We start from the raw sequence: 230686 nt of genomic DNA, 5'->3' as shown, positions 1-230686 counted from the left end.
GCATGAAGAAGCTGCTGAAGCGCAGCATTCTCGATGGTGCCCAGCAAATTGCGACGCCGGCCCTGGTGGCCACGCTGGCCATCTGCATTGTGTTTGTGCCGGTGTTTTTCCTGGGCGGGGTGGCATCGGCCATCTTCGCGCCGCTGGCTACGGCCGTCATTTTCGCCATGCTGGCGTCTTATATTCTCAGCCGGACGCTGGTGCCCACGCTGGTGATGTACCTACTGCGCAAGGAGTTACCCATCTACCACGCGCAGGAAGAGCCCGACCTGCCCAGCCAGCACCAGCGCAACGGCCAGCCCGTGAGCCAGGTAGAGCGCGACCTGGAGCGCATCCGCCGCGAGCAGTACGAAAAAGCCCACCCCAGCGGCACGGCCGAGGAAGAAGCCGAAAACGAAATCACCGATTCGGAGCGTGAGGCCGGCTCGGCCATCACCCAAACCTGGGTCTGGAAGCTGCACAAGGGCTTCGAGCATCAGTTTGAGAAGTTCCGCGCCGGGTATGGTGGGGCACTGGCATGGGCCTTGAGCAACCGTCCGAAGGTCATTGTGGCGTTCATGGTGCTGTTCATCGGCTCGCTGGGGCTGTTTCCGCTCATTGGCCAGAACTTCTTTCCGACGGTGGATGCCGGCCAGCTGCGCCTGCACGTGCGAACGCCCACCGGCACCCGCCTGGAGGAGACGGAGGTGCGCTTCCGACAGGTCGAAAACGTGATTCGGCAGGTGATTCCGGCCAACGAGCTGGACCTGGTGCTAGCCAATATCGGCCTGCCGGTTATCCCCATCAACCTGCTGCTGAGCGACAACCCCACCATCGGGGCCGGCGACGGCGAGATTCTGGTGAGTATGAAGGAGGAGCACGGCCCCACGGGCGACTACATCAACGAAATCCGCCGTCAGATTCACAAGCAATACCCCGACCTAATCATCTTCTTCCAGCCGGCCGACATTGTGAACCAGACCCTGAACTTCGGCCTACCCGCCCCGATTGACATTCAGGTGATTGGCCGCGACAAGGCTGCCAACCAACGCATTGTGGGCGAAATCAAGGAAAAAATCGTGAAGATTCCTGGCCTGGTCGATGCCTTTGTCTATCAGGCCTTCGACCAGCCCCAGCTGCGCCTCGACATCGACCGGGTACGGGCCCAAGAGGCCGGCCTCTCGCAGCGCGACATTGCCAACAACGTGCTCGTGAACCTGAGCAGCAGCACCCAAACCAACCCCAACCAGTGGCTGAACCCCGCCACCGGCGTGAGCTACACCGTGGCCGTGCAAACGCCTCCCCGCGCCCTCTCCACCCTCGATGAAATCGGCAATATCGGCGTGACCAGCGCCACCCAGAACCAGTCCCAGCTGCTGAGCAACTTCACTACCCTGCGCCGCAGCCAGACGCTGGCCGTGGTGTCGGACTACAACATTCAGCGCACCGTGGACCTCTACGCCAGCGTGAGCGGCCGCGACCTGGGCGGCGTGAGTAAGGACATCCGCAAAATTCTGGCCGACACGGAGAAAACCCTACCCAAAGGCACCACGCTGGCACTGCGCGGGCAGGCCGATTCCATGCGCACGTCCTTCGCCGGGCTAGGCCTGGGCCTGGCCGGAGCCATCATATTAGTGTACTTGCTGATGGTGGTCAATTTCCAGAGCTGGATGGACCCACTCATCATCATCACCGCCCTACCGGGCGCGCTGGCGGGCATTCTGTGGATGCTGTTTGTGACGCAGACTACGCTCAGCGTACCGGCCCTGATGGGGGCAATCATGTGCATCGGCGTGGCCACGGCCAACTCTATTCTGCTGGTCACCTTCGCCAACGAGCGCCGCGAGGAAGAACCCGATTTGAGCCCCCGCGATGCGGCGCTGGATGCCGGCTTCACCCGCCTGCGCCCGGTGCTGATGACGGCCCTGGCCATGATTATCGGCCTGCTGCCCATGTCGCTGGGCATGGGCGAGGGCGGCGAGCAAAATGCCCCGCTCGGCCGCGCCGTGATTGGCGGGCTGATGCTGGCCACGGTAACGACCTTGTTTTTTGTGCCGATTATGTTTTCCTATCTGAAAAAAGCAAAGCCCGTGGCTACGGCGCAGGCTTAGAATTTTAGCCCGCAGAAGTCGCAGAGGTTTACGCAGATGACGCTGAACGTTCTGCGACTTCTGCGTAAACCTCTGCGACTTCTGCGGGCTAAAACCGTCAGAAATACTACCTAACGATAATGTCCGATTCCAACTCCTCCGGCCGGTTCTGGCTGATAATTTTAATCGTCCTCGCTGTATTTGGCGGGCTTTTTCTGCTCGGCTACATGCCACGCCACAAGCAGGAGAAAGCCCGAAACGCCGAAGCCCAGCAAAAGACCGATGCCGTGCCAATGGTTACCGTAGCCAAGGCCAAGGCCGCGCCCGATACCACCACCGTCACGCTGCCCGCCGATACCAAGTCGCTGCGCGAAACCTTCGTATTTGCCCGGGCCAACGGCTTCGTGAAGTCGTGGAGCGCTGATATTGGCCAGAAAGTACGCGCCGGACAGGTGCTGGCCGAAGTAACCACGCCCGAGCTCGACCAGCAGGTAGCCCAGGCCCGCGCCAACCTCGGCCTGGCCAAAACCAGCTACAACCGCCTGGTGGGCGTGGCGCTGCCCGGGGCCATCTCGAAGCAGGAATTGGACGTGGCCAAATCGCAGTTTTCGGTGCAGCAGGCCGCTTTGCAGCAGCTGCTGGCACAGCAGGATTTCCGGCGCATCACGGCCCCGTTCAGCGGCACTGTCACACAGCGGAATGTGGAAGTAGGCAGCCTCGTAAGCACCAGCAACGCGCCGGGCTCGCAGCTGTTTAAGATTGAGCAGACCGACAAGCTGCGCGCCTACGTGCAGGTACCGCAGAACTTCGCCCCGTCCATCAAAAGCGGGATGACAGCCGATTACCTGGTGCCGGAGTTCGCGGGCAAGCCCTTCGCAGCCAAAGTGGTGCGCAATGCCGGGGCCCTCGACCCCAATACCCGCACCTTGCTCACCGAAGTACAGGTGCCAAACCCGCGCGGCGAGCTGCGCCCCGGCAGCTACGCCCAGGTGAAATTCTACCTGCCACGCACCGCGCCCGGCGTCATCATTCCGGCCAATGCCCTGGTGCCCGGCGGCACCGAAAGCCGCGTGGCTACTGTGCAGGACGGCAAAATCCACTACCAGCCCATCGTCACGGGCCGCGATTTCGGCAACCAGCTCGAAGTATCGCAGGGCCTGAAGGCAGGCGAGCTGCTGGTACTGAACCCCGCCGAAACCCTCACCGAGGGCCAGGCCGTGCAAACCCAAGCCTTCACCCCGCCCGCCAAGCCCGCTGGCCCCCCACCCGCCAGGCCCCGGCCCAATGACCCGGATGCCCCGCGCGTGTCGTCGCCGGTGAAATAGGAAGTTGGCCCGGTCCGACCGCCCTAGGCGGTCCGACCGGTTAAAGTAAGAACGATGCCGCCCCCACGGCAACCGGTCGGACCGCCTAGGGCGGTCGGACCGGGCCAACTGACAACTAAAAATGACCTTCCGCCTCTCCCCTTTCTTCCTCATCCTGCTGCTGGCCAGCTGCGTGCGGCCGCCCAGCTACGCGCCACCCAGCCTGCCCACCCCCGCAGCCTGGAAAAACACAGCCGACAGCCCCACGGCCGCCACGCCGCCGGCCGCCGTGGCCAGCAGCACCCTACCAGGCACGGCCCCGCCCACCGTCAACAACCTGCCCGCGCCCGCCAGCTGGTGGATGCTCTTCAACGACCCCGGTCTCAATACGCTGGAGCAGCAGGCCACGGCGCAGAACTTCAGCCTGCAAGCCGCCCTGGCCCGCGTGGAAAGCGCCCGCGCCAACGTGCGGGTGGCCAACTCCTACCGCTCGCCCCTGGTGACGGTGGACCCGCAGGTGTACCGCTCGCGGCTCTCGGGGCTGCGGCCGGTGCCGTTTCCGGTGGCTACCAATAACCTAGGGGTGATTCAGACCCAATATTATATTCCCATCAATGCCAGCTATGAGTTCGACGTGTGGGGCCGCATCCGAAGCAGCATCCGCGCCGCCGAGGCCGATGCGCAGGTGCAGGAAGCCAACCGCCGCACCGTGCTCCTCTCCCTCACCGCCGATGCCGCGACCTACTATTTCGGCCTTCGCGGGCTCGATGCGCAGCTGCTGGTGCTCGATACCGCCCGCCTCGACCGCCAGCACAGCCTGGACCTGACCCGCGCCCGCTACCAGGCCGGCGTGGACAATGAGATTGCCGTGCACCGCGCCGAAACCGAGCTGGCCAACGTTGATGCCAGCGTTATCGAAACCCGCCGCCAGCGCCTGGGCCTCGAAGCCTCGCTGGCTACGGTGCTGGGCGTGCCCGCCAGTGGTTTCGCGGTGGCCCCGCAGGCCGGGCCGCTGGTGGCCCCGGCGGTGCCGGCTTCGCTGCCGGCGGCCCTGCTGGCCCGCCGGCCCGATTTGCAGCAGGCCGAGCGTCGCCTCGCCGCCGCCAGCGCCCGCGTGGATGTAGCCAAGCTCACGCGCCTGCCCACTGTGCGCCTCAACGGTTTTCTGGGCCCGCAGAGTGCCAAAATCGGCGACCTGGCCCGCGTGGCCGACAACTACACCTACTACGTGGGCGGCGGCGTGAGCATTCCCGTCTTCAACGGTGGCCGCAACCGCGCCAACGAGCAGGTGGCTCGCTCCGAAGCCGAAGCACTGGTGGCCGACTACCGCCAGGCGGCCCTAGTAGCGTTTCAGGAAGCCGAAACCAGCCAGGCCGATGTGCGCCAGTACCAGGCCCAGGTGGCGGCCCGCCAGCGTGCCTACCGCGCCGCCCGCCTGGCCAGCGCCCTCACCAAGGAACGCTACCGAGCCGGCCTCACCAACTACTTTGAGGTAGTGGATGCCGACCGCCAGACCCTCGATGCGGCCACGCTGCTCACCCAGGCGCAAAGCAATTTATTGGGGGCCAGCGTGGCCTTGGTACGGGCCTTGGGCGGCGGCTGGGAATAGGAGCTTATCCTAGAGATTTCATACCGATTTGAAAATCACTGTCAAGCCGATGAGGATTTTTTTACTTTATAATTAATCTGTAAATCAAACATTTGTATTTTTCAACATAAACTAATGCCACGTTTACGTTAAGAGGTCCGTAAGAACGAACCCGCAATTTATCTGACTCCAATTTCTTTTTCATGCGCTCCTTTTTAATCACCCGCTTTGCCGCCATTATACTATTAATCGGGGCAATCCATCCGGTACAGGCCCAGGTAAATCCTACCCGAGCCGATACTACCGAAAAATATCAAAACCCCGGCGGTGTGTCTTCAGGGGTGAAGGCTCCCTTTTTCAAAAGCAAGGTATTCAGAGCCCTGGCTATTCCGGCCGCGCTGATAACCTACGGCGCCATCACGGCGCAGGGCGATGCGGGCATCAACCGCAGTGCGCGGGAGTTCACGCAAAAGCAGTTTCGGCCGGTGAGCACGGGTTTTGATAACACGCTCATTATTGCCCCCTACTTCGAGCTGGCCGCCGTGGCCATTGCCGGCGTAGAGTCGCACAACGACCGCATCAACACCCTGCTTATCATTGCCAAGGGCGAGGCCATTATGCTGGCTTCCACGTTTGCCGTGAAGTACCTGGCCAATGAGACGCGGCCCAACGGCCAGGACAACCTCTCGTTTCCATCGGGCCACACAGCGCAGGCCTTCCTGGCGGCCAGTATCGTACACACCGAGTTTCGCGACAAGAGCCAGTGGTACGGTGTGGGCGCGTACACCATTGCCACCAGCGTGGCCGCCCTGCGCATGATTAACGACAAGCACTGGCAGAGCGACGTGGTGGCTGGCGCTGGCTTCGGCATCTTCTCCGCCCACTTGGCTTACCTGAGCCACCGCAACCGCTGGGGCCGCAAGTCCATTGGCCGCGATGTCGGAATGGTGCCGGCCTACTTCGGCAACGGTGCCACGGGCATTAGCATTTCGTGGCGGCCGAAAAAGTAGCCGCTTTGCTCAATGAAGAAAGAGAAATTGCCAGCCGGGTAATTCTTCATTCCTCATTAAGCGCTGCCTCCACCCACACCGGCACGGCCGATAGCGCCGCATTGCCCGTCAGCTCATCGAGCCGAGCATCGTCCGTCAGGTCGTTGATGCTGGCTCCGGCGTGGGCCTGCGCCACGGCTAGCCGGGTACCGGGCCGGGTGTGGCCGTAGCCATGCGGCATACTGGCCACGCCGGGCATGAGGCTGGACGTAATTTCGACGGGCAGCTCGATGGTACCCACCCGGGAACGCACACGCACCGGCTGACCATCGGTGAGCTGGCGGGCGGCGGCATCGACGGGGTTCATTTGCAGGGTGCAGCGGTTGCGGCCTTTGATGAGGCGCGGCAGGTTGTGCATCCACGAGTTGTTGGAGCGCAACTCGCGGCGGCTGATGAGAAGTAGCTGGTCGGCGGTTGCGACGGGAGTGGCGGCCAGCACCCGCCGGGCGCGGTCCAGGTCGGCCAGGAAGAGCGGGGCGGCCAGGTTGATGCGCTGATTTTCGGTGCGCAGTGCGGCCGGCAGGCGCGGCTGTAGCTCGCCGAGGTCGAGGCCGTGCGGGTTTTCGCGCAGCTTATCGAGCGAGAGGCCAGTGCGGCCGTAGGCACCGTAGCGCAGGCCAAGGTCGATTTTAGCTGCCGGATTTTCGGGGGCGGGCGCGGCAACGGCATCGAAAGCATCGCCGGCTTCGAGGCGCTGGCGCAGGCCCTCAAAAATCTCCCAGTCGTAGCGCGCGTCGGGGTCTTTGGCAAACAGCGGCTCGGAGTAGCGGCTGGTATTGCGAATGGCCAGAGCGTGGAAGCTCACATCGTAGTGCGCAGTTTCGAGGCCGGTGGCGGGCGGTAGGATGTAGTGGGCGTGGCGGGTGGTTTCGTTGAGGTAGATGTCGATGGACACCATGAACTCCAGCCCGGCCAAGGCGGTATCGAGCTGCCCGCCGTTGGGCGTGGACAGCACCGGGTTGCCGCAGCTCGTGACCAGCGCCCGCAGCTGGCCTTCGCCGGGCGTGAGCATGTCCTCGGCCAGGCAGGCCACCGGCAGCTCGCCCATGAACTCGGGGGCCTGGCGCACGCGGCTGCGGTACCGGTCGTAGCGGTTGTAGTGGCCCGGCTTGCCCAGCACGTCGAGCGCGGGCGTGGCAAACATGTAGCCGCCCGGCTCATCGAGGTGGCCGGTGAGCAGGTTCAGGGCATTTATCAGCCAGAGGCACAGCCCACCAAACTCCTGCACCGACACCCCTACCCGACCATAAACAACCCCGCGCTCAGCGGCTGCCAGCTCCCGCGCCAGCGTGCGGATTTCGGCCGGCGCAATGCCCGTTACGGCGCCGACGTACTCAGGCGTAAACTCAGCCACGGCCGCGTTCAGGGCTTCGATACCATCCGTGATGTCGGCCAGCCGGCCGGGTTTCACCAGGTTTTCGGCAAATAAAACCTGCGTCATCGCCAGCAGTAAAAACACGTCGGTACCGGGGCGAATGAAGTGGTGAGCATCGGCTTTGGCGGCGGTTTCGGAACGGCGCGGGTCGATAACGACTACTTTGCCACCCCGGGCCTGAATGGCCTGCAGACGCTTGGCCACGTCGGGCGCAGTCATCAGGCTGCCGTTGCTCACCAGGGGATTGCCGCCAAGGATGAGCCAATGGTCGGTGCGGTCGAGGTCAGGCACCGGCAGCAGCAGCGGGTGGCCGTAGAGCTGCCAGGCGGCAAAGTGGTGCGGCAGCTGGTCGACCGACGAGGCTGAGAACAGGCTGCGCGAGCCCAGCGCCCGCAGGAAGCCCGGCGCGGCCAGCTGAGTGCCCGAGTTGTGCACGCTGGGGTTGCCAGCGTACCAAGCGGTGGCGTGCGGGCCGTGAGCGTCGCGCTGCCGGCGCAGGGCAGCAGCGACTTCATCCAACGCGGTGTCCCAGTCGAGCTCCTGCCAGCCGGTTGCGGTGCGCTTCAGGGGGCGGCGCAGGCGGTTAGGGTCTTCGTAAATATCCTTCAGGCCCACGGCCTTGGGGCAGATGTGGCCCCGGCTAAAGGGGTCCTGCGCATCGCCGGCAATGCTGAGGACGCGGCCGTTTTCGTGGGTGATTTCGAGGCCGCAGATGGCTTCGCAGAGGTTGCAGGCGCGGTAGTGGGTTTCGATGGGCATGAAGTGGGTGGGAAGTACCGTGGACTCTGCGAGTCCGCGCGTGAGCGGTAATGGGCAGCAAGGTAAAGAACGTTATGCCGAGCGCAGCCGAGGCATAACGCGTGCAGCAGTAATCAAGACCGTTCTCCCGATTGAGTTACTATGGCACGCGAGATGCCTCGGCTGCGCTCGGCATGACGTTCTATCTTTCCTTCGCCAGCAACGCAACGTTGCGCGCTCCTGCATGTCTATTTGATTAAGATTTCGTCCCATCTTTACGAATCTGCTTCCTGCATCACTAAAACGCTTACCCTCTTTTGAAACGACGCGACTTTGTAGGACTATCCGGCCTGGCTGCCGGGGCCCTATTCCTCCCCGGCTTTCCCAGCTTCGGCGGCACCCTCGTTGACCCCGCCCACCTGCTGGAGCCCGGCCTCGACCTCACCCAGAAAAAACGCCTTGCTGATGCGGCCTTGAACGCCGCCAAAGCCGCCGGCGCCAGCTACGCCGATGTGCGCATCGGGCGCTACCTCAACCAAAGCATTTTCACCCGCGAAAAGCAGGTGCAGAACATCGCCAGCACTGAGAGCTACGGCGTGGGCATTCGCGTGATTGCCAACGGCACCTGGGGCTTCGCGGCCACCAACGTCGTGACCGAGGCCAGCCTGGCCAAAGCCGCCCAGCTGGCCGTAGCCATCGCCAAGGCCAACGCCAAGGTGCAGAAAGAGAAGGTGTTGCTGGCCCCGCAGCAAGGCTACGGCGAGGTGAGCTGGAAAACGCCCATCCAGCAAAACGCCTTCGAAGTGCCGGTGGCGCAGAAAGTTGAATTGCTGCTGGCCGCTAACGCCAAGGCCCTCGACAACGGCGCCAGCTTCGTCAACTCCTCCCTGTTTCAGATTAACGAGCAGAAGTATTTTGCCAGCACCGACGGCTCCTACATCGACCAAGACGTGCACCGCATCTGGCCCACGTTTTCGGTTTCGGGGGTAGACCGGGCCAGTGGCAAGTTTCGCAGCCGCGATGCCCTGAGCTCGCCCATGGGCATGGGCTACGAGTACCTCACGCCCAAGGCCGCCGATAAGATTGCGGGCGCCAGCGGCACCGGCCTCATCGGCTACCGCAACAGCTACGACATGCTGGAAGATGCCGCCCTGGCCGCCCGGCAAGTGAAGCAGAAGCTGACCGCCAAGTCGGTAACGCCGGGCAAGTACGACCTCGTGCTCGACCCCAACCACCTGGGCCTCACCATCCACGAGAGCGTGGGCCACCCGCTGGAGCTCGACCGCGTGCTGGGTTACGAGGCCAACTACGCGGGCACCAGCTTCGCCACCCTCGACTGGAAGGCCAAGGGCATTCCCTACGGCTCGAAGCTGGTGAACATTGTGGCCGATAAGCTGCAGCCCGGCTCGCTGGGCGCAGTGGGCTACGACGATGAAGGCGTGAAAACCAAGCGCTGGGACCTCATTAAAGAAGGTACGCTGGTAGACTACGAGAAAATCCGGGACCAGGCGCACATCGTGGGCCAGAAGGAATCGGACGGCTGCTGCTACGCCGACTCCTGGGACTCGGTTCAGTTCCAGCGAATGCCCAACGTGAGCCTGCAGCCCGGCAAAGCCAAAATGAGCGTCGACGAGTTGATTAAGGACGTAGACAAGGGCGTGTACATTGCCGGGCGCGGCTCCTACTCCATCGACCAGCAACGCTACAACTTCCAGTTCGGTGGGCAGGTGTTCTACGCCATCGAAAAAGGCAAAATCACCGAGATGCTCGAAGACGTGGCCTATCAGGCCAACACCCAGGAATTCTGGAACTCCTGCGCCGCCATTTGCGACGAAAGCGACTACCGGCTGTTCGGGTCTTTCTTTGATGGCAAGGGCCAGCCCAGCCAGGTGTCGGCCGTAAGCCACGGCTCGGCCACCACGCGGTTTAATGGCGTGAACGTGATTAATACGGCCCGCAAGATTTAATTAATGTGGGGAATGTGTTGAATGTGGGGAATGTGAAAATGGACCGCTCAGGACGCTACAAGTAAGCGGCCGTAGCCGCCACGCTTTGCTCCTATCTCATGCATCATTCTCAATTTCATCCCACTGAAGCTGTTTAGAAAGTCCCCGAACGGTCATGCAGAGCGCAGCGAAGCATCTTGCTCGCATCGTCAGGCCCGTTCAACGATGCGAGTAAGATGCTGCGCTCTGCATGACCGTTTGAGGACCTTTTGTGACTTTCTAAATAACTCCACTATTCCATTTCCACATTCAACACATTTTCACATCTGAAAACATGGCCCTGCTCTCCCAATCCGAAGCCCAGACCATCCTCAAAAAAGTCCTCAGCTTCAGCACCGCCGACGAGTGCGAGGCCACCCTCACGGGCACCAGCGGCGGCAACGTGCGCTCGGCCCGCAACTCCATCAGCACGGCGGGCGCAGCCGAGAACGTGTCGCTGGCCGTGCAGTCGCGCTTCGGCAAGCGCAGCGGCACCGCTACCTGCAACGAGTTTGATGAGGCCTCGCTGCGCCGCTGCGTGCAGCGGGCCGAGGAAATTGCGCGCCTCGCGCCCGAGAGCCCGGAATACGTTCCCTTGCTCGGGCCGCAAACCTACCTGACCTCGCCTGGCTCGTTTGCGGCGCGCACGGCTGCCATCACGCCCGACTACCGGGCCGAGCAGATTGGGGCCAGCATGGCCCTGTGCGACCAGAAGAAACTTAGCTCAGCCGGCTTCTTTAATGACTCGTCGGGCTTCGTGGCCAAGCGCAACTCCAAGGGCCTGGAGGCTTACCAACCGGTGAGCAGCGTCGACTTTTCGATTTCGGTGCGCACGCCCGATGGCACCGGCTCGGGCTACGCCATTGCCAACTACACCGATTTGGCCCGGTTCGACGCGGCCCGCCTAACGCGGGTGGCGGCCGACAAGGCGGCTTCGTCGGTGAATGCCAAGGCCATTGAGCCGGGCAAATACACCGTGATTCTGGAGCCGGCCGCGGCCATCGACCTGCTCAATAACATGATGGGGGCCATGGACGCCCGTAACGCCGACGAAGGCCGCAGCTTCCTGAGCAAGAAGGGCGGCGGCAATAAGAAGGGCGAAAAGGTCTTCGACGAGCGGGTGACCATCTACTCCGACCCTACCCACCCCGACGTGCCCGACCTGACTTTCAGCGGCGACGGCCGCCCGCAGCAGAAAGTGACGTGGATAGACAAAGGCGTGGTGAAAAACCTCTACACCTCGCGCTTCTGGGCCCAGAAAGCCGGCATCCCCGACATTCCGCCCCCCGGCGGCTGGATTATGGAAGGCGGCACCCAAAGCACCGCCGACCTCATCAAAGGCACCGCCAAAGGCATTCTCGTCACGCGCCTCTACTACATCCGGGCCGTCGACCCGCAGACGCTGCTCTACACCGGCCTGACGCGCGACGGGACGTTCTACATCGAAAACGGGCAGATTAAATTCCCGGTGAAAAATTTCCGCTTCAACGAAAGCCCGGTGATTATGCTCAACAACCTGGAGGCGCTGGGCAAGCCCGTGCGCCTGAACGGCAGCCTGGTGCCACCCATGAAAATCCGCGACTTCACCTTCACCAGCCTGTCGGACGCGGTGTAGACTTGTAGCGTGGACTTTTAGTCCGCGCATTAAACGTGACTTTTTCCATGCAAACCACTCGCGGACTAAAAGTCCGCGCTACTCTCACCTTATGAAAAGACGTGACTTTGTAGGACTAACCGGCCTGGCCGCCGGCGCCCTTTTCCTGCCCAGCCTGCCCGGCTTCGGCCATTCGCTGGTAGACCCCGCCCGCCTGCTGGAGCCCGGCGCCGATGTAGCCATGAAAAAGCGCCTCGCCGATGCCGGCCTGAACGCCGCCAAAGCCGCCGGCGCCAGCTACGCCGACGTACGCATTGGCCGCTACCTCAACCAGGGCATCTTCACCCGCGAAAAGCAGGTGCAGAACATTGCCAGCACCGAGAGCTACGGCGTGGGTATCCGCGTGATTGCCAACGGCACCTGGGGCTTCGCCTCCACCAACAACGTGACCGAGGCGGGCATTGCCAAAGCCGCCCAGCTGGCCGTGCAGATTGCCAAGGCCAACTCGAAGGTGCAGAAGGAAAAGGTGCAGCTGGCCCCGCAGCAGGGCTACGGCGAGGTGAGCTGGAAAGCGCCCATTCAGCAGAATGCGTTTGAGGTGCCCATCAAGGACAAGGTGGATTTGCTGCTGGGCGTGAACGCCAAAGCCCTGGATATGGGCGTGTCGTTCATCAACTCGGTGCTGTTTCAGGTGAACGAGCAGAAGTATTTTGCCAGCACCGACGGCTCCTACATCGACCAGGACATTCACCGGATTTACCCCACGTTCGGCGTCACGGCCATCGACCGGGCCAGCGGCAAGTTCCGCTCGCGCCAGGCCATGAGCTCGCCCGTGGGCATGGGTTACGAGTACCTCACGCCCAAAGCCGCCGATAAAATGGCCGGCCCCACCGGCTCCGACATCATCGGCTACAAGTACAGCTACGACATGCTGGAAGACGTGGCCCTGGCCGCCAAGCAGGTGAAGCAGAAGCTGACCTGTAAGTCGGTGACGCCCGGCAAGTACGACCTCGTGCTCGACCCGCACCACCTGGGCCTCACCATCCACGAAAGCGTGGGCCACCCGCTGGAGCTCGACCGCGTGCTGGGCTACGAAGCTAACTTCGCCGGAACCTCGTTTGCCACCCTGGAGTGGAAGGCCAAGGGCATTCCCTACGGCTCGAAAGTGGTGAACATTGTGGCCGATAAGGTGACGCCCAACACCTTGGGCGCGGTGGGCTACGACGACGAAGGCGTGAAAACCAAGCGCTGGGACCTCATCAAGGACGGTACGCTGGTGGACTACGAGAAAATCCGGGACCAAGCGCACATGGTGGGCCAGAAGGAATCGGACGGCTGCTGCTACTCGCAGTCGTGGCAGGATGTGCAGTTCCAGCGCATGCCCAACGTGAGCCTGCAGCCCGGCAAAGCCAAAATGAGCGTGGATGAAATGGTGAGCAAGGTCGATAAGGGCATCTACATCGCCGGCAACGGCTCGTTCTCCATCGACCAGCAGCGCTACAACTTCCAGTTCGGCGGGCAGGTGTTCTACGCCATCGAAAAAGGCAAAATCACCGAGATGCTCGAAGACGTGGCCTACCAGGCCAACACCCAGGAATTCTGGAACTCCTGCGCTGGCTCATGCGACGAAAGTGACTTCCGTTTCTTCGGCGCTTTCAACGACGGCAAGGGCCAGCCCTCGCAGAGCTCGGCCGTGAGCCACGGCTCGGCCACCACGCGCTTCAATGGCGTGAACGTGATTAACACGGCCCGGAAAATCTAGAAAATGTGGGGAATGTGATTGATGTGGGAAATGTGATGGTAGCAGCAGATTCAGGTACGACTGGCAATGGTTCCAAGGCCGACAATCCGGTTGTGCGGCTCTCCTTTGAGTTGGTATTAGCAGTACTGGCTTATGTGGAAGAGTTGGAGGCAACTCGTCGCTACGTCGTGGTTCGCCAGCTGCTTCGGTGTGGCACTTCAGTCGGAGCCAACGTGCGCGAAGCGCAACATGCTGAAAGCCGTGCTGACTTTGTACACAAATGCAAGATTGCTGCGAAGGAAGCTGAAGAAACCGACTACTGGCTCCATCTCTGCACGCACGCGCCCAATTACCCAACGCCTCCCATACCCTTGAACGACAAATTATTGAGCGTCCGACGTCTACTGGCCCGCATCATTATTTCCAGCAAAGCCAACGCTGCCTGAATTCCCACATTCCTTCATTTCCACATTCTCCCATTCTGCACATCTCCACATTTAAAAACATCATGGCCATTCTCTCCAAAGACGAAGCCCAGACAATCCTAAAAAAGGTCCTCAGTTTCAGCACCGCCGATGAGTGCGATGCCACGCTCAATGGCAACATTAGCGGCAACGTGCGCTCGGCCCGCAACTCCATCAGCACGGCCGGGGCTAGCGATAACGTGTCGCTGGCCGTGGAAAGCCGCTTTGGCAAGCGCGCCGGCGTAGCCACCTGCAACGAGTTCGACGAAGCCACCCTGCGCCGCTGCGTGCAGCGGGCCGAGGAAATTGCCCGCCTCGCCCCCGAGAGCCCGGAGTACATGCCGCTGCTGGGGCCGCAGACATACCTGGATGGCAGCCGCTCCTACGCCGCCGCCACCGCCGCCATCGACCCCGACTACCGGGCCGCGCAAATCGGGGCCAGCATGGCGCTCTGCGACCAGAAAAAGCTGAGCTCGGCGGGCTTCCTCGACGATTCGCACGGCTTCGTGGCCAAGCGCAACTCCAAGGGCCTGGAGGCCTACCAGCGCACGTCCAACGTGACGTTTTCGGTGACGGTGCGCACGCCCGACGGCACCGGCTCGGGCTACGCCTCGGGCGATTACATCGACTCAAGCAAGATGGACGCGGCCCGCTTCACCAAAGTGGCCGCCGACAAAGCTGCTGCTTCCATGAAGGCACGGGCCATTGAGCCGGGCAAGTACACCGTGATTATGGAGCCCAATGCCCTGCTCTCGAACGTGGACACCTCGCTCATCGGCGCGCTCATGGGTGCCCTCGATGCCCGCAACGCCGACGAGGGCCGCAGCTTCCTCAGCAAGAAGGGCGGCGGCAACCGCAAGGGCGAAAAGCTGTTTGATGAACGGGTTACCATCTACTCCGACCCGCTGAACCCGGAAATCAGCGACCTGACGTTCAGCGGCGACGGCCGCCCGCTGCAGCGCACCACCTGGATTGACAAGGGCGTGGTGAAAAACCTGTACGCCTCGCGCTACTGGGCCCAGAAAGCCGGCATCCCCGACCTGCCCCGCCCCAACGGCTGGATTATGGAAGGCGGCACCCAAAGCACCGCCGACCTCATCAAAGGCACCGCCAAGGGCATTCTGGTGACGCGCCTGTGGTACATCCGCCCCGTCGACCCGCAGACGCTGCTCTTCACCGGCCTCACCCGCGACGGCACGTTCTACATCGAAAACGGCCAAATCAAGTTCCCCATCAAGAACTTCCGCTTCAACGAAAGCCCGGTCATCATGCTCAACAACCTGGAAGCCATCGGTAAGCCGGTACGGTTAAACGGGAATTTGGTACCGCCGCTCAAGATTCGGGACTTCACGTTCACGAGCCTGTCGGACGCAGTATAAAAAGTATAGTGGACTCTGCGAGTCCACGCGTGATTGACGTAATAGAAGCACTTTTTTGAAAGCCACCAGTCAACCTCGACTGGTGGCTTTTTTATTTCCTGATAAGGCCCGGACAACCGCCGCCCCGCCCGCCGCATCTGCTCACTTGGGTACTTACCCCTTACGCCTATCTTGCGGCTTCATTTCCTACTTCCTGCAATGAAGCTGACTTTATTAGCTGGCCTGCTACTGGCCGTTATCATTCGTCCGGCCGCCGCGTAATCGCGCCTCACCGGCAAAATTCTCGATGCCGCCACCGGCCAGCCCATACCCTACGCCAGCATTTCGGTGCTGAGCACTACGGCCGGCACCACCAGCAACGCGGAGGGCGAGTTTGAGCTGAAAGCCGCGCTACCGGGCCGGCTGGTGATATCGGAGCTGGGCCACCGGCGCGATACGGTGGCAGTAGCCGCCGCCACCGCACCGCTGCTGGTGCGGCTGCAACCGGCGTCGGTACTGCTGCCCGAGGTGCAGGTGGGCAGCTACCTCGGCGATTTGATTGCGCAAGCCTACCGCCAGTTGCGCCGCACCACCGCTAAAAAAATGTATGGCCAGGCCTTTTATCGGCAAATTACCCGCATTGCCAACGATGCCACCGAAGTGCAGGAAATGGTGTGGGACGCTGCCACTACCAATGCAGGCATGGATGGCAGCGCCATCGTTACTGGGCGCTTCGCGAAGAAGATGAAGGCGCAAATAAGCTTCAACAACTTCTCCGTTTTTACCAAAAGGGTTGGCTTTAATATGAAGGACGACAGCCTAACACAGCGCGGAATCCTGGGGCTGAATACTGCCAGGTTCTACACACTATCGCTACTGGGCGTGACGCAGAGTGAGGGTCAGCAACTGGTCGAAATCGGTTTTGAGAGCAAGCCGGGGCTGGCACCGCTTACCGCGAAAGGAACTTTGGTTATTAACGAAACTACCCGGCAAGTACTACACCTGCGGTTTGAAACGCCCGACCTGGTCAACGTCAAGACCAATAGCTTGGTGGTGAAGCTCAAGGACCAGCACTCGGTGTTTGAAATGGATTTTCAGCCGGCTCCAAATGCAGCCGTCCTCACTTACATCAAGGTCGATTATCGAGCATCTTTGGCTGTACCACTGCAACGCAACGTCGCCATTCAGGCTTCTTCTTTCACGTACTTCTACAACAGCCGCGCCACCCCCGATGCCAGCGTGACCTACGCCCCTGCCAAGGGCGGCGAAGTCGATTTGGCACTCATCAAGCAAACTACTTACGACCCCGCTTTCTGGCAAAACAACGCCGTGGTGAAACGCACCCCACTCGAAGAACAGGTGATGAAATCCTTCGAGCAGAAGGGCGCTTTCGGCACTATGTTGCCGTAGCTTGTAGCGCGGACTTTTAGTCCGCGAGTAAACTGCTGCCTAAATTCTATTTCATTCACTTGCGGACTGAAAGTCCGCGCTACATCTTTTTCTCTGCAACCTATGAAAAGACGCGACTTTGTGGGCCTCACCGGCCTGGCCGCCGGGGCCCTGTTCCTCCCCAGCCTCCCCGGCTTCGGCCACACGCCCGTCGACCCCGCCCGCCTGCTGGAGCCGGGGGCCGACGTGGCCGTGAAAAAGCGCCTCGCCGACGCGGCCCTGAACGCCGCCAAAGCCGCCGGGGCCGACTACGCCGACGTGCGCATCGGCCGCTCGCTGAACCAGTACGTTTTCACCCGCGAGAAGCAGGTGCAGAACATCGTGAGCACCGAGAGCTACGGCGTGGGCATCCGGGTGCTGGTGGCCGGGTGCTGGGGCTTCGCCTCGACCAGCGTGGTGACGGAGGCCAACCTAGCCGCCACCGCCCGCGAGGCCGTGAACATTGCCAAGGCTAACCGCCTGGTGATGAAGGAGCCCGTGCAGCTGGCCGCCCAGCAGGGCTACGGCGAGGTAAGCTGGAAAACGCCCATTCAGCAAAGCGCATTCGAGGTGCCGATAAAGCAGAAGGTAGATTTGCTGCTGGCCGCCAACGCCGCCGCACTGGATGCGGGCGCCAGCTACATCAATTCGGCGCTGTTTCAGGTGAATGAGCAGAAGTATTTTGCCAGCACCGACGGCTCTTACATCGACCAGGACGTGCACCGGCTCTGGCCCACCTTCAACGCCACGGCGGTGGATACCAAGTCGGGCAAATTCCGCAGCCGCGAGGCACTGAGCTCGCCGGTGGGCCTGGGCTTCGAGTACCTCACGCCCAGCGCGGCCGAGCAGGTGCGCGGCCCGCAGGGCACCGACACCATCGGCTACAAGCTGCGCTACGACATACTGGCCGATGCCGCGCTGGCCGGCAAGCAGGCCAAAGCCAAGCTGACGATGAAATCGGTGACGCCGGGCAAGTTCGATTTGGTGCTCGACCCGGGCCACCTGGGTTTGACCATTCATGAAAGCGTGGGCCACCCTACGGAGCTCGACCGCGTGCTGGGCTACGAGGCCAACTACGCGGGCACCTCGTTTGCCACGCTGGAATGGAAGGCCAAAAACCTGCCCTACGGCTCGAAGGAAGTGAACATTGTGGCCGACAAGCTACAGCCCGGCTCGGTGGGCAACGTGGGCTACGACGACGAGGGCGTGAAAACCCGCGAGTGGGACCTCATCAAGGACGGCAAGCTGGTGAATTACCAGAAAATCAGGGACCAGGCCCACATCGTGGGCCAGAAGGAATCGGATGGCTGCGCCTATGCGCAGAGCTGGGAAGACGTGCAGTTCCAGCGCATGCCCAACGTGAGCCTGCGCCCCGGTACCGCCAAAATGAGCCCCGATGAGATGGTGAAGGGCGTGGACAAAGGCATTTACATAGCTGGAGAAGGCTCGTTCAGCATCGACCAGCAGCGCTTCAACTTTCAGTTTGGCGGGCAGCTATTTTTTGCGATTGAGAAGGGCAAAATCACCGAGCAGTTGGAGGACGTGGCCTACCAGTCGAACACCCAGGAGTTCTGGGGGGCCTGCGCCGGCTCGTGCGACCAGTCGGACTACCGCCTGTTCGGCACTTTCTTCGACGGCAAGGGCCAACCGGCCCAGGTGTCGTCGGTGAGCCACGGCTCGGCCACCACGCGCTTCAACGGCGTGAACGTGATTAACACGGCCCGGAAAGTGTAGCCGCCTAACCTCACCCCCGGCCCCTCTCCTTGGGGAGAGGGGAGCCTGACAATTTCCGTTAGTGGCAAGACCGGTGTCCCCTCTCCCCAAGGAGAGGGGGTCAGGGGGTGAGGTGAACGCCAGAACGTCCCATCTCTAAACTATCTGCAAAATCATCCAATGGCCATTCTCTCCAAAGACGACGCCCAGACGCTCCTCAAAAAAGTCCTAAGCTACAGCACCGCCGACGAGTGCGAAGCTTCCCTGAACGGACGCACCACCGGCAACATCCGCTACGCCCGCAACAGCGTGAGCACGGCCGGCGCCCAGGATTCCGTATCGCTGGCTGTGGAAAGCCGGTTCGGCAAGCGCAGCGGCATTGCCACCTGCAACGAGTTCGACGACGCTACGCTGCGCCGCTGCGTGCAGCGGGCCGAGGAAATAGCCCGCCTCGCCCCCGAAAGCCCCGAATACGTGCCCCTGCTCGGCCCGCAAACCTACCTGAGCCCGCCCTCCACCGCCACCACGCTACTCACGGCCACCACCCGCGCCCAGGCCGCAGCCGACAGCATGGCCCTGTGCGCTGCCAATAACCTAACGTCGGCCGGCTTCCTCGATGGCGGCACCCGGTTTGTGGCCAAGCGCAACGCCAAGGGCCTGGAGGCTTACCAGCAGTCCACCAACACCAACTTTTCGGTGACGGTGCGCACGGCCGACGGCCGCGGCTCGGGCTACGCCATTGCCGACGTGACGGACCCCGCCAGGCTCAACGCCAAAGCCCTCACCCAGCGCGCCGCCGACAAGGCCCTGGGCTCGGTGAACGCCAAGGCCATCGAGCCGGGCAAGTACACCGTGATTCTGGAGCCCGCCGCCCTCATGGCCGGCGACGACCTCTCGCTGCTGGGGGGAATGATATTCGGGATGGGCGCCCGCGAGGCCGACGAAGGCCGCAGCTTCCTAAGCAAAAAGGGCGGCGGCAACCGCAAGGGCGAAAAGCTGTTCGATGACCGGATAACCATCTACTCCGACCCGCTGAATGCCGAGGTGCCCGGCAATGCCTTCGACGGCGATGGCCTGCCCACCAAACGCCAGACCTGGGTTGAGAAAGGCGTGGTAAAAAATCTGTTTTACAGCCGCTTCTGGGCCGAGAAAAACAAGGTCGCCGCCACGGCTTTCCCCAACGGCTTCATCATGGCGGGCGGCACCCAGAGCACCGCCGAGCTCATCAAAAGTACCGCTAAAGGCATTCTGGTCACGCGCTTGTGGTACATCCGAGAAGTCGACCCGCAGACGCTGCTCTACACCGGCCTGACACGCGACGGAACGTTCTACATCGAAAACGGAAAGATAAAATTCCCCATCAAGAACCTGCGCTTCAACGAAAGCCCGATTATCATGCTCAATAATATTGAGGCCATCGGCCGGCCCCAGCGCCTGGCCGGCTGCCTCATTCCCCCGCTGAAAATTCGCGATTTCACGTTCACGAGCTTGTCGGACGCTATTTAGAATTGTAGCGTGGACTCTGCGAGTCCGCGCGTGAGCGTAGCGAGCATTGGACAAGGGTTCCGGATGCTCGCTACGCTCGCTCGCGGACTCGCAGAGTCCACGCTACATGAGGCCGGCGCAACGTTATGGCAGCTTTCCACGACTATAGCTGCGTATCTGCCGCATCTACTATCACTATTTTCACCTAATGCCCGCTGCCGCTTTCACTTTCGTGCGCCTGAAATACCACTCCGGCGACTGGGACGCGGTGGACGAGCGCATGCCCGCCAACCTGCTGCACTCGCTGGTGCAGTACACCAAAGTACCCGTCGACCCCAAGGAAAAAGTGGTGGCCCTGGACAGCTCCGAGCTATTCAACTACCCCTTCTGCTACCTGAGCGGGCATCGGCTGGTGCAGTTTTCCAGCACGGAGAAACAAAACTTTATCCAATACGTCCGCAACGGCGGCTTCGTGTTCGTGGATGATTGCAACCACGACATCGACGGCCTTTTCGCCCGCTCCTTCGAGGAGCAGATGCGCCAGTGCTTCGGCAGCAGCGCCCTGAAGAAAATCCCCAAAACGCACCCCATCTATTCCCAGTTTTTCACCTTCAAAGACGGACCGCCCAATACTGGTTTTGAATTGAACGGCTGGGGCGACGACCTCGTGCACGACTACTTGAAGGCCATCGAAATAAAGGACCGTATCGGCGTGCTTTACTCCAATAAAGACTATGGCTGCGAATGGGACTATGACTTCCGCAACAAGCGCTTCCTGGCTGAGGACAACACGAAGTTTGGGGTAAATATTCTGCTTTATGCCTTGACTTAGAACATCATAAAGCACGTCATGCTGAGCAAAGCCGAAGCATCTCTACCTCAATACTAATTAATTACTTGCGCAGTAGAGAGGCTTCGGCTGCGCGGACGCCAGATGAAGCATGACGTTTTTGATAAGACGACCTTAAACACCCAATGACCGAACAAGAAGTAAACACCCTCCTCGCCAAGCTACCCGTCCTCAAGGCTGAAATTGCCAAGGTCATCGTGGGCCAGGAAACCGTGCTCGATGAAGTGCTGGTGGCCCTACTGGCCGGCGGCCACGCCCTGCTCGAAGGCGTGCCCGGCCTGGCTAAAACCCTGCTGGTGCGCACGCTGGCAGCCGCCACGGACCTGCCCTTCCGCCGCATCCAGTTCACCCCCGATTTGATGCCCACCGACATCCTCGGCACCGAGGTACTGGAGGAGGACCACGGCACCGGCCACCGCTCGTTCAAGTTCAACCCCGGCCCCATCTTCGCCAGCCTGGTACTGGCTGATGAAATCAACCGGACGCCGCCCAAAACCCAGGCCGCCCTGCTGGAGGCCATGCAGGAAGGCCACGTCACCTACGCCGGGCAGGAGCACGCGCTGCCCAAGCCGTTCTTCCTGCTAGCCACCCAAAACCCGATTGAGCAAAGTGGTACCTATCCGCTGCCCGAGGCCCAGCTCGACCGCTTTTTGCTGTACGTCCGCATTGGCTACCCCTCTGCCGAGGAGGAGTTGGCCGTGCTGCGCGGCACCACCGGTGCGGCCGGCCAAACGGTGCAGCCGGTGCTGGGCGGGGCTGATATCCGGGCCTTGCAGGCACTGGTGCGGCAGGTGAGCCTCAGCCCCGAGCTCATGGATTTCGTGAACCGGCTGGTGCGCGCCACGCGGCCAGCCACGTCGGAAGTGAAGTTTATTAAGGACTACGGACGCTGGGGTGCGGGGCCCCGGGCCGGGCAGGCGCTCATACTATGCGCCAAGGCGCGGGCGCTGCTGCACGGCCGCTTCGCCGCCACGCTGGAGGATATCCGCACGCTGGCCCCGCCAGTGCTGCGGCACCGGGTGCTGCTGAATTTCAACGCCGAAGCTGAGAATATCACGACCGATGATGCCGTGGTGGAACTGCTGAAAGCGGTGGCGGTGTAGCGCGGGCTTTTAGTCCGCGAGTACCATAACTTTTTTATCGTTGAACTCGCGGACTAAAAGCCCGCGCTACTACATGCTCACTCCCGAACTCCTGCACGGCCTGCGCAACCTCTCCCTCGCCGCCCGGCAGGCGGCCGAGGGCTTCCTCAACGGCGCGCACGCCAGCCGGCGGCACGGCGCGGGCATGGAGTTCAACCAGTACCGCCCCTACCAGCCCGGCGACGACCTGCGCCGCCTCGACTGGCGCCTGGCCGCCCGCTCGGACCGCTACTACCTGCGCGAGTCGGAAATTGATACCAGCCTGACCGTACACCTGCTGCTCGACGCCAGTGCCAGCATGAACCACCGCGACGATAACGGCCTCAGCAAGCTCGACTACGCCCGGTTACTGCTCGGCGCGCTCGCTTACATCGCCACGCAGCAAGGCGATGCCGTGGGCCTGAGCATCCTCAGTCCCGCCGGCCTGCGCCACCTCGCGCCCCGCGCTGATGCCCGCCAGCTGCCCCGCCTCTACCACGCCCTCGAAACGGCCGAAGCTGCCGGCCGCTTCCCCGCGCCCGAAACGCTGGCTCCTCTCACGGCCCGCCGCCAGCGCGCCCTCACGGTGTGCGTGAGCGACTTGTATGAGGAAGGCCAGGAAATCAATGCCTTGCTTACCCGCCTGCGCGCCACCAGCGGCGACGTACTATTACTGCACCTAATGGCGCACAACGAACTCAAATTCAACTACGAGGGCGCTGTCACTTTCCGCGACTTAGAAACCGGCCAAACCCTGCAAATCGACGCCGCTACCCAACGGACAGCCTACCAACAGCAGTTGCAAAACTGGCTGCGCGACACGGCCCAAAACGCCCGGCGGCAGGGCTTCGACTATCATTTACTGGATACTTCGCAGCCACTCGATGCGGCGATGCGGGAGTTTCTAAGGCGGCGCGGGAATAGTTAAAAATTGAGAGTTAAAAGTTAAAACCGCCTAGGTATCGGACCTTCCCTCAAAATTCTCAATTTTCAACTCTTAACTTTTAACTCTCAACCTTTAACTCCTTTTGTTCGCCCTTCTTCACCCTGCCGCCCTGCTGGCCCTCACGGGCCTGCTGGTGCCGGTAGCCATTCATCTCTGGAACCGCCGGCCCGCCCGTGAAGTGGCGGTGGGCAGCCTGCGCTGGCTAGCCGCCGGTGCCAACCGCCGCCTGCGCAACCTGAAGCTGGAGCAGCTCTGGCTGCTGCTGTTGCGCGCGGCACTGCTGGCGGTGCTGGCCGTGGCGGTGGCCGGGCCGGTGTGGCGCACGGCCCGGCCCATCAGCCGGGGCGTGGTGCTGCTGAGCGCCGAGGCGGCCCGACTGCCAACGCTGGCCGGCATCAAGCCCACCATCGACTCGCTGCGCCGGAAGGGATATGCGCTGCGCTGGCTATCGGCGGGCTTCCCCCGGGTGCCGGGTGCGGCGTGGCGGGCGGTGGCTGCGGGTCGAGCCAGCGCCGCCGTCGATTCGGCAGCGGCACGGCAGCCCTCCGGCCCGGCCTGGGCGCGGGTGCAGCAGGCGGCGGCCACCTTTGCGGGCCAGCCGGTTTTTGTGGTCACCAGCGCTGCGCTGCGCGACTTTGGCGGCCGCCACGCGCCGTTGCCAGCCGCCGTGAGCTGGCAGGCCCTGCCCGATACCACTACCAGCGCGTGGCTGGCGGCCGCCGGGTTGGTGGGCGACAGCCTGCACCTGCTGGTTGGCCACAGCAACGAAGCCCGAACCACCTACCGCCCGCAACGCTCACTGCTGCCGCCCACCGGCCAGATAGTTCGGCTGGCTGGACTTGCCCCGTTGCGCCTGCAGCCGGATACAACCGGCAGCGGAAGCCTGCGGCTGGTTCCGGCCAACGGCGCTACTTCTGCTTCCACCCCGGCCATTGAGGTAAGGAAGTCGCCGCTTACCATTGACCTATACGCCACGCCGGAATACACCGCCGATGCCCGCTACTGGGAGGCGGCAGTACGCGCCGCCGCCGTAGGGCTGCCCGTGGCGCTGCAGCTACGCCGGGTTACGGACCGGCCCCGGCAGCTGCAGGCCGACTGGACATGCTGGCTTTCCGACGAAGCATTGCCCCAGAACTGGCAACAAACGGTGCGCGAGGGAGCTACTATCTGGCAGGAGGCCGCCGGCCCGGGCGTGCCCGACACGGCGAGCTTCGCCGCGGCTGATGCCTCGGGCTCAGCCGGCCTGGTGTTTCGGCGCGGTGCCCGCCCACCGGCTTTGGGGAGCGCAACGGTGTGGGCCGATGGCCGGGGCCGCCCGGTGCTTTCGCGGCGGATGCTGGGCCGTGGGGCAACTTATCAGCTGCACACACGCCTCGCACCGCCTTGGAGTGAGCTGGCCGACGACCCGCAGATGCCGGCCCGGCTACTGAAGCTGCTGCAGCCCGCCGCCCCCGATGAAGCTGCGGCCGTCCTCTACCATCCCCGCAACCCGGGCCTGGAGCAGCAGCTGAGTCGTTTCGACCATCGTGCCCTCGACCCCGCCCAGCTGACCTCGGCCCCTCGTATGCAGCCCACCGCCGCTCCAATTCGGGCGGCAGGCGAGCGCACGACTGATTTGCGGCCCTGGCTGGTACTGGCGGCCGGGCTGTTGTTTTTGCTGGAGCGCTGGCTGGCAGGGCGGCGGGCCGGGAGCACATTGCCTACTTCAATATGACGCAGCCCACGGTTACTTCCATTGAAACAAGCCGGTTGCCGGAGCAGGGCAAGTCCCAGGCGCAGCTTCAGGCGGTCAGGAACAGCTATGCCGGCCGCTATGCCGGCGCAGGGCTACAAGTCCTGCTGGCCGCCGGTGTCCTGTTGGCTGGGTTAGTACATCACTGGCCAGCCGCGCAGCCACTTTGGATAGCGCTGGCGGTATTAGGCTTGCTGACGGCCTCGGCGTGGTGGGCGTGGCCTCTGCGTCAGCTGGACTGCGCAGTTATAGCGCAACGGCTCGACCGGCAATTTCCTGAACTACAGGACAGCACCGGCCTGCTGCTGCAGGACCCGGCTACCCTGACTTTTCTTGGCCAACTGCAATTCAAGCGGGTAGCCGGGCAGCTAGGGCAGCTAACTGCTGAAGGGCCGGGACTACTCCCATTTTCTTTTCGGAAGCCGTTGCTGCTGAGTGCTGGACTATTGCTGGGTGCGGCGTTATGCTACCTGCTGCCCATCAGCCAGCCGGCCCAACCCATACCGGCGGCAGTCAGCATGCGGTTTTCGCCCCCGGCTCCGGCAGCGGCCGGGCAGGCCGCACCGCCGCGTATCAGCGAAACAAAACTGCTGGTCACGCCCCCCGCATACACCCGGCTGGCGGCTTTTGCGCCGACGCAGCCTTCGTTTCAGTGCCCGCAGGAGGCGCGGGTGCGCTGGCAGGTGCGGGTGAACGGCAATGGCAAATCGGCAGCGCCGATGCTGGAACTGGGGCGCCAGCGGATTCGCCTACAGCCGGTGGCCGGGCAGGCGGGCTGGTTTTTCACCGAGCAAACGCTGATGGCTTCCACGCTGTACCGGCTGCGCTACGCGGGCACGTTGTCTGATGATTACGCCATTGATGTACGGCCCGACCTCGCGCCCGTGCTGCGCATTCAAACCCCGAAATCCTACACGCTGGTGGCGGCCATCGGCCAGCGGCCGGAAGTCTCTATCCGCGCCACCGTGCGCGATGACTACGGTCTGAGCCGGGCCGAGCTGGTGATAACCGTGGCGCAGGGCCAGGGCGAGGCGGTGAAGTTCCACGAGGTGCGGCGCGATTTGAGCGCGGGCCTGGGCGGGCCGCAGGCCACGCTGGGCAGCCTGCTCAACCTGCCCAAACTGGGCCTGACTTACGGCGACGAGCTCTACTTCTACCTCACGGCGCGCGACAACCACGGCCATACTACTCGTACTGATTCTTACCTCGTGCAGTGGCAGGATACCGCCGTGGCCGATGGGGCACTCGACCTGGGCATGGGTGTAAAAGTGGCTCCCGCCTACTTCCGCAGCCAGCGTCAGATTATCATCGACACCGAAAAGCTGCTGGCCGAAAAGCCGAAGCTTGATGCCGCCACCGTGGCCAACCGGGCCAACAACCTCGGCTTCGACCAGCAGACGCTGCGCCTGCGCTACGGCAAGTTTCTGGGCGAAGAGTCAGAGGCCGGGATTGGGGTGGAAGCTGGCCCGCACGCACCCACGGCCGAAGACGAGGACGCACCCGCCTCCCCCACCGCCGAAGCCCCCGGGCACGACGACCACGACCACGGCGGCGCGCCGGTTTCGCCCTCCAAAGCCTCGCCCACCGCCGAAACCGATGCCCTGATGGACCCCTACATCCACAAGCACGACGACTCCGAAACCGCCGACTTCCTGGAGCCCGCCGTGAAGGCCAAGCTCCACGCCGTGCTCGACCAGATGTGGGCCGCCGAGCTGCGCCTGCGCACCGGCCAGCTGGCGGCGGCCCGGCCCTTCGAATACCGCGCCCTGCGCCTGCTGAAGGAAGTACAGCAGCAGACCCGGGCCTACGTAAAAAAAGCCGGCTTCACCCCGCCGCCCATGCCCGAAGCCACCCTGCGCCTCACCGGCGAGCTGGCCGGGGCCGCCGTGCCCCAGCGCCAGCAAACCTTGCCCGCCCCGGCTACTCAGCCGGCCATCCGCGCCGCCCTGCGCTGGCTGGCCGCGGCCGACAACGACCAGCCCCCCCGCCCCGCCGATGCCGTGCTGCTTGACCAGGCCGGCACCGTACTATCCGGCGCGGCCCTCACCCGCCCGGGCTTCTACCTGCCGGCATTACGGGCCCTACGCGAGCTGGGAGCCGACGTGCGCGCCGGCCGCCCCACCCGTGCAGCCAGCCGCGCACCTGTAGCCCGCGCCCTCACCGACCTGCTGGCCGTGCCCACTCCCGCACCCGCCGCCCCGCCCGCTGCCGACCGGCTGGCGCGGCGTTATTTCCAGGACTTAAGCCGTTAGCCCGTTGCCCATTTTAACTCCGAATCCGGTTCTTTACTTTGGCCTGCTGGCGGGCTGCCTGCTGCTGGTCTTCGGGCTGCTAGTGCTAGCCTGGCAGCGGCCCCGTCGGCGGCAGCGGATGGCCAGGGTGCTGGCCAGCCTGGCCGCCGTTGCAGCGCTGTGGCTCAGCGCTTTTCCGCCGCTGCGCCACCTGACCGCCATTCGTACCGAGGCCATTCTACTCACCCCCGGCTACTCGCCCGATACCCTGCGGCAGCTCCGCCGGCAGTTGGGTGCAGGCACATCGGTCTGGACCTATGCCGACGCCGACCCGCCTGCCAACGCCCGGCCGCTGGCCAGCCTGCTCACGCTGGCCGAGCAACGGCCGGCGCTGCATCGGCTGCACATTCTGGGCCACGGGCTACCGGCCGCTGAACTGGCGCTGCTGAATTCGCTGGCGGTACGGCTGCACCCAGGGGCACCGTTTGAGGGCTTCGCCACCGCTTTTTGGCCGGCAACATCATCATTGGGTGAAATGCTGCGGCTGGAAGGCACGGTGGTAGCACCCGGCCGGCCAGCCGCCGCGTGGGTGGTGCTGTACGCTGCTGGCACCGGGCGCGATTCGGTGCGGTTGCCAGCCGGTGGCGGGCCTTTCCGGCTGCGCTACCGGCCCAAAGCCGCCGGGCTGGCCACCTACGAATTGCAGCTACGCCGACCGGGCCAGCCGCTGCTGGCGGAGCCGGTGCCGGTCGAAATCACCACGCCCGCGCTGCCGGCCGTGCTGCTGCTCACCGCCACGCCTTCCTTCGAGTTCAAGTTTTTGAAGAACTACCTGGCCGAAGCCCATTACCCAGTGGCCCTACGCACGAGCGTAAGCCGGGGCCTGGTCCAGACTGATTTCGTGAACCTGCCGGCCCAGTCGCTCGACCGCCTCACGCCCGCCCTGCTGGCCCGCTATGCCGTAGTGGTGGCCGATGCTGCCACGCTGGGCGCCCTTTCCGCCGCCGAAACCCAGGCCCTGCAAGCGGCCTTACGCGCCGGCCGGTTGGGCATCGTCACACTGGCTGAAGCCGCGCCCCTGCCCCGCACCGCGCCCGCCCGCGCCGATTTCACGGTGCAACCCCGGCCAGCGAATGTCGCCACCCAGCCCCTCACCTGGCCTGACGCGCCCGGCGAGGCCCGCGCCGCGCTGCCGGCCCAGTTGCAAGCCAACCCGACGCTGCGGGCACTCATCATCGGGCCGCGCCAGCTGCTGCTGGCTGCCAGCCGACGGGTGGGCCTGGGCTTTGCGGTGGTGTCGGTAGTACCCGAAACGTTTCACTGGGGCCTCCAGGGGCATACCGCCGTCTACGCCTCCTACTGGAACCAGCTGCTGACGGCCGCTGTGCCGCCGGCCCCGGCCGCCGCTACCTGGCATGCGGGCAGCCGTTGGCCCCGGCCGGCACAGCCCCTCACGCTGCATCTGGCAGCCGCTTTTCCCACTACCCTGCCCACGGTGGCAGCGCTGGCCGGCGGCCCGGCGGTGCGCCTGGCCCTGCGCCAAGACACCCGCCTACCCGAGTGGAGCACAGCCCGGTTTTGGCCTGACACTGCGGGCTGGCACCAGATGCGCGGGCCGAGCCGCATCATTCACAATTTTTACGTGTACCCGCCCACAACCTGGCTGGGGCCGGAGTACCAGGAGCGCCAGCAGGCCGTGGCGCAACTGAGCAACGAAACCCAAGCTCCGAAAGCCGCTGAAACGACTCAGGCTACGGTGACGGAGCCGTGGCCGGCGGGGTGGTTCTTTGGGTTGTTTCTGCTGGCCGCCGGGTATCTGTGGCTGGAGGAGAAATTGTAGTATCATATTTTTGCACGGTTCAAAATATGCCGTCAAAACAGCATCATTATCTACTACTGCTGCCCACGACACCCGTCCATTCGGCAGCCAATATATTGCTAATCAATAATTAGAGTAGAATCCAAGTCGTTCAACGAGGAGATGCGAAGTATCGCGTCTATACATCCCGTACATGAATCTGAAAATAGCTCTGGAATAGCCCCAACGCGGCGACAGGAACGCAAGGCTTCTCTGTCACCGCTACGCGGCTCGCTCCTCCGGATAAACCCGATTACGACAAAACCTGCCGCCGCGCTGCGGCTAGTATGTGCTACTTCTTCGCGGCGGCGCCCACGCGCTTTCGCCAGGCGGGGCAGTCTTTGGCCAGTAACTCAGCGGGCCAGGTGCCGGCGTAGAGGTAGCCGGCGCGGCGCTCGTTTTCGATTTCGGTGAGCTGATAATGCACCTGGCTGTCGCGGCCCACATAGATGGGCCGGTTGGTGCCCAGCTCGTAGAAACGGGCCCAGAGCACGGCCCCGGGCGCGGGCACGATGATGCGGTCGCGGCCTTTGGGCTCTTTTGGCGCAGCAATCTCCTTTAGCGCTACGTTGGGTATTTTCATTTTTTCGAACCATTTGGACTGCCCCCTCAATGGCGGCTTTTTCGGCAGCAGTGGGCTGCTCGATGTCCATGAGAAAGCGGACGATACTGACCGGTTCCTCGCCGCTTAGGGAGGGCAGCTCGAAGGCACGGGCCTTGGCCGGGAGCAGGCTCACGGGGTCGTATTGGGCGGCCCAGGCGGTGGGCTGGCCGTGGCTTACATACTGCATGCGCAGGATACTGGCAACGCCCCGGGCCACGGCCGCCTGAGCCAGCAACACCAGCTCGGGGTCGAGGGCGGCGAAGGGGACCTGCTGGCGGGCTACCTGGCGCAGCACGGTCAGGGCCCGAATCATAGCGTCGTCATTATAAATAATTTCGCCGTGGTAGCTGCTCAGGTCGGGGTAAAACTGTGGAAAGCCACCGTTGGCGTACTGCATTTTGAGCAGGTAGCGGATGCCGTTTTCAACGCCCTGGCGATAGGCAGGGTTGTGGGTTTTCTGGAAAGCTTCGGCCAGGTAATTGATTTCGCGGGTCGTCGCGTCGTTGTCGATGGTAGCATCGTTCTGGTGCTTGCTATCGAGCAGGCCGGTGCAGGCGGCGGCGGCGAAGCCGTAGCTATTAATGACGCTCAGGTTTTCGAGGGTGATATCGGGGCTGTTGCGCAGGTTAAGGGTGGCCACGCCCCAGTCGCCGGCGGTGGCGTCGCAGGTCCACAGGTCGCGGGCCTGCGCGTAGGTCAGCACCACGCCAGATTCGCTCTGGCCTTTCAGCACCAGCTTTTCCTTGCCGTCGAGGTAGATTTTCTCGTGGTAGGTGCCGTTTTTGATGAGCACCGTGCGCAGTTTGGCAGCTAAATCCGGCAGGCTATTGATGGCTTCCTGAATGGTGCGGTAGTCGGCGGAACCGTCTGGGGCTACGGTCACGGTCTGGGCTTGGGCCGGCTGTAAACCCAGGCTGAGCAGCAGCAGTAGTGACAGCAGGCCCGGCAGGCGTAGCGCGGTGGTTTTCATCAGCAAAAAACAGGTGGGATAGCAGAAGCTTGTGGGGCAGTAGCGCCGTTATAGCATGACCCCACGGCGCAGGGACGCGGACTAAAAGTCCGCACTACTGCTGACTCAGGAAATCGTCGCGGCGGGGCATGAAGGCGTCGACCAGGATGCCGGCCGCCGTGCACACCACGCTGTGCCACGCCAAGGGCGGCACATAGCAGCTATCGCCCATGCCCAGAGTGCGCGTTGCTTCCCCAATGGTATATTCAAACGCGCCGCTTTCCACGTAGCTCAGTTGGGCGTGCGGGTGCTGGTGGCGGGCCCCAATGCTCCCGGTTTCGAAGGCTACGCGGGTGAGCATCAGGCCGGGGCCGTGGGCCAGCACTTTGCGGCGCACGCCGGGGCCGGTGGTTTCCCAGGCCGCCTGAGCATCAGTCACGAAAGCAGGTTGCGCCGTTTCGGCGGGAGATAGTGGCGTCATGGTATCGGGTGAAAAGAACAGGTCGGACCTTAAAAGTCCAACCTGTTTGGAATGTCGACAAGGCTGGCGGGGTTTTTAATTGCGCAATCGTTCCCGACAATGCCAGTAGTTGACGAGTAGGGCGTGGGGGCAGACCCCACTCCTACTCGTTAATAACCAGCATTTTGCTTAAATCCGGGATTCTTATTCGTATCGATGGTGCCCTGGGGGAAGGGCAGCAGCTCCTTGCCTTTGCCAGGCGCGTACTCTGAAGCGATATTGGCGATGAGGGCGGCCGTCACGGCCGTGCGCCAGGCTACGGCAGTGGTGCCGGTGGGCGTGGCAGCCGGCGAAGGGCGGTAGAACGAGCGGGCCCACACCACCTGGCCGCCGGTTACGCGGTAGTACATGCTGGCGGGCACGAAGGTGTAGGGAGCCTGCGCGCCCGCCAACCTGGCAAGGTTGGCGCGGGCTTCCGTGATTTTGGTATCGAGTAGGTTCCAGCGCAGCAGGTCGTACTTGCGGATGCCTTCGCCCCCGAATTCCAGAAACCGCTCACTGGCGATGGCGTTAAACATATCGGTCTGGTTGGCCGGAGTCGGAATCTGGCCCAGGGTGGTGCTGCCACCAAAACCGCGCTGGCGCACTTCACGCAGAGTCGCCACAGCCGCCGCCGTGGGGCCTTTATTGATTTCGTTGTCGGTTTCGGCAAACATCAGCAGCACGTCGGCGAAGCGGATGAGGGGCCAGTTGTAGCCCAGGCAGTTGCCCGTGCCGGCCAGGGTGGGCACGCGCCAGTCACGCCGGAACTTGCCATCGGTAAGGACGCTCAGCAATAGCCCCTTCTGGTTGTTGGCCCCGTCGATGCTGTAAGTAGTCAGGGTAATATCGCGGCGCACATCGGTCGAGTCGAAGGCGTAGAAGTAGGTGGACAGGGGCCGAATCTGGGCCTGGGTGCTGCCGTAGATGGGCGAGGCGCTCAGCAGCGGGCCGCTGTAGTAGCCCATATCGAAGCTGTTTAGAAAGTCCCCGAACGGTCATGCTTCGCTGCGCGCTGCATGACCGTTCGGGGACCTTTTGTGACTTTCTAAACAACTCCTATGTGTGCTTTTATCAGGCTACTAAAAGTCTGTCATTATTAATCATATGCCTAGCAAACAGCCTTTTTTAGTTGTGCAATCGTTCCAGGCATCGATGCCAGCGGGCTTCCCTCCTGCCGCCAGCAATTCGCATAGGGCCCCGCCAACGCAACGGCACAAAAAAAGCCCCCGCGTGGGCGGGGGCTTTCTCACTGGTGCTGGCCTGCTTCGGCCAGCTGATACCACAGCTTAGTTTTTCTCGATGCGGCGCACGGCGGTCACACCGCCCTGCTTCACCTCCAGCAAGTAAACGCCCGAGGCCAGCGAGGTCGGCAGCACCAATTGCTTATCGGCACCCAGCGCGGCCGGGGCCAGCACCACGCGGCCGGTCAGGTCGCGCAGAGCAACTGTAGCAGCACCCGCCGTGGGCAGGCTTACCGTGACACGGTCGGCCGCCGGGTTCGGGAACACCGACAGGCCGGGCAGCGCCTGGCTGGCCAGCGTGGCCGTACCGGTATAGTTGGCAATGGAGATATCATCGATGCTGATGCGCGTGGTAGCAACCGTGGCCGTGCTCGTGATGCGGAAACGCACGTTGCCGCTCCGGTTCACCGTGAAGGTGTAGCGCGTGAGTGTGCTGGTGAGCAGGGCCGGCGCGCCGGGCACCGTGGTGAAGGTGGTGCCACCGTCGGTCGAAACTTCCAAAATGAAGGAAACCGGAGTGTCGACGCCAAACGAGCCGGCGTTCACAATCACGGTACCAGCGCCGTTGGGCTTGTCGAAGTCCATGCGGATGAAGCCGACGCGGATGCGGGCCGATTTCAGGCCGTTAGAACGGTCGTTGAAGGCCGTGCCGATGAGGGCATCGGAGAATGTCCAGGAGCCGCTGGTTAGGACCACGGCAGCAGCGTTATACGACGTTTTGGTACCGGCTTCGAAATTTTCGTAAGCGGTAGCTGTGCTGGGGTTATTCACCGTCAGGGTGAAGGCGTTGGACGTACCGGCCGTGTTCGTAACCGACACGGGGTAGGAACCGGCCACGGTCAGGGCGCTGGCCGGGATAACGGCCTCAATGGAAGTGGCCGTGCTGGTGGACTGGGGGTACGAAACCCCGTTGAAGTTAACCGTGGAAGTGCTGGTGAAGCCCGTGCCGGTGATAACCAGCGTAGTAGCGGCACTACCCGTCACGAGTACGCCGGGCGTCAGGGCCGAAACTACCGGCGTTACGACCGCAACCGTCACCGTGAAGATGCCCGTGCTAGTGGCCGTGCCGGCTGCCGTGGTCACGGTAATGACACCACTGGTGGCGTTGGTGGGCACGTCAAACATTACCGACGTGGCGCTCATTGCCATAAAGTTGTTCACGGCCAGGCTGTTGAGCGTAGCACCGCTCGCGCCGGTGAAGTTGGTACCGGTTACGGTAACAGTGGTGCCAACGGGGCCGCTGGTGGGCGTGAAGCTGGCGATGGTGGGCAGGGCGGCCGCAGCCGTAACCGTACCGTTCAGGGTGATGGTCTGGCTGGTGGCGCCGGTGCTGGCCACCGTGAGCGTGCCGGCAACGGTGCTGGCCGTGGCCGCGCTGGCCAACCGTACATACACGGGTGTGGCAGCTACCACGCCGCTGGCGGGCGTGAGCGATACGCTGGCGCTGAAGGGGCCGGCGGCGGCCGAAGCTACTTCGTAGCCCGTAGAAGCCGTTACGACGAGGTTGGCCGTGAGGGTGCTGCCGCCAACGGTAACCGTTTGGGTGGCCGAAGCCGTGTTGGTGGTGGTAGCAAACGTGAGCGGGCCGGCCGGCGTAGCTGTGACGGAAGCCGTGGCCACCGTGCCACAGGCGCTGGTGTTCAGGGGCGTATCGGTAGCCGTGAACACCAGGGGCGTGGTGATGCCGCCGGTGGGGTTTACCGTATTGGCACCGCTGGGCCATACGCCGGTGGTGCTGGAAGCGCAGCCTACCACCGAGTTATCAACAATGGAGCGCTGCTCTACGCGGCGCACGCCGGTGGCGAGGGTGTTGGGCACCACGGTGGTGTAGGAGCCGCCGGTGGTGCTGTACGTGTAGGGAGTGGCACCGGTTTGGGTGGTGCCGGTGGCTACGCCAATGCTTTCGACCACGGCCCCGCTCAGCGGGCGGCCGGTGCCGGCTACGTTGTCATAGGTAAACACCACGTTGTTGGGCGTGGCCGACGACGAGCCGGTGAGCAGGGTGCCGTTGGTGGCCCCGGCCCCCGACAGGAAGCCCAGCAGGGTGATGCTCTGGTTGAGGGCCCGACGGGCTACCACGGTAGCCGGAGTAGCATCGGCAGCCAGCGTGATGGTGGGGAACAGGACCGTGCCCGGCGTCTGGAAACGGGTGGCGTTGTTCGAGTTCACGAAGAAAAACCAGCCCGTATAGCTGCCCGTGGCGTCGGTGGTGAAGGTGGCATACGAGCCGGCCGTAGACAGGCTACCCGTGCTGGACGTGGTATAGGTAGTGGTGGCCGGCGTGGTGCCCGGCGTGGCCAGCAGCACAATGCCCGCGCCGGAAGCCGAAGCGCCGAATTCCGATTGCATAGCGGCCTGCACGTAGTAGCGGTACAGCGTGCTGGCGGTGAGGTTAGTAAGCGTAGCACGGAAGGCTACTGCCAGGCGTGGGCCTGGAAAGGTAGCCGTGCCACTATTGTTGCCATTGCTCAGATACTGAGGCACTACCACACCCGTAAAGTCGGCTTGGGTAAGCGTTTGGGCCCAGCTGCCTAGCGGCATAAGCGCCAGCAGCGAGAGAAGAAGTCTTTTCATAAAGAGGAAGTTGTGGTGAAGAACAGATGAAAAAAGGAGTGACTCTTGAGCTGCAAAGGTAGCGCGGGTGGTGTTACCAAGAGATGAATTGATGGCCCGCCTATCCTAATCCCACAGGGGATAGTGCTCTAAATGCACTTCCTGCTCGAAGAAAATCCGCGTACTTTCCTCAAATGAGCGGGTGAAATCCGACACATAGAAGTGGTGCGCCGGGGGTGTTTCCGACGCGGGTGCCAGCAGGCCGTGGGCGGCCAGATAGGCTTCGGTATCGGCCGCCACCACGTCGGAAGCGTCCAGCACATCGACCCCACCGGCGTAGAAGCGGGCAATCTGCTCCTTTATCAGCGGGTAATGCGTGCAGGCCAGCACCAGCGCGTCGATGTTAGCCAGGTCGGGCTGGCTGAGGTAGGCAGCAATGATGTCGTCGGAAATAGCGTTTTTGAAGAAGCCTTCCTCAATCATGGGCACCAGCAGCGGCGTGGCCAGCGAGTGCAGGTCCACGCCGGCGTTCAGGTCGTCGACCTTCTTCTTATATACGTTGGAGTTCACCGTCTGCTTCGTGCCAATGAGGCCCACGCGGCGGCCAGCGTAGGCCTGGCCCAGGTGCGCCACAATGGGGTCAATCACACTCAGCACTTGTGCTTTGCTCCCCACGTACTCGCGCACCAGCTCGTAGGCGGCGGCCGAGGCCGAGTTGCAGGCAATCACAATCAGCTTGCAATTCTGGCGCAGCAGCAGGTCGCAAATCTTCACCGAATAGGCCTGAATGGCGGCCGTGCTTTTATCGCCGTAGGGCAGGTGGGCAGTATCGCCGAAGTACACGATTTGCTCGTGGGGCAGGCGGCGCGCCACGGCCCGCGCCACCGTGAGGCCGCCAATACCGGAGTCGAACATGCCAATGGGCCGGGCGGCCAAAGCCGCCGAAACGGCCGGCGCGGGAGCAGCAGTAGTCATGAGGCAAAGGTAGCCGAAGGCCGATTGTTGGTTTCGTTCAGCCTCTCCTTTTTCGGACGCGAATGCAGCGCGCAACGAACCAACGGGCAGAATACGCGGCATGATGGCCCACCAAATCGCCGCCCAGCAGCGCCTGTTGCCGGGCCACAGGGCACGGTTACTGATAACTAAACCCTATATTTCCGCATCATTATCCGCTCAACTTTCTTTGCTATGAGCACCATTCTAGCCGAAATCGACGACGCACTGGCCGCACACGATGCCCAACTGGGCCGGCCCGTGGCTATCTACCTGGGCGAGCGCAAGCTCACGCAGCTCACCCTGGATGCCGCCAACGCCGCCCTCCCCGAGCTCAGTACCGACGCCGGCCGCCCCCTCGCCTACCGCCACCTGGAGCTGCTGCGCGACGAAGTGAACCTCGACGGCCTGCGGGTGATATAGTAGTGAGGTGTGAGATGGTGAAGTGGTGAGGTTGATGTTTCTTCCGCACCACTCGCGCTAATTGCATATCAACCTCACCATTTCACCATCTCACACCTCACCGCACCAGCGGCTGGAGCACCGCCCACACTGTGCGCGCTACGATGCGGTGCCCGGCCGCCGTGGGGTGAATGCCGTCGGCCTGGTTCAGGCTACGGTCGCCGCCCACGCCTTCGAGCAGGAAGGGAATGAGAACGAGGTGGTTTTTGGCAGCAATTTCCTGATAAATAGCCTTGAAATCATTGGCGTAGGACTGGCCCATGTTGGGCGGAATCTGCATGCCGGCCAGCACAATTTGCGCGCCGGGGCTACGCCGCCGCACCGTGTCGATGATGCCTTGCAGGTTTTCGCGGGTGGCCGAGAGGGGCAGGCCGCGCAGGCCGTCGTTGCCGCCCAGCTCCAGCACGAATATGTCGACGGGCTGTTTCAGAATCCAGCTCACGCGGCTGCGGCCGCCGGCGGTGGTTTCGCCGCTCAGGCCGGCGTTTATCACTTCGTAACCGAGTTTGAGGGAGTCGATTTTATTGCCAATTAGGCCCGCGAAGGCTTCTTCAGGCTCTACGCCGTAGCCGGCGGTGAGGCTGTTGCCGAAGAACAGCAGGCGTTTGGTGGACGTTTTGGCTGCGGCCGGGGCAGTGGCAACCGGCGTAGCTGAAGCAGCCGGCTGCTCGGCCGTGGGGCCGGCGTTGCAGGCGGTGAGGGCCAGCCCAAGCAGGGCGGCGAAGGGCAAATGCAGGAATTTCATAAGCAGCGTTTGGGGCACGAAACCGTAAAGCCGGAAAACATGCCGGCGGTTTCAACGTCTTAGGGAACGAACGGGTGGCGGCGCGGTTGTGTAGTGAGCAGCTTGACCAACCACAAGAACGTCATACTGAGCGCAGCCGAAGCATCTCGCGTGCCACCACTAATCCCTTTTCAGCCGAAGGTCGGCGTAGCCAACGATTGATTCACTGCTGCACGCGAGATGCTTCGGCTGCGCGGACACCAGATGAGCATGACCGTTCTTTTTTCCTCCCAACCCTCCTCCCCGCCTACTCCCACACCCTCCTGCCATAATCAATGTCCATTCTCCGCGTCGAAAACCTCACTAAAACCTACCCCAGCGCCGGCCAGCCGCTCACGGTGCTCCACGGCGTCAGCTTCGAGCTGGCGGCCGGCGACACCTTTGCCATTGTGGGCTCCTCGGGCTCGGGCAAAACCACGCTTCTGGGCCTTTGCGCCGGCCTGGACCGCGCCACTTCGGGCAGCGTGTGGCTGAATAATATTCAGCTCGATAACCTGAGCGAGGACGAGCGCGCCGCCGTGCGCAACCAGCACGTCGGCTTTATTTTCCAGAACTTCCAGCTCCTGCCCACCCTCACGGCCCTCGAAAACGTGCTGGTGCCGCTGGAGTTGCGCGGCCAACGCGGAGCCACCAAAACCGCCCTCGACCTGCTCGACCGCGTGGGCTTGGCCGCCCGCGCTGGCCACTACCCCGCCCAGCTATCCGGTGGCGAGCAGCAGCGCGTGAGCCTGGCCCGCGCCTTCGCCAACCGCCCCGCCGTGCTCTTCGCCGACGAGCCCACCGGCAACCTCGACCCCGACACCAGCGAGAAAGTAGTGGACTTATTGTTCGAGCTCAACCGCGAAGCCGGCACCACGCTGGTGCTGGTAACCCACGATTTGGAGCTGGCTGCGAAGACACAGCGCACGCTGCGGCTACGCGGGGGTAAAGTGGTGGAGGAAGCAGTTCATTAGCACAGCCTGGCGCGAGTTTGGGCAAAGCCGTAACTCGTGCCCAAAATCGGGCGAGGCTGTGCCTCGCACCAGAACGACCAGCCAGAACGACTCGCCTGAGCAGCTACCGTTTATCCCAAAAGCAGCATGCACACTGGCCATAGTCTAAGCGAAGCGACGACTACGCGCCTACGGTGAGGCGAGTTTGCAACTTGCCACCCGGGGGAACTTGCCCTCCGGAGCATTCGTAGCGAATCACAAACTCGCTTTACACCACGCCTGTAGTTGTCGCTTCATTCAAACGATGGCTAGCGAAACTGTAGCTATCAAAAGAATACCGTGCTTACTGCGCAGCTCAGCATTGCCGCTGCGCGGCAGTGGAGGCACAGCCTCCACCCATAGTCCGGCACGAGTTACGGCTTCGCCCAAACTCGCGCCAGTTAATCTCTCAAATTATGACCAATACTTCCTGGCTTTTCCGCATGGCGTGGCGCGACAGCCGCCGCAGCCGGGCGCGGCTGCTGCTTTTTATGGCCAGCATTATCCTGGGCATCGCGGCGCTGGTGGGCATCAATTCCTTTGGCGACAACCTGGCCCGCAGCATTGCCGGGCAGGCGCGGGAACTGCTCGGGGCCGACTTGGTGCTGAGCGCCAACCAGCCCTTCGACCCCAAGGTGGAACCGGCCCTGGCCAGGCTCGGCACGGCCTGCACACGGGAAATATCGTTTGCTTCGCTGGTGCAGTTCCGGCCGGGCAAGGGCACACGGCTGGCGCAGGTGCGGGCGCGCTCCGGCGGCTTTTTCTACGGTGCGTGGGAGGTGCAGCCAAAAGCGGCCGCTATCCACTTCGCCGATACGACCGCCGCGCCGGGCGCGCTGGTCGATGATGCGTTGCTGGTGCAGTTCGGCGCTAAAATCGGCGATTCGGTGCAGGTGGGCCAGGTGGTGCTGCCCATCATTGGGCGCGTGCTGAAAACGCCGGGGCAGTCGGGCATTACCACGGCCGTGGCACCTACCGTGTTTCTGCCCCTGGGCCAGGTCACGGCCACCGGGCTGGTGCAGCGCGGCAGCCGGGTGAAGTACACCCGCAGCTACCAGTTTGCACCGGACACCGACGTGGCCGCCATCCTCAAACCCCTGCAGGCCCGCCTCGACGCCGCCGACATCGACACCGATACCGTGGCCAGCCGCCAGCAAAGCACCGGCCGCGCCTTCGCCGACCTAACCCGTTACCTCAGCCTGGTGGCCTTCGTGGCGCTATTGCTGGGCTGCGTGGGCGTGGCCAGCGCCGTGAACCTCTACGTGCGCGAAAAGCTGGCCGCCGTGGCCGTGCTGCGCTGCCTGGGTGCCAGCGGCAAGCAGGCGCTGCTAATTTATCTGATTCAAACGACCGGCCTCGGCTTCATCGGGGCGGTGCTGGGGGCAGCGCTGGGGGCGGCCGTGCAAGGGTTGCTACCGCGGGTGCTGGGCGATTTCCTGCCCGTGGATATTACGGTGAGCATCTCGTGGGCCGCCATTGGCACGGGCCTGCTCACGGGGCTGTTGATGGCGGTGCTCTTCGCGCTGCTGCCGCTGCTGAGCATCCGGCGGGTGTCGCCGCTGCGGGTGCTGCGCACGGCGTTTGAGGACGATACGGCCGCGCCCGACCCGCTGCGACTCGTCGTTATTGCCATCATCGGGGTATTCATCCTCGCCTTCGCCTATGGCCAGACGCGCGACTGGAAGCTTACGCTGGGCTTCGGAGCGGGGCTGCTGGCGGCCTTCGGGGCGCTGGCCGGGCTGGGTCGCCTGCTGATGGGGGCCGTGCGCCGCTTCTTTCCCGCCGGCTGGGGCTACGTGTGGCGGCAGGGCCTGGCCAACCTCTACCGGCCCCAAAACCAGACGCTCACGCTGGTAACCTCCATCGGACTGGGCACATTTCTACTGGCCACGCTCTTCCTCACCCAGGCCATGCTGCTGGGCCGCGTGCAGATTGCCGGCCAGAAATCGGCGGCCAACCTCGTGCTGTTTGATATTCAGCCCGAGCAGCGCGCCGGGGTGGAAGCACTGCTGACGGCGCAAAAGCTGCCCGTGCTCCAGCGCGTACCCATCGTGACCATGCGCCTCACGGCCATCAACGGCACATCCGTCTCCATTATTAAGAAGGATACGGCGCGTGGCATTCCCGCCTGGGCCCTCACCCGCGAGTACCGAGTCACATTCCGCGACTCGCTGAACTCCTCCGAAAAGCTCACGGCCGGAACCCGGCCCCGCATTGGTCCCGATAAAATTCCGCGCATCTCAGTGGAGAGCGGCTATCTGGAGCGCGTTAAGCTGAAACTGGGCGATACGCTCGATTTCAACGTGCAGGGCCTGTCGCAGCGCACCATCATCGGCGGCACCCGGGAAATTGACCGCAGCCGGGTGCAGCCCAGCTTCCTGGTGATTTTTCCGGCCGGGGTGCTCGAAGGCGCGCCACAGTTTGAGGTCGTGCTCACGCGCACGCCCAACACGGCGGCGCTGGCCCGCGTGGAGCAGGCCTTGGTGCAACAGTTCCCCAACGTGTCGGCCATCGACCTGGGCCTGATTCTGACTACGCTAAACGATATCGTGGACAAAATATCTTTTGTAATTCGCTTCATGGCTGGCTTCAGCATCCTCACGGGTCTGCTGGTGCTCAGCAGCTCGGTGGTTATCAGCCGCTACCAGCGCGTGCGCGAAAGCGTGCTGCTGCGTACGCTGGGCGCCAGCCGGGCCCAGATTCTGCGCATCACGCTGGTCGAATACGGCCTGTTGGGGCTGCTGGCGGCGCTGGCCGGCATTGGGCTGGCCGTGCTGGCGGCCTGGGCGCTAGCCGTGTGGGTGTTCGAAGCCAGCTTCGGGCCGGCCGTGCTGCCCCTGCTGGGCCTGGCAGGGCTGGTGACGGCGCTCACGGCGGGCATTGGCCTGTTCAATAGCCGCGACGTGCTGCGGCGCTCGCCGCTGGAGGTGCTGCGGGCCGAAGGGTAAAACGGTAGGATGAGCGACGGCCGCGACGCCGGCAAGGGCCGGGCAGTCTACTGGCCATTATGCGCCCTACCTTCGAGGCAGCCAGTAGGCTTGCTTCCGCACTTATTCGTTTTTCTTATGCCTGCCTTCATCCGATTCTCCAAACGGCTTTGCATTGCGCTGCTCTTCACGTCCGGCGCGGCACAAGCCCAGCAACTGACCATCGTGCATGCCAACGTGGTGGACGTGGCAACGGGCAACATCCGGCCCGACATGACGGTGGTAATTGCTGGCAAACGCATTGCCCGGGTGAGCCCTTCGGCTCGCGTCAATCCGAAGGTTGGAAAGGTGGTCGACGCCACCGGCCAGTACCTCATCCCGGGGCTCTGGGACATGCATACCCACGTTTATTTCGACGGCACGGCCGCCGCTGGCACCGACCTTATTCTGCCCCTGCTGCTGGCCAATGGCATCACCGGCATCCGCGACATGGGCAGCGAGCTTGACTCGATACTGAAAGCGCGGGCCGATATCGCCGCGCACCGGCGGCTGGGACCGCGCCTGGTGGTGAGCGGCCCGATGCTGGACGGGCCGAAATCGCCCTACAAGGCCTCCATCGCCATTGCGACGCCCGAAGATGGCCGCCAGGCGGTTGACCGCCTCAAAGCGCGGGGCGTCGACTTCATCAAGGTGCAGTCGCTGGTGCCGCGCGAAGCCTATTTCGCCATCGCGGCCGAAGCGAAGAAAGTGGGCCTCGCCCTGGACGGCCACGTGCCCGACGCAGTGCGCGCCACCGAAGCCCTGACGGCGGGCCAACGCTCCTTCGAGCACTTAATTGGCATTTTTGAAGCCAGCTCGACGGCCGAAGACGCCTACGTGGCGGGCCAGGAGAAGTCGCCGGGTCGGCTGCTGGCCACTTACAACGCCCCCCGCGAGGCCGCCATTATCCGGGTGCTGGCGGCGCACCCGCAGGTGTGGCAATGCCCCACCCTATACTGGGAACGGGGCCAATGGCTGGTCGATTCCATTGCTTGGGGGCAAGACCCCGACCTGACTTACGCCGGCCACAGCTGGGTGGCGCAGCGCTGGCCCAAGGCCCAGGCCAGCATCATCCGCACCATGGACACCGAGCCGCTGCCGGTGCGCGCCCGCTTCGTCACCCACGAGCTCGACTTGGTGCGAAAGCTGCACGCGGCGCACGTAGGCTTCCTGGCCGGCACCGACACCCCGGCGGGCGTCGACCTGATTCCGGGGGCCAGCCTGCACCTGGAGCTGCAGCGCTTCGTGGCGGCCGGTTTCACGCCCCTTGAAGCCCTGCAAACCGCCACGCTCAACCCAGCGAAATTTTTCAAGCGGCAAGCCGATTTCGGCTCCGTGCAGGCCGGCCGGCTGGCCGACCTCGTGCTGCTCAGCGCCAATCCGCTGACCGACATTGCCAATACCCAGCGCATTGTGGGCGTGCTGGCCGATGGGCAATACCTCTCACAGCCAGACCTGCAGCAGTTGCGGCAGCGCTTGCAGCAGGTGGCCGCCGGGAAGTAGCATCAGGGAAGGAGAGCAACTATTAACTCCTGCAAAACCCTGTCATCCTGAGCATTCTGCGATTAAAGTGACTTCGCCTCTTCAGACACGTCCGAAGCTTAGGGGCTATCCGAATAGACGCTAAAAAAGCACGTCATGCAGAGCCCAGCGAAGCATCTTTACCGCGCAATGCAATCAATTACGGTTGCGGTAAAGATACTTCGCTGCGCGCTGCATGACGCCCTAGGTGGGCGGATTCTTAGCGAAGCGCAGAGCTATATTTGGGCATAATCCCGCCCTCTATGCACAAGCACTTACTTCTGTTTGCCGGCCTCGCCAGCCAACTGCCCGCGCTGGCCCAACAGGCTCCCAAAAAGCCGCTCGACCATTCTGTTTATGACAAGTGGGAGAGCGTGGCCAACGCCAAAATCAGCCCCAACGGCCGGTACGTGCTGTATCAGGTAAAGCCCCAGCAGGGCGACGGCACGCTCTACCTGAAAACCTTTGATAACCGCCCGCTGGCCAGCATCAGCCGGGGCGACTCGGCGGCGTTTTCGGCCGATTCGAAGTTCGTGGTCTTCCCCATCAAGCCGCCTTATGCGCTGGTACGGCAGGCCAAAATCAAGAAGAAAAAGCCCGACGATATGCCCAAGGATTCGCTGGGCGTGTTCGCGCTCGAAACCGGCAAGCTCACCAAATACCCCAACGTGAAGTCGTGGCAGCTGGCTGAGAAAGCCCCCGTGTTGGCATTCCTGGGCAACAAGCCGGCGCTGAAGGAGGCGAAACCCACCGCCCCAGCCGACACGCTGAAGAAACTCACCGACGGCCTGCTCGGGGCTAACAAAGCCGGCGCACCGCTCACGGTCATCAGCCTGCTGACCGGCCGCACCCGCGAATTTGCGGCCGTGACCGACTACCAGATGAGCAAGCCGGGCAACCGCGTGGCTTTCGCCGTGCTGGCCCCCAAAGGCAGCAAGGACGTGCAGTCGGGTTTGTATGCGGTTGATGTAGCTTCAGGCAGCCTTAAGAAGCTGAGCAGCGGCAAGGGCACCTATAAGAACCTGGCGTTTGACGACGCCGGCCGGCAGCTGGCTTTCGCAGCCGAAAAGCACCCGGAAAAGGCACTGGTGAAGCCGTTCGGCCTGTACTACTCGGACTTTACGAAAGACACGGCGGCTATTGTTTTGCGGCCGGGCGACAAGGCGTTGAAGGCGAACTGGTCGCCGAGCGGCTTCGGCAAAATCCAGTTCAGCGAGAACGGCGAGAAGCTGTTTTTCGGCACCGCGCCCAACCCGCTGCCGCAGGATACCACGCTGGTGGACTTTGAGCACGCCAAGCTCGACATCTGGAACTACAAGGATGACTACCTGCAGCCCATGCAGCTGAAGACGTTGAAGAAGGATTTACAGCGCAACTACCTGGCCGTCATCTACCCCAGGCAGGCCAACAAGTTTGTGCAGCTGGAAGATGAGTACCTGCGCGACTCCTACCTGGCCGACAACACCAACGCCGAATACGTGCTAGCCACCACCGACACGGCCAAGCGCGTGTCGATGCAGTGGGAAGGCAGCACCCGCAAGCAGGCCTACCTGGTTTCTACCCGCACCGGCCAGCGCGTGGCCATCAACCCGAAAGCCTCCAAGAGCCGCTTCCAGATTTCGCCCCACGGCGACTTCGCCCTATGGTACGACGACGCGGCCAAGGCGTGGTTTGCCTACTCGGTGGCCACCCGCCAAACAGTGAACCTGACCCAAAAAACCGGCGTCAGCTTCGCCGATGAGGAGAACGACTCGCCCACCGACCCCGAGCCCTACGGCGTGGCCGCCTGGACGAAGAACGACGAAGCCGTACTACTCTACGACCGATACGATATCTGGAAAATCAACCCCAAAACCGGCTCGGCCAGCAATTTCACCGCCGGCCTGGGCCGCCAGCAGAAGCTGCGCTTCCGCTACCGCCTGCCGATAGAGAAGCAGAAGTTTATCGAGCCCAAGGATGAACTACTGCTGCTGACGCAGAACGACGTGGACAAAACCTGGGGCTACTACCGTAAGCCCCTCGCCGGCACCAAGGCCCCCGAGCGCCTCGCCATGGCCCCCATGGCTTACTCGAACGTGGAGCAGGCCAAAAACGCCCGCCGCTACCTCTACACCAAATCGAGCGTAAGCCAGCCGGCCGACGTGTATGTGAGCGCTGACCTGCAAAAGGAAACCAGGCTCAGCGCTATTAATGCCCAGCAAAAGGACTACAACTGGTTCACGGCCGAGCTCGTGCACTGGACCACGCCGCAGGGCCACGCCGCCACCGGCGTGCTCTACAAACCCGAAAACTTCGACCCCACGAAGAAGTACCCGATGATTTCGTACTTCTACGAGAAGCTGTCGGACGGCCTCTACCGCTACCAGGCGCCCGCGCCCACGCCCTCGCGGCTCGACGTCGCCATGTTTGCCAGCAACGGCTACCTCGTTTTCACACCCGACATCAGCTACACCGTGGGCGAGCCCGGCCCTTCGGCCATGGAGTACATCAACTCCGGCGTGGAAGCGCTCAAGCAAAATACCTGGGTCGATGCCGCGCACCTCGGCCTGCAGGGCCAGAGCTGGGGCGGCTACCAGGTGGCCTACCTCATCACCCAGACCAACATGTACGCCGCCGCCTGGGCGGGCGCGCCCGTCGTGAACATGACCTCGGCCTACGGCGGCATCCGCTGGGAATCGGGCATGAGCCGGCAGTTCCAGTACGAGCGCACCCAGAGCCGCATCGGCGGCACCCTATGGGAAAAGCCCGAGCTCTACATCCGCAACTCGCCGCTGTTTTCGCTGCCCAAAGTGCAGACGCCCGTGGTCATCATGTCGAACGACGCCGACGGGGCCGTGCCGTGGTACCAGGGCATCGAAATGTTCACCGACCTGCGCCGCCTGGGCAAGCCCGTGTGGCTGCTGCAGTACAACGGCGAAGCCCACAACCTGGTGAAGCGCGAAAACCGCAAGGATATTTCCATCCGCGAGCTGCAGTTCTTCGACCACTACCTCAAAGGCCAACCCGCCCCCGTGTGGCTTAGCACCGGCGTACCCGCCGTGGAAAAAGGCCGCAACTGGGGTTTGGAAACCTCGAAGGGAACCGGGTTGTAGGCGGTGCGAACGTTCGCCTCCCCCCCCCCGGCCCCCTCTCCGAAAAGGAGAGGGGGAGCGTTCGGGAGCATCGTCAGGCTCCCCTCGCCTTTTCGGAGAGGGGCCGGGGGTAAAGCGCACCGCCAGAACGACCCAGCAGAAAAGGCCCGTTTCTACCCCTGGAAACGGACCTTTTACATTGACTGAAACTATGAAGCTTATCCTGCGCCCCCGCCGCGACGGGGAGTGTCGGGTGCGGCGGGAGGGGCGGCGGCACAATAGCTAAGCCTAAGCCGCCTCCAGAATAAAATCGGCCGGAATATTCAGCGTCTTATGAAGCTTCTTGGCCAGACTCATGGTCACGCTGGTTTTGCCATTGAGCAAGTCGCTGAACCGGCTGGCGGGGATGCCTAGCAGCTCGGCCATCTGCTTGCGGTTGAGCTGGCGGTTGAACATCTCTATTTCCAGCCGGCCGATGAGCGTATCAGGCCGCACTGGGCCGTGGCCAGCCCGAATTTCGTAGTCGTCAATGGCTCCGGCCAGGGTCGCAATGGCCGCGTCGCCCTCGGGAGCCGTGGTAATAAGCCGCTTCAGTTCCAGCAGCGCGGCTTGGTATTCAGTGGCGGTGCGAATAGTCATAGCAAGAAGGTTTATAAGATTAAAGTGCGCTCACGTCGAGTTTATCGTAGTCGGCGTGCGTGCCGATGAACAGGATGTACAGCGTGCGGGTGCTGAAATGCACCAGCGTAATCACCCGCAGGCGGTTGCCGCACACGTCAAATACCAGCCGGTCAGGGGCCACGTAGTCGGTATTCCGATACGTCTGCTTCACGGCCAGAAAATCCTTCCAGCTGGCGGCGCGGGTCACGTCGTACCACTCGTTCAGCGCCCTGGCGCAGCCAGGGTACCGAATGGCCGCTTCCTTCACCGCCGATTTAGCCAGCACCACCATACGATTACATATTTTGTAATTCTCTAACGTTTCTGCGAAGCTAACAGTTTGCGGCTGGCCAACAAAGCGCGGTTGCATCGTTCCCGCTGCCCCTCCGCCCCCGCCGCGACGGGGCGTGTCAGAGGCCGCTGGTAGGGGCGGCAGTTGCTAATAACGCTTAAGCAACTTGTCACCTGATTTTTGCCAAATTCCTCTGAAATTGTATAGCCAAAGCCTACCTTTATTATCACACAAAAGGTTTTTTGGCTCAATATATTGGCTTTCACTTGTGAGTATCGTGGTATCAACCACTTTGCCATGTCTCACACGCAGCAGATACTCTGTAGTAGGGAAGACTGCATTGTTTGAGCCTGCCAGATATGTGTTACCACCGCAAGCACAGACATCGCTAACCTCATTAATGAAGCCAACCGTTGTAAGAAGCTTCCAGCCGGTTCCAATTCTAGAAAATAGTTGCCCGCCACTGTAAAACTTATATCGCCCTCCTGAAAAATAAGAATCAATCCCAATTGTATCGTTTACAGAATGATTTAATTCAGGTATTTCATCGACAACACCCCAATTCTTACCTATTCGGTCGCGCATCTGATGCACTTTTCCATCATAAGCTATTACCTGTAGTGGTTCACCCGGCAGTGAGTTGAATTCATACGGAAAGAATTTATGCGTATCAAATTCTATGTTCTTCCACGTTTTCCCAAAATCAGCAGAATAAGCAAGGCGTGAGTAGGCGGGTTCGTGAATACCAACCCAACTATCCAGTCCCCACAAAACATGGTGCTGGTCAATAGTCAGGTATTTGATGTATAAAAAATCATGCTTCTGTGGTTGGTCGTGCAGGCTTTGCCAATGCAAACCTGCGTCCGTCGTGAGGGCTAAGCCGCCGTGCCATTTTACCGCAATAAGCGTGTCCCCACTAACAGGCAATAAATCATAAACTGCTTTGTCGGGACCAGTCGGCTTGTAAACCATTTTAGGTTTAGCCCTTGTAGAAGTTTGTGGCTGCTTCGCCTTCTCGGCTTGGTTTGATTCTGAGTTACACGAACTACTCAAGCAACTCAAAGCAATGAGCCCTAAAAAACAGTAATGTCGAAAAGATTGGAAAAGAAGCATGGCAACGAATGTAAGAACAATCCCTAAACGTCCCCGCCCGCCCCGGCCGTACCTTTGCGGCCTATGAATCTGTTATCCGCCGAGAACATCTCGAAGAATTACGCCGACCGCTGGCTGTTTCAAAACCTCAACTTCGGCCTGCAACAAGGGCAGCGCGTGGCCTTTGTGGGCATCAACGGCACCGGCAAAACCACGCTCATGCGCGTGCTGGCCGGCCTCGAAAACCCCGATACCGGCTCGGTGAGCGTGCGCAAGGGCATCCGCGTAACCTACCTGGGCCAGCAGCCTGTGTTCGACGAAAGCCTGACCGTGGAAGAAACCATCTTCGCCAGCCAGAACGACACGCTCAAGGCCATCCAGGAGTACGAGCACGTCATCAACGACGAAAACCACAAGCCCGACGACCTCCAGCGCGTGCTGGAGCGGATGGATTCGCTGAACGCCTGGGACTACGAAGCCCAGGTGCAGCAGATACTGGGCAAATTGGGCATCCTCGGCGAGCTGCTCCAACGCAACGTGAGCATGCTCTCGGGCGGGCAGCGCAAGCGCGTGGCCCTGGCCCGCGTACTCATCGAAGAGCCCGACGTACTGCTCCTCGACGAACCCACCAACCACCTCGACCTAGCCACCATCGAGTGGCTCGAAAACCGCCTGAACTCGCCCAGCCTCACGCTGCTGATGGTGACCCACGACCGGTACTTTCTGGACAAGGTGGCCAATGAAATCGTGGAGCTCGACAAGGGCCAGATGTACCGCTACCAGGGCAACTACGCCTATTTCGTGGAGAAAAAGGCCGACCGCGAAATGCGCGAAACCGTGGAAGTGGAGAAGGCCCGCCAGCTCTTCAAAAAGGAGCTCGACTGGATGCGCCGCATGCCCCAGGCCCGCGGCACCAAGCAAAAAGCCCGCATCGACGCCTTCTACGTCACCAAGGAAAAAGCCAGCACCAACCTCAACAAGCAACAGATTGAGCTGAGCGTGAAAACCACCCGCCAGGGCGGCAAAATCATCGAAGCCCACAACCTGACCAAAAAATTCGGCGACCTCACCGTGCTCGACGATTTCAACTACGTCTTCAAGAAAAAGGACCGCATTGGCTTGGTCGGCCCCAACGGCGTGGGCAAATCCACACTCATGAACATGCTCACCGGCAAGCTCCAGGCCGATTCCGGCACCATCGAAGTGGGCACCAACACCGTGTTCGGCTACTACACCCAGACCGAGCTGGAATTTGACCCCACCCAGCGCGTCATCGACATCGTGAAGGAAGTGGCCGAAGTGGTGGAGCTCGCCAACGGCGACGTGCTCACCGCCAGCCAGTTCCTCAACCTGTTCCTGTTCCCGCCGGCCCAGCAGTACACGCTGGTGAGCAAGCTGAGCGGTGGCGAAAAGCGCCGCCTGCAGCTGCTGCGCGTGCTCATTAAGAACCCCAACTTCCTCATTCTCGACGAGCCCACCAACGACCTCGACCTGGGCACGCTCAACATCCTGGAAGACTTCCTGATGCACTTCACTGGCTGCCTGCTCATCGTCAGCCACGACCGGTACTTCCTCGACCACCTCGCCGAGCACCTCTTCGTGCTCGAGCCCGGCGGGGCCATTCTCAACTTCCCCGGCAACTACACCGACTACCGCGACTACCTCGAAGAGCGCGAAACCGAAGCCGCCCTCATCGAAGAAGAAAAGGCCGCTAAGGCCGCCCGCGCCGCCGCCAAGCTGGCCGCGCCCGTTGCCGTGAGCACCGCCGTAGCCCCCTCGCCGCAAAAGCGCCGCGCCACCTTCGCCGAGAAGAAGGAATACGAGCAGCTTGAAAAAGGGATGGCGACTTTGGAAGCTGAGAAGGAGGAAATCACCGCCAAACTGAACGGCGGCAGCGGCTCGCCGCAGGACTTCGCCGCGTGGGGTGCCCGCCTGGCCGCTATTGAGAAAGAGCTGGGCGAGAAGGAAGAACGGTGGCTGGAATTGGCTGACCTCGGGTAAACGCCACCCCAAACCGGCCCATTAAATGAGCCAATGCCTTATAAAAACAATAGCCCCGGCAAGTTGCCGGGGCTATTGTTTTTAACCAAATAGCTGAACTAATACGGCGGCGGCAACCAATATGCCGCTTATTATTAATCTGTTTCGTTGAGATTTTTTCTGATGGCGGGCGCTTTCAATCAGCCAGGTAGAAGGCGATGTTTGCATAGCAGTAAAGGAGTATAAGAGTGAAAAGGAATCGAAAGGCACGGTAAACGCTATGGCATTCAGCAATTATTCACTATTGCCGTTTGCGCACCTGGGCGAACTCCAGCGGCACCATGCTGCTTCCTGCCGGGGCCTTCACGACCAGGCCATCGGCGGCGTCGTAGCACGGAAAGTAGCGGTAGCCGCGCACCTGCTGGCCGGGTTCGAGCGTCACTTTGCGCAGAGCATACTCCTGGAACATGGCGGCGCGCTGCTGGAGTACGTCGGCGGCCACGGCGTGCTCGATTTTAGACGCGGTGGAATGACGCTGTAGGCCACGGCCGCATCGTGGATGGCGGCGCGGTTCTGGTACTGAGCGGGCGTTTCGCGCTTGCCGATGCTGGCCACATCCGTAGCAATGCTGGCGGCCCCGAGGGCCAGCCCCAGCCAGTCGATGCGGGCCGCTTTTGTGGCTTCGTTTTCAGCCCGGTCGTGCAGGACCGTTATTTCGGGTTCGGAGTCGAAGGCATTTATCGGGGCGGGCGGGCGGCAGGCTCGGCGAGGCGATAGAGCATTTTGCAAATTATAATTTTTGAATTATAAATTATAAATGGAGTTCAGCCATCAAATGCTTGCTACGCAAATTTATAATTTATAATTCAAAATTTATAATTCAAAGCCTACGCTTTCCAGAGCTCCTGCTGCACCTGCTTGCCCACGGTGAGCATGATACGTACCGGGTTTGGAATCAGCGTAATGCGGGCTTCCTTGCCGGGGTATTTCTCCGAATCAACCCACACGCCTTCTTTGGGCGTGGGCGTAGCGCCGGGGTTGCTGGGCAGGTAGGCGGTGGGCAGCAGCACGTCGGTGTCCGATTTCAGGTCGGTGTGCACTTTGTCGAGCGCCGTTTCCAAGAAGTCGCCGTATTCGTCGTTGAAGTCGTCTTCGAGGTCGTGCAGGGCTTCTTCCACTTCGTCGTAGCGGGCGTCGTCGTATTTAAGGGTGTGCAGCTCGGCCTTTTTTTCAATCAGGGCCACGAGGGCGAGGTTCAGTTCTTCGGTATTCATGGGGGCGCTAAGGCAGATGATTGGGCACAAAAATGGGGATGATTTGCTAAACGCGCGCCATTGGGGCTCCGGGTTTGGGCTGGTTTTGGCCAATTGTCGCCCCAAACCAATGAAAGCCGTATTTTTACCCAGTCATTCACCCCGCCAATTTTCCCTTCCCACCCATGCAAACCATGACCTCGCCGGCAGTACTAGCCCAGCCCGCCCAAGATTTCCTTCCCCTCAAAGGCACCGATTACGTCGAATTCTACGTCGGCAACGCCAAGCAGTCGGCCTACTTCTATCAGGCGGCGTTCGGCTTCGAGCTGGTGGCCTACGCCGGCCCCGAAACGGGCCTGCGCGACCGCGCCAGCTACGTGCTTCAGCAGGGCAAAATCCGCCTCGTGCTCACCACTTCCCTCCTGCCCGATTCTGAGATTACCCGCCACGTAGCCCAGCACGGCGACGGCGTGAAGGTGATGGCCCTGTGGGTGGACGATGCCCGCCAGTCGTGGGAAGAAACCACCAAGCGCGGTGCCAAATCGGCTTTCGAGCCCTATACCCTTGATGATGAGCATGGCAGCGTAACGCTATCGGGCATTTATACCTATGGCGAAAGCATCCACACCTTCGTGGAGCGCACCAACTACAGCGGCCCGTTCTTGCCCGGCTACGTGGCCAAGAGCAGCCTCGTGCCGCAGGGCGCGCCGGTGGGCCTACTGCATGTCGACCATTGCGTGGGCAACGTGGGCTGGGGGGAAATGAACCAGTGGGTGAAGTTTTACGAGGACGTGATGGGCTTTAAGCTGCTCCTCACCTTCGATGACGAGGACATCAGCACCGAGTATTCGGCCCTGATGAGCAAGGTGGTTTCCAACGGCAACGGCTACGTGAAATTCCCCATCAACGAGCCCGCCGAAGGCAAGAAAAAGTCGCAGATTGAGGAGTATCTCGACTACTACCACTCGCCCGGCGTGCAGCACATCGCCATTGCCACCAACGACATCCGCGCGACCGTGACCGAGCTGCGCCGCCGCGGCGTAGAGTTCCTGTCCGTGCCCGGCGCGTACTACGAAGACCTGCTGGAGCGCATCGGCGCGATTGACGAAGACCTGGAATCGCTGAAAGCCCTGAACCTGCTCGTGGACCGCGACGAGGAAGGGTACCTGCTCCAGATTTTCACCAAGCCCGTGGAGGACCGGCCCACGGTATTCTACGAAATCATCCAGCGCAAAGGGGCCAAGAGCTTCGGCAAGGGCAATTTCAAGGCGCTATTCGAGAGCATTGAGCGCGAGCAGGCGCTGCGCGGCAACTTGTAAGCCCGCCGCAAGCCGACGGCAGCTCCCGGAACGTCATGCTGAGCGCAGTCGAAGCATCTCTACCGCAGTAGTAATGAGTTACTATTGTGGTAGAGATGCTTCGACTCCGCGGACGCAAGATGAAGCATGACGTTCTTCTTTTGGTGCCGCCATGGTCAAAACCGCTACTCTTTTCCTGCTCCTGCTGGTTCTCACGGCTGCTTCGGGCCGTGCCCAAAGCGGCTGCACCGACCCGCGTGCCACCAATTTCAACCCCACCGCCACCGTCAACGATGGTTCGTGCCAGTACGCGGGCACCAGCACGGCGCTGGTGACCAAAGCTGCGCTGGCCAGCGCCGTGCCTGAATCGTCGGGGCTGCAGTTCACCGGGCAGGCGCTGTGGACGTTCAACGACAGCGGCAACGCGCCGGTGCTCTTCCGGGTCGATTCGGCCTCGGGCAGCGTGCTACAACAGGTCCGCATCACCAATTTCCCGAACGTGGACTGGGAGGACATCGCCGCCGATGCCCAGTACCTGTACGTGGGCGATTTTGGCAACAACAACGGCAACCGGCGCGACCTGCGGGTGCTGCGGGTGCTGAAATCGGCCATCGGTACGGCGGCCTCCGACTCGGTGACTGCCGAAGAAATTGCCTTCAGCTATCCCGACCAAACCACTTATGCCCCCGGCACCAACAACCACAACTTCGACTGCGAGGCATTTTTCTATTTCAACGATTCGCTGCACCTCTTCACCAAGAACTGGGCCGACCACCAAACCAAGTACTACACCATTCCAGCGCAGCCCGGCGCGTGCATTGCCCACCTCAAAGGCACATTTAATGTGAACGGCCTGATTACCGCCGCCGATATCAACCCCGCCGACTCGGCCGCGGGCCTGCTGGGCTACAACAGCAGCACCGGGACCACCTTTCTGTGGCTGCTGTCGGACTTTCAGGGTGGCCGGTTTCTGCAGGGCAACAAGCGCCGGATTGAGCTGCCCAATGCCCTGGTTATTGGCCAGGCCGAGGGCCTCACGTTCATCGACCGCTACCGCGTGTTTATTTCCAACGAGCGCCTCACTACCATTTTTACGGTACCGCAGCGGCTTTACGCCCTCAATACCAGCCGCTGGCTGGCCCCAGCCGTGCCCACGGGCACCCGCAGCCGGCGCGGCCGGGTGAGCGGCTTCATCATTGCCCCCAACCCGGCCGGTCCCAGCGTGCGCCTTGAGCGGGCCGATGGCCCACCCGGCAACCTCACCCTCACGCTACGGGATTTGCAGGGCCGCACCATCCTTAAAACCCGCATGGCGGCGGCCGAAAAAACCGTGGAAATAAACACGTCGCAGGTGGCAGCCGGCATGTATCTGCTGACTATTGACGCTGAGGCCAGTACATTTTCGAGAAAAATAGAGATTCCGTAGGGGTGTACTGGCAGTGAGCTGATTGCCTGCCTCCACCCGCCGGCGCAGGGGCCACGTGCCGGTTTTTCATCCAAACCTCTTTCCTTTACGGCCGTTTCTGAGCTGACCAACCCTCCTTAATTCCCTCCCATGCCCCTCTCCCCTGAAATCCAACACACCATCAGCACCTGGCTCACGCCCGAGTACGACGCCCAGACCCAGCAGGCCATCCGCGACATGCAGGCTGCCGGCCAGGACGATGCCCTCACCGATGCGTTTTACCGCAGCCTGGAATTTGGCACCGGTGGCCTGCGCGGCATCATGGGCCCCGGCTCGAACCGCATGAACCGCTACACGCTGGGCATGGCCACCCAGGGCCTGTGCAACTACCTGTTGCACAGCTTTCCCAATCAGGAAATCAAGGTCGCCATCGCGCACGACAGCCGCAACAACAGCCCCGAATTTGCCGAAATAGCGGCTGGTATTTTTTCGGCCAATGGCATTATCGTGTATTTATTCGACAGCCTGCGACCCACGCCCGAATTGTCGTTCGCCATTCGGGAGCTGGGCTGCCAAAGCGGCTGTGTAATAACGGCTTCGCACAACCCCAAGGAGTACAACGGCTATAAAGTGTACTGGAACGATGGCTCGCAGGTGGTGGCCCCGCACGACACGAATATTATTATCGAAGTCAATAAAATCACCAGCCCGAACGAGGTGAAATTTGCGGCCGATAATTCGAAGATTATCCGCATCGGGGCCGATATGGACGCGAAATATTTCGCCGAAGCCAAAAAGCTCAGCATCGACCCGGCCGCCATTCGGCGCCAGCACGATTTGAACATCGTGTACACGCCCATTCACGGCTCGGGCATTACGCTGGTGCCGGGCCTGCTGCGCGAATTTGGCTTCACCAACGTGAACGTGGTGCAGGCCCAAGCCACGCCCGACGGCAACTTCCCCACCGTGCAGTCGCCCAACCCCGAGGAGAAAAGCGCCATGCAGCTGGCCCTCGACCAGGCCCAGGCCACCAACGCCGATATTGTGCTGGCCACCGACCCCGACGCCGACCGCGTGGGCGTGGGCGTGAAAAATGATAAGGGCGAATGGGTGCTGCTGAATGGCAACCAGACGGCCGCCATGCTTACCAACTACCTGCTTTCGGCCCGGCACCGCGCCGGCCAGAGCACGCCGCAGGATTTCATCGTGTACACCATCGTGACCAGCGAAATCCTCGGTGATATTGCCCACGAATACCAGGTGAAGAGCTACCGCACGCTCACCGGCTTCAAGTACATCGCCGGCCTGATTCGCGACTTGGAAGGCCAGGAAACCTACATCGGCGGTGGCGAGGAAAGCTATGGCTTCCTCATCGGCGATTTCGTACGCGACAAGGACGCCATCTCGGCCTGCGCGCTGGTGGCCGAAATGGCCGCCGTAGCCAAGGACCAGGGCCGCACGCTCTACCAGGAAATGGTGGCCATGTATGCCCACTACGGCCTATATGTGGAGGATTTGATTTCCCTCACCAAAAAAGGCCAGCGCGGTGCCGAGGAAATTCAGGAAATGATGGCCAGCCTGCGCGCCAACCCGCCCGCTCACATCGCGGGCCTGAAAGTGGTGGAAATCCGCGACTACAAAACCGGCAAAATCCACGACCTGGCCACCGGCCTCAGCACCGAAACCGGCGTGGAAAGCTCCAACGTACTCCAGTTCCTCACCGAAGACGGCAGCAAGATTTCGGCCCGCCCCAGCGGCACCGAGCCCAAAATTAAGTTCTACTTCAGCGTGAAGCAGCCGCTGAAATCCGCCGTGGATTATGATTTGGCCAACCGCCTGGGCCACGAGAAAATCAAGGCGATAATTGCGGATATGAAGCTGCAATAACTGCTAATTGAGCGCTAATCAGATTATAATACCCCGATGAGCTAGCTCTCGGGGTATTTATTTTTCACGCAATTATTACTATGACAAATATTGACATTAACAGCCCCAGGTTTTTGACTAGAGAAACGATGGCTGCTATTGTCTTCGCAGCAGCAGGAGTCTATTGGGTCTATTGCAACAACTTGTTTACAGGACTCTTCGGGCTGCTATTAGGAGTCAGCTTGGGATTTATGTACAAAGGAATTAGCTTGGACCTGCCTGGCAAGCGCTACCGCATTTACACAGGACTATTTCAGTTTAGGTTCGGGACTTGGGAAATGCTGCCTCCTGTAACTGGAGTTACTATCAAGTATTTTTCGGAAATAATAGCATCAGGTAAACCTGGGCGAATGCGTGAGGATAAAATTGGCCATTATATATTAATGCTTTCAAGAAGCAACTCTGCACAAGGAATAATTCTGCAACGTTTCAGTTTGGATGAAGAAGAATATGCAATAATGCTGGGGCAAAAAATCAGCGAGGTATTTCAAGTTCCGCTAGCCATATTTTTATAATGAAGCTGTTTTGAATATGGCATTGCTCCGGTCCGACCGGTTGCCGCCAGAACGCCGCCTGCGGTTGTTCGGGCGATGCTAACGGCAACCGGTCGGACCGCCTAGGGCGGTCAGACCGGGTGCAACCCAAATTGTCGCATTGTCAGCCCTGCGCGTAGCGCTGAATGGGCCACCGTTGGTGCCTGGGCCGATAACAACGTAAATCCGGCACCATTGCCGAAGGGTGGAAGCGACAATTTGGGTTGCACCCGTCAGACCGGAGCCACGAACCAGAACCGACTTCTTAAACAGCTTTAATACCTAATCAAAACTTATCATATACTCTGCATTTCAATGGCGCGATTAAATACTAGCGCTAATAACTTCCCTACTGGAATTATTGCATCACATCTTTCGTGAATCGTGAATAAATAGTCGTCTACGGGAACAGCTACTGCGAGCCGGCGGCTGAAAAAGCCAATAGTTTGACATCATTTTTTTACAATTTCGGCACCAGGATGGTGCGCCGCCGCACTGAATGCGCGCTGAAATACCCAAGCACATCGCCCGTAAAGTTCGATTTTGGGTTGGCCGGCGAGGCCGTGGCCATGCCCCCGCCCTGCAAGGTCAGGTTGAGGGTGCGGAAGTATTCGTACACGTTCACGTCTACGTTTTGCATTTCTACGCGCAGGCTGTCGCCGGCCACGAGCTTGTCGGCATCGGTGCTGCCGCCGCCGCCACCACCGCCCGTGCCCAGGCCACGCACGTTGGGCTTGCCGTCGGTGAACTCGTCGTTTTGCAGGTAAACATTCTTGTTCAGGCGACCATTGCGGTACTGCCGGAATAGGTAGTAGTTGCGCGTGCCCGCCGGGTCCAGGTAATCCGGCAGCGCCTGAATATTGCTGCCAATAGCCGATTTCTGCACCCGCAGGCCCGACAGCGGCACCACCGGCGAGGGCAGCGTGGATACAGCTACGTAGGCCTGCCCATCGGCCTCTACGCGCAGGGTGTAGCGCCGGCCCGGCTGGCCCAGAATGGTGCTGCCCCGGTACTGGCCGGGCGTGCTGGTTTCGCGCAGGGTTTCGAGGCCGCCCGCGTCGTTGCTCAGCGTGACTACAGCCCCGCTCACGGCCGGGAAAACATTGGTATCGGTATAGCTCACGCTACGTGCCAGCAGCACGGTGCAGGGCTGCCCGTCGTCGGCCAGGTTGCCTTCGATGCTCAGGCGCGGGGCGCTGGCCTGCAGGTCGAGGGTGATGACTTTCTGGCAGGACGCGGCGAGCAGCAGGGTGGCGGCAGCGGCCAGGCAGCGCAGGGTGAAACGGGTTGGGGTTTCCATAAAGAGAATCTGGAGCGTCATACTGAGCGAGGCCGAAGCATCTCTACCGCACAACTATTGCATTCGATTTGATTACTTACACGGTAGAGATGCTTCGGCTTTGCTCAGCATGACCGCGCTTTTTTCGTTCTGAAACTTTTGCCTTAGAAATTGAAATTGTACGTGGCCGAGGGCACCATCCGGAACAGCGCGGTTTGCAGCGCCTGCGTGCGCGAGGCGTCGTTCGGATTGGTTTCGAACGTGATGCTATAGGGATTTTCGCGGCCCAAGACGTTGTAGATGGAGAAATTCCAGCTGTGGTGGAAGCGGTGGCCTTCCTTCTGCGGCTTCTCCAAGGTGGCCCCCACGTCGAGGCGGCGGTAGCCGGGCAGGCGGTCGGCGTTGCGCTGGCCGTAGAGGCTCACCACCTGCCCGGCCACGAGGTACTTGCCCACGGGGAAGGTCACGGCGTTGCCGGTGCTGGCCACGAAGGTGCCCGACAGGCTCCAGGCGGGCGAAAGCTGGTACACGCCCACCACCGAAAGGTCGTTGGGCCGGTCCTGCCGGGCGTTGAACCAGCTGCCGCTGTTGATATCGGTGAACTGCCGCTCCGATTTGCTCAGCGTGTAGCCCACCCAGCCGGTGAGGCGGCCGGTTTCCTTTTTCAGCAGCAGCTCGATGCCGTAGGCCCGGCCCTTGCCGTAGAGCAGCGTGCTTTCCACATCCTGGTTGCCGCGCAGCTGGGTGCCGTCGCGGTAGTCAATCTGGTTTTGCAGCCACTTGTAGTACACTTCGGCCGAAAACGAGTAGCCTTGATTAACTCCCAGCTTACGGAAATAGCCGCCCGACAGCTGGTCGGCCAGCTCGGGCTTCACGTTGTTGGTGGTAGGAACGTACAAATCGGTGGGCGACGACGCGGCCGAGTTACTCAGCAAATGCAGGTTCTGCACGTTGCGGGCGTAGCCGGCTTTTAGGGCCGTATTGTCCGACAGCTGGTAGCTCACCGCCAGGCGCGGCTCCAGGTTCAGGTAGGTTTTGATGACCTGGCCCGACGAATAGCTCTGGCTGCTGAGCACCGTGCCGGCCAGATTATAGTTCGAATACGTGCCCGCGCCCAGCAGGCTGAAGGCCGAAATTCGCAGGCCCGTGGTGAAATCCAGCTTGTCCGTCGCCGCCCACTCGTGCGATACGTAGGCGGCCGATTCCAGCGAATAGTTGGTTTTATCGGCCGTGGAATTTACCGCCGCATCGGCCGCCGCCGTAACGTGGCCGGGCGTAATGGTGTGGTAAATGGCATTCAGCCCGAAGCGCAGCGTCTGCTTCGAACTGGGCGTGAACTCGAAATCCTGCTTCAGATTCCAGTCCTTAATCTTAGAATCGATGCTGAAATCGGAGTCGTTGACCCGAATTTTTATCTGGTAATCGTACTTGCTGTAGATGAGCGAGGTATTGGAAAACAGCCGGTCGGTGAACAGGTGGTTGAAGCGGAGCGTGGCCGTCTGGTTGCCGTAGTTATTCTCGAAAGTGTTAATTCCCAATACGTCGCGCCCCAGGTAGCCCGAGAAGTAGATGCGGTTGCGGGCATCGAGCGTGTAGTTGGCTTTGGCGTTGAAGTCGTAGAAGTAGAGCCGGGCGTTCTTAGTAGTTTCGTTGTTCGACAGCTTCAGGAAGATGTCGGCGTAGGTGCGGCGGCCCGTCACCAGAAACGAGCCTTTGTCCTTCACAATCGGCCCTTCCAGCGCCAGGCGCGAGGCAATGAGGCCAATACCACCGCTGCCGTGCAGCTGCTGGTTGTTGCCGTCGTTCATCTTAATATCAACCACCGACGACAGCCGCCCGCCGTACTGCGCCGGCATCCCGCCCTTGTACACCGTCAGGTCCTTGATGGCGTCGGAATTGAACGTCGAGAAGAAGCCGAGCAGGTGCGAGGCGTTGTACACGGGCGCTTCGTCGAGCAGAATCAGGTTCTGGTCCACGTTGCCGCCGCGCACCGAGAAGCCGCTGCTGCCCTCCCCCGCCGTTTTGATGCCCGGCAGCAAAGTCAGGGTTTTGATAACGTCCTTCTCGCCAAACAGCACCGGCACCTTGGCAATCTGCTTCATATCCAGCGTTTCCACGCCCGACTGGGCTTTGCTGATGTTGGCCTGGCTGCTGCGGCCGGTCACCACCACTTCGTTCAGCTCCTGCCCGCCGCTGGCCAGCTTGAAATCGAGCCGCTGGCTTTTGTCGAGCGTCACCTGGCGCGGCTGGGCGGCGTAGCCCACAAAGCTGGCCTCCACCATATAGGTGCCCGCCGGCAGCGTAAGGGTGTAAAAACCGTAGGCATTAGCGGCGGTGCCCGTGCCCGGCAGCTCCAGAATGCGGATGGAAGCGCCGGTCAAGTCCTCGCCCGTTTTGGCGTCCTTAATGGTGCCGCTGATGGTGACGCGGCCCTGGGCCTGAGCCGTTTGCGGCATAGCACCGGCCAGTATGATGCCGGCCGACAGCCAGGGCCATCGCCCCCCACAAATAGATTGAGCCAGCCAATGAAAGGAAAGAACAGCGGAACGAGTTGGTTTCATGCCTCAAAACTACCGCCCAATTGTGCCTACCCTTCTGCTTTTATGCCAATGACTGGAAAAGCCAGACGACTGCCGCTATCCCGCCCATGCTTTCCACGCTACAGCCGCACCCCAATACACGGCCCCAGCATGTAGAACCACCGGCTGGTGCCCAGCAAATACCCGCCCCCCAGGTAGAGCGGAAACGTGAACTTGGCCTCGCGCCGCGTGGGGTACACCGAGCCCAGAATCACCACGCCCAAATCGCGGTTGGTGCTGCTGCTGCCCAGGTTGAAAGCATTGAGCGCCACGAAGCCCGCCCCGATTTTATAGGGCCGCAGCCGGTTGATTTTGTTGGGGCTGTAGAAGCTGAACTGGGCCAGCGTGGCCAGCGAGATACCGCCCAGGTCGCCAAAGCCCGAGTCGCCTTGCTTGTGGGTGAGCAGGCCGGCCGGAAAGCTCACGTCGATGTCGAACTTGTAGCGGCGCTTCAGCACCAGCTCTACGGTTTGGGTGTAGCCGGGCTCGGCGTATTGGCTGGACTTATGCTTGACCGTGACCACAATACGGCTCCATTCGTCGAGGTCGTAGGTTTTGCGGCCCAGCAGGGAGTTTAGGCTGAGCGGGTCGGTGCGGCACTGCTTGTCCTGGTAGAAAGCGGCGCGGGGCGAGTTGTCGCCGGGGCACGCCAGCAGACTTTCCACGTTGCGCAGCTCAATCAGCTCGCCCTTGCTGTTGAGGGTGCGGATTTCGAACGTCAGGTACTGCTTACCAAACAGCAAATCGGGCGTATCAATGGCGTTGGGGTTGGACTGAAACACCACGTCCCGAATAGTGCCGTCGTAAAGCACCGGGCCGTTGAGCCGCGTGATGGGCCGGGCCGCGTCGCCATACGCCACCGACACGAAATCGAGCGGGTGCGGCCGCTGAAACTCTTTAATGCTCAGCGCGTAGCTCGTAGCCTGGCCCGCGTTGTAAACATTGCTTTTCCGCTTATCATAGCTCACCGGCACCCGCACGCGGTACACCAGCCGAGCATCGGTCCGCACCGACGAATCGGAAGGAATAACCGGCAAGTCCTCGAACGAGATGCGGGCTTTTTGCAGGCCCTCGCCTTCGAGGCGCACGTCCACTGTTTCGCCGGGACTCACGCTCAGGCCGGACGTCCATTCGCCGCCCTGGTGCAGCACCTGCACGTTCCGAATCACGGTTTGGGGCGTTATATCCAGGTTAGTGAGGTAGCGGGCCACGTCATTTTCCTTGATGTAGAGGTAGCCTTCGGTCTGGCGGTGGGTGTTGTAGGGGCGCAGGTAGCACAGCACCCGGTCGTTGCTGAGAAACTGGCGGGTGAATATTTCAGCGATGAGCTCTCCGCCGAGTTCCTCCTGGTCTTCAACGCGGTAGGTATGGCGCAGGTCAAAGCTGCGGCCGTTGTCCAGAATCAACTCCGTGCCCTTGCGGCGGCTCACGTCGTCCATGGTCACGCTGCGCTTGTCGGGCGACAGGAAGCGCAGGCGGCTGGACTTCACGTTGAAATCCTGCTTCAGCACCGGCAGCTGGTAGCTGATGCGGTTGCCGGCCAGCAGAATCGGGCGCTCGGTTTGCAGCTTCACGGCCAGCGTGTGCAGGCCCAGCTGGTTAGGCAGCACGTGCAGGCGCAGGGTGCCGTTGGCCTCGGCCACCAGGAGGTAGTCGAAATCGGCGCCGCGCACCCATTCGCCGGTTGCATGCACGTTGTGCGTGTTCGAGCTGATGAGCTAAAACGCCTTTTCTTCGCCCACAAACAATTCGTTATCAGCCACTCGCAGCGCCAGCGCAGTGTACACCAGTAGCAACAGCGGCACCACCTCGCGGCGTGGCTCGCGCCCGGCCGAATCGGCGGCCTGCTCCACCACCAGGCGCAGGAAGCGGCTGCTGGTCAGGTTCTGAAACTTGAGGCGCGTGCGAAAACTACCGTCGCCTTCCCGGGTCAGCGAGTCGAGCTGCTGAAAATCGGGGTTACGACGAAGGCGCAACGGCTTGGTACTGCTGCCGTTGGCCGGGCAGAGGCGCAGCTCTACGGTTTCATCGTCGCGCCGGAACCAGAAGTACAGCGTGGATATGCCCTGTACCAGCGTGGTGTTGCGGCTCAGCAAGTAGGTGGCGGTATCGGTGCGCAGGCTGGCTTCGCGCAGTACCGGCGGGCCGATTGGCACCGTCTGGGCAACGGAGAAATGCGGCATCAATCCCCATAAAATTCCAAAAACAGCAAACGCGACGCGGGCGATGAAGGAAGCAGATATTGCAGCAGGCGGGCCGAAATACCCCCGCACGGCCGCAAAGGTCGAACCACGCAAGGCCCACAGCCAAACCCTTAGTTCAAATTCAGTCGTTGACTGAATTGCTGGCCTGCTGGCGCGAGTTGAGGCGAAGCCGTAACCCGTGCCTGATATAGTGGGAGGCTGCGCCTCCCCTGCCGCGCCAGCAGCAAGCTCGACCGCCCCGTCCCAATGGGAAGCCCAGCCTCCCCGAAAGTCTGGCACGAGTTCCGGCTTTGCCTCAACTCGCGCCAGCGCTGACATTACGACTTCTCGCGCCGCCGGGTACCCAGCAGCAGCAGTATCAGCAGCAGGAAGCCGGTAGCGCCCAGGCTCCACCACGTTATTTCGGGCACGCCCCGGTGGTAGGGCATGGCGGCCGAGTAGTGGCCCAGCAGCGACAGCCCCGAAAACAGCAGCCCGCCCACGCACAGCAGCGCCAGAATGGTGCGGCTCACCAGCTGGTCGGCCTTACGCAGCAACATGGTGTAGCCCACCAGCTCGAACTTCAGGCGCAGCTCGCCCTTGCTGATTTTGCGCACAATCTGACGCACATCGGCGGGCAGGGTTTGCAGCAGGGCCAGCAGCTGCGTGCCCGTGTATTCGGCCTCGGTAAGCAGGTTTTCGCGCGAGTATTGCTCGCGGATAATCTTGGCGCCGTAGGGGGCCACAAATTCGAAGGTGTTAAAATTCGGGTGCAAAACCTTGCCGATGCCTTCCAGAATGACCAGCGCCCGCAGGATAAGGAACACCGCGCCCGGCACCTGCAGCTTGTAGTTGTAGATGATGCCCTGGAGCGCGTCGGCCAAGTCGCTCATGCTCATCTCCTTCACGTCGAGCATAGCGAAATCCTCAATCAGCTGGCTGAGGTCGGACTCGAAAGCGCGCATGTCGGGGATTTCGGCCGTGAGGGCCAGCCGTCTGAAATTCAGGGCCATGCTGCGGGCATCCTGCCGCGCCATGCCGATGAACACGCCCGCGAAGGCATATTTCTGCTGCTTGGTGAGGCGGCCCACCATGCCGAAATCGATGAGCACGATGGTGCCATCGGGGCGCACCAGCACGTTGCCGGGGTGCGGGTCGGCGTGGAAAATCCCGAACTCAAAAATCTGGGTCAGGTAGATGTCCATGCCATTTTCGGCCACCGTAGCGGGACTCAGGTCCCAGGCCAGCAGCTGCGCCTTGTCGGTAATCTTACAGCCGCTCACGTACTCAATCACCAGGATGCGCGCTGTGCTCAGCTCACGGTAGGGTTTGGGCACGTAGAACGTGGTGTAATTCTCGTAGAGCTTGCGAAACTGCTCCATTGAGCGAGCTTCGGCCGTGTAATCCAGCTCCTTGCTCATGCTGCGCTCGAAGGCATCCACGATATCCTGCGGGTTGGCCAGGCCCTGCTTTTGCAGGAAGCCGGCCGTGAGGCGCACCAGCTCGCGCAACAACGCCAGGTCGGAGCGCACCTTTTCGCGCACGCCGGGGCGCTGCACTTTCACTACTACTTCCTCGCCCGTGAGCAGCCGCGCCCGGTGCACCTGCCCGATGCTGGCCGAGCCCAGCGTAGTATCATCGAACTCGCTGAAGACCTCCGAAATCGGCCGCCCCAGCTCCTCCTCGATAATCTGACGGGCCAGGGCCGTTTCGAAGGGCGGCACATTACTCTGCAGCTTCTCAAACTCATCAATCAGGGCTTCGGGCAGCAAGTCGGCCCGGTTGCTCATGGCCTGCGCCAGCTTGATGAAGGTGGGGCCTAACTCCTCGATAATGAGGCGCACCCGCTCCCAGCGCGTGGTTTCAAACACCTGCCGCTCGGCCCGATGCCAGCTCAGGCGGCGCGCCTGGCTCACGAGGCGGCGCAGCGGCGTGGTCGTCACCACATCCTCAAAGCCGTAGCGCAGCAGTACCTCGGCCACCTGCCGAATGCGGGAGAGGTTGGAAATCGTATTTTTAAACATTGACCGCAGATTTACGCAGATTAAACTGATTTCACGGATTCGGACGAGCTATGCCTCCGTTTCGGGCCGGTGGTATTACACAAAAAACCCCGCTTGCGAACAGCAAACGGGGTTTTGCACTAGCAGGCAAATTACTACGAGTTGCCCTCGCCGCTGGTCGCAGCAGTCGAAGCAGCAGGCTTCGCGGCGGCCTTCGCGGCCGGTTTGGCAGCAGCTTTGGCGGCCGTAGCAGTTGGCTTGGCGGCAGATTTTGCGGCGGGCCTGGCAGCAGGTTTAGCAGCGGCAGCAGCCGTAGCGGCGGTTGATTTCTGGGCGGTGCCGGCGGCGGCGCTCACGCGGTCGGCCACGTTTTTCACGGCACCGGCGGCGCGGCTGGCGGCCTGGTTGGCGGTGGTTTTAGCAGCTTGTACTACACCAGTAGCTTTGGCAGCGGGTTTTTTGGCGGCGCTTTTGCCTTTGGCAGGCTTGGCATCGGCGAGGCCCACGGTGCTCTTGGCACGGTCCACGATGCCCTGGAACTGCTTTTCGAGCTCAACGCGTTTGGTTTCGCCGCTTTTCAGCAGCTCATCCACAATTTTCTTGCCCTCGGCCTGGGTCATCTTATTGTCCTTCACCAATTTCTCAATGGTGCTCTGGACCGACTTGCTGCCCTGGGCGATGTAGCCGACGCCAGCATTTACGAACTTTTTAAACAAATCTTCCATGATGCAGGAAACGAGTTGGAGTGAAAGAAATAAAAGGGAACCTACTGTATAAAAGCTTGTTGCCATACCAAAGTAGTATGCAAGCCGACTAAATTCGATACAAACCTACATACACGCGCCAACATAGTTGAGCGATGTACGCCGGATTTCTTCAAAAGTGGCCTAAAATCATCAAAAAGAGAATTTATTTTTTCAATTTTCTGAATATTTCACCTTCGGCCCAACGCTGCACAATGCGTTCAGCGACAGCTTATGCGGCGCGGCGACGCAGCGACACGCGCCGCTCGGCCAGCGGCAGGCGCACGGGCGCGGCCATCGGCTGGGCCCACATTTCCGTCAGGAAGGCCGCCACCTGGTCGAGGGCTTGCCGGGCTTCGGGCACCACGCGCCAGAACAGGTGCCACCAATGCACCAGTCCCTCAAATGGTTGCAGGGTTACAAGCACCCCGGCAGCCTGGGCTTTGCGGGTGAATTTCACCACGTCGTGATACAGTACTTCGGCCGTGGAAATCTGGATGAGCAGCGGCGGCAGGCCGTGCAAATCGGCCTGCGCGGGCGAGAGCAGCGGGTGCGTGAGGGGCGTTTTGTGGGCGTAGAGGGGGCCCCAGGTACGCATTTGCAGGGCTTCGAGCAGGAGGCCTTCTTCGCGGGCCACGCGGCGCAGGGCGGTGATGGGCAGGTTGAGGTCGGTCCAGGGCGAGAGGCCGATGCCGGCGGCGGGCAGAGCTTCGCCAGCATCGCGCAGGGCCAGCAGCAGCGCTAGAGCGAGGCCGCCCCCGGCCGAGTCGCCACCCACCACGATGTTGTGTGGCTGGTGGCCGTGGCGCAACAGCCAGCGGTAGGCCCGGCGGGCATCGTCGAGCGCGGCTGGAAACGGGTGGTCGGGGGCCTTGCGGTAGTTGATGGTGAGCACATTGAGGCCCGTGCGCTGGGCCAGGCTGCCCACCAGGCTGCGGTGGGTGTTCAGCGAGCCCAGCACGTAGCCGCCGCCGTGCAGGTAAAGCAGCACCCGCGTGGCGTGCGCGGCGCGGGGCCGCAGCCATTCGGCTTCAAGGCGGTTATCGAGCCGAAAGCTCTCCAGATTCACCTTCCAGGGCATAAACTGGAATAGTGCGCCGGTTTCCATGGCCAGCCGAATGGCCCCCACGCTGGGCTTGCGGCGGGCCAGCGGCGCGGCCGCCGCCGTGAGAAACTGCTTGAGCAGCAGGTGTTGAAACGAGGGCATTTGGGTGGGATTTGGGTGGGAGGTGGCACATAGGGCGCCGAGGGCGGGGCAACTAGCACGTCATGCTCATCTGGCGTCCGCGTAGCCGAAGCATCTCGCGTGCTCCCACTAGTTCAATCGTACTACCACACGCGAGATGCTTCGGCTACGCGGACGCCAGATGAGCATGACGTGCTAGTTTTTCTAAACCAACGCTAATTGCTCCGGTAAGCCTTGGCTTTTTGCCCCAGCTTATTGCCTTTGTAGCCTTTGATTGCCAGCGGAATCCAGCCTATCAACGGGATGAAATAGGCCAGGGTTATGGGGTTGCGCCAGAGCATTTTCAGCCACGCGCCGGGCCGGTCCAGCTGCATACGGAAATTGCGGCGGCCCTCCTTCACGTAGAGGCGCTCAAACTCGGTGAACACGGCGGGCCAGGCGAAGGGCAGGAAAAACGGAAAGAAGCGGCGGTTTTCCTTGATGCGCTGCCAAAGCTCGGCCCAGCGGTAGGGTTTCTGGCCGTGGGCGAGCACGGCGGCATCTATTTCGGTCTGCATTTTTTGGCGAACCTGGTCGCTCAGGGTCAGGTATTCTTCGCGGGTCAGCTCATCAACGGTTTTATCGGTGAGGTCGGACGGGCGGATGCGGGTGCCCATCACGAAGGTGAGCTTGGCCGGAAAAGCCAGGTAAAAGGCCCAGGGCTGAATGAGCACCAGCAACAGCAGTAGCGTGAGGGGCAGGAATGGGATGCCGATTTTCTTGGTCAGCCGGTTTATTGGTTCGAAGCTGTAGGCGTAGGGATTAAGGTATTCGGCGTTGATGGTGTAGAATGGGATGATGTCGGTGCCGTGTTGCAGGGCCAGGCGCACCATGCTGGTGGCCAGGCGCTGAATCTGGTACTTGCGGTTGAACCCCTTGCCGATGCCGGGCACGCCCTCGGGGTACAGCATCAGGTTGTGGTCCTGGTAGTACATCATGGTTTCGAAATTCAGCGTCGTGGCATCCACGCTGCCGCATTTCTTCCAGAATTCGCGCACCAGATACGGGTTCATCAGGGCGGTTTGGGAGAGCAGCGGGGCCGAGAGCGGGCGCGGCAAGTCACTGATATTGCCATTCTTGGCCAGCAGGTGGCGCCACAGGTGCGACAGCGCCACGATGGCATCCCAGGGGAAGGCCATGCCGGAATGGTTGCTGGCGAAGATGAGCGGCCGGTCGGGGTTGTTGCGCTGCGGGAAGTGCTCGAAGCCCACCAGCTCGGAGCGGAACCACACGCGGTCGAGCAGCTGCAGGATGTTCTCATCCAGCGTTTGGGTGAATTCTTCCCGGAAATAGTCGTCGTAGATATGCTGGTTGGCCACAATGGCCGGTGGGGGCAACGAAGACGCGGTGGTGGCAGGCATGGTGGGAATTTGCGGCGGACGAGGGACGGAAGATAGGATAATTTCTACCGCCGCGCTTGGTGGCTTATGCTAATACCGGTTCCCGCAGAAGTCGCGGAGGCCAACGCTGAGGTTCGCCGAGCGCGGCCACCCCTTATCCCCGGCGGCCGAAAATGGCGCTGCCCACCCGCACCAGCGTGCTGCCCTCGGCCACGGCCAGCGCGTAGTCGCCGCTCATGCCCATCGAAATATCGCAGAATACCGGCGAATCGGCAAAATACGTGGCTTTCAGGTGGTCGAAGTAGCCGTGCAGCGTTTGAAACTCCTGCCGCAGCTGGTGCTCATCGGGGGTGAAGGTGGCCACGCCCATCACGCCGGTAAGGCGCACATTCCGGAATTGCTGATACTCTTCGGAGGCCAGCATTTCCTCGGCCTCGGCCAGCGAGAGGCCGGATTTGGTTTCTTCGGCGGCGATGTGAAACTGCAGCAGGCCATTGATAACCCGGTTGCTTTCGGCGGCACGCTTATCGATTTCGCGCAGCAGCTTCAGGCTGTCGATGCTTTGGATGGTGTGCACAAACGGGGCCAGCAGCTTCACCTTGTTGGTCTGGAGCTGGCCGATGAGGTGCCACTCCACATCGGCAGGTAGCTGGGGCTGCTTGGCGGCCATTTCCTGGGGCCGGTTTTCGCCAAAGCAGCGCGCCCCGGCAGCATAGGCCTCTTGCAGCAGCTCGACGGGGTGGGTTTTGGTGACGACGCAGAGGCGGGCGGCGGTGCCGGCCAGCTCGGCGTTGATGCGTTGGATGTTATCGGCGATGGACATATTTTTTCAGAATAAAATGACGTTGGACTGTCATGCAGAGCGCAGCGAAGCATTTTACCGCACAACTAATTGATTTTACTATTGAGGCAAAGATGCTTCGCTGCGCTCTGCATGATGTCCTTTTACCTCAACCAACAACCCCACTAATCCTCCAGCGGGTTGCTCAGAAACGTGCTTTTCAGCAGCAGCCACAGCAGCCACAGCGCAATGCTGAGCCACAGATACGGCCGGTAGAAATCCTTGGTATTGCGAAACCGCAGCTGCTTGATTTCGGATTTTTCGAGGCGGTTGATTTGGGCGAATACCTCGCGCAGCGCGCCCGTATCGGTGGCCCGGAAGAAGCGGCCATCGGCGGCGGCGGCCAGCTGGCGCATGGTGGTTTCGTCGAGCCGGGTGTTCACGTAGCGGGTGCGGCCCAGCGAGTCCTGGCCGTAGGGCACAAAACCGTCCTTGCCCAGCCCAATGGTGTAGATGCGGATGCCGAAGGCGTGGGCCAGCTGGGCGGCCAGCAGCGGGTCGAGGCTGCCGGCGTTGTTCTCACCATCCGATAGCAGAATGCACACCCGCGACCTGGCCGTGGACTCGCGCAGGCGGTTGGTGGCCACGCCCAGGGCCGTGCCAATGGCCGTGCCGTCTTCCTTAATCATGCCCACACGCAGGCTGGCGAGGTCCTCGCGCAGCAGGTCGTAGTCGGTGGTGAGGGGGGCCAGGGAGTAGGCTTCACCGGCAAAAGCCACCAGGGCCAGGCGGTCGCCGGCGCGGGAATTCACAAAATCGGTGGCAATGCGCTTGGCAGCTTCGAGGCGATTGGGGCGCAGGTCTTCAATTTCCATCGAGCCCGATACATCGAGGGCCAGCACTAGGTCGATGCCCCGGCCAGACTGCTCCACGCGCTCATCGGTGCGCTGGGGGCGGGCCAGCGCCACAATGGCGAAGCTCAGGGCGAGGGCCAGCACCACATCGGGCACGAAGCGCAGCACGGCCGCCCAGTCGCGCCGCACGGGGCCGGGCGCAAAGGCCACCACCACCTGCGCCCGCCGCCGCGCCAGCAGCCAGCGCAGCCCAAACAGCAGCGGCACGGCCGCAATGAGCAGCAGCACGCGCGGCTGCTGCCACTGGTAGCCGGCCAGCGTGGTATAGCGCAGAAGGTTGAAAAAGTCGTTCAATTAAAATGGTATACGAATGACAAAAGAACGTCATGCAGAGCGCAGCGAAGCATCTTGCCCGCAGCAAGTAATCAATGATGTCCTCCCAATTGGGTTAGTGGTGGCGGGCAAGATGCTTCGCTGCGCTCTGCATGACATTCTTTTTTACCTGTATGCGCTACTCCGTCACCGAGGCATACCGCCGCTCGGCAAACCCGCGCAGGCGCTGAAAGGCGCGGTCAACTTCGGCGGCTTCTTCGGTTTGCACGTTGCCGTAAATCACCTTGTCGGTAGCGTTCAGGGCTTTACGTACGTCCGAATCATTCTCGAAATACGCCACGATTTCGCGGGTGGTGAAGGAGTTCAAGCCACTGTTTTCCAGGCCGGCGAGGTAGTTTTTCCAGAGCACCACGGCCCGCTCCACGTTGGTAGCCGAGCGTGAGAGCTCGAACCGCTCGACGTGCCGCGCAAACTGCGCCAGGAAATAGCCGTGGTTTTTGCGCCGCTTGTAGGCCGAGTAGCGCCGCACCAGCCCCTGCCGAAACAGCGCCGCGCTCCCCGCCAGCAGCAGCAGTACCGCCAGCGCCCCGGCAATCCAGTAAGGATAGTTGAAAATGGGCTCAATGGGCACCAGGGCCAGGTTTTGGCGCAGGTCGGGCAGCTCGGTGGCATTGGGCCGCGGCGCGGCCGTGCGGCGCAGGCGCACCCGGCTGGGCGGCGGCAGAATACTCAGCGTATCGGCCCCTTGCAGCACGGCCACGGGCAGGGCCAGGGTTTGCACCGAATCGAGCCGGAACGTGCGCAGGTGGTACACGGCCCGGTCGAGGCTGACGCCCCCCCGGGTGCGGGTGGGATAAAAGGTTTTGCCCGCGTACTCAAACGGCGCAAACCGGGCCAGTGAGTCCGGAAAAACCACTTCCAAATCGGGCGCGTGCTCGTAGCGCAGCTCGTAGTCGAGCGGCTCGCCCACCAGGGTTGTTTGCTTCAGAAAGCGGCCCTGCGGGATGGGCGGCGGGGTAGTTTGAGCCTGGGCGGAGGTGCTGTTTAGCATACCGGAAAGCGCCAGCAATAAGCAAACCGTCATGCTGAGCGGAGCGCAGCGCAGCCGAAGCATCTCTACTTCGTTGCGCCGGGCCTGATTACTTACACGGCAGAGATGCTTCGACAAGCTCAGCATGACGTTCTTTCCCTCTCCCCAATACCTAATGCGCTTATCCACGGCGGCCTGATTGACGACGATGACGAAACAAATTCACCAGCTGAGGCACAAAATCGCCTTCCGTGCCCAGGGCCAGAAAGCCGGTGCGATGGCGGCGGCAGATGTTTATTAGCTCTGCTTCCTGGCGCTCGGCGGTGGCTTCCTGGCGGGCCCGGAAATCGAGACTGGAGGTATTCACCCAGCGCACCTGGCCGGTTTCGGCATCGCGCAGAGGCACAATGCCCAAGGCCGGAAACGTGCGCTCGCGCGGGGCCTGCAGCTGCACCACTATCAGGTCGTGGCGCTGGGCCAGCATGGTGAGCTCCCGCTCGTAGTTGCCATCAATGAAATCGGACACCAGCACCACCAAACTGCGGCGCTTGAGCAGCCCCAGCGCCTGCCGGATGCCCGCCCCCACCCCCGTGCGGGCCGAAACCGGCACCAGCGAGTATAGCTGGCGGATGAGCGCATATGCCGCCCGAGGCCCCTTGCCGGGCGGCAGATACAGCTCCTTCTGGTCGGAAAACGCGAACAAACCCAGCGCCGAGCCCTGCCGGGCGGCCGACAGCGCCAGCAGCCCCGCAATGTCGCGGGCCACGTCGAGCTTGCGGCGCTGGCCGTCGCCCACGTCCAGCGAGGCGCTCACGTCCAGCAGCACCAGCACCTGCTGCTCTTTCTCCTCCTTGTAGGTTTTCACGAAAGTGCCGTGGCCCTTGCTGCTCACGTTCCAGTCGATGGCGCGCACTTCATCGCCGTACTGGTAGAGGCGCACGTCGTCGAACTCCAGGCCCGTACCTTTAAATACGGAGTGAAAATCACCCTGTAGCTGGGCCTCCACCGCTTTGCGAATGCGGATTTCGAGGTGGCGCAGGCGGCGCACCAGGTCGGTGAGCGCCGAGGGCACAGAGGGGTTCATGGGGGAGTTGTGAGTTGTGAGGTGTGAGTTAAGGGTTGGATTGGAGTTGAGAAATCAAGTTCGCAACTCTTAACTTTTAACTCTCCAATGGCGAAGCTACGGCGCGGGGCTAACTTTGCGACGTGAAATCATTCCGCCGCTGCTGCCTGGGCCTGGTCCCTCTCCTACTGGCTTTGCCCGCCTGCCAGCGCCCCGAAGAGCCCCCCATGCCCGCCGATTTGATACCCCGCGAGCACATGGCCCAGATGCTGGCCGACCTGCATCAGCTCGAAGCGCAGGTGGAAAGCAGCCGCCTCTCGCCCGATTCGGGCCGGGCCCTGTACCTGGCGCAGCATAAAAGCCTGCTGTGGAAGCACGAAGTTACCGACTCGGCCTTCCAGCGCAGCTACCGCTACTACGGCATCCACGGCAAGGACCTGAACGAAATCTACGCCGGCGTTATCGACACGCTCAACCATCGGGAAACCAAGCTCAACCCTACCAGCAAGCCCGCCACCGACCAGTGGGGGCCACCCAAAACCAACTAAACCAGCTGGTGCCCATTGGGTACCGGGCCAGCCACGGCAGCTAGCACAATATGCCCGTCGGCATCGGCCAGGCCGGTTACCAGCACTTCGGAGCAAAACTTTCCAATCTGCTTGGGCGGAAAATTGACCACCGCCAGCACCTGCCGGCCCACCAATTCCTCCGGCGTGTAGTGGTGCGTAATCTGGGCGCTGGACTTTTTCAGGCCGATTTCCGGACCAAAATCAATCAGCAGCTGATACGCCGGCCGGCGCGCCTCCGGGAAAGCCCGCGCCTCCCGAATGGTACCCACGCGCAGGTCCACGCGCTCAAACTCGGCCCAGGTGAGGGTTGTGGGAGATAGAGATTCCATGGTTTGGGGAGAATTAGAAAACGGTCATGCTGAGCGCAGCCGAAGCATCTCTACCGCAATAGTAAATCCAATCGGCAGGATTAGTTGCGCGGTAGAGATACTTCGGCTGCGCTCAGCATGACCGTTTTCTGGCTTTTACCTATTCTACCGCGAAAGCCTTCAGCTGCTCCAGTTTCAGCTGGGTTTGCTTTTCCCAAAACGCCTGGCGTACGGCGTTCAGGCCATGGCCGGTTTCCTGGTCATAGCGGTTCTGTTCGTTGTCCCAGACGGCATACACAGCCTTGGTCACGTTGTTGAAAGCCGGCTGGAGCTTATTGCAGTCAGCCCTGGCAGCGAAGGCGACCAGCTTCTGGCGCATAATGCGGGCATACGCTTCGGTGATATCGAAGTGCAGCTGCTCGTGGCGCAGCAGGGCTTCGGAAGCCGTTTTGGGGTTCTGAAACCACGACGTATTGGGGTCGAATGCCGCCGTTACGGTGGAGCTGAACACGAAATCGCGGCAGGCGGCATTGGACTTGATATCGGCCGAGGTGAGGGCCGCCAGCCGGTCCGACGGCCCGGGATGGCCCTTAAAATCGGCCATCGTGAGCCGCCGCGTGGCCGACCACGGAATGGGCGGCGCGGGCGCGGGTTTGGTAGCCGGAGCAGCGGCTGGCTGGGGTTTCGGGCCCTGAAGCAGCACGGCGGCCGTTAAAATCGAAGTCAGAAAAGAGAGCATGGAGACAAAGGAATGAGATGCACGCGGCCGGCGCGGGTTGCCGGCCGCCATAGCGCGAACCGCAGCGCGAACGTTGTAGTTCGCGCTACTGCGCCGATACCGGCTCGGGCACGTAGCCCGGCGCGGTTTCGCGCCGGAAGCGCACAATCAGCACGCCCGCCACAATAGTAAGCCCCAACAGCAGCCCCGTCCACACGCCCGGCGCACCAAAATGCAGCCGAAAACCCAAGAAGTAGCCCAGCGGCAGCGCCACCGCCCAATATGCCAGCAAGGCCACCACCGAAGGCACCTTCACGTCTTCCAGCCCGCGCAGCGCGCCCAGGCCCATCACCTGCAAACCATCGGACACCTGAAACAGGGCCGCGATGAGCAGCAGCGTGCCAGCCTGCGCCACCACGGCCGCATCGTGGCTATAAAGCAGTGGGGCCTGGTGCCGCAGGGCAATAAAGAGCGTCGCCATCGTGGCCATAAACCCAAAGCCCAGCACGTAGGCCGCGAAACCGGCCTGTCGCGCCGCCGGCATGTTCCCTTCCCCCATCAGCTTGCCCACCCGGATGGTGGCCGCCGCCGCAATGCCGCTGGCCGCCATATACGTTATCGAAGCCAGGTTGATGGCCACCTGATGCGCGGCCAGCGGCACTGCGCCCAGCCAGCCAATCATGATGGCGGCCGAGGCAAATGCGCCTACTTCGAAAGCCATCTGCACACCGATGGGCGCGCCCAAATCGAACAGCCGGCGCAGCGTGGCCCAGTCGGGCAGCCAGCTGTGCACGGCGGCACGGTACTGATGCAGGCGCTGGGCCATAAGCACATACGCAGCCATGAGCGCGGCCATGAGTATGCGGGCAATAAGCGTGGCCCAGGCCGAGCCCATAAGCCCCATCTGGGGGGCACCCCAGTGGCCGAAAACCAGCGCGTAGCACAAAGCGGCGTTCACCACGTTGGCCAGTACCGAGAGCCACATGGCCTGCCGCGTGAGCCCCAGCCCCTCGGCGAACTCGCGGAAGCCCTGGAAAATCATCAACGGCAGAAACGACCAGCTGATAACCCGCACCCAGGGCGCGGCCATGGCCTCCACGGCTGGCGGCTGGCCGAGGTAGTGCATGAGCGGCGGCACCAACTGGCCTAGCCCGACCAGCGCCAGCCCCGCCAACACGCTCAGCCAGACGGACGACACCAGCAGGCGGGCCAGCACGGGCAGGTTGCGGCGGCCATCGGCAGCGGCTACCAGGGGCACGGCTCCCATGCTCAGGCCAATGCCCAGAATCATGATGACGTTGGTACTGTTCACGCCCAGGCTCACGGCGGCCAGCGGCACGGTTCCCGTGCGCCCCACCAGCACCGAATCGACGAAACTTACCATGATGTGCCCCAGCTGCGAAAGCACCACCGGATAAGCCAGCAGCAGCGTAGGCCGCAAATGAGGACGAATATTACTCAGCATAATTCCATAATAAAGCCCGGCAAAGGTCTTACCCTTCCCCAAACCCGGAGCCGTCGCTCCGGTCGGACCGCCTGGGGCGGTCCGACCGGTTATTGTATGGGCGAAATCGTGCTCACTTCAACCGGTCGGACCGGAGCAACGACCCGCCGTTCGATAGCTGTCAAATAGTTCTGGGTAAGGACAAGCAAAGGTACGGGCCGCCCGCGCACAGGGCGGGTCAAATCACCATCGCAGCCCGATACAAAGACGCCTACTCGCGGCTCGTTGATGAACGACACCGCCGGTACAGACCAAACAACAAGGAAACGAAAGGAGGTGCCGTTACGCCCGTACCGTGACCTCAATAATGGCCAGCGACCGCCGCAAATCCTCCTCTGCCACGGCGTAGGACAGGCGCAGGAAGCCTGGCGCGCCGCAGGTGGCCCCGTCCACCACTTCTACTCCGGCGGCGGCCAGCCGCCGCACCAGCTGCGCGGAAGCTTCCGGCAACGGCAAACCGGGCGCGAGAAAGCGGGTGAAATCGGCAAAAACGTAGTAAGTGCCTTCGGGGGCCACCACGGCAGACGCACCGGGCAGGGCCGCGAGGCCAGCGAGCAGCAGCTGCCGCGTGGGCTGCAGCTGCGCGCACAGCGCCGCACCAATGGCGTTGGCGTGCTGCGTGGCGGCCAGCGCGGCCTGCTGAGCAGTAACGGGCACCGCCACCCCGGTGCTAAACAGCCGCGCCGCCACGGCCCGCGCCAGCTCGGGCGGGGCCACCAGGCAGCCCACGCCCCAGCCCGCCAGCGCCAGAGATTTCGAAAAGCCGCTCACCACCACATGCCGCTCGTGCGGGCTGGGCTGGGCCAGCAGCGTGGGCACCGGCTCGGGCCCGAAACTGATGCCTTCGTAAATTTCATCGCTGAGCACCCATAGGTTCGGGAATTCGGCCGCGACTGCCAGCAAAGCCGCCCACTCGCTCTGCGAATACACGCGGCCGGTGGGGTTGCCCGGATTGCTGAGGATGAGCAGCCGCGTGGCCGGCGTGAGAGCCGCCCGCAGCATTTCGGGAGTGAAGGCGTAGTTGTCGGCGGCGCTGAGCGGCAGCGGACGCAACGTGCCGCTGGCCCGCCGCACCAAGTCGTAGAAACCGAACCAGTTGGGAGTGGGCAGCAGCACGTCGTCGTCGGGCCGCAGTATTTCGCTGAGCACGGCAAAAAGGCCCGTTTTGGCCCCGGCCGTTACCAGTACCTGCTCGGCCGTAACGCTGGTAGCGCCGCGCTGGCGGTAGCGCTGGGCCAGGGCTTCGCGCAGCTCAGGCAGGCCAGCGGCGGGGCTCACGGACAGAGGCTGGTCGTGCTCCCGGGCATGGCGCAGGGCTTCATCGGCGGCGGCCAGAGCTACTTTGGGTACTGCAAAATTTCCGTAGCCGGACGCGAGGCTGAGCATGGGATGAGTTGATAGTTAATAGTTAAGGGTTATTATTTAAGGTAGTTAACGAGCTTATTTTTCAAACCCTTGACTCCTAACTCTATTGTATAGCCAGTACTACATCGGCAAAATCGGTGGCCGGGTCGGTGAAATATTCCACCACCCGCAGGCCGGCTTCGGCAGCCAGGGCTTCAATCTGGGGCAGGGTGAATTTGTAGGAATTCTCGGTATGTATTACCTCCCAGGCCGCGAAATCGAAGGATTCTTCGAGGGTGGCTATGCGCACCTGCTGGGCGCGGGTGCTCACCAAAAAGGAGCGCACGGCCCCGTTCAAGGGGCTATAGTCGGTGTAGTGCTGCCAGTGGGCGAGGTCAAAGTCAGCCCCCAGCTCGCGGTTGAGGCGGGTGAGCAGGTTGAGGTTGAAAGCCGCCGTTACGCCCTGCGAGTCGTCGTAGGCCGCCCGGATGCGGCGCGGGTCCTTCTGCAAATCGAAGCCGATGAGCAGGCGGTCGGCCGGGGCCAGGGGCGCGGCCAGCTGGCGCAGGAAATCGAGCCGCTCGGCCGGGCCGAAGTTGCCAATGTTCGAACCCAGAAACAGCACCGCCTTGCTGCCCGGCCGGGTGGGTAGCTCGGTGAGCGCCGTGGCGTAATCAGCCACCACTGGAACCACCTGCAAGTCAGGCAATTCCTTCTTTAGCGCGGCTACCAGTCCCGTCATGGCTCCCGCCGAAATATCCACCGGGGCGTAGGTAAACGGGCTGTCGGCGGCCAGCAGCTCGCGCAGCAGCAGCTTGGTTTTGGCCCCGTCGCCGGCGCCCAGCTCCACCAGCGCAAACTCGCCGCCGTCCGCCGGGCTCAGGGCCACCGCGATGGCCGCACCGTGTTCCCGAAAGATGGCAAACTCGGCCCGCGTAGGGTAATACTCCGGCAAATCCATGATTTGCTGAAACAGACGACTGCCCGCGTCGTCGTAGAAATACATCGACGACAATGCTTTGGGCTCGCGGCGCAAGCCTTCGGCTATATGCTGCGCCAGCTCGGTCAATACATTTACCATTAATCAATTAGCATTTATCAACCGCCAAATTTACGCGCCGGCCCACTTGCGTGTGCGGCCAGGGCCAGAGAAGCAGCGGCGGTATGGGTTTAAAAAGAAGAAAGAGCTATTAAATGATAAATGTTAATTAGTGGCTGGCTCGACCGACCGCGCCAGGCGGATGCCCGTGAACTGCCAGCGCTTGTCGGCGTGAAAAAAATTGCGATAGCTCACCCGAATATGGTTTTCGGGCGTGGCGCAGGAGCCGCCGCGCAGCACCAGCTGGTTCACCATAAACTTGCCGTTGTATTCGCCCAGCGCCCCGGCGGCGCGGGCGTAGCCAGGGTAGGCATGGTAGGCCGAGTAGGTCCATTCCCAGCAGTCGCCCAGCAGCTGGTGGCATTGGGTGGGGTCGGCATCGGCGGGCAAAGGCTGCGGGTCGAAGAGGTTGCTTTCGAGCCAGGTGCCGGCGCTGGTGGTGGCCCCGAAATGGCGGGCGGCGGTTTCCCATTCGGCCTCGGTGGGCAGGCGTGCCCCGGCCCAGTTGGCGTAGGCATCGGCCTCGTAAAAGCTGATGTGGGTGACCGGGGCCTCGGGCAGCACCGCCTGCAGGCCGTGGTGCGTGAAGCGGTGCCAGCCATCGGCGTGCCGCACCCAGTAGAGCGGCGCTTCCCAGCCCTCGGCCTGCGCCAGGTCCCAGCCCTCGCCCATCCAGTAGCGGAAATCGCGGTAGCCGTCGGCTTCGATGAAGGCCAGGAAGTCGGCGTTGGTCACCAGGCGGTTTTGCAGCTCGAAGGGGGCCAGCAGCACATCGTGCGCCGCCAGCTCGTTATCGAAGCAAAAGCCGCTTTCCTGAAAGCCTACCCGGTGCACGCCGCCGGGCACGGGCAGCCAGGACGCTTCTTTTAACTCTGCACTCTTAACTCTTAATTCCCCTCCAAGGTAGGCCGGGGCCAATGGGCTGGTGCTGAGGATATATTTAATGTCGGTGGCCAGCAGCTCCTGGTGCTGCTGCTCGTGCTGGAGGCCCAGCTCCAGCAGCTCAAAAAATACCGGGGGCAGGTCGCGCCGCTCGGTCAGGAGCCGGGCCAGCGCGGCATCGACGTAGGCACGGTAAGCCAGCACATCGGCCAGGGCCGGGCGCGAGAGCGTGCCCCGGTCGGCCCGGTTCACCCTGGAGCCAAGCGAGTTGTAGTAGGAATTGAACAAGTATGCGTATTCCGCATGGAATAGCTCGTAGCCGGGCGCGTATTCCTTCAGCAGGAAGGTTTCCCAAAACCAGGTGGTGTGGGCCAGGTGCCATTTGGGCGGGCTCACATCGAGCATGGGCTGCACCACGGTGTCTTCGGGCAGCAGCGGCGCGCACAGGGCCTGGCTTTGGGCGCGCACGGCACGGTACCGGGCCAGCCAGGACGGAGCCACGCGGGAAGTAGGTGGTGAAACGAAGGCGTGAGTCATAACAAAAAGAGCCGTGTAAGTAGTCGGGCCTGCACCACTAACCGGATTAGCAGTACCGAGGTTGTACAGGGACTTACGAAATCCCGGGGTCGGTTAGCTCATTTTTGAAAGAACTAAACACGTAGCAAGAGCGAAAAATACGTAGAAGCTTATCGGTAAAAAGTGGTATTTACACCTATTTTCAGCAAGAAAACCAACCATTGCCTATAAGATTAGTAGGTAATATTGGCCATCCATGCTACCATTGCTACATACAAAATCATCTTTCCTTATTCACATGAAAACTACCGCTCTAACCGCCGAGGTAGCTGTTGCCCCAAACCCCAAGAGCAACACCCGCCCTGCTAATCGCGTGGGCACTAAAAGCCGCCGCGGCTTTGCTGCCATGAGCCCCGAAACCCAGCGCCGCATTGCCAGCGAAGGCGGCAAAGCGTCGCACGCCAGCGGCCGGGGCCACCGCTTTTCGGCCGATGAGGCCCGCGATGCCGGCCGCAAGGGTGGCCTTGTAAGCCGTCGGGGCAAAAGCGCGCAGGCTGACTAATCAGCACTGCCACAACCCACCGATGAAGCGTGGCGCGCATCTTTGCGCCATGCTTCATCTCCGCTTTTCGCAGCGCGCGCTGCGCTTTAGTTTTTCAGCCCGCACTTCGCGGGGTACCCTAGCCGAACACATGGCCTGGTACCTGCACCTCACCGATTATGCCCAGCCGGGCGTAGAAGGCCTTGGCGAAGCGGCTCCCCTAGCCGGGCTCAGCCCCGATTACGGCCCTGGCTTCGCCACCTCCATCACCGATTTATGCCACCGCTTCAATGCCGGGGCATTGGCTGCTTTCACGGCGGCCGATGCTCCGGCTTTTGTTGGTTCGGGGCTGCCGGCGCTCACATTCGCGCTCGAAACTGCCGCGCTCGACCTGGCTCGGGGCGGTCGGCACCAGCTCTATTCCAATGCTTTCAGCCGGGGCGAGGCGGCGCTGCCCATCAATGGCCTGGTATGGATGGGCGACGCGGCCTTCATGCGGGAGCAAATTCAACAGAAGCTGGCGGCGGGCTACTCCTGCCTGAAACTAAAAATCGGGGGCCTGGACTTTGCCACCGAGCTGGGCCTGCTGGCCGAAATAAGGGCTGTGGCGCCGCCCGAGCGCCTCACGCTGCGCGTGGATGCCAACGGGGCTTTCGCGCCGGCCGAGGCACTGGGCAAGCTGACCCAGCTGGCGGCCTTCCACCTGCATTCCATCGAGCAGCCCATTGCGGCGGGGCAACCGGCCGAGCTGGCCGCGCTGTGCCGCGTCTCCCCCATTGCCATTGCCCTCGATGAGGAGCTGATTGGCATGACCGACCCCGCGCAGCAAGCGGCGCTGCTCGATGCCGTTCGGCCCGCCTACATTGTGCTCAAGCCCACGCTGCTGGGCGGCCACGCCGCCACCCGCCACTGGATTGCACTGGCCGAGGCACGCGGCATCGGCTGGTGGATTACTTCGGCCCTGGAATCCAACGTGGGCCTGAACGCCGTGGCCCAGCTCACGGGCGAGTACGACGTGCGGGGTTTCGCTCAGGGCCTGGGCACTGGCCAGCTCTATCACAACAACTTAGCTGCGCCGCTGCACATCAGCAACGGGATGCTGCGCTACGCTCCCACTGAGGCCTGGGAAGCGCCCGAATAGACGCAAGCGAGGCGGCGACGCCCCGGCCCCGGTCTATTGAAGTTGCTGGTTTCTCGTTGCTGATTGCTGATTGCTGATTTGCAATTGAAGCTGTTTAGAAAATCGGGTTGCGCCGGTCCGACCGCCTAAGGGCGGTCGGACCGGCGCAACCCGATTTTAGGCTGACTTTCTATCAGCTTCATCGTTAACTAACCAGCAATGAGAAATAAAAACTTCTGCTTTAGAAGCACGGTTTCCGCATCAAAAATTGCCGACTGCTTTTAACCGGTTTGGGGCAGAAATCAATAACGGATGGTATATAGGTAGATTTTATGCCAGGTTGCTGGTTGGTTCTCGTCCTAAAAAACGGCTCAACAGCATTCAACCAGAAACCAGCGACGAGAAACCCGCAACAAAAACACCAGCCGCAGCAGGCACTGCATGACAGCTGTTGAAGGTGTTTAGAAAGTCCCCGAACGGTCATGCAGCGCGCAGCGAAGCATCTTGCTCGCATCGTCAGGCCCGTTCAACGATGCGAGCAGGATGCTGCGCTCTGCATGACCGTTTGAGGACCTTTTGTGACTTTCTAAACAACTCCAATAGCTTGTCTTTTCGCTTTATTTGCCCGTCTGCTTGAGTCATCCCGATTATGCGTAGCCCGCACTTGGTGTATTTGCTGGTTGCCTGGACCCTTTGCCGGGGGCTGAGTGCGCCCGTTTTCGCTCAGCCAGCGCTGCCGCCCGGCCCCTTCGCCTTCATCCGCCCCAACACCCACCAGACCACGCTCAACTTCGAGGTGCAGCGCAACTTACTGGTGGTAAAGCTGCGCCTGAACGGGGCTGGGCCCTTCAATTTTCTGCTCGATTCCGGCGTGGGCACGTCCATTATCACCTCGCCGCAGCTAGCCGACTCACTGCACCTGCGCCGGGGGCAATATTTCCGGGTAGTGGGCATGGGCGGCGCCGATACCGGCCTGCTCGCCTACCAAACCGACAGCGTGCGCGTGGAGGTGCCGGGCGCGGTGGCCCGGCACATGAGCTGGCTGGTGATGTCGGACGATGTACTCAACCTGTCGGGCTACGTGGGGTTGCCCATCAGCGGCATTCTGGGCTCTGAGCTGTTTCGCAGCTTCGTGGTCACCATTCATTCGGACCTGTCTTTCCTGGAGCTTACCGACCCGGCCACCTACCGCACGCCGCGCGGCAAGCGCTGGTCGAGCCTGCCGCTCTCGCTGGAAAATAACAAGGCCTACGTCACCGTGCCCGTGCAGCTCAACGACTCGCTCACGATGCCGCTCAAGCTGGTGCTCGATACCGGGGCCAGCCACGCCCTGTCGCTGGAGCTGGACTCGGACCCGCGCATGGCGGCCCCCGCCCGCCGCCTGCCGGCCGAGCTGGGCCGGGGGCTGTCGGGCACCGTGCGGGGCTTTCTGGGGCGGGTGCCCATCCTGCACCTGGGCCGCTACACCATGCGCTCAGTGCTCACCTCCTTCCCCGATGCCAGCGATGTGCACCGACGCATCGACGTGCCCCGCAATGGCAACGTGGGCTACGAGCTACTGAAACGGTTTTCCCTCGTCATCGACTATCCGCACCGCCGGCTGCTGCTTCGCCCCAACACCAAATTTCGGGAGCCGTTCGAGCACGATATGTCCGGCATCGACCTGCTGGCTACCGGCGAGAGCTACCACCGGTTTCTGATACTGCGGGTAGTACCCGACTCACCGGCCGCCATTGCCGGCGTCGAGGCCGATGAAGAATTGCTCAGTATCAACTTCCTACCAGTGAATACTTTTTCACTGACGCAGCTCGACCGCATGCTGCATTCCGAAGACGGCCGCGTGCTCCTGCTCGTGCTGCGCCGGCCCGACGGCAACCTCCACACTACCACCCTGCGCCTCAAGCGCCAAATCTGACGCCCCGGCTTGCGGGCCGGCGGGCTACCTTCGTGCCTCCATTCTCCCCTTATTTCTCATTATGACAGCTCGACTTTTAATTCAGCTGGCCGCCCTGTTCGGCGGTCTGGGCGTGGCCATCGGGGCCTTCGGAGCGCACGCCCTGCACGATATGCTGGTGAAGGCCGGCCGCGCCGATACCTTCGAAACCGCCGTGCGCTACCAGTTCTACCACGCCCTGGCGGCCCTGGCCATTGGGGTGCTCTGGGCCACCCGCCCCGAGCTGCGCAGCCTGGGCACCACGGGCGCGCTCTGGCTGGGCGGCATCGTGGTATTCAGCGGCTCGCTCTATGCCCTGTGCTTCACGGGCGTAACCAAGCTGGGCGCGGTGGCCCCCATTGGCGGGCTGCTGTTCCTGGCCGGCTGGGTGAGCCTGGCTCTGGCCGTGCGCGAGCTGTAGGTTTGAAGCCGGGCGGTGCGACGACCGAAAAATCGTCGTACCACTCCGCTTTAAATAATTTGTCAGGAAGCAGAAAAGGCCGTCTGCTTGCGCAGACGGCCTTTTCTAGTATAGGTTTTCAGTCGTTACCGAAAGCTTACTTCACTTTGGTTTTCAGCTTGGTGTCGCCCGACTTTTCCTTCACCTTCTTGCCGTTGTCTTTCATGGTGGCCATCGGCGTGGTGTCGGTCATGGTCATGCCCGGTGCGGCGTTGGCGGCGGCCGTAGAGACCTCCTTTACCTCCCCAACCAGCGAAACGGTGGTGCTGCCAGCGGCGGCGTTCGACTCAATGGTCAGCACTTTGTTCTGCATGCCCATTTTGCCGGTCGAGTTGAAGTGAGCGGCGATGGTGCCGGTTTTGCCGGGCGCAACCGGGGCTTTGGTCCACTCCGGGGTGGTACAGCCGCAACTCACGCCAATGTTGGAGATGACGAGGGGTGCCGTGCCAGTATTCTTGAACTTGAACGTATGGTCCACGGTACCGCCCTGCACCACGGAACCGAAGTCGTATTTCACTTCTTCGAACGTGATGGCGGGGCCAGCCGTGGTGGCGGCCTTAGCGGCCGGGGCCTGGGCCTGGGCGGTGTAAGCGGCAGCGGTCAGGCTCAGGGCGAGAAGCAGGGTTTTTTTCATGGAAATCTGAGAGTTAAACGGATTAAACAAATTTAGGGAGTCGGGGCCAATGAGGCCGCATATCAGGCAGGCGGAGCCTAACAAATTTTCGGCCAAACTAGCCTCCATCACCTGAAGCCCTGGTGAACGCCCTTTTAACCAATTGGCTACCCTTTAAATTCTTTGGAATAAGGAAATTGCCGCGAAGCCTTGCGCATAATAGTGGTAATGATAGAGTTGGTATCCGACCCAAACCCACGCGAAAGGCTTTTGTCGTATTTCCACAACAGCTCGCCGCTCTTGCCGTCGTTGATGCTGATGGCCAGCTTGCCCGTGTTGGTAGGCCCCGAAAAGCCGCCCACCATCAGCATGGCCACCGCAGCCCCGCCCGACATGGGCTGGCTGCTTTCGAAGGTGCCCGAAATCACGCCATCTACGCCCAGCATTTGAGCAACCTCTTCCATCGTCATGGTGGCCAGCTTATCGGAAGTTACACCATTTTTAGCCAGCAATGCGTTAGTTCTGGCCACGTCCTGCACATCAACATCCATGTCTTTGTCAGCTTTCTGCTTGAGAAAATACGATTGCAGGGCGCTTTGTACCCCCCGGCCCTCGCGCTCTTCCAACGCCCGCACCCCTTCGGCACCGCCATTTTTCTTCACCTCGGCCGGCCGCAGCTGTAGCGTAGTGCTGAAAGGCAATACCGCCAAGGTTTTGTGTTCTTTGGCCAACTCCCGAAATTTAGGATTGGTATAAATTTCGCGCGTTTGGGCCGGAGCCAGCAGGGTAGCAAACAGCACCAATAGTACTGCTAAGGAAAAGTGTTTCATGGGAAACGAATGAATGGGATTTGTAGAAAAATGTGAAAAAAGAAACACCGCAAGGTAGCTTTTTCGGTTGCAAATACCCATTCTCCAACGAGAATATTCCAAATCGCCCCTACTCCTCCTCCACCGGGTCGCTGATTAGCTTCTGCTGAAAATTGAGCAGAAACAGCCGCTCCGATGCCCGCGTGATGGCCGTGTAGAGCCAGCGCGCAAATTCGCCCGCCAGCGGCTCATCGGGCTTCAAAAAGCCGTGGTCCACAAACACGGCCTGCCACTGCCCGCCCTGCGCCTTATGGCACGTCAGGGCGTAGGCAAATTTGATTTGCAGGGCGTTGAGGTAGGGGTCCTTGCGCATTTCCTTGTAGCGCTCGGCCTTGGTTTTGAGGTGGGCATAATCCTCGCTCACGGCCAGGTACAGGGCATTGTTGCGATCGGAGGGCAGGGCCGGGCTCTCGGTATGCAGCGTGTCGAGCAGCAGCTTGACTTCAATTTCGGGCTCGTCGGGATAATCCACGAGCCGCACCAGGGCCTGGGCAAAATGGAAGCCGTACACCTCTTCCCGCCGAATTACCTTCCTGATTTCGAGGAAATCACCGTTGGCCAGAAAGCCGATTTCTGACTCCTTGGGCAGCCAGTAGTAGTTATTGCGCACCACCATGAGGTAGTCGCCGCCCTCAATCTCCTCCTCGGCATCAAACAACGCCCTGCGAATAAGCTGGTTGTACTGGTTGGCATTGCGGTTGGAACGGCAGATGATGGTGGTGTTTTCGTGGCCGTACTGGCGGTAGGCCCAGCGCAGGCCGTCCTCCAGCTTGTCGCCGCCCATCTTGAAAATATCGCGGAATCCCTTGGTATGCAGCTGGATATTAGGCGCTTGCTCACGCAGCTCCTCGCGCAGCTCGGTGGCATTTACCAGAATACCCGATTCCTGGGCCTGGCGCATCACCTGGCGTAGCTCCACGGTGCCCACGTCGGCGCGGAAGCGGTGGGCCAGCAGCTCCGGGTCGAGGGCCGGGCTCAGGAGCTGGCCCACCGGCGGCAGCTGCGCCGTATCGCCGATAACGAGGAGCTTATTACTGGTTTTCTCGAATACGAAGCCCATCAAATCATCCAGCAAGCCATTCTCGCCGAAGGCTTTCTCGTCCGAAATCATCGAGGCTTCGTCCACGATGTACAGCGTCTGCTCGGCGCGGTTGGGCTGGCGCTGGAAGTTGAGCCGCTCGGAGGGCGAGCCGCTGGTTTGGCGGTAAATCTTTTTATGGATGGTGCTGGCGGCCACGCCCGCGTAGCCGGCCATCACCTTCGCCGCCCGGCCCGTAGGAGCCATCAGGGTGTATTTGCGCTGCATTTTGTGCAGCCACTGCACCAGGGCGCTCACCACGGTGGTTTTGCCGGTGCCCGCGTAGCCGCGCAGCACAAACACCTTACGGCCCGGCAGCTGGTCGCGCAAAAACGCATCGAGCTGGGCGAAGAGTAGAGCTTGGTCGTCGGTGGGCTCGTAAGGGAAATAGTCGCGAACGGACGGGGTGCGGAGGGAGAGCAATGACACAGTTTTTCAGCAATTAATTATCGATTGCCAGCATGTGCTGGGGCAAATTCTTTTTGGTGTTTTAAGCCTTCTCTTGCCAAAAAGTGCTTTGCTGCCATAATTCAAGCCCTTGTGCTAGGATGTGGCGCAAGGTATTCAGGTCTGCCGGTTACCATTGTACCGGACCATTTACGCGCCAAGGCAATTCCATATCTGAATTGAGGTATGGCCCACTTTGGGCGTAAAGCAAGTCAAAAACCCGGTTTCGCGCCGAGTTGTGCTCATTGCCCACGAATAGCTTCTGAACGCCGGCACTCAAATCATCGAACAAATTCCAGACACTCAAATATTCCCCCACTGGCTGCTCAGCACCACTTACCAACCATGCGACTATTGCATCAAGATTAGTTAGCTAAGCTTCCTGCTTCTGCAACTGTTTATTTAAACCGAGTGCAAAGGAATTTAGCTGCTGATACGTCTCGAAAATGGGCACTTTTTTTTGGGCATCGGTCCAGAGTGATTCCCTTCCCGGTTCCGGGAGGTCCATCCATAGTAGAAACCCCTCCCGATGTTGCCAGCGGACATGATAGGCGAAATACTTCTTACCCGCATTTTCCATTTTCTGAGCAAATTACTGCGGCTCAATCACCGCCATCGTGGCGCTGGCTTTGGCAATCATCAACTCATCGCACCACACTTCGGCCTCGCAGAAGTGCAGGCGGCGACCGGGTTTCAGCACCCAGCCAATAGCGCGGAGTCGCTGCCCCACGCCGGGGTGCAGGTAGGAGATTTTCAAATCGGAGGTGACCACCCCCACGCCCTCGGGCACCAGCGTTACGGCGGCGAAGCCGGCTACCAAATCGGCCAGCGTGGCAATGAGACCACCGTGCGTGAAGCCGTGCTGCTGCAAATGCTGGCTGGCGATGGTAAGCTCGGCTTCGACGCGGCCGGGGGTGATAACCGTCAGGTCGGCCCCAATGAGGTGCATGAAGCCCTGCCCCAGCAGCTTGCGCCGGATACGGGTTTCGAGGTCGGTAGAAGTAGCAGGAGCGGGAAGGTTAGTTTCGGAATTCATGGGCCAAAGGTACTGGCTTGCGCAGGCCCCCCGCACCTCGGGGCGCAACAATTGGCCGGCGCCAAGGCCTCCAGCCCAGCGCAGCAGCCGGCCCAGGCCGGCGCATAAGCTACTCGATAACAACTCCTTACCTCGCCTCAGATTTTATTAGTAAAACAATGTCGTTTTAGGGCCGTTTGCCGTACAACGCTGCTGCCTGACCACCTGCGGCCCTTCCACTCTTTCCACCAAGCTATGCTCGATTCGCCAAATATTTCCCCCGACAATTTACTTCAGGCATATTCCGGCAAAGTGCGGGTACGGGTGGGCGGGCTGTTGCTGCGCGGCGGGGGGATGCTGCTGGCGGCCCACCGGGGCCTGCTGCCGAAGGATGCGCCGTTCTGGTCGCCGCCGGGCGGGGGCTGGCAGTTTGGCGAGAGCCTGAAAGAAGCGCTAGTGCGGGAGTTCCGGGAAGAAACCGGCCTGACGGTGCGCGTGGGGCGCTTTTTGCACCTGCACGAATTCAGCACCGACAAGCTGCAGGCCCTGGAGCTGTTCTTTGAAGTGGTGGCCGATGCCGACGCCCAACCCACGCTGGGCCACGACCCCGAGCACGCCGCCGACCGCCAGCTCCTTACCGAGCTGCAATGGTTTACGCCCCGGCAGCTGCTGCAGGTGCCCCCGGCCCAGGTGCACCCGCTGCTACGCATGGTGCTCAGCCCCGACGACCTGTTTGTACCCCAGATACGCTTCGTCTGAGCCGTACCCGGCCACCAGCGCAGGATTTGAGGCGGCAATCTGCCGGCCCGGCTCGCGGTATTTTTAGCGGCTTCCCCAGGCGCGGCCTTATCTTTAGCCCCGGCCGTTGGCCTGTTTAGCTTCGATTCGTGCCTGCTCCTACTTCTGCTTATTCCGCGTCGGCGGCTGTATTGCCTCCCCTGTTGCGTCTGCGCGACGAAACCTTCGACCCCACCAACCTGGGGGCTTACAACCTGTACCTGCTGGCCAGCCCGGCCCGCCTGCACCTGGCCGTGGCCGATGTGGAACGGCGCAAATTCGTAGTACTGGAAGATTATCAGCTGCCCGGCGGCGGCGTGCCCGCCCTGGCCGCCCAGCACGATTTCCTGGGCCTGCGGGGCTGGAACGCCGTGCGGCTGGCCGTCACGGGCCGGGCATTTACGCTGCTACCGTCTCCCCTATTCCGGGCCGGCGACGAGGCCGCCGCCCTGCGCCTGCACCACACCCCCACGCCCACCGAAGTAGTGCGCCACACCACTCATCCTGGCCTGGAGCTGGTGAACGTGTTTGCCGCCGACGCGGCCCTGGCCGAGTGGCTCACGGCCACGTACGGGGCCACCGGCCGGCTGCTGCACCACACCAGCGCGCTGCTGGCCGGCCTGGTGCACCAGCGCGGCGCGGCATCTCCCCGCCGCCTGTATCTCAACCCCGGCCCGCAGGAGCTCACGCTGGTCGTGCTGGGCCAGCACCTGGAGTACTGCAACGTGTTCCCGTGCACCACCGCCGAGGACGTGGTGTACTACACCATCCTCGTGATGCAGGAGCTGGCCCTCGACCCCGACCAGGACGACGTGACCGTATGGGGTGAGCTCATGCCCGATTCAGCCGTGTTCAGCCTGCTGCGCACCTATGTGCGCAACGTGCATTTCGGCCCCCGCCCCGGCAACGTGGAGTACAGCTACCGTCTCAATGATGTGTTCGAATACCGCTATTTCGACCTATTCAGCCTGCACTTCGCATAGTGGAGTTATGAGTTAAGAGGCAGGAGTTATGAGTTGTCATCGCGTCGATTCAGAACTGATAATTCCTGCCTCTTAACTCATAACTCCTAACTCCTAACTCCCCATAAATGCCCCGCACCGCCCTTTTTCCTGGTTCCTTCGACCCGTTCACCAACGGCCACCTCGACATTGTGCAACGCGGGATGGCGCTGTTCGACCACATCATTATTGCCATCGGTACCAACAGCAGTAAGCAGCGCTACCTGCCCGTTGAGCAGATGCAGGGGTTGATTGCCGGGCTTTTTGAGGACGAGCCCCGGGTATCGGTGCGCACTTTTAAAGGCCTCACGGCCGAGTTTGCCCGGGAAACTGGGGCGGCTTTCCTGCTGCGTGGCCTGCGCAACAGTCCCGATTTCGAGTATGAAAAGCCCATCGCCTACGGCAACCAGCACATCAATGCCAGGCTGGAAACGGTATTCCTCCTGACCTCGCCCACGCTTGGAGCCATCAGCAGCACCATTATTCGCGACATTCACCGTTTTGGGGGCAATGTGGATGCTTTCCTGCCTTTTCCGATGCCGCCCCTGGCGCACTAGAGCGGCAGCTACTGGCTGAGGGCCAGCGCCAGCACCCGCAGGCCCATAAACCGCGTGGGGTGCTGGTGCTGAAAAAATGGCAGCACCAAGTATTCGGCTGAGCTGAGCTGCAGGCCGCTACGGGCCATCAGTTCGTTCTCGTTGCTGCCCATCAGCATCAGCTCGTTCACCTGGCGCGTGTGGGCATCATAGGCAACCACAATGGCCAGGCCCCGGTGCTGAAACAGCAGGGTCGAGTCGGGCTGCTCATTGGTATGGATTGAAGGTGCCCGCGTAGGGTCCAGCAAGGCATCCGGCACCGGCAGGCCCCGCCCCAGCTGCCGGCTTATCCCATCAATAGTAAGCGGCAGCAGGCCAGGCACATCCACTTGCGGCAGTTGCAGGGCCGCCGTGGCAACGGCGGTTACGGCACGGTCATGGTTGGACTCATGAGCGCCCGAGCAGGCCCCCATCCCAACCATCAGCACACCACCCAAAAGTATCTGAGACCACTGCATCGCCCGGCAAGGTACGGTTATTTACCCGTTGCCGGCTCTTTGGTGGGCTTGCCGGCCATGTTGCTGAGGTAGTGGCGCACCACCAGCGCAATGGAGGCGTACGAATCTTCCAGCTTGGTCAGGGCTTCCTGCGGCGACATCCAACGCACTTCCTCGATGTACTCCTCGGTCTGGGGCTTCATCAGGCTGTCATCGAGGCACTTCATGAGGAACCAGCTGGTTTTCTTCAGCATCTTGTTGCCTTTGTAGGCGTAGCTGTGCCAGGTACTGGGCAATTCCTCACCGAGCTCCAGCTTAATGTTCGTTTCCTCTTCCACTTCGCGCAGGGCGCCAGCGGCCTGGTCCTCATCGCTCTTGAGCTTGCCCTTGGGCAGGTCCCATTTGCCGAGACGATAAATCATCAGCACCTGGTCGCCTTTCACCACCAGCCCGCCGCCAGCCTTGGCAATTTTGAACTGGTCTTTGAAGTGCAGGGTGATGAATTTCTTCTTTTTGACCAGCATGGTCAGCGATTTCAGCTTTTTCAGCTTCTTCACTTCCATCAGGCGCAGCAGGCGGTCGACAAACAGCGGACCGGCGTCGCGCACCAGCACATCGCCCACCAGGTCCTTGGACGTAAAGTCGTCGTCGGGGCTGAGAATGAGGTCAAACTTGTGCTTGTACACTTTTTCGCTGAGTTTCTTGATAACCAGCGGAATATCGTTGATGAAAATGTTCATCGGAGGAAGCGGATTGAGAAAAGACGTCGGGCCAAAGCAAGCCGCCGAAGTCAGGAATAAGAATTAGGAGTCTGGTCGATGGCAGCAGCTGCAAGATACGGGGCCGGACTGATTCGCCGGGTGCCCCCATATTTGCGGCATGACACGTATTGGCCTGCTTTCCGACACCCACGGCTACCTCGACGAGCGAATTGCGCATCATCTGCGCGACTGCGACGAAATATGGCACGCCGGCGATTTCGGCGATTCCCGCGTGGTGGACGAATTGGAGGCCTTAGCGCCGCGCTTCCGGGGCGTGTACGGCAATATCGACGGCACGGACGTGCGAAGGTCCCAACCCCTGGTTCAAGACTTTGAGCTTGAGGGGCTGCGGGTTTTAATTACCCACATTGGCGGCTACCCCGGGCACTACGCCCCTGCTGCCCGGCCCCTGCTCGACAGCACGCGGCCGGGGCTGTTCATCACCGGGCACTCGCACATTCTGCGGGTAATGCCCGACCCCCGGCGGCACCTGCTGCACCTGAACCCCGGCGCGGCCGGCCGGCACGGCTTCCACCAGGTTCGCACGCTGCTGCGCTTTGGCATTGAGGCGGGCAAGGTGGTGGATTTGCAGGCCGTGGAGCTGGGCAAGCGCGGCAGCTCCGGTTCCCACTGTGAAGAGAACGCAGCGTAGCATGGCAACGTGAGAGCCGACACCCGTGGCAAAGCCAACAAGCCCCGCGACCTGTAAAACAGGAAACGGGGCTTGTCGATTTTTTGGGCTGCCCGGGGCAACCGGCCGAATTGCTTCGGCCTGTGCCCAATGGCCAGCGAAAAGTTACTTACAGCGCAATCTCAGGCTTGGGGTGCTCACCTTCCTGACCGTCGGCGTTCACCGGCTTGGTCACGGCATCAGCTGTGTCGAAAGCGGCGGCGTTGTCGGCGGCTTCGGTGGTTTTAGCAGCCTTGGCGGCGGGAGCTGTAGCAGCGGGAGCGGCGGCACCAGGAGTGGTGAAGCGCGACTTCAGCTCTTCCAGGTCCACGTTTTTCAGGACGGGCGTGCGGAGCAACTCCTTGATAATGCTCTTCTTATTGTTGGCGCGGGCAATGTTCTTGCGGTGCTTGCGCTTGAGGCGGGTAACGGACATGGTGCCGGATTGGTTAAAGTCTAGGGGCTTACGAAACGGAGGGCAAAAGTAGGGCTTTCATTTTGAAAGTGCAAGCCCATGAGGCATTTTGCTGAATTACTGCGTATTCAGACAATGGATAGTCCCCGGGTTTCGGGCGCTACTTTTGCCCCGGCGGCTTTGCCCGGCCCGGGGAGCTTAGCGCTGGTTTGCGGCGCAGAGGCTTTGCGGGCGGCTTTTGCCGCGTCGGTTTCCATTCGCTCCCTACTATTGTTCCCATCTTATGCCTGCTGAAAACCCCCAACTACCCCTGGTTGATTTGCGCTCCGATACCGTGACCCGCCCCACGCCTGCCATGCTGGCGGCCATGTGGGCCGCGCCCGTGGGCGACGATGTGTATGAGGAAGACCCCACCGTGCGCCGCCTCGAAGAAGCCGCCGCTGCCCGCTTCGGGCTGGAAGCCGGCCTGTTTTGCCCCTCGGGCACGATGACCAACCAGATTGCCATTAAGGCCCACACCGAGCCGCTGAGCGAGGTTATCTGCGAGCAGACGGCCCACGTTTACCTGTGGGAAGTGGGCGGTATCGCTTTCCACTCCGCCGCATCGGTGGCGCTGCTGCCCGGCGACCGGGGCCGCCTCACGGCCGCGCAGGTGGAAGCCGCCATCCGGCCCGAAAACGTGCATTACCCCACTACTCGCCTCGTATGCCTGGAGAACACGCACAACCGGGGCGGTGGCAGTTGCTATAGCTGGGACGATATGGCGGCCATCAGCGAGGTGGCGAAGCAGCATGGGCTTGCGCGGCACCTAGACGGGGCTCGCATTTTCAACGCACTGGTGGCTACCGGGCAGCGCAGCGAAGATTATGGACAAATTTTCGACTCTATCTCGGTGTGTTTGAGCAAAGGCCTGGGCGCGCCGGTGGGCTCGGTATTGCTGGGCTCGAAGGCATTTATCCAGAAGTGCAAGCGCATCCGCAAGGTGATGGGCGGCGGGTGGCGGCAGGCCGGCTACCTGGCGGCCGCCGGCCTGTATGCGCTGGAAAATAATGTTGACCGCTTGGCCGATGACCATCGCCGCGCCGCCCGGCTGGCGGCCACGCTACGCCTGCAGCCCTACGTGGCCGAGGTGCTGAACCCGGAAACCAACCTCGTCATTTTCCGCCTGCACGACACCCAGCCCGCCGCCGGTTTCCTGGCCGCGCTGGAAGCACAGGGCATCCGGGCCAGCAGCTTCGGGCCGCAGTGGATTCGCTTTGTGACGCACCTCGACGTGGACGACGCCATGGTGGCGCGCATTGAGGCCGCCCTGGCGGAAATATCGTAGAACCTTGGTTTTGTGCGACCGTCATGCTGAGCCTGTCGAAGCATCGCTACCGCAACAGTAAATCCTTGCGATTGGATTGGATTGCATTGCGCGGTAGCGATGCTTCGACAAGCTCAGCATGACGGTCCTTTTTCTTTGTTGCCTACCCTCACCCCATTACCTTGGACCTATACACCGCCCTTGCGCTTCTGCTCGTTTTAGCTGCCGCCTTTGCCTACGTCAACCTGCGTTTTTTGAAAATGCCGACCGCCATCGGCCTGATGGTGCTTGGGCTGGTGGCATCGCTGGCGCTGGTGGGGCTGGCACGGTTCGACGTAAAACCCGTGCTGAAATTCGCGAACCTGGTGAACAAGCTGGATTTCAGCACCATCGTAATGCAGGTAATGCTGGGGTTCCTGCTGTTTGCGGGGGCCATTCACGTTGATACCCGCAGCCTGGGGCGGCTGCGCTGGCCGGTGGGCATACTGGCACTGGTGGGCACGCCGCTGAGTACGGGCATCGTGGCCGGGGCCATGTACCTGATGCTGCCGTGGTTTGGGCTTCCCACGCCGTTTATCTATTGCCTGCTGTTCGGGGCCCTTATTTCGCCCACCGACCCGGTGGCCGTGCTTAGCATTCTGACCAAAGCCAATATCCCGAAAGCCCTGGAAACCAAGATTGTGGGGGAGTCGCTGTTCAACGACGGCGTGGGCGTGGTGCTGTTTGTGGTAACGCTGGAAGTGGCCTTGCTGGGCCCCGGCGATGTCACGCTGAGCCACGCCCTCGGCATCTTTCTGCGCGAAACGGTGGGCGGGCTGGTGCTGGGCACCATGCTGGGGCTGGGCACGGGCTGGCTACTGCGCACCATCGACAACTACCAGGTGGAAGTGCTCATCACGCTGGCGCTGGTGGCCGGCGGCACGGCCCTGGCCACGCGGCTGCATACTTCGGGGCCGCTGGCCATGGTAATGGCCGGCTTGCTGGTGGGCCATTTCAGCCGCACCGGCGGGGTGCTCTCGAATGAGTCGCAAAACTACGTGGACAAGTTCTGGGAGCTCATTGATGAAGTGCTGAACGCGCTGCTGTTTGTGCTGATGGGGCTGGAGGTGCTGGTGCTGCACATTCCCGGGCGCACGGTGCTGGCGGGGGTAGCGGCCATTGGCGTTGTGCTGGTGGCCCGCATGGTGGCGGTGGCCCTGCCGCTGGGACTGCTGCGCATCCGGTCCACGTTTAAGGTTTCCGACCACGGCACCATTGTGCTCACCTGGGGCGGGCTGCGGGGCGGGCTGGCCGTGGCGCTGGCCCTGAGCCTGCCCGCCAGCATGCCGCGCGAGCTGCTGGTGGGCATCACCTACGTGGTGGTGGTGTTTTCGATTATCGGCCAGGGCCTTACCATCGGGCCGCTGGTGCGCTGGCTGGGCGTGGCGCAGCCACAGCCGGAAGAAGTAGAAAAGCATGCCTGACGCACGTTTCATTTCAAGGGACCTTTCCGCTGCCTTCTCACTGTTTTCTGAGCCATGAATCTATTCATCATCGGCGACGTGCACGGCTGCTTCCGCACCTTCAGCAACCTGCTGAAACACTGGAACCCGGCCACCGAGCACCTCATTCAGGTGGGCGATTTGGTGGACCGGGGCACCCGCACCCCCGAAACCGTGGAGCTGGCCCGCCAGCTGAGTGAGCAGTACCCCGAGTCGACCACTTTCCTGATGGGCAACCACGAGCTTTGCCTGCTGCACCACTTTGGCCCCCAGGGCCCCTACCCCGCCTGGCTGAACTGGGGCGGCCGCAGCACCGCCGACCAATACAAGCTAAAGCCCAAGCTACTGGCCCGGCACCTGCCCTGGCTCGAACAGCGCCAGCTGCTGTGGCAAAACGACCATGTGCTGGTGAGCCACGCCGGCCTAGCCGATTTCCCGCTGGCCGTGGCCATGGACCGCGACAACCCCGATGGCATTCTGTGGCGGCGCGGGCCGCTTCGGCGGCTGCCGCAGCTGCAAGTGGTGGGCCACACCCCCATGGATGACGGTGAGCCCCTGCATGACCCCGAATCCCACACGATGTACATCGATACCGGGGCGGTATTCGGGCGCAACCTCACGGGCCTGCGCCTCTCCCCCACTGGCGAAGTGCTTGCTATTGTGATGATTCCCGTTGACCCCGCCGACCTGCCGGACTAAGCCCACCTCACGCCCTACCAGATGCTCAACCAAGCCGCCATCGAACACCTTTCGGCCGCCGACCCGATTTTGGGGGCCGTCATTGCCACGGGCCGCGCCATTCACCCGCGCCCCCACGAAGACCTGTACCTGGCCCTGCTGCGCGCCATCGTGAGCCAGCAGATTTCGACCAAAGCCACCGCCGCCATCTGGAAGCGCTTCCAGGCCCTGTTTCCGCCCGAGGGCTACCCCGAGCCGCGCGAAGTGCTGGCCCTGAGCGAAGACGAGCTGCGCGCCGCCGGCCTCTCGCGCCAAAAAGCCGGCTACCTCAAAGCCATTGCTGAGTACAATGAGCGCGGCCTGCTCGACTACGAGCACCTCACCAGCCTGTCGGAAGATGCCTTCACCCAGCACCTTACCGCCATCAAAGGCGTGGGCCGCTGGACGGCGCAAATGCTGCAAATGTTCGCCCTCGACCAGCCCGACGTGTTTGCCGAGGGCGACCTGGGCGTGCAGAACGCCATGCGCCGACACTACGGCCTGGAGGAAACCGGCCGCGCCCTCCAAAAGCGCATGCTTGTCATTGCCGAGCCATGGCGGCCCTACCGCTCCCTGGCCTGCAAGTACCTGTGGCAGAGCCTGGATAACGACACGCAGATTCCGCCTTCTGTATAGGGGATTTAGTGAATCAAGAAGAACGTCATGCAGAGCGCAGCGAAGCATCTTGCCCGCAGTCACTAATCCCTTCGACTGGATTACTTTCTGCGGTAAAGATGCTTCGCTGCACTCTGCATGATGAGCTGATAATATGGCATTTATGAATACTACTTCGCTGCTGCCACCGCAACTTTTGCGCCCAGCTCAAACGCTTCTTCCTGCAGAAAAAACTCGCCCTGCTGCCGCAGAATGGCAATGTTATTTATCTCGATTTTCAGGTTGTAGGTTTCCTCGTTGAGGAAGCTCAGCACCGGACCCAGCAGGTCGGGAGTGGTGTCGTGCAGGGCCAGGGAGATGTGCGGCAGCCAGCAGTCGGGGCCGCTGAACTTGTCGGTGCGCAGGCACAGCGGCGCGGTAGCCTCGATGATGCGGTGGTGCAGGGCATTGAGGGCGTCGGAGCGCAGCACCGGGATGTAGATGACCGGCCGCTCGCCCGGAAACACGCCCAGACCGGTCGTGAAGGCCGGAAAGGGCTCGGTGGTGGCGGCCACGTCGGCCAGCACTTTCTTCAGGGCCGAGAGCTTGTGCACGCCGGCCAGCTGGTAGGTCAGGTGCGGGTCGGGAGTGGCCTGCACGTCGTCGATGCCGAATTTCTTTTCGAGCCGCTTGATGATGCGGTTGATGCGGGCGGCGTGGGGCGGGCTGAGCAGCGTGGTGATGGCGAGCATATGGGGCGGGGGCCAATCGGTGTTTTCGGCGGGGCAGCCGGATTGGAAATCGGGCTGAAATATCGGCTCACTGCTTACGGGAGTACGGCCAAGTAGATGCACGGGAAGGCTTATTTACGGTTTTGCATGGTTTGATTGAACTGCCGGCTCTGCCCGCGCGGGATGCTCAGGGACTGAAAACCCTCGCCCCGAATGATTTTGGCCAGCTGCACCAGCTGCCCGGCATGGGAGGCGTAGTGGGCCACCTGCCGCTGCACGACCTCCAGCACGGTGTGCGCCTCGCCCCGAATGGTGACGATGCGCACACCGTGCTGGAGCTCGTTCAGCAAATTGAACAGGATGCGCCACGCGGCTTCCCACTCCTGCCGCAGCGCTGGGATGTCGGCCACGTCGCGGGGCTCCTCAAACTCCTGGTCGCGCTGGCGGGTCGGCTTTTCGCCGTCGGTGGTCAGAAAATCGGTAAAGCGGGAGCGCAGGTTGCCCGCCATGTGCTGCACGATAACGACCGCGCTGTTGCTGCCCGGCGCGGGCTGCTGCCCCCACTCAGCATCGCTGAGCTGGACCAGGGCACGGTCGGCCAGGGTTTTATACTGCTGAAAATTGTGGCAGAAGGTAGCCAGCAGGGCCGCGCCCAGGGCATAGGCGGAAGATGGGGTAGGCATAGGCTAAAAGTAATGAATATGACCGAAGTGGCAACTGTCCAGCTGGCATTTTCAACCAGCAGGCCGGTCGGCAAACCGGGCCTTTTTATCGACTTAATGCGTCAAAGCACAACCCTGACCGGGTCCATTTGCGTTACCCGCTTTCCGCCTCCAGTCGTGTTTGAATCAGAGAAACCAACGGCCCTTCCGCCGCTCTCCGCGCTCCCCGTGTCGGAAGCGCCCACGCCCCGGTCCCGCCGTTGGGTCTGGTGGCTGCTGGGCGCGGCAATCGTGCTGCTGGGAATCACCCTGGTGGTGCAGCAGCTGCTCGACCCCTGGCTGCGCCGCAAGCTGGAACAGCAGGTGACCATCCAAACCCACGGCCAGTACCGCCTGCAAGTGGGCGCACTGCACACCAGCCTGTGGCAGCGCGCCATCCGGCTAAGTGGCCTGCGCCTGCGCCCAGCCGCTACCGTGGCCGATACGCTGCCCCGCGTGCAACTCGACGCAGCGCAGCTCAATGTTACGGGCATCGGCCTGCTGGCGCTGCTGCGCAAAGGTGTGGTGCCCATTGATAGCGTGGTGCTGGACTCGGCCCGGATTGAGGTACTGGCTTTGGCCCGAAAACCCACCAAAAACGCCGGAAAGCCGCTGTACGAGCAATTACCGCTTAAGCTTAAAGGACTGGATATCCGCTACTTCGGCCTGCTGCACACCCGCGCCAACTACCAGCCCAGCGGGGCGCAGGCCCAGCCCACGGCCCGCTTCCGACGCGCCGATTTGAGCGCCCAAAACCTGCTCATCAGCGCGGCCGGCGCGGCCGATTCGCAGCGCCTGGGCTACGCCATTGGCTGGAATCTCCTACTTCAGCATGCGCAAGGACAGGCAGCCGGCCACCAGCTGGCCGTGGCCGGGCTCACCATTGCCACCGCCGACCACCTGATTCAGCTCGATTCCGGGCGCGTGCAGCCGCTGGAGGCCGCCCGTACCGACCAGCCCCGCGTCGATTTGCTGCTGCCGCGCCTGCGCCTCACGGGGCTGCAGGCGGCGGCCTTGCAGCACCAGCACCGGTTCCGGGCCGATTCGCTGCTGATTCAGCAACCGCAGGTAACGGCCGTTTTACCGGCCAACAGCTCGGCGGGAAATTCGAAGTCGGCGACGGATTATCTCAAAAGTCTGGATTTGGCCCACCTGGACGTGCGCGGCGGCTACGTGCGGGTGCAGGGCGCGGCGGCCAACCCCATTATCCACGGCTTGGAAGTGGCGGGTACGGCCATTCATTTCGACTCGGTGAACGCGCCCAACGCGCAACGCATTTTCTTCGCCAAAGCCTGGGAAGCGGCGCTGGGCCGCAGCCAGGCCACCGTGGCGGCGCATGCGCTGGCGCTGGGTAGCCTGCAGCTGTCGACTTCGGCGGGCACGTTTACGCTGCGCTCGGTGCGGATTCGGCCGCCCGCGCCGGGGCAGGGCAAGCCCGGTGGCCTGCGCGTCGACCTGGTGCTGCCCAGCCTGGCACTAGCCGGGCTCGATGCGAAAGCCCTTCAACAAAAGCACTTTCAGGCCCAAAGCCTGGTCCTGGACCGGCCCAACCTTCACTTCACACCGCCCGTGCAGCCGCCCCCGCCCTTCTGGAAATTGCTGTCGAAATACCTGCGCCGCTCCGATTTGGCCGTGGTGCGGGTGAACCACGGCGAGCTGCTTTTCGGCCGCTGGCGGCATGCCCCCCAGGTACGCGACCTGAACGTGACGGCCACTGCCATCCGCATCGACTCGGCGGCCAATGCCGACCCGGGCCGCATAGCCTACGCCCGCGCATGGCTGCTGAACACCGGCCAGCTGTCGGCACCCTTCGACCCGCCCTTTTACCAGGCCAGCAGCGCGCATGTGCACCTCGACACCAATGCCCAGCAACTGGTATTCAGCGACATGCTCTTGAAGCCCCAGTTCTCGCCCATCGGCATGAACCTGCACAAGGGCTACCAGGCCCCGGCCGTTACCATCAAATTGAAGGCCCTGACCCTGGCCGGACTCGCTTTCAAAGGCCTGGTTGAGCACGGCGATTTCCGCCTGAAGCGCGTCACCGTGCAAAGCCCTGTCGTCACCATCGCCTCCGACGGCCGGGGGCCTATCAACCCGAACCGCTCTAAGATATCGCCCGAGGAGATGCTCAACCTCCCCGTAATCATCGACGTGCCCCGGCTCGACCTTGTGAATGGCAACCTGTACTCGACCTACCGCAACCCGCTCACGCCCCTCACCGGCACCATGAACATCAACCGCTTCAACGGCACGTTCTATAACCTGAGCAACGACCGCCGGCACCAGACCGCCGCCCGGCCCCTCACCGGCAAGGCCAGCACCTACCTCCAGAACCAGTGCCGGCTCGATGCCCAGGTATCCATGTATTTGCTCGACCCCAAGGGCCGGCACCGCATCTGGGGCGCGTTCGGCCCCGGCCCGTTTGCCATGCTCAACTCCATGACCGTGCCCACCAAGCTGGTCGGATTCAAGAGCGGCAAGGCGCAGCGTATTCGGTTCGATATGCGGGCAGACCGCCAGGGCACCACGGGCACCATGTGGGCCGAGTATTCGGGCTTGCAGATGGAACTGCTTGGCTACAAGAACGAAGAAGCAAAGAAAACCCTTATCAAGCGCGTTATCTCCAAAGCCGTCAACGTCGTGGTAATTCGGGACCAGAACCCGCGCAAGCGCGGCAAGCTGGTAACCGGCGAGATGAAAAGCACCCGCGAGCCGCGCTTTTCGGTGTTCGCCCTCTGGCGGCAGGGCGTGGTAAGCGGCCTGTTCAACAACGTGGGCGTGCCCTAAAAAATCGCCCAGAAGCTGAGCGAGAGCAAGGACGAAGCGCCGCTGCCCAAATGAGCCCTTTTAGGCACCGCTCCATCGGATAATTACCCGGGCGCTGCCATTGAGCCGCATTCTTTAGTTCACGTGAAAAAGGGCTGCTTTCCAATTGGAAAGCAGCCCTTTTTGGCTCGAAACCAGTAGAGAGGCTACTGGAACGTCACACGGTTGATGCTGTACTGGCTGACGGCCGGCATGCGGCCCGAAAACAGCGCGTCGAGGTTGGCATAGAGCACGTAGCTGTTGCCGGCGCGCTGGGTGAGCGTGGTCGGGAATTCGGCCTTGGTGGCGAAGGTGCCCGAGAGCGTGGCCGCCCCAAAGTTGTTGGTGGTGGCCAGGCGAAACACCTTGGCCTGGGCATTACTCACCACCTGCAGGGTGTTATTATCTTGCAGCAGCAGGCCATCGGCGGCCATCAGGTTTTGGGTGGTGGCCACCGGCACGTAACCGGCTGGGTTGGTGAGCGGCACTTTATAAATCACGCCGTTGTCGGACTTGGCCACCAGCAGGTACCCGTCGGGGTGCACCACGATGCCGTTGAAGCCGAACGCACCGGCGGCCGGGGTGCCCAAGCGGGCCGCGTCTTCCAGAAACACGGTGGCATTATTCTGCGGGTCCACTTTGTAAATCAGGTTGGAGAAGCTGTCGGTGACGTAGGCGTTGCCCTGGGCATCGACGGCGATGTCGTTGGCAAAGTGCGCCAGGGCCGGGCGCAGAGTACCGAGTTCTACTATCGTGGGGGCGGCCGTGGGGGCGCTGCGGTTGAAGATGGCCAGGCGGGCCAGCTTGCCCTGGGTGGTAGCGGTGCTGCGGGCCGCATTGGCACCGGGGTCCGAAATGGCCGCCAGTACGCGGTTGCGGGGCTCGTCGAGGTACAGGCCAATGGCCGACACCAGCTTGGGGTCGTCGGGGAAAGCGGTGCTGTAGGTGCCGTCGTCCTTCACCTGGCCCACGCGGCCGGTGGTGAGAGACGTGACCAGGAAGCGGGTGTTAGCGGCGTCGTACTGCACGCCCTCGGGGTAAAGACCGGCCTGGGTGAAGGTGACAACGGCGGGGGCCGCGGGCGTTACTACGTCGGGCTCTTTGTCTTTGGAACAGCTACCAAGCAGCAGTAGGCCGAGCACGGCAGCCGGCACCAGGCGACGGGACGAGGCCGCCGGAACTTGAAGGGAAAACATAGTCATGAGAATGGGGGATGTATAAAAGGCACGAAACAGGCCGCACCCGTGTAGGAACATGGGTAATACCAACGGCTGGGTATTTTGGTTTTGAAAGGCGGCCACCGGCCGGGGCCTGACGCCAAGCCCAACCGTGCGCCGTACCTTTGCCCCTCAATACCGCTGACTAGATGATTTCCATTTCCGACCTCGACTTCCACTTTGGCTCCCGTGCGCTGTACGATAACGCCAGCCTGCACATTAAGCCCAAGGACAAAATTGGCCTTATCGGCCTCAATGGCACCGGCAAATCGACGCTACTGCGCCTGTTGGTGGGCGAGTACAAGGCCGATGGCGGCTCGATTTCGATGGCCAAGGACGTGAGCCTGGGCTTCCTGAACCAGGACCTGCTGAGCTACGACACGCACGAAAGCATTCTGCACGTAGCCATGCAGGCTTTTGCCGAAGCCCTGGAGCTGCAGCAGAAAATCGACGACATTCTGGTGCTGTTCGAAACCGATTATTCCGACGACCTCATCGACAAGCTGGCCACCATGCAGGAGCGGTTTGAGGCGCTGGGCGGCTACACCATGCAGGCCCGCGCTGAGGAAATTCTCGAAGGCCTGGGCTTCACGACCGAGGAGCTGACCAAGCCGCTCAAATCCTTTTCGGGCGGCTGGCGCATGCGCGTGATGCTGGCCAAAATCCTGCTCCAGCAGCCCTCGCTGCTGCTGCTCGACGAACCCACCAACCACTTGGACCTGCCCTCCATTAAGTGGATTGAGAACTACCTGGCCGACTACGAGGGCGCCGTCATCATCGTGAGCCACGACCGGGCCTTTCTCGACCGCACCACCAACACCACGGTGGAGGTGATTAGCGGCAAGCTGGTGCCCTACGCCGGCAACTACAGCTACTACCTCGAAGAAAAGGTGGAGCGCAACCTCATTCAGAAAGGTGCTTTTGATAACCAGCAGGCCCAGATTCGGCAGGCTGAGAAGTTCATTGAGCGCTTTAAGGCCAAGGCCAGCAAGGCCAAGCAGGCCCAAAGCCGCGTGAAAGCCCTCGACAAGCTGGAGCGCATTGAGGACGTGGCCCAGGACGCCGCCAAAATCAACATGAAGTTCACCTTCAAGGTGGAGCCCGGCCGGCACATTCTGCGCATGGAGCACGTGACGAAGAAGTACGACCAGAAGCTGATTTTCCGCGACACGAATGTGCACATCGAGCGGGGCGACAAAATCGCGCTGATTGGCGCCAACGGCAAGGGCAAATCGACGCTTATGCGCCTCGTGGCCGGCACCGAAGCGCCCACCAACGGCAAGCACCAGCTGGGCCACAACGTGATTATGTCGTTCTACGCCCAGCACCAGCTGGAGTCGCTGACGCTCGACAACGAAATTTTGCAGGAGATGAGCGAGGCCGGCTCGAAGCGCAACGACATGGAGTTGCGCTCGGTACTGGGCTCGTTCCTATTCACGGGCGAGGAGGTTTTCAAGAAAATCAAAGTCCTCAGCGGTGGCGAGAAAAGCCGCGTGGCCCTGGCCAAAACCCTGATTTCAGAAGCCAACTTCCTGCTGCTTGATGAACCGACCAACCACCTGGATATGGTGTCGGTAAACATCCTGATTCAGGCCCTGGAGCAGTACCAGGGCACGTTCATCGTGATTAGTCACGACCGGTTCTTCGTGGAGAACGTGGCTACTAAAATCTGGTACATCGAGGATTTTCAGCTGAAAGAGTACCCCGGCACCTACGCCGAGTACGAAACCTGGCAGGAAGACCGCGAGAAGGCCGCCAAGAAAGCCGGCCTGCCCAGCCCCTCGGCCCCCAAGCCGCAGCATAAGGAGGACAAAAAATCCGAGTCTGCTCCCGCTAAAACGTCCTCGCCCGACCAGAAAAAGGCGCTGAAAGAACTGGCCGAAGTAGAAGCCAAAATCGATACGCTGGAAAAAGAACTAGCCGGCTACGAAAAGCAGCTCGCCGACCCGAAAATCTACGAAAACTCATCGCAGCTGAAAGACGCGACAATGAAATTCGAGCAGGTGAAAAAGGAGCTGGCCCAGTTGAATGACCGGTGGGAAATGCTGGCGGAAGTATAGTCGCATAGCCGCTTAAAAATAAAAGCCTCTCCAGAAGCAATTGCTTCAGGAGAGGCTTTTTTAATGGCAACGACGACGGTTTCGGGCTTGGCGAAGGTGGCGATTTTCACCACAAATGTTGATGCGGAGAACCAAACTTTGATTAACCACAAATGTGTCTGCGGAGCACTGAACCGCCACTTTTGCCAAACCAGTGTTATCGGGTCGGCCTTCTTGTCTGCTGTATGTTTTACGCTCGTCCAAAATAGTCGCTGGTAACTTTGAATTTACTCCAAGCCTATCCAATCAATCAATAATTTGAAGTCTTCGTCTTGCTTGTTGGCAATCAAAAAACTCAATTGTTCGATGCTTGCAAAATTAAAATTCGGGATGTTCATTTTGCGCCCTCGATACTGCGGGTAAAATTCCCTGATTTCTAACTTAATGTTTTCCCATTCTCCTGAAGTGCTAAATTGGTGCACATAAGACTCAGACTGCGAAATACTGCCCTTCAAACGAAACTCATAATTCTTACCATCGCCTTTTACCCGCAAAACAACAAATGTCTTTTCTTCTGCTAGTTTGATTGTTGTGTTCAGTTGAGTCGAGGCAAATCCTCCGTTGTTCGCCAATGAAACGTGACCTGAAAATTGTCCATGTCCTGCATCGGTAAGCACAAATGAACTCTTTGATATACCACCCATCACACCATCGTTGACAATACGCCATTCCTTGATGTTCGATTGAGTTGAAAAATTATAAATATGTTTCATATTTGAATTAGCGGATAAGCCGAGTACGAGTAAAATTATTAAGTATTTCATTTTTTTATTTTTTGAAACCACTAACAAAATTCAACGAGTCTATTACAAAGCTAGTTGGTCGTATTATCTGGTCACTCAGTATTTCCATAGCATTTTCATCATCTCTTTTTCCCGTTTCTTTTCCTGTCTCGTTTTTAGGCTGCCCGACGACGAACAGGTATTGCTGCAGGTGGGGAATTCATTGAACGTCCAGCCCGGAACCGCTGCCCAATTGAAAATATAAAGTTGAAGTTAACAACAAAAAGCCAAATAGATATTCGTCTGCCCGAACTAAAGTACAGCGATGCAAACAGCCGAAGTTTCAACGTCCAGCCCCACTTGCAGCAATACCAATGTTATGTGCATACCCTTGTCTGTCACCACATTTTCCACCAAGGCTTTTTCACTGTTTCGTATCTATTGTAACTTCCGCCAGTCAAAATTTTGTTGTCAATGTCATACGAAAAGTGAACCAATTCATCTGCTTCAGTCATTGGGTCGTATGAAAGTCCGGAAACAATAGACTTGTTGCGAAGTGAGTGAAGTGCGGAATTTTCGACAAACTGTACTTAAATTTAGAACATGAACTTTTCCGTAAAAAACCTCACTACTTCGCGTAAATGGCGTGCTGCCACGGGACTCACGGCGGAGCGTTTTGCGCAGCTTTTGGCGCATTTTAAGCAGGCGTATTTTCGGTTAAATGGAACAGATATGATTGAACGTGGGGCTTTTGCGCCGTATGAAGTAGCCCTTAAAACAGAAGAAGAATTACTGCTTTTCACCCTATTCAGCTTCAAAGCAAACTTGACGTATGATTTGTTGGGATTGGTCAGTGGGATGGACGGTTCCAACGCGAAACGCAACCAGGAATTAGGCATTACGGTGCTCCAAGAAGCGCTGGAGCAAACCGGGCATGCGCCAAAGCGGGAATTTGCGACAGTGGCCGAATTTGAAGCCTATTTTCAGGAACACGAGACGTTATTGGTCGATGGAACAGAGCAACGCAAGCAACGACCAGGAAATAAAGAGATGCAAAAAGACTACTATAGCGGTAAAAAAAAATACACGCCGTAAAAGAGATAGTTATTTCAACGACCATTCGCTGGATTGGTTTTATCAGCCGTTGTTACGGCGGAAGACACCACGACTACAGTGTGCTAAAAAGCATTTTACCAGTTGATAAAGAGTGGTTTAAAAAGTTCAAGGTGCGGTTGGACCTGGGGTTTTTGGGCTTCGCGAAAGACTACGTTTGCCGGAAAGTTTTTATTCCTATCAAAAAGCCGAAAGGGAAAGAACTCACCGATGAACAACGAGAAATAAATACAAAACAAGCAAGTGAACGAATTACCGTAGAGCATAGCATTGGCGGATTGAAACGTTATCGAATTTTGGAAGACCGATTACGTTTGCATAATTTGAACCTGTACAATGACGTGCTGGGAGTGTGTGCGGGCTTGTGGAATTTCAGCTTAAATCTGTGATTAATAGCTCGCAACAAGTCTAACGTTTTGGCGCTTGGCGAAGAAGCGGATTTCGAAGCACTAAACTGTCTGCCAGCACTGAACTTGATACGAAGCACAAAGCTTCATTTAAGCACTGAACCCGCTTTTTTGCCAAACGCCTGTTAGTGGCTGGGCTTCTTTTCATTGTCTGTTTGATATATTGTCGTGAACCCATTTTGCTTCTTCTTCTGGTGTAACTTTGTCCAACGTGCTACTTATTCTACTAAATGTTGCGTGAGGAAAGTCGTAAGGTTTGCTGTTGTCAAAATATGGTCCAACTATACCTAAAAACCATCCGTCTTTTGCAGACCAATGTGGCTCGTTCACTCGACATTTGAAAACTTCATAGTGAACAAAGTTGTTTTGTCCGTCAAAGTCAAAAGTTACACGTTTAATATGTTCAATTTCGTCAGGACAAGCATCAAGTTCAGTCGGAAACTCTAACCAATTTGCAAGATTACTTTCAGCACCTGAAATTAAATTATTGAATTCCTTCGGAAAAAGATTTGTCTTGTCGTGGTCAGCTAAAAGTTGAAATGCTGTTTGTCTGGTCAATATGTTTTTTGCAAAAGGCAGAACGTCATTTTCAGTAATTTCTTGTCCACTTTCGAGTTTGTCGTAGAGCTCTTTTAATCTGTCAAAGCGTTCTGCATTAAGTTTGTTATTTTGTCGTTTAACAGTAATAAATCGGTAAACAGCAAAAATTACTATTGCTAAAACTATCAGTCCAATTATTGTAAAAACTATTTTCATTCTTCTTTTATTTTGAATTTGTCTGTCCGTGTGTTGCGTCTGTCAGCCTTGCCACTAACATTTGGATTGCCGCAACTCGCAGCTATTGCAAGTTGCGGCAATCCGTCCTTAGTACGCAAGTGAGTTGCGGGATACCGGCTAGATGAGCTGGCTTGCCGCAACTCGCCGGTTACAGACCCCGGCTATCGAGCCAGGAAGCTGGTAAGGCTCGTTGAGCAACATGGGAATATATTTCGGTGGTTTTAAAGCTGACATATATGGCCAAGCAGGTCCGGCATGATGTGCGTGTCGGCTACCTCCCCGCCAGCGCCGCTAAGCCGCTTCGTCTTCCAGAAAAGCCACCTGGCCCGTGGCAATGTCGTGCATGCCGCCCACAATGCCGACCTGGCCCGCTTCAATCATCTCTTTCAGTATCGGGCTGCGCTCCAGGATGGCCTGTACCGTGCGTTTCACGTTTATCAGGGATACTTTTTCCACGAAGGCCGGATTGCCGGAAGTGCGGTCTTCGGTTTCGGTTTTCTCGTTGAATACGGCCGGCTGAATTTTATTGAGCAGGGCCGTCAGGTTGCCCATTTCCACGTGGTCGCAGGCACCCTTCACGGCACCGCATTTGGTGTGGCCCAGCACCACAATTATTTTCGAGCCGGCCACCTTGCAAGCAAATTCCATGCTGCCCAGAATGTCTTCGTTGATGATGTTACCGGCCACGCGCACGCTGAACACATCGCCCAGGCCCTGGTCAAAAATCAGCTCGGCCGACGTCCGACTGTCGATGCAGCTCAGGATAACGGCGAATGGGAATTGGCCGTCGGCGGTATAGCCGGCCTGCTCCAGTAGGTTACGGTTGGCTTTCAGGTTGTTGACGAATCGGCTGTTGCCTTCTTTTAAAATCTGCAGCGACGTTTTGGGCGTGAGGCTGGCTTGGGTTTCCTGGGTGTGTACGCGCATGGGGCGGGGGAATTGGAATGGGAAAAAGGACATGTGAACGACGGCTGCGTGCGGCCGGCAATACCGGCTGGGCACCAGGGCCGCCCTATTGGTAACGTAAAATAACGCTGCGCAGTCGTTGCGCCCGGCATTGGCGGGCAGGCAACCGTACTTTCGTGCCATGCGCTTTCTTCCCCTTGCCTCTCTCCTGCTGCTGGCCGCCGCCTGCGTGCCGCTGGGCACCCCCATCACCAGCACCGCGCCCGGCACCCAGCGCCCGCCCGAATACTACGCCGATAAAACCCTGCGCTACCAGGACTACACCTACGCGCCCGACGTGCGCAGCGTGCAGTGCTACGTGAATACGGGCCGGCCCAACGAGGTATTGCAGCCGCCGGTGGTGCCGCTGGGCCAGAGCCCGAGCATCGTGCTGGAGTTTGACGTGTTAGGCCCGCAAAGCCAGCGCTTCACCGCCAAGCTCATTCACTGCGATGTGGACTGGCAGCCGTCGGTGCTCACGGACATGCAGTTTCTGAGCGAAATCAACGAGTTTCTCATCACCGATTACCGGGTGGGCACGGGTACCAAGGTGCCGTATTTCCACTACCGGCTGCGCGCCCCGCAGGTGAAGCTGAGCGGCAACTACCTGCTGGTGGTACAAAGCGCGGGTAGTGTACCGGTGGTATCGCGCCGGCTGCTGGTGTATGAGAACCAGGTGAGTGTGGGCCTGGCCCCGGGCATCGTCATCGGCGGGCAGGAGCGGTTCACCATGCAGCAGCTCGATTTCAGTATTGGCTACGGCACCGTGGACTTGGTGAACCCCGCCGTGGAAGTGAAGGTGGTGCTGCGCCAGAACTTCCGCTGGGACAACGCCAAGTACAACCTGCGCCCCACCTTCGTGCGCGACGCCGAGCGCCGCCTCGACTACCAGTATTTCAACTTCGAGAATGCCTTTCCCGGCCTCAGCGAGTACCGGTATTTCGATACCCGCTCCATCCAGACGGTGGGCATTGGCGTGCTGCACGTAGACCCGCGCGCCATGCCCGCGACCACGGTGCAGCTGCAGCCCGAAGTATCGCGCAGCCAGACGGCCTACAACCAGTACGTGGATTCCAACGGCCAGCGCGTGTTCGAGAGCCGCGAATACGGCAACGGCGCCACCAACGCCGACTACGCCGACGTGCAGTTTCAGCTAAAAGCCCCGCAGCCCGCGCCCGGCCCGGTCTACGTGTTTGGTGCCCTCACCGACTGGCAGCTGAAGGACGAGTTCAAGCTGAAATACGACGAAGCGCAGCAGCTCTACACCGGCCACGCCCTGCTTAAGCAAGGCTACTACAACTACGATTTTGCCGTGGCCGGGGCCGCCGGCAAGGCCCCCAACGAAGTGTACTTCGAAGGCACGCACTACGAAACCGAAAACCAGTACGACCTGCTGGTGTACTACCGCCCGCCCGGCACCCGCGCCGACCTGCTTATCGGCTACAAAGCCGTGGATATGAACAGCCGGCAGTAGCCCGCCGGCCCGGCAAGCTACTTACCGCTACTGAGCTGCACGCTGGTTTTCAGGGAGATGCTTTCAATGCCGTAGCTGCCGCGCATGCCGCCACCCCGCATGCCACCGCCAGGCATACCGCCGCGCATGCCCATGCCGCCCTGGCCGCTGTTCATCACGCTGCCGCCGGGGCTGCCCACGGGCGGGTTCCACTTGTTGCCAGCGATGGTGATGCCTACCACGGCGGGCCGGCCGCCGGCCAGCGCGGGCAGTTTGCGGTAAAGCAGGCGCATCGGCACGGCCAGCTCATAAATCAGGTCTTCCTGCGCATCCACGCCAAGGGCGGCTTTCACGCCGAGCTGCGACTGGGCATCGGTGAGGGTGGGCTCCTTGCTGCCTTTGTAGTTGAGGAGCTCCATCTCACGCATATTGCCGATTACCCGCGTCATGCGCTCATGCCGGGCCGCCCGGCGTTCGGCAGGCGAGCCGAGCTCGGACTGCTGGTCGCCGCCTTCGGGCTCGCCACGCCCAGCCAGAGGCCCGCCTATCGGAAACCGCACCCCAAACTGGTGCTGGTTGCGGCCCGTGGTATCGAGCCAGACCGTGAGGCCCAGCCGCACAATTTTGGCCTGGGTGGCCGGGTCGGCGGCTTTGATGCGCAGGTACACCGCGCGGCCATCGTTCAGCACCTGGTATTGCAGCTTGCTGGTGGGGTCGTAGTGCAGGGAGTCGGTCCACTCCGTGGCCCGCCCATCCACCACCGGTGGCGCGGGAGCGAAACGGCTGGCGCTGCTGGCCGTGGGCTGGCGGCTACACGCCAGGAACAAAAAAGCTGCGGGCAGCCACACGGGCCACGAACGGGGAATAATCATCCTAAAATTTGAAATACAACCAAGTAAAATCAGCCGCAATGTTCCCGGTTATCGGGTGTGTTTTGAGTGAATATGACTGGTTTGGCCACAAACTGGCAGGGAAATGGCATAACCCCGGTGGAGCCTGCCCCGGCCGGCCCCATCGCAAAGCTAACCGCCCACCCCACCGGGTCCAACCCTAGCGCGGCGTAACCGCATTTGCCCCGCCGCCGTTGCAGGCCCATCCGCTGTTCTTCACCGGTAAATTCCGCTTTATTTATTCCCATGAATTTTTCGTTTCTTCCTGCCCTGCGCACTGGCGCGCTGCTTTCATTACTGCTGCCGCTGGCCAGCTCTTCCAGCATGACTGACTGGGCGGCCCGCCGCCCGGCCACGGCTTCGGCCCGCGCTATTCCGGCCGCCCGCCCGCTGCAAGGGGCCAAACCCGACCCGGCCGTTATCGCCCAGTTTGGCTTGTATAACAATGCCAAGCTGCAACAGCTCATCACGGCGCGGGGCAAGGCCATGGCGGCCATTTCGGACCGCCCCGGCGACTACGGCTTCACCGTGGTCGATTCGCCCGTCATCAACGCCTTCGCCACACCCGATGGCCACGTGTACTTCACGCGCGGCATCATGGCGTATTTCAATGACGAAGCCCAGTTCTCCGGCGTGCTCGGGCACGAACTCGGCCACATTACCGCCCAGCACGGCAAAAAGCAGCAGACGCGCAGCACCATTGCCGGCATCGGTATGCTGCTGGGCTCGATAGTAGCCCCGCGCGTGATGCAGTCGCTGGGCGGCGTGGCGCAGCAGGTGGTGGGCCTGGGCATGCTGAAATATAGCCGCGACGACGAGAACGAGGCCGACGGGTTGGGCGTGAAGTACTCCACCAAAATCGGCTACGATGCCAGCCACATGGCCGATTTTTTCCAGACCCTGGAGCGCACCGAGGCTCAGAGCGGCAGCAGCATTCCCACCTTCCTCAGCACCCACCCCAACTCGGCCGACCGCTACACCCGCGTGAAGCAGCTGGCCGCCCAGGCCAAGCAGAGCGCCGGCCGCAGCACCTTCGCAGTGAACCGCGACGCTTACCTGCGCTCCATCGAGGGCCTGACTTTTGGCGAAGACCCGCGCCAGGGCTTCGTGGAAAACAGCGTGTTTTACCACCCCGATTTGAAATTCCGCTTCCCCATCCCCTCGGGCTGGAAGTCGCAGAACTCCCCCGATAAATTCCAGATGCAGGAGCCCAATGGCAAAGCCCTGCTCGTATTCCTGGGAGCCGGCGGCTCTTCGCTCGACGAAGCCGGCCAGAGCCTGGCCAAGGCCATTGGCGTAAGCAATGCGCAGGCCCAGAAAACGACCATCAACGGCTTCCCGGCCCTCGTGTTTGAAGGCGACCAACAGGCTTCCGACCAAAACAGTACCTCGGCCCACGTGCTGGCCCAGCTCATTCAAGACGGCAAGAGCATCTACGCATTTGTGGGCCTGGCCGAACCCTCCTCGTTCAGCGCATATGCGCCGCAGTTTCAGCAGGCCGCCCAAGGCTACGCCCGCCTCACCGAGGCCAGCAAGCTAAACCGCCAGCCCGAGCACATCCACATCCGCACCGCCACCGGCACCCAAACGCTGGCGGCAGCCCTGGCCTCGGCCGGGGTTCCGTCGAGCCGCTACCAGGAGCTGGCCATTGTAAATGGCATGAAAACCACCGATAAGCTGCCCAAGGGCATGCTGTATAAGGTAGTGGGCAAATAGACCACGAATTAGCTCGGATTTTAGCGGATTTCACGGATTTTGTAGCCGATTATTATCCATCATCCGACGGCCAGCATGGTCATCAGAAAAAATAAAAAGGCTTGCCTACTGGCAAGCCTTTTTATTTTTTCTGATTTTCAACGTCCACAAAATCCGTGAAATCCGCTAAAATCCGAGCTAATTCGTGGTCTTAGACGTTGAAGCGGAAGTGCATGATGTCACCATCCTGCACCACATACTCCTTGCCTTCCACAGCCATTTTTCCGGCTTCCTTGATTTTTACTTCCGTCTTATACTCCTGATAATCGGGCAACTTGATAACCTCGGCGCGGATGAAGCCTTTCTCGAAATCGGAGTGAATGACGCCGGCGGCGGCGGGCGCTTTGTCGCCGCGATGGATAGTCCAGGCGCGCACTTCCTGCACGCCGGCAGTGAAGTAGGTAATCAGGTTCAGCAGCTCGTAGCTGGCGCGGATGAGCTTGTTCAGGCCCGACTCGGTGAGGCCATACTCGCCCAGGAACATTTCTTTTTCCTCGGGGTCCTCCATGTCGGCAATCTGCTCCTCGATGGCGGCCGATACCAGCACTACCTGGGCACCTTCGGCCTTCACGTGCTCGCGCAGGGCGGTTACGTGGTGGTTGCCGTTGCTGGCAATGCTGGCCTCGTCCACGTTGGCCACGTAAATCACGGGCTTGATGGTGAGCAGCTGCAGGTCGGCCACTGCTTCCAGCTCATCAGGGGTGACGCTGAGGGCGCGGGCGTTCTGGCCGGCCTCCAGAGCATCCTTGAAACGCTGAAGCACTGCAACTTCCTTCTTGGCCACAGCATCGCCGGCTTTGGCGCTGCGCTCCGATTTCACCAGCTTCTTGTCGACGCTTTCCAGGTCCTTGAGCTGCAGCTCGGTGTCGATAACATCCTTATCAAAAACCGGGTCGACGCCGCCGGCTACGTGCACGATGTTGGGGTCGTCGAAGCAGCGCACCACGTGGATAATGGCGTCTACCTCGCGAATGTTAGCCAGGAATTTATTGCCCAGGCCTTCGCCCTTGCTGGCACCCTTCACGAGGCCGGCAATGTCGACAAACTCGATGATGGTGGGCAGCACGCGCTTGGGGTTCACGAGGGCTTCCAGAATCTGGAGGCGCTCATCGGGCACGGTGATAACGCCCACGTTGGGCTCGATGGTGCAGAACGGGTAGTTGGCCGATTCGGCCTTGGCGTTCGAAAGCGCGTTGAAAAGGGTGGATTTACCGACGTTCGGCAAGCCGACGATACCGCAGCGGAGGCCCATTTTTTGGAATTATAAATTATGAATTATCAATTATGAATTGGGGGCAATTCGGCTGCAAAGGTACGGCTTGCGGTAACGCAAAACGGCGCAGCCAGACGAAAGTCTGATTACGCCGTTTTGGGGGCATCTGTCATGCAGCGCGCAGCGGAGCATCTTTACCTCGATACTAACTCCTGTCGATTGGTTTACTATTGAGGTAAAGATGCTTCGCTGCGCGCTGCATGACGGGCAAAGCCCTAGAAGCTGTCGTCGCTGCGGTTGGGGTCGAAGGCGGGGCGCTCCACCTCGCGGCGGGGCTGGTCGCGGTCGTCGTACTCGCGGGGGCGGTCGAGCTCGGCCACTTCCTCGGGGCTCAGCAGCTCTTCGCGCACATAGTCCACGGCGTCCTGCAGGGCATCCACGAACTTTAGGAAATCTTCCTTGTAGAGGAAAATTTTGTGCTTTTCGTACGAAACGGAGTCGTCGCCGTTCTGGCGGCGCTTGCTCTCGGTGATGGTCAGGTAGTAATCCTGGCCGCGGGTGGCTTTCACGTCGAAGAAATACGTGCGCTTGCCGGCTTTAATGCGTTGAGAATAAATTTCTTCCTGGTCGTGACGGTCGTCCACGGCGTTGGGTTGGGGGTATGGGTGGGAAATAGAAACGGTCGGTTGGTTGAAAGGCCTAACTTACGAAAGTTGTAGCAAAGATAAACGGCGGGGGTAGCGTTGGTGTTGAAGGCAGGAACGGTGCTCGCGGTGGGGGCGAAGAAGAAGAACGTCATGCTGAGCGCAGCCGAAACATCTCGCGTGCCACCACTAATCAACACGATTTAATAACTGCTGCACGCGAGATGCTTCGGCTGCGCTCAGCATGACGTTCTTTACAACAACAAAATTCACCCCATGCCCCTCGACCTCGCCGCCATCCGCTCCTTCGAGAACCTTGAGTTTCTGGCCCGCCAGCTCGTGGATGGGTTCATTACCGGCCTGCACCAGTCGCCCTACCACGGGTTTTCGGTGGAGTTTTCGGAGCACCGCCTGTATAACCCCGGCGAGAGCACGCGCCACATCGACTGGAAGGTTTTTGCCCGCACCGACAAGCTTTTCGTGAAGCGCTACGAGGAAGAAACCAACCTGCGGGCGCATATTCTGCTCGATGTGAGCCCCAGCATGTACTACCCCGCGCCGGGCTTCGACAAGCTGAAATTCAGCATTCTGGCGGCCGCCGCGCTCACCACGCTGCTCACCCGCCAGCGCGATGCCGTGGGCCTCGTCACCTTCGCCGACGCCATTGAGCTGCAAACGCCGGTGCGCTCCACCAGCACCCACCGACACACGCTGCTGCTGGCGCTGCAACAGCTGCTGGAGCGCCCGCCCGGGCCCAAAACCGGCCGGGGCACCGACGTGGCCGGCACCATTCACGCCATTGCCCGGCAGATTCCGAAACGCTCGCTCGTCATCCTGTTCAGCGACATGCTGGGGCGCGGCGCAGAAGAGCAGGAAACGGCCCTGGCCGCCCTGCAGCACCTCAAGCACCAGCACCACGAGGTGCTGCTGTTCCACATTCTCGACCGGGCTACCGAAGCGGATTTCGAATTTTCCGAGCGGCCTTATATTTTTGAAGACGTGGAAACCGGCCTCGAAATCAAGCTCCAGCCTTCGCAGGTGAAAGAGCAATACCAGGCGGCCATGACGGCCTATGAGCAGGAGCTGGCCCTGCGCTGCGGCCAGCTCCGCATCGATTTCGTGCCCGTGGACGTGCGCGAGCCGTTCGAAAAAGTACTCTATGCTTACCTGGTGAAGCGCGGCAAGGTGCGGTAAAGCACCGATAGCACATGCTTCGGCGTGTGCGTATTCGCGCGGCATCGTGCAACGTGGCACACGCTACGGCGTGTGCTACAACCAAAGCTGCTACCGCCGCCGCCGTAGCTTTGGCTTCTCTTTCAGCTTGCCTCTTGCCTGTTTATCGTGTTTTTACTGCGCCTACTGCTCATTTTTGGGGTTTCGCTGCTCGTCTTCGCGCCCATCACCGGCTACATTGCCTATAACTACGGCCGCTCGTTCTGGCGGTGGTTTGGACTGGGGCTGCTGTTGCCGTTTGTCTCGGTATTTATCGCGCTGTTTATGGCCATGCGCGAGCGGGCGGCCGAAGAGCGGGCGAGCCGGCCACCACGCCCGTAAGCACCTCCCACGTACCTTTACCAACCCGGCCACCGGGGTAATTTTGCTACTCTTTTTCACCTCATCATGTACCAAACCCTTCTCGTTCTGCACTCCTGGTCCCGCTGGTTCGTGCTCATCTTCGGTGCCATTGCCGTGTACCGTGCCTACGTGGGCTACTCCGGCCGCCGCCCCTACCTCAGCGCCGACAACGGCATGAGTGCCGCTTTCTCGGGCTTTATATGGTTGCAGGTGCTCATCGGCTTTGGACTGTACTTCGGCCTCAGCCCCTGGGGCCTGAACGCCATGAAGCAGGCCGGCGCCATGAAAGACCCCACCGCCCGCTTTTTCGGCATGGAGCACGTTGCCATAATGATTCTGGCCGCCATTGTGGCCCAGGTAGGCCGCATCGTTGTGAAGAAAACCGCCGACAGCACCCAGAAGCACCGTAAGTCCCTGCTCTACTACGGCGTGGCGCTGCTGCTCGTGCTGCTCATGATTCCGTGGGGCATCTGGAATCCGGCCCGGCCCTTGTTTCGGTTTTAAGTCTTAATTTTGAAGCGCTACGTATATGCCGTAGCGACCTCGCTATACTGCCCGATTCAACTTGTTGCTCCGCCCGTGATTAACGCGCCGAAACGTACCTATTCCGTCGAAGATTTCTCGGAGCTAATCAATTCCCGCCTTCAGCAGCTGGAAGACACCCGGGAAGCCCGGCAGCGCTATGGCTCCCTGCTGGCCGTGCTGCGCCAGCAGGTCGACTCCTACCGCATGCGGCGGGCGGGCGGCAAATAGCCCGGTTCCAATCCTTCAGCAATTCAAAAGCCTTTCCGCTACGTAGCGGGAAGGCTTTTTTGTGTCGATGCGGCCCGGCCGGACTACCCAGTAGTCAGTTATCAGCAATCGGTAGTCAGACAGGAATCAATTGACTGATTTTTTAGATATATGAAATCTGATTACTGACTACCTACTCAAAGAACGGCATCCAGATTTTCGGCTCAAATCAGCGAATCCAGGCTGCGGCGGGCGGCAGAGGCCGGACCCAGCTTCTGGAATTCGGTGGGCGTGAGGCCCGTCACCTGCCGGAATTGCCGCGAGAGGTGCGCCGGGCTGCTGTAGCCCAGCTGCCGGGCCACTTCGGCCACGGACAGCTCGCCGTAGCCAATCAGCTCCTTGGCCCGTTCCACCTTCTGGCGGATGGTGAATTTCTCAATCGTGAGACCTTCGGAAGCGGAGAACAAGTGAGAAAGGTAGTGGTAATCCTTCTCCAGGTGCTCCACTAGGTAATCCGAATAGTTGAGCAGGCGGGGGCCGGGCGGCGGGTAGTGAATCAGGGCCACCAGCAGGGTTTTGATGCGGTCCACGAGTTGGTCGCGCGGGTCTTCCAGCAGCTCAAATCCGGCCTTATGCAAGCTGGTCCGGATGGCGGCCCAGTTGGGAGCCGCGCCGTCGGGCGTCGATACGTCGGCCTCGCCCAGGGCCACGCGGTGCACCTGCAGGCCCTGGGCTGCCAGGTCTTCGCCCACCACCCGGATGCACTGGGGGCAAACCATGTTCTTAATCAATAGCCGGTGCGAGCCGGGCGGCGGCAGCACATGAGCAATACCAACGTCGGCTTTTAAAGGATGCGGCATTATTTGACCACCAGACTGCCGCGCAGCATGCCCATGCCGCAGGTGAACGGGAAGGTGCCGGCCTTTTCGGGTAACAGCTCCACCAGCGTCGTTTTGAAGGCCGGCAGGTCGCGGCGAATGCTGAAATCGGGCATCAGCAGCTCTTCCGAGCAGCTGTTTTCCTCGTCGCGGTAGAAGCTCAGCTGCACGGGTTTGCCGCGTTCCACCTCGATGATGTCGGGCGAATAACCGCCTTTCACCGTGATGTCCACTTCCTGCACGCCGCTGGATGAGGAAACGGCGCTGGCCGTCTGGCGGGCCGAGAAGAAGAAGTACCACAGCACGAAGGCCGCTAAGCCTAGGCCGACGATGGTGACGATTATGGCGGTTGTGTCCATGGTTTTAAGCTGTTAGCTATCAGCTGCTAGCTGCTAGCTTTTGTTGTGACTATTTGGGGAAATGCTGTCAGCTGTCAGCTAACAGCCAGCAGCTAATAGCTTAGCCTTTAAAGGAGCGCAGCCTCAGCGAATTGGTGAGCACCGAAACCGAGCTGAGCGCCATGGCCGCCGCCGCCAGCATGGGCGAGAGCAGGATGCCGAAGAAGGGATACAGCAGTCCGGCCGCCACGGGAATGCCCAGCGTGTTGTACACGAAGGCGAAAAACAGGTTCTGCTTGATGGTGCGGATGGTCTGGCGGCTCAGCTCGATGGCCGTGACCACGCCGTGCAGGTCGGAGCGCATGAGCGTGATGCCGGCCGCTTCCATTGCCACGTCGGTACCCGAGCCGATGGCCAGGCCGATGTCGGCCTGGGCCAGCGCGGGCGCGTCGTTAATGCCGTCGCCCACCATGGCCACGATGCGGCCCTCGGCCTGCAGTTCCTTCACCTTGCCGGCTTTGTCGGCCGGCAGCACTTCGGCGAAGTAGCGGGTGATGCCCACCTGGCCGGCCACCTGGGCGGCGGTCTGGGGGTTATCGCCCGTCATCATCACCACCTCAATGCCCAGGGCCTGCAGCTCTTTGATGGCGGCGATGGAGGTATCGCGCACGGTATCGGCCACGCCCAGCAGGGCTACGGCCTGCCCGGCCACGGCCACGTAGAGCACGGTTTTGGCCTGGCCCAGCAGCTGCTCGGCCTGGGCGGTGAGCTCGAGCGAAAGGGTGATGCCCTCGTCGGCCAGCAGGCGGCGGTTACCGATGAACACGACCTGGCCGTCGACGGTGGCGGTGGCGCCTTTGCCCTCCACGGCCCGGAATCCATTGTTGGTCAGGCTACTGCTACCCTGGACATCGGCGTAGCGCACCACGGCTTCGGCCAGCGGGTGCTCGCTCTGGCGCTCCACAGCGGCCACCAGCTGCAGCAGGCGCGGGCCGTCCTGACCGGGGGCCAGGAAGTCGGTCACGGCGGGTTCACCCTTGGTTATGGTGCCGGTTTTGTCGAGCAGCACGGTATTCACCTGGTAGGCTTTTTCCAGGGCTTCGGCGTTGCGAATCAGTACGCCGTACTCAGCGCCCTTGCCGGTGCTCACCATGATGGCCGTGGGCGTGGCCAGGCCCAGCGCGCAGGGGCAGGCAATGATGAGCACGGCCACGAAGTTGACCAATGCCAGCGGAAGACGCGTGTCCACCGGGGCCAGGTCAAACCAAATCACGAACGTGAGAATGGAAATAATGACCACCGTGGGCACGAAAATGGAGCTGACCTTGTCGGCCAGCCGCTGAATGGGGGCGCGGCTGCCCTGGGCGTCTTCCACCAGCTTCACAATTTGCGAAAGCATGGTATCGGCCCCGACTTTGGTTACTTCAAAGCGAAAGGAGCCAGTTTTATTGAGCGTGGCCCCGAACACCGGGTCGCCGGTTTTCTTTTCCACGGGCAGGCTTTCGCCGGTTAGCATGGCTTCATCGAGCGAGGATTGGCCTTCGGTGATGCGGCCGTCGGTGGCTACTTTTTCGCCGGGGCGCACCACCACGATGTCGCCGAGCTGCACCTGCTCGATGGGCACATCTACTTCCGCGCCGCCGGGCCGCACCACGCGGGCGGTTTTGGCTTGCAGGCCGATGAGGCTGCGCATGGCGGCAGAGGTCTGCGTTTTGGCGCGCATCTCCATCACCTTGCCCAGCAGAATCAGGGCGATAATGGTAGCCGTGGTGTCGTAGTACACCTCGGGCATTAGGCCCCGGCTGGTGAAAAAGCCGGGTACCACGGTGGCCGCCAGGCTGTAGAGGAAAGCTGCGCCAGTGCCCACGGCAATGAGCGTATCCATATTGGCCGCCCGGTGCTTGAAGCCGTTCCAGGCCGACACGTAGAACTCGCGCCCGCTGTAGGCCAGCACGGGCAGCGTGAGCAGCAGCAGCACGTAGTTGAGCCACTGCACGTTGATTCGCGCCATCATCGCGGGCCAGAGCATCAGCATGCTCAGCGGCATGATGACGACGACCAGACCCACGGCCACCCAAAAGCGGCGCTTGAGCTTCTGGTAAGCCAGGGCTTTCTGGCGGTCGATTTCGGCGCTGCGCTCGGCGGCGCTGGTATCGGGGGCGCGCTCCAGCACCCCGTAGCCGGCATTCACGACGGCTTCCTTGAGGGTGGCGGGGCTGGCCTGGCCGGGCAGGTAGTGTACGGTGGCTTTCTCGGTGGCGAAATTGACCATCGCGCTCTGCACGCCGGGGGCCCGGCTCAGCGACTTTTCCACGGCCGATGCGCAGGAGGCGCAGGTCATGCCTTCGATGTCGAGGGTTTCGGTTTTGGTAGTTGGTTCCATAGAAATGCAGGTTATTAGGCAGTTGCCGGGCATAGCTAATCGGCGGAGAAAGCCCACAGTCCCCTTACAAAGGAACGGCGTTCCCGCAGGGAAGTTGGTACTGAATACCGCCGCAGAATTGCATAATTTGACGGATGGCATTGCCGGTTGAGGTTAATTGCCTCCCGGTATATCCACCGTCGCCCGTCCGTACGAGCTTGATAAAATCCGGCTTCGCACTTACATAATCCTGCCAACGAATTATGTTTGACAATGACTGATTATACCAGTATAATGACCTCAAATAGGCAGAAACCCCGCCTTTCCCTGTGGTTTGTAGCCGCTCGGAGCAGAGGGTGAACCCCTTTAACTGCACTGTGATTGGAAAACCAAGGTGACTCTTTCCAACAGATAAACCTATTTTTACGATTGACTGGTCCCTTTTTATGTTCCTTAACCTGTTTTCCTTCCGCCGTTTGCTGGCGACGAGCTTCCTGCTCGTCTTCGTCAACGTGTTTGTGGGGCAGTGCTGGTGCGCTACGGTAAACCCGGGAGTGGTGGCTCCGCACCCGGCGGAGCTGGCGCACCACGAAAAGCCCGCGCATCCGGGCTGCCATGGGCACGGGGCCCAGGCGGAACCCCACGGCCGGCACAAGGGGCATTCGTCGAAGTCGACCACCAGCCACGACTGCTGTAAGGACAAGTCGGCTTCGCTGCTTTCGTCGCTGATGACGCCTGCTCAGAAGCAGCTGATGATGCCCGCCTTGGCCCTGTTACCGGCCGCTATGGCGTTTCACTTCCGGCCCCAGGCCGGCCAGTGGGTCCGCACCGCAGCGGTTACGCTGGTGCCGCCCGGGCACCTAAAACCCAAAATCCTTGACACCCGCATTTTTATCCAGCCGCTAACTGTCTGATTCTTCCGACGCGCTAAGGCTCGCGCCGGCATAGCTACGCTGTGTCCGGGGCGGGCCTTTTCGTTTGCTCGCCGGTGTGGCCTGGCCATGTCATATCCCCTCATTTTCCTGGTTTTTCCGGCCCGTCCAATGCCCGTGCGGTTGCGGTAAGCCCCGATGCGCCTCGCCGACAGGAGTCCGTGCCGCTTTTTTCTAAAAACACTTATGTCTCTCGACCACTCCCTTACGCCCGATAATGCCGGTTGCATGCTCTATATCAAGCACATGGTGTGCCCGCGTGGCATTCGCGTAGTGCGGCAGGAGCTGGAAAATCTGGGCCTGCGGGTGCTCGACGTGCGGTTGGGGAGCCGCCACCGTGGCCGACGCGGGGGAGCAACTGGACTGGGTCCGCATCCGGGAAGTGCTGGCCGCGGCGGGCTTTGCCCTGCTGGAAAATCCGCACCACGTACTGGCCGCGCAGGTGAAGCAGCTGGTCGACGAGCTGTTGCGCCGCCCCGTTATGCTCCGACACCGCGACTTCATTCCTGCCCTGGCGCAGGAGGTGGGCCTGAGTGTGCGGCAGCTGCACGGCCTGTTTGCCCAGCTGCCCGACCCCGAAAGCCTGCTCAGCTACGTCACAGGGCAGCGGCTGGCCTACGCCCGGGAACTGCTGCTGACCTCCCGGCTCGATATCGGGCGCATTGCTCGGCAGCTGGGCTACGGTAGCCTGTCGCACTTCTCGGCACAGTTCCGGCGATTTGCGCAGTGCGCTCCCTCGGCCTACCGCCAGCGGGAGGCAACCCGGCCCCGGACCGAAGCGGCAACACCAAATGATGCAAGCCCCAGGTTTATTGATGCAAAACCAAGCTGAGCAGGATGAGTATAGGAGAGGGTAGCTCAAGCCAATCTCATTCACTTATAGCCCCTTCCCCCATGCATGCTCAAAACCAATCCCTGCTCGACGCCCTCAACGCCTGTATCGCCGCCTGCGAGCATTGCGCCTCGGCCTGCCTCGAGGAAGAAGACGTAAAAATGATGGTCCGCTGCATCAGCATCGACCGCGACTGCGCCGATATCTGCGCTATCACGGCCCGTTTCGTAGCTCGCGGCTCGGAACATGCTGCGCATTTGCTGAAAGAGTGCGCCGAAATCTGCAAAGCCTGCGGCGACGAGTGCGAGAAGCACAGTGCCCGCATGCAGCACTGCAAGGAGTGCGCCGAGGCCTGCCGTCGCTGCGAGCAAGCCTGCCGCACCGGCATGGCCGCCTAGCTGCTGCCGCTTCTTCGGTATTAGCAGAGCCCGGCCATTCAGTGACCGGGCTCTCTGTCATTTTTACGGTGCGGTAGTTCCTGGCCTGCCAAGGGCCACGCGCGGCGAGGCACCTGGCAGGAGCCTCCGTCCGCTACCCGTTACTAGCCTCTCCCCGCTCCAACTATCTCCAGGCTGAAGATGCGGGGTATTCCGCTTCGGCAAGCTCAACAGAACCAATTCGAGCCTGACCTCCGCGCTGCCCCACGCGGTACGGGCATTTCAACAATCCCTACATGAGAGTTTACTCCTTATTCCTTTTTTCGCTACTACTGCTGCTGCTCACGGTCCGGCCGGCCCGGGCCCAGACGGATACGGCCGTTTATCACCTCACCATTCGGCAGGAGCAGGTGAGCAAGGCCGGCAAGACCATGCAGGGCATGACCGTCAACGGCGGGATTCCCGGCCCTACTATTCGGTTCAAGGAGGGCGGCTACGCGGTTATCTACGTCAAGAATGAAATGAACGTGGAAACGTCGGTGCACTGGCACGGGCTGCTGGTCCCCAATTTTTACGACGGGGTGCCCTACCTCAACACGCCGCCCATCAAGCCGGGGCAGGAGCTGAAATATGAGTTTCCGCTTAAGCAGGCCGGCACCTACTGGTACCACTCGCATACCCTGCTGCAGGAGCAAAGCGGCGTGTATGGCTCCATCGTCATCGAGCCCAAGCACGAGCGCCTCACCTACGACAAGGAGCTGGTGCTCGTGCTCTCGGACTGGACCAACCAGCAGCCGAAGAATGTGCTGCGTTACCTCAAACGGGGCACCGAGTGGTATAACATTGCCAAGGGGACGGCCACGCCGCTCAACCGCGTGATTGCCCGCGGGGCCTTCGGGGCGCAGCTCAACTTCTGGAAGCAGCGCATGGAGGGCTTCGGCATTGCCGACGTGTACTACAACGCCTTCCTGGTAAACGGCCAGCCGGTGCAGGAGTACCCCGATTTTAAGCCCGGCGAAAGGGTGCGCCTGCGCATCATCAACGGAGGAACCTCGACGCAGTTCTGGCTGACGTTTGGGGGCGAGGACCCGCTGCTGGTGGCCGCCGACGGGCAGGACGTGGTGCCCGTGAAACACAACAAAACCTTCATTGCCATTGCCGAAACCTACGATTTCCTGGTCACGATTCCGGCCAGCGGCAAGCTCGAATTTCGGGCCATGGCGCAGGACGGCTCCGGTACCGCGTCGGCCTTCTTGGGCACGGGCCCAGTGCTGGCCGCCCCGGTGCTGCCCCACCCCGATAAAATCGCGCTCATGCAGCAGATGGCCAAAATGGACATGCGCATGGGCGCACCCGCCCTCAAGTTTCGGCCCCACCACGTCGACCCCGAGCAGATGAAAGCCAACTGGGGCATGCAGATGGGCAAGAAAGGGAAAGATGGAAAAATGGGCGGCATGAACATGGGCACCGATAAGCCCATGGCCGGAAAGGAAATGGGCGGCATGAACATGGGCGGCAACGACCAGAAGGCCGGCATGAAAATGAACGACCAGCCCGCACCACCCAAGCCCACTATGGCCGGCATGCCGATGGATGGCACGAAGAAGATGGATGGCATGAAGATAGACGGCATGAAAATGCCCGCTGACACGGCCCACGCCGGGATGAAGATGGGCGCCGATAAGCCGATGGCCGGCATGGCCATGGGCGGCATGAATATGTTCGCCGAGTACAACTACGACTACCTGCGGTCCGTGCAAAAAACGGCCTACGCCGATACCGTGCCCGTGCGCGAAATCCTGCTCAACCTCACCGGCAACATGAAGCGCTACATCTGGAGCATGAACGGCGTACCACTGTCGTCGGCCGATGAAATCCCGATTCGGGGCAACCAGATTACCCGCATCACCTACAACAACCTGACGATGATGCACCACCCCATGCACCTGCACGGGCACTTTTTTCGGGTCATCAACGAAAACGGCGACTACTCGCCCCTGAAGCACACCGTGAACGTGCCACCCATGAAGCAGGTCACCATCGAGGTGCTGGGCAACGAGTCGGGCGACTGGTTTCTGCACTGCCACGTCCTCTACCACCTAATGAGCGGCATGGGCCGCGTGGTGAGCTACAACACGCCCCGCGACCCGCGGATGCAGGGTTACCCGAAGAGCACGCTGGTGCACGAAACCAACCGCTACTACACCTGGGGCCTGCTCGGCGTGGCCTCGCACATGGGCAACCTGAACCTGGTGTCGTCCAACATCCGCAACCAGTTCAACCTGAGCGTGGAGAACGGCTGGAACCGCAACATGGAATCGGAGGCCACCTACGAGCGCTACCTCTACGACTACTTCCGCGTGTTCGGGGGTGTGAACGTGGAGAACGCCCGGCAGCAGCAGCCCGCCCCGCTTACCGAGCCAGGGGCCGGGGGCCGCATGGTCACCAAAACCACCACCACCGCCGTGGTCGGCGTCCGCTTCCTGACGCCCTACCTGTTCAGCCTCGATGCCCGCATCGACAACCAGCTGCGGCCCCGCCTGAGCCTGGGCCGGGCCATTATGGTGATGCCGCGGCTACTCGTGTCCGGCTATTATGAGTACCAGGCCGACTTCGGCTGGGTGAACAAGCTGGACAACAACCGCCGCTTTGCCAAAGAAGTCGTGTGGCGCAGCGGGGCCGAATACCTGCTCTCGCGCAACTTCTCGCTGATGGGCAGCTACGACAGCCGCTTCGGTGGCGGTGGCGGCCTGAACCTGCGGTTTTAAGCCCCAACCACACGCAGGCGCCGCGTAATCATGCAAGCCGGGGGCGCAATTCTGCACCCCTTTGGTAGCACCAAGCGGCCGCTTTCTGCGTTTTATTCACACGGACCACCGGTGGTCCCTTAGCGCTAATCAACATGAAAACGCTCCAATTCAAAACCAACATCAACTGCGGCGGCTGCATCAAATCCGTGACGCCCACCCTCAATCAGGAAGCCGGCGCTGGCAACTGGCAGATCGATACCACCAACCCCGACAAGATTCTTACGGTCACCTCCGATAAGCTCACGGCCGAGCAGGTGGTGCAGGCTGTGGAGAAGGCCGGTTTCCGGATTCAGGCGGCCTAAGGCTTGGCCTCATGCTTAAAAACGCCCGGTATTGCCGGGCGTTTTTGGTTGGCGGCGGTACCGTCCCTGCATCACTATTGAGCATTCGTAATCCAGACAGCTGGCCTCATGAAGCATGACAAAGCTCATGCATTGGGGCCGCATCTGTCATGGCCTTGCTTCCAGCTCCGGCAGACCTTTGCTGGCGCTGTTTCGCGCCGGCTTCACCTCCGGCACAGGTGGTCCGGTTGCCCGGTCCCTTACCCATAATAGGCTTACCAACAATCATTCCCCCCCTCTAATGAAAAAGCTCTCCTATCTCCTGAGCGCCCTCTTATTCGCTGGCCTGACCAGTACATCTCAGGCCCAGACGACCCCGAAGGCCGCCCACCATGCCCATTCCGCCACCAAGTCGATGGCTAAGGACGGCTGTATGATGAAAGACGGCAAAATGATGATGATGAAAGGCGGCAAGATGATGCCCATGACCGCCGACATGACCATGGCCGATGGTACCATGTGCATGACCGATGGCACCTGCAAGATGAAGGATGGCACCACCATGAAGATGAAAGACGGCCAGTGCATGATGATGGACGGCAAGATGAAATCGATGGACGAGATGAAGAAGTCCGGTATAATGAAAGACGGAAAAATGAAAGGCGGAAAGATGGACAACATGAAAATGTAAGCGCCCCGCCCCGCCATCACAACCGGACCGGGTGCAGGAAGAGGCCGCCAGATTTGGCGGGCCACCCGCTACTACCCGTACTCCAGTCAGCGCCCATGCGCTACCAGCGCGGCCGGCAGGGCGACAACCTGGTGCAGTACACGCCCACCCTCGAATTGGGCATTTTCCGCAATACCCAGCTGGCCGTGTCCGTGCCCATCTACTCCGGCAACGGCGACCGGGCGGGCAGCGGCAACGTGCAGGTTGGGGGCCTCTACAAATTCAACACCGAAGGCAAGTTCCTGCCCGCCGTGGCCCTTGCCGGCGCCCTCACGCTGCCCACCGGCCTGCGCAGCGAAGGCACCGACTACAACGGCCGCTTCATCCTCACCAAAAGTCTGTTCGGCACCCTCAACCGCCTGCATCTCAACGTGGCCTACTTCCACAACAGCCAGCCCGGCGTGCAGGCCGAAGCCGGCCAGCTGAAAGAGGAGCGTCTTGACCGCTACGCGTTGCTGGTGGGCTACTCCACACGCATCGCGCCGCAGCCGTCGCTGGTCGTGGATTTCGATTTCGTGCGCGAGCAGCGCCGCTTCCGGGGCGAAATGGGGTCGTCGCTGGAAGCTGGCATTCGCCGCCAGATGAACCCGCGGCTCGTCCTCAGCCTCGGCGCAGCGGCCGGGCTGGGTACCGATACCGACAAGTTTACGGCCACCTTGGACTTCCAGCACGCGTTCTAATCATGGGTGGCCGATTGAAGGGCGATTATTCAGCTTAATCCTTTTATTTTTAGCATGAACCTTACCCGTCAATCCCTGCTGCTGTGGTGGGGCCTCACCGTTACAGTGGCCTACCTGCTCACCGAATACTTTGGTCATACCCTGGAACATGGGCACGATGCCGTGCTCTGGACCTGGGCCGGGGCTATGCTCATACCCGTGGTTATGTCGCTGCTGCTGGGCAGCCGGGCCAACGCCCTGGTCTGGGTGTGGGCCGGGGCCACAGTCCTGGCCGTGGTCGAAAACTTCTGGGTTCACGCCGCCGAAGCCAAGGCGCTGATGCCCTTTAGCTTTCATACGCTGTGGTTCCTGTTTGGCGCGGCGGGCTTTGCCTACACGGCCGCCGTGGCCGAGGGCAGCTCCCGCAAGCGGCTGTACGCAGGGGCCGCGCTGCTCAACCTAATGGGTGCCGGGCTGCTGCTCGTTAATCACGATTTTCTAAAAGGGTATCAGTTCATTCTGCTGGCCCTGATTCAGGGAGTACCCATGCTGCTGGACGTGCCGCTGCGGCGGCAGCACGAAGCGCAGGCAGGGTAGTGGCCTGGTCGGGTTGGGTTTTCCTGCGTAGTTCTTACTTACTCCTTTCTTCTCGCTGATGGCGAACCGACTCATCTACGCTCCCGACCTGCTGGCTTCCCTGCGCTGGTACGTTGACGTGCTTGACCTGCCGGCCGAGGCCGTGCAGGCGGAGCCCCCAGCGCTTCGGCTGCCCGGCTCCGATACGCTGGTGTTTTCCGAACAGGCCCGGCCGGGGGCGCACGTACTTCCGGTGGCGTCGGTTGCCGCCGCCCGGCAGCAGTTTAAGTACCGCCCGTTGGTGCCGGGCGAAAACAAGGGGCGAATAGTGGCCGCCGGCCCGGGCCACCTCTCCCTGATTGACCCGGCCAACAACCAGCTCACGCTCCAGGAGCGGGGCAACGGTGAACTACTTCCTGAGTTTATAGTCTGTTAGTTAAGATGTTAGACTTGTTCCTCAATAAGAAATCGGTGGTTTTCCAAGCCATATTTATCGCCAGAAACGAGGGCTGCTCAAAGAATCCAAGGATACAAGCTTGGCCAAACCAAAAAGACTATTCAGGCATCATAATCGGCTAAAATCTTTGACCATTTCTTATTCAGGAACAAGTCTATTCTCTTCCTGCTAACCCGTTTATTCCCATGGAGCAATCCCTACCCACCACCAGCCAACCAACAACCCCTCAAGAAGAGCATAAGGAGGCTAAAGAGCGTAGTGCGCCGTCCAGCAAAATCATCCACGAAGCCATTCTAAGAGAAGGACATGAGGAATTGGCCCGCACGTCGGGCGCGCTGTTCTGGTCGGGGCTGGCCGCAGGCCTGTCGATGGGCCTGTCGATGATAGCTCAGGGGGTGATGACACATTACCTGCCTGATTCGCCCTGGCGCCCGCTGGTGGCTAGCCTGGGCTACAGTCTGGGCTTCCTGGTTGTGGTACTGGGGCGGCAGCAGCTGTTCACTGAAAACACGCTCACCCCGATTCTGCCGCTGCTGGAACGGCCTACCTGGCGCAACCTGCGGAACGTGCTGCGGCTGTGGGGCGTGGTGCTGGTGGCCAACTTGCTGGGCTGCCTGACCCTGGCTCTGGTCGTAGAGAATACCGGCACGTTCGAGCCCGCTATCCGGGCCGAGTTTACCCACATGGGGCACGAGGTGCTGGCTCCTAGCTTCGGCATTGTGATGATACGCGGCATTTTTGCCGGCTGGATGATTGCCCTGATGGTGTGGATATTGCCTTTTGCCGGCACGGGCCGCATCTGGGTGATTATCCTTATCACGTACGTCGTAGGCATCTGCCACTTCAGCCACGTCATTGCTGGGACAATAGAGGTGTTCACGTTGGCCGCGACGGGTGAGGTATCCTGGGGGCAAGCACTGGTCGGCTTCACGGTGCCGGCGCTGCTGGGCAATATTCTGGGCGGGGTGCTGCTGGTAGCCGGCCTCAACCACGCGCAGGTAGTCGCCAATGAACCCAAAGGCAACGCTGCTTAATAGCCAGGACAGGCTATCTGAGCACGACTATTTCAAACGGATGCAACTTGCTCCTGGCCCGACTGAAAAGGGAGCGGGCGGCGCAGTAAGAAGCTGGCACCGGCTGGTGGACCTTTCTGCGCAAGCGTCATAGCCAGTGAATTGTGCCGGGGGATGTTTACAAATTATGCAACTTTCTGAACCGAATTCTGTAAATCCCTCCCCGGCCGGCTTCCGTACCTTTGGGGGCGGCAACTTATCCCGCAAACTCGCTGTTTTACTGTCTTGAAGCGCCTCCTCAGTCTGTTCCTACTTGTGAGCTACCTGCTGTCCAGCCCTGGGTTGGTGTACAGCATGCACTTCTGTGGGTCAGCGGTAACTGGGGTATCAATGGCCTTGCCAGCACATTCTTGCTGCTGCCCGCTGCCTAAAAAGCCCACCGGCTGCTGCCACGACCAAAAGCTGAGTAGCACCCTCAAAGATGTGAAGCTTACTACCGCGCAGCTCAAGCTGCCGGTGCTCGTGGCGGTGCCGGCGCCGCCCGCGTTGCGTCTGGCCTACCGCCTGCCGGCCCCCACCTACCCGGCCGATGCGCCGGCCACGCCGCTGCGGGCCACTGCCGCCCCGCCGCCCGCCTGCCCTGCTTACGTGCGGGGCCACGCCTTCCTGATTTAGTTTTGGGTGTTGCTTGGTGCCCCCGGCCGTTCGGCCGTGGGGCTTTCGCGCGTACGGCTGTTTTTGAGAACGTCATGCCCATCTGGCGGCTGAGTGCAGTCGAAGCATCTCTATCGCGTAAGTAAGCAATGCTGGTAACAACGAAGCAGTAGAGATGCTTCGACAAGTTCAGCATGACGTGCTGACGAAATCCTGAACAGCCTCCTCAACTACCAGCTACTAATCAAATGATTGAGCGACTTATTTCCTTATCCCTGCGCAACCGGGGCGTGGTGCTGCTGCTATCGGCCGGGCTGCTGGTGTGGGGTGTTTTCTCCATCCGGGCCAGCAAGATTGACGCGATTCCCGACCTGTCCGAAAACCAGGTGATTGTGTTTACCGAGTGGGCCGGGCGCGGGCCGCAGATTATTGAGGACCAAGTGACTTACCCACTCGTGACCAACCTGCAGGGGCTGGCCCAGGTGAAGGCCGTGCGCGCCGCCTCCATGTTCGGCATGAGTTTCGTGTACGTCATTTTCAACGACAATACCGACATCTACTGGGCTCGGGAGCGGGTGCTGGAGCGCCTCAACTATGCCCAGCGCCTGCTACCGGCCGGCCTCACGCCCACCCTTGGCCCCGATGGCACGGGCGTGGGCCACGTGCTGTGGTACACCCTGAACGCCCCCAAGCTCGACCTGGGCGAGCAGCGCGCCCTGCAGGACTGGTACGTGAAATTCGGCCTGCAAACTGTGCCCGGTGTGAGCGAAGTAGCCAGCTTCGGCGGCTTCCAGCCCGAGTACCAGGTGACCGTGGACCCCACCAAGCTCACCTACTATAATGTGAGCCTGCCGCAGGTGCTGGCGGCCGTGCGCCAGAATAATAACGAGGCCGGCGGGCGCAAATTCGAGCAGGGCGGCACGGGCTACATCATCAAAACCAACGGCTATATCCAGGATGTGGCCACCCTGGAAAACGTGCCGGTACTCACCCGCCCCAACGGCGTGCCCCTGCGCCTACGCGACCTGGGCACGGTGCAGATGACCGGCGAAGCCCGCCTCGGCATCTTCGACCACAACGGCCAGGGCGAGGCCGTGGGCGGCATCGTGGTGATGCGCTACGGCGAAAACGCCGACGAGGTAATCACCCGCGTGAAGGCCAAAATGACCGAGGTAGCCAAGGGCCTGCCCGCCGGCGTGTCGTTCAACATCGTGTACGACCGCAGCGGGCTGATTGAGGAATCAGTGGCCAACATCAAGCACACGCTGCTCGAAGAAATGGCCGTGGTGTCGCTGGTGGTGCTGGTATTTCTCTTCCACTGGCGCAGCGCCCTGAGCATCCTGCTCCAGATTCCGATTACCATCGCCGCGAGCTTCATCCTGCTTAACGCCTTTGATATTTCGTCTAACATCATGTCGCTGACTGGCATCGCCCTGGCCATTGGGGTGATTGTGGACAACGGCATTGTGATGGCCGAGAATGCCTACCGTAACCTGGCCCTGCACCAGGCGGCCGAGGAAGCGGCGGCGGGCGGGCCGCCGGGTATTAATAAGAACGTCATGCCGAGCGCAGCCGAAGCATCTCGCGTGCAGTAGTAATCCAATCGGCGCTACCGGGCGCCTCACCCCCCGGCCCCCTCTCTTTTTCGGAGAGGGGGCCGGGGGGTGAGGCGAACCGTTGAACAATTAAAACTACTCAAACCCATGACCAACGAAGAACGCCTCGCCATTATCGAGAAATCCAGCCAGCAGGTGTCGCGGGGCATTTTCTTCTCCACGATTATCATCGTGGCGTCGTTTCTGCCGGTTTTTCTGCTCACCGGGCAGGAGGGCAAGCTGTTTCATCCGCTGGCCTATACCAAGACGTTTATTCTGCTCATTGATGCCGTGCTGGCCGTGACGCTGGCCCCGGTGCTGCTGTCCTTTTTCATGAAGGGCAAGTTCAAAACCGAGGAGCAAAACCCCATCAACCGGGGGCTGGAGCGGGTGTACGCGCCGCTGATAAACTGGTGCCTGACCTGGCGCAAAACCACCATCGGTATTAACCTGGCGCTGCTGGCCATCAGCATTCCGCTGCTGCTGAGCCTAGGCACCGAGTTTATGCCGCCGCTCGATGAGGGCTCGATTCTGTTCATGCCCATCACCCAGCCCGACGTGTCGAATACCGAGGTGAAGCGCATTTTGCAGGTGCAGGACCGCATCATCATGCAGGTGCCCGAGGTGAAGGGCGTGCTGGGCAAGGCCGGCCGGGCCAGCACCGCTACCGACAACGCCCCGCTGAGCATGATTGAAACCATCATCCAGCTCAAGCCCCGCAGCGAGTGGCGGGCCGGCATGACCAAGGCCAAGCTGATTGAGGAGCTGAACGGCAAGCTGCAAATCCCTGGCGTGGTGAACGGCTGGACCCAGCCCATCATCAACCGCATCAACATGCTGAGCACCGGCATTCGCACCGACGTAGGCGTGAAAGTGTATGGCCAGCAGCTCGATACCATTTACCGGGTATCGCAGCAGGTGCGGGCGGCGCTGAAAGGCGTGCCCGGCGTGGAGGACCTGTACGTGGACCCCATCACGGGCGGCAAGTACCTGCAAATCGACCTCAACCGCCCCCAGCTGGCCCGCTATGGCCTCACGGTGGACCAGGTGAACGAGGTGGTGGAAATGGCCATCGGGGGCGCGCCCGTGGCCAGCACCGTGGAGGGCCGGCGGCGCTTCGCCATCGGCGTGCGCCTGGCCGAGGACTTCCGCAACAGCCTGCCCGCGCTGGGCCGCATCCCCATCCAGACCACCGCCTACGGCCCGGTGCCGCTCTCGGCCGTGGCCAGCCTGCGCTTCGAAAATGGCCCGCCCATGATTAACTCCGAAAACGCCCAGCTGCGCGGCGCGGTGCTCTTCAACGTGCGGGGCCGCGACCTGGGCGGCACCGTGAGCGAGGCCATGAAAAAGGTGCAGGCCGTGCAGGGCAAGCTACCTGCCGGCTACTACCTGGAATGGAGCGGGCAGTACGAAAATCTCATCAGCTCGCAGCGCACCCTGCTTTTTATTCTGCCCATCGTGCTGGTAGTGATTTTCGGCTGCCTGTATTTCGCATTCCACTCGGTACGCGAGGCACTGTTGAGCCTGGTTACCATTCCCTTCGCCCTCATCGGTGGGGCCTACATGGTGTATTTCTACGGCGTGCACCTCTCCGTGGCAGTGGCCGTGGGCTTCATTGCCCTGTTCGGGCTGGCTGTGGAAACGGGCGTTATCATGGTCATTTACCTCAACGACGCCATGCAGCAGCTGGTGGCCCGCAAGGGCAATTCGAGCGAGACTATCACGAAGGAAGATTTGCGCGAGGCCGTTTTCCATGGGGCGGCCAAGCGCTTGCGCCCCAAGCTGATGACCGTGTCGGTGGCGCTATTCGGGTTGGTGCCGGTGCTCTGGGCCACGGGCACGGGCTCCGATGTGATGCTGCCCATCGTGCTGCCCATGATTGGGGGCGTATTCACTTCCTCGACCCACATTCTGCTGGTCACGCCGCTGATTTTTTTGATGACCAAGGAATACGAGCTGCGCAAGTTCGGCAAGCTGGACGTGCTGGCGGTGACGCATTAACGACCGTTCAACGGTTCGCCTCACGAGACCCCTCCGGGGCCGGCCCCCTCTCCTTTTCGGAGAGGGGGAGGCAAACGACTAAGAGAGAAATAAAAGAACTAAATGAATACTCAAATACACCCATGCCGCCTCGGCTCCCCCTCTCCTTTTCGGAAAGAGGGCCGGCCCCGAAGGGGTCTCGTGAGGCGTACCGTTGAACGAGCATGAAATACCCCCTGAAACTCCTGCTACTGTTACTCCTGGCCCTCCCGGCCCGCGCCCAGCAGCCCCGGCTGCCGCTCGACTCGGTGCTGCACGCCATCCAGACCCGCAACCCCGCCCTGCGCCAGTACGACGCCCGCGCCCGCGCCAAAGACGCCGCCGTGGCCGGGGCAACCACCTGGGAGCCGCCCAAAATCAGCGCCGGCTACTGGATGACGCCCTACAACCAGCGGCCCATCAAGGAGATGAACAACGGCCAGGGCATGGGCATGCAGATGGTGTCGGTGGAGCAGCAGCTGCCAAACCCGGCCAAGCAGCGCGCCAAACGCGACTACCTGGCCAGCCAGGCCGCCGTGGAGCAGGCCGACCAGACCGCCAGCTTCAACGAGCTGCGCGCCCGGGCCCGCACGCTGTATTACGGCCGGGCAGTGCTGGAAAAGAAGCTGAAAGTGCTGGATGAGAGCGACGTGCTACTCGATTTCCTGCTGAAGATTGCCCAGGCCCGCTACCCGTATAACCAGACTACGCTGGCCAGCATCTACCAGGTGCAGGCCCGGGTGGCCCAGCACGGCAACGACCATGCCCGCCTCTACGGCCAGCTGCGCCAGCACACCATCGGCCTCAACACCCTGATGGCCCGCAACCCCGAAAATGAGTTCGCCGTGGACACCCTGCTGCCGACCTCATTCGCCGGCCCGTACCCCGATACCGCCGCCCTGGCCGCCCGCCGTTCCGACGTGCGCCGCCTCGACCGCACCTTGGCCGTGGTGCGCCTCAGCCAGCAGGTGGAAGCCAGTCGCCGCCGCCCCGATTTTGGGGTGCGCTACGACCACATGAACGGCATCGGCAACACCCCCAACCAGTTTTCGGTGATGGGCATGGTTACGCTGCCCTTCGCGCCGTGGTCGGCCCGCGAGTATAAGGCCAACACCGCCGCCCTGGGCTACGAGGCGCAGGCGGTGCAGCAGCAGCGCGCCAGCCTGCTCAACGACGCGGCCGGCCGCATCACCACCCTGCAATCAGACCTGCGGGTGCAGCGCGAGCAGCTGCTCAACTACGAGCAGGGCGTGCTGCCCGCCCTGCGCAAAACCTACCAGGTCACGCTGCTGGCCTATCAGCAAAACACCGCCCAGCTGCCCGCCGTGGTCGAAGCCCTCGATGCCTGGCTTATGGCCCGCCTGCAGTACCTCGATACCCAGTATGAACTGATGACCCTTCACGTACGCTATGACCAGGAACTTGAGCAATAGCCCCCGCCGCCGCCGCTACTGGCCCGCCCGGCTGCTGGCCCCGCTACTGGCGCTCCTGCTGCTGGCCGGCTGCCACGGCCAGGCCCACGGCCCCGAGTCGCAGGCCCCCGCCCAGCCAGTGACCAGCTCGGCGGCCATGCAGTACACCTGCCCCATGCACCCCCAGATTGTGCGCGACGCCCCCGGCCAGTGCCCCATCTGCGGTATGGACCTGGTGCCCAAGGTACTCGACAACGCGGCTGCTGCCGCCGCCGCTCCCACCGATCTGGGCCCGGTGAGCCAAGCTCCCAACGCCGCCGTGCTGGCGGCCGTGGCCACGATACGCCCCGTGGCCGAGGGCGCGGCGGCCGATACCCTCACCCTGCCGGGCGTGGTAGACTACGACCCGCGCCGCAGCCGGGCGGTAGCGGCCCGCTTCGGTGGCCGCATCGAGCAGCTGGCGGTGCGCTTTAACTACCAGCCCGTGCGGCGGGGCCAGAAGCTGCTTGAGCTCTACAGCCCCGAGCTGGTAACGGCCGAGCAGGAGCTGATTTTCGTGCTGGAAAACGACGCTGACAATGCGCCGCTGGTAGCCGGGGCCCGGCAGAAACTGCGCCTGTTGGGTCTCACCGACCAGCAGCTCGCAGCCCTGACCCGTACCCGTCGGGCCAGCTACCGGGTAGCCATTTTCAGTCCCTACGATGGCTACGTGGTAGAAACCCTGGCCGCCACCGCGCCGGCCAACGGTGCCGCCGCTACCGGAGGCATGAGCGCCAGCCCCGAACCGGGCATGAGTGCCGGCGCGCCCAGCGCTGCGGCGGGTAGTTCGGCTGCCGACCCGGCGCAGCCCCAGTCGCTCACCCTCCGGGAAGGAGCCTACGTGAGCACCGGCCAGACGCTGTTTCAGGTAGTGAATACCGACCAGGTGTGGGGCATATTTCAGCCCACCCCGGCCGAGCTGGGCCAGTTGCGGCCCGGCCAGACGCTGCGCGTGGTGGCCGAAGGCACCAACCTGCCGCCCCGCATCGCGCGACTCGATTTGGTGGAGCCTGAGTTCCGCTCCGAGGCCAGCGTAGCGGCTGTGCGGGTGTACCTGCCCAACCCACAGGGCCGGCTGCGGCGCGGCCAGCGCCTGACCGGGCACCTGGTGCCTACCGCCGCGCCGGCCGGAGCTGGGAGCTTCTGGCTGCCCCGCGCCGCCGTGGTGGACCTGGGTACCCGGCAGGTGGCCTTCGTGCGGCGCGGGGCCACGTTCGTGCCGGTGGCCGTGCAGGTGGGCCAGCGCACCGCCGGCCAGGTTCAGGTGCTGCGCGGCCTCACCGGCTCCGAAGAAGTGGCCACCAATGGCCAGTATCTGATTGATAGTGAAGGCTTCATTCAAACCTCCGCCAACGCTGCTAACCCGCCCGCCCATGACTAAGCTCCTCCCAAAAAAGCCCTGGCAAACCCGCTGGCGGCCGTGGCTGATGCTGCTGCTGGCCGGGCTCCTGCTCGGTGCGTCAGCCTGCCAGAAGGCCAAGCCTGACCCTGAAAAAACTGCTGAGTCAGCGGCCTATTACACCTGCCCGATGCACCCGCAAATCCACGCCGATGAGCCGGGGGACTGCCCCATCTGCCATATGCACCTGGTGGCGGTGCAGCCGCCCGCCGCCCAAAAGAAGCCGGCGGCGGCCTCGGCCGTGTACACCTGCCCCATGCACCCGCAGGTGCGCGAAAAGCAGCCCGGCAGCTGCCCCATCTGCGGCATGGACCTCGTGAAGACGTCGAGCCGCCCGGCCATCAGCCAGCTGCCGGATACCGATTTGGCTACCAACGACCTCATCCTCACGGCCCAGCAGCTGGCGCTGGGCAATATCCAGGTGCAGACGTTGGGTTCCGGCCCGGCTTCCACCGCTGGCATCGATAAAACCGAAATGCCCGCGCCCCAGGCCGTGCTGACCGGTACTGTCACGGCCAATGCCCGGCGCACCGAAAGCATCAGCAGCCGGGTGGCGGGCCGCGTCGAGAGGCTCTACGTGCGCCAGACCGGGCAGCTGCTGCGGCGCGGTGCCCCGCTGTTTGCGGTGTATAGCGAGGAGCTGCAAATCCTGCAGCGCGAATACCTGCTGGCGCTGGCCCAGGACCTGCTGGTGGCCGAGCCCACCTACCGCCACTTCGCCGAAGCCACCGCCCAGAAGCTGCGGCTGCTGGGCGTATCGGGCGCGCAACTGCGGCAGCTGGCCCAAACCGGCAAGCCCAGCCCCCTGGTCACCTACTACAGCCCCCGCACCGGCACGGTGCAAACCCTGGATGTGGTGCAGGGCCAGTACGTGGCCGAGGGCTCTCCCCTCCTCACCCTCACGGACCTGAGCAGCGTGTGGGTGGAAGCGCAGCTCTATCCGGCCGAGGCCAACCGGCTGCCCCTGGGCCAGACGGTGGCCGTGCAGGTAGCTGGCCAGGCCAACCCCGTGCGGGGCAAAGTCGTGTTCCTAAGTCCCGAGCTGAGTGGCAGCAGCCAGCTCACGCTGGCCCGCATCGAGGTGCCCAACTCCGCCGGCCGCCTCCAGCCCGGTGCCCAGGCCAACGTGCTGGTCAACAGCCTTCCATCGGCCCATACTACCCGCCCCGAGGCGTCGGTTGCCGCTGCTGCGGAGACGATGCTTCGCGTGCCGCCGGCCGCCATTATCCACAACGGGGCCGTGAGCTACGTATGGAAGCAAACCGGCGAGCGGCAGTTTCGGCGGGTACGGGTGCGCCTGGGCGAGGGCACGGCCACGGCGGTGCCGGTGCTGGCGGGCCTGCAGGCCGGCGACGCGGTGGTAACCACCGGGGCCTACCTGCTGGAAAGCGAGTTCACCCTGCGCCAGGGAGCCGACGATGACCACATGAGCGGCATGGCGATGTAAGGTCTCAACCAACTACTTCAACCCCGTTTCGGGCTGCGGCTCAGCCCCAATTTTTTCCGTTTTTTGCTTAGTCCCATGAACAAGTTCCTCACCTACACCCTGGCCCTGGCCAGCCTCACCTTCGCCACCAGCTGCTCCGATAAAAACCAGAACCATATGGAAACCGGCAACCAAAATCATATGGAAAACGGGGCCATGAACGGAACCACCATGATGGCCGACAGTACTGCCACGCCTGCTGGCACGGCCACAGTCTACACCTGCCCCATGCACCCCGAAGTAGTAGCCAGCCAGCCCGGCCAGTGCCCAAAATGCGGCATGGACCTGGTGGTAAAAAAGTAGCCGCTGGCCTGGATAACACCAGCTCAGGAAGCAAATTGGCATAATTGCCTACTCGCGTCGTGGCCTGACTCATTACTGACCCGATGGTTAACGGGATTTTTTTAATGCATTTCCAATGTGTGCCAGTAAGGATGTCCGGCTACTTCGGGCATTCCTGCTGGCACATATAGGTTGCCGGCGGGTGGATACCCGGTACCTTACCCGCTGCTTATGGGCCGCCGCCAAGCCGGTTTGCCACCAGGCGGCACGGCCCTCCCGGTTCCCCTCGCACACCCGCCTCAGCGAGCAGCGGGACTACAATCCTCCGGCGATGGCCCAAAATGGAGTGGTGCGATGACTTTTTGGTCGTTGTATTGCCAAACTCTCGTGCCATTGCCGTGTTCACCAGCAGTGAGTGGTACGACGCTGTCCGGCGGGCAGCTCGTTGCACCACCCGGTTCTGCCTCCGCTGCCAATTATTCCGAGCCGCCTTCGGAGGCTTTCGAAAGCCAGAATTCGGTTTACCCCTCAATACCTTGTGTGGCAAAAGGGCGAGGCAATTCTGCCGGCAGGCTTCCTGAAAAAGTGGTGGAAACAGGGATTATCCGAAACCCGGCCAATTGGCCATTGCCCCCACCAACCCCGGTGCCGCCGCCGCATGTTGGTAGCACTGATGCGACACCCAGCCATAGGTTTCTTAACGAGCCAGCCGGACATTTTTATTGAATCGCGACCTTTGCGCGTAAAATTTATCCCCTTGAAAAAAGAATCACTGATAGCCCCAGCTACCCTACCGGTCATTATTATTGGTGCCGGCCTGGCAGGACTCACGGCGGCCCGGGCACTGCACGCGGCCGGCCGCCCGGTACTGGTCCTCGAAGGCCGGGACCGGGTGGGGGGCCGCACCCTGGCCGTGCCCGCGCTGCCCGGCTCGTCGGAAGCGGAAGGCCTGGACCTGGGTGCCACCTGGGGGTGGTCGCACCACCCCTACCTGCTCGGTTTGTGCCAGCAGCTGGGCCTGCAGCCCTTCGTGCAGCCCAGCGCCGGCGCTACGGCCCACGAAACCGCCGCCGGCACGCACCACCTGCCGCACCATCCATCCGGCTCAACGGGCTACCTGCGCCTGCCGGGAGGAACGGTGGCGCTTTGCCGCACGCTGGCCCGGCAGCTGCCGACGGGCAGCCTGCTGCTCAATGCGCGGGTAACGCAACTGCACGCCCCGGTAGGCAGCGCGGAAGTCGTGGTCGAGGCCCAGCACGCCGGGGTCGCGCGCACTTACCGGGGTTCGGCCGTCATCGTGGCGCTGCCCCCGCGCCTGGCGGCGCATAGCCTGCACTTTACGCCGGACTTGCCGGCGGCGCTGCAACAGACGCTGCGGGAAGTGCCCACCTGGATGGCCTATTCCATGAAGGCGGTGGCCGTGTATGCCACGCCCTTCTGGCGGGCCGACGGCTGGTCCGGTTACGGGGCCAGCCAGCTGGGGCCGCTGGGGGAAATTCACGACGCCTCCCCTGCTACCGGTCCGCTGGGGGCTTTATTCGGATTTTTCGCGCCGTTGCATCCGCTGCGGAATGCGCCGCTCGCGCAACGGCAGGCAGCCGTGGTGCAGCAGTTGGGCCGGTTGTTTGGCCCTGCCGCCCTACAGCCGCTGGCCTACCACGAGCTGGACTGGAGCCAGGAACCGCTGACCAGTATCCCCGGCGATGAGCAGTTCCCCGACCAGATTCCCCTGCAGGGGCCGGCCCAGCTGCGCCAGCCCTACTGGGATAATCGGCTCTACTGGGCCGGGGCCGAAACATCTACCAGCGAATGGGGCCGGCTAGATGGGGCCATTGAGTCCGGGCAATGGGCAGCAACGCAGTTGCTGGGCAACTTGTAGGAGCCCTCTCAGGAAACAAAAAAAACCCGCTCTAAGCAGCCACGTGGGCTACCAAACCCGAGCTACTGCCCCGCCGCTTTCCCAGCGGCGGGGCTTTTTCGTGCCTCTAAAAACAAAATCCTACCTTCGCCCCACGTAATTCCCCATCCCACCCAACCCCCATTTTATGTCCACTCTCCACGACCATGCCCACATCGGCGGCCAGCAGCTGCGCCCCGAAAGCCTCATGATGAGCTACGGCTACACCCCCGCCTGGAGCGAGGGAGCCATCAAGCCGCCCATTTTCCAGACCTCCACCTTCGTTTTCAAGAATGCCGAGGAAGGCAAAGCCTTCTTCGAACTCGCCTACGGCCTGCGCCAGCAGGGCCCCGACGAGGAAATGGGCCTCATCTACTCCCGCCTCAACAATCCCAGCCTGGAGATTCTGGAGCACCGCCTCTGCCTCTGGGACGAAGCCGACGAAGCCGCCAGCTTCGCCAGCGGCATGGCTGCCATCAGCACCACGCTGCTGGCCCTGCTGCAGCCCGGCGATGTGGTGCTACACTCCGAGCCCGTGTACGGCGGCTCTGATTTCTTTCTGAAAAACGTGCTGCGTAAATTCGGGATTGAGGCCGTGGGTTTCCGCCCCACCGACACGCCGGCGCAAATGGCAGCCCGCGCCGCTGCCATTGCCCCCGGCCGCCTGGCCATGATTTTCGTGGAAACGCCCGCCAACCCCACCAATCACCTCGTCGACCTCGAAGCCTGCGCCGCCCTGGCCCGTCAGTATTCCACCGACGAAAAACCCGTGCGTCTCGTCGTTGACAATACCTTTCTGGGCCCAGTTTTCCAGCATCCGCTAAAGCACGGGGCCGATGTGGTGCTCTATTCGGCCACCAAGTTCCTGGGCGGGCACTCCGACCTGATTGCCGGCGCGGCCCTGGCCAGTAAGCCGCTCATGAAGGAAATCAAGGCCATGCGCACCTTCATGGGCACCATGTGCGACCCCAACACCGGCTGGATGCTCATGCGCTCGCTCGAAACCCTGAAGCTGCGCATGGAGCGCGCCGCCCAATCAGCCCAGCTCATTGCCGACTGGCTCCGCACCCACCCGCTGGTGGAACGCACCTACTACCTCACCCACCTCGAGCACTGCCCCGCCCAGCAGGACATCTACCAGCGCCACTGCCTCTCGCCCGGCTCCATGATTTCCTTCGACATCAAGGGCGGCGAGGCCGAAGCCTTCCGCTTCCTCAATACCCTGAAGCTCATTAAGCTGGCCGTAAGCCTCGGCGGTACCGAAAGCCTCGCCGAGCACCCCGGTACCATGACGCACTCCGACATCACCCTCGAAGAGCAGCACGAAATGGGCATCACCCCCCAGATGATTCGCCTGAGCATCGGCGTAGAAGACCCGCAGGACTTGATGCTCGATTTGAGTCAGGCATTTGAGGCCGTGGGAATGGTGAAGGAGCGGGAAATGGAGATGGCATAGCCATGATGCCGCTGGCGCGAGTTTAGCGCAGCGTAACTCGCGCCTTGCCAAGATGGGGAGGCAGCGCCCCCCCCCCTGCCGCGCCAGCGGCAATGCGGCGCTGCTCAATTAGAGCGGTATGTTGTTCTATGCGAGGCGCAGCCTCGCCCAGATTATCGGCACGATTTACGCTCCGCTAAACTCGCGCCAGTGAAGGTGCTATTTATACGAAACGCTTTCCAGCAAATACTACAAACCAATAGCCCGGCCGCATTGCTGCAGCCGGGCTATTTTCTTTTCAACATTCTTAAAACTACCGGACCCTGACGGCAATCTCAACCCGCCGGTTGGCCTTTCGGCCGGCGGCAGTTTCATTGGTCGCCACGGGCTTCTGCTCGCCGAAGCTTTCGGTGCTCACTTTATCGTCGGGCAATTTGCCGGATTCAACCAGGTATTTTTTTACGGCATCGGCCCGGTCGTGTCCCAGTTGCAGGTTGTAGGTGGCATCGCCGCGCGAGTCGGCGAAGCCCATTACCCGCACGTTCTTATTGGCGAAGCGCTGGCCGATGGAAGCAACGATTTCGTCCAAAGTGGCCGCCGCCGTTGGTTTCAGCATGGACTTGTCGAAGTCAAACAGCACCGTTTCATCTACCGAATACACCTCAAAATCCGCATCGCCGGTCACGGTCACCGACTTTTGCTTGATTTCGGGAAGGGTCTGAGTTACTAAAACGTTCTTGGTCCTATCGAAAGAACGTTCGAGCGCCTCGGCCGCCGACTGGTTGTTGCGGTATACCACCGCCGTGTCGACTGTTGCCTCGTGGGGCTGGTCCAGCGTAGAGGGCTTGCTCAAATTGTCGCAGCCCACCAGGGCAACGGTGGCCGCCGCCAACAGGGAAAGGAAAGTAGTTTTCATAGTCAGAAAGGTTGAGATTAATTATTGCTTACGAGTAGCAAGCCGTTAAAGTTGGCTACCACCTCCCAACCGATGCAAACCCAAAAGAGCCTGCCGCTGAGAAGCGGCAGGCTCTTTTTTTTAGCGCGAACGTTGTAGTTCGCGTGGTAGAACGACAATCGTTGGAAATGCGCGGGGACGCGGACTAAAAGTCCGCGCTACTGCTTACTGCCCTAGCACGATGGCAAACACCAGCGGCGCGACAATGGTAGCGTCGCTTTCGATGATGAATTTGGGCGTGTCCTGGCCCAGCTTGCCCCAGGTGATTTTCTCGTTCGGCACGGCGCCGGAGTAGCTGCCGTAGCTGGTGGTGGAGTCCGAAATCTGGCAGAAATAGCCCCACAGCGGTACGCTGGTGCGGCCCAGGTCCTGGTGCAGCATGGGCACCACGCAGATGGGGAAGTCGCCGGCAATGCCGCCGCCAATCTGGAAGAAGCCTACTTTGCTCTCGTTGGTAGCTTGCTGGGTGTACCAGTCGGCCAGGTAAATCATGTACTGAATGCCCGTACGCATGGTGTGCACGTTCTTGATATCGCCCGTGATGACGTGGCCGGCGTAGATGTTGCCGAGCGTGCTGTCTTCCCAACCGGGGCAGATGATGGGCAGGTTTTTCTCGGCGGCGGCCAGCATCCAGCTGTCTTTGGGGTCAATCTGGTAGTACTGCTCCAGCTCGCCGCTCAGCAGAATCTGGTAGAAGAATTCGTGGGGGAAATACGCTTTACCTTCGCTTTCGGCCTTCTCCCAGAACTTCAATACCACATGCTCGAGGCGGCGCATAGCCTCTTCCTCGGGAATGCAGGTATCTGTCACGCGGTTCATGTGGCGCTCCAGCAGGGCCTGCTCGTCGGCGGGCGTGAGGTCGCGATAGTTGGGCACCCGTTCGTAGAAATCGTGGGCCACGAGGTTGAAGATGTCCTCCTCCAGGTTGGCGCCGGTACAACTGATAATCTGCACTTTATCCTGACGAATCAGCTCGGCCAGCTGAATACCCATTTCGGCGGTGCTCATGGCTCCGGCCAGGGTAATCATCATTTTGCCGCCTTCAGCGAGGTGCTTGTTGTAGCCATCGGCCGCGTCGATGAGGGCAGCGGCGTTGAAGTGGCGGTAATGGTGACGGAGAAAATTGGAAACTTGCATTTGGGGGGATTTTGGGTGTTAAAACAACGATAAAAGAACGTCATGCAGAGCGCAGCGAAGCATCTTTACCTCGATAGTAAACCAATCGATTGAGTTAGTACCGAGGTAAAGATGCTTCGCTGCGCTCTGCATGACGTTCATACGTCCGGCCTACGACGGCGACTCAATCATCAAATTATGATTGGTATAGATGCAGATATCAGCCGCGATGTGCAGGCCTTCTTCCACCATCTGGCGAGCCGTCAAATGCGGCGCATGCTTCTTCAGAGCCAGCGCGGCGGCTTGGGCATACATCGCCCCGCTGCCGATGGCGGCCACGTCGGAGTCGGGCTCCAGTACGTCGCCGGTGCCGCTTAGGATGAGTAATTCGTCCTTATCGGCCACCACCATCATGGCTTCGAGCTTGCGCAGGTACTGGTCCTTACGCCAGTCCTTGGCCAGCTCGATGGCGGCGCGCTTGAGGTTGCCGCTGTAGCTGGTGAGCTTCTCCTCGAAGCGGTCGAGCAGCATGAAGGCATCGGCGGTGGAACCGGCAAAACCGGTCACGACTTTGCCATCAAGCAGCTTGCGGATTTTGCGGACGTTATTCTTGGCCACGTGCTTGTCCATGGTGGCCTGCCCGTCGGCCCCAACGGCGATTTCGCCGTTGTGCCGGATGCCGAGCACGGTAGTAGAGCGGATTTTTGCTTGCATAAGGCCGCAAAAATACAACGGCTGAGGCCAGCGGCACCGCTGCAAGAAAAAGAACGTCGTGCTATTATTAGTCTGCTCTCTCCTTCCCTACTACTTGCTCACCCGGAACTGCAGCTTGGCGAACAGGAAGCGGCCGTTGCTACCCATTTGCACGGCATCCCAGGCACCGCCGTTCTCGGTGGCTTGCGGGTTGAAGAAGTTGGGGTACACGTTGAACAGGTTCGACGAGCCCACCGAGAGGCGCAGCTGGTTGGTGAGGGCGTATGACAGGGCCACATCGGTGGTGAGGCGGTCGCGGTAGGGGTTCGGGTCGCCGTTGTAGTCGTAGAGCAGCACATGGCCGAACTGCACCAGCCGCACCAGTGCGCCAAAGCGGCCCACGTTGTAATCGAAGGTCAGGTTGATTTTATACGGCGGGGCCGAGGCTTTCACGAAGGCTTGCTCACGCTGGCCGAAGAATGTTTCTTCCTTACCGGCCAGCAGCGGAGTGGTTTTGGCCTGGCCTACGATGAGCAGGCGGTTGGCGTTGGCGGCCAGTGTGGTCGTGAGGCGGCCCGCCCCCACCCCAATGGTGTTAGCCAGCACCACATCGAGGCCCCAGGTATCGGTCGAAACGGCGTTGGCGAAGAACTGGGCCTGGCCCACGTTCAGGCCTTGCAGAATAGAGCCAATCTGCGGGTCGTCGTCGGCAAAAGTGCCGGTGAGCACGATGCGGTCCTTAATGTGGATGTAATAGCCGTCCACCGTGAAGCTCAGCACCGAGCCGGCGCGGCCCGTGAAGCCCACGCTGGCCGACTGCGACCGCTCCTGCGTGAGGGCCGGAATGCCCAATGCCTTCGACACCGGCCCATTGTTCCGGTCGAGCAGAATATCGACCGGCTTGCCACCCACCACGTTGGTAAACACCGTGTTGAAATTAATCTGCGCCAGCGAAGGTGCCCGAAAGCCCGAGCTCAAAGTGCCGCGCAGCGAGAAGCTCTCGCTGAACTTGTAGCGCGTAGCCAGCTTGCCCGTGAAGCTGCTCCCGAAGTCGGAGTAGTTCTCGAAACGGCCCGCCGCCGCCACCAAGAAAGCCTTGGTCACGTCCAACTCAGCATCGGCGTACACGCCCACATTGCTGCGGCTGGCCTTCAGCTCGTTGCGGGGCTGGAAGCCGGGAAAGCCCTGTGAGCCGCCCGGCCGGTCGTTCAGCGCGCCGGGGTATTTACGGTACGAGCCTTCCTCGCCGGCAAACAGCGCGTACCACTCGCGGCGGTATTCACTGCCGATGGCTACGTTCAGGCCTTGGAGCACAGTTTTGTAGTTGCGGCTCAGGTTCAGGTTCACCACGTTCTGCTGGAGCTGAAAGCCCCCGGCATCAAATGTGGTGGGCGAGGCTGCGCCCAGCGTGGCGTTCAGTGTGTTCGTCAGGCCGTAGTGGAAGCGGTTCGAGCCGAAGCCCTCGCTCAAATCCACGTCGAAGCCGCCGAAAGTACCGCGCAGGCCCACTGCGCCGTGGGCATCGGTGAGGTCGCTGGTGATGATGGGGTCGAAACCGTTGGGATAGAGCGTTGCGTTGCTGCGCGGATTCGGGATGGGGTTGCCGTTATCGTCCGTCACCGTCGGGAAACGGGTGTAGGCGTAGGCTACTCTACCCTACTAAAAATCGGGCATAAAAACGGGAAGGTTCGACCTTTGTAGTTCCTCAACTGCCAAAAGCACCCCTTCCCGTGAAGCATTGCCTCGTTGCCAAAATTACGACCCTTTTGCATTCGGCCCCGCTGGTGCGGAACCTGGCCCGCAAGAAGTTCATTGCCCGCTTCGTGCTGGGTCTCTTCAAAAGTCGAAACGTACAATTTTGCGAAGTGGCGCAGCATCTCAACGACGGCGCAAAACTGGCCTCGAACGAGACGCGCATCCAGGACTTTTTTCGCGAGGTCGACCTGGATTACCTGGCCCTGGCTGTGCTACTGGTGGGCCTGCTGCCGGGCACGGGCAAGCTGCGCCTGTGCCTGGACCGCACGGAGTGGGACTTCGGCAAGTGCCAGGTAAACATTCTGCTCGTCACGGTGGGCCGCGGCGACTGCCACTGGCCGCTGTACTGGGAATTACTCGACAACCGCAGCGGTAATTCCAACGCGGCTGACCGCGCCGCGCTGCTGGATTTTTGCCTCCGGGTACTGGGCCCCGACCGGGTGGGGTTGGTGGTGGGCGACCGGGAATTTGTGGGCCATGCGTGGTTCAAGTACCTCAAAGACAAGGGCATTTTCTTCGTCATGCGCCTGCCCAAGCACCACTTGCTCACCGACCGCCACGGCCGCCGTCACGCCGTGGCCGACTGGGGCCTGCACCCGGGCCAGTGCCGCCAACTGGCCGCGTGCCAGGTCGACGGGGTCTGGGGTGGGGCGCAGGTCACGGCCCTGACCGGGGGCGAGTACCTGTTCCTTTTCGGCACGGCCAACGTCGCTTTTTTGGGCCAGTTCTACCGCAAGCGCTGGACCATCGAAGCCTGTTTTCAGAACCTGAAAGGGCGCGGCTTTGCCTTGCGCGGGACGCATTTGCAGTGCCGCGGCAAGCTCAAAAAACTCGTTGGCCTCGTGAGCCTGGCCTACGCGCTGTGTGTCAGCGTGGGCACCTGGCTCCACGAAAAGGTGCAACCCATCAAAACCAAAAACAACGGCTACAAACGCGCCAGTTTCAGCCGCCACGGCCTCAACGCTCTGCGGCAATACACGCGGCCCGGCCGCAGCACTGACCCGGCCTTCATTGCTAACATGAACGCCGTGTTTCGATGGATTATTTGCCAACTAACTCTTTATCAATTAACTAAAATAGTAGGGTAGAGTAGGCGTAGGCCTCGCCCTTGCGGAAATTCACCCCGCCAAACGCATACGCATAGACATTCTCGTTAATGGGGAGCTTGCTGTTGAGGTAAACCGACGTGTTGTTGGCCTTCGGGTCGCCGTACTGGCGGCGCTGAATGCCGTCGGGGGCGGGCACGTTGGCGCGCTGGGTGTGCTGGCGCTGGTTGTAGTCCACAGTCGCATTCACGAAGCCGCCCTTGCCCACGCTCACCCCGTAGTTGAGGTTGGCGTTGAAGTTGCCGCCGTCGAAGGTCTTGTCGTCGAAGCGGTATTTGGCGGTGTAAGCGCCATAATTGGCGTTAGCCGTCAACTCGTTCACACTGGTTTTCAGCACGATGTTGATAACGCCCGCGATGGCATCGGAGCCGTACTGGGCCGAGGCCCCATCGCGCAGAATCTCGATGCGCTCGATGCTGGCGGCCGGAATGGTGTTCAGGTCGGTGCCGGTGTTGCCCCGGCCCCGGCTGCCAAACAGGTTCACCAGCGCCGACTGATGCCAGCGCTTGCCGTTCACCAGCACCAGGGTCTGGTCGGGGCCGAGGCCGCGCAGGCTGGCGGGGTCTACGTGGTCGGCCCCGTCGGCCCCGGTCTGGCGGTTCGAGTTGAAGGAGGGCGCTACGAACTGCAGCAGCTGGTTCACGTCGAGCTGGCCGGTTTTGGCCGTCACCTCCCGCACGTCGATGATATCGACCGGCGAGGGCGAGTCCGTCACGGAGCGGTTCTGGCTGCGCGAGCCCACCACCTGCACCGCGTCGAGGCTGGTGCTGTTCTCGGCCAGCGTCACGCTCAGGCCGCTGGTACCGGCCACCTCCTGATTGGTGTAGCCCAGCGAGCTGATAATCAGCCTCGGGACGGCCGTGCGGGCCCGCAGCGTGAAGCGGCCGTTGGCATCGGTAGAAGTGCCGTTGTTGGTGCCCTTCTCCACAATGGAGGCCCCGATAACCGGCTGCCCGGCAGCATCCTTAACCTGGCCGGTGAGGGTGGTAGCCGCCTGGCCCCAGGCGGCAGTGCTGGCCAGGCAAATAATTGGGAGTAAATGGGTTGGTTTCATACAAAATTCGGTAGGTGAGGAAAGTGACGCAGGCTTTTTTTTAGTGAATACGATACTTTGAAAAACCGTATTTTACTGCCTGCAAGCTAGTGCATGGCGCATAAAAAAAACCAGCCCTACCGGGCTGGTTTTTTAGTTTCAGTTTTTAGCCGCCTCAAATCATCAGACGCATGGGGTCTTCGAGCAGGCTTTTCAGCGTTTGCAGGAAGGCCGCACCGGTAGCGCCGTCCACCACGCGGTGGTCGCAGCTCAGCGTTACTTTCATGATATTGCCGATGGCCAGCGCGCCATCCTTCACAATGGCGGTCTGCTTGATGCCGCCCACGGCCAGAATGCAGGCATCGGGCGGGTTGATGATGGCGGTAAACTCATCGATGCCGAACATGCCCAGGTTCGAGATGGTGAAGGTGCTGCCCTCCCACTCGGCGGGCTGCAGCTTCTTGCTCTTGGCTTTGCCGGCCAGCTCCTTCACCTCGGTGGCAATGGTGGCGAGGCCTTTCTGGTCCGCGTTGCGCACCACGGGCACCAGCAGGCCTTCATCTACGGCCACGGCCACGCCGATGTTGATGACTTTATTCTGGCGGATGCGGTCGCCGAGCCACGAGGAATTCACGGCCGGGTGCGAGCGCAGGGCAATGGCCGCCGACTTCAGCACCAAGTCATTAAAGCTCAGTTTCACCGGCGACAGCTCGTTGAGCTTCACGCGGACTTCCATGGCCTTGTCCATGTTAATTTCCATCGTGAGATAGAAATGCGGGGCCGTGAACAAGCTCTCCGACAGGCGCTTGGCAATTACCTTGCGCATCTGCGACACGGGCGTGTCGGTGTAGGTATCCGTCGAGGCCGGGGCGCTGGCAGCGGGGGCAGCCTGGGGTGCCGGAGCAGCCTGGGGTGCCGGAGCAGCCTGGGGTGCCGGAGCAGCCTGGGGCGCAACGGCTGGTGCCGGCATGGCCGCAGAAGCAGCTTGCGGAGCCGGAGCGGCAGCAGCGCCGGAAGGCTGGAAGTTCTCCACATCGCGCTGCACAATGCGGCCGTTATCGCCGCTGCCTACTACCTGCGAGAGGTTGATGCCTTTTTCTTTGGCAATGCTTTTGGCCAGCGGCGAGGCCAGGATGCGGCCATTTGGCGTTGCTGCTTGCTCGTTGCTCGTTGCTGGTTGAGCGGCGGCAGGTGCAGCAGCCGGAGCAGCTTGGGCCGGTGCTTCAGCAGCCGGTGCTTCAGCAGCCGGTGCTTCAGCAGCCGGTGCTTCAGCAGCCGGTGCTTCAGCAGCCGGTGCTTCAGCAGCCGGAGCTTCAGCAGCCGGAGCAGCTTGGGCCGGTGCCGGGGCAGAACCGCCACCGCCGAGCAGGGCCTGAATATCAGCGCCTTCTTCGCCGATGATGGCCAAAATGCCATCAACTTCCACGGCTTCGCCGGCTTTGGGGCCGGTGTAGAGCAGGGTGCCGTCTTCGTAGTTTTCCAACTCCATGGTGGCTTTGTCGGTTTCGACTTCGGCCAGGATATCCCCCGATTTCACTTTGTCGCCCACGTTTTTCAACCAGGCCGCAATGGTGCCTTCGGTCATCGTGTCGCTCATCTTGGGCATGCGTACCACGGTGGCTTTCTTTCCATTGGCGGGCGCGGCCGGAGCGGCAGCCACTGGTGCCGGAGCAGGCGCAGCTTCCGGAGCCTTGGGGGCTTCGGCGGCGGGGGCGGCGGGCTCGGGAACAGGAGCTTCGGCGGCCGGGACAGCGCCGCCGCTCTGGCCGTTCAGCAGGCCCGAAATGTCTTCACCTTCCTTGCCCACAATGGCCAGAATGCCATCAACCGGTACGGAATCCTTCTCTTTCGGCCCGATGTAGAGCAGGGTGCCGTCTTCATAATTTTCCAGCTCCATGGTGGCTTTGTCGGTTTCGACTTCGGCCAGGATGTCCCCGGATTTAACTTTATCGCCCACTTTTTTGAGCCAGGCCGCGATGGTCCCTTCGGTCATCGTGTCGCTCATTTTGGGCATTTTTATGATTTCGGCCATCGGATATAAAAGCGCTAGAGTTGAGAAGGCCAAAATTAGCCGGAAAAGTTGGCGGGGGCAACGTTATTATCGGGGAAGCTGTTTAGAAAATCCCCAAACGGTCATGCTTCGCTGCGCTCTGCATGACCGTTTGAGTACCTTTTGTGACTTTCTAAACAACTCCGGAGAATATAAGGACTTGCCCACAATAAGGCAGTAAGTCATTTTGACAAGGCCAGAATGACGGTCATGCTGAGCGCCGTCGAAATCAGCCCGGTTCCTGCAGATGCGACACGTCGAGAAAGTTCTTGACAGTGAACACCGTACCCGTAAACTCCAGCTTATACAAGCATAAATTGCTGTGCTCGAAGCCTTGCATGTGGCTGAGCGGGTAGTTGAGCAGCTGGCAGAGCATGACGCGCATGGCCCGGCCGTGCATGCAGACGAGCACCGTTTCTTCGTAGTCCCGCGTCTTGAGCAGCTCAATAAACGGGCGCTGGCGGGCGGCTACTTCCTCGGGGCTTTCGCCGCCGGTGAGCCGGGCGTGGGTGTCGCCGGTCTCCCAGCCGGCCAGTACCTGGCGGTATTCGGCATCCTCTTCAATGGTGATGCGGGTGCCCTCGCGCACGCCCCAGCTGATTTCGTTGAGGCCCGAATGGGCTTCGTGGGGTAGGCCGAGGTCGAGAAACTGCTGCACCGACTCCTGCGTGCGGCGCAGGGCGGAGGTGTAGACCTTATTGAACGGCACGTGGCCATAGGCCGCGAAGAACTGCGCCGCCTGGCGGCGGCCGGTGTCGTTTAGGCTCGAATCGACGCCGCTGCCCTGCACAATGCCGCGCACGTTGAAATCGGTCTGGCCGTGGCGCAGAAGGAAGATGGTCCGGGGCTTCACTTTCGCGGTAGTTTTGCGTAACAATTGGTCAACAATTCCTCAAAGTACGGAGTTTAAACCCCAATTGTTGACCTTTATTCTTTAATATTCACCGTTGAGCGGTGCTCCCACGGCCGCTCCCCTGCCCCACCCCATGAATCTGGAAGAAGTAAAGCGCTGGACGGCCTCCCGCCCCACCCTGGCCGATGCCCTCGGCATGGAAATCACGGCCGTGACCGACGATTACATTGAGGGCCGCATGCCCGTGGATGGCCGCACCCACCAGCCCATGGGCCTGCTGCACGGCGGCGCGTCAGTGGCCTTTGCCGAAACCCTGGGCAGCATTGCCGCCGCCCTGCGCCTGCCCGACCGCAGCAAGCAGGCCGCCGTGGGCCTGGAAATCAACGCCAACCATCTCAAGGGCGTGCGCGACGGCTGGGTAACCGGCCGCGCCACGCCGGTGCACATCGGCCGCAGCACGCAGGTGTGGGAAATCCGCATTACGCACGAAGAAACAGGGGCGCTGGTGTGCATCAGCCGCATTACCATGGCCGTGGTCGACATCGCGCCCAAGCCCCAGCCAGCTCCCTAAATGGTGCGGCCCGACTACCGCCTGCTGCCTTGGCCGGCCAGCGCCGTCGGCCTCGATGCGCCCGCCCGGCTGCGCCACCTCGTGGCCGGGGCGCTGCGCACGGGCCGGCCGCTGGCGCTGTGGCGCGAGCCCGGGGCCGCGCAGCCGCAGCTGCTGATAGCCCGCTCGCTCGAAGCCGCGTACACCGGCCTGCCCCCGGCGCTGGACGACCACGCGCCGGCCGGCTTTGCGTTTTTTCCTTTCCGCGACTCGGACCACAACCCGGCCCTATTCCTACCCGCCGACGTGCGCTACGACCTGGCCCAGCCCGAGGCCGTGGCCGTGGCCCCCGCCGCCCGCGCGCTGGTGCCCAACCTCACGGCCTGGCTGGCGCTGCCTACGCCGGCCGGGCTGGGCTGGCACTACGGCACCCAGCCCGCGCCGCCCACCGCCACCGAAGCCGAATACACCGCCCTGGTACGGCGCGGCGTGGCCGCCATCGAGGCCCGGGAAGTGATGAAGGTGGTGAGCTCGCGCGCTGCCTGCCGCCCCCTGCCGTCGGATTTCGACCCGCTGACCGCGTTTGCCGACCTGAGCGAGAAGTACCCGCGCGCGTTTGTATCGCTGGTGAGTGTGCCGGGCGTGGGCACCTGGCTGGGGGCCTCGCCCGAAGTGCTGGCCGAAGTCACGGCCGATGGGCAGTTTCATACCATGGCGCTAGCCGGCACGCAGCCGCTGGTGCCGGGCACGCGGCCCCAGGATGCCATCTGGCGGCAGAAGGAGATTGAGGAGCAGGCCCTGGTGGCCCGCTACATCGTGAGCTGCTTCAAGCAGCTGCGGCTGCGCGAGTACCACGAAACCGGCCCCCGCACCGTGGCGGCCGGCCAGCTCCTGCACCTGCGCACCGACTTTGAAGTCGACCTGCAAAACGTGCCCAACGCCGCCGCGCTGGGCACCGACATGCTGCGCCTGCTGCACCCGACTTCGGCCGTGGGCGGCATGCCCAAAACGGCCGCGCTCGATTTCCTGCGCCGCCACGAGGGCTACGACCGCGCCTACTACAGCGGCTTTCTGGGTCCGGTGAACGTGGCCGCGCCCGGCATCGCCCGCCTCTTCGTGAACCTGCGCTGCCTGCAGGTGCGCGCCACCGAGGTCATCCTCTACGCCGGCACCGGCCTCACCGTCGACTCGGACCCGGCGCGCGAATGGCAGGAGACGGAGATGAAGATGCAAACCGTGGGCGCTATTTTGAATTAAAAACTGAGAATTAAAAATGGCCGTGTTTATTACCCGTTGAAAAGGCCCATTTCACATATTCAACTCAACTTTTAATTCTTCATTTTTAATTTTTAATTCCATCATGCAGGCCGTTTATAACATCGCCGAAATCTGCGCCCGCCACGGCATTACCGACGTAGTGTTGTCGCCGGGTTCGCGCTCGGCCCCGCTCACGCTGGCCTTTGCCCGCCACCCCGGTTTGAACGTGCGCGTGGTGCCCGATGAGCGGGCCGCCGCCTTCATCGGCCTGGGCATTGCGCAGGCGCAACGGCGGGCGGTGGCGCTGGTGTGCACGTCAGGAACGGCAGGACTGAACTACGCGCCGGCCGTGGCCGAAGCCTTTTTCCAGCAGATTCCGCTGGTGATTTTTACCGCCGACCGGCCGCCGGAATGGATTGACCAGCTCGATGGGCAGACCATCCGGCAGCATAATTTATACGGCGCGCACGCCAAGGGCGCGTTCGAGTTTCCGGTAGAAACCGCGCATCCCGATGCCAAGTGGTATTCAGCGCGCATTGTGAACGAGGCCATTAATCTGGCGCAGGCCGCGCCCGCTGGCCCGGTACAGGTGAACGTGCCGTTGCGCGAACCATTTTATCCGAAGGCGGGCGAGGAAATTCAGTATGAGCAGGATGTGAAGATTATTCGGGATGATGCAGATGTGCCTTCCAATACATTTTATGCGGAGGCTCATACAGCGCCGCCTTACAATGACCTTTTAAACCGCATTCTGGTTGTCGTTGGCCAGCATATCAGCGACTCTTCGCTGGCTGAAGCCCTTAAGCATTTTGCGCATCAGTCTGGAGCTATTGTAGTTGCAGATTCTATTAGCAACCTCTCGGCAAACATCCCGACCGTCTTGTCGCAGGATATTTTTCTTAGCAGTGCTAATGAGGAATTTCGGGAATCATTACGTCCAGGCCTGCTAATTACTTTAGGGAAGTCGTTGATATCAAAATCGCTGAAATTATATCTGCGTAAATATCCAGCGGAGCAGCAATGGCATCTTCAGCCGTATGGCGGTCAGGTAGCCGACGTATTTCGCTCCCTAACAAAAGTTGTTCGCACCAGTCCATTTATTTTTTTGAGCGATTTCGCGCACGAATTCTCCAAGGAATTGCGCGTGCAAGCCATGCCGTATGGCAAGATTTGGCGTCGTGCAAATCAGCAGTCTTCCGAATTCATCAACAGTTTTTTTACGGACGAAACCCAGCCCTTCAACGAATTTTCAGCCTTCCGCCACGCGCTGGCGGCGCTGCCCGAAACCACGGCTCTGCACCTGGCAAACAGTATGGCCGTGCGCTACGCCAACATCCTCGGCATCCCGCAAGGCCGGCAAATTGAAGTTTTTGCCAACCGGGGCACCAGCGGCATCGATGGCTGCAATTCCACGGCCGTGGGCGCGGCCCTGGCCCAGCCGGAGCGGCCGGTAGTGCTGCTGACCGGCGACGTGGCATTTTTCTATGACCGCAACGCCTTTTGGCACAATTACCCCACGCCCAACCTGCGGGTGGTGCTGTTCAACAACCACGGCGGCGGCATCTTCCGTATCATCGATGGGCCGCGCCAGCAGCCAGAGTTGGAGGAGTTTTTTGAAACGCGCCAGGCCCTCACGGCCGAGAATACGGCCAAGGATTTTAACCTACGCTACTTCCCGGTTTCATCGTTTGAAGAACTAGAAGCCGCGCTACCGGTTTTCTTTGCAGCCGAAACCGGCGCGGCCATTCTGGAAGTCTTCACCGACTCGAAGACCAACGCGGCGTTTTTTGAGGAATACCGAGCGGCGGTGAAAGCTGCTTTTGCCTAAATATTAACCAACTGAACGTCATGCAGAGCGCAGCGAAGCATCTTGCCCGCAGTAAGTAAACCAATCGATTGAATTAGTGACGGCGGGCAAGATGCTTCGCTGCGCTCTGCATGACCGTACTTTTCCATCCAATATTCTCTCCCCATGAGTGAACCCATTAGCTGGACCCCGATTAAGGAGTTCAAAGAAATTCTCTTCACGCAGTTTGGCGGCATCGCCAAAATCAGCATCAACCGGCCGCAGGTGCACAACGCCTTCACGCCGCTCACGGTGCAGGAGATGATTGAGGCCATGCGCATGTGCCAGGACCGCACCGATATCGGCGTGATTATCCTCACCGGCGAGGGCGGCCGAGCCTTCTGCTCGGGCGGCGACCAGAGCGTGCGCGGCCACGGCGGCTACGTGGGCGAGGACACCCTGCCCCGCCTCAACGTGCTGGAACTGCAGAAAATCATCCGCTCCATTCCCAAGCCGGTCATTGCCATGGTGGCGGGCTGGGCCATTGGCGGCGGCCACGTACTGCACGTGGTGTGCGATTTGAGCATTGCGGCCGACAACGCCCGTTTCGGCCAGACCGGCCCCAACGTGGGCTCGTTCGACGGCGGCTTCGGGGCTTCCTACCTCGCCCGCGTGGTGGGCCAGAAGAAGGCCCGCGAAATCTGGTTTCTCTGCGACCAGTACGACGCCCAGGAAGCCCTCGATATGGGCCTCGTGAACAAAGTGGTACCCCTCGATAAGCTGGAAGAAACCACCGTGGCCTGGTGCCACAAAATCCTTCAGAAAAGCCCGCTCTCGCTGCGTATGCTCAAATCGAGCTTCAACGCCGAGCTCGATGGCCAAGCCGGCATTCAGGAGCTGGCCGGCAACGCCACGCTGCTCTACTACCTCAGCGACGAGGCCAAGGAAGGCCGCGAAGCCTTCATGGAGAAGCGCCAGCCCGACTTTTCGAAATTTCCAAAATTTCCGTAACCGGTGGCTGACATGCGTTCCCGCAGCCTGACAAAAACGCCCATAGCTTGCGCTATGAGCGTTTTTTTTGATATAGAAGCTGTTTAGGAAGTACCCGAAAATAGCAAGACCGTCATTCCGAGCGCAGCCGAGGAATCTCGCGTGAATCGGTGAACGATACCCAAGCCACCTCGAGCGAGATTCCTCGGCTGCGCTCGGAATGACGGTCTGGTATTGTTGGAATTCCTAAACAGCTTCATTGGCATTACCGCCCTCACCAACCAAACCCTTAGAAGCTGCCGCTCATGAACCGACAGCCGGCGCACCAGGCCAGGAAGAAGCGCAGCCGCTCGCGCTTGCGGGCTTTTTTCAGGACCTTGGCGGGGGTAACGGCCGGCCGCTCATTAGCGGGGTGAGCCTCGAAGCGGACGGGCACGGAAGGGGCAATTACCGGGGTGACGAGTTCAGGTTTCATGGCGGTGGGAATTAGTTCGTTGGCAGTAAGTTACACTTTTTGAAGGATAAAGCCAAGTCAGGCGTGCACTTTTCCGGTTGTTTGGAGCGGGGAATGCCCGCCTTTTCCCGACCTATCTTCGCCGCATGATGGACTTCCTGAAAAAACTATTCGGCCGGAAGCCGGGGCCAAACCTGGGCGCGCTCATCGCGGCCGGGGCCACTATTATCGATGTGCGCAGCAAGGGCGAATACCAGGGCGGCCACCTCAAAAAGTCGCTCAACCTGCCCCTCGACACCCTGCCCGCCGGCTTGGGCAAGCTCGATAAGACCATGCCCGTGATTACCTGCTGCGCCTCGGGCATGCGCAGTGCGGCGGCGCGCGGCATCCTGCAAAAACAGGGCTTTGCCGAGGTGTACAACGGCGGCGGCTGGCTGGGGCTGCGCAAGTTCGAGTAGCCCTTACATCCCGAGTCCAGGCATCGTCCCAACTCCGCTCCCATGCTGGCCCGCAGCCTGCAATACTTATGGGCAGTTGGGCTGTTGAAGCAACGCGAATACCTCCCCCATTTCACGGCTATGACTACTGCTGATTTTCACCTGAATATCCGGCGCATTCGGCGGTGGCATTGGCTGCAATACCCCGTGCAGGGCCTTTTGATGGGCGGGGGACTGCTGGGGGCCAGCGGCCGGATGGCCGTGGGGCCAACCCTGGAACCGGCCCTCACTACGTGGCCGGTTTTGCTGGGGCTCCTGGCGCTGCTGCCGGTAGTGGGCGGGCTGCTGTTTGTGGTTTCGCGCTACCTGCGGCCCAATGTGCGCCGGCCGGCCGAAGAAAATCTGCGCATTTACCAAGGGCGTGCGCTGCTGCGCAATAGCTTGCTGGGCCTGCTGGCCCTGCCCTTGCTTGCGTCGTACGTCATAAGCCACAAGCCGCTCGACCTCGTTCTTTGCGGGGCGGTGCTGCTGGCGCTGGGCTGGCAAACGCGGCCTTCGGCCGAGACGTATCAGCGGTGGCTGCTGGCTTGAGGCCCCAGCCACCGGCCTTTATTTTGACTGTTATGGCTTCCGATTTACTTCCCACCTCCCTCCTGCTCAACGGCCGCGAATTCACCTACGCGGCCATCCGCCAATACCCCGCCCAGCTCGATGTGCCCTTGAACGGCTACGAGGCCAAGGTGCTGAATTTTGTCCGGCAGTGGCTGAACGGCACGCAGGAATTTGTGCTGCACACCTCGGGCAGCACGGGCACGCCCTCGGCCATCACGCTACGGCGGCGGCAGCTGGAAGCGTCGGCCCGCCGCACGGCCGATTTCTTCGACCTCGGCCCCGGCGACCGGGCGCTGGTTTGCCTCAACTGCGAGTACATCGGCGGGATGATGATGCTGGTGCGCGGGCTGGAGCGCAACCTGCACCTCACCATCGTGGAGCCGCACGCCGACCCATTTGCCTACGTAGCCGCCGCTGCGGAATTTGATTTTTCGGCCTTCGTGCCGCTGCAGCTGAAAGCCGTACTGGCGGCCGGCCACGCGCCCCGGCTCGATAAAATGAAGTCGTTTCTGGTGGGGGGCGCGCCCGCCGATGCCGCGCTGCAACAGGAAGTGCAACCCGTGAAAGCCGCCGCGTGGCTCACCTATGGCATGACGGAAACCTGCTCCCACGTCGCCCTGCGCCGCCTGAACGGGCCGCACGCCGCTACCAGCTTCCGGGTACTCACGGGCATTGCGGCGGGGCAGGATGAGCGCGGCTGCCTCACGCTGCGCGGCGACGTGACCGACGACCAGCTCATCATCACCAACGACGTGGTACAGCTGCTCGACGCGCACACGTTTGAGTGGCTGGGCCGGGCCGATTTCGTAATAAACTCGGGCGGCGTGAAGGTGCCCGCCGAGAAAGTGGAGCTGGTGCTGGATGTGGCGCTGGCCGAAATCGGGACGCCGCGCCGCTGCTTTGTGGCCGGCCAGCCCGACGAGCGCCTGGGCCAGACCGTGACGGCTTTCATCGAAGGCCCGGCGCTGGCGCCCGAGCAGGAAATCCGGCTGAAAGCCCTGCTGGCGGCACGCCTGGGGCGCTACGAGCAGCCCCGGCAGCTTACCTACGTGCCCGAATTTCTGCTAACGGCCACGGGTAAGCTCAACCGGACGGCCACGCTACGCACCCTGTAAGTTGATGAAATTTCGATTTTCTTATGGGCTGCTGTTAGGGTTATTGGGGCTGCTGGCCAGCCCGGCAGCACGGGCCCAGGGCCAGAAACCAGCCGGCACCGCTACGCCCGATTCGGCGGTGGTGAACGGCGCGGGCAATATGGCGCCGCCGCCGGCCGGGCTGCCCTCGGCCGAGTTTGAAACCTATAATATGGACGGCACCGGCGTGCGCTACACGGCGGCCCTCACCGGCCTCTACACCACGGGCACGGTGGAACGGATATATTTCAACACCAGCCACACGGGCGGCTTCACTACAGGGCACTGGCAGTTTCCGGCGGCCTTCACCTACAGCTACGGCCGGCAGGACGGGGCCCTTCGCGAGCGCGAGCTACTGCTGCTCAGCACCCCCGACTACCGCATTCGCCGGTGGAAGTTCTACGCGCTGGGCGAGTTCGAAACCAGCAACCTGCGCGCCATCACGCGGCGCGTGGTAACGGGCGGCGGCGTGGGCTACCAGCTATACGCCGACAGCACCAACAACACATTGGCCTTGAGCACATTCTTGCTCAACGAGCAAACCGACTACAATACCGAGTCCGATTTTTCCCGGCACGTAGTGCGCAACTCCACCCGCCTCAAGATGCGCCTGAACCGGGGTGTGTTCAGCGCGTCGGAGCTATTTTTTTATCAGCCCAGCCTGCGCGACTCCGGCGGCGACTACCGCCTCAACAGCGCCACGGTGCTGGCCTTCAAGCTCTACCAGCACCTGACCCTGAACCTGGCCTACACGTATTCCTACGAAAGCGTGGTGGTGCAGAACCGCGCCCGGGCCAACGCCACGCTCTCGGTGGGCTTCGCCTACAGCACGGGCCAGTAGGCGCGCAGCGCGAAAACTGGCGCTCAGCTTAGCGCATGTTGGTTTGGGTGAAGAGCGGCTCTTTATCCTTCATCACCTTGAATAATTCGCCCAGAAACAGGTTGGCGCGCAGGTAAAACACCGGCCCGTTCAGCTCTTTCTGGATGGCGATGGGCACGAACACCGGCTGCCGCCAGCCCAGGCCCGTGCCAATGCCGCCCCAACGAAACACCCGGTACTGCGCGGCCAGTGTGGGCTCCACGATGCCCATAAAATCGCGGGGCGTTTTGTCGAGGTCGCCATCGTCGGCTTCGTAGAGCACGTAGGCCGAGCCCAGGCCCAGTTGCATGTTGGCGCTGAGCTCCCAACGACGGTTTTCGAGCAGCACGTAGCCGGCGTAGGCGGCCAGGTAGCGGAAGCGGATTTCGGCGTCGGCATCTTCGGCGGCGTTGTCGGGCTTGGCCTGGCGCGAGGGCACGCCGGTGCTCAGGAAGTAGATGGCCGCCCCGGTCCGGAAGCGGCTCTTGAACTCGATGCCCAGCTTGAGGCCGTTGATGGTGGTGAGGTGGTGGTTGAGAATGGAGTAGCGCGAGTCGTACTGCACCACGAAGCGGTTGCGGGCCAGGCGCGCCACGGCCGGCCGACCTTTCACCGAATCGGGCCGGGCCGGCGGTGCCGACTGCGCCCACGCGCCCACCGGCAGCAGGACTACACTCAACCACACAACGCGTAACAACCAGAGCATAGCACATCCAAAAAACCGACCGCTGGCAAAGGTCGGGGATTTCACCCGGCCACAACCGCCGTTTCACCCGGTTGTTTCGCCGCTTCGCCCCGAAATAGCTGGCCCGTCCGCCGGCCGGGCTACTAGATTTGGCCCAACTTCTTCGCTTCAGCCCCATGCTCACGTCCGATTTCCTGTTTTCCCTCGCCAACCCCGTGGCCCTGCTGGGCTGGGCGCTGCTGGTACCGGCCCCGCGCTGGCGCGTCACCCGCGCCGTGGTGCTAAGCGGGGCGCTGCCGCTGCTACTGCCGCTGCTTACGCGGTGCTCATCGCGGCGCACTACGCAGGGCCGCACGGCGGCGAGGGCGGCTTTCAGTCGCTGGATGCCGTGGCGGCGCTGTTCCGCGACCCATGGGCGCTGCTGGCTGGCTGGGTACACTACCTCTGCTTCGATATGTGGACGGGGGCCTGGGAAGTGCGTGACGCGCAGCGGCGCGGTATGCCGCACGGGCTGCTGATACCCTGCCTGCTGCTCACGTTCCTGTTTGGGCCGGTGGGGCTGCTGCTGTATTTCGGGGTGCGGCAGCGGTATCCGCTCCCGCCAACGGATGTCTGGTTATCAAATTGTTAACCTCTTTCATTCTGGTTATTTTTTTCTGATTTCAATTCGCTGGCCTCATGAAAACCGCCTTGCTTTCGTCCGCTGTTTTTTCGCCGCTCAGCCCAACCGCTGGTCCGGTGCGCGAGGCCCTGCGCGTGCTGCACCGCGTGAACCCCGTCCTGTCCTGGACCGGCTGGGCGAACGTGGCCCTGGCCGTGCTGCCCTGGCGCTACTGTTCATCGACCACCGCCTGGTGGCCGGCGCACCGGTCTGGCTCAAGCCGCTGAAGTTTGCCCTCTCCATCACGGCCTTTGCCTGGACGCTGGGCTGGCTGCTGGCCGACCTGCCCGCCGCCGCCCAACGCAGCGTGCTGCTGCTGAGCGGGGGCGTAGCCCTGAGTATGCTGGTAGAGCAGGCCGTGATTTTTACGCAGGCCGCCCGGGGCACCACCTCGCACTACAACGCCAGCACCCCGCTCAACGGCATCCTGTTCGGGCTCATGGGCATTTTCATTATGGTCAATACGCTGATGACCGTGTGGGCCGTGTACCTAGCCTGGCGCTACCAGCCACACGGGCCGGCTGGCTAACTGGAATGTTGACACGGAATTGGGAGTGTAAGCTTCCCCTACTTTGTGGACCACTTTCAGCGAGCCGCCCAGGGCCAGCGGAGCCTTATCCCAGCCCAGATTCTGGGGCACGAGGTTGTAGTAAGGAGCCAGATTCGTGTAGTCGGCGCTCACGGCTACGGAGGTGCGCTCCCAGCGTCTGGTCCGTCCCAGGCTGCCGCCCACGCTCATCAGCGAGATGCTGGACTGCGTTTCGGGGGCCAAATCCGTCGAGTTCTGCACCACCAAGGCGCTCAGCGCCTGCCCGTACTCGGCCGAGTAGCCGCCCGTGCTGAACACCAGCCCTTTGAACAGAAAGGGCGAGAACCGGCCCCGGGCCGCCACGTTGGGCACCGCGCCGCCGTAGGGCGTCTGCACGGGCAGGCCGTCGATGTAGTACTTGGTTTCCGAGGCCGCCCCGCCGCGCACAAACAGCTTGCCGTCCTCGCCCACCCGCATGGTGCCAGGCAGGGCATTGAGGGCCCCAGCCACGTCGCCGAGGGCCCCGGCCATAGTCACGATGTCGAGAGGCTTGAGCAGGGTGCCGCGCCTGGTGTCGCTGGCCTCGAAGGCCCCGGCCGTCACCACCACATCGCCGAGGGCGGCAGGGTTCAGCTTCAGCTTGATATTGGGCAGGAAAATCGGGCCTTTCCCCAGGCTAAACATCAGCTCATTAGGCACATAGCCGATGAATCTCACCACCAGCACCCCTGAACCGGCGGCGCGGTCGGTGCGGAAATCGAAGCGGCCCAGCGAGTCGGTGCTGGCTCCGTCGAAGGTGGTTTTCAGGAACACGTTCACGCCCGGCAGGGGCTGGCCGGCGGCATCGCGCACGATGCCTTTGAGGTGAGTTGGTGAGCTGGTGAGTTTTAGCACTGGGCGCATGGGCAAAGGCGGCGGGGGCGGCGCTCAGCAGCAGGAGCAGCGGGAGTAGCGGGAGTAGCGGGAGTAGCGAAGTTTTCATGGCGGCGGGCAGTTTGATGGCTCAAAGGTGCCCGCGGGCGGCCCCGGCCTCAACTTCCCGTTGCCGAACCGTCGGATGAGGGGGATGAACCGTTGGCGCGGGCTGTTGACTTTTTTTGCCAGCTGTCCGCCAGGCGGGGTTGCGGGCCGACCCGTCGAAGGATGAACGACGGCCATAACAACGACAACCGGCCGGACCGCCCACCGCAAAAACCGGATAATGCTAACCGCAATTACCCGCGCCTCGTACTCCCGCCTACGGCCCCTCATCCAGCCCCAAACAACCAGTCCGCCAAGCCGCTTCTCTCCCGAAGGCTGACTCCGGTGGTCATTATCTATCTTCACGGCATCATCATCACCACCCGCCCAAGTTTGCGGCACCATTGCATTTAGTACGCTTCATGGCTGACATTTCCCTGCCCATCGATTACCGCGCCCTGTTTCACGCCCTCCCCGGTGCCTACCTGCTGCTGGCCCCCGACGGCACCGTGCTCGACAATTCCGACCAGCACGTCGGCGTGTCGCTGCTACCGCGCGCGCAGGCCGTGGGACGCAACATTTTCGACGCCTACCCCTCGGCCCCCGAAAGCCAGCGCGACCTGCACGCCTCGCACGAGCAGGTGCGCCGCACCCTGCTCCCCGACACCATGCCCCTGCTGCGCTACGACCTCGAACGCCCCGCCGAGCTGGGCGGCGGCACCGAGGAGCGGTACTGGCAGGTTACGCACTACCCCCTGCTCGATGCCCAGGGCCAGCTGCAATACATCCTGCTAATGCCGCAGGATGTGACCGAAGCGCACCGCACCAGCCGGGCCGCCGACGAGGCCCAAAAAGTCCTCGACGAAACGCGGCAACGCAACCAGTTCATGCTGCAAAGCCTTCCGGTGATGGTGTGGACCACCCGCCCCGATGGCACAGCCGAGTTCTTTAACACCCGCTGGACCGGTTTTACCGGCCGGGCGCTGGCCGACACGCTGGACTGGGGCTGGGTGGAAGACCTGCATCCCGATGATTTGCCCACCACCACCGCGCGGTGGCAAGCCGCCCGCGACCAGGGCACCTCTTACCAGACCGAATACCGCATGCGCCGGCACGACGGCAGCTACCGCTGGCACCTGGCCACGGGCGTGCCCCGCCTGGGGGCCGACGGCCAGATTCAGATGTGGGTGGGCTGCAACACCGACATCCACGAGCAAAAACTTATGGTAGAAGAGCTGCTCGAAGCCAACGAGCAGCAGGCCGCCCTCTCCGAGCAGGCCTACCAGCAGTTTCAGAAAGCCGAAAACCAGCGCGAAACCTACGAAAGCCTGTTTACACAGGCCCCGGCGGCCATTTGCATCCTGCGCGGCCCCGAGCACCGCCACGAGTTTGTGAACCCGCCCTATCAGCATATTCTCGGCAACCGCCCCCTGCTGGGCCGCACGGTAGCCGAAGCATTGCCCGAAGTAGTTGAGCAGGGCTTCATCGCCCTCCTCGACCACGTGTATCAGTCGGGCGAAACGTACCACGGCAACGAAGTGCCCATTAGGCTTTTGGGGGCCGCAGAAGACCAGTATTTCAACTCAACGTATCAGCAGTTCCGCGAAAACGGGCAGCCCGTTGGCATTGTCGTGTTTTCGTTTGAAGTCACCGACCTCGTGCACGCCCGCCAGGTCCTCGAAAAGCTCCGCGATGCCGGCTCGGCCGCACCCTTGGCCTGATTTGTGGTAGGCCGTCCGCAACCATTGGCGTGGCGGGCGGCTCCTCACCCGCCATTTGCCGGCTCCCGGAGCCACTCTTTTATTTTTACTTCTCCCTATTTATGCCTCTTACTTCGTTCGACTTTCAGCAGGCCCGCGTGAAGCAGGTGCTCTTTAAGTCGCGGCTGCGCTCCGTGCTCTACGGCGTGCGGGAGGCCGAATCCAGCCTCTTTTCGCCCCAGGAAAACCCGCTGGGCCAGTGGCTGCACACCGTGCTACAGCCCCAGCACGGCACCCACCCCGAGGTGCGCGAGCTCGACCGTACCGTGCAACAGATGCTGCGCGCCGGCCAGGACCTGGCCACCCGCTACCAGCGCGGCCATATTGAGGAAGCCCGCACCGGCCTCGACCAAATCAACACCTTCGCTGCCCACATCGACACCCTGCTCCTTTCGTTGGAGCGTGGCCTGGCCGTGGCCTGAGCCCAGCCCCCGGCCATGATTACCATTGCCCGCGGCCCCGAGCACCGCTTCGAGTTTGTGAACCCGGCCTACAAGCAGCTTTTTCCGCACCGCCAGCTGGTGGGCCTCCCGGTGCTCGAAGCCCTGCCCGAAATCAAGGACCAGCCCATCTAAGAGGTGCTTAATAACGTGTTCAGGACTGGCGAAACCTTCCACGGCAACGAGCTCAGCATTCAGCTGCAGCGCGAGCCCGGACAGTCACCGCGCGATTCGTATTTCAACTTCATCTACCAGCAGCTCCGCGAAAACGGCGAGCCGGCCGGCATCATGGTTTTTACTTTCGAAGTTACCGAGCTTGTGAAGGCCCGCCAAGCCCTGGAACAAGTGCGCGAAGCCTCCGCCCGCGCCCTCGGCGATGCTACGGCCGGCTAAAACCGGCGTATCTTTATGGTCCTTTCTGCCCGCCTTTTTTTAGCCCCAGTATGCCTCTTACTTCGTTCGACTTTCAGCAGGCCCGCGTGAAGCAGGTGCTCTTTAAGTCGCGGCTGCGCTCGGTGCTCTACGGGGTGCGCGAAGCCGAGCCGGCCCTTTTTTCCCTGGCCGAAAACCCGCTGGGCCAGTGGATTCAAACCGTGCTCAAGCCCCAGGCCGCCGGCCAGCCCGCCGTGCGCGAGCTGGAGTATGTGCTTCAGCGCATGTTGAACACCGGCCAGGACCTAGCCACCCGCTACCAGCGCGGCCACCTCGAAGAAGCCCGCGCCGGCCTCGAACAGGTCAATGTTTTCTCCGACCAGATTGAAACCCTGCTCACCAGCCTGGAGCGCGCCGCGTAGTAGTAGCATCAGCCGATAAGTAAGGTCGTCATGCTGAGCGCAGCCGAAGCATGACGACCTTTTTTGCTATGTTTATCACTACCTGGACAGTCATCACAAATTGAACAGCGCCGCCGCGTTGCGCGTGGTGGCTTCGGCCACTTCCGCCTCGGGCAGGCCCAGCAACGACGCCACCCGGCGCAGCACCAGCGGCAGGTAGGCCGGCTCGTTACGCTTGCCCCGGTGTGGCACCGGCGCCAGATACGGGCAGTCGGTTTCGAGCAGTAGATGCTCCAGCCCGATGCCAGGCAGCACCTTGTCGGCCCCGCCGTTCTTGAATGTGGCCACGCCGCCGATACCCAGCTTGAACCCCAGCTTAATAACCTGCTCCGCTTCCTCGGGGGTGCCGGAGAAGCAATGAAACACGCCGCGCAGCGTGCCGTCCTGCGCGGCCTCCACCAGCGCCACGGTTTCGGCGAAGGCCTCGCGGGTATGCAGCACAATGGGCAGGCGGTGCTTTTTGGCCAGGTCGAGCTGAATTTTCAGGGCATGCTGCTGCTCGGCCAGTAGGGTTTTATCCCAGTGCAGGTCGAGGCCAGCCTCGCCCACGGCGGCGAAGGGCCGGCGGTCGAGCCAGGTTTCTACCTCATACAGTTGCTGCTCAAAATTGCGCGTGACGGAGCACGGGTGCAGGCCCATCATGGCAAAGCAGGTTTCCGGGGCCTCCGCTTCCAGTTCCAGCATGGCATCGATGCTGCTGTGGTCGATATTGGGCATGACGATGGTGCGTACGCCGGCCTCCTGGGCGCGGCGCAGGGCATCGAGGCGGTCGGGCCGGAACTGCTCGGAGTAGAGGTGGGCGTGCGAATCGGTGATGTGCATAGGAATGCAAAGGTCGGGCGAAGGCGCGGGCCGGCAATAATTTTCCGCCGCAAAAAGCAAACGGCGGGCCTGAAAACGGCTATTAACGGATAAATCAGTTTCAAAACTGAATAATAAGTTTTGAAACTGATTTATCCGTTATACATTTGACACATGGAAGAATTAACCAAAACCGAAGAGCGTATCATGCAGGCGCTGTGGAAGCTGAAGAAGGCATTCATCAAGGACGTTATCGACCATTTGCCCGACGACCCTAAGCCGCCCTACAACACCATTTCGTCGGTGGTGCGCATTCTGGAGCGCAAGGGTTACGTGGGCTTCAAGGCCTATGGCAAGACGTATGAGTACTTCCCGCTCATCAGCAAGATGGAGTACCGAGCTTCCAGCCTGAAGCGCATGCTGGCGCAGTATTTCGACAATTCGCCCACGGCGCTGGTGTCCTTCATGGTGGAGGAAACCCTGAGCCAGCGCGAAAAGCAGCAGCTGCTCGACCTGCTCCACGATTCCGAAAACTCTTCCAAGCCCGACGGCGGTGCTCACTAGCCTCCTCCTCTACCTGGCCGAAGCCAGCTTTTGCCTGGCCATATTTGCCCTGGCCTACCGCCTGCTGCTGGCCGGCCTCACCTATTTTGCCTGGAACCGGGCGTATCTGCTGGGCGCGCTGGCCGTGAGCGTGGTGATTCCGCTGGTGGCCTTTCCAGGGCTGGCGGCCTGGCTGGCCAACCCGGCAGCCGCGCCGGCCATGGCCGGGCTGCCGCTCCGCCTCGGCTGGCAACTGAATGCGCCGCTGGCCCACGCGGCAGCCGCACCCACGGCCAGCGGGCCGGATTGGGTGGCGCTGTTACTCGTCGGAGCCGTGAGTATTTATGCGCTGGGGGCGCTTTATAAGCTGGCAATGGCGGTGCGCAACGTGCGGGCGCTGCGCCAGCTGGCCCGGCAAAACCCGCAGACCGATGCGGGCACCTTCGCCATTGTGCACCTGCCCACGCCTGGCCTGCCGGCGTTTTCCTTCGGGCGCTACGTATTTCTGTCGCCGCTGCACGAGGCGCTGAGCCCGGCTGAGCGCGAGCAGCTCCTGCTGCACGAGCAGGTGCACGTGCAGCAGCGCCACACGCTTGATTTATTACTGGTGGAGGCGCTGGGCGTGCTTTTCTGGTTCAATACCGCCGTGCCCTACCTCGGCCGACAGCTGAAAGTGGTGCACGAGTATCTGGCCGATGCCGCCGTGGCCCGCACCCAGGCCAGTCTTGCCGGGTACGACCCTGCCGGGTACGACCCTGCCGGGTACGACCCTGCCGGGTACGACCCCACAACACTACGGCGAGCTGCTGATAAAGCTGGCGGCGCAGCAGCTGCCCTTTGCCTTGGTCCATGCCTTCGCCCACAAACAAATTTTTCTCCGAATTCAGATGCTCACTCAACCAACTTCCTCTCCCATGAAAAAGCTTCGTTTTCTGCTCATCGTGCCCGTATTCGCCTTCACCTGGGCGGCCACGGCCTGCGTCGGCTCACCGGCTACGGAACCAGCGGCTCCGGCCGGTACTCCGGCTCATTCATCCGTTGCGCCCGCAGCGGGCCGCATTGGCCGCATCAGCTGGCAGGGCAACACCTACCTGTCGGCGGCCGAGCTGAGCCAGACACTGGGCCTCAAATCCGGCGATGCCTACGATTCCGCCACCGTGGTTCGCCGCCTGAGCTTCGACCCCAAAGGCGGCGATATTACCTCGCGCTACATGGACCACGGCTACCTGTTTTTCTCGGCAACGCCCAAAGCCACCCGCCAGCCCGACGGCACCACCGACCTGGCCTTCAACATATCCGAAGGCCGCAAAGCTCAGCTTGGCCATATCACCATCACGGGCAACACCAATACGCCCACGGCCGCGCTACTCAGGCTAATTCCACTGCGCTCGGGCGAAGACTTCAGCCGGGCCAAGCTGATGGAAACGCAGCGTATCCTGGCCCAGCAGGGCCAGTTCGACCCCAATAAAGTGGGCATCAACCCTGCCCCCGAAATGCGGCCCAATGAGGCTACCGACCTGGTAAATATCGCGCTGGTGGTGGTGGTGGAGAAGTAGGATTCGGGGCTTGCCCCGCACCCTACTTCGTTGTAGATTCAGGAGTCTAACATTTACTCATAGCTCCTCCCCTTCCACACCACCTTCCCACCACTCAGCTGGAATACCAGAATGGCTGCCGTTATCCCCAGCGTGTACAGCTCGAACAACGGCAGCAGCCACCAGCGCAGCCGCAGCCCGGCCCGGCGATGCGCATTCGCCGCCAAAACCCACTGCACCAGCACTTTAGCACCCCAAAACCCAAGTGCCACCGCCGGCCCGGACAGCGCCGCCACGCCCGCCAGCGCCGGCCAGAAGCCGCTGAAAAACAACAGCTCCAGCCGCAGGCGCAGCGGCAGCCCGGCCACCCCGCGCAGCCAGCGCTTGCGCTGCCGCAGCAGCGCCACCCATGTAGGCATCGGCAGTGAATCGGCACGGATATCGGCCTGAAACACCTGCCGGAAGCCGAACCCCGCCGCCAGCACGGCCTGAAACAGGGCAAAATCTTCGGTCACGGAAAAGGGCAGTGCCTCGTAGCCGCCAGTGGCTTCGTAGGCGGCACGGGTTACCAGCATGTTGTTGCCCATGGCCGTGACGGGGCGGCCCAGGTCGCTTACCACCTGCACCATGCTTAGCGAGAGCAGCCAGTCGATGCCCTGCAATTGGTCGAATAAGCGTGGCCCGCGCACGGTCGTGATGCCCGTGACCGTGCCCACGCCCGGGGCAGCGTGCGCCAGCAGGCCGGCTATCCAGGTTTTGGGGAGGCTGATGTCGGCATCGGTGATGAAGAAGAAGTCGGTGGTGGCCAGCCGGGTCAGGTGAGCCAGCACGTTGGCTTTGCCCCGCGCCTGGCCCAGGTTTTCGGTGATGGGAACCAGCCGGAACTGGCCCGCGAAACCCTGCATGGCAGCAGCAGCCACGGCGGCGGTATGGTCGGTGCTGCCATCGTCGCCAACGAGGATTTCGAGCAACTCGGCCGGGTAGTGCAGCGCCCGCAGGCTGGCCAGGCAGCGCGGCAGGGCTACTTCCTCGTCGCGGGCGGCGATGAGGATGCTCACGCGGGGCAGCAGCCCGGGCAGGTTTTCGGCCGCCTTGGCCCCGCGCCGACTGGCGAAGCGCCACACCGTGAACGCCATACCCAGGAGCCACAGCCCCAGGTAAAGCAGCAGAAAATTCAGCAGCAGCCAGCTCACAGCGTGGCGAATTGAAAGCCCTGCCCGGCCAGATGGGTCAGCACGCGGGGCAGCACGAAGCGCAGCCGGGCGCTGGCCTTGCGGCTGTCGTGAAACACCACCACATCGCCGGCCCGAATGGCCTCCAGGGCAAACCGCAGGCAGCTTTCCGGACTCAGGCCGGGGTCGTAATCCCGCGTGAGCACCGACCACATGACAACCCTGAAATCACGACGCAGCGTGGGCAGCAGCGGCCAGGTCAAGCGGCCGTAGGGCGGGCGGAACAGCGGAAGCGAGGAGCGGGAAGCGGGAAGTGGGGAGTGGGAAGCGGTGAGCGGGGAGCGGAAAGTGGGGATTGGAGAGCGGGAACCGGGGAGTGGGGAGTGGGGAGCGGTGAGCGGTTTTTCCGGGAAACTTTGCACCAGCTTATCAATGTGGGTCTGACAAACAGCAATATCGGCTAGATAAGCCGGGCGGGCGGTGGCCCAGGCGCTGCGGTGCTGGTGGGTATGGTTGCCGAAACGGTGGCCGGCAGCCAGGGCGGCGCGGGCAATTTCGGGGTAGCGCACCAGGTTTTCGCCCACGCAGAAAAAGGTGGCTTTGGCATTGAATATCGCCAGCTGCTCCAGCACCCAGGGCGTTTCTTCGGGAATGGGGCCGTCGTCGAAGGTCAGGTATACGACCGGCGCGCCGGCGGGCGTGGTGGCCGGGCCGGTCCACTCGCAGCCGGGCAGCAGGGCGTGCAGCAGCCGGGGCGGACGCGTGAGCACAGCCGCTTCGAGCCTGGCTGACGACGAGGCAGCCATCAGGAACGAGCGATGCGCATGAAGGGCACGCGGGTATCGGGCAGCGGGCCGAGCACGGTGGCCAGTGCTTCGAGGAAGGCATCGGCCGTGTTGGAGCGGCCGCCGGCGGGGCCCCGGCCCAGGTGGCGGTGCACGTCGCCGGCCCACTCGCTCACTGTGGTGGGTGTGCCGGCGGGGCCGCTCAGGCCCAGCGTGGCTTCGAGGGTAAAGTAGCGGGGGCGCGTTTCCTCGGCTTCGGTTTCGGCGGGCTCGTCGTCCTCTTCGTACACCAGGGCCGAAAAATGGGCCTCCATGGTGGCCTGGGGCGCGGGCATATGGAACAGGGCCGTGACGCGGCCAGCCACTTCGTGCCAGCTCAGGCGCAGGCCTTTGGGCGGCACGCGGTCGATGGGGGCCACGTTTTCGGCCGCTTTATCCCACACGTAATGCAGCAGCTCCTTGGCCAGGTAAGGGTCGCTCAACTCGCGGCGCACCGATAAAGGACGGCGCCACGCCAGCTGCGGCAGGAGAACGTGGACGAAATTGTAGGGGTGCAAACGGGCCATAACTACCGGCAAAAGTACGGCCGGGTGGCGCTACATAACGCATGGCGCGCCGCGGCCGGCCCTACGGCCGGCTGATGGCCTTGCCTATTGCCTGCCACAGCACTTCGGCACTTTGCGCCCACGAAAACCGGCTCAGATTCTCGCGGCCCCGGGCTACCAGCTGCCGGCGCAGGTCCGCGTCGTTCCACAGCCGGGCCAGCCCGGCGGCAATGCTGTCTACATCGCGCGGGTCCACCAGCAAGGCCCCGCCCGCCCCCGCCACCTCCGGCATCGAGCTGACGCCCGACGTGAGCACCGGGCAGCCGCTGGCCTGAGCCTCCACAATAGGGATTCCAAAACCCTCAAAATAAGGAACATAAACCGTAGCCCGGGCCGCCGCGTAGAGACCGGCCAGCTCGGCATCGGCCACGCGGCCCGTAAAATGCACCGCCGACTGGTGGCGCATCTGCTCATAAGCGGCCAGGATGGGGCCGGCTTTCCAGGCCTTACGGCCCACGATGAGGAGTTGGGCATCGGCCACGGCCGCGCCGCCGGTGGCTTTAAGCTGGTCGAAGGCCCGCAACAGATTGCCCAGGTTTTTGCGCGGCTGCAAGGCCCCCACGAACAGAAAATAAGGCTGCCCATGGCTGAATTTTCGGCGGATTTCCCGCTGGGTTTGCTCTGACTGGGGCTGAAATAAATCGGCGGGTGCGTTGTAGGCCACACTGATTTTTTCGGGCGCGGTGCCGTAGGTCTGCACGATGTCGGCCTTGGTGGCTTCCGATACGGCTACAATCTGCGCCGAGGCGCGGGCGAAGCGCGGCGAAAAAAAGTGGTAATACTTGCGTTGCAGCAAGCCCACATCGAGCGGAAAATGCTCGAACGCCAGGTCGTGGATGACCGTGACGCGGGGCACGCGCGTGTTCAGGGTCGTGAAGCCGTCGGGGCTGAAGAAGGCGGCCGGCCGGTACCGGGCCAGCCACGCCGCCACCGCGCCCTCAAACCACGCCACGTACAGCAACGGATGCCGGGCCGGCGGCTGCAATACGTGCGGCACCACATTGGGCCCAAACAGGTAGCGCGGGTCGAAAGCGCGGTCGAACAGGAAGTGAAACGTGACCTCCGGATGCTGCGCCACGAGGCGCAGCAGCGTCTCGTAGGTGAAGCGGCCGATGCCTTCGAGGTGGTCGCCGGGCAGCAGAAAGCGGGTATTTACGGCGATGTGCACGGGGGTTGAGTTAAGAGTTAAAGGTTAGGAGTTAAGAGTTGGTGGTTAGAGCAGTTTTCGGATTTGTATACAGCTTATGAGGCCAGCAGGCAGTAGCGCGAACTACAAAGTTCGCGCTACGTGTACACGAACCTGAAAACCGCTCTAATCATCTATAGATGAGGCTATTGCTCTTCCAACTTCAACTCTTAACTCCTAACTTTTAACTCTTAACTCCCCTCCCCGGCAGCAGCTGGCTGATTTCGTTGCGGCGCACCAGCCCCGTGCCCAGCACAAGCAGCCCGAACACCACGGCCATGATGCCCGCCTCCAGCCACCAGCTTAGGAACAAACCGTATTGCAGGCCGGCCCAGGCCCCGCACAGCAGCCCGAAGCACAGCAGCAGCCGGGCCAGCAGGCGGCCGGGCACGCCCACGCCGGTGCGCCGCGCTACCAGCACCAGGTAGCCCACCGATACGGCAGCGGCGCAAATCAGGGTATCGACGGAAGCCGCGATGGCCCCGAATTTGGGCAGAAAAACCAGGTTCAGACCAATGTTGAGGGCGATGCTGAGGGCCACCAGCCAGCTCACGGCCCGCTCGTGGGTGGTGCTGGTGAGTAGGGTGCTATAGATTGCGAAAAAGCTGTGAACCAGCACGTTGACGAATAATATTTTCAAACACAGTGTCATACGGGCTATTTCGGCCGGGCTGCTGTGCTTGAACTGCCAGAACACCACCTCGCCCCGAAAAAAGATAAAAGCCACCACGAACAGCAGCGGCAGCGTGACGATGCGCTGCCCGAAGCGCAGTAGCTCGCGCTGGGCCCCGGCATCCTTCGGCACGCTGGCGAACTTGGCAAAAAAGAGCGGCAGCACCGTCCAGGCGTACATCATCACGGCATCGACCCAGCGGTAGGCGCCGGCGTAGTAGCCCGCCTCGGTGGGCGAGGCCAGGCGTTCGAGCATCACCATGTCGATGCGCTCGTTCACGCCATAGAGCAGCGTCATGAGGGCGAAGGGCAGGCTGGCGCGCAGGGCGGTGCGGGCCACGGGGCCTTTCCAACGGTACTTCACGCGGCCGAAAAACCGCGTCATCAGCCCGTAGAGCAGCGCCGTGGTGAAGGCCGCCGCGCCCAGCCGCGCGCCTACGTAGCGCGGCAGCGTGAGGCCCACCGGCAGCAGCACCAGCACGGCCCCGAGCAGCAGAAATTTTTCGACCACCGAGAGGACGGCGTCGGTGTTGAATTTTTGGTGAGCCTGGAGGGTGCCGCGCAAAAACTGCCCGTACTGGGCCAGCAGCAGCGCCGCGCCCACGGCCGCCAGCAGGCCCAGCTCGGGGCCGCGGTAGCCCAGCCCCCAGCCCACCACCAGCATGGCGGCCAGGGCCACGAAGTTGAGCGCCCCGCGCAGGGGCAGCAGCGTGGGGAAGGTTTCGGCCATAAAGCCCGGCTCGGCCGCTACGCGCTGCACGGAGTAGGGTGTCAGGCCCAAATCGGAGAGGGCGGCCACCACCAGCGTGAGCGCCGAGAGCGCCGTGATGAGGCCAAACGTGGCGTGCCCGAGCCGGTCCTGCACCAGGTTTTCGACCACCACCCAGCCGGGTTTCACCAGCAGGTTGAGCAGGACGACGAAGCTGATATTGCCAAAAAACCGTTTGATGCGGAAGGGAGGGCTAGATTTTGAAAATGTGTCCCGGGGCGCGGCGCACGGCCTGCAAAGCTACGCACCGCGCCGGGGCAGCCGCACTATTAGGTCCGAAGGGCTATTTTCCGGCTATCTTTGCCCGCCGCTTTCCCGCTTTATGCCCAACTAATTTTTGCAGGCAGAGCCGGCGGTTTTCCTTTCTGTATGTCTGCACCCTCTTTCTCGCTGGTGGGCCTGGGGCCCATTATCAACCGCTGGAAATATTTTGTGGCCGGTGCCGTGGCGCTGGCCGCCGTGGTGAGTGTGGTGGTGGCCTTGCTGCTGCCCAACCAGTACCGCTCCACCGCCGTTTTCATCCCGACCAACCCGCAAACAGCCGACCCCGACCGCCTGCTGGACCAGGACAAAGAGATGGGCAGCAGGCTGGAGCTGGGTGGCCGGGCCGAAGACCTGGACCGCGTCATCACCATCGGTGAGTCGCAGCCGGTCGCCGACGTGGTAATCAAGAAGTTCGACCTCTACAAACACTACCATGCCGGCGCGCCGGGCACCGATGCCGCCGATAACTACGTGCTGAGCGAGTTCAGCAGCAACCTGAGCATTGTGCACAACGAGCGCGACGCCATCGAGCTCACCTTTATTGACAAAGACAAGCAGCTGGCCGCGGCCGTGGCCAACGCCATGGTGCGGGCCATCGACTCGGTAAACCAGCAGCTGACGCTGGAAAACCGCCGCACCGTGCTCGCGCTCTACGGCCAGCGCTACGAGTACCTGAGCACCAGCTTCGAGCGCAGCCGCCGCGAGCTGGTGGGGGCCCGCCGCCGCTACGGCATTTTTGGCCTCGAAATGCAGGGCCGCTACCTGGCGAAGCAGCTCATCGAAACCGAGGCCGCCCTGCGCAAGGCCGAAGCCAGCGGCGGCGACGTAGCCGGCCTTAGGCGCAGCCTGCGGGGCCTGACCCGCGCCGATGGCGGCAACCTCATCAACCTGGAAAGCTACGTGGCAGGCACCGACTCGCTGGCCATGTTCACAACCCGCGTGACTGATTTGCAGACCCGCCTCATCGCGGCCCGTAGCGCTTACGAAACGGCCGAGCTTAGCATCAAGGGCCGGCTTTCGAGCGTGTACCTGGTGCAGAAGGCCTACCCGGCCACCAAGAAATTTAAGCCCGTGCGCTCGCTCATCGTGCTGGGTTCCGTGCTGCTCACCTTCGCGCTTTCGGTGGTGTTCATCGCGCTGCTGGAGCTGTACCGCTACAACCGGCCCGGGGCCGTGCGCCCGGCGTGAACCCGCCCGTGAACGAGCGGCCGGACCAGCGCTGGCGGTCCTTCGATACGCCCCAGCTCCTGTTTATGGGGTTTGTGGGCCTGCTGCTGGCCGGCGGCGCGGCGGCGGCCTTAGCCCAGATGCCGGCCCTGTTCCTACCGGCGCTACTGGCCGTGGGCCTGCTGGTGGCCCTGGTGGAATGGCGCTGGCTGTACTACCTGCTGTTTTTCGTGCTGCCTTTTTCGCAGGAAATCAGCCTGTTTGGCGGGCTGAGCATGGACATGCCCTCCGAGCCGCTGATGCTGGTGCTCACGGCCTGCGTGCTGGGGGCTCTGATGCTGGGCGTGGGCCACATCCCGCGCCGCGAGCTGATAAACCCGCTGCTGGTAATTCTGGCCCTGATGCTGCTGTGGACAGCCGTCGACCTCCTGTTTTCGGTTGATACGCTGAAATCCTTTAAGTACCTACTGGCCAAGGTGTGGTACATTGTGCCCTTCCTGCTGGGCACGCTGCTGATAGTGCGGCGGCCCAACGACACCTGGCGTTTCGCGGCCGTATACGTGACCGGAGCCGCCCTGAGCGTGCTGTACGTGGCCAGCCGCCATGCTACCAGGGGCTTCAGCTTTGCCGAAATTAACTGGGCGCTGCACCCGTTTTTCCGCAACCACGTTATTTACGCGGCCATGCTGGCGCTGCTGGTGCCGTTTGCCTGGTTTGCCATTCAGGCCACGAGCCGGGGCGGCGCACGGCTGGCGTGGCGCGTGGGGCTGGGCATTGTGCTATTTGGCCTGCTCACGTCCTACACCCGGGCGTCCATCCTGTCGCTGCCCATCGCGGGGCTGTTTTATCTGGTGATGCGCCTGCGCCTCACGCGGGTGGTGGTGCTGGCCGTGGCCGTAGCCGTGACGCTGGGCGTGACGTACGTGGTAACCGGCGACCGGTACATGGAATTTGCGCCCAATTACGAGCGCACGGTGTTCAACGGCCAGAATTTCGAAAAGCACCTCGAAGCCACCTACAAGCTGCAGGATGTGTCGGGCATGGAGCGCGTGTACCGCTGGGTGGCCGCCGCCCGCATGATTGGCGATAAGCCCATCACCGGCAGCGGCGCGGCCACCTTCTACCCCGAATACAAGCGCTATACGGTGAAGAGCTTCCGCACCTACGTGAGCGACAACCCCGAAAAATCGACCACGCACAACTACTTCCTGCTCCAGTTGGCCGAGCAGGGGATTCCGGGCTTTCTGCTGTTCGTTGTCCTGATTGCCACGTCGCTGCTGCTGGCCGAAAGCCTCTACCACCGCTCCCGCTCGCGGCCCGAGGTGCGCCGCGTGGTGCTGGCCGCGTCGCTGTCGCTGGTGGTCATCATCTTCCATCTCACGCTGAATGAGCTGATTGAGGTAGACAAGATTGGGCCGATATTTTTTATCTGCCTGGCACTGTTGGTGCGGGCGCAGTCGTGGCTGGATGAGGCCACCGACCCGACCAACACGACATCAGCCTGACCTTACAAACGGTACTCGGCCACCACCTGTCCGATTTGGCCCAGATGCCGCTCGACGTGCTTGGCAAGGAAGTAAACAAAGTCATACACGTCCATCTTGCCCAGGTCGTTTACCGACATGGTCGTGTGGTAGAGTACACCTTCGCCATTGGGCAGGCGGCCCAGCACCTCCTTGCACTGCTGCAGTTGCTGCCGGAGCGTGGCGGCTACTTCCGGACCCGATTTCAGGCCATGCGGTGCCATGTGGTCGGGCCGCATCCAAGTGAAGGCTCCCGGCTGGCTAATCTCATCGAGGCGAACGCGGGCCGACTGCCGGATGGCCAGTTCAGTGGCCAGGTCCAGTTCGCGGGCATTTTTGAGCGCCTTGGTGGCCCCTTTCTCGATGAGAATGAGTAGGAAATGATTGGTGAGCGCAACGTGCTCGAGAATCTCGTCGATGGTCCAGCCGCCTTTGGCCGGATGGTAGCACCGCAAAGGGGCCGGGGCCGCAAACCAGCCGTTGAGTTGGTCGAAGGCCGTGGTCAGCCGCTGGCTGATTTCGGCTATCAGGAGGGTGGGCACCATCGATGACTACTTAAACCGGCAGCTCAGTATGGTCACGTCATCGGCGAAGTGCGAGCCGCGCGAGCTGTAGGCGTCGATGCTGCGCAGCATTTCCTGGTGCAGCTTGGGCAGCGGCAGGTAGCGGCTGCGGTGCAGCACGGCCAGCACGCCCTCTTCGCCAAACTCGTTGCCGTCGGCGTCGAACACTTCGGTGAGGCCATCGGTGTAGAGCAGCAGCAGCGATTGGTGCGGGATTTCGATTTCGCCCACCCGCATCAGCGGCAGTTCCTCCATAATGCCCAGCATCACGGTGCCATCCTTGAGCGTGGTCACGGTGCCGTTGTCGGCCAGCAGCAGGGGGTCGTTGTGGCCGGCATTCACGAATTGCAGGCGGCGGGTGCGGCGGTTATAAATGCCCAGAAAGGCCGTAATAAATTTCTCGCCGCCCGAATTCCGAAACAGCAAGTGGTTGAGCTCGGGCACGATGGTAGCCAGCGGCACGCCCTGGCGCAGCAGCGTGCGCAGCCCGGCCTGGAAGTTCGACATGAGCAGCGACGCGGGCACGCCCTTGCCGCTCACGTCGGCCACGCACAGCAGCAGGCGGTCGACGTCGATTTCGACTACGTCGTAATAATCGCCCCCGATTTCGGTGTGCGGCACATAGCTGCGCTCAATGGCCAGGTCGGCATCGTTGGGCAGCTGGCGCGGGAAGAGCATGGCCTGCACCTCCTGGGCAATCTCGATTTCCTTGCGCACGGCGGCATCGGCCACGCGCTGGGCCTGCAGGCGGCGGTTTTCCACGGCCCCCATCAGCGTATTGGCCAGCGAGGTGAGGAAGGGAATGAGTTGCTGACGGTCGAAGTCGGTGCGCAGGCCCCCTACGAATACGTAGGCCACCACCTGGCGCTGCCGCAGAATGGGCAGCACCAACTCGTATTTTTCCCAGGCCGGCCCCAGTAGCAGGTCTTCCACGGCTTGCGGCTCTTTTACTTCGCCGCCGAGCAAGGCGGGTGAGAGCGTCAGCTTTTCGGCCATGGCCAGGTCGCAGCCCAGTGCTAGGCGGGCGCGAAAATGGTCGTCCTCGCGGGCAAACAGCACCAGCTGCACCACGTTGCGCTGGCCCTGCAGAGTGAGGCGCAGCATGTGGTACAGCTCATCCACAGAGTGGTCGCGGGCCGTCATGTCGTAGGCCACGCCCAGTACCGTATCCAACTCGAACTGTTTGAGTTGCAGCTGGCGACGCAGCTGCTTGAGCTGCTCATCGTGCGTGGCGAGTTGGGCGGCGGAGTCAGCCGGTGGTTCGGGGGAAGAATTGGGAGCGACAGCAGGCATACGGCAAGGTAAGCAATGCGCCGGAAATCCGAACGCGGGACCACAAAATTACAGCGGTTACGCAGTTGGTTTCCGGTTGCTGGTTTCTCGCTGCTGGTTAAGTATCAGAAACCAGAAATTCACACCGCAACGGGCGTTTTGGGGTCGTAGGCATCGCGCAGGCCGTTGCCGAGCAGGTTGAAGCTGAGCACAAGCAACGAAATGGCCGCGCCGGGCAGCAGCGTGAGCCACACGCCGGCCTCAGTTCCCAGCAAATCGTAGCCTTCCTTCACCATCAGGCCCCAGCTGGGCGCGGGCGGCTGCACCCCCAGGCCCAGGAAGCTCAGGCCCGCCTCAAGCAGAATAGCCGAAGCGAAGTTGCTGGTGGCCAGCACAATGAGCGGGCCGCGCATATTGGGCAGCAGGTGCCGCGCAATGAGGCGCGACGTGGGTAGGCCCAGCACCCGCCCGGCCTCAACGAAGGTGGACGAGCGCAGGCTCAGCATCTGGCCGCGCACCACGCGGGCCACGTCCACCCACATCGTCAGGCCCACGGCTACAAAGCTGACCCACACGCCTTTGCTGTCGAGCGCCAGCGAAATAGCAATGACCAGCATGATGCCGGGAATGCTCCACACCACGGTCATCACTCCCAATAAAAGGGAATCGACCCAACCGCCGAAGTAGCCGGCCACCGCGCCCACGGCCATGCCCAGCACCACCGAAATAAGCACCGCTACCAGCCCGATACCCAGCGAAATGCGCGTGCCCAGCAGCAGCCGGCTCAGCTCGTCGCGCCCGGCTTTGTCGGTGCCCAGGGCGTAGGTACGCGTAGTGAGGTGGCGGGCTTTGACTTCGCGCTGCAATTCGGCCGCAGGGCCAGCGTGGCCCACCACGGCCGCCAGCGCCAGCCGCCGCTGCCGGCCCGCCTCGGCCGAATGCTCGCCCAGCGGTTTCAACACAATGGAATCGCCGGCAAACCGGTAGCCACCGATGGGGGTTTCCTGGACTTCAGGCTCGCGGCCGCGCAGCCAGGTACTGAAAATGTTAGCCGGGGCCAGGCCGGTGCGCGACGAGTCGGGCAGGGGCTGGCGCAGCAGCAGCACCTGCAGGCCGGGCGGCTCCTTCTGAATCTGCACAAAGCCGTGGTTGGCGTTGGGCGAGTTGTCGGGCAGTACCCAGTAGCCTAGCAGCGCCACCAGCGTGCACAGGGCAATAAAGGCCAGCCCGGCCACGGCGGGGCGGTTTTGCCACAGGCGTTGGCGCACGTAGTAGCCGGGCGGCCGGGCGGCGGCGGCCGTAGTGGGGGGCGCGGCCGTAACTGCCGTGGCCACCGCTAGCGGGTGTTGTGTTGCAGCAGGCCTTCCTTGGAAGCCAGGTAGGCCGCGTCGCGGGCAATGGCGCCGAAGGACGTGGTTTCGTAGGCCAGCTCGGTATCGGGGTCGGGCCAATAGCTGCGGATGAGACCCTGCTCGAGCAAGGTACGGAGCTGGTCTTCGAGCTCATTAGCGGGCAGGCCGGTTTTCTGGAGCAGCGTGCGAAATGGGGTGACGAAGTACAGTTCGTCGAGCAGGTCAAATTCGGGGTCAGTCACGGGAGGAGAAACGGCAGGCTGGGATTTGGGCAAATGTAAGCCCGGCAGGTGGCATTACTCCGAAGCCACTACCGACGGTCAGGGCGTTGGTTTCGCCAGCGAGTTGGCGTAGTTAACCAGAAAGGATAATTCCCGGTCGTTGGACAGGTTCAGCCCATTTTCCCGGACGTAAGCGCGCAGCTGCGGCTCCATGGCGGGGAAATGCTTGAACACGTCCTGAGGCTTCCGCAACGGAACCACCGCGCCGGCAACCGTCGCCAGGTACAGCGTAATAATGGTAGCGCCGGGGAAGAAGGTTATCATGGACGGGGTTTGGGTCGCGAGTCCATTTGAACCAGGGAAATCCCCCCGCAATGATTCCTGATATCCCACCGCCCGCTCGCGCCGCAACAGTACTGCGCCTGGCCCACGACTGGGCTGTTCGTAAAATCCCCAGGCAACCGGCGAAGCCGATTTGGTAGCCGGTAGGGGAAACACCCGGAAGATGCGCTGCAAGGCAAGGTAAGTATCGCCCGCCCGCTGCTGGTCGGGGGCATCTTTAGCGGCAAACCCGCGCACCAGCCGCGCCGGGAGCGTGTAGGTGCTGTCGTTGGCACTCTTGAGAGCAAGTATCTCCCTTTCAGGGTACAGCACCAGCGTCCCAGTCAGGATGGTACCCGTTGTGAGCACGAAGGCGGCCTCAGTAAAGAATTTTACGTCTGTAGTGACCGCATCCTTGGTGACAGCATCCTGCGCGTGGCTGGCCCGGCAAATACCAACGGAAAGCGCTACGCCGATAAACACACTTGTTCTCAATAGGGAGCAATTTACGATAATCTGCAGCGCTGGTTTACAGCAGCATCCAGCTTGCTTTTAGAAGTGTCGCAACCGCGACCAGTTTCGGCTGCAAGCACAGGAAAGGTCGAAACCAACCGAACTGAACCGCATAACACGTTGGGCTTAGGTGGAATATATGTGCGGCAAATTTACCTTTCAAGTCTCCTGGACAGTATTTTTTGCCCCTGATTTTCCGGCCCCACCCGCCCGCTCCTACTGCACTACCCGGCCCTTCCACTCGTAGCCGCCGCGCCAGCCGGCCGCCCCCACCGCCAGCGCATACGGCGCATACAGCAACTGCAGCGGCAACAGTCCCCACAGCCACTTGCGCCGCCCGAAAAACCCTAGCACCGGGCTCAGAAACCACGCATCGGCCCCCAGCTTGATGACCCAGGCCGCCGCCACCCAAGGCCAGAGGCCGGGCCATTTCAGCAGGGCTACGGCTCCGGCGGCCAGTGCCACATTGGCCCCCAGCACCAGCAGGGCCAGGTTGCGTGAAGCCGCGCTTTGGTAATGCCGCCACTTGCTGGCCCAGCGCACCCGCTGCCGCAGCAGCGCCCGCAGCGTATCGGGCGCGGCCGTGCGGACGGTGGCCGCCGCATCGGTCAGGAAATAGGCCGTGCCGGGAAAGGTCGCGTGGATTTTATGGAGCAGAAACTCGTCGTCGCCGCTGGCCAGGTGGGCATTATCGGCAAAGCCGCCCACGGCCTCGAAGGCGGCGCGGCGGTAGGCCAGATTGGCCCCGTTGCACATGGTGGGAGCCTGGCGGGCCAGGCAGGCCGCGCCCACCCCCACCAGGCCGGCAAACTCCAGCCCCATGAGCGTCATAAAAAGCGAATCCGGCCCCGTGAGCAGCACCGGGCCGCTGATGAAATTAGCCTGCGGCTGCCGGTGCAGCAGGGCCGCGTAGGCCGCCAGCCAGCCGGGGCCGAGGCGGCAGTCGGCATCGGTGCACACCAGCCAGGGGGCACGGGCAGCGTGCAAGGCCGTGAGCAGGGCGGCTTTTTTACCGGTTTGGGCAGGGGGCAGCTCGATTAGGCGCAGGTGAAAACCAGTTTTCTGCGCGGCGGCCGTTACCAGCGCGGCGGTAGCATCGGTGGAATGGTCGTCGGCGATGAGGACTTCGAATTGCGAAGCTGGCAGGGTTTGGGCGGCGAGGTCGCGCAGGAGCTGAGGGAGGTTGGCGGCTTCGTTGCGGGCAGCGATGAGGACGGAGAAGTGCGGCACCTCACCCCTGCCGGGCACGGCCCCTAGCCCCCTCTCCAAAAAAGAGGGGGGACTAGTTTCTAGTATTGTCTCTGGCTGGTTTTGTGCTGAAATTCCGAGCCTAAAATCAGCGCCAGAACTAGCTCCCCCCTCTTTTTTGGAGAGGGGGGCTGGGGGGGTGAGGTGACATTGCCACCCGCCGCGCAGCCACCCCATCACCCCCGCGTACAGCAGCGGCAGCGCCAAAAGCAACAGCCCTGCCATCATTTCCCGGCGCGCTTCTCACGCAGCACGCGCAGCCCCGGCACCAGCAGCAGGCCGGCCGCGCTGGGCAATGCAATATTGATAACCCACAAACTCAGACTCGCGCTCAGCACCGGCAATGCTGGCTGCCCAAGTAGCCCAAACAGGTGCGTGGCCGAAAGCTCCCGCACGCCCACATCGGCCAGGGCATTGAGCGAGGGCACCAGCGACTTCAAAAAGAACGTACCCGCCACGGCAGCCAGCCCTGGCCCCAGCGGCCCGCCCACGCCGTAGGCCGTCAGCAGCAGCATAAACTGCGCGCAGAATACCGCGTAGCGCAGCCCCGAAATGGCCAGTACCGCGTGTAGCGCCCGCGCCGGATAGGTGGGCATAATGGCCAGCGCCGGCCGGAACCGCCGCAGCGGCCGCCACACGCCCAGCGCCGCCAGCAGCAGCCGCGACCGGTACAGCGGCACCAGCACCAGCCCGCTCAGCAGCAGCGCCGAAGTCGCCACGCCCACTCCGGCCGCCGGGTAGCCCTTCAGGTAAAACTTCAGCAGGAAATAAAGCAGGCCCGCCACGCCCGCCAGCACGGTGGCCACCAGCTGGCAGTAGCGTCCCAGAAAAACGGCCCCCAGCGCACTCACCCGGCGGCTTTTGAGCTCGATGATGCGCCCGGCGTAGTCGCCCACGCGGTTGGGAGTGGCAAAGCCCAGCGTGAGGCCCACCAGCACCGCCCGGAAGCTGCGCCCGAACGTGACCGGCTCCAGATGCCGAGCCAGACGGTACCACTTCCAGGCCTCCAGGCCCCAGTTGGCGGGCACCAAGGCCAGGGCCAGCAGCACCGGCCCACGCCCCGCCCCGCTGAGCGTGGTGCTGAGCAGGTGCCGCCAGGCCGCCGCCGTATCGGGCGCGGCAAAGATGGAGTGGTACAGCAGGCCCAGCGTAAGCAGCGTGACCCCGATTTTACCCCAGAATACGATTCGACGCCACTGCCGCGCCCGGCGGTTCTCGGGTTCCGGCGGAGACGGGCGCGAGCCGGTATGCGCCGCCGAAGAACCGGCCGCCGATGAAACATCAGTTTCTGACGCACTGGCCTTGCCGGGGTCGTAACTTTGGGCCAGATGCCTGCCCCCCTTCGCCCCCGCCCCGCTCCCGCCGTCGAGCTGCTGCCCAAAATCATTATGGGCGTCGACCCCGGCACCCAGATTATGGGCTACGCCCTGATTGAGGTGCGCGGCCAGCGCGTGGACGTGCTGTGCTACGACGTTATCAATATGAAGGCCCTGGGCTCGAATCACGCCGTAAAGCTAAAGCGGATTTTCGACCGCATGCTGGAGCTCATCGACGAGTACCTGCCCGATGAGCTGGCCATCGAGGCCCCGTTTTTCGGCGTGAACGTGCAGAGTATGCTCAAGCTGGGCCGGGCGCAGGGCGTGGCCATCGCAGCTGCTCTCTCGCGCCAGATTCCCTACGTGGAGTACGCACCCACCAAGGTGAAGCAGTCCGTGACGGGCTCGGGCAACTCCACTAAGGAGCAGGTGGCCCACATGCTGCGCCAGACCCTGAAGCTGCCGCCCATTGCCGAAGCCAGCACCTTTCTGGACGCGACCGATGCCCTGGCCGTGGCCCTGTGCCACCACTACCAGAAGGGCAACAATAACACCGTGAGCGGCGGCAAAAGCTGGGGCAAGTTTCTGGCCGATAACCCCGAGCGGCTGGGGGCCAGCACGGGTACGGGCAAGAAGAAGGCACCAGCGAAATCGTAAGGCAAGAGGCACGAACGGGAAACGCTAAATGCCTTTTCCTTGCCAACGTTACGCTTGGCTTTATGGTGCTGTACCAGTGACAGCGCCCGCTAGTTCTTTATTCCTCTTTATCAGTCGGATTTAATGTATGTGCTGCTCATCAGAAACACTCTAATTGAATCTGGTTAATTGAATCTGGTTAATACTTCACATGCATCAGCTCGGATATAATCGGGTTCGCTTTGGTCGAATAGAATATTGCGCAAAACCGGCGTGGCGGGCCTGTAACCAATATCGCCAAGCGCACTAATCGCATAGCGTCTGAATTTCATCTCTTTGTTACTGATGTTCGCTGACAAAAGCGGGCCTATAGCATAACCCGCTTCTTTAATTGGGTCTTGTAAATATTCCTCGCTTACCGATTGATTGAGAAATACCGTGTAATAAGAAAACGCACACTTTTCTTCAACCCATTTCCCTATCGCAAAGTAAAATATCACGGCAGGCAGAGCCGCAAATAATCCGGCTGTGTACTGTTTTCTAAGGGTACATTTTATGCCGAATAGCGCGCTATTTGTAATAGACTTGTTGCGAGCTATTAATCACAGATTTAAGCTGAAATTCCACAAGCCCGCACACACTCCCAGCACGTCATTGTACAGGTTCAAATTATGCAAACGTAATCGGTCTTCCAAAATTCGATAACGTTTCAATCCGCCAATGCTATGCTCTACGGTAATTCGTTCACTTGCTTGTTTTGTATTTATTTCTCGTTGTTCATCGGTGAGTTCTTTCCCTTTCGGCTTTTTGATAGGAATAAAAACTTTCCGGCAAACGTAGTCTTTCGCGAAGCCCAAAAACCCCAGGTCCAACCGCACCTTGAACTTTTTAAACCACTCTTTATCAACTGGTAAAATGCTTTTTAGCACACTGTAGTCGTGGTGTCTTCCGCCGTAACAACGGCTGATAAAACCAATCCAGCGAATGGTCGTTGAAATAACTATCTCTTTTACGGCGTGTATTTTTTTTTACCGCTATAGTAGTCTTTTTGCATCTCTTTATTTCCTGGTCGTTGCTTGCGTTGCTCTGTTCCATCGACCAATAACGTCTCGTGTTCCTGAAAATAGGCTTCAAATTCGGCCACTGTCGCAAATTCCCGCTTTGGCGCATGCCCGGTTTGCTCCAGCGCTTCTTGGAGCACCGTAATGCCTAATTCCTGGTTGCGTTTCGCGTTGGAACCGTCCATCCCACTGACCAATCCCAACAAATCATACGTCAAGTTTGCTTTGAAGCTGAATAGGGTGAAAAGCAGTAATTCTTCTTCTGTTTTAAGGGCTACTTCATACGGCGCAAAAGCCCCACGTTCAATCATATCTGTTCCATTTAACCGAAAATACGCCTGCTTAAAATGCGCCAAAAGCTGCGCAAAACGCTCCGCCGTGAGTCCCGTGGCAGCACGCCATTTACGCGAAGTAGTGAGGTTTTTTACGGAAAAGTTCATGTTCTAAATTTAAGTACAGTTTGTCGAAAATTCCGCACTTCACTCACTTCGCAACAAGTCTAATAATTAACCAAAGAACTACTTTATAAACAAAGATTCTTGCAAGAGCAATTTCAAGCGTCAACTGCTCTTTCCCCTTTGGAAACCAAGCGTAATTTTCAGAAGAAGCTTCCATATTCCAACGACTACTAGGCTTGCCAACAAGTAGGGGAACAGTTTTTTGAGATAAGCCATATTGCTGTTGATACAGGAATGCCGGAATTTGACGGGTACTTAATTTACCAGCAGCTCCCCCGCCGCATACGTCACGGCGTAGCCGCTGATATCCACTCTATCCCCGCGCAACTTGCACCATAAATCGCCGCCGCGGGGAGAAATTTGGCGGGCGCGCAGTTCGGTTTTGCCCAGCTTTTCTGCCCAGAAGGGAATGAGGATGCTGTGGGCCGAGCCAGTGACGGGGTCCTCCGGCACGCCCACGCGGGGCGCAAAAAACCGCGATACGAAATCGACGCCATTGGAGCCGGGCGCGGTGGCGATGACGCCCACGTACTCCAGGGCCGCGATGCGGGCGAAGTTGGGGGTGAGGGCACGAACTTCGGCTTCGGAATTGAACACGGCCAGTAGGTCGCGGGCGGCCAGTACCCGCAGCGGTGTGGCTCCGAGGGCATCGGTGAGGCCCGTGGGATGCACGGGCAATTCCTGCGGCGGGCGCGAGGGAAAATCGAGGGTGAGGCGGCCGTCGGCGGCGCGGGTCACGCGCAGCGGGCCGCTCTGGCTGTGGAAGGTAACCTGTGGCCCCGCGAAGCCGAGGTGCGTGAACAGGACGTGGGCCGAGGCTAACGTGGCGTGCCCGCACAGGTCGATTTCGACGGCCGGCGTGAACCAGCGCAGGTCGTACTCGCCCGGCGCATCGGGGCGGGGCACGAAGAAGGCAGTTTCGGCCAGGCTATTTTCGGCCGCGATTTGCTGCATGAGGGCGGCGGGCAGCGGGGCATCGAGCGGACACACGCCGGCGGGGTTGCCGGCGAATGGCGTTTGGGCGAAGGCATCGACGTGGAAGTAGCGCATGGCGGATTCGGGCGGATTGGTTGGAAGGGCACGGATTTCTTTTGGCAAGAATACGGCGCGGGGCGCATTGATGAATTGCCGGGCAGTTTTCTGGTGGCGGGCGGCTTATTTTAAAATTATTTTGCGGCCACGCAACCCCAGCCGGCGCGGGCCGGTCAGGGGGGTACAAGGCGGGCCGGTACCGCTGGCCTTCATCTTACTTTTCCACTGCATGCCGCCATCCATTACCCTGGTTGATGAGGCACTGCTGGCCGCGTGCCGGCGGGGCGAATCGGCGGCGCAGTACCAGCTCTATCAAAAAATCTCTTACTCCCTGATGGGCGTGTGCCTGCGCTACTGCCCCAGCCGGGCAGAGGCCGAAGACGCCCTGCAAAACACGTTCGTCAAAATCTTCACCCGCCTCGACCAGTTCCGGGGGCAGGGGCCGTTCGAGGCCTGGGCGCGGCGCATTGCCGTCACCACCTCACTGCATGCCCTGGCGCAACATCGCCTGCGCCACCCCGGCCCCGCCGGCGAGGCCCTCGACGAGCTGGCCGGCGACCTGCCCACCGCCGAGCCCTCGGCCCTGGACCAGCTAGCCGCCACCGACCTGCTGGCCTTGCTGGCCACCCTGCCGCCCGGCTACCGCACGGTGCTCAACCTCTACGCCGTGGAGGGCTACTCGCACCAGGAAATCGGTGCGCTGCTGGGCATCGCCGAAGGCACTTCCAAATCGCAGCTGGCGCGGGCCCGCCGGCTGCTCGAAACTCGCCTGACGGCCCACCATCACCCCCAATTGCCATGACCGACCGCAACCCCGACGACTTGTACGATGCCCTGCGCGACCGCCTGGCCGACTACGGCCAGGAGCCGCCGGCAGCGCTGTGGGCCGGCATTCGGGCGCAACTGCCGCCGCCGGTGGCCGCCCCGAAATTGCGGAAGCGGCGACGGCGAGCACCGATAGCGTGGCTGCTTTTGGTAACGCTGAGCCTGGTGGCCGTGGGCGCGGTCTGGCACTGGCAGCAGGCACAGCGGTTATCTATAGCTGCGAGGATAAACGGCACCGCCTCCCGCATTTTATCTTCCAACGCTTCCCGGACCAACTCGGCCAGTACCCAAAGCCCTACTGAGGTCAGCAACGCAACCGCAGTGAGCCGGCCTTTAGCGGCTCAAAATTCTTCAGCTACTCCACAAATGGCCGCTGCGAATGCAGCTAACGTGCCGGCTGGTCATGCGGCAGCCGCAACAGCAGTTTCGACCGGCGCGGTTGCTACGCAGGGCGCTGCAACGTCGGCAGCTGCCGCTACGGCAATTCCGGCGCGCGCGCCGGTTTCCGGTTCGATGGCTTCCGGTTCGATAAAACCAACTACCTCATATTCAGCAACTCACTCATCTACTACCAGTGCTACCGGGCAGGCGGCTCGGAGCTTAGCAGTGCCGGCTACCAAAGCACTTGCAGCAGCTATTGGCCAAGGCAACAAGCCGCTAACCCTGGCCGCTCGCGGGCAAGCGCGGGAGTTGGGCCATCCTGTTTCCCGCAGAGCGGCGGCAACCGGTCATTCATCCGAGACGGCCCCATCGGCGGTGGGTCGGGCCGGACTGGTCCGACGGGGTCGCAATGCGTCAACGGTCATAAGCACCCGGTCATCTCAGGCCTTGTTTGAGACGAAAAAGTCCCTGGCCCGTCACCATCATCAGCCCGCAACGGCGCTGGCAGCAGGAGGACAACCAGTCTCTGGGGAGTCACTTTTAGCGTCCTCCACACCGTCAGAAGTGGGTCAGCTTACTATCCCGGTGGCCCCCACAATGGCCTCGACCAGCCTTGCCCAACTGGCAGAAAGCCTCCTTCGCCAGCGTACGGCCCAGGCGCAACTGCCCGCCCGGGCGGTAACTGTGCCGCAGGCCGCGTGGCCCGAGCCCGTGACCCCGCAGCCAGTGGCCGTGGTGCCCGGCCCGCTGCCGCAGCCGTTTGCGTCGCGCTGGGCGGTGCAGGTCGTAGCCGGCCCGGCCCTGACTTACAGAAGCCTGACTACGGCGACGAGCGCGGCCACGCCGCAATCGACCTCCCCGCCTTTTGTTTATATCTCGGCAAATAGTACGGCTACGCCGATAGCCACGCTGGAACGGGCAGCACTGGGCAGCGCGGCTCAAGTCACCGTACGGCGCACCCTGGGCGAGCACTGGAGCCTGAGCGCGGGCCTGGGCTACGCCGAATACGCCAGCGGCCTGGCGCTGCAACAGGTGCATTACACGGTATCCAACCACATGGGGCCTACCCCAGACTCTGCCACCACCAGCATTCATCGCCGCGATACTTACCGGTTTGTGACGGTGCCGGTGCGGGTGGGCTACGGTTGGACGCTCTCGGGGCGCTGGCGCGTAGGACTGCTGGCCGGGGCCGAGGCCGCCGTGTACGTGGGCGGCAGCAACACCGAGGGCAGCACCTATCATCGGGTGAGCCTTGGAGCCAGCCTGGGGGCCGAGGCCCGCTACCGCCTCGGCAGGGGGCGCTGGGAGCTTCTGGCCCAGCCCACGGCTACCTACCTGCTATCGCCCCTGACCAACTATACACCTTACTACCAGCGCCATCTGTTTGGCGGCGCGGCACTGTTGGGGGTAGCTTTCAACTTGCCGTAGTATCTCGGCGCGAGGCTTCACTGATACTGCCCGCCGATTATCACCTCGCGCACCGGGTTTTCGCCCAGCCAATACGGGATTTCGGCCACGCTGCCCACATTCAGCACCAGCACGTCGGCGCGCTTGCCGGGGGCCAGACTGCCGCAGTCGGCGGCGAGGCCAAGGGCCCAGGCGGCGTTGAGGGTGGCGGCGGCCACGGCTTCTTTGGGCGTGAAACCCATTTTAAGACAGGCGATGGATAGCGCCAGCCAGAGGTTTTTGCTGGGGCACGAGCCGGGGTTGAAATCGGTACTCAGGGCCACGGGCAGACCGTTGTCGATGAACTCGCGGCCGGGCACATATTTTTCCTGGCGTAGGAACAGCGGCAGCAGCGGCAGCAGCACGGCCACGGTTTGCCCCTGGGTTTGCTGCGCAATGCGGGCAGCGGCGGCGGGCGTGAGGTAGTCGCAATGGTCCACGCTGATGGCGCCCAACGCGGCGGCCATCTCGCAGCCGCCCAGGTCGTGCAGCTGCTCGGCGTGGATTTTCAGGCCGAAGCCCATGTGGCGGGCCTGCTCCAGGTAATAGCGCGATACATCGAATGGCCAGATGGCAGCTTTCGAGCACCTTTTGGGGATGAAACGGGAATACCGGATAGGCTCCCTGCTCGTCATACAACACCAGCGGCATGGGCAGCGAGCCCTGCTCCCAGAGCAGCAGCGGCTTCTTCAGCTGCTCCTCCCCTTTTTTCGACATGAGCAGCACCTGCACGCTATCGCGGCCAAGCATCACCACTAGGCGGCGGTAGCCAAACTGCTCGGGACTAAGGCGGGCGGCGGTGCTTTGGGCGAAAGCCACGCTACTTAGCCCCAGCAGCAGCAGCAGCAGACACAAGAATAATTGGCGTATTCAGCCGCTTTTTTTGCGCAGCAGCGGTAGTGCCGGGGCGGCGCAAGGACCTTACAGGCCGTGCGGCAGTTGCACCAGGCGCAGGTAGTCGCCCAGGCCGGCGGGCTTCTGGAAAACGTGGATGAAGAGGATGTGCTCGTCGCCCCGGCTGCGCCAGGTTTCAGCATAAAAGCCCTCCACGGCATAGAGCGTGAGCTCGAAGCTGTCTTCCTGGCGCTCGGCCAGGCGGGTGCCGTGCCGGGCAAGGTGCTCGGTCTGGTGGCGCTGGTGCAGAGCTTTGAAGGCGCTGATGGTCAAGACATTTAACATTTATCAATTAACATTTAACAGCTCGGCTGGTCGCCTTGCGTGGTCGTCCGGCCTATCTTGCCACCAACTACTGCCTAAAAGTAGTGGGGGTGCACGAAGTTCCGCATGCTCTAATGAACCTGTTAAATGTTAATTGATAAATGTTAAATGGATTCCGTTTCCCGCACCCGCTGGTGCTCATCGTAGGCTTTATCATTCTGGCGGCTGCGCTCAGCTACGTGCTGCCGGCCGGCGAATTCACGCGCCACCTCGATGCCGTAACGGGGCGGCAAGTGGTAGTGGCCGGCTCCTATCACACCGTGCCCGCCACGCCCGTCGGCCCGCTCGACGTGCTGGTGAACGTGCCCAAGGGCCTGGCCGACGCGGCCGCCGTGGTGTTCCTGATTTTCCTGGCCGGCGGGGCCTTCACGGTGGTGGACCAGACCGGGGCGCTGCGCTTCGGGGTCGACTGGCTGCTGCGCCGCGCCCACGGCCGCGAGGTGCTCGTGATTCCGCTGGTGGGCACGCTCTTCGCCACCATGGGCGCGCTGGAGAACATGGGCGAGGAGATAATTCCGCTGGTGCCGGTGCTGCTGGTGCTCATGCGGCGGCTGGGCTACCCTGTGCTCACGGCGGTGGCGGCCAGCGTGGGAGCGGCCTTTGTGGGGGCTTCCTTCAGCCCGATAAACCCGTTTCAGGTGGGCATTGCCCAGAAGCTGGCGCAGCTGCCGCTGCTCTCGGGCGGGGCCTACCGCATGGGCTTTTTGCTGGTGGCGGTGGGGTTGTGGCTGTGGGCTACCACGCGCCACGCCGTGCGCCACCGCCAGGCCCCCGACCTCAGCCTCGATGCCAACGAAGCGGCCGCCGGCCCGGCCACTACCAGCCGCTCCGGCCTGGTGCTGCTGCTGATGCTGGCCGCGTTTGGCGTGTTTGCCTACGGCGTGGTGCAGCTGCACTGGGAGTTCGAGCAGATGGCGGCGCTGTTTCTGGGGCTGGGCATTGTGGCCGGGCTGGTGGGGGGGCGCGGCCTCACGGGCACGGCCGAGGGCTTCATCGCGGGCTTCCGCGACATTGCCTTTTCGGCCCTGCTGATTGGGTTTGCCCGGGCCATTTTCGTGGTGCTGGAGCAGGGCCACATCGTGGACACCATTGTGCACGGGCTGGCCGCACCGCTGGGCCACCTGCCCGTGGCGCTGGCCGCCCTGGGCATGATGGGCGTGCAAACCCTGTTGCACGTGCCCGTGCCCAGCGGCAGCGGGCAGGCCACGCTCACCATGCCGCTGCTGGTGCCGCTGTCCGATATTCTGGGCCTCTCGCGGCAGGTTACGGTGCTGGCGTTTCAGTACGGCGCGGGCCTGTGCGAGCTCATCACGCCCACCAACGGCACCCTCATGGCCATGCTGGCAGCCACAGGCGTGCGCTTCGAGCAGTGGATAAAGTTTGCCGCACCGCTGTGGGCGGCGCTGTTCGCGCTGGGGGCCGTGGCGGTGGTAGTGGGCATCGCCACGGGCGTGTAGCGCGGACTTTTAATCCGCTAATTATCAGTCGTCTGCAATAGCATATTCTCTGTACTCGCGGACTAAAAGTCCGCGCTACAGCTAATCCGCCCGCAGCTCGCTGGCCTGAAACACGGTTGGCAGCTTGCGCTTACGCTCCACAATCTGGTAGGTGGCAGTGTCGGTGGCCTCGTCCCAGAACACGTCGGAGATGTGACCGAAGTGGCGGTACTGGCCGGGCTGGGGCGTGGTTTCCTCCACCGAATCGCCGAAGCTGAATTTCGGCTTGTGATAGATTTCCTTGAACAGCTCGGGGCGCACGAGGAACTGCTGCTCGTCGTAGCGAATGGTAATCCACTCGCCTTCATCGTCTTCGGCAATCTTTTCGAAGAGCTTGCCCACGGGCTCCAGCAGCTCGAAGGCGCGGCGGTTGGCGGGGTGAATGTAGCGGAAGCCGTAGTCGGGCGACCAGCCGTAGAGGCCAAAAACAACGGGTTTGGGACGGGTCTTCAAGGGGTAGTAAGGGCTGATTGTTGCGTAATAAACACGCAAAAGGCGCAATTTGCTCCGGTGAGGGGCAAATTTACGTCGGGGCCCAGACTGCGAGCGGCACTGGGGCATCTTCGGCCAAAAACCAGGCAGTTTCGTATGCTCGCCTTACCTACCGTCCAATACCGGCCGCATTTTCGGCTGCCCGGGCGGCGGGTAGTCGTTTTTACTAATGCCTAACGCTTCCGCTTCCGAACCCGCTTCCCGCGCCAAAACCGCCCCCAAAGCAACTACAAAACCGGCTCCCGCTGCCCACCCGAAAGCGGCCCCCAGCCCCACCTTGCAGCCCGGCATGGGCGCAGTGCCCCACGCCACCGGCACCACCTTCCGGGTTTGGGCTCCCAACGCTGATTCGGTGTCCGTTATCGGCACTTTTAATGACTGGCAGGGCGATGCAACCCCGCTGCAAGCCGAAGAGAATGGTTATTGGGCCACCGACGTGCCCGGTGCCAAGCCCGGCGACGAGTATAAGTTTCACCTCCTCAACAAGGGCAACCCCATCGAACACAACGACCCCTACGCCCGACAGGTCACGAATTCGGCCGGCTCATCGGTGGTGCACGACCCTGATTTTGACTGGGGCGACGACAATTTTCAGATGCCCGCCTGGAACGAGCTGGTGATTTACGAGCTGCACGTGGGGACCTTCAACGCCCCCGATGCCGAGAATGTAGGCACGTTCCTGAGCGTGCCCGAAAAGCTGCCTTATCTGCGCGATTTGGGCATTAACTGCATCGAGCTGCTGCCAGCTACCGAGTTCCCGGGCAGCCGCTCGTGCGGCTACAACCCGGCCAACCCGTTTGCGCTCGAAAGCGACTACGGCGGGCCGGTGGCCTTCAAGGAAATGGTGAAGCAGGCCCACCAGCATGGCATCGCCGTGGTGCTCGACGTGGTGTATAATCACTTCGGCCCCGGCGACCTCGACCTCTGGCAGTTTGATGGCTGGAGCGAGAACGACGGCGGCGGTATTTACTTCTACAACGACTGGCGCGCCAAAACGCCCTGGGGCGACAACCGGCCCGACTACGGCCGCCCCGAGGTGCGCCAGTACATCCGCGACAACGCCCTGATGTGGCTGAACGAGTACCGCTGCGACGGCCTGCGGGCCGATGCCATCGCCTTCATCCGCAACGTGAACGGCGAGGACAACCCCGAAGAAGACCTGCCCGACGGCTGGAGCCTGATGCGCTGGATTAACGAGGAAATCGATAAGACGATGCCCTGGAACATTACCATCGCCGAGGACCTGCGCGGCAACGCCGCCATCACCGAAGCCACTACCAACGGCGGCCTGGGCTTCGACTCGCAGTGGGACGGCTCGTTTGTGTACCCCATCCGCGAGGCCCTCACCACGCCCAACGATGCCGACCGCGACATGAATGCCGTGGCCCAGGCCCTCACGCAGCTCTACAACGACAACGCTTTCCGCCGCGTCATCTACACCGAAAGCCACGACGAAGTGGCCAACGGCAAAAACCGCGTGCCCGAGGAAATCATGCCCGGGGCGGCCGACCACTGGTTCTCGAAAAAGCGCTCCAGCCTGGGCGCGGCCCTGGTGATGACGGCTCCCGGCATCCCCATGCTGTTTCAGGGCCAGGAATTCCTGGCCGACGGCTCGTTTGTCGACACCGAGCCCATTCGCTGGGAGCGGGTGGAGGAGCGTGCCGGCCTGGTGCACCTCTACCGCGACCTCATTGGCCTGCGCCGCAACCTGCACGGCACCACGCGCGGCCTGTGCGGCCAGCACACCAGGGTTTTCCACATCAACGACACCGACAAGCTGGTAGCCTTCGGCAGGCAGGCCGGCGAGGGCGGCCCCGGCGACACTACCGTGGTGCTGGCCAATTTCGCCAACCAGGCCCATGAGACCTACACCATCGGCCTGCCCGGCCCCGGCCACTGGCAGGTACGTTTCAACAGCGACTGGCAGGGCTACGATGGCGAATTTGGCGACATGGAAAGCTTCGGCATCGACGCCGAAGAAGGCGAATACGATGGTTTTGGCTGGCACGGCAGCATTGCCATCGCCTCCTACGCGGTGCTGATTCTATCGCAGGAAGGCTAGAATTCCGGTTTTGTAGAACGAAAAAAGAACGTCATGCGCAGCGGCGCATGACGTTCTTTAGTTTTTGATTGAATACGCTTCCCACCTATGAATTCAGCCCCCGCTACGCCTGCCCAGAGCATCAACTACCCCAATTCCGAACTAAAAAACGCCCTGTTCATTATTGCCGGCGTGTTTTCGGCGGCGTTTGGGCTCGAATCCTTCCTGCTGTCCAGCCGCTTTATTGATGGGGGCGTGACGGGCGTTTCCATGCTACTGGCCACTGGGTTCAAGCTGCCGCTCTCGCTGCTGATTCTGGTTATTAACCTGCCCTTTATCGCCCTGGGGTACCGGCAGCTGGGGCGGCGGTTTGCCCTGCGCAGCGCCCTGGGCATTGGCGGGCTGGCGCTGGTGCTGGCCGTGGTGCCCTTCCCCGACGTCACCCACGACCTGCTGCTCACGGCCGTGTTCGGCGGCGTATTCATCGGGGCGGGCATCGGGCTGGCCATGCGCGGCGGGGCCGTGCTCGATGGCACCGAAATCGCGGCGCTGCTCGTGAGCCGCTACGTGGTACTACTGAAAGTGAGCGACCTGATTCTGATTCTTAACGTCGTTATCTTCGGCGTGGCCGTGCTGGTGCTGGGCACCGAGCCCGCCCTGTACTCGATGCTGACCTACTTCGCCGCCGCCCGCGTGCTGGAGTTCGTGCTCAATGGCATCGAGCAGTACACCGGCGTCACCATCGTGTCGGAGCACAGCGACGCCATCCGCAAAGTCATCACCGAAAAGCTGGGCCGGGGCGTGACGATGTACCAGGGCAAATCGGGCTACGGCGCGCGCGGTGAGCAAGGCATGGAGCGCGACATCGTGTTCACCGTCGTGACCCGCCTGGAGCTGCCCGGCCTGCGCACGGCGGTGCAGGAAATCGACCCCAAAGCATTCATCGTTCAATACCGCATCGATGACGCGCAGGGCGGCATTATTAAGAAACGGGCGCTGCACTAGAGCGTGAGGACAATTACCTTTGCTTTGGCAATCGTTTATAACGAAGAAATTATTTATGCGAAGACATGAGATTAGCGATGCTCAATGGCTGGCGGTGAGCCCCCTTTTGTCGGGCAAAGCCACTGATTGCGGGGTAACGGGCAAAGACAACCGCTTGTTTTTCAACGCGGTCGTGTGGATAATGCGCACCGGCTGCCCGTGGGCCGACCTACCCGAACGCTTCGGCAAATTCAACACCGTGTGCAAGCGCTTCCGGCGTATGGCGACCAAAGGGGTTTGGGAGCGGGCCTTCCAGGCCCTGCAAGCCCCCGAACTGGACTGGGTCATGCTCGATTCGACCGTCGTGCGGGCGCACCAGCATTCAGCAGGCCAAAAAAAAGTACCGCCGCCACCGAGTGCCTCGGACGCAGCCGCGGGGGCATCGGCACCAAAATTCACGCCTGCGTGGAGTCGCTGGGCAACGCCGTGCGGCTGATTGCGACCGAAGGCCAGGCGGGCGACAGCCCGCAGGCGCTGCCCTTGCTGGCGGACCTGCAGCCGGGCAAAGTGCTGGCCGACACGGCTTACGACAGCGACGCGACCCGCGCCTATTGCACCGAAAAGGGCATCGAAGCCGTCATTCCCAGCCATCCTAACCGGGTAGAACCCTTGGCAATGGACGAAGAAACCTACCGCGACCGCAACAAAGTCGAGCGCTTTTTTGGCCGCCTCAAGCAATACCGCCGCCTAGCCACCCGCTACGAAAAAACCGCCGTTTCCTTCCTCGCCTTTTGGCATATTGGTGCTACGCTAGATTGGCTTAGGTAAATAGATAAATCTTTGATTGTCCTCACGCTCTAGTGTTGTCTCTTGCAATGGAGTTGTTTAGAAAGTCACAAAAGGTACTCAAACGGTCATGCAGCGCGCAGCGCAGCATCTTGCTCGCATCGTTGAACGGGCCTGACGATGCGAGCAAGATGCTGCGCTGCGCGCTGCATGACCGTTCGGGGACTTTCTAAACAGCTTCAATAAATGATACCGTCATGCCGAGCGCAGCCGAGGCAAGGATTTGTCATTCCGACAAAGGAGGAATCTGAGGCCTGCCCCTGACGGTTTTCCCCAGATTCCTCCTTCGTCGGAATGACAAATCCTCACTCGGTCAGATTTTTACTTCTATAATAGACTTGTTGCGTAATGTTTGTGCTCAAAATCAGCCTATTACAGGTATGAAATCGCGCTAATTTTATTGGCAATGTGGCTTAGACGTTCTCTTTGCAATTTTTGTCGGTTTTTATTTTTGACATAATTAATTGATTATCAAGGCTTTTTGCTTCGCAACAACTCTAATACCCTACTCCCCAATTGCAATCCACCCCCACCGCGCTCCACTTTTACACCCCGGCCGGCCTCATCATCGGCCGGGCCGACGGGCCGGTGATGCGCGCCACGGGCATTCGCTACGCCCGGGCCGCGCGGTTTCAGCCGCCGACACCCGAGCCGCCCGCTACCGAACCCATCTGGGCCACGGCCCCCGCGCCGGCCTGCCCACAGCTCGCCGACCCTCGGGTAGACCAGGTGATGGGGGACTTATTTGCGGCCCTGAGCTTCGACGAAGACTGCCTGCGCCTGTCCATCACGCTGCCAGCCAACCTGCGGGCCGATGAGCGGCTATCCGTCATCGTATGGGTGCACGGCGGCTCCTACGTGTCCGGCGCGGGCGACCTAGCGATTTACGACCCCGCCACCTGGGTAACGGAGCAGCGGGTGGTGTTTGTGGCCGTCACCTATCGGCTGGGGCTGTTTGGGTTTCTGGGCACGAGCAGCACCCCAGCCAATCTCGGCCTGCTCGATTTGCTGGAAGCCCTGCGCTGGGTGCAGCGCAACATCGCCGCGTTTGGCGGCAACCCGGCGCTGGTCACTCTGCTGGGTCACTCCTCGGGGGCCGATGCCATTGCCCAGCTCATGCTGGCAGAAAAAGCTCCTGGTCTGTTTCGGCGCGTGATGCTGCACAGCGCGCCGCTGGGCCTCACCCGCAACCGCCAGCGCATGCTGCGGGCCATGAGCCGAGCCGTCGGTACGCTTGCGCCCAACGCTTCCACCACCGAAATCCTGGCCCGCGAAAGTGCCGTAATAAAAGCCGCCCGCTGGCAGGGTCTGAAAAGCGGCATGCCCTTCGGCCCGCAATACGGGGCTGCTCCGCTGCCGCCCGAAGCCGAAATTGAAGCAACCTGGGCGGCCGTGGCTCCCCATATTGATATTCTCATCGGGGCCACAGCCGAAGAAACCCGGTTTTTCGCCGTCATCGACCCCACTTTCAATTGGTTGCAACGCCTGCCGGTAGCGGGCAGCCGGCTGGTACGGCTGCTCACCAGCGTTACTTCCCGCCGCATCTACCTGGCTCCAGCCCAGGCATTTGCCGAGCATCAGGCGCGGGCGGGTGGCCGGGCTTGGCGGTTTCTGCTCACGTACCAGCCGCCCGGGAGCCCATTCGGAGCCGCGCACGTTGTTGACCTGCCGCTGCTGCTGGGTACGCAGGCCAGTTGGGCCGCCACGCCGCTACTGGGCGAGGCTAATTGGGAGGAATTTGACGCGGCCGGCCGGCAGGTACGGCAGCTGTGGGCCGACTTTGCGCGCACCGGCGTGCTGCCGGAGCGGGTGGTTATTCCGGGCGTGCTGGAAGTGGAGAAAGCTCTCTCAGGGAAGGGTATTTGCTGATGGAATAGCTTCAAGTATCATACGAAACACTACTGAAGCGCTTCTAACAGAGCGCCAATTGTTTACTTAAGCAGTCGAAACACCTCATGCGCCCACAAACTTGTTTTTCATTTGTCCTAATGAAGTTTATCATACTTGCGAGCCTGCTCTTACTACCAGAATTAGGCTTAGCTCAGAAAAAACCCTGGACACCAATAGCTGTGGACAAGCATCTCACGGTCAGCTTTCCCTCAAAGCCAGACGAAATGGACGTACCAGGTACAATGGCTGCACAAGGTGCTTCCAACGCCAATAGTCCACGAATTCAGGCCTCACGCGCTTACAGGCAGGAAGATGCCTGTGGCATGTATGTACTGGTATGTGTGCCACTGTTTGAGGACCCGCAGCTTCCAATAACGCAGTCAGCCCGCGAGAACTACTATAAAACCCGTACGATTCCCTTGTTAATCAAACATGCACGGGGGCAATTGCTGAGTCAGAAAATCGGCTCCATTGACGGCTTGGACGTTATTACCCTCAGCTACCGAGCACTTGGAGCCACCGGAAAACCAACGATAAAATTCTTCCGTCAGATAATTATGGGACGAACGATTTATCAGCTTTATTTCGTCCCTGCCGATAATATTGGTAAGAGTTGCGAAGTGCAACGGCTCAGATTCTTCAACTCCATATCCATAAAAAAGTAGTAGGGCCTTCCAGCGCACAAAGCCGGCTTTGCACGCTGGAAGGAATTCCAAACTACACCGGTGCCTGGTCGTACCGCTCGCCGGCGGGCGTGGGCCACGCGCCTTCAAACAGGAACTCGGCCAATGGCTTGCGGGCGCGGGGCGCGGTTTCCTTTTCGCTCAGCCCAGCGGGCAGGTCCGAAGCCGGGCCGGGATAGCCCAGCGTGAACACCACCACCGGCTCGAAACCCTCGGGAATGCTGAACGCGGCGCGCAGCGCATCGGGCGAAAAACCAGCCATCTGGTGGATTTGCAGGCCCAGTTCGGTAGCCTCCACGGCCAGGGTGGCGGTGGACTGGCCTACATCGTACTTAGCCCAGCCGTTGGCGTTGCCGTCGTGCGAGAAATTCAGTTTGGCTACGCCCACGGCCAGGACAGGGGCTTTTTTGGCCCAAACCTGGTTGAACTCCAGCAGACCGCCCAGGATTTTCTCAAACGCCTCGGGGCTGCTCGACTGGTTGCCCATGATGTAGCGCCAGGGCTGCTCGCCAAAGCACGAGGCAGCCGACGAAGCAGCCGTAAAAACCTGCTCCACCACTTCGGCTGACACCGCCTTATCGGAGTAGGCGCGGGGGCTGCGGCGCTGCGTAAGCACGGGCATGATTTCGTGTTCGAGTTTCAGAACGTTGGTGGTATCGGCCATCAGAACAGGGAAAAAAATGAGGTGAAGGCGAATAACCGCCACTCTGGCGCGAAGTTTTGGACTGGCTCCAATCCTATTTTTCCCGCTTAATTTGAAAAAATGTGGCCTGCACTGCCAATTCAGCCCCAACCGGCTTACCTTTCGCCACGTTCTTTCTCCAGTTCCTCGCTCTCAAATTCCCGCTCCCCACCTATGCAGCCCACGCCCCACGCCCCCGACGCCCTGTTTCCCGATTCTCTGCTCGTTGAAGTAGCCTGGGAGGTTTGCAACCAGGTCGGCGGTATCTACACCGTTATTCGCAGCAAGGTACCGGCCACTATGCCCGTCTGGGGTGACCGATACTGCCTGTTGGGGCCCTACTTCCCCAACATGGCCCAGGGCGAGTTTGAGCCCTACGACGAACTGATGGTGCACACCGGGGCCGACCCTTTTATGGCCGTCGTGCGCACCATGCGCGCCCAGGGCTACGATGTGCAGATTGGCACCTGGCTCGTGACGGGCCGCCCCCGGGTGGTGCTTATCAACCCATTTCAGGCCTACGACCGCCTGGGCCAGCTCAAAACCGACCTCTGGAGCCGCCACGGCATTCCGGCCCCCGACACCGACGACCTGCTCCACCAGATAATCGCCTTTGGGCACCTCACCACCGTTTTCTTTCAGCACCTGGCCGCCCAGAAGCTGGCCGAGCAGCGCCTGCTGGGCCATTTTCACGAGTGGATGACCGGCGTGGCCATCCCGGAGCTGCGCCGCCTGCAAGTGCCCGCGCACCTGCTCTTCACTACCCACGCCACGCTACTGGGCCGCTACCTGGCCATGAACGACCCCGCCTTCTACGACCACCTCATGTGGGTGAACTGGGAGGCCGAGGCCAAAAAATTCAACATCGAGCCGGCCGTGCGCATGGAGCGCGCCGCCGCCCACGGCAGCCACGTTTTCACCACTGTGAGCGAGCTAACGGTGCGCGAGTGCATCTACTTATTGGATAGAATTCCGGACGCGGTGCTGCCCAACGGCCTCAACATCGAGCGCTTCGTGGCCCTGCACGAATTCCAGAACCTGCACCAGCAGTACAAGGCCAAGATTCATGAATTCGTGATGGCCCACTTCTTCCAGTCGTACGCCTTCGACCTGGATAAGACGCTGTATTTCTTCACCTCGGGCCGCTACGAGTACCACAACAAGGGCTTCGATTTGACCCTCGAAGCCCTGGCCCGCCTCAACTACCGCCTCCAGCAAAGCGGCCTCGAAACCCAGGTGGTGATGTTTTTCATCACCAAGCGGCCCTTCACCAGCATCAACCCGCAGGTGCTGGAGCGCCGCGCCATGCTCGATGAAGTGCACGAAACCTGCAAGGCCATTGAGCGGCAGGTGGGTGAGCGCCTTTTCTACGCCGCCGCCGCCAGCCAGGACCACAAGCTGCCCGAGCTCAGCACGATGGTGGACGACTACTGGCGCCTGCGCTACCGCCGCCAGCTCCAAAGCTGGAAAACCAACGCCCTGCCCCCCGTCATCACCCACAACCTGGTGAACGATGCCGACGACGACATCCTGAACTACCTGCGCCGGTCCAACCTGCTCAACCACCGCCACGACCGGGTGAAGATGGTGTACCACCCCGATTTTGTGTCGCCCGCCTCGCCCCTGCTGGGCATGGAGTACGGCCAGTTTGTGCGCGGCTGCCACATGGGCGTGTTCCCGAGCTACTACGAGCCTTGGGGCTACACCCCGCTCGAATGCGTGGCCCGCGGCGTGCCCGCCATCACCTCCGACCTCTCCGGTTTCGGCGATTACGCCCTACAAAACGTGCCCGACCCCGAATCCAAAGGCATTTTCGTAGTGCATCGCCAGGAAAAATCCTTCGATGAGTCGGCCGAGGAGCTTTGCGACATGCTCTGGCAGTTCGTGCAGCTCAACCGCCGCGACCGCATTATGCAACGCAACGCCGTGGAAAGTTCCGCCGAGCTATTCGACTGGAAAAACCTGCGTGTGCACTACGACCGGGCCTATGCCCTGGCGCTGGAGCGAAATTAAACCTCTGCGTCATCTCTATGAGTTTCAAAATCACTGTTCTGTTTCTGCTGCTTACCACCGCCGCCCTCGCCCACGAGTTCTGGCTCGAAGCCCCGCGCTTTCGCCTGCAGCCGAGCGAAACGGTGAACGTGCACTCCTTCATAGGGGCTGATTTTAAGGGCGAGCCCTGGACCACCAAAGCCGCCAAAATCCAGCGCCTCACCCGTTTTGGCCCCACCCCGGAAGACTCCACCGACCTCACGCCGAAAAACGCCACCGCAACCGACACCTTTCGCACTGGCTTCACCTTTACCCGGCCCGGCACCCACGTCGTACTGCTGCAAAGCACCAACTCGTTCATCGAGCTGCCCGCCGACCAGTTCACCGCCTACCTGCGCAAAGAAGGCCTCGACTACGCCCTGAAACTACGCCAGGAAAACGACCAGATGGCCCAGCCCGGCCGCGAAACCTACCGCCGCTGCGCCAAAACCCTGATTCAGGTGGGCGAAGCCGCTGCTACTACGGCCGTTACCGACAGCGCCTGCCGCCACGTCTACGGCCTGCCCCTGGAGCTGGTACCCGAACAAAACCCCTACCGCCTGGCCGCCGACAAAGCCCTGACCGTGCGCGTGCTCCGCGCCGGCCGGCCGGCGTTTGGCGCGGCCGTGCAGGTGTGGCAGCGCCAGCCCGGCGGCCTGCCCACCACCCATTACACCACCCGCGCCAACCAAAACGGCCGTATCTTGTTACGCCTATCAGGACCCGGCCCTTATTTGCTGGCGGCTGTGGACATGAGCGCGGCTCCTGCCAAACTGCGCCCCCGCGCCGATTGGCAATCGACCTGGGCCTCGCTAACCTTCGCCGGTCCGGCCGCAGCCGCGCGAATACCCACAAAACATTAGCCAACTTCACCCAGAATTTTAGGTTTTTTCTTTACCTTCGCCGTTCTCTTACCCTCCCTGGCCCTACGCTGTATGAAGTACACGATTGATAAAAAAGATAGCTACACCATCATCACCATTGAGGAGAAGAAGCTCGACACCACCGTCGCGCCCGACCTCAAGTCGGAGTTCGTGAAGCTCAACGCTGAAGGCATTAACAACCTGATACTCGACCTCACGAACGTGAAATACACGGATTCGTCGGGCCTCAGCTCCATTCTTATTGCCAACCGTTTGTGCAACTCCACGGGCGGCCTGCTGGTGCTCACCGGCCTGCAAGACCATGTGCTGAAACTTATCACCATCAGCAAGCTCGAATCCGTTCTGCACATCCTGCCTACGGTAGAAGAAGGCATCGACCGCGTGTTTTTGCACGCCATCGAGCGCGACCTGACTGATAAGGAATAGATTTTTTTAGTTGCCGGTTGTTGGTTGTCAGTTGTCAGTTTGTTGAAGCTGGCAACTGGCAACCAACTTTCGTTTCTGCACCACTCAACGCAGGCCTGACAACCAGCAACTACCAACTGACAACTATTTCGCTTGTGACTTTTGAGCTGAAGATTCTGGGGTCGGCTTCGGCCACGCCCACGGCCGGGCGCCACCCCACGGCCCAGGTACTCACCGTTAGCGCGTCGAACTACCTCATTGACTGCGGCGAAGGCACCCAGTGGCAGATGCTGGAGTACCGCGTGCGGCCCCACCACGTCCGGGCCATCTTCATCTCGCACCTGCACGGCGACCATTATTTCGGACTATTTGGGCTGCTGGGCACCATGCATTTGCAGGGCCGCACCCAACCGCTGATTATCATCGGCCCGCCCGGCCTCGATGAGGTGCTGGTGACCCAGGCCCGCGTTTCCAATATGCAGTTGGGCTTCGCGATGGAGTTTATCGCCATCGACACAACCGCGCACGCCGTGGTGTATGAAGATGAAAACCTGACCGTGACCACCCTGCCCATGCGCCACCGCATTCCGTGCGCCGGCTATCTGTTCACGGAAAAGCCGCGCCGCGCCAACTTGCTGAAAGATAAGCTGCCTGCCGGCCTCACACCCGCCCAGCTGGCCCGCCTGGCCCAGGGCGAAGACCTACCCGCCGATGAGCAGCAGCCCGGCCTGCGCCACGCCGACGTGGCCGGCCCCGCCCCCACCCCGCGCCGCTACGCCTTCTTCTCCGATACGCTCTACACACCCGCGCTGGTGCCCTACATCCAGGGCGTCGATTTGCTTTACCACGAGGCCACCTTCCTGGAAGACATGCGGGAGCGCGCCGCCCAGACCCACCACAGCACTGCCCGCCAGGCCGCCCAGATTGCCCACGAGGCGGGCGTGAAACGGCTGCTGCTGGGCCACTTCTCCAGCCGCTACAAGGCCCTGGAGCCGCTGTTGCATGAGGCCCAGGCCATATTCCCCACCGTCGAGCTGGCCACGGAAGGGTTGGTAGTGAGCCTGTAAACCGATTGATTATGAATAATTTCGCTAATAAAAAGCAACAGCTTTACCTAGTCCTCAGCGGAATTTTCCTGGTGAATGCGCTGCTGGCCGAAATCATCGGCGTCAAGATTTTCTCGGCCGATAAACTGATGGGCCTGCCCGGCAACCTCACGGCAGGCGTACTCATCTGGCCGGTAGTTTTCGTGACCACGGACATCATCAACGAGTATTTCGGCAAGGCCGGCGTGCTGCGCATCAGCTACCTCACGGTGGTGCTCATCCTGTTCGCTTTCGGGGTTATCTACCTCACCACCAAGCTACCCCCGGCTGATTTCTGGCTCGATGTGAACAAGACCGATAACGAGGGCCGGCCCTTCAACATCGACTTTGCCTACCAGAGCATTTTCCGGCAGGGCCTGGGCATTATCACGGGCTCGATTGTGGCATTTGGAGTGGGGCAGGTCCTGGATGCAACTATTTTTGAGGCCATTCGCAAGGCCACGGGCGGGCGCTATATCTGGCTGCGCGCTACGGGCTCAACCCTGATTTCGCAGCTGGTAGATTCGTTTGTGGTGCTGTACGTAGCTTTTTACGTGTTTGGCAACTGGACTTTCGACCAGGTTCTCAGCGTGGCCAACACCAATTACTGGTACAAGTTTGCGGCGGCCATTCTGCTCACACCGGTGCTCTACCTGGCGCACTGGCTCATCGATAAGTACCTCGGGAAAGAGGAAACAGCCGAATTACAAGAAGAGGCCGTGGAGAATGTGAGCGTATAATTTTGTGTGCTATGCGAAAAAAAATCCTCATTGCAACTGCTGGTTTTTTGGTCACCTACGGCAGCATAGCGCACGGGTTTTTCACGTCTTATATCGTTGACTATTTGCGTGGTCCTGGTTCATATACCTTGGCCAATGGTTCTGTGGGAGAGGGCAAGCTGAGCTTCCGTACGCGTGGTGAAACCACCTTATACGTTGGCAATAATCTTCAATTTTCAGCCAAAGAAGTTAGGTCTTTCACCATCGACAGTCACACGCTGGTTCCTGCCGGAAATTTCGATTTTGAATTTGGCGTACACAGTTATCACGCCGAAAACACGTTCATCGAATACGCCGACACTTCCGGCTACCTGCAACTGGCCCTTTTTCATACCGCCGAACCCATCGGGAGCACAACGGTGTCCTTTGCCACCTACCTGCTACGCCGCCGGGGCGATAAAGAGTTTATATCAGGCCCGAATGCTTTCAAGAAATGGAGCAAGGATGACCGCCAAGACCTGGCCGAAGAACTGTCCCGATGGCCTGAGCTACAGCAAGCCGTTAAATCCGGCACAGCCACCTTTGAAAATTTCCCCGAATACGTGCGTCGCGCTAATCAGGCAGGCCATTAATTCACACTTCTAATTATCCATGTCCCGCATCCTTACCGGCATCCAAAGCACCGGCCGGCCGCACCTCGGCAACCTGCTCGGGGCCATCCTGCCCGCCATCGAGCTATCGAAAAACCCGGCCAACGACTCGCTCTATTTCATCGCTGACCTGCACTCGCTCACCACCGTGCGCGACCCCGCCGTGCTACGCGCCAACACCTACGCCGTGGCCGCCGCGTGGCTGGCCTGCGGCTTCGACACCGAAAGAAACCTGTTTTACCGGCAGTCCGACGTGCCGCAGGTAACGGAGCTGACCTGGTACCTGAGCTGCTTCACGCCCTACCCCATGCTGGCCAACGCGCACAGCTTCAAGGACAAGAGCGACAAGCTGTCGGACGTAAACGCCGGCCTCTTCACCTACCCCGTGCTGATGGCGGCCGACATCCTGCTCTACGATGCCGAAATCGTGCCCGTGGGCAAAGACCAGATTCAGCACCTCGAAATTGCCCGCGATATTGCCAAAGCCTTCAACTCCCGCTACGGCGAGACCTTAGTAGAGCCCCAGGCCCGCGTCGATGCCGAGCTGATGACCATTCCCGGCACCGACGGGGCCAAGATGAGCAAGAGCTACGGCAACACCATCGACATTTTCCTGCCCGAAAAGGAACTCCTGAAGACCATCAAAACCATTGTTTCGGACAGCACGCCACTCGAAGCGCCCAAAAATCCGGATGCGGATGTGACGTTCAAGCTGTACTCGCTGCTGGCCGCGCCCGCCGAGATTGAGACAATGCGCGCCAACTACCTGGCCGGTGGCTACGGCTACGGCCACGCCAAAAAGGAGCTGTATGAGTTGATTCTGCGCCGTTTTGCCGTGGAGCGCGAGCGGTTCGACTTCTACATGAGCAACCTGCCCGAGCTGGACGCGGCGCTGGCCATTGGCGCCAAGCGGGCGCAGGAATACGGCGCGGGCGTGCTGGCCAAAGTGCGCCAGAAAGTAGGCTACGGTGTCTAAACTGCGAATTCGTCGGATTAGTCAGATTTTGTGGACGATTCTATTATCAAAAAAAGGCTGCCAACTGGCAGCCTTTTTTTGATAATAGTGAGTAGTCATTCTTGGACCTAGACCTGGCCGTCCACAAAATTCGATGAATCCGACGAATCCGCAGTTCAGATAACCTGCTGCGCCGAGAAGCTAAAGCCGACCTTACTACCACGGCTCACCTGCTGGTTTTCCAGCTTCTGCTTCACTGAGATTTTCTGGATTTCGGGCAGCGGCGGGGCAATAAGGTCGTTATTGACGGCGGCAATCATGGCGCTTTCCACGAAGAGTTTCATCGCCTCGGGGCAAATATGATTGTCGCTCATGTCGTTATCGGGTAGCTCCAGTTGCTGCGCGCCTTCGAGGCAATAGTGATTATCGATGTTGACCAGCAGGCGGCCGACGAGGTAGCCGGGGTCATTCAGGCGCTGATATTTGATACTATCGGCCATGAAGTTATAGGCCATAATGTGGCCGAAGAAGCGGCGGCGGAAATCAGCCTCCACGTATTTGCTGGCCATGGGGCCATAGTCGTCGGGGAAGGTGACGATGTTGGAGTGCATCACAAAAACCAGCAAATCGCCCGAAAACCGGATGTGAAATTCCATGTCGTTGATGGAACGGTACTCAATCACCACACTCGAATCGAGGGGCGTGAGCTTGCGGGTGAGCTCCAGCACCAACTCCTGCGACACCAGCCGCAGGCAGTCGAACGCAGCCAGGGTGTTGCGGTAAATAGCCTGTTTGGCAGTTGATTTCTGTTTAAGGCCCTCAAAAATCTGGTTGAGGCGGTCGGCCGGAGCTTCGGTGGGCGAGCCGGCCGCAGCGGTGGGGCGGTTGTCGGTGGCGGTGGCCCCGGAGTGCGCCAGCGCATCGGCGACGGGATTGGCCTTAGCGGCTTTGGCCGGGGAGGCTTTGGCTGGCGTGGCTTTGGCGGGCTTGGTCCGCGCCGGCTGGACGGGGCGGGTGGGGCGTTTGCGCGGCGGCACGGGCGGGGGCAGCTCGGTAGGCACCGGCGGCACGTCGGCAGGGCTGAGCAGCTTAGACACGACGGGTTTCGGGGTGGTTTTTTTGGCCATGAGAGAAGAGAATTGCGCCCCCACTGCGGTGGCGGGACCAGGGTATTGCGGGGCAGCCTTGCCAACGAAGCGGGCTACCCAGCTGCAACCGGATTGGGCTGGCAGCAGCCGGGCGCCTTCAACCAGGCACCAGGGTAGGTACGTCGCCTACCCCACCCATAGTTTCAGCCGTACCCGCCGAAACCGTGCCGGAACTGGTGGTATTTGCCGTCCCCAATGCCGGAGGCGCGCTCAACTCAACCACCTCCGGCCATTGCGAGCTGCGAAATGCCACCGTGCGCAGCCCGGCCGGCCCCGCCCCAACCACCGGTAGCAGCATTGCCGCCGCCGATGGCTGCCGCAGGGCTTCCCCCACCGAACGCACGGCCCCGGCGGGCACGGCGCGGCGCTCCAGGTCGGCCAGCAGCGCGTCGCCATCCGCAACGGTAATGGCTTCGGTGAGCTTGTTTTCCAGCTCGGCACGATGGGCCACACGGGCGGCATTGGTAGCAAAACGGGCATCGGTAGCCAAATCAGGCCGGCTCAGCGCGGCGCACAGCTGCCGGAACTGGCCATCGGAACCCACGGCCAGCACCAGCTGGCGGCCATTAGCAGCACGGTACACGGTGCCGTAGGGCACGATGCTGGGGTGGCCCGAGCCCAGCGGCTGCGGGTCGTGGCCGGTCACGAGATAAGTAGCCGCCTGGTTGGCCAACGAGGCCAGGGCGGAGTCGAGCAGGCTCACCTGCACCAAGGCCCCGCGTCCGGTGCGCTCGCGCTGAAACAGGGCCGTGAGCAGTCCTTCTTTCAACTGGTGCGCGGCCAATAGGTCGACCATGGCCACGGGCATTTTCTGGGCAGGCTGGCCGGAGCCGGCGGCATTGAGGAACATAAAACCGGCTTCAGCTTGCAGCACGGCATCGTAGCCGGCACGGGCATTGTCGGGGCCGTAGCCGGTGAGGTGGCCGTAGAGCAGGCGCGGGTTCTCTTGCGATAAGGTGGCGTAGTCGGCGCGGAGCTTTTCGGCATCGCCGGGTTTGTAGCTGGCCAGCACGATATCGGCCGAGGCCACCAGGCGGCGCAGCTCGGTTTGGCCGGCGGCGGTAGTGAGGTCGAGCACCAGCGAGCGTTTGCCCCAGTTGGAGGCAGAGAAATAGGCCGAAACTGAAGATGCCTCAGCCCCTGGCGTGGCAGCAGTTTCGTCGCTGGTTTTCCAGGTGCGGGTGACGTCGCCGGCCGGACTTTCGATTTTGAGGACCTCGGCCCCCAGCTCCGCAAAGAACTGGCCCACCTGCGGGCCGGCCAGCACGGAAGCCAGCTCGATGACGCGGAAGTGGGCAAAGGGAAGTGGATTGTTCATTGGCGTAAGTGTTTTTCTCTGACTAAGAACCTATCCGATATGATGCATCAGGCAGTGCGGAGCAAAGCAGCTTTACCGCAACAGTAATCAAGGCTATTGCAGTAAAGATGCTTCGTTGCGCTCGGCATGACTACTTTTTAGCACCTATTTGGATAGGCTCATAGCTATCAGCCTTGTTTTTGGCCCAATCAATCCATTTCCACACTTTCCCCAACGCTGGGGCCGACTCGATTTATTCTACCCGCCCGGCCCGCGCAAAAACCGGGAACGTGATGATGCGGGCCTGCGGCCCCCACAGCCGCGTCAGCTCCTCGGCAACCAGGGCCATCATGTCGGCTCCGGCGTATTGCCGGGCGTAGTTGGCCGTGGCCGACCAGGTGCGCAGGTAATTCAGCATGTCGTCGGCCGTCCAGTGCTTTTTCACGGCGAAACGCGCCCGCTGCACATCGGCAAACGGGAAGGGCAGGTCGGCGTACTCGTTTTCGATGTGGCGGCGGTTGGCATCCCAGTACGGGGCCGAGGTTACGTCGTGAAAATTATCGAGCACTTGGTTTAGCTCGGGCGTTTCGAGGCGGCACAGCTGGTAGCCCCATTCGGCCAGCACTGCGCCGGGCCGGGCCACGCGGCGCACCTCCCGGTGGTAGGCTTCGTTATCGAACCAATGCACGGCTTGGGCCACGGTAATCAGGTCGAAGCGCTGGTTGGGGAAGGACGTGTGCTCGGCCGTGGCCCGCTGGTAGTGGATATTGGGGCGCGGCGGGGCCTGCGCCAATTGATTGTCGCTGAGGTCGGTGGCATCTACCCGAATAAAGGATTCGGCCAGCACCGCCGCTACCTGGCCGTTGCCAGTGGCGCAGTCCCAGGCCCGCTCGCGGCTTTCTACCTGGGGCAGCAGCCAGTCATAAAGCTCGGCGGGATAAGCAATGCGGTAGCGGGCATAGTCGGCGGCCTGAGCAGAGAAACGGTCGAGGGCGGGCATGAGGAGGAATGGATTTGTGGGTTCGATAAGTATAAAGAACGTCATGCCGAGCGCAGCCGAGGCATCTCGCGTGCCACAGTAAATCAATCGTTCAACGACGCGAGCGAGATGCCTCGACTCCGCTCGGCATGACGTTCTTATTCAAGCCAGCTCCCCTGCTTCCTCCTCCCGGCCGCCGGCCGTATCTTTACCTCAAATCAAGCGGTTTGCTGGCCAAAGCATCAAGGTCAGCCCTTTTACAACCCTAATAAGCTGAACTTTGACGTTTCACGAATTCAACCTCCACGACGACCTGCTCGCTGGCATCGACGCCATGAACTACCAGCAGGCCACCCCCATTCAGGAGCAGGCCATTCCTAAAATTATCGAAGGCAAAGACCTGATTGCCTGCGCCCAGACCGGCACCGGTAAAACAGCTGCCTACCTACTGCCGCTGCTCGACAAGATTTCGCACGCCAAGCACGGCCACACCACCACCCTCATTCTGGTGCCCACCCGCGAGCTGGCCACCCAGATTGACGAGCAGGTGATGGGCTTCGGCTACTACGTGGAAGCTAGTAGCATTGCCATTTACGGCGGCGGCAAATCGGAGAACTGGGAGCAGCAGAAGCGCGCCCTCACCTCGGGGGCCGACATCATCATCGCCACGCCCGGCCGCCTCATCGCCCACCTTCAAATGGGCTATGTGAAATTCGACCAGATTAAGTACCTGGTGCTGGACGAGGCCGATAAGATGATGGACATGGGCTTCAGCGATGATATCTTCAACATCGTGCGCCAGCTGCCCAAGGAGCGCCAGACGCTGCTGTTCTCGGCCACCATGCCGAGCAAAATCCGCGACTTCTCGCAGCAGATTCTCAACAACCCCGAGGAAATCCGCCTGGCCGTTTCCAAGCCCGCCGCCGGCATCGACCAGCAGTTGTACATGGCCTTCGACCGCCAGAAAATCTACGTCCTCGAGCACATCATCAAAACCCAGGATGTGCAGAGCATGGTGCTCTTCACCAGCCAGAAAGCGGCCGTGGCCGGCATTGTAAAAGCCGTGAACAAGCTCGGCATCGAGGCACGCGGCATCAGCTCCGACCGCACCCAGGAAGAGCGGGAGGAAATCATGCGCGCCTTCAAAAACAAGCAGTTTCCTATCCTGGTGGCCACCGACGTGCTCAGCCGCGGCATCGATATCGACTCGCTGAGCCACGTGGTGAACTACGACATCCCGCGCGCTGCCGAGGACTACGTGCACCGTATCGGCCGCACGGCCCGCGCCGCCACCAAAGGCACGGCCATCACCTTCATCTCGGACCAGGACCAGGACCGGGTGCTGAAGATTGAGAAGCTCATTGAGCGCGACCTCGAAAAGCGCGCCATCACCGAGGAGCTGGGCCTGGGCCCGGCCCCGGAATTCGACCCCAAACGCTTTGCCGGCCTGGGTGGTAAAATCGGCGGCCGCCCGGTGCGCGGCGGCCACAGCGGCGGTAGCGGTGGCGGAAGCCGCGACCGTGGCCCCCGCCCCGAAGGTGGCGGTGGTGGCCGCGACGGTGGCCGCGATGGCGGCAAGCCCCGCCGCGACGCCCCCGACCCCAAAGACCCCAAGCACCTGGAGCGCCTCGCCGCCGCCAAAAATGCCCTGGCCGCCCTCGATGCCGGCCACGCCCCCACCGTGCCATACCAGCGCCCGCCACGCCCCGAAGGCGAAGAGCGCCGCGACCGTGGCCCCCGCCCCGAGCGCACTCCGCGCCCCGAAGGCGAAGCCCGCCCACCCCGCGAGCCGCGAGCCCCCCGGCCCGAAGGCGAGCCGCGCCCCCCGCGTGAGCCCCGCGCCGAAGGCGAAAGCCGCCCGCCCCGCGAGCCCCGTCCCGAAGGGGAAACCCGCGAGCCCCGCGCCGACGGCGAGCCCCGCGCCGACGGCGAGCGCCGCCGCAGCCGCGGTGGCCGCAACCGCAGCCGCGGCCCCAAGCCGGAAGGCGGCACTCCGAGCGAAACCGGCAGCCCTGCCGAAACTGGCGCGGCTGAGTAGCCGCTTCCCCAACGCGAAGAAGCCTCCGCTGCACATGCAACGGAGGCTTCTTCGCGTTGGGGAAATCCTGATTTAAGTACTTCTGCACAAGTACTTAACAACACTTCCTCAGAAGGATTTTTCGGGTATTTCCTGCGGTGTTCGTCTTGCTGATAGGCGTTTACAGGAGTCCTCAGCAGATTATACCTCTCCGCCCTATCGACAAATCCGGCTATCCTTTGCCTCCCGGGCTTACAACGAACAGCTGCGACAGCACCGGGCTGGCACTGATGGTCGTTGGCTCATCACCAACCTTTAGTGAGTCATTTTTGATTTCCACCAGGCCAAACCACTTGCCAAAGCAATACAGTACCCGGCTGCTGAAAAGGTGGTCTATAAAGGTGGCCGGCGTCCAGTAACTCGTCGGAGGCCGCTCCTCCAGAAAATTGGGAAAGGCCAGCACGTATTTATCTACATAAAACGAGAGGGGCCGAGGCTGCTGCCCAAATCGAGCCAGCAAATACACGCAAAAGCTCCAGCCCAGCTGCCCTACTTGCGATTTGCCACTGCCAAACGAGTCGAAACTGCCCCAGTGCAGCCGGCCCGTAAACACCTCGAGCACCAGCCGGAACAGCTCGGGGCGCTGCCCGGCAATCAGCATACTTTCTCCTTTTTTGGTGAGGCTAAGCTTGCCCAGGGGCTTCTTCACCAGCTTGGCCACGTGGGCCAGATAGTGCGCGATTTCGATGAAGGGGGAATCAAACTCCCGGTTTAGCTTTATAAAGCCTTCATCCACATACTTACTGCGCATCAGCCCGTGCTCATACAGCTCCTGCACAAACTTGCGGGGCAGCGCGCCGGTAGCGGTGAGTTTGATGACTTTCTCACGCTGCACCAGCCGCAGCAGCTCCTCCACCTGCCGAAAAAAGGGCACCTGGTCGAGCACGGCATCGGGAAGCGTGCTTTGCAGGCGCACGGGCGCCGCAGCCGACAGCGGCCGGTACAACACATCCGCCATCTGATTGGGGCTCAGACCGCTGCATGATGCCAGTGGTGTATTGTTGTAGCTGTTTACATGCGCCGTCAGGCGCTGGTTCAGCTCGGCCACATCGCGGGCGGGTTTGTCGAAAAAATCCTTGGGCAGCTGCATTGACGGGGTAGCTGAGACGACTAACTGCTGCTATTCATTGGCAGCAACTACTTTTCAATGAGCACCTTACGCGCCTATTAAGGCAAGAATTCACCTTGACTGAGGACTGAATGTGCCGGCCATTGGACAGGAAAGATATACCGGCGACCCCAATTAATTTCCCGGCGGCTTACCCCAGCACCTGCCCCACCCCAAACAGTACCGTGAATACCAGCGTACTCAGCGCCATCTGCTTGAGCAGCGGGTCGAGTTGCATCGATTCCTGCCGCTGCCACACCTGCCGGGCGTTGAAGGCAAACAACGGTGCAGCCAGCACAAACAGCCACTGCCACGGCGAATGGTACGTGAGTGCCACAAACACCGTGGCACAGCCCAGGCCCAGCACCAGCAGCAGCCAGTGGTAGCGCCGCGCATGAATGGGCCCCAGCCGCACCGGAATGGTGATTTTGCCGGCCAGCACATCGGAGTTGATGTCGCGGATATTGTTCACGTTCAGCACCGCCGTGGCGAAGCAGCCCAGCGCGGCGGCCGGCAGCAGCACCTGCAGCGGCAGTGCCCGGGTTTGCAAAAAATACGTGCCGCACACGCCCACAATGCCAAAAAACAGGAACACCGAAATGTCGCCCAGACCCGCGTAGCCATACGGGTTAGCGCCCGCCGTGTAGTTCACTGCCGCCCAGATGGCCGCCAACCCCAGCGCCACAAACGCCAGAAACAGCCCCAGACCCGCCGCGCCCAGCGCCACCCACAGCAGCGCGAGGCCGCTGGCCAGCGCCAGCAGGCCGCAAATCCACATGCCGCGCTTCATCTGAGCCGGGGTGATGGCCCCGCTCTGCACGGCGCGTTGCGGGCCTTGGCGGTGGATACTGTCGGCCCCGTTCTGGGAGTCGCCGTAGTCGTTGGCCAGATTGCTGAGCACTTGCAGCAGGATGGTGGTGAGGGCCGCCAGCGCCACTACCGGGCCGTTGAAATAGCCGGCCGCCTGGGCCAGAAAGCCGCCGGTGAGGATGCTGGCCAGGGCCAGCGGCAGGGTACGGGGGCGGAATGCAGAAATCCAGGGTGACATGGGCAAAAGAGATATCAAACAGCAAAAAAGAACGTCATGCTGAGCGAAGCCGAAGCATCTTTTACCGCTTCGTTGCAACGACGAAATTAGTTGCGCGGTAGAGATGCTTCGGCTACGCTCAGCATGACGTTCTGAAGTATTCAGGAAACGGCAAAAATTACTTCATGATATCAGCCAACAGCTCGGGGCTCAGGGGCGTCACTTTCGAAGGGTAGAATTTCAATACGTGGCCTTTTTCATCGACCAGGTATTTGCAGAAATTCCAGGTGGGCACGTCGCTCACGGCCCCGTTCTTGGTTTTATCAGCTAGGAATTTGAACAACGGAGCCGTGTCGATGCCTTTCACCGACACCTTGCTGAAGAGCGGGAACGTCACGCCGTAGTTCTTTTCGCAGAAGGTGGCAATCTGGGCCTCGGTGCCGGGCTCCTGGCCGCCGAAGTTGTTGGCCGGGAAGCCGAGTACGGTCACTTTGTCGCCGTGCTTTTTATACAGCTCCTCCAGCTCCTTGTACTGCGGGGTGAAGCCGCATTCCGAAGCGGTGTTCACAATCAGCAGCTTCTTGCCCTTGTACTGGCTCAGCTTCACGTCCTTACCATCGATGGATTTCACGGTGAAATCGTAGACGGAGGCGGGGGCGGCAGTGGTTTCCGTAGTTTCAGTCATGGCGGTGGGAGTAGCCGGTTTGGCGGCGATGAAAACCACGGCCGTAGCGGCAGTGGCCAGCGTGAGGAGAAGAGACTTGTTCATGAATTGGAAGTGATAAAGTGCGCAGTTGCGTGCGTAACCGTACGAAGGCCTGCAGGGTTTTAGATGTAGCGCGGTCGTACCCGGTAGGGACTAAAAGTCCCTACCGGGTACGACCGCGCTACATCATGTGGTGCGCGGCGTGAGCCACTTCTCCATCTGCACGGGCTGGTAGGCCGTCATCTGCGCCAGCAACTCTTCCGGGCTGGCCGATTGCAGGAGCTGGCTGCGGTTTTCGGCGCGGAGCAGCTGGTCGTCGCGCATGCGGTCGAGGGATTGCAGGAGCAGGTCGTAGTAGCCGTCCACGTTCAGCAGGGCCACGGGCTTCTGGTGCAGGCCGAGCTGGCCCCAGGTCAGCACTTCGAACAGCTCTTCGAGGGTGCCGTAGCCGCCGGGCATAGCGATGAAGCCATCGGCGCGGTCGGCCATCATCAGCTTGCGCTCGTGCATCGATTTCACCACGTGCAGCTCGGTGCAGCCCTTGTGAGCCAGCTCCTTGGCATCCAGAAAATCGGGAATCACGCCCACTACCTGGCCGCCCAGGGCCAACACGGCATCGGCGATGGTGCCCATGAGGCCCACGCCGCCGCCGCCGTACACCAGCGTGAGGTTTTGGGCCACCATGGCCTTGGCGAGGGCCTGCGCCTGGGTAATGTAATTCGGATTGGTTCCGGCGCTGGAACCACAGTAAACGGCAATGCTTTTCATATTTCTGGAACGAAGTAGAGACGCGACACTTCGCGTCTCGTCGTTGCTGATGTTATTTTTAGAATGGCGCGGTTCCGGTCGTTCAACGAGGAGACGCGAAGTGTCGCGTCTCTACCTCGTTATGGCAATTACATGCGCTCGGGCACCTGGATGCCGAGCAGGCCGAAGGCGGCTTTCAGCTGCTCGCCGGTGCGGGCCGACAGAGCGAGGCGCAGGTTGCGCTTGGCCAGGTCGGTTTCGGCAAAGATGGGCACTTTGGCGTAGAAGCGGTTGTAGTTGCGGGCCAGGTCGTAGGCGTATTGGGCCACCACGGCGGGCGATAGGTTCTTCGCGGCTTCTGCCACCACAGCCGGGTAGCGCGCCAGCTCCTGTATCAGCTCGCTGTCGGCGCTGTGCAGCTCGGTCACACTGGCCCAGTCGGCGGTTTCGTCAACCCCCAGCTCTACCGCTTTGCGCCGAACGGCCGCCGTGCGCGAGTGCGAGTACTGGATAAACGGCCCCGTGTCGCCCTCCAGGTTCACCGACTCTTCGGGGTTGAAGAGCATGCGCTTCTTGGGGTCCACTTTCAGCAGGTAGTATTTCAGCGCGCCCAGGCCGAGGATGTGGTACAGCTCCTCCAGCTCGGCATCGCTGAGGCCTTCGGTTTTGCCTTTTTCGAGGGTGGCGGCTTTGGCGGCGGCCACTACGTCACGCACCAGCTCGTCGGCATCGACCACGGTGCCTTCGCGCGACTTCATCTTGCCCGAGGGCAGGTCCACCATGCCATAGCTGAGGTGGTGGATGGCGTCAGCGTAGGGCTTGCCCAGCTTTTTGAGCGTGGCCTGCAGCACCTGCATGTGGTAGTTCTGCTCGTCGGCGATGACGTAGATGCTGCTGTCGTAGCCAAAATCCTGGTACTTCAGCTCGGCCGTGCCCAGGTCCTGGGTGATGTAGACGCTGGTGCCGTCGGCGCGGAGCAGGAGCTTTTCATCAAGTCCCTCTGCCTGCAAATCGACCCACACCGAACCGTTTTCCTTCTTGAAGAATACGCCCTTTTCCAGACCTTCCTCTACCCGCTCCTTGCCCAGCAGGTAGGTGCCCGATTCATAATAAAACTTATCGAAATCGACGCCGATGTTCTTGTATGTGGCATCGAAGCCTTCGTACACCCAGCCGTTCATCAGGCTCCAGAGGGCTTTCACGGCGGGGTCGCCGGCTTCCCAGGCCTGCAGCATCTGCTGGGCCTCGGCCATGAGGGGGGCGCTTTTCTTGGCTACTTCGTTGGTCACGCCTTCGGCCTCAAGCTGGCGGATTTCCTCGCGGTAGTGCTTCTCAAACAGCACGTAGTACTTGCCGGCGAGGTGGTCGCCCTTCAGGCCCGCGCTCTGGGGGGTTTCGCCCTGGCCGAAGTGCTGGTAGGCAATCATCGACTTGCAGATGTGGATGCCCCGGTCGTTCACCAGGTTGGCTTTGGTGACGGTGGCGCCGGTGGCTTTCAGAATCTCGGCCACCGAGTAACCCAGGAAGTTGTTGCGCAAGTGGCCCAGGTGCAGGGGCTTGTTGGTGTTGGGCGAGGAGTACTCCACCACCACATTCTGCGGGCCATCGGTGGCCACGGGCGCGGTGGCGGGCTGGGCGCGCAGCTGCTCGAACACCGCCAGCCACTCGGCATCGGCAATTTCGAGGTTCAGGAAGCCTTTCAGCACGTTGAAGCCGCTCACGCGGGGCTCGTTGGCCTGCAGCCACTCGCCCAGGGCCTGGCCAATTTGCTCGGGGCCTTTGCCCAGCACTTTGGTGAGCGCAAACGTGACGAGGGTGAAGCTGCCGGCAAACTCCTTGCGCGTGGGCTGGAGCGTGAGGCTGGCGGCGGGAATTTCTACGCCGAATACGGCCTGCGCGGCAGCTTGCAGGGCGGTTTTGAGGGAGTTTTCTAACTGTTGCACGGGGCAAAGGTACGGGCTGGTACGGGGTAGCCGTAGCGCTGGCCGCAGTTTAGCGCGCAGTGCGGAACTGCTGGCTGCTGGTGAGGCGCGTTCGCAACTCGCCGCCTGGCCCAGGTGGTTCGGCACTGCCTGGCCGCGCGGCGGCCGTGAGTCGAAGACTCACCCCACCAGTGGCACGTAGTTACGCGCTAAACTACGGCCAGCGTCGGCGCCAGCGAAAATGGCATTCTGCGAAATGGTGGTACTTTGCCGCTTCTCTCCCACCCGCTCCCGTTCATGTCCCGTATTCTTCCCACCATTGTGGGGGCGCAGTTTTGCTGCACCTCGCTGTGGTTTGCCGGCAATGCCGTAGCGCCCGATATGGCGGCGCGCCTGCACCAGGGGCCCGGCTTTATGGCCTCGCTCACCAGCGCCGTGCAGCTGGGTTTCATTGCCGGCACCCTGGCGTTTGCCCTGCTGGCCGTGGCCGACCGGTTCTCGCCGTCGCGGGTATTTGCGCTGAGCGCGGCGCTGGCGGCGCTCTGCAACCTGGGGCTGGTGCTGCCGGGGCTGCCAGTGGCGGGCCTGCTGGCCTGCCGGGTACTCACGGGGTTTTTCCTGGCCGGCATCTACCCGGTAGGCATGAAAATAGCGGCCGACTACTACGCGGCCGGGCTGGGCCGCTCGCTGAGCTGGCTGGTGGGGGCGCTGGTGCTGGGCACCGCGTTTCCGCACTTGCTCAAGAGCATGGGCGGGCAGTTGCCCTGGCAGGCGGTGGCCTGGGCTACCTCCGGCCTGGCGCTGCTGGGCGGCGCGGCCCTCCTGCTGCTGGTGCCCGATGGCCCTTACCGCCGGGCCGGCGCGCGCCCGGCTTTCACGGCGTTTCTGGCGGGGTTCCGGCAGCCGGCGTTTCGGGCGGCGGCGTTTGGCTACTTCGGGCACATGTGGGAGCTCTACACGTTCTGGGCCTTCGTGCCGGTGGTGCTGGCGGCCTTCAATGCCCGGCACGCGGGGGCGGCGCTGCCGGTGCCGCTGCTGTCGTTCGGCATCATTGGCGGGGGCAGCCTGGCCTGCGTGGGCGCGGGGCTGCTGGCCCAGCGCCTGGGGCCGGCCCGCGTCGCAACCGGGGCGCTGGCGCTGTCGGGCATCTGCTGCCTGGCATCGGGCCTCGTGCTGGGCACGGGCTCGGGAGCGGCGCTGGGGGCTTTTCTGGGGTTCTGGGGGCTGGTGGTGGTGGCCGATTCGCCGATGTTTTCGACGCTGGTGGCCCGGCATGCCCCCGCCGAAACGCGCGGGGCCGCGCTGACTATCGTCAACTGCCTGGGCTTTTCCCTCACTATTATCAGCGTGCAGCTCACCGGCTGGCTGGGGCCGCAGCTGCCGCAGCACCTGCTGCTGCTGCTGCCGCTGGCCGTGGGGCCGGCGCTGGGGCTGTGGGCGCTGTGGCAGGGGCGACAGGTGGTAGAAGCGTGAGGGATATGAAGCGGCCCCAGACCCAGCCGGCCGAATAACCCACCGAAACTTGCCGCAATACGGAGCCCCTGCAGTGGTGAAGGGGCTTTCTATTGCTTAGGCAGTTCTATTGAGCTTTTACATCGTCGACACATCCAAGATGCTACTACGATAGTAATAATTTGGTAGTTTTGACTCAACCCTTTTCATCTACCAATATGGCAAAATATTTCGCTTTTAGGATTCTACTCTCCCAACCGGCTCAACTGAATGCATTTGAGCAACAAAGAACAAAGAGACAGTTATTGGAACTTGCTGTTCAAGTTATAGAACGCAACTACCCATTTCGATTTCAGGCAAAAGGCAATTTATACTTAGCTTATTATCACCTTAAAATCAATGATGGTACTCATGCAATACAAATTGCTCGTGAGGACATTGTACTGGAGCCTAAAGTAGGTGAGCACGGAGTTACTAATCAACCAGACACAGTATATCCTTATAGCTACTTCATATTAGACATTTCTCGGCAAATAATTTTAGTTCAAGAAAAACCTAGCGCATTTCGTGACATAGATTCTATTGTTAGTAGAATCGAAGACATAATTAGAAAAGCACTGATTAGGCAACGAGTTACTGTCGCAATAGAGGCAATTAGTAACTCAGAAGATATTTGGTCAGAGATTGAGGAAGCACAGGAAATTTATTCACTTGTAGTCGACATTGACCCACCTAACTTCTTTGGCTCTAGATTTCGCAGCAATATCGATATTCGAGAAGCATATGAAGAAACAAATTTCACAAAATTCAAGTTAGTAATTTTAAATAAATTAGGTGCATTGCGTATTCCACGCGAACAATTCGAAAATCTCTTCCAAACTATTTCTTCAGGAGCAGGCGATTTCATTATCAAGCTACGAGATAGAACAGGTCACTTACTAAAAATCGGAAGCAGCACACGTCCTAAGAGTTTAGAAATGCCTGAAGAACCTTCAAAAATCAACCCTACGCTGCTAGAAGATGAAATTATCAGGATTGACAACCTTAATAATACTGACACCCTTAACAATAATTCTCCCACAGCGTCGTGAAAAAGATATTACAAAGCTTGGGATATATAGCAATAGGAACAGTAGTGATGCTATTGCTATTCTATTTAATTAAAGTACCTCATGTAAAATTTGCCGAGAGTGAATTTCTTTTAAGTTACATAGGAATATTTCTTGGATTTGCTTTTTCCGTTGTAACTTTTGTGATGACGCTTGTAGATAAAGGCCGACAACGTGTGCTCTCAGCCCCTGACTACACTAGACTTGTTGCGAAGTGAGTGAAGTGCGGAATTTTCGACAAACTGTACTTAAATTTAGAACATGAACTTTTCCGTAAAAAACCTCACTACTTCGCGTAAATGGCGTGCTGCCACGGGACTCACGGCGGAGCGTTTTGCGCAGCTTTTGGCGCATTTTAAGCAGGCGTATTTTCGGTTAAATGGAACAGATATGATTGAACGTGGGGCTTTTGCGCCGTATGAAGTAGCCCTTAAAACAGAAGAAGAATTACTGCTTTTCACCCTATTCAGCTTCAAAGCAAACTTGACGTATGATTTGTTGGGATTGGTCAGTGGGATGGACGGTTCCAACGCGAAACGCAACCAGGAATTAGGCATTACGGTGCTCCAAGAAGCGCTGGAGCAAACCGGGCATGCGCCAAAGCGGGAATTTGCGACAGTGGCCGAATTTGAAGCCTATTTTCAGGAACACGAGACGTTATTGGTCGATGGAACAGAGCAACGCAAGCAACGACCAGGAAATAAAGAGATGCAAAAAGACTACTATAGCGGTAAAAAAAAATACACGCCGTAAAAGAGATAGTTATTTCAACGACCATTCGCTGGATTGGTTTTATCAGCCGTTGTTACGGCGGAAGACACCACGACTACAGTGTGCTAAAAAGCATTTTACCAGTTGATAAAGAGTGGTTTAAAAAGTTCAAGGTGCGGTTGGACCTGGGGTTTTTGGGCTTCGCGAAAGACTACGTTTGCCGGAAAGTTTTTATTCCTATCAAAAAGCCGAAAGGGAAAGAACTCACCGATGAACAACGAGAAATAAATACAAAACAAGCAAGTGAACGAATTACCGTAGAGCATAGCATTGGCGGATTGAAACGTTATCGAATTTTGGAAGACCGATTACGTTTGCATAATTTGAACCTGTACAATGACGTGCTGGGAGTGTGTGCGGGCTTGTGGAATTTCAGCTTAAATCTGTGATTAATAGCTCGCAACAAGTCTACTATACAAGAGAAGAAGGAAACGCTTGTGCGTATGAATGGGTTAAATGACGAACTATCTGACATACTATTTTTTTTATTTTCATCATTCCTACTCGTCGCAATATTAATGTTATGGGAAGTTATCGACTTACCATTCATTAGCGTAAATCCTGATATTTGGTATTCCAAGTCACGAATACTAAGCGCTATAAAGTTTTCTGTTTTCTGCCTGAGTATTTATGGTATTTATGACCTGCTTGTTGCGGCATTCAAAGTGAACGAAAGAGTAGATAATATTTTAGAGCGTATTCCGCCTCCTGAATAGCATCAAGCCACAAAAGAATCCCCGCCCAGCTACTAGCGGGCCTTTCTATTTCCCCAGCGGCTTAGGTGGCGGGCTTACCGGTCGGAGTGCGGGTGGGGACGCCCTGGCCGAGGATGATGAGCCTGGTGTAGCCCTGGAAACGCTCCCAAACCGCATACAAGCCGAAACCCACGTCCTCCACCCCGCATCTCCCTAAAACAGCTTCCCCCTAAAAACAACAGCGGCCGGCTAACGATATAGCCGGCCGCTGCCGTTCAGGATGGCCCGTGGGCTTAGTTTTCCGTGTCGCCGGTCAGGCTTAGCATCGGCTCCACCTCGATGTCGGCCGCGTCGGCCAGCGTCATTTCCGTGACGAATTCCGCCTTGGGGGTCCGCACTTTTTTCATGTTCACCAGCCAGTCGTTGGCCTCCTCGCGGTAGCCCAGGGGCAGCAGCACGGCGCTTTTGTAGCCGGTACCGGACAGTTGGAGCAGTTCGTCCAGCTTGTCGGCCAGGAAGCCTTCCATCGGGGTGGCATCCACGCGCTGCTCGGCGGCGGCGGCCATGGCCAGGCCCAGGGCAATGTAGCTCTGCTTGGCCGCGTGGTGGGCCTGCCACTCGGGGGTGGCCGCGTTCAGCATGCCCAGCAGGTTGGTTTTGTAGGCATCCATGGTGCTGTGGGGCAGGCCGCGCTCATCCATCGTGTAGTTGAATACGGTGCTCACCCGCTCGTCGGTGTAGCCGTCCCAGGCCACGAACACCAGCAGGTGCGAGCAGTCCGTAACCTGGCTTTGGTTGTAGGACAGACCCTTGATTTTTTCCAGCAGGGCCGGGTCCGAAATCACAATCACCTTGTACTGCTGCAAGCCCGACGACGACGGGGCGAGCCGGGCTGCTTCCAGGATGTAATCTACTTTTTCCGGCGAAACCTTCGTGCCGTTCATCTTTTTGGTGGCGTAGCGCCAGTTCAAATCATCGAGTAAGCTCATGCTGATGGGGAATAAATGGGCGGGTGCCCGGCGGCTTACGCGGGGCCGGGGCACCTGGCCCGTGGGAATAACGCTGCAAAGGTGCGCCCATTGGAGTACATTTGTCAAGTAGGCACCTTTTTGTCAGGCTGTTTCCTCCCAGATACTATTGCTGATAACCAACCGCTTATGGAACCCTCTGTCTCGAAGAAAATCTGGAATTGCGCCATTGGGGCCAGCGTGGCGATGGTGGGCGGCAAGTGGAAGACAAGCATCCTGCTGCACCTGCGCGACCGCACCATGCGCTTCGGCGAGCTGCAGCGGGCCGTGGGCGTGTCGCAGAAGGTGCTCACCCAGCAGCTAAAGGAGCTGGAAAAGGACGGCATCATCCTGCGGCAGGTGTATGCCGAAGTACCCCCACGGGTCGAGTACCGCCTGAGCGACTACGGCCAAACCTTGCAGCCCGTGCTCGACGCGCTCTATGCCTGGGGTGCCATGCACTATACGCGCAACTACCCTGCGGACGTGGCACCGGCCCCATCGGCGGCCTGAGCTACCGGGCGGCGGTGCGTCCTCACGGCCACGCCGTTACCTGCTCACCACTTCCTCCAGCCGCAGCCGGCGCTCAATGGCATCCGTCGCCTTTTCCAGAATGTTGAAGGCATTCTTCGCCATCGTATTTCCATTGTCCAGCGTGGGGTTTATTTCGACCATCTCGAAGCACACCACCCGCTCGTTTTCCAGCAGGTCCTGGCAAAGGTTTTCGGCTTCGGAGAGGTAGAGGCCGTCCTCCACGGGCGTGCCGGTGCCCATGCTGAAGCTCGAATCGAGGCTATCGACATCGAAGGAAATGTACACCATGTCGCAGAAGCGCAGGTGCTCGTAAATCTCGCGGGTGAGGCGGCGCGAGCCTTTTTCCTTTATTTCGGGCAGCCGAATCCACTTGATGCCCAACTCTTCGATGAGGGCGTCTTCCTGCTCCTCGGTGTCGCGCACCACCACGTACACCAGGTGCTCGGGCAGCAGCTTGGGGCCGGGCTCGCCCAGGTTTTGCAGCCGCCGCCAAAAGAATTCCGTTTCCGCGTCGGGGATGTTGCGCTGGTGGGCCAGGTTATCCACGCCCAGGGCGGCGGCCAGGGGCATGCCGTGCACATTGCCGCTCGGCGTGGTGTAGGGCGAGTGCAGGTCGGCGTGGGCATCAATCCAGATTACGCCCAGCGTTTTGGTCGGGTACGCAGCCTTGATGCCGGCAATGGTGGCGTTGGCGCTGCTGTGGTCGCCGGCCAGCACCAGCGGGAACTCGCCGAAGCGCAGCGTCTGCTCCACGGCGGCGGCAATGCCCTTCTGCACGGTATAAATGGCGTCGATGTGCTTGGCGAACGGGAAGGGCGTTTTGTCGAACAACACGTGGTTCAAATCGGGCACCACCACCGTGTTGAAGCGCCGGAAATAGTCGGAACCTTTGTTGTGGCAGGCCACGCGCAGGGCGTCGGGGCCCATGCCGGCCCCGCGGGTACCCGCCCCCAGCTCGGAGCGGACTTCCAGTAATTTAATGCGTTTCATCGGAGGGTGGGAATTTGAGTAAGCAGGTTGGCGGCACCGTTTTTTGAATTAAGAATTAACAATTAAGAATTAAAAATTAGGAGAGCACCCAGGGCAGCAACTGCTAATTCTTAATTGTTAATTCTTAATTCAAAATTAATTAAAACGCTGCCTTGCGGTAGAAGAATCTGCCGTAGCCAAGTCGCTAATATTCCATCGTCACGATGCGAGGCCGGGTAGCGGGAGAACAACAATCGGTTCCCAGCCGTTATCCTGACCCCGGCGGTACTTTTGTACGGCCCGCCGCAAAGGTCGGGCTTTTTCGCCGTTTTCAAAACCCGAATGGATACGTACCACGACCTCATCTCTCAAACCTTCGATTTTCCCACGGCCGACTTTACCGTTCAGGACCACAAGCTGCGCTTCCACGATATCGACCTGATGGCCCTCGTGGAAAAGTACGGTACCCCGATGCGCCTCACCTACCTACCCAAAATCACCTCCCAGATTCAGCGGGCCAAGCAATGGTTTGCCGACGGCATCGCCGAAACCGGCTACACCGGCACCTATTCCTACGCCTACTGCACCAAGTCGTCGCACTTCCGCTTCGTACTCGAAGAGGCGTTGAAAAACGACGTTGACCTCGAAACCTCGTCGTGGTTCGACATCAGCATCATCCGCAACCTGCACGCCCAGGGCAAGGTTGATAAACAGAAGCACATCATCTGCAACGGCTTTAAACCTGAGGCTTACAAGAAGGAAATCGCCGACCTCATCAACGACGGGTTCGTGAACTGCATGCCCATCATCGATTCGCCCAACGAAATCGAATACTACCACGACCACGTGCGCGAAAACGTGAACCTGGGCATGCGCCTGGCCTCCGACGAAGAGCCGCGCTTCCAGTTCTACACCTCGCGCCTGGGCATCCGCTACGCCGACGCCATCCCCATCTACGAGCAGCGCATCAAGGACGACCCACGCTTCACGCTCACCATGCTGCACTACTTCATCAGCACGGGCATCAAGGACACGTCCTATTACTGGTCCGAACTGAGCCGCTTCGTGCACAAGTACTGCGAGCTGCGCAAGGTGTGCCCCACCCTCAATTCCATCGACATCGGCGGCGGCCTGCCCATCCAAACCAGCATCCAGCCCGACTACGACTACCCCTACATGGTGGCTGAAATCCTGCGCACCATCCAGCGCATCTGCGCCCAGGAAGGCGTGCCCGAGCCCAACATTTTCACCGAGTTCGGCATATTCACGGTGGGCGAAAGCGGGGCCACGATTTACAGCATTCTCGACGAGAAACTGCAGAACGACAAGGAGCTCTGGTACATGATTGACGGCTCGTTCATCACCAACCTACCCGACACCTGGGCCCTCAACCAGCGCTTCATCATGCTGGCCCTCAACGGCTGGGAGAAGTCTTACAAGAAAATTCAGCTCGGCGGCCTCACCTGCGACTCGCAGGACTACTACAACTCCGAGAAGCACATCTACCAGACTTTCCTGCCCGAACGCAAGCCCGCCGATGCGCAGCCGCTCTACGTCGGCTTCTTCCACACCGGCGCGTATCAGGAGAGCCTCAGCGGCTACGGCGGCATCAAGCACTGCCTCATCCCCGCCCCCCAGCACATCATCCTCGACCGCGCCGCCGATGGCACCCTCACCGATATCGTGTTTGCGCCCCAGCAGGAAGCCAGCAGCATGATGCGCATCCTCGGGTACGAATAATTCAATTTTAGCGTTAGGGAATTGCAGCGATATATTAGGCTGGCTGCTTATCTTTGAAGCCCAACCCCGCAACCCCTCACCCGTTTTTATATTATTATGAAAAAGTACGTTCTGCTCGCCGCCGGCTTTGCGGCCCTCTCCCTGGGCGCCTGCAACCGCCAGAAGTGCCCCGCCTACAGCAGCACCAAGGAAGCCAACCGCGTTTCCTCGCCCATCACGGCCAGTACGGCCAGCACGGCTACGCCCGCGGCGCGCCAGTAGTGCTTTTGAATTTGAGGTAAAAAGGCCGGCTTCCCGCGTGGGAAGCCGGCCTTTTTTATTACGTCATGCCGAACGCAGCCGAGGCATCTCGCGTGCATCAGTAACTCAATCGTCTGATGGCCTTGATTACTACCCCGAGCAAGATGCCTCGCCTGCGCTCGGCATGACGTTGAAAGAATCTTCTATGGCTTTTTGATTTGGTACCGCCTGATAAGCCCCGTGTCATCGGCCGCGTTCGGCCCGAAAACCGACACCTCGGTATAAGCCGGAAACCGACGGTACAAGGTGATACTGTCGCTGCCCGCCGTCTTCACCACCGAATCGCCGACATGAATGTATTGCTGACCGGCAGCCGTCAGGCCCAGCGCCGGGGTTTCGCCGGTAGCCAGCCTCACCTTTTGAATGCCCCGGGAATTAGACAGGATTTTATCCACGCGGCCGGCTAGCTGCAGGGCTTTGTAGCGTTCAATTTCGCGCTTGCTGTTGGCGGTGGTGTTAAAATAAAAAATCAGCTGCCCGATGATGACGCATACCATCAAGAACACGGTATTGCGGTTTTTGGCTATCCAACCCGGCTTTTCTTCCTTGCTCATTGTCCTAAGATAACTGACGTAGCCGCCCGCAGGTCGGCAACGTGTGGCGCAAACCCTTCCGCGTTTTCCTGCTCCCCTACCAGTACCCCGCGCACACCGATGTTGGCCCCAGCCTGCATATCACGCAGTCGGTCGCCCACTATCCAGCACTGCGCCACATCAAGTTTAAACCGCGCCACGGCCTTTTCCAGCATGGCCGAGCCAGGCTTGCGCAGGATGGATTCGCTTACACTGGGGTGCGCATCGCTGAAATACAGCGCGTCGATGATGCCGCCGCAGGCGGCTTGCAGCTTGGCGTGGCAGGCGCGGACTTCGGTGGCGGTGTAAAGCTTTTTAGCGATTCCGGCCTGGTTGGTGACTACTATGAGGTGGTAGCCAGCGGCTTTGAGACGGGCCAAGCTTTCGGGCACGCCGGGGCAGATGATGAATTTTTCGGGCTCCCAGACGTAGGTACCCATTTCCTTGTTCAGCACGCCGTCGCGGTCCAGAAAAACGGCTTTGTTTTTTGTTGTCATTGCAGCAAAGCTACGGGCAACCCGAAGGACAGCGAAGCTAACTTTACATGCTCATTTGCGCAACGACTTTATGAAAATTGCCATCATCGGCGGCGGCATCAGCGGCCTCACCCTCGCCTGGTACCTGCAAAAAGCCGGCGTGACCTACGACCTCTTCGAGGCCGACGCTCGCCCCGGCGGCAACCTGCGCAGCTGGGCCACCCCCGAAGGCTACCTGCTCGAAACCGGCCCCAATTCCCTTCAACTAAGCCCCGAGCTGGAAGAACTGCTCGCCGACCTCAACCTCACCGACCAGATTGAGGACGCCGCCGCCGTGAGCCAGCAGCGCTACGTGCTGCGCGACGGCCGCTACCAGGTGCTGCCCGGCTCGCCCCCGACCCTGCTCACCAACGGCTTTTTCAGCCTGAAAGCCAAGTGGCAGCTCCTGAAAGAATTCCGCCAGCCCGCCGCCCCCATTGATGAGCAGGAAACCGTGGCCCACTTTTTTCGCCGCCGCTTTGGCCCCGAAATCCTGGACTACGCCGTGAACCCCTTCATGGCCGGCATCTACGCCGGCGACCCCGAGCAGCTGCTCATCAACAAAACCTTCCCCCAGCTCACGGCCCTAGAGCAACAGCACGGCTCGGTGCTGCGCGGGCTGATGAAGGGCGGCAAAGGCGCGGGCCGCCGCCGCATCATCACCCTCAAAAACGGCATCCAAACCATTCCCGATACCCTGGCGGCCAAGCTCACCAACTACCAACCAGACACAGCCGTCACGGCCATTTCGCGCGCCGCCGATGGCACCTACCAGTTGGAGCTGAAGGGGCCGCAGGGCCTGGAGGCCGCGCCCGGCTACACCCATCTGGCCCTGGCGCTGCCCACCTACGCCGCCGCGCCGCTGCTGGAATCGTTGTTTCCGCAGGCCGCCGCTGCGCTGGCCGCCGTCCACTACCCGCCCATGACGGCCGTGTTCTCGGCCTACGACCGCGCCGCCGTGGCGCACCCGCTCAACGGCTTTGGGGCGCTGCACCCCAAAGTAGAGGGCCCCTACGCCGCCGGTTCCATCTGGACCAGCAGCATCTACCCGCAGCGGATGCCGGCCGGCCAGGTGCTCTTCACCACCTTCGTGGGCGGCGCGCAGTACGAAGCCGCCGCCAATCAGCCCGAGGAAGCCCAAAAAACCGCCGTCCACGCCGAGCTGAGCAGGTTTTACGGCATCACGGGCGCGCCGCACTGGCAGGGGCGCTATGCGTGGCCGCGCAGCATCCCGCAGTTCGATGCGCGCATCATCGACGCCCACCGCGCCGCCGACGCCCTCGAAGCCGAACACATCGTGGCCGTAGCTAACTGGCGCGTGGGCGTGAGCGTACCAGACTGCATTCGCCAGGCGCGGGTGCGGGCAGCACTTTTAGCGGCTGAACATTAACCTGTTTTAGCCCGGCGGCTGTCACCCACCGGCCTATTTGCCTGCGGTGGCAAGCCTAATCGTAGCGAGTAGCCGTTGCGGCCATGCAGCTTCGGGCCTCTAAACCCTATCTTTGGGGTCAATTTGAATTCCATGAGCGAAGGCCTCGTCCTGATTCCTACCTACAACGAGCACGAAAATGTGGAGCTGATTATCCGCAAGGTGATGTCGTTGCCACGGGCTTTCGATGTGCTCATTGTCGATGATAACTCGCCCGATGGCACGGCCGCCATCGTACGCGGGCTGCAAATCGTGTTTCCGGGCCGTCTGTTTCTGGAGGTGCGCGGCGGCAAGCAGGGCCTGGGCACGGCCTATCTGCACGGCTTCCACTGGGCCCTGGCCCATGGCTACGAGTATATTTTTGAGATGGATGCCGACTTCTCGCACAACCCCGAGGACCTGCTCCGCCTGCACGACACCTGCGCCATAGAGGGCCACGATATGGCCATTGGCTCGCGCTACATTCAGGGCGTGAACGTGGTGAACTGGCCCATGTCGCGGGTGCTGATGTCGTACTTCGCCTCCTGGTACGTGCGCCTGATAACCGGCATGCCCATCAGCGATGCCACGGCAGGCTTTAAGTGCTACACGGCGCGGGTACTGCGGGCTATCGACCTGGCCAACATTCACTTCGTAGGCTACGCCTTCCAGATTGAGATGAAGTGGCTGGCCTACCAGCTGGGCTTCCGCATCAAGGAAGTGCCCATCATCTTCACCGACCGCACCCGGGGCACCTCCAAGATGTCGAAGGGCATTGTGCAGGAAGCCTTCTTCGGCGTGTTGCAGATGAAAATCAGCAGCTGGCTGCACCCGCTAAAGCGGGTGGGCACCCGCTAAGGGCAAGCCTTTTACCCGGCCGCCCGCCCTGGCGCTAACCAGCCACCCGCCCCGGCGTATCTTACCATACGCATGGAAAATACGCCCCTGTTCTGGTTGGCCTTCACGGTATTCGTGGTAGCACTGCTGTTGCTCGACCTGTTGGTTTTCAACCGCCAGGCGCACGAGATAAAGCTGCGCGAAGCCCTGGGCTGGAGCGCGTTCTGGGTAGTCCTGTCACTGAGCTTCAACCTGCTGGTGTACCGCACCATGGGCCACCAGGCGGGCCTGCAATGGCTCACGGGCTACCTCGTGGAAAAGGCCCTGAGTGTGGACAACCTCTTCGTTTTCCTGCTCATTTTCAACTACTTTAAGGTTCCGGTGCAATACCAGCACCGCATCCTGTTCTGGGGGGTGCTAGGGGCGCTGCTGCTGCGGGCGGTGTTCATTCTGGCCGGGGCGGCGCTGCTGGCCCGGTTCCATTTCCTGATGTACCCGCTCGGCGCGTTCCTCGTGTACACGGGCATCCGGATGGGCAGGAGCAGCAGCGACCCCGAAATCGACCCCGAAAACAACCCCGTGGTCCGCTTCCTGAGCCGCCACCTGCCCATCACACGGCAGCTGGAAGGCGGCAAATTCTTTGTCCGAAAGAATGGCCTGCGCTTTGCCACGCCCCTTTTCGTAGTGCTGGTGATGGTAGAAACCACCGACGTGGTGTTCGCGGCCGATTCCATCCCGGCCATCTTAGCCATCACGCGCAACACGTTCATCGTCTTCACGTCCAACGTGTTTACCCTGCTGGGGCTGCGCGCCATGTACTTCGCGCTGGCCAGCATGATGCGCCTGTTTCACCACCTGCACTACGGCCTATCGCTGATTCTGGTATTCATCGGGGCCAAGATTCTGCTCGAAAGCGTAATAACCATTCCCATGCCCGTGGCGCTGGGCGTAGTAGGCGGGCTGCTGGTGATGAGCGTAGTGGCCTCGCTGATGTGGCCGAAGCACGAGCAGTGAGCAACAGAACGGCAGGCTTCCCTACGCTCAGCCGGCCGTTCTGTTTATTATGCGCCCTACTTCGGGGCTTTGGCCGGCTCGGCATCCGGCACATTGGTGTTCACGCCCGCATCGGGGGTGACGCCGGTATTCAGCAGGTCAATCAGGTTGAGGGGCTCAAACTGGCTCGAATCGGCCTGAACGGTGGCGCGGGTGGTATCGGGGCGGGCGGCGAAGGCCATATACTGGCGGGCCGGACCACCGAGGTGCAGCGAATAGGGCAGGTTTTCGCGGTCGTTGCCGGTAATAAGACCCCGGGTGGCCATGATATCGGCAATGAGGCGGAAGAAGTAGCGCGTGCTACGGCGCAGGTCGCCGTAGGCATCAAACGAGTACCGGGCGTACTTGGGCTTGGGAATGATACTGGCCAGGTACAGGCTCTCGGGCAGGCTGAGCTCATCGGGCCGCTTGCCGTAGTAGAACAGCGCCGCGTCCTTCACGCCGTACACGCCGCGCTTGCCGCTGGGCCAGCGGTACTTGCTGGGACCCCACTCGATGATGTTGAGGTACACCTCAAACATGCGCTGCTTGCTGGCAAGGTGGGCGTTTTCGAGCAGCCACACAATCAACGCTTCTTCGGCCTTGCGGCCCACCGTTTTCTGGCGGCTCAGAAACACGTTTTTCACGAGCTGCATTGAAATGGTGCTGCCGCCCCGCGCAAAGCGCCGCTCCTTAATGTTCTGGATGGCCGACTTCACAAACGCCTGCTCCATAAAGCCGCGGTGCGAGAAAAAGCGCGGGTCCTCGGCCGTAGTAATGGCGTGGATGAGGTAGGGCGACACGTCGTTGTAGGGCACGAAGTCCGGGTTGGGCGGGCCCACGGCGAAGGTGCGCAGCGAGTCGCCCTTATCGTTGTAGGCCGTGTACTGGAAGGCCGCGTTCAGCTTATTCAGGTCTTCCTCGCCGAAGCTGATGAGGTGGAAATTATTACCCCGCAGGCCCGAATCGAACTTCAGGCTGTCCACCTGGGCCATGTCGAGGCTGGTGTTGAGGTGGTAGGTGAGCGTGCCGGTACCGGTGGTGCCGCGCACTTCGTCGAAAATGCCGGTGGGCAGCGACGAGAAAAAGTCGTTGGCCTGGGTTTCGGCCGAAGTCACGCGGATGCTCACGGCGCGGCTGGGCTTCATCCGCACGCTGATTTCGGGGTACAGCACCAGCTTATTGACCGTAATCTGGCTGCCTTTTTCCAGCGCGATGGTGCCGCGGCCCAGCGTGGCCACAAAATCCAGCGAGCCGCGCTTCACCTCAATCTCATTGGAAGCTAGCTTGGGATGATAGAGGCTGAAGCCCCGCGCCGCCAGCGAGCCGCGCACCGTGAGGCGGCCGCCCGTGTCGTCGTTATCGAAATCCTTGCTGTCGAGCCGCACCTGCACCGTGTCGAAGCTCACCAGCGCGCCGAAGCGGCGGGGCACGTAGGGCAGCTGCACCGAGCCGCCCACCCCAAATACCCGCGCCGTGAGGGCATAGTCGCTGGGCTCGATGTGCCCGCTGATGCCCAGCTCGTTCGACACCGAATCGATGGTAGCCGTGAGGCGACCCGAAATATCACCGTCCTTAATAAGCAGCTCCGGCAGGCGCAGCAGCGCCGTGTGGTGCGGACTGACGTAGCTCACGTAGAAATTCTTGAAATCGGCCTCGCCGGGCACGTTATCAAAGCTTGCTTCGAGGGCGCGGTTCAGCAGCAGGCCGTAGTTGGTGCCCTTGGTGGTATCGCGCGGCACGGTGCTGACCGGCTGCTTTTTGGCCAGGAACCCGAAATTGTCGGAAGTGGCCGTTTTGCGGGCCGTGAGGCGGGCCGTCATGATTTCGAGCCCGCTGAATACCGGCCGGCCGGCAAACAGCGAGCGCACGCTCAGGCTGGCCTGCAGGCGCTTGGCCGTCAGGAGCGTATCGGTGGGCGTGGCCCGGGGCACCAGGCTCATGCCCTGTATTGCGACGGTTTTGAAGCCCACGAACCGGGCCGGCCCCAACGTGAGAATTACCGGGTACTTGCGCTCAACTTTGGCCTTAACCTCTTTCAAGGCATACTCCAGCAGCTGCTGGCGCTTCCACTGAAACACAGCAAAAGCCAGTAGCAGCACCGCCACCAGGCTGCTGGCAATGCCAATAATAAGACGTTTGGTGGAGGGGGATATGCGCACGGAAATCAGTAAGGTGGTCGGCTTCGCCAACGCCAAAGGTAAGAACAACGAAAGTAGAGGAAATACGCAAGCGGAGCCCGGAGTAGCCAACTCCCCTTCTTTTTTCGTTCTATCCCGTTCATTCAGGCCGTACTTTTGTTCTATGCCCAGCCCCCTCACTGCCCTCTCGCCCCTCGATGGGCGCTACGCCCGCGCCACCGCCCCCCTGGCCCCGCGCTTCTCCGAAATGGCCCTGATACGCTACCGCGTGCTGGTCGAAGTCGAATATTTCATCGCCCTGGCCGAGTTGCCCCTGCCGCAGCTCGCGGGCGTGCCAGCGGAGGCTTTCGCGCCGTTGCGCAGCCTCTACGAGAATTTCACCGAAGCCAATGCGGAGGCCATCAAAGCCCACGAGGCCGTGACGAACCACGACGTGAAAGCCGTGGAATACTGGCTGCGCGAGGAATTTACCCGGCTCGGCCTGGGCAATTTTATCGAGTTTATCCACTTCGGCCTCACGTCGCAGGACATCAACAACACGGCCATCCCGCTCAGCTTCCGCGATGCGCTGATGAGTGTGCTGCTGCCAGCCTATGCTGAAGTACGCAACGTCCTGGCTGCCCGCGCTCAGGAGTGGGCCGCCGTGCCCATGCTGGCCCGCACCCACGGCCAGCCCGCCTCGCCCACGCGGCTGGGCAAGGAGATTGAGGTGTTCGTGGCCCGGCTCGATGCCCAGGTCGCGCTACTGGCCCAGATACCCTTCGGGGCGAAGTTTGGCGGAGCCACCGGCAACTTCAACGCGCACTACGTAGCCTACCCCGGCACCGACTGGCATGCCTTCGCCGCCACCTTCGTGAACGACCGGCTGGGCCTCAGCCGCTCCTTCCCCACCACCCAAATTGAGCACTACGACCACCTCGCGGCCCACTGCGACGCCCTCAAACGCCTGAACACGATATTGCTCGACCTGGCCCGCGACGTTTGGCAGTACATCTCACTCGGCTATTTCAAGCAAACTATTAAGGCCGGCGAGGTGGGCTCCTCGGCTATGCCGCATAAGGTGAACCCCATCGACTTCGAGAATGCGGAGGGCAACTTCGGCGTGGCCAACGCATTGCTGGAGCACTTCGCCGCCAAGCTGCCCATCTCCCGCCTCCAGCGCGACCTCACCGACTCCACGGTACTGCGCAACCTGGGCGTGCCGCTCGGCCACATCCTCATCGCGCTGGGGGCCTTGCAGCGCGGCC

The 230686-nt window shown here is 61.3% G+C and carries 212 protein-coding genes and 5 pseudogenes (2 of these 217 cut by a window edge); 121 read left to right on the top strand and 96 right to left on the bottom strand.

Annotated elements, in window-relative coordinates; translation table 11 throughout:
• The 4 genes from KQ661_RS10915 to KQ661_RS10900 form a co-directional block, all read left to right on the top strand.
• Positions 1-2090 carry the 3' portion of an efflux RND transporter permease subunit gene (locus tag KQ661_RS10915; RefSeq protein ID WP_216680650.1) on the top strand. 1243 nt of this gene lie to the left of the window's left edge, so only the last 2090 of its 3333 coding nucleotides appear in the window; its start codon lies off the left edge, out of view; its stop codon occupies positions 2088-2090.
• A 119-nt stretch (positions 2091-2209) separates the two neighbouring features.
• Positions 2210-3394 carry an efflux RND transporter periplasmic adaptor subunit gene (locus KQ661_RS10910; protein ID WP_216680649.1) on the top strand — a complete coding sequence of 395 codons (1185 nt, stop codon included), beginning with the start codon at positions 2210-2212 and terminating at the stop codon, positions 3392-3394.
• A gap of 121 nt (positions 3395-3515) precedes the next feature.
• Positions 3516-4982 (top strand): efflux transporter outer membrane subunit, encoded by a 1467-nt coding sequence (locus KQ661_RS10905; protein ID WP_216686418.1) that lies wholly within the window; start codon positions 3516-3518, stop codon positions 4980-4982.
• A 182-nt stretch (positions 4983-5164) separates the two neighbouring features.
• Positions 5165-5971: a phosphatase PAP2 family protein gene (locus KQ661_RS10900; protein WP_216680647.1), complete on the top strand. Its 807-nt coding sequence runs from the start codon at positions 5165-5167 to the stop codon at positions 5969-5971.
• Positions 5972-6017: 46 nt separating this feature from the next.
• Here the strand turns inward: KQ661_RS10900 and KQ661_RS10895 are convergent, their stop codons facing one another.
• On the bottom strand, positions 6018-8144 hold the full coding sequence (locus KQ661_RS10895; protein WP_216686417.1) for a molybdopterin oxidoreductase family protein: 2127 nt from the start codon (positions 8142-8144) through the stop codon (positions 6018-6020).
• A 296-nt stretch (positions 8145-8440) separates the two neighbouring features.
• Between KQ661_RS10895 and KQ661_RS10890 the strand changes: the two genes are divergently transcribed.
• The 14 genes from KQ661_RS10890 (at position 8441) to KQ661_RS10825 (ending at position 28611) form a co-directional block, all read left to right on the top strand.
• Positions 8441-10090 carry a TldD/PmbA family protein gene (locus KQ661_RS10890; protein WP_216680645.1) on the top strand — a complete coding sequence of 550 codons (1650 nt, stop codon included), beginning with the start codon at positions 8441-8443 and terminating at the stop codon, positions 10088-10090.
• 313 nt (positions 10091-10403) lie between these two features.
• A complete protein-coding gene (locus KQ661_RS10885; RefSeq protein ID WP_216686416.1) occupies positions 10404-11723 on the top strand; it encodes a TldD/PmbA family protein in 1320 nt (439 codons plus the stop codon).
• A gap of 91 nt (positions 11724-11814) precedes the next feature.
• Positions 11815-13464, top strand: coding sequence for a TldD/PmbA family protein (locus KQ661_RS10880; RefSeq protein ID WP_216680643.1), 1650 nt, complete (start codon positions 11815-11817; stop codon positions 13462-13464).
• A 14-nt stretch (positions 13465-13478) separates the two neighbouring features.
• Positions 13479-13889 (top strand): four helix bundle protein, encoded by a 411-nt coding sequence (locus KQ661_RS10875; protein WP_317196093.1) that lies wholly within the window; start codon positions 13479-13481, stop codon positions 13887-13889.
• A 62-nt stretch (positions 13890-13951) separates the two neighbouring features.
• Complete coding sequence (locus KQ661_RS10870; RefSeq protein ID WP_216680642.1) at positions 13952-15286, top strand: TldD/PmbA family protein; 1335 nt, start codon at positions 13952-13954, stop codon at positions 15284-15286.
• A gap of 279 nt (positions 15287-15565) precedes the next feature.
• Entirely contained in the window at positions 15566-16675 is a 1110-nt protein-coding gene (locus tag KQ661_RS10865; RefSeq protein ID WP_216727964.1) for a carboxypeptidase-like regulatory domain-containing protein, read from the top strand.
• Positions 16676-16777: 102 nt separating this feature from the next.
• Positions 16778-18427, top strand: a complete 1650-nt coding sequence (locus tag KQ661_RS10860; RefSeq protein WP_216686415.1) for a TldD/PmbA family protein — start codon at positions 16778-16780, stop codon at positions 18425-18427.
• Positions 18428-18586: 159 nt separating this feature from the next.
• The gene (locus tag KQ661_RS10855; RefSeq protein WP_216686414.1) at positions 18587-19912 is read left to right on the top strand and encodes a TldD/PmbA family protein; all 1326 of its coding nucleotides are present in this window, start codon (positions 18587-18589) and stop codon (positions 19910-19912) included.
• A 187-nt stretch (positions 19913-20099) separates the two neighbouring features.
• The gene (locus KQ661_RS10850; protein WP_216686413.1) at positions 20100-20723 is read left to right on the top strand and encodes a DUF4159 domain-containing protein; all 624 of its coding nucleotides are present in this window, start codon (positions 20100-20102) and stop codon (positions 20721-20723) included.
• A 143-nt stretch (positions 20724-20866) separates the two neighbouring features.
• Complete coding sequence (locus tag KQ661_RS10845) at positions 20867-21844, top strand: AAA family ATPase (protein ID WP_216680637.1); 978 nt, start codon at positions 20867-20869, stop codon at positions 21842-21844.
• A 73-nt stretch (positions 21845-21917) separates the two neighbouring features.
• Positions 21918-22790, top strand: coding sequence for a DUF58 domain-containing protein (locus KQ661_RS10840; protein ID WP_216680636.1), 873 nt, complete (start codon positions 21918-21920; stop codon positions 22788-22790).
• Between the two features lie 100 nt (positions 22791-22890).
• A complete protein-coding gene (locus KQ661_RS10835) occupies positions 22891-24522 on the top strand; it encodes a BatA domain-containing protein (protein WP_216686412.1) in 1632 nt (543 codons plus the stop codon).
• Positions 24519-26792 (top strand): DUF4175 family protein, encoded by a 2274-nt coding sequence (locus tag KQ661_RS10830; RefSeq protein WP_317196092.1) that lies wholly within the window; start codon positions 24519-24521, stop codon positions 26790-26792. The genes KQ661_RS10835 and KQ661_RS10830 overlap by 4 nt, the downstream gene beginning before the upstream one ends.
• Positions 26793-26796: 4 nt before the next feature.
• Entirely contained in the window at positions 26797-28611 is a 1815-nt protein-coding gene (locus KQ661_RS10825; RefSeq protein ID WP_216686410.1) for a hypothetical protein, read from the top strand.
• A 310-nt stretch (positions 28612-28921) separates the two neighbouring features.
• Here KQ661_RS10825 and KQ661_RS23055 read toward each other — a convergent pair whose 3' ends face one another.
• From KQ661_RS23055 to murI, 6 genes and pseudogenes are all read right to left on the bottom strand, one after another.
• A complete protein-coding gene (locus KQ661_RS23055) occupies positions 28922-29212 on the bottom strand; it encodes a pectate lyase (protein ID WP_394369625.1) in 291 nt (96 codons plus the stop codon).
• A gap of 1 nt (position 29213) precedes the next feature.
• A pseudogene (gene pelA, locus KQ661_RS10820) lies at positions 29214-30203 on the bottom strand (pectate lyase); the annotation flags it as partial.
• A 94-nt stretch (positions 30204-30297) separates the two neighbouring features.
• On the bottom strand, positions 30298-30663 hold the full coding sequence (locus tag KQ661_RS10815) for a cupin domain-containing protein (RefSeq protein ID WP_216686408.1): 366 nt from the start codon (positions 30661-30663) through the stop codon (positions 30298-30300).
• Between the two features lie 149 nt (positions 30664-30812).
• Entirely contained in the window at positions 30813-31649 is an 837-nt protein-coding gene (locus KQ661_RS10810; RefSeq protein ID WP_216686407.1) for a RagB/SusD family nutrient uptake outer membrane protein, read from the bottom strand.
• A 321-nt stretch (positions 31650-31970) separates the two neighbouring features.
• Positions 31971-34499, bottom strand: coding sequence for a beta strand repeat-containing protein (locus KQ661_RS10805; RefSeq protein ID WP_216686406.1), 2529 nt, complete (start codon positions 34497-34499; stop codon positions 31971-31973).
• Between the two features lie 105 nt (positions 34500-34604).
• Positions 34605-35453, bottom strand: a complete 849-nt coding sequence (gene murI / locus KQ661_RS10800) for a glutamate racemase (protein ID WP_216680628.1) — start codon at positions 35451-35453, stop codon at positions 34605-34607.
• A 213-nt stretch (positions 35454-35666) separates the two neighbouring features.
• On the opposite strand from murI, the gene KQ661_RS10795 reads away from it, so the two are divergent.
• Positions 35667-35894: a hypothetical protein gene (locus tag KQ661_RS10795; protein ID WP_216680627.1), complete on the top strand. Its 228-nt coding sequence runs from the start codon at positions 35667-35669 to the stop codon at positions 35892-35894.
• 97 nt (positions 35895-35991) lie between these two features.
• Here the strand turns inward: KQ661_RS10795 and KQ661_RS10790 are convergent, their stop codons facing one another.
• Positions 35992-36678 carry an arylesterase gene (locus KQ661_RS10790; RefSeq protein WP_216680626.1) on the bottom strand — a complete coding sequence of 229 codons (687 nt, stop codon included), beginning with the start codon at positions 36676-36678 and terminating at the stop codon, positions 35992-35994.
• 314 nt (positions 36679-36992) lie between these two features.
• On the opposite strand from KQ661_RS10790, the gene KQ661_RS10785 reads away from it, so the two are divergent.
• The 4 genes from KQ661_RS10785 to KQ661_RS10770 all read left to right on the top strand — a co-directional run bounded on the left by KQ661_RS10785 (position 36993) and on the right by KQ661_RS10770 (position 45267).
• Entirely contained in the window at positions 36993-37670 is a 678-nt protein-coding gene (locus KQ661_RS10785) for an ABC transporter ATP-binding protein (protein ID WP_216680625.1), read from the top strand.
• Between the two features lie 434 nt (positions 37671-38104).
• Entirely contained in the window at positions 38105-40636 is a 2532-nt protein-coding gene (locus KQ661_RS10780; RefSeq protein ID WP_235726961.1) for an ABC transporter permease, read from the top strand.
• Positions 40637-40753: 117 nt separating this feature from the next.
• Positions 40754-42157 carry an amidohydrolase family protein gene (locus KQ661_RS10775; RefSeq protein ID WP_216686405.1) on the top strand — a complete coding sequence of 468 codons (1404 nt, stop codon included), beginning with the start codon at positions 40754-40756 and terminating at the stop codon, positions 42155-42157.
• Between the two features lie 281 nt (positions 42158-42438).
• Positions 42439-45267 carry an alpha/beta hydrolase family protein gene (locus KQ661_RS10770; RefSeq protein WP_216686404.1) on the top strand — a complete coding sequence of 943 codons (2829 nt, stop codon included), beginning with the start codon at positions 42439-42441 and terminating at the stop codon, positions 45265-45267.
• Positions 45268-45534: 267 nt separating this feature from the next.
• Here KQ661_RS10770 and KQ661_RS10765 read toward each other — a convergent pair whose 3' ends face one another.
• From KQ661_RS10765 to KQ661_RS10755, 3 genes are all read right to left on the bottom strand, one after another.
• Complete coding sequence (locus KQ661_RS10765) at positions 45535-45885, bottom strand: helix-turn-helix domain-containing protein (RefSeq protein WP_216686403.1); 351 nt, start codon at positions 45883-45885, stop codon at positions 45535-45537.
• Positions 45886-45904: 19 nt separating this feature from the next.
• On the bottom strand, positions 45905-46198 hold the full coding sequence (locus KQ661_RS10760; RefSeq protein WP_216686402.1) for a type II toxin-antitoxin system HigB family toxin: 294 nt from the start codon (positions 46196-46198) through the stop codon (positions 45905-45907).
• 147 nt (positions 46199-46345) lie between these two features.
• Positions 46346-47311 carry a WD40/YVTN/BNR-like repeat-containing protein gene (locus tag KQ661_RS10755; RefSeq protein ID WP_216686401.1) on the bottom strand — a complete coding sequence of 322 codons (966 nt, stop codon included), beginning with the start codon at positions 47309-47311 and terminating at the stop codon, positions 46346-46348.
• 63 nt (positions 47312-47374) lie between these two features.
• Between KQ661_RS10755 and KQ661_RS10750 the strand changes: the two genes are divergently transcribed.
• Positions 47375-49291 (top strand): ABC-F family ATP-binding cassette domain-containing protein, encoded by a 1917-nt coding sequence (locus KQ661_RS10750; protein ID WP_216686400.1) that lies wholly within the window; start codon positions 47375-47377, stop codon positions 49289-49291.
• A 280-nt stretch (positions 49292-49571) separates the two neighbouring features.
• On the opposite strand, the gene KQ661_RS10745 is transcribed toward KQ661_RS10750, so the two are convergent.
• The 3 genes from KQ661_RS10745 to KQ661_RS10735 form a co-directional block, all read right to left on the bottom strand.
• Positions 49572-49712, bottom strand: coding sequence for a hypothetical protein (locus KQ661_RS10745; protein ID WP_216686399.1), 141 nt, complete (start codon positions 49710-49712; stop codon positions 49572-49574).
• Positions 49709-50059, bottom strand: a complete 351-nt coding sequence (locus KQ661_RS10740) for a hypothetical protein (protein ID WP_216686398.1) — start codon at positions 50057-50059, stop codon at positions 49709-49711. Before KQ661_RS10740 ends, KQ661_RS10745 begins: the two co-directional genes overlap by 4 nt.
• Before the next feature lie 98 nt (positions 50060-50157).
• On the bottom strand, positions 50158-50544 hold the full coding sequence (locus KQ661_RS10735; protein ID WP_216680617.1) for a hypothetical protein: 387 nt from the start codon (positions 50542-50544) through the stop codon (positions 50158-50160).
• Positions 50545-50708: 164 nt separating this feature from the next.
• On the opposite strand from KQ661_RS10735, the gene hppD reads away from it, so the two are divergent.
• From hppD to KQ661_RS10715, 4 genes are all read left to right on the top strand, one after another.
• Positions 50709-51842: a 4-hydroxyphenylpyruvate dioxygenase gene (gene hppD / locus KQ661_RS10730; RefSeq protein ID WP_216680616.1), complete on the top strand. Its 1134-nt coding sequence runs from the start codon at positions 50709-50711 to the stop codon at positions 51840-51842.
• 151 nt (positions 51843-51993) lie between these two features.
• Positions 51994-53247 (top strand): T9SS type A sorting domain-containing protein, encoded by a 1254-nt coding sequence (locus KQ661_RS10725; RefSeq protein WP_216686397.1) that lies wholly within the window; start codon positions 51994-51996, stop codon positions 53245-53247.
• A 129-nt stretch (positions 53248-53376) separates the two neighbouring features.
• Positions 53377-55113, top strand: a complete 1737-nt coding sequence (locus tag KQ661_RS10720) for a phospho-sugar mutase (RefSeq protein ID WP_216680614.1) — start codon at positions 53377-53379, stop codon at positions 55111-55113.
• An 80-nt stretch (positions 55114-55193) separates the two neighbouring features.
• Positions 55194-55667, top strand: a complete 474-nt coding sequence (locus KQ661_RS10715) for a hypothetical protein (RefSeq protein ID WP_216680613.1) — start codon at positions 55194-55196, stop codon at positions 55665-55667.
• A gap of 478 nt (positions 55668-56145) precedes the next feature.
• Here the strand turns inward: KQ661_RS10715 and KQ661_RS10710 are convergent, their stop codons facing one another.
• The 12 genes from KQ661_RS10710 to KQ661_RS10655 form a co-directional block, all read right to left on the bottom strand.
• Complete coding sequence (locus KQ661_RS10710; RefSeq protein WP_216680612.1) at positions 56146-56985, bottom strand: DUF4249 domain-containing protein; 840 nt, start codon at positions 56983-56985, stop codon at positions 56146-56148.
• Positions 56986-57128: 143 nt separating this feature from the next.
• Entirely contained in the window at positions 57129-59420 is a 2292-nt protein-coding gene (locus KQ661_RS10705) for a TonB-dependent receptor (protein ID WP_216680611.1), read from the bottom strand.
• 203 nt (positions 59421-59623) lie between these two features.
• The gene (locus KQ661_RS10700) at positions 59624-61237 is read right to left on the bottom strand and encodes a hypothetical protein (RefSeq protein ID WP_216686396.1); all 1614 of its coding nucleotides are present in this window, start codon (positions 61235-61237) and stop codon (positions 59624-59626) included.
• Positions 61238-61261: 24 nt separating this feature from the next.
• Complete coding sequence (locus tag KQ661_RS10695) at positions 61262-61726, bottom strand: hypothetical protein (protein WP_216686395.1); 465 nt, start codon at positions 61724-61726, stop codon at positions 61262-61264.
• Between the two features lie 338 nt (positions 61727-62064).
• Positions 62065-63750, bottom strand: a complete 1686-nt coding sequence (locus KQ661_RS10690) for an ABC1 kinase family protein (RefSeq protein WP_216680606.1) — start codon at positions 63748-63750, stop codon at positions 62065-62067.
• 134 nt (positions 63751-63884) lie between these two features.
• On the bottom strand, positions 63885-64454 hold the full coding sequence (locus KQ661_RS10685; RefSeq protein WP_216686394.1) for a phasin family protein: 570 nt from the start codon (positions 64452-64454) through the stop codon (positions 63885-63887).
• Between the two features lie 250 nt (positions 64455-64704).
• Entirely contained in the window at positions 64705-65679 is a 975-nt protein-coding gene (locus KQ661_RS10680; protein WP_216680604.1) for an alpha/beta hydrolase, read from the bottom strand.
• 194 nt (positions 65680-65873) lie between these two features.
• Positions 65874-67058 carry a lysophospholipid acyltransferase family protein gene (locus KQ661_RS10675; RefSeq protein WP_226915518.1) on the bottom strand — a complete coding sequence of 395 codons (1185 nt, stop codon included), beginning with the start codon at positions 67056-67058 and terminating at the stop codon, positions 65874-65876.
• A gap of 133 nt (positions 67059-67191) precedes the next feature.
• Positions 67192-67860 carry a YggS family pyridoxal phosphate-dependent enzyme gene (locus KQ661_RS10670; RefSeq protein ID WP_216680603.1) on the bottom strand — a complete coding sequence of 223 codons (669 nt, stop codon included), beginning with the start codon at positions 67858-67860 and terminating at the stop codon, positions 67192-67194.
• A 143-nt stretch (positions 67861-68003) separates the two neighbouring features.
• Complete coding sequence (locus tag KQ661_RS10665) at positions 68004-69026, bottom strand: vWA domain-containing protein (RefSeq protein WP_216680602.1); 1023 nt, start codon at positions 69024-69026, stop codon at positions 68004-68006.
• Positions 69027-69183: 157 nt separating this feature from the next.
• A complete protein-coding gene (locus KQ661_RS10660; RefSeq protein ID WP_216680601.1) occupies positions 69184-70056 on the bottom strand; it encodes a hypothetical protein in 873 nt (290 codons plus the stop codon).
• Positions 70057-70216: 160 nt separating this feature from the next.
• A complete protein-coding gene (locus KQ661_RS10655; RefSeq protein WP_216686393.1) occupies positions 70217-71119 on the bottom strand; it encodes a DUF58 domain-containing protein in 903 nt (300 codons plus the stop codon).
• Between the two features lie 122 nt (positions 71120-71241).
• Here KQ661_RS10655 and KQ661_RS10650 point away from each other — a divergent pair, with 122 nt between their 5' ends.
• Entirely contained in the window at positions 71242-71646 is a 405-nt protein-coding gene (locus tag KQ661_RS10650) for a DUF4296 domain-containing protein (protein WP_216686392.1), read from the top strand.
• On the opposite strand, the gene KQ661_RS10645 is transcribed toward KQ661_RS10650, so the two are convergent.
• The 6 genes from KQ661_RS10645 to egtB form a co-directional block, all read right to left on the bottom strand.
• Positions 71643-71996: a tRNA-binding protein gene (locus KQ661_RS10645; RefSeq protein WP_216680598.1), complete on the bottom strand. Its 354-nt coding sequence runs from the start codon at positions 71994-71996 to the stop codon at positions 71643-71645. The two genes, KQ661_RS10650 and KQ661_RS10645, sit on opposite strands and share 4 nt — an antisense overlap.
• A 139-nt stretch (positions 71997-72135) precedes the next feature.
• Complete coding sequence (locus KQ661_RS10640) at positions 72136-72714, bottom strand: DUF922 domain-containing protein (protein ID WP_216680597.1); 579 nt, start codon at positions 72712-72714, stop codon at positions 72136-72138.
• An 85-nt stretch (positions 72715-72799) separates the two neighbouring features.
• Positions 72800-74158 carry an MATE family efflux transporter gene (locus KQ661_RS10635; protein WP_216686391.1) on the bottom strand — a complete coding sequence of 453 codons (1359 nt, stop codon included), beginning with the start codon at positions 74156-74158 and terminating at the stop codon, positions 72800-72802.
• A 321-nt stretch (positions 74159-74479) separates the two neighbouring features.
• Complete coding sequence (locus tag KQ661_RS10630) at positions 74480-75583, bottom strand: pyridoxal phosphate-dependent aminotransferase (RefSeq protein WP_216686390.1); 1104 nt, start codon at positions 75581-75583, stop codon at positions 74480-74482.
• A gap of 82 nt (positions 75584-75665) precedes the next feature.
• Positions 75666-76622 carry an L-histidine N(alpha)-methyltransferase gene (gene egtD, locus KQ661_RS10625; RefSeq protein ID WP_216686389.1) on the bottom strand — a complete coding sequence of 319 codons (957 nt, stop codon included), beginning with the start codon at positions 76620-76622 and terminating at the stop codon, positions 75666-75668.
• 123 nt (positions 76623-76745) lie between these two features.
• Positions 76746-78059: an ergothioneine biosynthesis protein EgtB gene (egtB, locus tag KQ661_RS10620; protein WP_216686388.1), complete on the bottom strand. Its 1314-nt coding sequence runs from the start codon at positions 78057-78059 to the stop codon at positions 76746-76748.
• Positions 78060-78336: 277 nt separating this feature from the next.
• On the opposite strand from egtB, the gene KQ661_RS10615 reads away from it, so the two are divergent.
• From KQ661_RS10615 to KQ661_RS10600, 4 genes are all read left to right on the top strand, one after another.
• On the top strand, positions 78337-78600 hold the full coding sequence (locus KQ661_RS10615) for a KGG domain-containing protein (RefSeq protein WP_216680592.1): 264 nt from the start codon (positions 78337-78339) through the stop codon (positions 78598-78600).
• A 49-nt stretch (positions 78601-78649) separates the two neighbouring features.
• Positions 78650-79720, top strand: a complete 1071-nt coding sequence (locus KQ661_RS10610) for an o-succinylbenzoate synthase (RefSeq protein ID WP_216680591.1) — start codon at positions 78650-78652, stop codon at positions 79718-79720.
• A 628-nt stretch (positions 79721-80348) separates the two neighbouring features.
• Positions 80349-81614, top strand: coding sequence for an aspartyl protease family protein (locus tag KQ661_RS10605; RefSeq protein WP_216680590.1), 1266 nt, complete (start codon positions 80349-80351; stop codon positions 81612-81614).
• A gap of 61 nt (positions 81615-81675) precedes the next feature.
• Positions 81676-82053 carry a DUF423 domain-containing protein gene (locus tag KQ661_RS10600; protein WP_168673412.1) on the top strand — a complete coding sequence of 126 codons (378 nt, stop codon included), beginning with the start codon at positions 81676-81678 and terminating at the stop codon, positions 82051-82053.
• Positions 82054-82189: 136 nt separating this feature from the next.
• Here KQ661_RS10600 and KQ661_RS10595 read toward each other — a convergent pair whose 3' ends face one another.
• The 4 genes from KQ661_RS10595 to KQ661_RS10580 form a co-directional block, all read right to left on the bottom strand.
• The gene (locus KQ661_RS10595; protein ID WP_216680589.1) at positions 82190-82726 is read right to left on the bottom strand and encodes a DUF1573 domain-containing protein; all 537 of its coding nucleotides are present in this window, start codon (positions 82724-82726) and stop codon (positions 82190-82192) included.
• A 146-nt stretch (positions 82727-82872) separates the two neighbouring features.
• Positions 82873-83535 (bottom strand): DUF4136 domain-containing protein, encoded by a 663-nt coding sequence (locus tag KQ661_RS10590; protein WP_216686387.1) that lies wholly within the window; start codon positions 83533-83535, stop codon positions 82873-82875.
• A gap of 109 nt (positions 83536-83644) precedes the next feature.
• Positions 83645-85075 carry an ATP-dependent DNA helicase gene (locus KQ661_RS10585; protein WP_216690658.1) on the bottom strand — a complete coding sequence of 477 codons (1431 nt, stop codon included), beginning with the start codon at positions 85073-85075 and terminating at the stop codon, positions 83645-83647.
• A gap of 616 nt (positions 85076-85691) precedes the next feature.
• The gene (locus KQ661_RS10580) at positions 85692-86135 is read right to left on the bottom strand and encodes a PaaI family thioesterase (protein ID WP_216680587.1); all 444 of its coding nucleotides are present in this window, start codon (positions 86133-86135) and stop codon (positions 85692-85694) included.
• 234 nt (positions 86136-86369) lie between these two features.
• On the opposite strand from KQ661_RS10580, the gene KQ661_RS10575 reads away from it, so the two are divergent.
• From KQ661_RS10575 to coaD, 3 genes are all read left to right on the top strand, one after another.
• Positions 86370-86873 (top strand): NUDIX domain-containing protein, encoded by a 504-nt coding sequence (locus KQ661_RS10575; protein ID WP_216680586.1) that lies wholly within the window; start codon positions 86370-86372, stop codon positions 86871-86873.
• A gap of 128 nt (positions 86874-87001) precedes the next feature.
• Positions 87002-87874: a DUF3822 family protein gene (locus KQ661_RS10570; protein ID WP_216680585.1), complete on the top strand. Its 873-nt coding sequence runs from the start codon at positions 87002-87004 to the stop codon at positions 87872-87874.
• 107 nt (positions 87875-87981) lie between these two features.
• Positions 87982-88449 carry a pantetheine-phosphate adenylyltransferase gene (coaD, locus tag KQ661_RS10565; protein ID WP_216686386.1) on the top strand — a complete coding sequence of 156 codons (468 nt, stop codon included), beginning with the start codon at positions 87982-87984 and terminating at the stop codon, positions 88447-88449.
• An 8-nt stretch (positions 88450-88457) separates the two neighbouring features.
• Here coaD and KQ661_RS10560 read toward each other — a convergent pair whose 3' ends face one another.
• Both KQ661_RS10560 and KQ661_RS10555 read right to left on the bottom strand, forming a co-directional pair.
• Entirely contained in the window at positions 88458-88946 is a 489-nt protein-coding gene (locus KQ661_RS10560) for a hypothetical protein (RefSeq protein WP_216680583.1), read from the bottom strand.
• 17 nt (positions 88947-88963) lie between these two features.
• Positions 88964-89665 (bottom strand): NUDIX hydrolase, encoded by a 702-nt coding sequence (locus KQ661_RS10555; protein ID WP_216680582.1) that lies wholly within the window; start codon positions 89663-89665, stop codon positions 88964-88966.
• Positions 89666-89804: 139 nt separating this feature from the next.
• On the opposite strand from KQ661_RS10555, the gene KQ661_RS10550 reads away from it, so the two are divergent.
• Complete coding sequence (locus tag KQ661_RS10550; protein ID WP_216686385.1) at positions 89805-90338, top strand: metallophosphoesterase family protein; 534 nt, start codon at positions 89805-89807, stop codon at positions 90336-90338.
• A 148-nt stretch (positions 90339-90486) separates the two neighbouring features.
• On the opposite strand, the gene KQ661_RS10545 is transcribed toward KQ661_RS10550, so the two are convergent.
• Entirely contained in the window at positions 90487-90792 is a 306-nt protein-coding gene (locus tag KQ661_RS10545) for a hypothetical protein (RefSeq protein WP_216690827.1), read from the bottom strand.
• 262 nt (positions 90793-91054) lie between these two features.
• Here KQ661_RS10545 and KQ661_RS10540 point away from each other — a divergent pair, with 262 nt between their 5' ends.
• The 4 genes from KQ661_RS10540 to KQ661_RS10525 all read left to right on the top strand — a co-directional run bounded on the left by KQ661_RS10540 (position 91055) and on the right by KQ661_RS10525 (position 94911).
• Positions 91055-92098, top strand: coding sequence for a threonine aldolase family protein (locus KQ661_RS10540; protein ID WP_216680580.1), 1044 nt, complete (start codon positions 91055-91057; stop codon positions 92096-92098).
• Positions 92099-92259: 161 nt separating this feature from the next.
• A complete protein-coding gene (locus KQ661_RS10535) occupies positions 92260-93540 on the top strand; it encodes a cation:proton antiporter (RefSeq protein WP_216680579.1) in 1281 nt (426 codons plus the stop codon).
• Positions 93541-93594: 54 nt separating this feature from the next.
• Positions 93595-94257 (top strand): metallophosphoesterase, encoded by a 663-nt coding sequence (locus KQ661_RS10530; protein ID WP_216680578.1) that lies wholly within the window; start codon positions 93595-93597, stop codon positions 94255-94257.
• A 21-nt stretch (positions 94258-94278) separates the two neighbouring features.
• Positions 94279-94911, top strand: a complete 633-nt coding sequence (locus tag KQ661_RS10525) for a DNA-3-methyladenine glycosylase family protein (protein WP_216686384.1) — start codon at positions 94279-94281, stop codon at positions 94909-94911.
• Between the two features lie 149 nt (positions 94912-95060).
• On the opposite strand, the gene KQ661_RS10520 is transcribed toward KQ661_RS10525, so the two are convergent.
• Positions 95061-95621, bottom strand: a complete 561-nt coding sequence (locus tag KQ661_RS10520) for a 2'-5' RNA ligase family protein (RefSeq protein ID WP_216686383.1) — start codon at positions 95619-95621, stop codon at positions 95061-95063.
• A 110-nt stretch (positions 95622-95731) separates the two neighbouring features.
• Complete coding sequence (locus KQ661_RS10515; RefSeq protein WP_216686382.1) at positions 95732-96283, bottom strand: DUF1572 family protein; 552 nt, start codon at positions 96281-96283, stop codon at positions 95732-95734.
• A gap of 207 nt (positions 96284-96490) precedes the next feature.
• Here KQ661_RS10515 and KQ661_RS10510 point away from each other — a divergent pair, with 207 nt between their 5' ends.
• Positions 96491-99088 (top strand): AsmA family protein, encoded by a 2598-nt coding sequence (locus KQ661_RS10510; RefSeq protein WP_216686381.1) that lies wholly within the window; start codon positions 96491-96493, stop codon positions 99086-99088.
• A gap of 185 nt (positions 99089-99273) precedes the next feature.
• Here the strand turns inward: KQ661_RS10510 and KQ661_RS10505 are convergent, their stop codons facing one another.
• A complete protein-coding gene (locus KQ661_RS10505) occupies positions 99274-100302 on the bottom strand; it encodes an SMP-30/gluconolactonase/LRE family protein (protein WP_216686380.1) in 1029 nt (342 codons plus the stop codon).
• 170 nt (positions 100303-100472) lie between these two features.
• On the opposite strand from KQ661_RS10505, the gene KQ661_RS10500 reads away from it, so the two are divergent.
• Complete coding sequence (locus KQ661_RS10500) at positions 100473-102383, top strand: ABC-F family ATP-binding cassette domain-containing protein (protein ID WP_216680571.1); 1911 nt, start codon at positions 100473-100475, stop codon at positions 102381-102383.
• Between the two features lie 266 nt (positions 102384-102649).
• On the opposite strand, the gene KQ661_RS10495 is transcribed toward KQ661_RS10500, so the two are convergent.
• Positions 102650-103135 carry a CIA30 family protein gene (locus tag KQ661_RS10495; RefSeq protein WP_216680570.1) on the bottom strand — a complete coding sequence of 162 codons (486 nt, stop codon included), beginning with the start codon at positions 103133-103135 and terminating at the stop codon, positions 102650-102652.
• Between the two features lie 612 nt (positions 103136-103747).
• Here KQ661_RS10495 and KQ661_RS10490 point away from each other — a divergent pair.
• On the top strand, positions 103748-104239 hold the full coding sequence (locus KQ661_RS10490; RefSeq protein WP_216686216.1) for a transposase family protein: 492 nt from the start codon (positions 103748-103750) through the stop codon (positions 104237-104239).
• Positions 104227-104646, top strand: a complete 420-nt coding sequence (locus KQ661_RS10485) for a transposase family protein (RefSeq protein WP_216680677.1) — start codon at positions 104227-104229, stop codon at positions 104644-104646. The genes KQ661_RS10490 and KQ661_RS10485 overlap by 13 nt, the downstream gene beginning before the upstream one ends.
• A gap of 162 nt (positions 104647-104808) precedes the next feature.
• Here the strand turns inward: KQ661_RS10485 and KQ661_RS10480 are convergent, their stop codons facing one another.
• Complete coding sequence (locus tag KQ661_RS10480) at positions 104809-105420, bottom strand: FeoB-associated Cys-rich membrane protein (RefSeq protein ID WP_216680568.1); 612 nt, start codon at positions 105418-105420, stop codon at positions 104809-104811.
• A gap of 312 nt (positions 105421-105732) precedes the next feature.
• The gene (locus KQ661_RS10475; protein WP_216680567.1) at positions 105733-106368 is read right to left on the bottom strand and encodes a carbonic anhydrase family protein; all 636 of its coding nucleotides are present in this window, start codon (positions 106366-106368) and stop codon (positions 105733-105735) included.
• 160 nt (positions 106369-106528) lie between these two features.
• On the opposite strand from KQ661_RS10475, the gene KQ661_RS10470 reads away from it, so the two are divergent.
• Positions 106529-107860, top strand: coding sequence for a type IX secretion system plug protein (locus tag KQ661_RS10470; RefSeq protein WP_216686379.1), 1332 nt, complete (start codon positions 106529-106531; stop codon positions 107858-107860).
• A gap of 17 nt (positions 107861-107877) precedes the next feature.
• Here the strand turns inward: KQ661_RS10470 and KQ661_RS10465 are convergent, their stop codons facing one another.
• Complete coding sequence (locus KQ661_RS10465) at positions 107878-108711, bottom strand: hypothetical protein (RefSeq protein WP_216680565.1); 834 nt, start codon at positions 108709-108711, stop codon at positions 107878-107880.
• Between the two features lie 264 nt (positions 108712-108975).
• On the opposite strand from KQ661_RS10465, the gene KQ661_RS10460 reads away from it, so the two are divergent.
• Positions 108976-110445, top strand: coding sequence for a M48 family metalloprotease (locus tag KQ661_RS10460; protein ID WP_216686378.1), 1470 nt, complete (start codon positions 108976-108978; stop codon positions 110443-110445).
• A 190-nt stretch (positions 110446-110635) separates the two neighbouring features.
• On the opposite strand, the gene ychF is transcribed toward KQ661_RS10460, so the two are convergent.
• Both ychF and KQ661_RS10450 read right to left on the bottom strand, forming a co-directional pair.
• Positions 110636-111736: a redox-regulated ATPase YchF gene (gene ychF, locus KQ661_RS10455; RefSeq protein WP_216680563.1), complete on the bottom strand. Its 1101-nt coding sequence runs from the start codon at positions 111734-111736 to the stop codon at positions 110636-110638.
• Between the two features lie 236 nt (positions 111737-111972).
• Positions 111973-112341 carry a DUF3276 family protein gene (locus KQ661_RS10450; RefSeq protein WP_216680562.1) on the bottom strand — a complete coding sequence of 123 codons (369 nt, stop codon included), beginning with the start codon at positions 112339-112341 and terminating at the stop codon, positions 111973-111975.
• Positions 112342-112617: 276 nt separating this feature from the next.
• Here KQ661_RS10450 and KQ661_RS10445 point away from each other — a divergent pair, with 276 nt between their 5' ends.
• From KQ661_RS10445 to KQ661_RS10430, 4 genes are all read left to right on the top strand, one after another.
• Positions 112618-113535, top strand: coding sequence for a DUF58 domain-containing protein (locus KQ661_RS10445; RefSeq protein ID WP_216680561.1), 918 nt, complete (start codon positions 112618-112620; stop codon positions 113533-113535).
• 147 nt (positions 113536-113682) lie between these two features.
• Complete coding sequence (locus tag KQ661_RS10440) at positions 113683-113895, top strand: hypothetical protein (protein ID WP_168673283.1); 213 nt, start codon at positions 113683-113685, stop codon at positions 113893-113895.
• 66 nt (positions 113896-113961) lie between these two features.
• A complete protein-coding gene (locus tag KQ661_RS10435) occupies positions 113962-114420 on the top strand; it encodes a hypothetical protein (protein WP_216680560.1) in 459 nt (152 codons plus the stop codon).
• Between the two features lie 9 nt (positions 114421-114429).
• The gene (locus KQ661_RS10430) at positions 114430-114669 is read left to right on the top strand and encodes a hypothetical protein (RefSeq protein WP_216686377.1); all 240 of its coding nucleotides are present in this window, start codon (positions 114430-114432) and stop codon (positions 114667-114669) included.
• Positions 114670-114872: 203 nt separating this feature from the next.
• Here the strand turns inward: KQ661_RS10430 and KQ661_RS10425 are convergent, their stop codons facing one another.
• The 3 genes from KQ661_RS10425 to KQ661_RS10415 all read right to left on the bottom strand — a co-directional run bounded on the left by KQ661_RS10425 (position 114873) and on the right by KQ661_RS10415 (position 118247).
• Positions 114873-115508 carry a helix-turn-helix domain-containing protein gene (locus KQ661_RS10425; RefSeq protein ID WP_216686376.1) on the bottom strand — a complete coding sequence of 212 codons (636 nt, stop codon included), beginning with the start codon at positions 115506-115508 and terminating at the stop codon, positions 114873-114875.
• Complete coding sequence (locus KQ661_RS10420) at positions 115508-115885, bottom strand: cupredoxin domain-containing protein (protein WP_168673442.1); 378 nt, start codon at positions 115883-115885, stop codon at positions 115508-115510. Before KQ661_RS10420 ends, KQ661_RS10425 begins: the two co-directional genes overlap by 1 nt.
• A 100-nt stretch (positions 115886-115985) precedes the next feature.
• On the bottom strand, positions 115986-118247 hold the full coding sequence (locus tag KQ661_RS10415; RefSeq protein ID WP_216686375.1) for a heavy metal translocating P-type ATPase: 2262 nt from the start codon (positions 118245-118247) through the stop codon (positions 115986-115988).
• A gap of 425 nt (positions 118248-118672) precedes the next feature.
• Between KQ661_RS10415 and KQ661_RS10410 the strand changes: the two genes are divergently transcribed.
• From KQ661_RS10410 to KQ661_RS10320, 19 genes are all read left to right on the top strand, one after another.
• Entirely contained in the window at positions 118673-119140 is a 468-nt protein-coding gene (locus tag KQ661_RS10410) for a hypothetical protein (RefSeq protein WP_216686374.1), read from the top strand.
• 355 nt (positions 119141-119495) lie between these two features.
• Entirely contained in the window at positions 119496-119990 is a 495-nt protein-coding gene (locus KQ661_RS10405; protein ID WP_216686373.1) for a helix-turn-helix transcriptional regulator, read from the top strand.
• 62 nt (positions 119991-120052) lie between these two features.
• Positions 120053-120388 carry a four-helix bundle copper-binding protein gene (locus KQ661_RS10400; protein ID WP_216680554.1) on the top strand — a complete coding sequence of 112 codons (336 nt, stop codon included), beginning with the start codon at positions 120053-120055 and terminating at the stop codon, positions 120386-120388.
• 275 nt (positions 120389-120663) lie between these two features.
• Positions 120664-123135 carry a multicopper oxidase domain-containing protein gene (locus tag KQ661_RS10395; protein ID WP_216686372.1) on the top strand — a complete coding sequence of 824 codons (2472 nt, stop codon included), beginning with the start codon at positions 120664-120666 and terminating at the stop codon, positions 123133-123135.
• A gap of 134 nt (positions 123136-123269) precedes the next feature.
• Positions 123270-123479 carry a heavy-metal-associated domain-containing protein gene (locus KQ661_RS10390; RefSeq protein WP_216686371.1) on the top strand — a complete coding sequence of 70 codons (210 nt, stop codon included), beginning with the start codon at positions 123270-123272 and terminating at the stop codon, positions 123477-123479.
• Between the two features lie 280 nt (positions 123480-123759).
• A complete protein-coding gene (locus KQ661_RS10385; RefSeq protein WP_216686370.1) occupies positions 123760-124149 on the top strand; it encodes a DUF6799 domain-containing protein in 390 nt (129 codons plus the stop codon).
• Between the two features lie 95 nt (positions 124150-124244).
• Entirely contained in the window at positions 124245-124868 is a 624-nt protein-coding gene (locus KQ661_RS10380) for a hypothetical protein (protein WP_216686369.1), read from the top strand.
• A 54-nt stretch (positions 124869-124922) separates the two neighbouring features.
• The gene (locus KQ661_RS10375; protein ID WP_216686368.1) at positions 124923-125444 is read left to right on the top strand and encodes a hypothetical protein; all 522 of its coding nucleotides are present in this window, start codon (positions 124923-124925) and stop codon (positions 125442-125444) included.
• Between the two features lie 58 nt (positions 125445-125502).
• Complete coding sequence (locus KQ661_RS10370; RefSeq protein WP_216680548.1) at positions 125503-125859, top strand: hypothetical protein; 357 nt, start codon at positions 125503-125505, stop codon at positions 125857-125859.
• 206 nt (positions 125860-126065) lie between these two features.
• Positions 126066-126914, top strand: a complete 849-nt coding sequence (locus tag KQ661_RS10365; protein WP_216686367.1) for a formate/nitrite transporter family protein — start codon at positions 126066-126068, stop codon at positions 126912-126914.
• Between the two features lie 264 nt (positions 126915-127178).
• Positions 127179-127568 carry an HYC_CC_PP family protein gene (locus KQ661_RS23260; RefSeq protein WP_455551013.1) on the top strand — a complete coding sequence of 130 codons (390 nt, stop codon included), beginning with the start codon at positions 127179-127181 and terminating at the stop codon, positions 127566-127568.
• Positions 127569-127795: 227 nt separating this feature from the next.
• The gene (locus tag KQ661_RS10355; protein WP_226929979.1) at positions 127796-129142 is read left to right on the top strand and encodes an efflux RND transporter permease subunit; all 1347 of its coding nucleotides are present in this window, start codon (positions 127796-127798) and stop codon (positions 129140-129142) included.
• A 108-nt stretch (positions 129143-129250) separates the two neighbouring features.
• Positions 129251-131143, top strand: a complete 1893-nt coding sequence (locus KQ661_RS10350; RefSeq protein ID WP_216680545.1) for an efflux RND transporter permease subunit — start codon at positions 129251-129253, stop codon at positions 131141-131143.
• Positions 131144-131346: 203 nt separating this feature from the next.
• A complete protein-coding gene (locus KQ661_RS10345; protein ID WP_216680544.1) occupies positions 131347-132594 on the top strand; it encodes a TolC family protein in 1248 nt (415 codons plus the stop codon).
• Positions 132572-133993, top strand: coding sequence for an efflux RND transporter periplasmic adaptor subunit (locus tag KQ661_RS10340; protein WP_216686366.1), 1422 nt, complete (start codon positions 132572-132574; stop codon positions 133991-133993). The genes KQ661_RS10345 and KQ661_RS10340 overlap by 23 nt, the downstream gene beginning before the upstream one ends.
• Positions 133986-135458, top strand: a complete 1473-nt coding sequence (locus KQ661_RS10335; RefSeq protein ID WP_216686365.1) for an efflux RND transporter periplasmic adaptor subunit — start codon at positions 133986-133988, stop codon at positions 135456-135458. Before KQ661_RS10340 ends, KQ661_RS10335 begins: the two co-directional genes overlap by 8 nt.
• A gap of 75 nt (positions 135459-135533) precedes the next feature.
• Positions 135534-135800, top strand: a complete 267-nt coding sequence (locus tag KQ661_RS10330) for a heavy metal-binding domain-containing protein (RefSeq protein ID WP_216690826.1) — start codon at positions 135534-135536, stop codon at positions 135798-135800.
• Positions 135801-136536: 736 nt separating this feature from the next.
• Positions 136537-137658, top strand: coding sequence for a flavin monoamine oxidase family protein (locus KQ661_RS10325; RefSeq protein ID WP_269808174.1), 1122 nt, complete (start codon positions 136537-136539; stop codon positions 137656-137658).
• Positions 137659-137824: 166 nt separating this feature from the next.
• Positions 137825-139132 (top strand): cystathionine gamma-synthase family protein, encoded by a 1308-nt coding sequence (locus tag KQ661_RS10320; protein WP_216686364.1) that lies wholly within the window; start codon positions 137825-137827, stop codon positions 139130-139132.
• Between the two features lie 292 nt (positions 139133-139424).
• On the opposite strand, the gene KQ661_RS10315 is transcribed toward KQ661_RS10320, so the two are convergent.
• The 4 genes and pseudogenes from KQ661_RS10315 to KQ661_RS10300 all read right to left on the bottom strand — a co-directional run.
• Complete coding sequence (locus KQ661_RS10315) at positions 139425-140027, bottom strand: OmpA family protein (RefSeq protein ID WP_216686363.1); 603 nt, start codon at positions 140025-140027, stop codon at positions 139425-139427.
• Positions 140028-140231: 204 nt separating this feature from the next.
• Positions 140232-141203 carry a deoxyhypusine synthase family protein gene (locus KQ661_RS10310; RefSeq protein WP_216686362.1) on the bottom strand — a complete coding sequence of 324 codons (972 nt, stop codon included), beginning with the start codon at positions 141201-141203 and terminating at the stop codon, positions 140232-140234.
• 150 nt (positions 141204-141353) lie between these two features.
• Positions 141354-141896: an ATP-dependent protease subunit HslV gene (hslV, locus tag KQ661_RS10305; RefSeq protein ID WP_168673457.1), complete on the bottom strand. Its 543-nt coding sequence runs from the start codon at positions 141894-141896 to the stop codon at positions 141354-141356.
• A 90-nt stretch (positions 141897-141986) separates the two neighbouring features.
• A pseudogene (locus tag KQ661_RS10300) lies at positions 141987-143510 on the bottom strand (TonB-dependent receptor plug domain-containing protein); the annotation flags it as partial.
• Positions 143511-143605: 95 nt separating this feature from the next.
• Between KQ661_RS10300 and KQ661_RS10295 the strand changes: the two are divergent.
• A complete protein-coding gene (locus tag KQ661_RS10295) occupies positions 143606-144718 on the top strand; it encodes an IS4 family transposase (RefSeq protein WP_216685953.1) in 1113 nt (370 codons plus the stop codon).
• Here KQ661_RS10295 and KQ661_RS10290 read toward each other — a convergent pair.
• From KQ661_RS10290 to KQ661_RS10280, 3 genes are all read right to left on the bottom strand, one after another.
• On the bottom strand, positions 144702-145790 hold the full coding sequence (locus KQ661_RS10290) for a TonB-dependent receptor (RefSeq protein ID WP_216686360.1): 1089 nt from the start codon (positions 145788-145790) through the stop codon (positions 144702-144704). The genes KQ661_RS10295 and KQ661_RS10290 overlap by 17 nt on opposite strands.
• A 154-nt stretch (positions 145791-145944) precedes the next feature.
• Positions 145945-147801, bottom strand: coding sequence for a pyruvate dehydrogenase complex dihydrolipoamide acetyltransferase (locus KQ661_RS10285; protein ID WP_216686359.1), 1857 nt, complete (start codon positions 147799-147801; stop codon positions 145945-145947).
• A gap of 247 nt (positions 147802-148048) precedes the next feature.
• On the bottom strand, positions 148049-148672 hold the full coding sequence (locus KQ661_RS10280; RefSeq protein WP_216686358.1) for a histidine phosphatase family protein: 624 nt from the start codon (positions 148670-148672) through the stop codon (positions 148049-148051).
• A 133-nt stretch (positions 148673-148805) separates the two neighbouring features.
• Here KQ661_RS10280 and KQ661_RS10275 point away from each other — a divergent pair, with 133 nt between their 5' ends.
• The 4 genes from KQ661_RS10275 (at position 148806) to menB (ending at position 153276) form a co-directional block, all read left to right on the top strand.
• Entirely contained in the window at positions 148806-149243 is a 438-nt protein-coding gene (locus tag KQ661_RS10275; RefSeq protein WP_216680533.1) for a hotdog fold thioesterase, read from the top strand.
• Positions 149244-150479 (top strand): chorismate-binding protein, encoded by a 1236-nt coding sequence (locus KQ661_RS10270; RefSeq protein ID WP_216686357.1) that lies wholly within the window; start codon positions 149244-149246, stop codon positions 150477-150479.
• 103 nt (positions 150480-150582) lie between these two features.
• Complete coding sequence (gene menD, locus KQ661_RS10265; protein ID WP_216680529.1) at positions 150583-152307, top strand: 2-succinyl-5-enolpyruvyl-6-hydroxy-3-cyclohexene-1-carboxylic-acid synthase; 1725 nt, start codon at positions 150583-150585, stop codon at positions 152305-152307.
• Between the two features lie 144 nt (positions 152308-152451).
• On the top strand, positions 152452-153276 hold the full coding sequence (gene menB / locus KQ661_RS10260; protein WP_216686356.1) for a 1,4-dihydroxy-2-naphthoyl-CoA synthase: 825 nt from the start codon (positions 152452-152454) through the stop codon (positions 153274-153276).
• 268 nt (positions 153277-153544) lie between these two features.
• On the opposite strand, the gene KQ661_RS10255 is transcribed toward menB, so the two are convergent.
• Positions 153545-153730 carry a hypothetical protein gene (locus KQ661_RS10255; RefSeq protein ID WP_216680527.1) on the bottom strand — a complete coding sequence of 62 codons (186 nt, stop codon included), beginning with the start codon at positions 153728-153730 and terminating at the stop codon, positions 153545-153547.
• Between the two features lie 125 nt (positions 153731-153855).
• Here KQ661_RS10255 and KQ661_RS10250 point away from each other — a divergent pair, with 125 nt between their 5' ends.
• The 4 genes from KQ661_RS10250 to KQ661_RS10235 all read left to right on the top strand — a co-directional run bounded on the left by KQ661_RS10250 (position 153856) and on the right by KQ661_RS10235 (position 156732).
• Positions 153856-154167, top strand: coding sequence for a rhodanese-like domain-containing protein (locus KQ661_RS10250; protein ID WP_216686355.1), 312 nt, complete (start codon positions 153856-153858; stop codon positions 154165-154167).
• 120 nt (positions 154168-154287) lie between these two features.
• The gene (locus KQ661_RS10245; RefSeq protein ID WP_216686354.1) at positions 154288-154737 is read left to right on the top strand and encodes a hypothetical protein; all 450 of its coding nucleotides are present in this window, start codon (positions 154288-154290) and stop codon (positions 154735-154737) included.
• Between the two features lie 32 nt (positions 154738-154769).
• The gene (locus KQ661_RS10240; RefSeq protein WP_216686353.1) at positions 154770-155873 is read left to right on the top strand and encodes an AMP-binding protein; all 1104 of its coding nucleotides are present in this window, start codon (positions 154770-154772) and stop codon (positions 155871-155873) included.
• A gap of 4 nt (positions 155874-155877) precedes the next feature.
• The gene (locus KQ661_RS10235; protein ID WP_216686352.1) at positions 155878-156732 is read left to right on the top strand and encodes a DUF481 domain-containing protein; all 855 of its coding nucleotides are present in this window, start codon (positions 155878-155880) and stop codon (positions 156730-156732) included.
• Positions 156733-156760: 28 nt separating this feature from the next.
• Here the strand turns inward: KQ661_RS10235 and KQ661_RS10230 are convergent, their stop codons facing one another.
• Positions 156761-157456, bottom strand: a complete 696-nt coding sequence (locus KQ661_RS10230) for a hypothetical protein (protein WP_216680522.1) — start codon at positions 157454-157456, stop codon at positions 156761-156763.
• 155 nt (positions 157457-157611) lie between these two features.
• Between KQ661_RS10230 and KQ661_RS22135 the strand changes: the two are divergent.
• From KQ661_RS22135 to KQ661_RS10215, 3 genes and pseudogenes are all read left to right on the top strand, one after another.
• A pseudogene (locus KQ661_RS22135) lies at positions 157612-158066 on the top strand (ABA4-like family protein).
• A 47-nt stretch (positions 158067-158113) separates the two neighbouring features.
• On the top strand, positions 158114-158323 hold the full coding sequence (locus KQ661_RS10220; RefSeq protein ID WP_216686350.1) for a hypothetical protein: 210 nt from the start codon (positions 158114-158116) through the stop codon (positions 158321-158323).
• Positions 158290-158625 carry a hypothetical protein gene (locus KQ661_RS10215; protein ID WP_216686349.1) on the top strand — a complete coding sequence of 112 codons (336 nt, stop codon included), beginning with the start codon at positions 158290-158292 and terminating at the stop codon, positions 158623-158625. Before KQ661_RS10220 ends, KQ661_RS10215 begins: the two co-directional genes overlap by 34 nt.
• Here the strand turns inward: KQ661_RS10215 and KQ661_RS10210 are convergent.
• Entirely contained in the window at positions 158587-159528 is a 942-nt protein-coding gene (locus KQ661_RS10210) for a carboxypeptidase-like regulatory domain-containing protein (protein ID WP_216686348.1), read from the bottom strand. The genes KQ661_RS10215 and KQ661_RS10210 overlap by 39 nt on opposite strands.
• Positions 159529-160007: 479 nt before the next feature.
• Between KQ661_RS10210 and KQ661_RS10205 the strand changes: the two genes are divergently transcribed.
• The 5 genes from KQ661_RS10205 to KQ661_RS10185 all read left to right on the top strand — a co-directional run bounded on the left by KQ661_RS10205 (position 160008) and on the right by KQ661_RS10185 (position 162579).
• The gene (locus tag KQ661_RS10205) at positions 160008-161306 is read left to right on the top strand and encodes a PAS domain-containing protein (protein WP_216686347.1); all 1299 of its coding nucleotides are present in this window, start codon (positions 160008-160010) and stop codon (positions 161304-161306) included.
• Between the two features lie 101 nt (positions 161307-161407).
• Positions 161408-161767, top strand: coding sequence for a hypothetical protein (locus KQ661_RS10200; RefSeq protein WP_216686346.1), 360 nt, complete (start codon positions 161408-161410; stop codon positions 161765-161767).
• 15 nt (positions 161768-161782) lie between these two features.
• Positions 161783-161920, top strand: a complete 138-nt coding sequence (locus KQ661_RS10195; protein WP_216686345.1) for a hypothetical protein — start codon at positions 161783-161785, stop codon at positions 161918-161920.
• A gap of 15 nt (positions 161921-161935) precedes the next feature.
• A complete protein-coding gene (locus tag KQ661_RS10190) occupies positions 161936-162178 on the top strand; it encodes a hypothetical protein (RefSeq protein WP_216686344.1) in 243 nt (80 codons plus the stop codon).
• A gap of 50 nt (positions 162179-162228) precedes the next feature.
• On the top strand, positions 162229-162579 hold the full coding sequence (locus KQ661_RS10185; protein WP_216686343.1) for a hypothetical protein: 351 nt from the start codon (positions 162229-162231) through the stop codon (positions 162577-162579).
• Between the two features lie 93 nt (positions 162580-162672).
• Here the strand turns inward: KQ661_RS10185 and KQ661_RS10180 are convergent, their stop codons facing one another.
• Positions 162673-163440 carry a TatD family hydrolase gene (locus KQ661_RS10180; RefSeq protein ID WP_216680513.1) on the bottom strand — a complete coding sequence of 256 codons (768 nt, stop codon included), beginning with the start codon at positions 163438-163440 and terminating at the stop codon, positions 162673-162675.
• A 153-nt stretch (positions 163441-163593) separates the two neighbouring features.
• Here KQ661_RS10180 and KQ661_RS10175 point away from each other — a divergent pair, with 153 nt between their 5' ends.
• A complete protein-coding gene (locus KQ661_RS10175; RefSeq protein ID WP_216686342.1) occupies positions 163594-163983 on the top strand; it encodes a BlaI/MecI/CopY family transcriptional regulator in 390 nt (129 codons plus the stop codon).
• 298 nt (positions 163984-164281) lie between these two features.
• Here the strand turns inward: KQ661_RS10175 and KQ661_RS22130 are convergent, their stop codons facing one another.
• Positions 164282-164551, bottom strand: coding sequence for a hypothetical protein (locus KQ661_RS22130; RefSeq protein WP_235726958.1), 270 nt, complete (start codon positions 164549-164551; stop codon positions 164282-164284).
• Here KQ661_RS22130 and KQ661_RS23050 point away from each other — a divergent pair.
• Positions 164489-164617, top strand: a pseudogene (locus KQ661_RS23050) (M56 family metallopeptidase); the annotation flags it as partial. The gene KQ661_RS22130 and the pseudogene KQ661_RS23050 sit on opposite strands and share 63 nt — an antisense overlap.
• 259 nt (positions 164618-164876) lie before the next feature.
• Entirely contained in the window at positions 164877-165518 is a 642-nt protein-coding gene (locus tag KQ661_RS10165; protein ID WP_216686341.1) for a POTRA domain-containing protein, read from the top strand.
• Between the two features lie 53 nt (positions 165519-165571).
• Here KQ661_RS10165 and KQ661_RS10160 read toward each other — a convergent pair whose 3' ends face one another.
• From KQ661_RS10160 to KQ661_RS22845, 5 genes are all read right to left on the bottom strand, one after another.
• Positions 165572-166690 (bottom strand): glycosyltransferase, encoded by a 1119-nt coding sequence (locus KQ661_RS10160; RefSeq protein WP_216686340.1) that lies wholly within the window; start codon positions 166688-166690, stop codon positions 165572-165574.
• Positions 166687-167475, bottom strand: a complete 789-nt coding sequence (locus tag KQ661_RS10155; RefSeq protein WP_216686339.1) for a polysaccharide deacetylase family protein — start codon at positions 167473-167475, stop codon at positions 166687-166689. The genes KQ661_RS10160 and KQ661_RS10155 overlap by 4 nt, the downstream gene beginning before the upstream one ends.
• Entirely contained in the window at positions 167475-168020 is a 546-nt protein-coding gene (locus KQ661_RS10150; protein ID WP_216680508.1) for a hypothetical protein, read from the bottom strand. The genes KQ661_RS10155 and KQ661_RS10150 overlap by 1 nt, the downstream gene beginning before the upstream one ends.
• A 61-nt stretch (positions 168021-168081) precedes the next feature.
• Positions 168082-169227 (bottom strand): glycosyltransferase family 4 protein, encoded by a 1146-nt coding sequence (locus KQ661_RS10145; protein ID WP_216686338.1) that lies wholly within the window; start codon positions 169225-169227, stop codon positions 168082-168084.
• Positions 169228-169429: 202 nt separating this feature from the next.
• The gene (locus KQ661_RS22845) at positions 169430-170845 is read right to left on the bottom strand and encodes an oligosaccharide flippase family protein (RefSeq protein ID WP_226915793.1); all 1416 of its coding nucleotides are present in this window, start codon (positions 170843-170845) and stop codon (positions 169430-169432) included.
• A 210-nt stretch (positions 170846-171055) separates the two neighbouring features.
• On the opposite strand from KQ661_RS22845, the gene KQ661_RS10135 reads away from it, so the two are divergent.
• Both KQ661_RS10135 and KQ661_RS22840 read left to right on the top strand, forming a co-directional pair.
• Positions 171056-172138, top strand: coding sequence for a GumC domain-containing protein (locus KQ661_RS10135; RefSeq protein ID WP_216680505.1), 1083 nt, complete (start codon positions 171056-171058; stop codon positions 172136-172138).
• Positions 172135-173622, top strand: coding sequence for an O-antigen ligase family protein (locus KQ661_RS22840; RefSeq protein ID WP_216686337.1), 1488 nt, complete (start codon positions 172135-172137; stop codon positions 173620-173622). The genes KQ661_RS10135 and KQ661_RS22840 overlap by 4 nt, the downstream gene beginning before the upstream one ends.
• 2 nt (positions 173623-173624) lie before the next feature.
• Here KQ661_RS22840 and KQ661_RS10125 read toward each other — a convergent pair whose 3' ends face one another.
• The 7 genes from KQ661_RS10125 to KQ661_RS10095 all read right to left on the bottom strand — a co-directional run bounded on the left by KQ661_RS10125 (position 173625) and on the right by KQ661_RS10095 (position 180269).
• Complete coding sequence (locus KQ661_RS10125) at positions 173625-174185, bottom strand: DinB family protein (RefSeq protein WP_216686336.1); 561 nt, start codon at positions 174183-174185, stop codon at positions 173625-173627.
• 6 nt (positions 174186-174191) lie between these two features.
• Positions 174192-175496 carry a PP2C family protein-serine/threonine phosphatase gene (locus tag KQ661_RS10120; RefSeq protein ID WP_216686335.1) on the bottom strand — a complete coding sequence of 435 codons (1305 nt, stop codon included), beginning with the start codon at positions 175494-175496 and terminating at the stop codon, positions 174192-174194.
• A gap of 119 nt (positions 175497-175615) precedes the next feature.
• Positions 175616-176809, bottom strand: coding sequence for an ABC transporter permease (locus KQ661_RS10115; RefSeq protein WP_226915512.1), 1194 nt, complete (start codon positions 176807-176809; stop codon positions 175616-175618).
• A gap of 2 nt (positions 176810-176811) precedes the next feature.
• Positions 176812-177069 carry a hypothetical protein gene (locus KQ661_RS10110; RefSeq protein ID WP_168673500.1) on the bottom strand — a complete coding sequence of 86 codons (258 nt, stop codon included), beginning with the start codon at positions 177067-177069 and terminating at the stop codon, positions 176812-176814.
• A 78-nt stretch (positions 177070-177147) separates the two neighbouring features.
• A complete protein-coding gene (locus KQ661_RS10105) occupies positions 177148-177738 on the bottom strand; it encodes a hypothetical protein (protein ID WP_216686334.1) in 591 nt (196 codons plus the stop codon).
• Positions 177739-178098: 360 nt separating this feature from the next.
• Positions 178099-179151, bottom strand: a complete 1053-nt coding sequence (locus tag KQ661_RS10100; protein ID WP_216686333.1) for a glycosyltransferase — start codon at positions 179149-179151, stop codon at positions 178099-178101.
• A gap of 203 nt (positions 179152-179354) precedes the next feature.
• Positions 179355-180269: a lysylphosphatidylglycerol synthase domain-containing protein gene (locus KQ661_RS10095; protein ID WP_226915792.1), complete on the bottom strand. Its 915-nt coding sequence runs from the start codon at positions 180267-180269 to the stop codon at positions 179355-179357.
• Positions 180270-180458: 189 nt separating this feature from the next.
• On the opposite strand from KQ661_RS10095, the gene ruvC reads away from it, so the two are divergent.
• Positions 180459-181103, top strand: a complete 645-nt coding sequence (ruvC, locus tag KQ661_RS10090) for a crossover junction endodeoxyribonuclease RuvC (protein WP_168673504.1) — start codon at positions 180459-180461, stop codon at positions 181101-181103.
• A 164-nt stretch (positions 181104-181267) separates the two neighbouring features.
• Here ruvC and KQ661_RS10085 read toward each other — a convergent pair whose 3' ends face one another.
• The 4 genes from KQ661_RS10085 to KQ661_RS10070 form a co-directional block, all read right to left on the bottom strand.
• A complete protein-coding gene (locus KQ661_RS10085) occupies positions 181268-181582 on the bottom strand; it encodes a HEAT repeat domain-containing protein (RefSeq protein WP_216686332.1) in 315 nt (104 codons plus the stop codon).
• A gap of 102 nt (positions 181583-181684) precedes the next feature.
• On the bottom strand, positions 181685-182050 hold the full coding sequence (locus KQ661_RS10080) for a transposase family protein (protein ID WP_317196152.1): 366 nt from the start codon (positions 182048-182050) through the stop codon (positions 181685-181687).
• A gap of 41 nt (positions 182051-182091) precedes the next feature.
• Complete coding sequence (locus KQ661_RS10075; protein ID WP_216686216.1) at positions 182092-182583, bottom strand: transposase family protein; 492 nt, start codon at positions 182581-182583, stop codon at positions 182092-182094.
• A 273-nt stretch (positions 182584-182856) separates the two neighbouring features.
• A complete protein-coding gene (locus tag KQ661_RS10070) occupies positions 182857-183699 on the bottom strand; it encodes a PhzF family phenazine biosynthesis protein (protein ID WP_317196090.1) in 843 nt (280 codons plus the stop codon).
• A 163-nt stretch (positions 183700-183862) separates the two neighbouring features.
• Here KQ661_RS10070 and KQ661_RS10065 point away from each other — a divergent pair, with 163 nt between their 5' ends.
• Complete coding sequence (locus tag KQ661_RS10065; protein WP_216686331.1) at positions 183863-184435, top strand: RNA polymerase sigma factor; 573 nt, start codon at positions 183863-183865, stop codon at positions 184433-184435.
• 968 nt (positions 184436-185403) lie between these two features.
• The gene (locus KQ661_RS10060; protein ID WP_216686330.1) at positions 185404-186267 is read left to right on the top strand and encodes an outer membrane beta-barrel protein; all 864 of its coding nucleotides are present in this window, start codon (positions 185404-185406) and stop codon (positions 186265-186267) included.
• A gap of 17 nt (positions 186268-186284) precedes the next feature.
• On the opposite strand, the gene KQ661_RS10055 is transcribed toward KQ661_RS10060, so the two are convergent.
• Positions 186285-186920, bottom strand: a complete 636-nt coding sequence (locus KQ661_RS10055; protein ID WP_216686329.1) for an amidohydrolase family protein — start codon at positions 186918-186920, stop codon at positions 186285-186287.
• Positions 186921-187206: 286 nt separating this feature from the next.
• A complete protein-coding gene (locus tag KQ661_RS10050; RefSeq protein ID WP_216686328.1) occupies positions 187207-187464 on the bottom strand; it encodes a hypothetical protein in 258 nt (85 codons plus the stop codon).
• 140 nt (positions 187465-187604) lie between these two features.
• Between KQ661_RS10050 and KQ661_RS10045 the strand changes: the two genes are divergently transcribed.
• Positions 187605-188960: a YfcC family protein gene (locus tag KQ661_RS10045; RefSeq protein ID WP_216686327.1), complete on the top strand. Its 1356-nt coding sequence runs from the start codon at positions 187605-187607 to the stop codon at positions 188958-188960.
• An 81-nt stretch (positions 188961-189041) separates the two neighbouring features.
• Here the strand turns inward: KQ661_RS10045 and KQ661_RS10040 are convergent, their stop codons facing one another.
• A complete protein-coding gene (locus KQ661_RS10040; protein WP_216680492.1) occupies positions 189042-189452 on the bottom strand; it encodes a DUF6960 family protein in 411 nt (136 codons plus the stop codon).
• A 208-nt stretch (positions 189453-189660) separates the two neighbouring features.
• Between KQ661_RS10040 and KQ661_RS10035 the strand changes: the two genes are divergently transcribed.
• The 5 genes and pseudogenes from KQ661_RS10035 to KQ661_RS10015 all read left to right on the top strand — a co-directional run bounded on the left by KQ661_RS10035 (position 189661) and on the right by KQ661_RS10015 (position 195917).
• Positions 189661-191553, top strand: coding sequence for an alpha-amylase family glycosyl hydrolase (locus KQ661_RS10035; protein ID WP_235726956.1), 1893 nt, complete (start codon positions 189661-189663; stop codon positions 191551-191553).
• 87 nt (positions 191554-191640) lie between these two features.
• Positions 191641-192537: a YitT family protein gene (locus KQ661_RS10030; protein ID WP_216680491.1), complete on the top strand. Its 897-nt coding sequence runs from the start codon at positions 191641-191643 to the stop codon at positions 192535-192537.
• Between the two features lie 82 nt (positions 192538-192619).
• Positions 192620-193344 (top strand): annotated as a pseudogene (locus KQ661_RS23045) (IS5 family transposase); the annotation flags it as partial.
• Between the two features lie 534 nt (positions 193345-193878).
• Entirely contained in the window at positions 193879-195231 is a 1353-nt protein-coding gene (locus KQ661_RS10020) for a carboxylesterase family protein (protein WP_216680490.1), read from the top strand.
• A gap of 119 nt (positions 195232-195350) precedes the next feature.
• Positions 195351-195917, top strand: a complete 567-nt coding sequence (locus KQ661_RS10015; RefSeq protein WP_216680489.1) for a hypothetical protein — start codon at positions 195351-195353, stop codon at positions 195915-195917.
• Between the two features lie 52 nt (positions 195918-195969).
• On the opposite strand, the gene KQ661_RS10010 is transcribed toward KQ661_RS10015, so the two are convergent.
• Positions 195970-196599: a nitroreductase family protein gene (locus KQ661_RS10010; RefSeq protein WP_216680488.1), complete on the bottom strand. Its 630-nt coding sequence runs from the start codon at positions 196597-196599 to the stop codon at positions 195970-195972.
• Between the two features lie 192 nt (positions 196600-196791).
• Here KQ661_RS10010 and KQ661_RS10005 point away from each other — a divergent pair, with 192 nt between their 5' ends.
• The 7 genes from KQ661_RS10005 (at position 196792) to trpS (ending at position 203367) form a co-directional block, all read left to right on the top strand.
• On the top strand, positions 196792-198630 hold the full coding sequence (locus KQ661_RS10005; protein WP_216680487.1) for a glycosyltransferase: 1839 nt from the start codon (positions 196792-196794) through the stop codon (positions 198628-198630).
• Between the two features lie 17 nt (positions 198631-198647).
• A complete protein-coding gene (locus KQ661_RS10000) occupies positions 198648-199511 on the top strand; it encodes a DUF4198 domain-containing protein (protein ID WP_216680486.1) in 864 nt (287 codons plus the stop codon).
• Positions 199512-199583: 72 nt separating this feature from the next.
• Positions 199584-199958 (top strand): STAS domain-containing protein, encoded by a 375-nt coding sequence (locus tag KQ661_RS09995; RefSeq protein ID WP_168675310.1) that lies wholly within the window; start codon positions 199584-199586, stop codon positions 199956-199958.
• Positions 199959-200092: 134 nt separating this feature from the next.
• A complete protein-coding gene (locus KQ661_RS09990) occupies positions 200093-201004 on the top strand; it encodes a ribonuclease Z (RefSeq protein WP_216686326.1) in 912 nt (303 codons plus the stop codon).
• Positions 201005-201015: 11 nt separating this feature from the next.
• Positions 201016-201762, top strand: a complete 747-nt coding sequence (locus KQ661_RS09985; protein WP_216680484.1) for a queuosine precursor transporter — start codon at positions 201016-201018, stop codon at positions 201760-201762.
• An 11-nt stretch (positions 201763-201773) separates the two neighbouring features.
• Entirely contained in the window at positions 201774-202373 is a 600-nt protein-coding gene (locus tag KQ661_RS09980; RefSeq protein WP_216680483.1) for a hypothetical protein, read from the top strand.
• Between the two features lie 19 nt (positions 202374-202392).
• Positions 202393-203367 (top strand): tryptophan--tRNA ligase, encoded by a 975-nt coding sequence (gene trpS / locus KQ661_RS09975; protein ID WP_216680482.1) that lies wholly within the window; start codon positions 202393-202395, stop codon positions 203365-203367.
• A 155-nt stretch (positions 203368-203522) separates the two neighbouring features.
• Here the strand turns inward: trpS and KQ661_RS09970 are convergent, their stop codons facing one another.
• From KQ661_RS09970 to KQ661_RS09960, 3 genes are all read right to left on the bottom strand, one after another.
• The gene (locus KQ661_RS09970; protein ID WP_226915944.1) at positions 203523-204473 is read right to left on the bottom strand and encodes a hypothetical protein; all 951 of its coding nucleotides are present in this window, start codon (positions 204471-204473) and stop codon (positions 203523-203525) included.
• A 118-nt stretch (positions 204474-204591) separates the two neighbouring features.
• Positions 204592-205812, bottom strand: coding sequence for a CaiB/BaiF CoA transferase family protein (locus KQ661_RS09965; RefSeq protein WP_216686325.1), 1221 nt, complete (start codon positions 205810-205812; stop codon positions 204592-204594).
• Between the two features lie 232 nt (positions 205813-206044).
• Positions 206045-206791, bottom strand: coding sequence for a class I SAM-dependent methyltransferase (locus KQ661_RS09960; RefSeq protein WP_216680480.1), 747 nt, complete (start codon positions 206789-206791; stop codon positions 206045-206047).
• Positions 206792-207104: 313 nt separating this feature from the next.
• Between KQ661_RS09960 and KQ661_RS09955 the strand changes: the two genes are divergently transcribed.
• Positions 207105-208808, top strand: coding sequence for a DEAD/DEAH box helicase (locus tag KQ661_RS09955; RefSeq protein ID WP_216727960.1), 1704 nt, complete (start codon positions 207105-207107; stop codon positions 208806-208808).
• A 211-nt stretch (positions 208809-209019) separates the two neighbouring features.
• On the opposite strand, the gene KQ661_RS09950 is transcribed toward KQ661_RS09955, so the two are convergent.
• From KQ661_RS09950 to argS, 5 genes are all read right to left on the bottom strand, one after another.
• Positions 209020-209937, bottom strand: coding sequence for a hypothetical protein (locus KQ661_RS09950; protein ID WP_216686324.1), 918 nt, complete (start codon positions 209935-209937; stop codon positions 209020-209022).
• A gap of 169 nt (positions 209938-210106) precedes the next feature.
• The gene (locus KQ661_RS09945; RefSeq protein WP_216680478.1) at positions 210107-211003 is read right to left on the bottom strand and encodes a 1,4-dihydroxy-2-naphthoate polyprenyltransferase; all 897 of its coding nucleotides are present in this window, start codon (positions 211001-211003) and stop codon (positions 210107-210109) included.
• A gap of 157 nt (positions 211004-211160) precedes the next feature.
• Positions 211161-211751, bottom strand: a complete 591-nt coding sequence (locus KQ661_RS09940) for a glutathione peroxidase (RefSeq protein WP_216680477.1) — start codon at positions 211749-211751, stop codon at positions 211161-211163.
• Between the two features lie 123 nt (positions 211752-211874).
• Positions 211875-212456: an LOG family protein gene (locus KQ661_RS09935; protein ID WP_216686323.1), complete on the bottom strand. Its 582-nt coding sequence runs from the start codon at positions 212454-212456 to the stop codon at positions 211875-211877.
• A gap of 128 nt (positions 212457-212584) precedes the next feature.
• Positions 212585-214378 (bottom strand): arginine--tRNA ligase, encoded by a 1794-nt coding sequence (argS, locus tag KQ661_RS09930; protein ID WP_216686322.1) that lies wholly within the window; start codon positions 214376-214378, stop codon positions 212585-212587.
• A gap of 276 nt (positions 214379-214654) precedes the next feature.
• Between argS and KQ661_RS09925 the strand changes: the two genes are divergently transcribed.
• The 5 genes from KQ661_RS09925 to KQ661_RS09905 all read left to right on the top strand — a co-directional run bounded on the left by KQ661_RS09925 (position 214655) and on the right by KQ661_RS09905 (position 218078).
• Positions 214655-215830, top strand: a complete 1176-nt coding sequence (locus KQ661_RS09925; RefSeq protein WP_216686321.1) for an MFS transporter — start codon at positions 214655-214657, stop codon at positions 215828-215830.
• Positions 215831-216000: 170 nt separating this feature from the next.
• Entirely contained in the window at positions 216001-216900 is a 900-nt protein-coding gene (locus tag KQ661_RS09920; RefSeq protein ID WP_216686320.1) for a hypothetical protein, read from the top strand.
• Positions 216897-217136, top strand: coding sequence for a hypothetical protein (locus tag KQ661_RS09915; protein ID WP_216686319.1), 240 nt, complete (start codon positions 216897-216899; stop codon positions 217134-217136). The genes KQ661_RS09920 and KQ661_RS09915 overlap by 4 nt, the downstream gene beginning before the upstream one ends.
• Before the next feature lie 43 nt (positions 217137-217179).
• Positions 217180-217671 (top strand): transposase family protein, encoded by a 492-nt coding sequence (locus tag KQ661_RS09910; RefSeq protein ID WP_216686216.1) that lies wholly within the window; start codon positions 217180-217182, stop codon positions 217669-217671.
• Positions 217659-218078 carry a transposase family protein gene (locus KQ661_RS09905; protein ID WP_216680677.1) on the top strand — a complete coding sequence of 140 codons (420 nt, stop codon included), beginning with the start codon at positions 217659-217661 and terminating at the stop codon, positions 218076-218078. Before KQ661_RS09910 ends, KQ661_RS09905 begins: the two co-directional genes overlap by 13 nt.
• 599 nt (positions 218079-218677) lie before the next feature.
• Here the strand turns inward: KQ661_RS09905 and KQ661_RS09900 are convergent.
• Positions 218678-219373: a nitroreductase family protein gene (locus KQ661_RS09900; RefSeq protein WP_216686318.1), complete on the bottom strand. Its 696-nt coding sequence runs from the start codon at positions 219371-219373 to the stop codon at positions 218678-218680.
• A 168-nt stretch (positions 219374-219541) separates the two neighbouring features.
• Here KQ661_RS09900 and KQ661_RS09895 point away from each other — a divergent pair, with 168 nt between their 5' ends.
• Positions 219542-219904, top strand: a complete 363-nt coding sequence (locus KQ661_RS09895; protein ID WP_216686317.1) for a winged helix-turn-helix transcriptional regulator — start codon at positions 219542-219544, stop codon at positions 219902-219904.
• A gap of 36 nt (positions 219905-219940) precedes the next feature.
• Here the strand turns inward: KQ661_RS09895 and KQ661_RS09890 are convergent, their stop codons facing one another.
• The gene (locus tag KQ661_RS09890; RefSeq protein WP_216686316.1) at positions 219941-220915 is read right to left on the bottom strand and encodes an arginase; all 975 of its coding nucleotides are present in this window, start codon (positions 220913-220915) and stop codon (positions 219941-219943) included.
• A gap of 321 nt (positions 220916-221236) precedes the next feature.
• On the opposite strand from KQ661_RS09890, the gene KQ661_RS09885 reads away from it, so the two are divergent.
• Together KQ661_RS09885 and KQ661_RS09880 are read left to right on the top strand one after the other, a co-directional pair.
• Positions 221237-222634 (top strand): type III PLP-dependent enzyme domain-containing protein, encoded by a 1398-nt coding sequence (locus KQ661_RS09885; protein ID WP_216680468.1) that lies wholly within the window; start codon positions 221237-221239, stop codon positions 222632-222634.
• A 96-nt stretch (positions 222635-222730) separates the two neighbouring features.
• Positions 222731-222895 carry a hypothetical protein gene (locus KQ661_RS09880; RefSeq protein ID WP_216686315.1) on the top strand — a complete coding sequence of 55 codons (165 nt, stop codon included), beginning with the start codon at positions 222731-222733 and terminating at the stop codon, positions 222893-222895.
• 182 nt (positions 222896-223077) lie between these two features.
• On the opposite strand, the gene KQ661_RS09875 is transcribed toward KQ661_RS09880, so the two are convergent.
• Both KQ661_RS09875 and KQ661_RS09870 read right to left on the bottom strand, forming a co-directional pair.
• Positions 223078-223488, bottom strand: a complete 411-nt coding sequence (locus KQ661_RS09875; protein WP_216686314.1) for a hypothetical protein — start codon at positions 223486-223488, stop codon at positions 223078-223080.
• Positions 223485-224003 carry a D-glycero-alpha-D-manno-heptose-1,7-bisphosphate 7-phosphatase gene (locus KQ661_RS09870; protein ID WP_216680465.1) on the bottom strand — a complete coding sequence of 173 codons (519 nt, stop codon included), beginning with the start codon at positions 224001-224003 and terminating at the stop codon, positions 223485-223487. The genes KQ661_RS09875 and KQ661_RS09870 overlap by 4 nt, the downstream gene beginning before the upstream one ends.
• A 70-nt stretch (positions 224004-224073) precedes the next feature.
• Here KQ661_RS09870 and hemG point away from each other — a divergent pair, with 70 nt between their 5' ends.
• From hemG to KQ661_RS09855, 3 genes are all read left to right on the top strand, one after another.
• Entirely contained in the window at positions 224074-225411 is a 1338-nt protein-coding gene (gene hemG / locus KQ661_RS09865; protein WP_216680464.1) for a protoporphyrinogen oxidase, read from the top strand.
• A gap of 132 nt (positions 225412-225543) precedes the next feature.
• Entirely contained in the window at positions 225544-226287 is a 744-nt protein-coding gene (locus KQ661_RS09860; RefSeq protein WP_216680463.1) for a polyprenol monophosphomannose synthase, read from the top strand.
• Positions 226288-226359: 72 nt separating this feature from the next.
• Positions 226360-227280 (top strand): TerC family protein, encoded by a 921-nt coding sequence (locus KQ661_RS09855; protein WP_216686313.1) that lies wholly within the window; start codon positions 226360-226362, stop codon positions 227278-227280.
• Between the two features lie 56 nt (positions 227281-227336).
• Here the strand turns inward: KQ661_RS09855 and KQ661_RS22835 are convergent, their stop codons facing one another.
• The gene (locus KQ661_RS22835) at positions 227337-229460 is read right to left on the bottom strand and encodes a transglycosylase domain-containing protein (protein WP_216686312.1); all 2124 of its coding nucleotides are present in this window, start codon (positions 229458-229460) and stop codon (positions 227337-227339) included.
• A gap of 142 nt (positions 229461-229602) precedes the next feature.
• Here KQ661_RS22835 and purB point away from each other — a divergent pair, with 142 nt between their 5' ends.
• Positions 229603-230686, top strand: partial view of an adenylosuccinate lyase gene (purB, locus tag KQ661_RS09845; RefSeq protein WP_216686311.1) — the 5' portion only. 257 nt of this gene lie beyond the right edge of the window; only the first 1084 of its 1341 coding nucleotides appear in the window; it begins with the start codon at positions 229603-229605; the stop codon falls past the right edge of the window.

Source organism: Hymenobacter siberiensis, assembly GCF_018967845.1.
GTDB classification, from domain to species: Bacteria; Bacteroidota; Bacteroidia; order Cytophagales; family Hymenobacteraceae; genus Hymenobacter; species Hymenobacter siberiensis.
The sequence above is the reverse complement of the archived record's forward strand: the minus strand, read 5'-3'. Positions and strand labels throughout refer to the sequence as shown.

Bases quoted from the DNA above. Each gene is read 5' to 3' on its own strand.
- KQ661_RS10795 (WP_216680627.1), top strand. From the start codon at position 35,667: ATGAGCACCATTCTAGCCGAAATCGACGACGCACTGGCCGCACACGAT.
- KQ661_RS10695 (WP_216686395.1), bottom strand. From the start codon at position 61,726: ATGCCGCATTTCTCCGTTGCCCAGACGGTGCCAATCGGCCCGCCGGTA.
- KQ661_RS10270 (WP_216686357.1), top strand. From the start codon at position 149,244: ATGGTGCGGCCCGACTACCGCCTGCTGCCTTGGCCGGCCAGCGCCGTC.
- KQ661_RS10370 (WP_216680548.1), top strand. From the start codon at position 125,503: ATGGCGAACCGACTCATCTACGCTCCCGACCTGCTGGCTTCCCTGCGC.
- KQ661_RS10600 (WP_168673412.1), top strand. From the start codon at position 81,676: ATGACAGCTCGACTTTTAATTCAGCTGGCCGCCCTGTTCGGCGGTCTG.
- KQ661_RS10355 (WP_226929979.1), top strand. From the start codon at position 127,796: ATGATTGAGCGACTTATTTCCTTATCCCTGCGCAACCGGGGCGTGGTG.
- KQ661_RS10475 (WP_216680567.1), bottom strand. From the start codon at position 106,368: ATGCGCGTACACACCCAGGAAACCCAAGCCAGCCTCACGCCCAAAACG.
- KQ661_RS10330 (WP_216690826.1), top strand. From the start codon at position 135,534: ATGAACAAGTTCCTCACCTACACCCTGGCCCTGGCCAGCCTCACCTTC.
- KQ661_RS10335 (WP_216686365.1), top strand. From the start codon at position 133,986: ATGACTAAGCTCCTCCCAAAAAAGCCCTGGCAAACCCGCTGGCGGCCG.
- egtB (WP_216686388.1), bottom strand. From the start codon at position 78,059: ATGACTCACGCCTTCGTTTCACCACCTACTTCCCGCGTGGCTCCGTCC.
- KQ661_RS23055 (WP_394369625.1), bottom strand. From the start codon at position 29,212: ATGAAAATACCCAACGTAGCGCTAAAGGAGATTGCTGCGCCAAAAGAG.
- KQ661_RS10035 (WP_235726956.1), top strand. From the start codon at position 189,661: ATGCCTAACGCTTCCGCTTCCGAACCCGCTTCCCGCGCCAAAACCGCC.
- KQ661_RS10680 (WP_216680604.1), bottom strand. From the start codon at position 65,679: ATGCCCTCGTTTCAACACCTGCTGCTCAAGCAGTTTCTCACGGCGGCG.
- trpS (WP_216680482.1), top strand. From the start codon at position 202,393: ATGTCCCGCATCCTTACCGGCATCCAAAGCACCGGCCGGCCGCACCTC.
- KQ661_RS09925 (WP_216686321.1), top strand. From the start codon at position 214,655: ATGTCCCGTATTCTTCCCACCATTGTGGGGGCGCAGTTTTGCTGCACC.
- KQ661_RS10240 (WP_216686353.1), top strand. From the start codon at position 154,770: ATGGCTTCCGATTTACTTCCCACCTCCCTCCTGCTCAACGGCCGCGAA.
- hemG (WP_216680464.1), top strand. From the start codon at position 224,074: ATGAAAATTGCCATCATCGGCGGCGGCATCAGCGGCCTCACCCTCGCC.
- KQ661_RS10460 (WP_216686378.1), top strand. From the start codon at position 108,976: ATGAATTTTTCGTTTCTTCCTGCCCTGCGCACTGGCGCGCTGCTTTCA.
- KQ661_RS10385 (WP_216686370.1), top strand. From the start codon at position 123,760: ATGAAAAAGCTCTCCTATCTCCTGAGCGCCCTCTTATTCGCTGGCCTG.
- KQ661_RS10755 (WP_216686401.1), bottom strand. From the start codon at position 47,311: ATGCTTCTTTTCCAATCTTTTCGACATTACTGTTTTTTAGGGCTCATT.
- KQ661_RS10615 (WP_216680592.1), top strand. From the start codon at position 78,337: ATGAAAACTACCGCTCTAACCGCCGAGGTAGCTGTTGCCCCAAACCCC.
- KQ661_RS10400 (WP_216680554.1), top strand. From the start codon at position 120,053: ATGCATGCTCAAAACCAATCCCTGCTCGACGCCCTCAACGCCTGTATC.
- KQ661_RS09900 (WP_216686318.1), bottom strand. From the start codon at position 219,373: ATGAGCTTACTCGATGATTTGAACTGGCGCTACGCCACCAAAAAGATG.
- KQ661_RS10195 (WP_216686345.1), top strand. From the start codon at position 161,783: ATGATTACCATTGCCCGCGGCCCCGAGCACCGCTTCGAGTTTGTGAAC.
- KQ661_RS10760 (WP_216686402.1), bottom strand. From the start codon at position 46,198: ATGGTGGTGCTGGCTAAATCGGCGGTGAAGGAAGCGGCCATTCGGTAC.
- KQ661_RS10810 (WP_216686407.1), bottom strand. From the start codon at position 31,649: ATGGGCTACTACAGCGGCCCGCTGCTGAGCGCCTCGCCCATCTACGGC.
- KQ661_RS09995 (WP_168675310.1), top strand. From the start codon at position 199,584: ATGAAGTACACGATTGATAAAAAAGATAGCTACACCATCATCACCATT.
- KQ661_RS10055 (WP_216686329.1), bottom strand. From the start codon at position 186,920: ATGACGAGCAGGGAGCCTATCCGGTATTCCCGTTTCATCCCCAAAAGG.
- menD (WP_216680529.1), top strand. From the start codon at position 150,583: ATGCAGGCCGTTTATAACATCGCCGAAATCTGCGCCCGCCACGGCATT.
- KQ661_RS10885 (WP_216686416.1), top strand. From the start codon at position 10,404: ATGGCCCTGCTCTCCCAATCCGAAGCCCAGACCATCCTCAAAAAAGTC.
- KQ661_RS10715 (WP_216680613.1), top strand. From the start codon at position 55,194: ATGACAAATATTGACATTAACAGCCCCAGGTTTTTGACTAGAGAAACG.
- KQ661_RS10775 (WP_216686405.1), top strand. From the start codon at position 40,754: ATGCCTGCCTTCATCCGATTCTCCAAACGGCTTTGCATTGCGCTGCTC.
- KQ661_RS10685 (WP_216686394.1), bottom strand. From the start codon at position 64,454: ATGGAAGATTTGTTTAAAAAGTTCGTAAATGCTGGCGTCGGCTACATC.
- KQ661_RS10415 (WP_216686375.1), bottom strand. From the start codon at position 118,247: ATGGAACCAACTACCAAAACCGAAACCCTCGACATCGAAGGCATGACC.
- KQ661_RS09965 (WP_216686325.1), bottom strand. From the start codon at position 205,812: ATGAACAATCCACTTCCCTTTGCCCACTTCCGCGTCATCGAGCTGGCT.
- KQ661_RS10555 (WP_216680582.1), bottom strand. From the start codon at position 89,665: ATGAACATTTTCATCAACGATATTCCGCTGGTTATCAAGAAACTCAGC.
- KQ661_RS10575 (WP_216680586.1), top strand. From the start codon at position 86,370: ATGCTCGATTCGCCAAATATTTCCCCCGACAATTTACTTCAGGCATAT.
- KQ661_RS10840 (WP_216680636.1), top strand. From the start codon at position 21,918: ATGCTCACTCCCGAACTCCTGCACGGCCTGCGCAACCTCTCCCTCGCC.
- KQ661_RS10900 (WP_216680647.1), top strand. From the start codon at position 5,165: ATGCGCTCCTTTTTAATCACCCGCTTTGCCGCCATTATACTATTAATC.
- KQ661_RS10470 (WP_216686379.1), top strand. From the start codon at position 106,529: ATGCGCTTTCTTCCCCTTGCCTCTCTCCTGCTGCTGGCCGCCGCCTGC.
- KQ661_RS09875 (WP_216686314.1), bottom strand. From the start codon at position 223,488: ATGAGCAAGGAAGAAAAGCCGGGTTGGATAGCCAAAAACCGCAATACC.
- KQ661_RS10010 (WP_216680488.1), bottom strand. From the start codon at position 196,599: ATGGCCGATACCACCAACGTTCTGAAACTCGAACACGAAATCATGCCC.
- KQ661_RS09985 (WP_216680484.1), top strand. From the start codon at position 201,016: ATGAATAATTTCGCTAATAAAAAGCAACAGCTTTACCTAGTCCTCAGC.
- KQ661_RS09970 (WP_226915944.1), bottom strand. From the start codon at position 204,473: ATGGCCAAAAAAACCACCCCGAAACCCGTCGTGTCTAAGCTGCTCAGC.
- KQ661_RS10905 (WP_216686418.1), top strand. From the start codon at position 3,516: ATGACCTTCCGCCTCTCCCCTTTCTTCCTCATCCTGCTGCTGGCCAGC.
- KQ661_RS10210 (WP_216686348.1), bottom strand. From the start codon at position 159,528: ATGCGCCCAGTGCTAAAACTCACCAGCTCACCAACTCACCTCAAAGGC.
- KQ661_RS09855 (WP_216686313.1), top strand. From the start codon at position 226,360: ATGGAAAATACGCCCCTGTTCTGGTTGGCCTTCACGGTATTCGTGGTA.
- KQ661_RS10520 (WP_216686383.1), bottom strand. From the start codon at position 95,621: ATGCTCGCCATCACCACGCTGCTCAGCCCGCCCCACGCCGCCCGCATC.
- KQ661_RS10710 (WP_216680612.1), bottom strand. From the start codon at position 56,985: ATGGAAACCCCAACCCGTTTCACCCTGCGCTGCCTGGCCGCTGCCGCC.
- KQ661_RS10705 (WP_216680611.1), bottom strand. From the start codon at position 59,420: ATGCCGCAAACGGCTCAGGCCCAGGGCCGCGTCACCATCAGCGGCACC.
- KQ661_RS10660 (WP_216680601.1), bottom strand. From the start codon at position 70,056: ATGCTAAACAGCACCTCCGCCCAGGCTCAAACTACCCCGCCGCCCATC.
- KQ661_RS10815 (WP_216686408.1), bottom strand. From the start codon at position 30,663: ATGACGCCACTATCTCCCGCCGAAACGGCGCAACCTGCTTTCGTGACT.
- KQ661_RS09940 (WP_216680477.1), bottom strand. From the start codon at position 211,751: ATGAACAAGTCTCTTCTCCTCACGCTGGCCACTGCCGCTACGGCCGTG.
- KQ661_RS09890 (WP_216686316.1), bottom strand. From the start codon at position 220,915: ATGAAACGCATTAAATTACTGGAAGTCCGCTCCGAGCTGGGGGCGGGT.
- KQ661_RS10365 (WP_216686367.1), top strand. From the start codon at position 126,066: ATGGAGCAATCCCTACCCACCACCAGCCAACCAACAACCCCTCAAGAA.
- ruvC (WP_168673504.1), top strand. From the start codon at position 180,459: ATGCCTGCCCCCCTTCGCCCCCGCCCCGCTCCCGCCGTCGAGCTGCTG.
- KQ661_RS10850 (WP_216686413.1), top strand. From the start codon at position 20,100: ATGCCCGCTGCCGCTTTCACTTTCGTGCGCCTGAAATACCACTCCGGC.
- KQ661_RS10635 (WP_216686391.1), bottom strand. From the start codon at position 74,158: ATGCTGAGTAATATTCGTCCTCATTTGCGGCCTACGCTGCTGCTGGCT.
- KQ661_RS09895 (WP_216686317.1), top strand. From the start codon at position 219,542: ATGGAACCCTCTGTCTCGAAGAAAATCTGGAATTGCGCCATTGGGGCC.
- KQ661_RS10560 (WP_216680583.1), bottom strand. From the start codon at position 88,946: ATGCAGTGGTCTCAGATACTTTTGGGTGGTGTGCTGATGGTTGGGATG.
- KQ661_RS10185 (WP_216686343.1), top strand. From the start codon at position 162,229: ATGCCTCTTACTTCGTTCGACTTTCAGCAGGCCCGCGTGAAGCAGGTG.
- KQ661_RS10395 (WP_216686372.1), top strand. From the start codon at position 120,664: ATGAGAGTTTACTCCTTATTCCTTTTTTCGCTACTACTGCTGCTGCTC.
- KQ661_RS10165 (WP_216686341.1), top strand. From the start codon at position 164,877: ATGAAAAAGCTTCGTTTTCTGCTCATCGTGCCCGTATTCGCCTTCACC.
- coaD (WP_216686386.1), top strand. From the start codon at position 87,982: ATGCCCCGCACCGCCCTTTTTCCTGGTTCCTTCGACCCGTTCACCAAC.
- KQ661_RS10780 (WP_235726961.1), top strand. From the start codon at position 38,105: ATGACCAATACTTCCTGGCTTTTCCGCATGGCGTGGCGCGACAGCCGC.
- hppD (WP_216680616.1), top strand. From the start codon at position 50,709: ATGCAAACCATGACCTCGCCGGCAGTACTAGCCCAGCCCGCCCAAGAT.
- KQ661_RS10895 (WP_216686417.1), bottom strand. From the start codon at position 8,144: ATGCCCATCGAAACCCACTACCGCGCCTGCAACCTCTGCGAAGCCATC.
- KQ661_RS10380 (WP_216686369.1), top strand. From the start codon at position 124,245: ATGCGCTACCAGCGCGGCCGGCAGGGCGACAACCTGGTGCAGTACACG.
- KQ661_RS10880 (WP_216680643.1), top strand. From the start codon at position 11,815: ATGAAAAGACGTGACTTTGTAGGACTAACCGGCCTGGCCGCCGGCGCC.
- KQ661_RS10340 (WP_216686366.1), top strand. From the start codon at position 132,572: ATGACCAGGAACTTGAGCAATAGCCCCCGCCGCCGCCGCTACTGGCCC.
- KQ661_RS10180 (WP_216680513.1), bottom strand. From the start codon at position 163,440: ATGCACATCACCGATTCGCACGCCCACCTCTACTCCGAGCAGTTCCGG.
- KQ661_RS10495 (WP_216680570.1), bottom strand. From the start codon at position 103,135: ATGAAACATATTTATAATTTTTCAACTCAATCGAACATCAAGGAATGG.
- KQ661_RS10545 (WP_216690827.1), bottom strand. From the start codon at position 90,792: ATGTCCGTTACCCGCCTCAAGCGCAAGCACCGCAAGAACATTGCCCGC.
- KQ661_RS10525 (WP_216686384.1), top strand. From the start codon at position 94,279: ATGCTCAACCAAGCCGCCATCGAACACCTTTCGGCCGCCGACCCGATT.
- KQ661_RS09950 (WP_216686324.1), bottom strand. From the start codon at position 209,937: ATGCAGCTGCCCAAGGATTTTTTCGACAAACCCGCCCGCGATGTGGCC.
- KQ661_RS10375 (WP_216686368.1), top strand. From the start codon at position 124,923: ATGAACCTTACCCGTCAATCCCTGCTGCTGTGGTGGGGCCTCACCGTT.
- KQ661_RS10290 (WP_216686360.1), bottom strand. From the start codon at position 145,790: ATGAAACCAACCCATTTACTCCCAATTATTTGCCTGGCCAGCACTGCC.
- KQ661_RS10670 (WP_216680603.1), bottom strand. From the start codon at position 67,860: ATGTCCATCGCCGATAACATCCAACGCATCAACGCCGAGCTGGCCGGC.
- KQ661_RS10000 (WP_216680486.1), top strand. From the start codon at position 198,648: ATGAGTTTCAAAATCACTGTTCTGTTTCTGCTGCTTACCACCGCCGCC.
- KQ661_RS09880 (WP_216686315.1), top strand. From the start codon at position 222,731: ATGAAAAAGTACGTTCTGCTCGCCGCCGGCTTTGCGGCCCTCTCCCTG.
- KQ661_RS10855 (WP_216686414.1), top strand. From the start codon at position 18,587: ATGGCCATTCTCTCCAAAGACGACGCCCAGACGCTCCTCAAAAAAGTC.
- KQ661_RS10720 (WP_216680614.1), top strand. From the start codon at position 53,377: ATGCCCCTCTCCCCTGAAATCCAACACACCATCAGCACCTGGCTCACG.
- KQ661_RS09945 (WP_216680478.1), bottom strand. From the start codon at position 211,003: ATGTCACCCTGGATTTCTGCATTCCGCCCCCGTACCCTGCCGCTGGCC.
- KQ661_RS09955 (WP_216727960.1), top strand. From the start codon at position 207,105: ATGAACTACCAGCAGGCCACCCCCATTCAGGAGCAGGCCATTCCTAAA.
- KQ661_RS10135 (WP_216680505.1), top strand. From the start codon at position 171,056: ATGTCTGCACCCTCTTTCTCGCTGGTGGGCCTGGGGCCCATTATCAAC.
- KQ661_RS09885 (WP_216680468.1), top strand. From the start codon at position 221,237: ATGGATACGTACCACGACCTCATCTCTCAAACCTTCGATTTTCCCACG.
- KQ661_RS10805 (WP_216686406.1), bottom strand. From the start codon at position 34,499: ATGAAAAGACTTCTTCTCTCGCTGCTGGCGCTTATGCCGCTAGGCAGC.
- KQ661_RS10580 (WP_216680587.1), bottom strand. From the start codon at position 86,135: ATGAATTCCGAAACTAACCTTCCCGCTCCTGCTACTTCTACCGACCTC.
- murI (WP_216680628.1), bottom strand. From the start codon at position 35,453: ATGACTACTGCTGCTCCCGCGCCGGCCGTTTCGGCGGCTTTGGCCGCC.
- KQ661_RS10310 (WP_216686362.1), bottom strand. From the start codon at position 141,203: ATGCAAGTTTCCAATTTTCTCCGTCACCATTACCGCCACTTCAACGCC.
- KQ661_RS10675 (WP_226915518.1), bottom strand. From the start codon at position 67,058: ATGCCTGCCACCACCGCGTCTTCGTTGCCCCCACCGGCCATTGTGGCC.
- KQ661_RS10690 (WP_216680606.1), bottom strand. From the start codon at position 63,750: ATGTTTAAAAATACGATTTCCAACCTCTCCCGCATTCGGCAGGTGGCC.
- KQ661_RS09870 (WP_216680465.1), bottom strand. From the start codon at position 224,003: ATGACAACAAAAAACAAAGCCGTTTTTCTGGACCGCGACGGCGTGCTG.
- KQ661_RS10015 (WP_216680489.1), top strand. From the start codon at position 195,351: ATGAAGTTTATCATACTTGCGAGCCTGCTCTTACTACCAGAATTAGGC.
- KQ661_RS10175 (WP_216686342.1), top strand. From the start codon at position 163,594: ATGGAAGAATTAACCAAAACCGAAGAGCGTATCATGCAGGCGCTGTGG.
- KQ661_RS10150 (WP_216680508.1), bottom strand. From the start codon at position 168,020: ATGGCCCGTTTGCACCCCTACAATTTCGTCCACGTTCTCCTGCCGCAG.
- KQ661_RS09960 (WP_216680480.1), bottom strand. From the start codon at position 206,791: ATGCCCGCCCTCGACCGTTTCTCTGCTCAGGCCGCCGACTATGCCCGC.
- KQ661_RS10845 (WP_216680637.1), top strand. From the start codon at position 20,867: ATGACCGAACAAGAAGTAAACACCCTCCTCGCCAAGCTACCCGTCCTC.
- KQ661_RS10590 (WP_216686387.1), bottom strand. From the start codon at position 83,535: ATGAAACACTTTTCCTTAGCAGTACTATTGGTGCTGTTTGCTACCCTG.
- KQ661_RS10785 (WP_216680625.1), top strand. From the start codon at position 36,993: ATGTCCATTCTCCGCGTCGAAAACCTCACTAAAACCTACCCCAGCGCC.
- KQ661_RS10155 (WP_216686339.1), bottom strand. From the start codon at position 167,475: ATGGCTGCCTCGTCGTCAGCCAGGCTCGAAGCGGCTGTGCTCACGCGT.
- KQ661_RS10500 (WP_216680571.1), top strand. From the start codon at position 100,473: ATGATTTCCATTTCCGACCTCGACTTCCACTTTGGCTCCCGTGCGCTG.
- KQ661_RS10640 (WP_216680597.1), bottom strand. From the start codon at position 72,714: ATGCTCTCTTTTCTGACTTCGATTTTAACGGCCGCCGTGCTGCTTCAG.
- KQ661_RS10425 (WP_216686376.1), bottom strand. From the start codon at position 115,508: ATGCCGCATCCTTTAAAAGCCGACGTTGGTATTGCTCATGTGCTGCCG.
- KQ661_RS10860 (WP_216686415.1), top strand. From the start codon at position 16,778: ATGAAAAGACGCGACTTTGTGGGCCTCACCGGCCTGGCCGCCGGGGCC.
- KQ661_RS10765 (WP_216686403.1), bottom strand. From the start codon at position 45,885: ATGACTATTCGCACCGCCACTGAATACCAAGCCGCGCTGCTGGAACTG.
- KQ661_RS10735 (WP_216680617.1), bottom strand. From the start codon at position 50,544: ATGAATACCGAAGAACTGAACCTCGCCCTCGTGGCCCTGATTGAAAAA.
- KQ661_RS10410 (WP_216686374.1), top strand. From the start codon at position 118,673: ATGTTCCTTAACCTGTTTTCCTTCCGCCGTTTGCTGGCGACGAGCTTC.
- KQ661_RS10610 (WP_216680591.1), top strand. From the start codon at position 78,650: ATGCTTCATCTCCGCTTTTCGCAGCGCGCGCTGCGCTTTAGTTTTTCA.
- KQ661_RS10770 (WP_216686404.1), top strand. From the start codon at position 42,439: ATGCACAAGCACTTACTTCTGTTTGCCGGCCTCGCCAGCCAACTGCCC.
- KQ661_RS10350 (WP_216680545.1), top strand. From the start codon at position 129,251: ATGACCAACGAAGAACGCCTCGCCATTATCGAGAAATCCAGCCAGCAG.
- KQ661_RS10255 (WP_216680527.1), bottom strand. From the start codon at position 153,730: ATGAAACCTGAACTCGTCACCCCGGTAATTGCCCCTTCCGTGCCCGTC.
- KQ661_RS10220 (WP_216686350.1), top strand. From the start codon at position 158,114: ATGAAAACCGCCTTGCTTTCGTCCGCTGTTTTTTCGCCGCTCAGCCCA.
- KQ661_RS10465 (WP_216680565.1), bottom strand. From the start codon at position 108,711: ATGATTATTCCCCGTTCGTGGCCCGTGTGGCTGCCCGCAGCTTTTTTG.
- KQ661_RS10910 (WP_216680649.1), top strand. From the start codon at position 2,210: ATGTCCGATTCCAACTCCTCCGGCCGGTTCTGGCTGATAATTTTAATC.
- KQ661_RS10315 (WP_216686363.1), bottom strand. From the start codon at position 140,027: ATGAAAACTACTTTCCTTTCCCTGTTGGCGGCGGCCACCGTTGCCCTG.
- KQ661_RS10275 (WP_216680533.1), top strand. From the start codon at position 148,806: ATGAATCTGGAAGAAGTAAAGCGCTGGACGGCCTCCCGCCCCACCCTG.
- KQ661_RS10075 (WP_216686216.1), bottom strand. From the start codon at position 182,583: ATGAACTTTTCCGTAAAAAACCTCACTACTTCGCGTAAATGGCGTGCT.
- KQ661_RS10230 (WP_216680522.1), bottom strand. From the start codon at position 157,456: ATGCTCTGGTTGTTACGCGTTGTGTGGTTGAGTGTAGTCCTGCTGCCG.
- KQ661_RS10320 (WP_216686364.1), top strand. From the start codon at position 137,825: ATGTCCACTCTCCACGACCATGCCCACATCGGCGGCCAGCAGCTGCGC.
- KQ661_RS10030 (WP_216680491.1), top strand. From the start codon at position 191,641: ATGAATTCAGCCCCCGCTACGCCTGCCCAGAGCATCAACTACCCCAAT.
- KQ661_RS09860 (WP_216680463.1), top strand. From the start codon at position 225,544: ATGAGCGAAGGCCTCGTCCTGATTCCTACCTACAACGAGCACGAAAAT.
- KQ661_RS10750 (WP_216686400.1), top strand. From the start codon at position 47,375: ATGAATCTGTTATCCGCCGAGAACATCTCGAAGAATTACGCCGACCGC.
- KQ661_RS10790 (WP_216680626.1), bottom strand. From the start codon at position 36,678: ATGAAATTCCTGCATTTGCCCTTCGCCGCCCTGCTTGGGCTGGCCCTC.
- KQ661_RS10420 (WP_168673442.1), bottom strand. From the start codon at position 115,885: ATGGACACAACCGCCATAATCGTCACCATCGTCGGCCTAGGCTTAGCG.
- KQ661_RS10435 (WP_216680560.1), top strand. From the start codon at position 113,962: ATGTACCAAACCCTTCTCGTTCTGCACTCCTGGTCCCGCTGGTTCGTG.
- KQ661_RS10630 (WP_216686390.1), bottom strand. From the start codon at position 75,583: ATGCTCAGCCTCGCGTCCGGCTACGGAAATTTTGCAGTACCCAAAGTA.
- KQ661_RS10605 (WP_216680590.1), top strand. From the start codon at position 80,349: ATGCGTAGCCCGCACTTGGTGTATTTGCTGGTTGCCTGGACCCTTTGC.
- KQ661_RS10285 (WP_216686359.1), bottom strand. From the start codon at position 147,801: ATGGCCGAAATCATAAAAATGCCCAAAATGAGCGACACGATGACCGAA.
- KQ661_RS10205 (WP_216686347.1), top strand. From the start codon at position 160,008: ATGGCTGACATTTCCCTGCCCATCGATTACCGCGCCCTGTTTCACGCC.
- KQ661_RS10480 (WP_216680568.1), bottom strand. From the start codon at position 105,420: ATGAAAATAGTTTTTACAATAATTGGACTGATAGTTTTAGCAATAGTA.
- KQ661_RS10490 (WP_216686216.1), top strand. From the start codon at position 103,748: ATGAACTTTTCCGTAAAAAACCTCACTACTTCGCGTAAATGGCGTGCT.
- hslV (WP_168673457.1), bottom strand. From the start codon at position 141,896: ATGCAAGCAAAAATCCGCTCTACTACCGTGCTCGGCATCCGGCACAAC.
- KQ661_RS10125 (WP_216686336.1), bottom strand. From the start codon at position 174,185: ATGGTGCCCACCCTCCTGATAGCCGAAATCAGCCAGCGGCTGACCACG.
- KQ661_RS10595 (WP_216680589.1), bottom strand. From the start codon at position 82,726: ATGAAAAAAACCCTGCTTCTCGCCCTGAGCCTGACCGCTGCCGCTTAC.
- KQ661_RS10540 (WP_216680580.1), top strand. From the start codon at position 91,055: ATGCCTGCTGAAAACCCCCAACTACCCCTGGTTGATTTGCGCTCCGAT.
- KQ661_RS10530 (WP_216680578.1), top strand. From the start codon at position 93,595: ATGAATCTATTCATCATCGGCGACGTGCACGGCTGCTTCCGCACCTTC.
- KQ661_RS10245 (WP_216686354.1), top strand. From the start codon at position 154,288: ATGACTACTGCTGATTTTCACCTGAATATCCGGCGCATTCGGCGGTGG.
- KQ661_RS10045 (WP_216686327.1), top strand. From the start codon at position 187,605: ATGTTAAATGGATTCCGTTTCCCGCACCCGCTGGTGCTCATCGTAGGC.
- KQ661_RS10390 (WP_216686371.1), top strand. From the start codon at position 123,270: ATGAAAACGCTCCAATTCAAAACCAACATCAACTGCGGCGGCTGCATC.
- KQ661_RS10505 (WP_216686380.1), bottom strand. From the start codon at position 100,302: ATGTTTTCCCTTCAAGTTCCGGCGGCCTCGTCCCGTCGCCTGGTGCCG.
- KQ661_RS10445 (WP_216680561.1), top strand. From the start codon at position 112,618: ATGCCCCTCGACCTCGCCGCCATCCGCTCCTTCGAGAACCTTGAGTTT.
- KQ661_RS10550 (WP_216686385.1), top strand. From the start codon at position 89,805: ATGACACGTATTGGCCTGCTTTCCGACACCCACGGCTACCTCGACGAG.
- KQ661_RS09910 (WP_216686216.1), top strand. From the start codon at position 217,180: ATGAACTTTTCCGTAAAAAACCTCACTACTTCGCGTAAATGGCGTGCT.
- ychF (WP_216680563.1), bottom strand. From the start codon at position 111,736: ATGGGCCTCCGCTGCGGTATCGTCGGCTTGCCGAACGTCGGTAAATCC.
- KQ661_RS10645 (WP_216680598.1), bottom strand. From the start codon at position 71,996: ATGGAATCTCTATCTCCCACAACCCTCACCTGGGCCGAGTTTGAGCGC.
- KQ661_RS10050 (WP_216686328.1), bottom strand. From the start codon at position 187,464: ATGTTAAATGTCTTGACCATCAGCGCCTTCAAAGCTCTGCACCAGCGC.
- KQ661_RS09935 (WP_216686323.1), bottom strand. From the start codon at position 212,456: ATGAAAAGCATTGCCGTTTACTGTGGTTCCAGCGCCGGAACCAATCCG.
- KQ661_RS10345 (WP_216680544.1), top strand. From the start codon at position 131,347: ATGAAATACCCCCTGAAACTCCTGCTACTGTTACTCCTGGCCCTCCCG.
- KQ661_RS10200 (WP_216686346.1), top strand. From the start codon at position 161,408: ATGCCTCTTACTTCGTTCGACTTTCAGCAGGCCCGCGTGAAGCAGGTG.
- KQ661_RS09980 (WP_216680483.1), top strand. From the start codon at position 201,774: ATGCGAAAAAAAATCCTCATTGCAACTGCTGGTTTTTTGGTCACCTAC.
- egtD (WP_216686389.1), bottom strand. From the start codon at position 76,622: ATGGTAAATGTATTGACCGAGCTGGCGCAGCATATAGCCGAAGGCTTG.
- KQ661_RS10250 (WP_216686355.1), top strand. From the start codon at position 153,856: ATGATGGACTTCCTGAAAAAACTATTCGGCCGGAAGCCGGGGCCAAAC.
- KQ661_RS10830 (WP_317196092.1), top strand. From the start codon at position 24,519: ATGACGCAGCCCACGGTTACTTCCATTGAAACAAGCCGGTTGCCGGAG.
- KQ661_RS10120 (WP_216686335.1), bottom strand. From the start codon at position 175,496: ATGCCTGCTGTCGCTCCCAATTCTTCCCCCGAACCACCGGCTGACTCC.
- KQ661_RS10515 (WP_216686382.1), bottom strand. From the start codon at position 96,283: ATGCCTACCCCATCTTCCGCCTATGCCCTGGGCGCGGCCCTGCTGGCT.
- KQ661_RS10655 (WP_216686393.1), bottom strand. From the start codon at position 71,119: ATGAACCCCTCTGTGCCCTCGGCGCTCACCGACCTGGTGCGCCGCCTG.
- KQ661_RS10005 (WP_216680487.1), top strand. From the start codon at position 196,792: ATGCAGCCCACGCCCCACGCCCCCGACGCCCTGTTTCCCGATTCTCTG.
- KQ661_RS10870 (WP_216680642.1), top strand. From the start codon at position 13,952: ATGGCCATTCTCTCCAAAGACGAAGCCCAGACAATCCTAAAAAAGGTC.
- KQ661_RS10235 (WP_216686352.1), top strand. From the start codon at position 155,878: ATGAAATTTCGATTTTCTTATGGGCTGCTGTTAGGGTTATTGGGGCTG.
- KQ661_RS10065 (WP_216686331.1), top strand. From the start codon at position 183,863: ATGCCGCCATCCATTACCCTGGTTGATGAGGCACTGCTGGCCGCGTGC.
- menB (WP_216686356.1), top strand. From the start codon at position 152,452: ATGAGTGAACCCATTAGCTGGACCCCGATTAAGGAGTTCAAAGAAATT.
- KQ661_RS10725 (WP_216686397.1), top strand. From the start codon at position 51,994: ATGGTCAAAACCGCTACTCTTTTCCTGCTCCTGCTGGTTCTCACGGCT.